The organism is Serratia proteamaculans (assembly GCF_946227095.1).
Lineage (GTDB): Bacteria > Pseudomonadota > Gammaproteobacteria > Enterobacterales > Enterobacteriaceae > Serratia > Serratia proteamaculans_E.
This window is the reverse complement of the sequence record NZ_CAMISV010000009.1, coordinates 1-216,621: the sequence shown is the minus strand read 5'-3', so window position 1 is coordinate 216,621 and position 216,621 is coordinate 1. Positions and strand designations below refer to the sequence as shown.

Here is a 216,621-nt window from a genome sequence, read left to right as displayed (position 1 = left end):
TGTAGTGGTCAAGCAAAACTGGCCACGGCTTTAGAGTTTTTCCAGAACAATCGTTCTGATTCATTCGGCGTCAAACCACCATTATATTGATGAGGTCTGAGCTGGCTGTAATACCCTGTGATGTAATTCGTTATTGCCGTGCTGGCTTCGCTAAAATTCACGTAGCCATTATCCGGCACCCACTCTGTTTTCAGGCTTCTGAAGAACCGTTCCATTGGGCTATTATCCCAGCAATTCCCCCGGCGACTCAGGCTTTGCTTTATCTGATACCGCCACAGTAACTGCCTGAAATTCCTGCTGGTATAGTGGCTGCCTTGATCCGAGTGATACAGTAAATTAGTCGGCTTTCCTCGCGCTTCCCAGGCCATTGACAGCGCTTTAGCTGTCAACGCAGAATCCGGGAAAAATGACATAGCCCAGCCAACTGGTTTACGGGAAAACAGATCAAGCACTACGGCCAAATAAGCCCAGCGTTTACCCGTCCAGATATAAGTCACATCACCGCACCAGACCTGATTAGGCTCAGTTACAGCAAACTGGCGTTCCAGATAATTGGGGATCTCAACGTGTTCCTTAGACGCCTTTTTATATCGATGACCTGGCTGCTGACAGCTGATGAGACGAAGCTCTTTCATCAGTTTTGATGCTCGCCAGCGGCTAAGTTTTACACCTTTGTTCGTGACCATTGCTGCAATATTACGTGCGCCTGCGGAGCCGTTACTTTCGCGATAACTTTCACGAACAAGACTGAGTAATGTCACTCGCGTGGCATCGGGCTTTTTTGGCTGCCGCCAGTATTTATAACTGCTGCGATGAACCCCAAACACGTTGCACATAACGGCAACAGGAAACCGCGCCCTGAGTTTCTCAACTAATGAGAACTGTTCAGGGAGTCTGACATCAAGAGCGCGGTAGCCTTTTTTAATATATCCCTTTCCATTTCAACGCGTTGAAGTCTTTTCTTCAGCTCGCGTATTTCAATCTGCTCCGGTGTCATGGGGGACGCTACGGATGATTTCCCTCCTCGTCCTTCTTTCAACTGCCGAACCCACTTATCCATCGTGGATTTGCCGACATTCATTGCTGTAGCAGCGGCGGCAACGGTGTAATGCTGATCGAGTACAAGCTGGGCAGCTTCGAGGCGAAACTCGGGGCTAAAATTACGTCTGTTACGTCCGGTCATAATGTCACCTTTTTTGACTATGAGGCGATGATATCACCTCTATTCAGGTGGCCAAATTCAGTGTGCCACTACAGTTTCCGGCAGGCTCAGCTCATTGGCGATGGCCTGCATCTCGGCAGTCGACAGTGGCTGTTTCAGCAGGCAGACACCGGCCGGGTTGCCACGAAATCCTTCGCCGGTGAAGGCCGCAATGTGGAAGTAATTTTCTGCCATCCGCAACTCCTTAATGCCAGATGAGTAACACACAGGCCGCGGTGAGCAGCCCCATAGAAACGTTAAAGATGATCCAGGCTTTTTTGCTGCGCAGCAGGCGGCCAATCACCGTGCCAAATCCCAGCCAAATCACGCCGGCAACCATGTTCACCACGAAAATACCCAGCGAGATCGCCAGAATCGAGCTGTTGTATTTATCGCCTGCCAGGCTAAAGCTTGCCACCGCCCCCAGCGCCATCAGCCAGGCCTTGGGGTTAAGGAATTGCAGCAGCCAGCCCTGATACAGCCGTATCGGTTTGGGCGGTGCCACGTCGGTTTCCAGCTTTTCATAGGCGGCGGTGGCCACTTTCCACGCCAGCCACAGCAGGTACAGGCTGCCGAGAATTTTCAGCACCAGATGCAGCGCCGGATAAACCAGAATCAGGCTGCCAACACCGAACGCCACCAGCAGCAAAATGCTTTGCATGCCGAGCATGATGCCCATCATCAGCAGCAGTGAACGCATAAAGCCAAAGTTGGCGCCGGAAGTGGTCAATAACATATTGTTGGGGCCGGGGGTGATCGCGGCAACCCACAGAAAGCCTAACATCGAAAGAAATAAACTCGCTTCCATCAGGCGGGTGCTCCTCACCCAGGGGGATTTTTGCAGTATTATTGTTAACTCAGGGTAGTGAAGCTAACAGCGCACTAATCATCCCACAATAGTTGCCAAAAAGATTTTTACTCAAGCTATGCATGAATCCTTTCGCCCGCTGACCGGGGCCAGTAATCCCCATCTGCAGACACTGCTGCCACGGCTGGTGCGCCGGCGTGTACAGCTGAAACCTCATTGGCAACGGCTGGAGTTGCCCGACGGCGACTTTGTCGATCTCGCCTGGAGCGAAGACCCGACTCAGGCTACCGACAAGCCGCGGGTGGTGCTGTTCCACGGCCTGGAAGGTAACTTCTACAGCCCCTATGCCCATGGCCAGCTCAGCGCCTGGCGCGAAAAAGGCTGGCTCGGGGTGGTGATGCATTTTCGCGGCTGCAGCGGCGTGCCGAACCGTAAGCAACGCATCTATCATTCCGGCGAAACGGAAGACGCGCGCTTCTTCCTGCAATGGCTGCGTATCACCTACGGGGAAGCGCCAACCGCCGCCGTAGGTGTCTCGCTCGGCGGCAACATGCTGGCCTGCTATCTGGCGCAACAGGGCACCGACAGCCTGCTGCAGGCGGCGGTGGTGGTCTCTGCGCCACTGATGCTGGAACCCTGCTCATGGCGGATGGATCAGGGCTTCTCGCGGGTTTATCAGCACTATCTGCTCGGCCAGTTAAAACAAAACGCCACCCGCAAACTGCTGCACTATCCTGACACCCTGCCGCTGAAACTACCGCAGCTCAAGGCGTTGCGGCGGATCCGCGACTTTGACGATGCCATTACCTCACGCATCCACGGTTTCAGCGACGCCACCGATTATTACCGCCGCTGCAGCGCCCTGCCGCTGTTACCATCGATCCAAACGCCGTTGTTGATCATCCATGCCAAGGACGATCCTTTTATGACCGACGAAGTGATCCCCGAGGTCGCCAAGCTGCCGCACAACATTGAGTATCAGCTGACCGAGTTTGGCGGCCACGTCGGCTTTGTCGGCGGCACATTGAAAAAACCCCATATGTGGCTGGAATACCGTATTCCATCCTGGCTTGCCCCTTATCTGGAAACAACCAAGTGATTATCCCCTGGAAAGAACTGGAAGCTGAAACCCTGAACGGCCTGATCGAGTCCTTTGTGCTGCGCGAAGGGACCGACTACGGCGAGCACGAGCGCTCGCTGGAACAGAAGGTAGAAGACGTGCGCCGCCAGTTGAAAAGCGGCGAGGTGCTGCTGGTGTGGTCAGAACTTCATGAGACCATCAACATCATGCCACGAGGACAGTTCCGCGCCGGACAAGAAGAAATTTAGTGCCGTTCGGTTCTATGACTGACGGAAAAAATCAGGTAACAATGAGGGATTGCAAACCAACGCGCGGAATTTTGCCCTTGGCGAAAGGGCGTCAAACACACCAATATAGCCTATAGCTTTCAAGCTGCAGCTAGGCGCCCAACTCGCTCATCCCCGGGCGCTTACTCGAGTAAGTAACCGGGGTGAGCGAGTGCAGGTAACAACGCTGCAGCTTGAAAGATGACGGGTATAATTTTATCTGACGCCTGCGCATTTAACACGGAGTGACCCACCACCATGTCCGCCAAACATCCCGTTATCGCAGTGACCGGCTCCAGCGGCGCCGGCACTACCACCACCAGCGTGGCGTTCCGTAAAATCTTTCAGCAGCTGAACATCCGTGCCGCAGAGCTGGAAGGCGACAGTTTCCACCGCTATACCCGGCCGGAAATGGACGCGGCAATCCGCAAAGCGCGCGATCTCGGCCGTCATATCAGCTATTTCGGCCCTGAGGCCAACGACTTCGGCCTGCTGCAACAAAGCTTTAGTGAGTACGGCACCAACGGCACCGGCCGTTCTCGCAAATATCTGCATACCTACGATGAAGCGGTGCCCTATAACCAGGTCCCCGGCACCTTTACGCCGTGGGAAGCCTTACCGGCACCGACCGACGTGCTGTTCTATGAAGGGTTGCACGGCGGCGTAGTGACCGAACACAACGACGTGGCCAAACATGTCGATTTATTGGTCGGCGTGGTGCCTATCGTTAACCTGGAGTGGATCCAGAAGCTGATCCGCGATACCGGTGAACGCGGCCACTCCCGCGAAGCGGTGATGGACTCGGTGGTCCGTTCGATGGAGGACTACATCAACTACATCACGCCGCAGTTCTCCCGCACCCACATCAACTTCCAACGGGTGCCAACGGTAGATACCTCCAACCCGTTTGCCGCCAAGGCGATCCCCTCGCTGGACGAGAGCTTTGTGGTGATCCACTTCCGCGGTCTGGACCAGATCGACTTCCCTTACTTGCTGGCCATGCTGCAGGGATCTTTTATCTCGCATATCAATACGCTGGTGGTGCCGGGAGGTAAAATGGGGCTGGCGATGGAGCTGATTATGGCGCCGCTGGTGCAGCGACTGCTGGAAGGCAAAAAAATCGAGTAACTTACCGGAGCGCGGCGACAGGCCGCGCCCCTCTATCCGTCAGGACACTGCGCGGATTTCAAAGCTGTGGGTCACGCTGGCCGCCTGACTCAACATCAGCGAGACCGAGCAGTACTTCTCGGCGGAAAGATTCACCGCCCGCTCAACAATCTTGTCACTTAAATCTTTACCGGTGACGATAAAATGCAGGTTGATATGGGTGAACAAGCGTGGCGCTTCTTCACGCCGTTCGGAGGTCAATTTCACCTCGCAGTCGCGCACATCGTTACGTCCTTTTTGCAGGATCGACACCACATCTATCGCGCTGCAGCCTCCCACCGACATCAGCACCATTTCCATCGGGCTCGGGGCTTTATCACCGGCGTTACCGTCCATCAACACCTGATGGCCAGACGCGGATTCACCCAGAAACGTCAGCCCTTCCACCCACTTAACTCTTGCCTGCATACTGGTCACTCCGGTTAATTTCTTAAAATCAGACTACGCTTTCGCATAGAAACTGGCAACGGAACCTGATGCTAATCATGCTGAAGCGAGACAACACAAGACACCCGCCTCACTCTGTGCTACAAACAGAGCCGCAATAAATCTTTCCGGGACACTGATTTCAGGGAAACTCCCAGGGAAAGGCTCCTTTACCGGTATGTTAACAGAATGTAGCTTGCAGCTCTCCCGGCAAGTTAATATGCTAGGGCGACAGCGTATATTTATGACACGCCTCAAAACCTGCTGATAGCCACCATTAAAAAAACGGCGACAGCACGTTTTACAGGGAACTCTGACCCCTGTGACACAAGGCAGCGATAACAACAGAGGATAACAGCGAATGGTTCTCGGCAAACCGCAAACAGACCCTACTCTCGAATGGTTCCTGTCTCATTGCCATATCCACAAATATCCATCCAAAAGTACGCTGATTCACCAAGGTGAAAAGGCCGAAACGCTTTACTACATCGTCAAAGGCTCCGTCGCGGTGCTGATTAAGGATGAAGAAGGTAAAGAGATGATCCTGTCCTACCTTAACCAGGGGGATTTCATCGGCGAGCTTGGATTATTTGAGGAAGGTCAGGAGCGTAGCGCCTGGGTTAGGGCGAAAACCGCCTGTGAAGTGGCTGAAATTTCCTATAAGAAATTCCGCCAGTTGATTCAGGTTAACCCGGACATCCTGATGCGCCTGTCAGCGCAGATGGCAAACCGTCTGCAGATCACCTCTGAGAAAGTGGGTAACCTTGCTTTCCTGGACGTGACGGGCCGCATCGCGCAAACCCTGCTGAACCTGGCGAAACAGCCTGATGCCATGACCCACCCGGATGGTATGCAGATTAAAATTACTCGCCAGGAAATTGGCCAGATCGTCGGTTGTTCACGTGAAACCGTTGGTCGTATTCTGAAAATGCTGGAAGATCAAAACCTGATCTCCGCCCACGGCAAAACTATTGTCGTTTACGGCACGCGTTAATTACTGAAAAAACGGCGCGATAACTCGCGCCGTTTTTTTATGCCCTGAATCATCATGTGGCGCCGACTGATTTACCACCCGGAAGTCAATTACGCACTGCGGCAAACGCTGGTGCTTTGCCTGCCGGTACTGCTTGGCCTGCTGATTGGCCAACTGCAATACGGCCTGTTATTTTCCCTGGTCCCCGCCTGCTGTAACATCGCCGGGCTGGACACACCCCACAAACGCTTCTTCAAACGCCTGATCGTCGGCGGTTCCCTGTTTGCCTTCAGCAGCCTGTTGCTGCAGCAAGCCCTGCTTTGGCAGTTGCCGCTGCCGTTAATGATGCTCGGCCTGGCCCTGTTGCTCGGCGTCAGCGGTGAAATCAGCCCGTTACACGCTCGCCTGCTGCCTGCCGCACTGGTGGCCGCCATCTTCTCTCTCAGCATGGTCGGCAGAGTCCCGCTTTGGCACGCACCGCTGTTATACGTGGTCGGCACGGCCTGGTACGGGCTGTTCACCTGGTTCTGGTTCAAGTTGTGGAAAGAGCAGCCGATGCGCGAGTCACTCAATCAGCTCTATCTGGAGCTGGCAGACTACTTCGAAGCCAAATACTCGCTACTGACCCAGCATACCGATCCGCAAACCGCGCTCCCGCCATTGTTGGTACGCCAGCAAAAGGTGATGGATCTGATCACCCTGCTGTATCAGCAGCTTAATTTTTTGCCGCACGCCGATAACCTTGAGCAAAAACGCCTGCAACGTACCTTTCAGGTCGCGCTGGATTTACAGGAACACATCACCGTCAGCCTGCATCTGCCGGAAGAAGTCCAAAAACTGGTGGAGCAGAGCCAGGCCGAAGCGATTATACGCCGCAACGCGCAGGTGATTGCCGGCCGACTACGCACGGTGGCGCACGATATTCTCTACCATCAGCATTCTCAGCGCTTCAAAATGGACCATGAGCTGGCGGCATTGGAAAAAATCGCAGTGCAGCACCCGGACAACCCGGTTGGCCAGTTCTGCTACTACCACTTCAGCCGCATCGCTCGTCTGCTGCGTACCCAGCACCCGCTCTATCGCCGCGATCTGATGGCCAACCAAAACCGCCTGCCGTTTTGGCCCGCGCTGGTCAGTTATCTGTCGTTCAAGTCCAACGCCCTGCGCAATGCGGCACGGCTGGGCGTCACGCTGGCGGCGGGCAGCAGTCTGGGAATGATTTTCAACCTGCCGAAGCCCTACTGGATCCTGCTGACCATCATGCTGGTGAGCCAGAACGGCTACAACGCCACCCGGGTACGCATCCAGCACCGTGCGCTCGGTACCCTGGCCGGGCTGGTGATCGCCGCCGGTCTGCTGCAATTACAACTGCCTGAAGCCGAGACCCTAAGCGTAATGCTGGTGATCACGCTGCTGGCCTATCTGGTATCGCGTAAAAACTATGGGCTAGCGGTGATTGGCTTTACGGTGACGGCGGTATACACCCTGCAATTGCTGGCGCTAAACGGCACCAATTTCCTGGTACCACGGCTGATCGACACCCTGATTGGCTGCGTGCTGGTATTCGGCAGCACCATCTGGCTGTGGCCACAGTGGCAAAGCGGGCTGCTGCGCAAGAACGCCCATCAGGCGCTGGAGAACGATCAGCAGGCGCTGCGTTTGCTGCTGGAAGAACAGGAACCCGACCCCAGCGCACTGGCCTATGCCCGCATGCAGGTCAATCAGGCGCACAATGCGTTATTCACCTCGCTGAATCAGGCGATGCAGGAGCCGGGGTTTGAATCAAACTATCTGGCGGATATGCGCCTGTGGGTGACGCACAGCCAGTTTATTGTCGAACATCTGAACGCGATGACCATCCTGGCGCGCGAGCACTATATGCTGACGCCAAAACTGGCGGAGGAGTATCTGCAATCTTGTGAGATCGCGCTGCAGAGCTGTCAGCAGCGGCTGGAATACGACGGGCCGAGCAGTGGCAACGGCATTATGCAGCCGCCGGATTTGCACCCGGATATGCCGGTGACCGAAATGGAGCGCCACCTGCGGCGTATTCTGTCGCACCTGAGCGTAATGCATACCATCTCGTCATTGGCCTGGAGCCAACGCCCGCATCATGGTATCTGGCTGAAACGCAAACTGCGCGATCAATAAGAGCGCCCTGTGGCGCCCCGGTTATCGATGCAAAAAATTAAGCGTTAATCACGTCCTGCACCGCCAATTCAAACAGCGCCATACCTTGGTCGATATCCTGGATTTCCACCACCAGCGAAGGCGCAAAGCGGATCACATTTGGCCCGGCGTTAAGGATCATCAGCCCACGTGCAGCAGCCGCCGTCAGGAAATCACGCGCCTTACCGTGGTACGGGGCCGTCAGTTCGGCGCCAATCAACAGGCCCATGCCGCGAATGTCGCTGAAAATGCCGTACTGCTCGCCAATTTTCTTTAACGCCTGCACGTACAGCCCATGACGTAACTCAATACCACTCAGCACTTCCGGCGTATTGATCACGTCCAGTGCCGCCTCCGCCACCGCGCAGGCCAGCGGATTACCGCCATAAGTGGTGCCATGGGTGCCCACCTGCATCGCCGAAGCAATCTCTTCGGTAGTCAGCATGGCGCTAACCGGGAAACCGCCGCCGAGCGCTTTGGCGGTGGTGAGGATGTCCGGCGTCACGCCATAGTGCATGTAGGCGAACAACTTGCCACTGCGCCCCATGCCGCTTTGCACTTCATCGAACACCAGCAGCGCCTGATGCTTGTCGCACAGTTCACGCACGCCCTTGAGGAATTCGGCATTGACCGGGGTAATGCCCCCTTCCCCCTGGATCGGCTCCATCACCACCGCACAGGTATGGTCGTCCATCACCGCCTTCACCGCCGCCAGATCGTTGAACGGCACGTGCACGATGTCGGCCGGCTTGGGCCCAAAACCATCAGAATACTTGGCCTGCCCGCCCACCGAGACGGTGAACAGCGTGCGGCCGTGGAAAGCGTTATAAAAAGCGATGATTTTGGTTTTGTACGGGCTGTGACGGGTAATCGCGTAATGGCGTGCCAGTTTGAAGGCCGCTTCATTGGCTTCCGCACCGGAGTTGGCGAAAAACACCCGGTCGGCAAAGGTGGCGTTGATCAACTTGGTGGCCAGACGCAGCGCCGGTTCGTTGGTGAAAACGTTGCTGGTATGCCACAGGGTTTCGCCCTGCTGTTTCAATGCCTCAACCAGGGCCGGGTGGCAATGCCCCAACGCCGTCACCGCAATGCCGCCAGAGAAATCGATGTACTCTTTCCCCTGCTGGTCCCACACGCGGCTGCCTTTGCCCCTGACCGGGACAAACTGGGCAGGTGCATAAACAGGCAAGATAACCTGATCAAAGGTGCTGCGGTTGACTTCGAGCTTTTCGGTCATTATAGGGTCCACCCTGAATGTGACTCAGTCTTTTTGTTGCGATTGAGTGAAAATATAATCACAAAATATGCATAAAAAACCAATAAAGGGCAAACGCAAATCGTCTTCGCGGTTAAAAAAAACCTAACCAACTAACTTTTAAGGAAATTATCCAACAACTGATGACCCTGCTCACTGAGGATGCTCTCCGGATGGAACTGTACCCCTTCCAGCGCCAGTTGACGGTGGCGAATGCCCATAATCTCATCGTGTACGCCGTCGCGCTCGCTCCAGGCGGTCACTTCAAAACAGTCCGGCAAGGTAGCGGCTTCAAGCACCAGCGAGTGGTAGCGGGTGACGGTCAACGGATTATTCAACCCGTGAAAAACGCCGCTGTCGAGATGGCGGATCGCCGAGGTCTTGCCGTGCATCACCTCACGGGCGCGCACGACGTTGGCGCCAAAGGCCTGTCCCAGTGCCTGATGCCCCAGGCAAACGCCGAGGATCGGCAGCTTGCCGGCAAAATGCCGAATAGCTGCCAGCGAGATACCGGCTTCATTTGGGGTACAGGGGCCCGGAGAGATCACCAGACGCTGCGGTGCCAGCCTTTCGATATCGGCCAGTTGCAATTCGTCGTTACGCTTCACCAGCACTTCGGCGCCTAATTGGCAGAAGTACTGGTAAAGGTTATAGGTAAATGAGTCGTAGTTATCGATCAACAGCAGCATAAGGGTTCCAACGGACAGCATTGTAAGGGGTTCGCCCCGATTGACACCGGCGCATTATACAACGCCCCTACAACACTGCCGCCAGCGATAATTTCAGCTTACTTTTTGCGGCCACCCATAATCGAGCCCAGCACGCCGCGCAGGATCTGGCGGCCAAGGTCACGCGCCATGCTCTTGGCCGCGGTCTGGACGATGCCGTCATGCTTGCCGCCACGTGGGCCGGTAGAACCGAACAGGATATCGTTCAGGCCCCCCATCAAACCACCACCCGCCGGCTGCTGTGCCTGCGGTTGCTGTGCCGGCTGACCCGGTTGCGGCGTGCCGACGGTAGCAAACCCTGCCGACGACAACTTCTCATAAGCGGACTCGCGGTCGACCATATCCTCATAGCGACCATACAGCGGCGATTTATTGATCGCACTGTTCAGCCCTTCCGCCCCCAGCATGCCCATTTTGGATTCCGGTGCGATCACCATCGCTCGCTCCACCACGTTAGGTCGCCCTTTTTCATCCAGGAACGACACCAGCGCCTCACCCACGCCCAGTTCGGTGATCGCCGTTTCGGCGTCGAAGGCCGGGTTGGCACGCATGGTTTGCGCCGCGGCTTTCACCGCTTTCTGATCGCGAGGGGTAAAGGCACGCAACGCATGCTGTACACGGTTACCTAATTGGCCCAGCACGCTGTCCGGGATATCCAGCGGGTTCTGGGTCACAAAATAGATGCCGACGCCTTTGGAGCGGATCAGGCGCACTACCTGCTCGATTTTGGTCAGCAGTGCCGCCGGTGCATCGTTGAACAACAGGTGCGCCTCATCGAAGAAGAACACCAACTTCGGCTGTTCCGGGTCACCCACCTCAGGCAGGTGTTCAAACAGCTCGGCCAGCAGCCACAGCAGGAACACCGAATACAGCTTCGGCTGGTTAATCAGCTTGTCCGCCGCCAGCAGGTTAATAATACCGTGGCCGTTGGCGTCGGTTTTCATCAGGTCATTGATGTCGAGCATCGGCTCGCCGAAGAACTGGTTGGCACCCTGCTCTTCCAGCGTCAGCAGCCCACGCTGGATAGCGCCCACCGAAGCCGAAGAAATATTGCCGTATTGGGTCTGGAACTGCTTGGCGTTGTCGCCCACGTACTGCACCATGGCGCGCAGATCTTTCATATCCAACAGCAGCAGCGCATTATCGTCGGCAATTTTGAACACCAACTGCAGCACGCCGCTTTGTACCTCGTTCAGATCCAGCAAGCGGCCCAGCAGCAGCGGGCCCAGGTCAGACACGGTGGCGCGGATCGGGTGGCCCTTCTCACCGTAGATATCCCACGGAATAAGGGTACAGGCCTGCGGCTGCCAGTCGGTGACGCCAATCGCCGTCAGGCGCGCCTGCAGTTTTTCGGAGGGCACGGCTTCGGCGCCAATCCCCGACAGGTCACCTTTCACGTCGGACAAAAATACCGGAATGCCGATACGCGAGAATTGCTCAGCCATTTTTTGCAGCGTCACGGTTTTACCGGTCCCGGTCGCGCCGGTGATCAGTCCATGGCGGTTGGCCAACGCGGGCAAGATCACCAGATCCTGTTCCGGTTTCCCGTCTTTCATCGCTTTGGCAATAATCCGTGCTTCACTCATTTTCTTTTCCTTGGACGCTGACGTGGCGCGAAAAGCGCCAGTTGATGTCAATAAAGCTATAAGCGTGGCGTAACCCCGTCAAGGACAAACAAAAAGGGCGTCATCAAGACGCCCGCAAAAGCCAATACTTTCAGAATCGCCCTAACCACGCAGCCCCAGCTCTTCTTTTAGCGCTTTCAGGTAACGACGGCTGACCGGCACCGGTTCGCCGACCGGCATGATCATTTCCGCCGCGCCACCGTCATCAAAGCGGATCTCGCGCACCAGCTCCAGGTTAACCAAGTATTGTCGGTGACAACGCACCAGCGGCGTTCGCATTTCCAGCGTACGCAGTGTCAGCTCGGTAAAGCACTCCATGCCGTCATTGCGGACCACGAACACGCCACTCAGCCGTGAACGGATGGCCACCACCTCATCAAAGCGCAGCAAATAGATGCGGCTGTGGCCGGTGCAGGGAATGTATTTCAGGTAGCCGGCGCTTTCGTCCAGCGCGGCGATATTCTGCGGCTCGCGTTGCTGCTGCAGGCGCTGCAGCGTTTTGCTCAGCCGCTTCGGTTCCGCCGGTTTCAGCAAGTAGTCAAACGCATGCTCTTCAAAGGCCTGCACCGCGTATTCATCATAGGCGGTCAGAAACACAATATGCGGCATACGGTTGGGATCGAGCATGCCGACCATCTCCAGCCCGGTGATACGCGGCATCTGGATATCCAAAAACACCACGTCCGGCTGCAAACGATGGATCCCGCTGATGGCCTCTATCGCATTGGCGCATTCGCCGACAATAGAGATGCCTTCTTCAGCCTCCAGTAAATGCCGCAGGTTATCGCGCGCGGAAGGTTCGTCATCGACAATCAGTACGTTTAACATCAGGCAGCCCTCGCCAACGGGACATTGATCGTAATGCGAGTGAATGCTTGCGGCTCGCAGGCCACCTGTACCCCATAGGCGTCGCCGTAACGCACGCGAATACGTTTATCCACCAGATTCATCCCCAGTCCACTGTTGTTCGGCTGCGATTGGAATAATCCGGCATTGTCGGTGACCTGTAGCAACAGACAGCCGCCTTCAAGCCGTGCGCCAATATCAATCCGCCCCACGCCCAGCAACTGCGAAGTGCCATGCTTGATGGCATTCTCAACAATCGGCTGCAGTGAAAATGCCGGCAACCGTACTGCCAACAACTCTTGCGGTAACGCAACGACCACCTCCAGCCGATCGGCAAAACGCGCCAGTTCAATTTGCAGGTAGGCATTCACGTGTTCGAGCTCGTCCGCCAGGCTAACTTCATCGCCGGAACGCTTGAGGTTCTTACGGAAAAAGGTCGAAAGGTTTTGCACTAACTCACAGGCCCGGTCGCCGTCACGTCGGATCACCGCCACCAGCGTATTCAGGGCGTTAAACAGGAAGTGGGGATTGACCTGCGCATGCAGTAATTTGATTTCTGACTGCGCCAGCAGTTGCTTATGGCGCTCATACTGGCCGGCCATAATCTGTGCGGATAACAGGCTGGCGATACCTTCACCCAGCGTACGGTTGATGGTGCTGAACAACCGGCTCTTCGGCTCATACAACTTGATGGTGCCGATCACCCGCTGATTCTCACCGCGCAGCGGGATCACCAGCGTCGAGCCCAGTTTGCAACTGGAGTTAATCGAGCAGCAGTAGGAATGCTCATTGCCGTCAGCGTAAACCACTTCGTTATTGTCGATCGCGCGGTGCGAGTGCTTTGATGAGATCGGCGTGCCCGGCAGGTGGTGGTCGTCACCGATGCCGATAAACGCCAGCAGTTTATCGCGGTCGGTTATGGCTACGGCGCCAATACCCAGTTCCTGATAAATCACTCGCGCCACCTTCATGCTGTTTTCCTGATCAAATCCTTGTCGCAGGATCCCTTCGGTACGTTCGGCAATTTTCAGCGCCTTGGCGGAAAACGCACCGGTGTATTTTTCGAACATCGCTCGCCGATCCAGCAGGATTTGCATGAACATTGCGGCCCCCACCGTATTGGCGATCAACATCGGCAAAGCGATGTGTTCCACCAGCCGCAGCGCCTCGTCGAATGGGCGCGCAATCGCCAGGATAATCACCATTTGCAGCACTTCGGTCACCAGCGCGACCCCGGCAACAAACAACGGATTAAACAGCAAGTCGATACGCCGGTGACGCATGGCAATGCTATGCACCAACCCGCCTACCAGCCCTTCTGCCACGGTTGAAACCGCACAGGCGATATCGGTCATGCCCCCCAGGGTATAACGGTGCAGGCCGCCGGTCAGCCCCACCAACAGCCCCACCGAAGGCCCGCCCAGCAGGCCGCCTAACACCGCACCGATAGCACGGGTGTTAGCAATTGAGCCTTCGACATGCAGACCGAAATAGGTGCCCATGATGCAGAACACCGAGAAAATGACGTAGCACAGCAGCTTGTGCGGTAGACGGATGGTCACCTGCGTCAGCGGAATGAACAGCGGGGTTTTGCTCAGTAAATAAGCAATGACAAGGTAAACGCACATCTGCTGCAACAGCAACAGCACCTGGCTAAATTCGAACATGGCAGCAGCTCATCCCTTAAGAAAACAGATGCAAAACGCCGGGTTTCCGGTCTGATTATAAGCTGGCGATTAAAGCATGTGGCGGGGGAAAAAACAGTGATGCAGGCAAGGCTTCCGGGGAAAGCAACGCAGCCGGCCCACCTGGGGCCGGCGCAAAATCATTATGGCAGCACTTTCGCTGACAGGATGACGATAGGTTTGCTCGGAACATTCTGGTACGGGCCCACGTTGCCGGTCGGCGCCTGGGAGATTTTATCTACCACGTCCATCCCTTTGACCACTTTGCCGAATACCGCGTAACCGAAGTCGCGCTGGCCGTGATCCAGGAAGGCGTTATCCGCCACGTTGAGGAAGAACTGGCTGGTGGCGCTGTCTTTGTCGGCGGTGCGCGCCATCGAAATGGTGCCGCGCAGGTTGCGCAAGCCGTTATCCGCTTCGTTCTTGATCGGCGCCTGAGTGGATTTTTGCTGCATGTCTGCAGTAAAGCCACCGCCCTGAACCATAAAGCCCGGGATCACGCGGTGGAAAACGGTGTTGTTGTAATAGCCGCTGTTCACGTAGTCAACGAAGTTCTTGGTGGAAACCGGAGCCTTCTGACTGTCGAGCGCCAATTCGATATTCCCTGCTGAAGTGGTCAGCATGACATGAGTTTCACCGGCGGCGAGCGCGGCGGGTGCCATTGCTGTCAGGGAACACAGCGCAACGAAGGTCACTAAAGTACGTTTGAACATTAACGGGTCCTTTCTCTGAGAGACAAACAACGGAAAAGCGCCTTGATTCTAAAGAGCTGAACCTGCGAGTGCCAGCCATTTACCTATATTTACGTAATAGTGGGACATATCTCAGTCGGCACCGGATTTTACTGCCAAAAGTATGATCGCCTTAGACCTTTTTGCCAAATGCATCACGCATTTTTTGCCCTTTTTACGCCTTCGTCGCTTTTTGCGACACAACTCCCGGTTTCGTTTCCCATTCCCGTTACTCTAGACAAATGAGAGCGCTCTCATTTGAGCGCAACGACAAAAATAATGAATATCCGCCGGCACTGCTGCCGCGCAATAACAGGAGAAATAATGTGAGTGAATTGATGACTGAAATCAGCGCCGATTTTGAAAGCACCATCATGGAGCTGCTGGTGTTCTCCGGTGGCGCCCGTAGCAGTGCGCTGATGGCGCTGCAGCAAGCACGCGCCGGCGACTTTACCGCTTCAGCCAAGCACATGGCCGAGTCCAAACAGTCGGTAAAAAAGGCCCATCTTATTCAGACCCAACTGATCGGTCTGGACGAAGGCTGCGGCAAACTGACCATCAACCTGATTACCGTTCATGCCCAGGACCATCTGATGAACGCCATGGTGATCCAGGATCTGGCGGATGACATGATTGAGCTTTATCGCCGTCAGGCCCAGTTGGAGGTCCGCGCATGAAATCGTTGAAAATAGCCGTGATTGGCGGCGGCAGCAGCTACACGCCAGAATTGGTCGATGGTTTGATCCAACGTATCGAAGAGCTGCCGGTGACCGAACTGGCGCTGGTGGACGTTGAGCCTGGCCGCGAAAAGGTCGAGATCATCGCCGCACTGACCGAACGCATGCTGGCACGTCACGGGCTGGAGCAGGTGAAGGTCAGCGTGCACTTCGAGTTGGATGAGGCTATCCGCGACGCCAACTTCGTGCTGACTCAGTTCCGCGTTGGCCAGTTGCCGGCGCGCGCCGCCGACGAGCGCCTGGGGCTGAAATACGATTTGATAGGCCAGGAAACTACCGGCGTTGGCGGCTTCGCCAAGGCGCTGCGCACCATTCCGGTGATGCTGGATATTGCACGCAGAGTGGAAAAACTGGCGCCAGACGCCTGGATCATCAACTTCACCAACCCGGCAGGCATCGTCACCGAAGCGGTCTCCCGTTACACCAAAGCAAAAATCATCGGCCTGTGTAACGTGCCGATCAGCATGCATCACATGATCGCCAATATGCTGAAAAGCCCTTACCAGGAGGTGCAACTGCAGTTCGCCGGGCTGAACCACATGGTGTGGGTGCATCAGGTGCTGCAAAACGGCCATGACGTCACCGCCAAGGTGATCGACATGCTGTGTGATGGTGCGGCGCTGACCATGAATAACATCAAGGAAGAACCTTGGCAGCCGGACTTCCTGCGCGCCGTAGGGGCGATCCCTTGCCCCTATCACCGCTATTTCTACCAAACCAAAGAGATGCTGGCCGAGGAAATTGCCGCAGCAGCCGAACGCGGTACCCGCGCCGAGCAGGTAATGAAGGTAGAGAAAGAGCTGTTTGAGCTGTATGCCGATCCGCATCTCGACAGCAAACCGGAACAGTTAAGTTTCCGCGGTGGATCATATTATTCAGAAGTGGCGCTGGAGCTAATCCGTGCGATCCATAATAATCTCGGAACGCAATTAGTCGTCAATACCGCAAACCGTGGCGCTATTCGCGGTTTACCGGACGACGCTGTGATAGAAACCAACTGTATCATCGATGCTCAGGGTGCCCATCCGCTGACCTTCGGCACGCTGCCGGATTCTATGCATGCGCTGACCCAACAGGTAAAAGCTTATGAGCGCCTGACCATCGAAGCCGCGGTGCATGGCGATCGCCGCAGTGGCCTGCTGGCCTTGGTCACCAACCCGCTGGTCGGCAATGCCAATGTGGCACAACCGCTGCTGGATGAAGTGCTGGCGGTGAATGCACCTTACCTGCCTCAGTTCAAATAACCGCCGGGCCAGCCAGGGTTGCTGATACATTGCTATAACTAATGTACAGGGGTCGATATGTCGGCCCCATTTTTATCGTAATCAGGAGTCGGATGATGGTGACACTGGAAGATGTCGCAGCCCTGGCGGGCGTGTCCCGCGCCACCGTGTCACGCGTTGTGAATGGCGATACCAACGTTAAAGGCCAAACCCGCGAGAAGGTCGAAAAAGCCGTGGCCCAGCTGGGTTACACACCCAATCCGGCCGCCCGCGCGTTAGCCTCCAGCCACAGCAATACCCTGGGATTGGTCACCACCTCCTATCGCGGCGGCTTCTTCGGTGCACTGATGGACTTTGTGCAAACCGAAGCCGAATCCCACGGCAAGCAGTTGTTGGTGACTCAGGGGCGCAACAGTTCAGAGAACGAATGGCAGGCGATCCAGCGGTTGTTCAACCTGCGCTGCGACGGGGTGATCCTGCATGTCCGTTGCCTCAGCGATGACCAACTGCGCCAGCTAGCGACGGAGCAACACCGTTTTGTGCTACTCGATCGTCTGGTGCCCGGCCTGGAAGCGCACTGCGTCACCTTCGATCATCCCTACGCCAGTCGCATGGCGACACAACAGTTGATTGATGCCGGCCACCGCCACATTGCCTGCATCAGCGGCCCGCGCGACCGCCCTTCCAGCCATTTGCGACTGCAGGGTTTTGAACAGGCAATGCAGGCGGCGCATATCAAACCGGTGGCCTGCGCCGAAGGGCTCTACGATCTGGAAAGCGGCTATCGCTGCGCCGATCAACTGCTAAAAATGAAAACCACGCCCACGGCTATCTATTGCTGCAACGAAGAGATGGCCATCGGCGCACTGCTGGCGATTAACGAACACCGTCTGCGGGTGCCGCAGGACATATCACTGATTTGTTATGACAGTGGCGAGCGCGCGCCCTTCGTTCGTCCGGCACTGAGCAGCGTACATTTCCCGATTACCGAAATGGCGCAATACGCCGCCCGCTTGTTGATCGACCCAGCCACCCCGCAGGTAAGCTTCGCGCCGATCGTCATCAGCCGCGACTCGATCGCGACGGTGAAAAAATAGATCACAAAATATTTCAAACTCTCTCATTGATTGCATCAAAAAGAAGATCGCCATCACAAAAACTCCCGTTGTCTGTGCTAGGATCCGCTCCCTGGTGGCCTGATCGGGACTTTTTTCTGCTTTTGCCAGGAAAAGCCAGCGGCCTTAATCCAGCGTTATACCCTATGAATTTCAAATTGCAGCTAGGCGCCCAGCTCACTCATCCCCTGGAGCTTACTTAGGTAAGTGAGTGGGGGGAGTTAGTGCAGGTAACAACGCTGCGGTTTGAAAGGCGACGGGAATAATCTTAACAGACATAATCAGGCCTATATAATGAATGACAGCAACCGTCTACGGCTTACCTGGATCAGCTACTTTTCTTATGCGCTGACCGGTGCTTTAGTTATCGTCACAGGGATGGTGATGGGAAACATTGCAGAGTACTTTAATCTGCCGGTTTCCAGCATGAGCAATACTTTTACCTTTCTTAACGCCGGTATTTTGATTTCGATCTTCCTCAATGCCTGGCTGATGGAAATTATCCCGCTGAAACGTCAACTGATGTTTGGCTTTGTGCTAATGCTGCTGGCGGTTGCCGGACTGATGCTGAGCAAAAGCCTGACCATGTTCTCGTTGTGCATGTTTATCCTTGGCGTGGTCAGCGGTATCACCATGTCGATAGGCACCTTCCTGATCACCCATATGTACGCCGGCCGCCAGCGCGGTTCGCGCCTGCTGTTCACTGACTCCTTCTTCAGCATGGCCGGGATGATCTTCCCGATTGTCGCCGCGATGCTGCTGGCACGTCAGATTGGCTGGTACTGGGTGTATGCCTGCATCGGCCTGCTGTACGTAGGTATCTTTGTGCTGACCCTGTTCTCCGAATTCCCGGTGCTGGGCAACAAAGGCGCCGACGCCAGCCAGCCGGTAGTCAAAGAAAAATGGGGTATCGGCGTGCTGTTCCTGTCGATCGCCGCACTGTGCTATATCCTCGGCCAGTTGGGCTTCATTCAGTGGGTGCCGGAATACGCTACCAAGTCGTTCGGGATGGATATCAGCCAGGCTGGTAAGCTGGTGAGTGATTTCTGGACCTCGTACATGATCGGCATGTGGGTATTCAGCTTTATCCTGCGCTTCTTCGATTTGCAGCGCATCGTCACTATTCTGGCCGCTTTGGCGACCGGCGCGATGTACCTGTTTGTCAGCACCGATAATCCGGAACACCTGGGCTACTACATTATGGCTCTGGGCTTCGTTTCCAGCGCGATCTACACCACGCTGATCACTCTGGGTTCGCTGCAGACCAAGGTTTCCTCACCGAAACTGGTTAACTTCATCCTGACCTGCGGCACCATCGGCACCATGCTGACCTTCGTGGTCACCGGCCCGATCGTAGCCAAAGGCGGCGCACACGCGGCGCTGACAACCGCCAACGGCCTGTACCTGGCGGTGTTCGTGATGTGTCTGCTGCTCGGCTTCGTGACCAAGCACCGCAGCCACGGCCACGTGACCAACTGATCTGCCGTCTATATCGTGATATGAAAAGGGCGCCTCGGCGCCCTTTTTTATACTAACAAATACGCTCTTAACGCCGGAAATCCACTTTCTCATCCTGCGCCAGATACAGCGTGGTTTCCGCCGGCTGGGTCTCGGCAATCACCACTCCCTGACGTATCGAGTAACGCACCGGCGTCTGTCGGCGCACCGCATCAAAGCCGCTATCCGCAGGCAATATCACCAGATTGGCACTGTTGCCCGCCGTCAGGCCGTAGTCGGTCAGGTTCAGGGTGCGCGCGCTGTGGCTGGTGATCAGTTTCAACCCGTCATCAATCTGGCCGTATCCCATCAGTTGGCACACATGTAGCCCCATATGCAGTACCTGCAGCATGTTGGCGGTGCCCAGCGGATACCAGGGATCGAACACATCATCGTGACCAAAGCAGACGTTGATTTCCGCCTCCAGCATCTCCTTCACCCGGGTGATGCCGCGCCGTTTCGGGTAACTGTCGAAGCGCCCCTGCAGATGAATATTCACCAGCGGGTTGGCGACAAAGTTGATGCCGGACATTTTCAGCAAGCGGAACAGCCGTGACGTATAAGCGCCATTGTAAGAGTGCATCGCCGTGGTGTGGCTGGCGGTGACTCTGGCCCCCATATCCAGCTTCAGCGCCAGCGCCGCCACGGTTTCGACAAAGCGCGACTGCTCGTCGTCTATTTCATCGCAATGGACATCCACCAGCCGATCGTATTTCTGCGCCAAAGCGAATGCCTTGTGCAGCGACTCCACGCCGTACTCGCGCGTAAACTCAAAGTGCGGAATGGCCCCCACCACGTCGGCCCCAAGTCGCAGCGCTTCTTCCAACAGCGCCTCACCGTTGGGATAGGACATAATGCCTTCCTGCGGAAAAGCGACGATTTGCAACGTGACCCAGGGGGCGACTTCCTGTTTCACCTCCAGCATTGCACGCAGCGCAGTCAGGGTCGGGTCGGAAACGTCAACGTGGGTACGCACGTACTGCACGCCGTTGGCGATTTGCCATTTCAGCGTCTGCCAGGCGCGCTGCTTAACGTCCTCATGGGTCAGCAACGCCTTGCGCTCTGCCCAGCGCTCAATCCCTTCAAACAGGGTACCTGACTGGTTCCAGGCCGGTTGTCCGGCGGTTTGGGTGGTATCCAGATGGATATGCGGCTCAATAAACGCCGGCATCGCCAGCCCGCCCTGCGCATCCAGCACATCGCTGCGCCATTCCTGCCCTTCCGGTTGCGGCACGATATGGGCGATGCGGCCTTGCTCAATGGCCAGTTGCCACAGCCCTTCATGCCCGCTCAGACGCAGGTTATCGATAAACTTCAATGGACTCTTGGCCACCCTTCACCTCTGCTGTTCCAGCCTGTTTTATTCATCATACTGGCAGCGGATCATACTGACAAAGCCGCCAAGGATTTATTCCACCGTCGATTACTCCCGAATGGGTAGAATTCGCATTAACTGGCTCGTTTCAGCTAAAGGTGAATAAAAACCGCAACTTATCAAATAACGATAAAAATCATCTATATACCACATTAGAGGTATATGGAGGGGCGATTGATTTGCATCAATAAATTGCCCACAGGGAGGAATAAGGTAACGCTAGGAAACCAGAATTTTGAGGCAATAATGAGCAGAGTCAAACTTGCTGTCATCGGTAATGGCATGGTCGGCCACCGGTTTATCGAAGATCTGCTGGAAAAAGCAGACAAAGACCAGTTCGACATCACCGTATTTTGCGAAGAACCGCGCATCGCCTACGATCGCGTACACCTTTCTTCTTATTTCTCCCACCACACTGCTGAAGAACTTTCGCTGGTACGCGAAGGCTTTTACGAGAAGCAGGGCGTGAAGGTTTTGGTTGGCGAACGCGCCATCACCATCAACCGCAGTGAGAAAGTCATTCACTCCAATACCGGCCGTACCATCTATTACGACAAACTGATCATGGCCACCGGCTCTTATCCGTGGATCCCACCGATTAAAGGCTCCGAAAGCCAGGACTGTTTCGTCTACCGTACCATTGAAGATCTGAACGCCATCGAAGCCTGCGCACGCCGCAGCAAACGCGGTGCGGTGGTCGGCGGTGGCCTGCTGGGTTTGGAAGCTGCCGGGGCGCTGAAAAGCCTCGGCGTTGAAACTCACGTCATCGAATTCGCGCCGGTACTGATGGCCGAACAGCTCGACCCGATGGGCGGCGATCAACTGCGTCGCAAGATCGAACGCATGGGCGTCAAAGTCCATACCGGTAAAAATACCCAGGAAATCGTCAACGGCGGGGAACAGGCGCGCAAAACCATGCAGTTCGCCGACGGGACCGCGCTGGAAGTGGACTTTATCGTCTTCTCCACCGGCATCCGCGCCCAGGATAAGCTGGCTCACCAGTGCGGTCTGGCCACCGCCCGCCGCGGCGGTATCGTGATTAACGACAGCTGCCAGACCTCCGATCCTGACGTTTATGCCATCGGTGAATGTGCCTCATGGCGTGAACGCACCTTCGGCCTGGTAGCGCCGGGCTATAAAATGGCGCAGGTCACCGCCGATCATCTGCTGGGCCGTGAAAACACCTTCATGGGTGCCGACATGAGCGCCAAGCTGAAATTGCTGGGCGTCGACGTTGGCGGTATCGGTGATGCCCACGGCCGCACCGAAGGCGCACGCAGCTACGTCTATCTGGACGAGAGCAAAGAAGTTTATAAACGCATCGTGGTCAGCGCCGACAACAAAACCCTGTTGGGTGCTGTACTGGTCGGTGACACCAGCGACTACGGCAACCTGCTGCAGCTGGCACTGAACGCCATCGAACTGCCGGAAAACCCGGACGGCCTGATCCTGCCGGCACATGCGGGCAGCAAACCGGCCATCGGCGTCGACTCACTGCCGGAAACCGCGCAAATCTGTTCCTGCTTCGACGTCAGCAAAGGCGACATCATCAAAGCGGTCAGCATGGGTTGTCATACCGTCGCGGCGATCAAGTCAGAAACCAAAGCCGGCACCGGCTGTGGCGGCTGTATCCCGCTGATCACTCAGGTATTGAACGCCGAACTGAGCAAACAGGGTATCGAGGTCAATCACCACCTGTGCGAACACTTCGCTTATTCACGTCAGGAGCTGTACCACCTGATCCGCGTTGAAGGCATCAAATCCTTCGACGAACTGCTGACCAAATACGGCAAGGGCTACGGTTGTGAAGTCTGTAAACCTACCGTCGGTTCACTGTTGGCCTCCTGCTGGAATGAATACATTCTCAAACCGCAGCACACGCCACTGCAGGACACCAACGACAACTTCCTCGGCAATATCCAGAAAGACGGTACCTACTCGGTGATCCCACGCTCCCCTGGCGGCGAAATCACGCCGGAAGGGCTGATGGTAGTCGGCCAAATCGCCAAGGAATACAACCTGTACACCAAGCTGACCGGCTCCCAGCGCATCGGCATGTTCGGCGCGCAGAAAGACGACCTGCCGGCCATCTGGAGCAAGCTGATTGCCGCCGGCTTTGAAACCGGTCACGCCTACGCCAAGGCGCTGCGCATGTCCAAAACCTGCGTCGGCAGCACCTGGTGCCGCTTTGGCGTCGGCGACAGCGTCGGCTTTGGCGTCAAGCTGGAACATCGCTACAAAGGGATCCGCACCCCGCACAAAATGAAGTTTGGCGTTTCCGGCTGCACCCGTGAATGCTCCGAAGCCCAGGGCAAAGACGTCGGCATTATCGCCACCGAAAACGGCTGGAACCTGTACGTGTGCGGTAACGGCGGGATGAAACCACGCCATGCCGACCTGCTGGCAGCGGATCTCGACCGCGAGACGCTGGAGCACTATCTCGATCGCTTTATGATGTTCTATATCCGCACCGCCGATAAGCTGCAGCGTACTTCGGTATGGCTGGAAAGCCTGGAAGGCGGCATCGATTATCTGCGTAAGGTGATCATTGACGACAAACTGGGGATTAACGACCAGTTAGAAGTCGACATTGCCCGCCTGCGCGACGCGGTGGTCTGCGAGTGGAAAGAAACCCTTGAGCACCCTGAGTCCCAGGTGCGTTTCGCCCACTTTATCAACAGCAGCCAGCGCGATCCTAACGTCCAGGTGGTCGCCGAACGCGAACAGCATCGGCCGGCGCGTCCGGATGAACGCATCCCTGTCACCCTGCTGGAAGCTGAGGAGAACAACGTATGAGCCAGTGGACAACCCTTTGCCCCATCACCGATATTCTGCCCGGCACCGGCGTGTGTGCCCTGATCGGCGAGCAACAGGTGGCGATATTCCGCCCTTATGCCGACGAACAGGTGTTTGCCATCAGCAATATTGATCCCTTCGCCCAGGCCAGCGTGTTATCACGCGGCCTGATCGCCGAACATCAGGGTGAACTGTGGGTCGCCAGCCCGCTAAAAAAACAACATTTCCGCCTGCACGACGGCTACTGCCTGGAAGATGACAGCCGTTCCGTCGCGCATTTTACCAGCCGGGTTCTGGACGGCATGGTGCAGGTCGCGGCCTGATATTTTTACTTTAACCTCAGGGGAAGCAGCATGTTCACCGATACCATCAACAAATGTGCCGCCAACGCGGCGCGCATCGTCAGGCTGGCGAAGCACAGCCCGCTGGGCTTTTGGATCAGCTCGGCGATGGCCGGGGCCTACGTCGGCCTCGGCATCATTTTGATCTTCACCCTCGGCAATCTGGTCGATCCGTCCCTTCGTCCGCTGGTCATGGGCGCCACCTTCGGCATCGCGCTGACGTTGGTGATCATTGCCGGTTCGGAGCTGTTCACCGGCCACACCATGTTCCTGACGCTCGGCGTCAAAGCCGGCACCATCACGCAGGGCCAGATGTGGACAGTCTTGCCGCAAACCTGGCTGGGCAACCTGCTGGGCTCGGTGCTGGTCGCACTGATGTACTATTACGGTGGCGGCAGCCTGCTGTCGGTGGACACCAGCCTGGTGCACACCGCGGCGCTGGCAAAAACCACCGCACCGGCAGAGGTGCTGTTCTTCAAGGGTGTACTGTGTAACTGGTTGGTCTGTCTGGCAATTTGGATGGCCATCCGCGTTGAGGGTGCTGCCAAATTCATCGCCATCTGGTGGTGCCTGCTGGCCTTTATCGCGTCCGGCTATGAACACTCGGTCGCCAACATGACGCTGTTCGCCCTGTCCTGGTTCGGTCATCATAGCGAGGCCTATACCCTGAGCGGGATCGGCCATAACCTGCTGTGGGTGACGTTGGGCAATATCCTGTCCGGTGCCGTGCTGATGGGCCTGGGTTATTGGTACGCCACGCCACGCGCCGAACGGCCACAGGCTGAGAAAGCCGCTGCGCGTCAGACTGCATAATATTCAGGGGCGCCTTGCGCCCCACTGCTGATTGCCCCGAGGAGTGCCGATGGATTACCTGCCGATTTTCTGCCAACTGCAACACAAAGCCTGCCTGCTGGTCGGTGGCGGTGAGATTGCCGAGCGCAAAGCTCGCCTGCTGCTGGATGCCGGCGCGATGTTGACCGTCAATGCCTGTGCCTTCAACCCGCAGTTCCACGAGTGGGCGGCTCAGGGCCGGGTCACACTGGCGGAAGGTGAATTCAGTGCAGAGTTACTGGCGGAAAAGTGGCTGGTGATCGCCGCTACCGATCGCCTCGAGGTCAATGCGCTGGTGTATCAGTGCGCCAACCAACAGCGGGTGTTTTGCAACGTGGTCGATGATCCAAAGCGCGCCAGCTTTATCATGCCGTCGATTATCGATCGTTCGCCGATTATGGTCGCGGTGTCCTCCGGAGGGAAAGCCCCGGTGTTGGCACGGCTGCTGCGTGAAAAGCTGGAGGCCGTGCTGCCCCAACATCTTGGCAAGTTGGCACAACTGGGCGGTTCATTGCGTCAGCGGGTGAAAAAACACTTCAGCGATATCGGCTCACGCCGTCGTTTTTGGGAAAAGTTGTTTGCCCATGATCGGCTGGCACAGTCGCTGGCCAATAATGACCAGGTGCTGGCGGAACAGCAGATCGAACAGTTGTTTAGCTACCAACCGCAAGATTGCGGCGAAGTGGTGTTAGTGGGGGCCGGGCCGGGCGATGCCGGTTTGCTGACGCTGAAAGGCCTGCAGCAGATCCAGCAGGCTGACGTGGTGGTTTACGACCGACTGGTATCCGATGAGGTCATGGCGCTGGTACGCCGCGATGCCGAGCGCATTTTCGTCGGCAAACGCGCGGGCCATCACTGCGTACCGCAGGAGGAAATCAATCAAATCCTGTTGCAACAAGCCCAGTTGGGTAAACGCGTGGTACGCCTGAAAGGCGGTGATCCGTTTATCTTCGGCCGCGGTGGTGAAGAACTGGAAACGTTGGCCGCGGCCAATATCCCATTCTCGGTGGTGCCGGGCATTACCGCCGCCTCTGGTTGTTCGGCCTACAGCGGCATTCCCCTCACCCACCGCGACCATGCGCAGAGCGTGCGGCTGGTGACCGGCCATGCCAAGAGTGACGGCGGGCTGGACTGGTCAACGCTGGCAGCAGGGCAACAAACTCTGGTGTTCTACATGGGTCTGACACAGGCGGCAGAGATCCAGCGCCAACTGATCGCGCACGGCATGCCTGCCACAACCCCGGTGGCACTGGTAGAAAACGGCACGTCCTGTCGCCAGCGGGTCATAGAAGGCGAATTAAACCAGTTGGGGGAACTGGCTTTGCAGGCCGCCAGCCCAAGTTTAATTATTGTCGGCAGCGTGGTGAGCCTGCGTAGCAAACTGAACTGGTTCTCCAGCCAGCAACCACCGCAACCGCTGGCCAAAATGGCCTGATTCAGACGTAAAAAAAGCGGCCAATGGCCGCTTTTCTTTTTGCTCAGAGACTTACTGCGGTGAAACAAAGCCCACAGCCTGGTAAACCTTCGCCAGGGTTTCCTGAGCGCGTGCGCGGGCCTTGGCAGCGCCATCACGCATCACTTGCTGCAGCAAGGCCTCGTCATTGCGGAAACGATGATAGCGTTCCTGCAGCTCACTCAGCATGCCGGATACCGCCTCAGCAACGGCACCTTTCAGGTGGCCATACATCTGGCCTTCAAACTCGGCTTCCAGTTGAGCAATGCTCTTGCCGGTCACGCCAGAGAGAATATCCAACAGGTTGGACACCCCCGCCTTGTTCGCCACGTCGTAACGCACCACTGGCGGCTCTTCGGAATCGGTCATCGCACGTTTGATCTTCTTGGCCACCGCTTTCGGATCTTCCAGCAGGCCAATCACGTTATTGCGGTTATCGTCCGACTTGGACATCTTCTTGGTCGGCTCTTGCAGCGACATCACGCGGGCACCGGACTTGGGAATAAACGGCTCGGGCACTTTGAACACGTCACCGTACAGCGCGTTGAAACGCTGACCGATGTCACGGCTCAACTCCAGATGCTGTTTCTGGTCTTCGCCGACCGGCACCTGGTTGGTCTGGTACAGCAAGATATCTGCCGCCATCAACACCGGGTAGCTGAACAGGCCGGCGTTGATGTTTTCCGCGTAACGGGTGGACTTGTCCTTGAACTGGGTCATACGGCTCAGTTCGCCGAAATAGGTGTAGCAGTTCAGCACCCAGCTCAGTTGCGTGTGCTCCGGCACGTGCGACTGCACGAAGATGGTGCTTTTTTGCGCATCGATGCCGCAGGCCAGGTACAGCGCCAGCGTATCCAGCGTGGCTTTGCGCAATTTATCTGCGTCCTGACGTACGGTGATCGCATGCAAGTCAACGATGCAGTAGATGCAGTCGTAATCATCCTGCATTTTCTCCCACTGACGCAGCGCACCCATGTAGTTGCCAATGGTCAGTTCACCGGACGGTTGCGCGCCGCTAAATACGATGGGCTTACTCATGTTTAAATTTCCTGATTCTCTAAAGATGACAGCCCAAGAGCGGGCAACAAGTCGGCAAAGCGCTCCAACACGCGGTCGGGATGGCTCAGGGCAATCGCCTCGCCGTAGTTATAACCGTAGGTCAGCGCGGCGCTTGGGCAACCTGCCCCCTGTGCCGCCTGAATATCATTGCGGGAGTCGCCGACAAACAGCAACTCGTTGGCACGCAGGCCAAGCTTGCCGAGAACCAGATACAGTGGCGCCGGGTGCGGTTTCTTTTCCACCACGTCGTCACCGCCGATAATCAGCGAGAAGTAATCAATAATGCCCAATGCGGCCAGTAACGGTGCCACAAACGGCGTTGGCTTGTTGGTCACCAGGGCCATCGGGTAATTTTGCGCAGCCAGCTGAGTCAGGGTTTCTTTCACCTGTGGAAACAGGCGACTGCCGCTGTCGACGGTTTGCGCATAGAAATGATCGAAGCGCTCGCGAAGCTGTTGGCAATGTTCCGGCGTGGCTTCCACTTCGGCCCAGCGCAGCGCACGCTGCACCAGCACGTCGGCACCATTACCAATCCAGGTGCCCACCCGGGCCTCACCGGCCTGCGGCAGGCCCATTTCTGCCAGCGCCAGATCGATCGCGGCGGCCAGCCCTGGCGCACTGTCGACCAGCGTGCCATCGAGATCAAAGGCCAGAGCGCGGATCGCGCTGAAATCAGCCATGCGTCACCTTCGCCAACTCGCTGCGCATTTCGTCAATCACCCGACGATAATCCGGCTTGCTGAAAATGGCTGAACCGGCGACAAACATGTCTGCACCCGCGGCAGCGATCTCGGCAATATTGTCGACCTTAACGCCACCATCCACTTCCAGACGGATATCACGACCACTTTCGTCGATCAGTTTGCGCACCTGGCGCAGCTTATCCAGAGTGCCGTGGATAAACGACTGGCCGCCAAAGCCGGGGTTAACCGACATCAGCAGGATCACGTCGACTTTATCCATCACGTAATCGAGGTAGCTCAGCGGCGTTGCCGGATTGAACACCAGACCGGCTTTACAGCCGTGCTCTTTAATCAGTTGAATGGTGCGATCGACGTGTTCGGAGGCTTCTGGATGGAAAGAGATGTAACTGGCACCCGCTGCAGCGAAGTCCGGCACAATACGGTCGACTGGTTTCACCATCAGGTGTACGTCAATCGGCGCGGTGATGCCGTAATTACGCAGCGCCTGACAAACCATCGGCCCGATGGTCAGATTAGGAACGTAGTGGTTATCCATTACGTCAAAATGCACTACGTCGCCGCCTGCGGCCAATACGTTGGCAGTGTCTTCACCCAGACGGGCAAAGTCTGCTGACAAAATGGACGGGGCAATCAAAAATTTTTTCATCCGCTATCTCCAAACGTAGGGTTCGAATTGTTATACGCCGGGGCGTAACCCCGGTTTAACGATACAGCGCCAAAAGCTCATTCACTTTGCTGCGACCAAGAATATTACGGCTGATGGTGCGGCGCGCTTTCACCACGTACAGCGACGCGTGCTGGTACCAGTCGCGCGTCAGCTCGGTATCATGGTTGGAAATCAATACCGGCACCTGGCTTTCTACCGAAAGCTGATGCGCCATCAGCGCCAGGCTCTGCTGGTCGGCCATGCTAAAGCTGTTGGTGTGGTAGGCGGTAAAATTCGCCGTCGCCGATAAAGGCGCATACGGTGGATCGCAATACACCACGGTACCGCGCTCGGCTTTTGCCATGGTATCGCGGTAATGCTCACAGACAAAAGTGGCGTTGCGGGATTTTTCTGCGAACCAGTACAGCTCGTCCTCCGGGAAGTACGGTTTCTTGTAACGTCCAAACGGGACGTTGAACTCTCCACGCAGGTTATATCGGCATAGGCCGTTATAACAGTGGCGGTTCAGATAAAGAAACAGCAGCGCGCGACGATAGGCATCGGCACTAGTATTAAACTCTTCGCGCAGCAGGTAAAACTGTTCTGACTTATTGAATTCATCGGTGAAAAGCAGGCGGGCATCACGCACGAAGTCATCCGTACGCAGTTTAACGATGTTATACAGGTTAATAAGATCGCTGTTGATGTCGGCGAGAATATAGGCGTCGTATTCCGTGTTCAGGAAGACTGAACCCGCACCCACGAAGGGCTCGATTAAGCAGTCGCCTGCTGGTAGGTGACGACGGATCTCGTCCACCAGCGGGTATTTTCCACCAGCCCATTTTAAAAAAGCGCGGTTTTTCTTCATGCCGTCAATTAGCTACTTATTATACAATTCAGAGCGGCGGATTGTACTCTGTTTCAGACAGCACATCAGCGCACAAATTTAAGTGATTGATACCCTTCATCCTTCAAGCCGCAACACCCCTGGCCGCGCACAGTTATTCGGCCTGTCCGCAGGCCACTCCAGTCATCGGTCACGGGCGGCTCTGTTCGCCCTGAGTAACAGGGGCGCAGCATGTGCGCCCCTACAATGCCTGAATGCAGCTTGAAATCTATCGGATTACTTTTTCAGATCCTGCTGTACCTGACGTACAGGTCGGACCCATGGTTTTTTCGCCTGAACATCCGCCGGCAGCGTCGCAATTGCGCGCTTGGCTTCTGCTGAGGAAGCATAGTTGCCACTCACCAGCACGTACCAAGGTTTGCCGTCACGTTTAGTCGAATACACCAGATAATGCTGTAATTTCTGCTGCTTGGCGTAGGCGTTCAACGTATCGGAACGCGAGGCGCTGCTCAGTTGCAGAGTGTAATGGCTTGCCGGTGCAGACTGCAGCGAACCGCCGCTGCCGCTAACGGCTTCCGCCTTGGTACTTGCTGCTCCCGCTTTAGCGGAAGAGGCAGGCGCCGGGGTATACACCGTGGTTGGCGTTTTATGCTGTGTGGCCGTGGCCGCCGGCTTGCTGACGGTTTTTGCCGGTGTTTTATGTTGCTGTGGCGCGGTGCCCTGAACCGGACGTACGGCTTCTTTCGCCGCTGCGCCGTTCATCAGGGTAGCCGGTGCCGTTGGCAGCGTTGAAGCTGGACCACTCATGCCCTGCGTTGCCGCATCAACCTGACCCTGCTGCGCCGACAGTGCATCCGACATATTGCCCGGCAGATCGACACGCTGTTGCGCGCCGCCCTGTGCTGGCTGCGGTTGCGCTTCCGTCGGGGTGCTGGAGATCGGTGGAACGCTGACGGTCTGCGGCTGCGAGCTGCTGCTCACGCCGTTATTGTCATTGGCATCCGTGGTTCCGCCCGGAACACCGGTATTACCGGCGGTCAGCGACGAAGAACCGGACAGGTTAATGTCCTTGGCTGCGCCATTCTGCGCGCTGTCCTGTGCTGCTTCATGCTTGGTTGGCGCCTTCAACGCCGAGCCAATGCCGATAATCAGCAGCAACAACACCAAAATACCAATACCAATCATTAAATGCTGACGCGAAACGGCAAAACGCGGTCCCGGAGCCGGTTTACGCGAACGTGCAGGACGACGATCGCTGCTATCAGGTCTGAGATCGTCTTCCGGTTTAAACTCATCCATCTGAAACCCTCCAACTAGAGGCAAAAGCCCACCACGGTAGACCTACCGTGGCACGAGCAGATTAACCCGATGATGGCAAAGCGACGCCAGTCAGGCTTTGCACATTATTAATATAGATGTAAACGGCGGCTAAGCCACTGTTACTTCGTCCGATTTACTTAGGCATTCCGTTCGGGAAGGCAAGCTGCGATCGAAGCAAGCACCATATCGTGCCCCACTCCGCCACGGACCTCCGCCTGGCCAATGGCCGTCGGCAGTACCAGGCGCAATTCACCGGCCAGTACTTTCTTATCGCGCATCATATGCGGCAGATAAGATCCCGGAGCCATTTCCTGCGGGCCACACACCGGTAAACCGGCGCGCAACAACAGTGCTTTAATACGCTCAATATCTTCGCTGGAGAACTGACCGAGACGGTGCGCAGTTTCTGCCGCCATCACCATACCCGCAGCAACGGCTTCACCATGCAACCATACACCATAGCCCATTTCGGCTTCGATCGCATGGCCGTAAGTATGGCCCAGATTCAGCAGCGCACGCAGACCGCTTTCGCGTTCATCAGCAGCAACCACCTCAGCCTTCAGCTCGCAGCAGCGGCGGATACAGTAGGCCAGGGCCTGCATATCCAACGCCATCAAGGCATCGATATTGTTTTCCAGCCAGACGAAGAAATCGCGATCGAGAATAATCCCGTACTTGATCACTTCAGCCAAACCAGAGGAGAGTTCACGCGCAGGCAAGGTTTTCAGGCAATCCAGATCAACCACCACCGAAGCAGGTTGATAGAAAGCGCCGATCATGTTTTTACCGAGCGGATGATTGACGGCGGTTTTACCGCCAACGGAAGAGTCCACCTGCGACAGCAGTGTGGTAGGAACCTGAATAAAGCGGACACCACGCTGATAACAAGCGGCGGCAAAGCCGGTAAGATCGCCTACCACGCCGCCCCCGAGGGCAATCAGCGTGGTATCACGACCGTGCGGCTTTTCCAACAGTGCCGAGAACACCTGCTCAAGCACGGCAAGGGATTTATACTGTTCGCCATCAGGTAAAATCACCTGATCCACCATGACGCCTGCCTGCTCCAGCACCTTCCGGACGTGGTCCAGATAGAGTGGCGCCAGGGTTTGGTTGGTGACCAGCATGACCTGTTCACCCGCCTTCAGCGGCATAAAAGAAGCCGGATCGTTAAACAATCCGGCGGCTATGGTTATCGGGTAGCTGCGCTCCCCAAGCGTTACGGTAATTCTCTCCATGTCGCGCTCAGTTCTCAATGTGGTTTATCCCCGCTACTGCGGGGAACACAATCAGTCTTCCGCATTTGCCGTGGCGAACACGGAAACCGCAATCAGTTACTTTCCAGCATGTTGATAATCTGGTTGGCAACCACTTTGGCGCTTTGATCGTCGGTGCGGATGGTGACATCTGCAATTTCTTCGTATAACGGATTGCGCTCTTTCGCCAGCGCTTCAAGCACTTCACGCGGAGGAGAATCAACCTGCAGCAGCGGACGCTTTTTGTCGCGCTGGGTACGGGCCAATTGCTTCTCGATAGTGGTTTCCAGGTACACCACTACGCCACGCGCCGACAGACGGTTACGCGTTTCACGCGATTTAACCGAACCGCCGCCGGTAGCCAGCACGATGCCTTGCTTTTCCGTCAGTTCATTAATGACTTTTTCTTCACGATCGCGGAAACCTTCTTCACCTTCCACGTCGAATACCCAGCCCACGTCAGCTCCGGTACGTCGCTCAATTTCTTGATCGGAGTCGAAAAACTCCATATTGAGTTGCTGAGCTAACTGACGGCCAATAGTGCTTTTGCCGGCACCCATAGGCCCAACCAGAAAGATATTGCGTTTCTCTGCCATGTTTTTCGGTATTACTAAGACAATTCGTTAATGTTAACCCGCCCCGCCAATCAAATCAGCGGCGGGACCTAAACTGAAACCTCATGAACGATAGTGCGAGATCAGACGGAAAATTATCTCAACACTCTTGGTAGTTTGGCAACCGAATAAATCGCAATCCACGCCGCAGGAGGGAAACCATACGTTTTTAACGGCGTCTTGGCGCTAACAAAAAAACCTCGGTGCTCAATTCGGTAACCCTTGTAAGCTAAATCGGTCGCAGCGTCAAACGCAGATGCCCCGAAGGTGATAAAAAAGTGCATCTGCTCATCAACTTTAGGTGATTTCCCACGAACCGCACTCCCGGTTGCTCAGGCCTTAATCAATGTCGGAGTAATGAATATCACCAGCTCGCGTCGTTTATGCTGTTTGCTGCTCTGTTTGAACAAGGATCCCAGCAACGGCACGTCGCTGATCCCGGGTACCTTGTCTGCGCCCTCGGCGCTATGACGCTGAAATACACCACCTAAAACAACGGTTTCGCCATCTTTGACCGTTACCTGGGTTTTGATCTCCTGCTTATCTATCGCCAAGGTTTCGCCTGCCGCACGGCTGATTGAACGCCCGGGCATGTTCTGGCTGATTTGCAGCGTCAGGGTGATACGGCCATTGGGCAAAACTTTCGGCGTCACCTCCATGCCCAGCACCGCTTCCTTGAATTCCATCGACGTCGCCCCGCTGGAGCCGCTGTTCACCTCATAGGGAATTTCGGTCCCCTGTTTAATGCTGGCGGTTTGCAGGTTCGCGGTCAGCAGGCGCGGACTGGCGATGATTTCCACCCGGTTCTCCTGTTCCAGCGCCATCAGTTCCAGATCCAGTAATCGCCCGCCGATACGCGCCAGGTGAAAACCCGCGCTGACTGCGCTGCGATCCAACGGCAACCCCACATTAAAACCGTCCATCTGCCATGACTTTGCCGGCCGCTCATCCGATGCCAGCCCCCAACGCACACCCAGCTCGCGTAAACTTTCGCTGTTGATGGTGACGATATGCGCCGCCAATTGTACCTGCGCCAACGGCGTGTCCATCTCCGCAATCCGTTGGGTTAATAGCGCCACTACCGGTGCAGTGTCGCGGATCAGAACAGCGTTGGTGCGCTTATCCGCGACCACGCTGCCACGCTCACTCAGTAACAGACTGCCCTGAGCATTGAGATTTTCAGCAATCTCTTGCGCATCGGCATGGCTCAGCGGCAGGGTCACGCTGTGCAGCGGTTGTTTTTGCGCCAACGCCAATTTTTGCCGCTGCTTTTCCTGCTCATTGGGTTCAGGAGAGACCATCATCACATTCCCCTCCAGCGTCATGGACAGCTTCCCCATGCGCAGGATCACCGTCAGCGCCTGGCGCCAGGGCACATTATCCAACCTCAGCGTCAGGTTGCCGCCCACGCCTGCGGCGGTGACCACATTCAGTTGTTGATAATCCGCCAGTGCCTGCAACACCAGGGCAACTGGCGCATCCTGAAACTCCAGCGAAATGGGATCCTGGTCCTGCGCGGCTCCGGCAATAGCGGCCCCCCAGAGCAACACACCCAGCCAACGGCATCCTTTCATTTTTCTTCCTTATGGTTTCCCAGGGTCAATACCACGACATCCTCAGCGACCGGACACGCCGGATCGCCCTGTTTCTCCTTCAGCGTTAATTGCCCCTCCAGGACCTGTTCCACCCGCCAACGGCCCGCTAATAAGGTTTGTTGAGGCTTTAATCGCAGCCACTGTCCGGCGGTGGTGATAACCCAAGCATGGTGTAGCGCCGCCTGCCCGATAGTACCTTTCAATTGCCAGTTCACCGGTGACTCCGCCACGCTCGGGCAGTCAGGCAAGGGTAATGGCTTGAAAGGATCGCGTGGCTGCGGCTGGGCCATCAGCGTCAGAGGCAACCACAGCAACCAGAACCCGTAGCTTTTATTCATTGGGGTTTACCGCCGCGGCCTCTGCCAAAGCTGCCTGGAGCGTGAAATTTGCCATCAGCCCTTCCGCCTGCGCTTCAACGGTCATTTGTTCAATGCGCAAGTTGGCAGGTAGAGTCTCCAACAACGTTAATAAACTGCCGTAATTGAGATGCAGCCGCAGGGTTTGCCGTGGTGAGTTATCCTGCTGCCAGCGTTGCAGCCCGGCATTTGCCTGTTGTAAGGCAACCGCCAGGCCCCCCTCGGCGACAGGCTGGCGTGCAACCTGCTGCAAGTCTTGATTCACCTGCTCCAGCGTCGGCATGCGGGCGAGTTGCTCCCACAACGGGTTCATTTGTTGCGTCAGGTGTTGCTGTTCAGCCTCGGTCTGTGCCAGTTGCTGCCATTTCCCTTGCAACAGTAACAGGCCAAGCAGCAGGATCAGGCCACCCAACACCAGCCACTGGATGGCCAGCAGCTTCCACCCCGGCAGCCCCAACCCCCTTGCCAGCCAAAACGGCAATGGCTTATCCACCCTGCCCCCATTGCGCCACCAACGTAAACGAGAACAGACCATCCTGACGCTGCGCAACTTCTGCCAGTCGGTAGCGCTGTAACAGGGGTAACACCGTCAGCTGTTGCTCCAACTGAAGCACGGCTTCATAGCGCCGGCTAAGGCCCCGTAAGGTGATACTTTGTGCGTGGCTTTCCAGCGCGATCAGCCACAGCGGGTCGGGTAACAGGACGGGGAGTTGTTGTAACAGTTGCAGATAACGTCGGTTATGCTCCCGGTTGTTGTCATGCTGCTGCGCCAGCGCGGTTAAATGCGCCAGACGCGCCATCGCCTGTTGCAGCTGTTGATAACGATCGGTCAGTTTTGTTTGCTGATCGATCAGCGCTAACAGCGCCTCATGCCGCTGTACCTGCTGCTGACTCAGCAAGCCAAAAACGACCATCAGTACCGCCAGCACCAGCACCAGTTGCAATACGAACATACGCAGCCAGAAGGCGCAGCGGCGACGCTGACCTCGTGTGCGCCATGGCAAGAGATTAACCTGATACATCAGCGATCCTCAGCGCGCAGCGCCAGGCCGCCAGCCAAGACAAACGCCGCCGGTAATACGGGTAACGGGGGACGAAGTTGGCTGAAAGCGCTAAAGGGTAACCATGGCAGGCTGCCTGGCGGCGGCGGCTCATCCATCACGCTGCTATAGTAAATCTGGTCTTCATTGAGTGAGGGACAAGCAGCATTCATCGCCGCCAGCGCCTGACTTGCCCCAGCCGCTTCCCTTATCGGTACGATGCCATAGGCAAAAACCGCTCGATGCGGGGCCACCCATAGCCATTCGTCATCGAGGCGATGCAGCAAACCGGCTTCGGCCGACACGCCTGCTGCCTCCGCCATGACGCGCAGTGCACAAGGGGTAATATCAACCACCTGCGGCTGTAAATTGGCCTGGCGCAGGCAGTTTAGCCACTGTTGCAGTTCTTGCTGACGTGCGGCGGTGAGCAGCAGAGTCGCGTGTTCGGGCAGTGGTTGGCGGTAGTCCAGCGCCAATGTTTGGCTATCCAGAGGAAACTGTTTCAGCCCCTGGTTGGTGATGTAGTCGCCGCGTACCGGCTCTTTCAGCCTGGCGTCCGGCAGCGGCATCCGGTGCTGTAAAACCCGCTGCGCAGGCAGAGCAATGCGTAAGGAAATATGTCTTGGTAACTGAACTCGCCATTGCCGTAACGCCTGAATCAGTGCGTCGGTCTGTTCCAGACAGCCCTCACGCAGCACCGGTTGCGGCAGCGTTTGTTGCCACCAGTGACGCAGTTGCCAGCCATTGCGGCGACGCTGTGCTGCCAGGGCACGAACGCAGTGACTTTGTATATCCAGCCCCACCTGCCATGCTTGAGTGAACATATTTCGCCCGACCTCCATATCGTCAGATAACAAAAGAACATATCCATGTTGCAGGCTTGCCTTTATACTACCGCGCGGTTGTTTATAAACTGCCCAAATGACATGAAAATGGGAAATCTCAGGTGAAGTTCGTAAAGTATTTACTAATCCTTGCAGTGTGTTGCATCGTGTTGGGGGCAGCCTCGATCTTTGGCTTGTACAAATATGTCGAGCCACAGCTGCCTGACGTTGCAACGCTGAAAGATGTGCGGCTGCAAATACCGATGCAGGTTTACAGCGCCGATGGCGAGCTGATCGCCCAATACGGTGAGAAACGCCGTATTCCGCTAAAACTGAACCAAATTCCGCCGGTTATGGTGCATGCGTTTATCGCCACCGAAGACAGCCGCTTCTATGAGCATCATGGCGTCGATCCGATCGGTATCTTCCGTGCAGCCTCTATTGCGCTGGTCTCCGGCCATGCGTCACAGGGGGCGAGTACCATTACCCAGCAGTTGGCGAGAAACTTCTTCTTAAGCCCGGAACGCACCCTGATGCGCAAAATCAAGGAAGCCTTCCTGGCAATACGCATCGAACAGATGCTGACCAAAGACGAAATCCTCGAGCTGTATCTGAACAAAATCTATCTGGGGTATCGCGCCTATGGCGTGGGTGCTGCGGCGCAGGTTTACTTCGGTAAAGACGTCAGTCAGCTCAGCTTAAGCGAAATGGCGACCATCGCCGGCTTGCCGAAAGCCCCGTCAACCTTCAACCCGCTCTACTCCCACGATCGCGCCGTCGCTCGCCGCAACGTGGTGCTGTCGCGCATGCTGGATGAGCATTACATCACCCAATCGCAGTACGATCAGGCGCGCAGTGAAGAGCTGGTAGCCAATTACCATGCGCCGGAAATCAGCTTCTCCGCGCCTTATCTCTCTGAGATGGTTCGTCAGGAGATGATCAAGCGTTATGGCGAAAATGCTTATACCGACGGCTACAAGGTCTACACCACCGTCACCAGGAAGTTGCAGTTGGCGGCGCAGGAATCGGTACGTAACAACGTGCTGGCGTATGACATGCGCCACGGCTACCGCGGCCCGTCCAACGTGCTGTGGAAAGTGGGGGAAGCGGCCTGGGACCAAAAGCAGATCGTCGATTCGTTGAAGAACCTGCCTAACTACGGTCCATTGTCGCCGGCGGTGATTATCGCAACCAGCGCCGAAGAGGCCACGGCCATGATGGCAGACGGCAGTCATGTCGCGCTGCCGATGTCCACCATGCGCTGGGCACGGCCTTACCGGTCCGACACGCAGCAGGGCTCAACGCCGAAACGCGTCACCGATGTGGTGCAGGCCGGTCAACAGGTTTGGGTCCGCAAGGTGGGCGAAAACTGGTGGCTGTCACAGGTGCCGGACGTCAACTCGGCCCTGGTTTCGATCAACCCGAATGACGGTGCTGTAAAAGCCCTGGTCGGCGGGTTCGACTTCAACCAGAGCAAGTTCAACCGCGTCACTCAGGCACTGCGTCAGGTCGGTTCCAATATCAAACCCTTCCTGTATACCGCTGCGATGGACAAGGGCCTGACCCTGGCCACCATCCTGAATGACCTGCCGATCACCCGCTGGGATCCAGGTGCCGGCACCGACTGGCGACCGAAGAACTCACCGCCAACCTACGACGGCCCGATTCGCCTGCGTCAGGGGCTGGGACAATCGAAGAACGTGGTGATGGTCCGTGCGATGCGTGCGATGGGCGTCGACTACGCGGCAGAATATCTGCAGCGTTTCGGCTTCCCGGCACAAAACATCGTACACACCGAATCACTGGCTCTGGGTTCGGCGTCATTCACCCCAATGCAGCTGGTACGCGGTTACGCAGTGCTGGCCAACGGCGGTTATCTGGTGGATCCGTACTTCATCACCAAGATTGAAGACGATAACGGCAACACGGTGTTCGAAACCAAGCCGAAGATTGTCTGCAGCAGCTGTAATCTGCCGGTGATTTATGGCGATACCCACCGCTCTGCCGTACTTTCCGAAGACAACATTGAAAATGTCGCGACGTCGCAGGAAGGTAAGAATGGCAACGTGCCAATGCCGCAGCTGGAGCAGGTGACCCCGGCTCAGGTTCAGCAGGATGGCGACCAACAGTATGCGCCACACGTTATCAGCACCCCGCTGGCGTTCCTGATGCACGATGCGCTGAACAGCAACATCTACGGTGAACCGGGCTGGATGGGCACCGCCTGGCGTGCAGGCCGCGATCTGAAACGTCGTGATATCGGCGGCAAAACCGGGACCACCAACAGTTCAAAAGACGCCTGGTTCTCTGGCTATGGCCCGGATACCGTGACGTCGGTATGGATTGGCTTCGATGATCATCGGCGTGACCTTGGCCGTGCAACGGTATCCGGTGCGATCCCGGATCAGGTTTCCGGCGGTGAAGGCGGTGCGAAGAGTGCACAGCCGGCCTGGGATGACTTTATGAAAACGGCCCTGGAAGGCATTCCGGAGCAGAAGGTTACCCCACCACCGGGCATTATCAGCGTCACCATCGACAAGAGCAGCGGTAAGCTTTCCGGCGGTGGCGGCGGTAGTCGTTCCGAGTACTTTATCGAAGGGACTCAGCCGACGGACTACCCATCACGGGATACCGGTACAACGCTGACCGACCCCGGTGGCGAGAGCCACGAATTGTTCTAACAAAAAGGGCCAGAGAGATTCTGGCCCTTTCTTTTTTGAGTCATCAGTGTCTAACGTGAACCGCGCAAAAACGCCTCGGTGAGGAACAATGCGCTAACGTTACGCGCCTCGCGGAAATCAGGCTCTGCCAGTAACGCCATCATGTCGGCTATCGGCCAACGCACCTGCGGCAAGGGTTCCGGCTCATCCCCCTCCAGGCTCTGCGGGTAAAGATCGTGCGCCAGCACGATATTCATTTTGCTGGAAAAGTACGACGGCGCCATTGTCAGCTTGCTAAGAAAATCAAAACGACCGGCACCAAAGCCGACCTCTTCCATCAGCTCACGGTTAGCCGCTTCCAACACGCCCTCACCCGGGTCAATCAACCCTTTGGGGAAGCCAAGCTCATAAGATTCGGTGCCCACGGCATACTCACGGATCAGCAGTAAATCGTCGCCAATCACCGGCACAATCATTACGGCCTCGCGATCTGAGGGCCGCATCCGCTCATACACCCGCCGTACACCGTTACTGAATTCCAGATCGACCGACTCAACGTTAAATAAACGCGAACGCGCGACCGTTTCCACTTTCAGAATTTTAGGTTTTTGCAGGTGTTTATCCATGATTGCCTCAAATGAGTTATCCAGCGGCAGGCCACAGCATCAGGCGTGATGACGCGAATAACCAGAATAATGATTGGCGTGACGCGCAGTCCACATACGTGCAAACGCTGACCAAATCCGATCTTGATCACATTGTGCGTTAATGAGAACCTTTGTCGCAACGAGCACAAGCAGTAATTTACTTTTTTTTAACAAGCGTAGCCAGCACCCGCCGCTTTTCTGTTCTCATCCAGCAAAAAGAACGCATTAAAATAAGATAATGCCGATATCGACAGTGCAACCAGGTTGCTATTATCACGCAGGTAAGACGGGGCAGTAAGACAGATATTTTTTATCAATAAATGAGATCCCGACGGAGAATCTGCTTTCCCGTCACGGTTCAGGGTGTCTCTTGGTGATTGGACTGCGTATAATACTCCACGATTCATCAGGTTGGTGAGGTTCACGGGTACAGGATGGGGATAGCATGAGCACAATAGTGTTGATATTGGCCTTAGTGCTTGCCTGCCTGATTGCCGCCGGCCTGTATCTTTGGTTCAAAGCCCGCAATCAGCCGCTGCTGACGCGTACGCTGCCCTTTATCAAACCCACACATCGTAAGCTGACCGGCGAAGAACGCGCCGCCGTTGAGCACTATCTCGGCCAACAAAACAAGCTGAGCAACAAACTGTTGCCCGGCAGCAGCTCATTACCTTCTGCCAAGCTGGCGCTGACCCCACAAAGCGACAACGTCTACCCGATCACCCACGCGATCACCCGCTACGGGCTGGCCAGCGATGAACCTAATAAATGGCGCTATTACCTGGACGCCGAAGAGGTGCATCTGCCGCCATTCTGGGAGCAGTACATCAGCGCCGATAACCATGTGGAAGTGATTAAAACCCAGACGCTGCCGCTGGTGATCTCACTCAACGGGCATTCGCTGAAAGACCATATTCACGATCGGCCGCTGCCGCCGGTGGTGAAAGCGAGCTCTAGCCAAAACGCCTCTATTCGCAAGGAAGAGAGCGAGCACGTCGAGCTGGTGAACATCCGCAAGGAAACGCCGGAAGAACACGCACTCAATCGTCCGAACGGTATCAAGGAAGCCGCCATCATCTCGGCCGCCCTGCTGCTGCTGTTCTTCAGCCTGATCAGCCCGGTGGTGGTGATCCCCTGGATGATTGTCGTTGCCGTGCTGATGATCGCCTGGGGCTGCTGGAACCTGTTCCGCCGCCCTGCTACACGCGAACTGAAAGAAGTGCACTGCCTGCGGGGCACCCCCAAGCGTTGGGGACTGTTTGGCGAATCCAATCAGGGGCAAATCAGCAACATTTCACTCGGCATCATCGATCTGATTTACCCGCCACACTGGCAGCCTTACGTTACCCAGGATCTGGGTAAAACCACCGACGTGGATATTTACCTTAACCGTCAGGTACTGCGCCAGGGGCGCTACCTTTCGCTGCACGACGAGGTGAAGAACTTCCCGCTGCAGCAATGGGGCCGAAATGCGGTGCTGATGGCCAGTTCGCTTCTGGTACTGCTGCTGTTGCTGACCTATATCCCACTGAGCCTGCCGCTCAAGCTGAGCATGGCCTGGTTGCAGGGTGCACAAAAAATAGAAGTGACCAACGTACAAGCACTGGAAGGCGCAACGCTGCGCATCGGGGACACCCTGAAGGCTCAGGGCACGGGTATGTGCTATGTGCCGCCGTTAACCAGTGGCACACGCTCTTCCAGCTTTATGCCATTCGACTGCTCAGGCATTTACTGGAACAACGCGGCCCCCCTACCGCAGCCGGAATCCGAAGTCATCGACAAGGCCTCTGCCCTGCTGGCGACGGTCAATGCCCAGTTGCACCCTGACGGCACCGAACAAAAGCTCAACCCGCAGTTAGCCAGCGCGATCGAAAAATCCGGCATGATCCTGCTGGATGATTTTTCGGATATTGTGCTGAAAACGCAAGATTTGTGTCAGGCAGACAATGACTGTGTCCGGCTGAAGAACGCACTGGTTAACCTGGGTAACGTCAAAAACTGGGGCACTCTGGTGAAACGCGCCAAATCTGGCTCGCTGCAAGGGGTGAACGTGTTATTGCGCCCGGTAAGTGCCGAATCGCTGGAAAGCCTGACCAAGGTGGCCGCATCCTCGTTCGTCTACAGTGAAACCCGGCAGGCTGCCGCCGCGCTCAACAGCCCACCGCCCGGCGGATTCCTGATCAGCAGCGATGAAGGTAAACAGCTGGTGAATCACCCGCAACCGACGGTGCCGCTAAACGAATACAACGCGCTTGACCAGTGGAATGAGCTGCAACGCCTTGCCGGCATGCTGCTGCATACGCCGTTCGAGGCACAGGGAGTGATCACCAGTATCAGCGTCGATGCCAACGGCACCCGTCATATTTCTCTGCACAGCGAACCGGATATCATCACCCTGTGGCGTTATCTCGGCACCAGCCTGCTGCTGCTGACGGTCGCCGTGGTTTTGGGTTACAACACCTGGCGACTGGTGCAACGTCGTCGCAGCAATCAGCACCGGATCGCCGATATCCAGCGCTACTACGAAAGTTGCTTTAACCCGCAGTTCGCCCCGATGTCATTGCGGCCGATGCCCTGAGTCATTCGCCGGCCTGCGCCCTGTCATCTGCTTATGCTACGCTAACGCTATTATCCTTATCCTGCGGACCGCCGACGGTTCGCCTATGGAGTTTTCATGGTTCCCGAGTTTGACTGGCGTGAAATTGATACCGTGCTGCTGGATATGGACGGTACCCTGCTCGATCTGGAGTTCGACAGCCACTTTTGGCTCAGCCTGGTGCCACAAGCTTTGAGCGAGCAACGTGCTATTCCCTTGATAAAGCGCGTGAAATTATTCACCAGGAATATCTGGCGGTACAGCACACCATGAACTGGTACTGCTTCGATTACTGGAGCGAACGGCTGGATATGGATATTTACCGCATGACCAGCGAAGTAGGCAACCGCGCCCGTCTGCGTGAAGATACCGAGCCGTTTTTACAGGCATTACGTGCGGCGGGCCACCGGACTATTTTGTTGACCAACGCCCATCCACACAGCCTGGCGGTAAAAATTGAGCATACCGGTTTGGATCGGCACCTTGATTTATTACTTTCCACCCACACATTTGGTTATCCGAAAGAAGATCAGCGTTTGTGGCAGGCAGTGCAGCAACATACCGGTTTTGATCCGCAGCGCACGCTGTTTGTCGACGACGGTGAACCTATTCTGGATGCCGCCCGTACCTTCGGTATTCGCTACTGCCTGGGCGTGCAGAACCCGGACTCCAGCATGGCGGAGAAAACCTTCCAGCATTACCCATCGATGCGTGATTACCGCCTGTTGATACCGGCGCTGGCCAGGGGGAATTGATGAAAGGGAAAGGAAAAGCAACGGACGACGAAGCCGTTCGGCTGGACAAGTGGCTTTGGGCGGCACGGTTCTATAAGACCCGAGCACTGGCCCGGGACATGATCGACGGCGGCAAGGTGCATTACAACGGACAGCGCGGCAAGCCGAGCAAGATTGTCGAGCTTAACGCCGAGATCAAACTGCGTCAGGGAAATGAAGAACGCACGGTGATCGTGCTGGCTTTGACCAGCCAACGGCGCGGCGCCGACGAGGCGCAGCAAATGTATCAGGAAACTAAGGCCAGCATCGTCAACCGAGAGAAAGTGGCGCTCGCACGCAAGATGAATGCGCTGACCATGCCGCATCCGGACCGCCGTCCGGACAAGAAAGAGCGGCGCGACCTGATTAAATTTAAATTTGGTGAGCAGGAATAAACCCTCACCGCAATGAGAGAAAACTATGTCTAACCATGACCAATTGCACCGTTACCTGTTTGAAAACTACGCGGTGCGCGGTGAGCTGGTTACCGTCAGCGAAACCTATCAGCAGGTTCTGAACAATCACGACTATCCGGCACCGGTAAAGAAACTGTTGGGTGAACTGCTGGTTGCCACCAGCTTGCTGACCGCAACGTTGAAGTTCGACGGCGACATCACCGTGCAGTTGCAAGGCGACGGTCCGCTGAAGCTGGCGGTGATTAACGGCAACAACCGCCAGGAAATGCGTGGCGTAGCGCGCGTACAGAGCGAAATCGCTGATGACAGCACGCTGCATCAGATGATCGGCAATGGCGTTATGGTGATCACCATCGCCCCATCCGAAGGCGAGCGCTATCAGGGCGTGGTGGCACTGGAGGGCGAGACGCTGGCCGAATGCCTCGAGGCTTACTTCCGCCAGTCCGAGCAGTTGCCAACCCGCCTGTTCATCCGTACCGGTGAGTCTGAAGGCCAACCGGCGGCGGGCGGCATGCTGCTGCAGGTCCTGCCGGCGCAGGACGGTAACGCCGATGATTTCGATCATCTGGTGCAACTGACCAATACGGTGAAAAGCGAAGAGCTGTTCGGCCTGCCGGCCAACGAAGTGCTGTATCGCCTGTACCACCAGGAAGAAGTCACCCTGTATGAACCACAGGACGTGATCTTCCGTTGCACCTGCTCACGCCAGCGTTGCGCTGATGCGCTGATCACCCTGCCGGCGGAAGAAGTGGCTCAAATGCTCGAGCAGGATGGCAATATTGATATGCACTGCGATTACTGCGGCAATCACTATGTGTTTGACGCCGTGGACGTTGCCGCGTTGTACACCGGTAACACCGATGAAAGCGAGCAGTCGCACTAAGTAGTACCCCATAACGGCGGGCGCGCCCTGCGCCTGCCTGTTTACTCCGTTTGCACGTTTGCTTTTTTCCGTGTGCTATCTCTCAGAACGTAACGAAAAACCGACTAAAACGTTAAATATTTGATACCTATCGCGGTTACTCGCTGCTGAATCCCTACAATTGGCGCCAGAAATTCTGTGACCAAGGAGTAGTGACATGCGTGTTAAAGGTATAACCCCTCAGGATCTGGCCGCTTATGGGATTCATAACGTCGGCGAAATCGTTCACAACCCAAGTTATGACTTGCTGTTTAAGGAAGAAACAGACCCATCTCTGGAAGGTTTTGAGCGTGGGGTCGTAACCAAGCTGGGTGCTGTATCCGTCGACACCGGTATTTTTACCGGCCGTTCCCCGAAAGATAAATATATCGTCCGTGACGACATCACCCGCGACACCGTCTGGTGGGCCGATCAGGGTAAAGGCAAAAACGACAACAAACCCCTCAGCCCGGAAATCTGGGCAGACCTGAAACAGCTGGTCACCACGCAACTCTCCGGCAAACGCCTGTTTGTGGTCGATACCTTCTGCGGCGCCAACGCCGACTCCCGCCTGAAAGTCCGCTTTATTACCGAGGTCGCCTGGCAGGCGCACTTTGTTAAAAACATGTTCATTCGTCCGACTGACGAAGAACTGCAGGATTTCGAACCGGACTTCGTCGTCATGAACGGCGCCAAATGCACCAACCCTAACTGGCAGCAACAGGGCCTGAACTCGGAAAACTTTGTCGCTTTCAACCTGACCGAACGCATGCAACTGATTGGCGGCACCTGGTACGGCGGCGAAATGAAAAAGGGTATGTTCTCCATCATGAACTACCTGCTGCCGCTGAAAGGCATCGCCTCAATGCACTGCTCGGCCAACGTGGGCGAGAAAGGCGACGTGGCGGTATTCTTCGGCCTGTCCGGCACCGGCAAAACCACCCTGTCCACCGATCCAAAACGCCAGCTGATTGGCGATGACGAGCACGGTTGGGACGACGACGGCGTGTTTAACTTCGAAGGCGGCTGCTACGCCAAAACCATCAAGCTTTCTGAAGAAGCCGAGCCGGATATCTATCACGCCATCAAACGCGATGCGCTGCTGGAAAACGTCACCGTGCTGGCTGACGGCACGATAGATTTCAACGACGGTTCGAAAACCGAGAACACCCGCGTTTCCTACCCGATCTATCACATCCAGAATATCGTGAAGCCGGTATCCAAAGCGGGTCATGCCACCAAGGTGATCTTCCTGACCGCAGACGCCTTCGGCGTGCTGCCGCCGGTATCTCGCCTGACCGCAAACCAGACCCAGTACCACTTCCTGTCTGGCTTTACCGCCAAACTGGCCGGTACCGAGCGCGGTGTGACCGAGCCAACGCCAACCTTCTCCGCCTGCTTCGGCGCAGCCTTCCTGTCGCTGCACCCAACGCAGTACGCCGAAGTGCTGGTGAAACGCATGCAAGCGGCTGGCGCACAGGCCTATCTGGTGAATACCGGCTGGAACGGCACGGGCAAACGCATCTCCATCAAGGATACCCGCGGTATTATCGACGCGATCCTCAGCGGTGAAATCGATAAGGCGGAAACCATTACTCTGCCGATCTTCGACTTGGCGATGCCAACCTCACTACCAGGCGTTAACCCGGACATTCTGGATCCACGTGCCACTTACGCCAGCCTTGAGCAATGGCAAGAGAAGGCACAGGATCTGGCCGAGCGTTTTGTCACCAACTTTGACAAATACACCGACACCCCGGCAGGTGCCGCACTGGTCAGCGCCGGTCCAAAACTGTAATACCTTCTTTTTACAGCTTCAGCTAAGGCGTGGATCCCACGCCTTTTTTTATTTTTATCGGTTGTTTTTTAATCAGCGCAAAGAGATAATAATGCAGTGCAATCATTGATAGCAAAGGAGGTTTCAATGGCTACCATAACCGTCAGAAATCTGGACGACGAAGTAAAGGAGTTGCTGCGCGTCTCGGCAGCAAAAAACGGCCATTCCATGGAGGAGGAAGCTCGAATGATTTTGAAACAGGCATTAGTGAAAAAACCGCCGCGTTATGGCTTAGGCACTTGGATGCATCAACACTTTGCTGAGTTGGGTGGCGTTGAACTGGAGATCCCGCCGCGTGATAAAACACCGCCGCGGATTGTCACCTTTGACGACGACGATGACCAATTATGATTATTCTCGATACCAATGTGGTTTCAGAAACGTTGCGCCCAAACCCGCACTACAACGTCCTTACATGGCTGAATGAAAAAGACAACGATGAGCTTTATCTGAGTGCGATAGTTCTCGCCGAGTTGTTCAGCGGGGTTGCCTGTATGCCTGATGGGAAACGGCAGCGCGAATTCAAACATAAGCTGGCGGAGGCAGTGCAGATTAGATTTGATGAGCAAACCCTGCCATTTGATACACTCTGCGCGCTGCAATACGCAGAACTTATGGGGAAAAATCAGCGTCAGGGCCGGCTGATGAGCATGGCGGACACCCAAATCGCCGCCACCTGCCTGCATTACGGTGCCACCCTAGCCACGCGTAATACCAAGGACTTTATCCATTGCGGGATTGAATTAATCGACCCCTGGCAAGCCAGCACCGGTCGACGTTTGCATGAAGAAGCGGCAGAATACTACGTCATGAGCAGAAAACCCTGACAGGACAGCGTCACTGTCAGGGATGTCAGGCGTTATCTTTTGCTGTCTGATTCCCATTGGCCGACTCTTTCTTTTCCATCGGTAACGGAATATAAGCCCTGATCAACAACCCGCCGCGTTCGCTGGTGCCAATATCCAAAGCACCGTGATGACCATCGATAATGCGCTGTACAATCGCCAGACCCAGTCCGGTCCCGCTGGTGCTACGCGCACTGTCGCCACGGACGAACGGCTGCAACAGATGCTTTAACTCTTCCGGTTTAATCCCCGGACCGTCGTCTTCTACCTGGAACCAGCCGCGCTGCAGCTCACGTCCGCTGCTGACTTTGATCCAGCCGTTGCCATAACGCGCCGCATTCACCACCATGTTCGCCGCCGCACGCTTAATCGACAGCGGATGCACATTCATCATCAGTTCACCCGGTGCCAAAGCGGTTTCGATAACCCGCTCATAACCACTCTCGGCAGCCACCACTTCACCCAGGATGCTATTCAGATCGCTTAACTCGGTCTGCATCTCCTGGCCGGTGCGCAGATAGTCAATAAACTGCTCAATGATGGCGTTGCACTCTTCAATATCTTTATTGATCGACTCCGCCAGGTAGCCGTCTTCAGCACTCATCATCTCGGTCGCCAGACGGATGCGCGTCAACGGCGTACGCAGATCGTGGCTGACGCCGGCCATCAGCAGCGTGCGGTCGTCCGCCAGTTGCTTAACGCCCGATGCCATCTGATTAAAGGCCCGCGTTACCGAACGCACTTCGGATGCACCATACTCGCGCAGCGGCGGTGGAATAATACCCTTGCCGACCTGCAAAGCAGCATGTTCCAGCTCCACCAGCGGGCGGTTTTGGATACGAATAAACAGCCAGGCACCGCCTATCGCCAGCAACATAATCGCCAGGGTATAGCGGAACAGCGGCGAGAAATCGCCCTGGTGAATTTCAGTCAGCGGGACACGCACCCAAATATCCGGCTGCAGCCAGGTTTTCAGCCACACCACCGGTGAGTTTTTGTTCACTTCTACCCGGACATCGGTGGGCCCACCAAGCTGCTGAGCCATTTGCTGGCTGAGGAATTGATAGTGCTGCGCCCAGCGCAGACCGCTCTCCTCCGCCGCCGAATTGGTGTAGAGAGAAATCCCCAGTTCGCGATAGATTTCACGACGGAACGCCGGTGGCACCTCCAACAAGGTACCATCCTCCAGTTGCAGCTTATCGGTCATCAGCATACGAACTTCGTAGGCCAATACCTTGTTGAACTGCTGCAAACTGGGCAGGATGGCGAAGTTCAGCACCACCAGATAGGTCGTCACCAGGCTGACGAACAGCAAGGTGACGATCAATAGCAGGGTTCGGGCAAACGAGCTACGCGGTGAAAAGCGCAATCGTCTCATGCCTTGCTGCCGTCCGGGACGAAGACGTAGCCAAGACCCCAAACGGTCTGGATATAACGTGGATGCGCAGGATCTTCCTCAACCATACGGCGCAGACGAGAAATCTGCACGTCGATGGAACGTTCCATTGCACTGTATTCACGGCCGCGAGCCAGGTTCATCAGCTTGTCACGCGAAAGCGGTTCACGCGGATGGCTCACCAACGCCTTCAGTACCGCGAACTCACCGCTGGTCAACGGCATAGGCTCGTCTTCGCGGAACATTTCACGGGTACCCAGGTTCAGTTTGAATTTACCAAAGGCAATCACCGCCTCTTCTTGCGAAGGGGCGCCCGGCAGTTCATTGGCCTGGCGGCGCAATACCGCACGGATACGGGCCAGCAGTTCACGCGGGTTGAACGGTTTTGGGATGTAATCATCAGCGCCGATTTCCAGGCCGACGATACGGTCGACTTCTTCACCTTTGGCGGTCACCATGATGATCGGCATAGGGTTGCTTTGGCTGCGTAGACGGCGGCAGATAGAAAGCCCGTCTTCGCCCGGCAACATCAGGTCCAACACCATCAGGTGGAAGGATTCACGTGTCAGCAAGCGATCCATTTGCTCAGCGTTAGCCACGCTGCGAACCTGAAAACCCTGTTCGGTTAAATAACGCTCTAAAAGCGCGCGCAAGCGCATGTCATCATCGACGACCAGAATCTTATGATTCTCTTGCATTGTATTACTCCCAAAGGCTGTATTGCCTGACGTGAATATTGTTAAAAAACCATGCCAATTCGGACAGCGATTATTGGTATATATTCTAGTCTAAATTGTTACAAAGCTTATTCTTTTACCGAGTTATCAATATCTTTCATTCAACAAGCCAATTAATCCTCTCGATATTGCCTCATTTCACCGGAAAAAGTGCCTTCAGCCACTCGGCAAAATAGCGTCACCGTCGTGGACTGCGGGGGCTGCCCCTCTAATTAACGACGTATTTATAACCCGATTTACCCCGACTCCGGCTATCGTTCCGTCAGTCTAAGCCGGGAGTGACAATGCACCTAATGTTCTGCCGCGCATTCATCAGCGGTATTCTCATCATCGCGTTGGAATAACTCGCGTATTTCCCCCCGTAGCCACTGATTGCCGCGATCATGATGAGCGCGTTCATGCCAATACTGCATCACCGGGAAATACGGTATGGGGAAAGGGACCGGGTAAATATTCACCTTACCCGCGGCCTGCAGCAATTGCGCCGCTTGATGTGTCACTGTGGCGAGCAGATCCGTTTGGGCAATAATATGGGTCAGGCTCAGAAAATGGCTGGTCTGCAGTTTGACGTTGCGCGCAATTCCCTGCTCTCTCATCGCCTGCTCGGCAATTTCCTGACTGCGAATGCGCAAACGGGCGGTAACGTGCTCTGCCTGTAAGAACTGCGGCAACGACAACGTTTCGCCAATCTGCGGATGCCCCTGCCGTACCGCACAGCAAAACCCACTGTAGAATAACCGCTGCTGATAAAAAACGGCGCGACGCAGATCGGGAAAATAACCGATAGCCAGATCGACCCGTCCGTTTTCCAGCGCCTCTTCCAATTGCGCCGGTGCCAGCTCATGACTGACCACCGACATCCCGGGAGCTACCTTCGCCAGATGATTAATTAATGGCGGCAGGAAATACTGCTCCCCGATATCCGGCATACAAAGCGTCAGCGTTCTGCGACTGGCCGCCGGATCAAAGCCCGCCGGTTGCAACACATCGTCGCGGATCATCAGCAGCACCCGTTCGACCGACGGCATCAGTTCGCTGGCCCGGTCGGTCGGGCACATCTCATTATTAATCCGCACAAACATCGGGTCGTCAAACAGTTGGCGTAAGCGAGCCAACGCGTGGCTCACCGCCGGCTGGCTAATACCCAACATCTGCCCTGCCAGACCGACGCTACGTTGGCGAAAGATGGCGTCGAATACCACCAACAGATTCAAATCGACGTTCTTCAAATTCATTTTTGTTATTCGGCCAATAAATCACATTCGATTGATTGATTGTAAGCAGCAGATATTCTTTCGGCACATAGAAATTTTCATTTTATTAACAAAAATGCATCACGGGAGAAGTTATGCAGACAGGTGACCAGACCCTCTCAGCCAGGCCCAAGGCACTGCACTGGATCGACGGCCAATGGCAGGACTCGGCCAAACAGGGTATCAGCATCAGCCCGGCGGATGGCGCTGAACTGGGGGAATTTGCCGACGGTGGCGCAGAGGAAGCCGCGATGGCGATAGCCGCCGCCCAACGCGCATTTGTGCCGGCATGGAGCCGTGATCGGCACCTGCGGGCACGCTGCCTGAACCAAATGGCCGATCGGTTTGAACAACACGCGGAAACCCTGGCCCAGATCCTGGCGCAAGACAATGGCAAGCCGCTGAACGAAGCCCGCTTTGAGGTTAAGTTCATTCCCAGCAAACTGCGCTACGCCGCCGCACTGGCCCTGACAACCTATGGGCGCGCCATGGAAATTGAGCCCGGTGCCTTATCCAGGGTGCTGTACGAACCGCTAGGCGTGGTTGGGGTGATCACACCATGGAACTCGCCTGCCATTTTAACTATCCGATCGCTGGCTCCAGCGTTGGCCGCTGGCAACACCGCCGTCATTAAGCTCCCGGCTCAGACCGCACAGGTTAACGCCGCATTCGCCCGCATTCTGGCCGAAGTCGACAGCCTGCCGCAGGGCGTGGTGAACCTGTTTACCGAAAGTGGCAGCGACGGTGCCATGCTGCTGGTCAGCAGTCCGGCGGTACCGGTCATCAGCTTTACCGGCAGCACCCGCACCGGGCGCACCCTGGCGGCCAATGCCATGCAGCGGATCAAACGTATCTCACTGGAGCTGGGCGGGAAAACGCCGCATTTACTGTTCGAAGACGCCGATCTGGACCGTGCCTTGCCAATGATCGTGCGTTCACTCACCACCTTCGGCGGTCAGTTCTGCGTAACCGGCAGCCGTTTACTGGTACAGCGCGCGATCTATCCGCAGGTTCGTGCCCGCATGGCGGCGTTGCTGGAAGCGGTAAAAATCGGGCCGTCGCTGGCACCAGGCGTTGAACTGGGGCCGTTGATTGACCAACAAAGCGTCCAGCGGGTCGATGCCATGGTCACTGCCGCACTGGCCCAGGGTGCCACTGCCGTGGTTCGCGGTGGACCGGTAGTGGATGGCCCCTTAGCCAAAGGCGCGTTCTATCGCCCCACCCTGCTGGAAGTGCCTAACAGCGATATGGACATTGTGCAGCAGGAGGTTTTCGGGCCGGTGCTCACGCTGGAGATGTTTGACGACGAAGCGCAAGCGATCGTCTCCGCCAATCATAGCGACTACGGATTGGCCGCCAGTATTTGGTCAATGGATGCTAACCGACCGCACCGGGTCGCGCGGGAAATTCAGGCCGGCAGCGTGTGGATCAACGACTGGGCGCAAATTCACGATGAGTTCGAAGAGGGGGGATGCAAGCAGAGCGGCCTGGGCCGTTTGAACGGCATCGCCTCACTGGACAGCTTTATCGAATACAAACACGTCTATCAAAATGTGGGGGTCACTGACCCACAAAGGAAGGACTAAATGAGCATCGATATTCAGCAACTGCAAAAAAAGCATCTGTTCCCGTTATGGGAGTCACTGCATGGTCTGGTTCCCGAACAACCAGAACCTCAGGCTACACCTTATCAATGGCATTATGCCGAGGTTAAAGACGCGCTGCTGGATATCGGTTCCAAGATCGACATCGAACGTGCCGAGCGCCGCGTACTGGTGATGGAAAATCCGTCGTTGCCACCAGGCTCATCACGCATCACCGACACGCTGTATGCCGGCATGCAAATGGTACTGCCGGGGGAAATTGCCCCACTGCATCGCCACACACCCACCGCCCTGCGCTTTATTCTGGAAGCCGAGGGCGGCAACACCACGGTAGACGGCGAGCAGACCACGCTGCACCCAGGGGATTTTATCATTACCCCCTCATGGCGTTGGCACCAGCATCAAAATGACACCGATAAACCGATATTCTGGCTCGATGGCCTGGATGCCCCGCTGCTGCACTTTCTCAAGGCCGGGTTTCGACAAGACCGCCTGCCCGCAGGCCAAACGCTGGAACCGCGTCCGGAGGGCGATGCCCTGGCCCGCTACGGTGCTGGCCTGATGCCGCTGGAGTACCGCCCGACGGGACAGAGCCAGCCCTCCCCGATATTTAACTACCCGTATCAACGCACCCGTGAAGCGCTGGAACAACTGCAGCGTCACAGCGAGATCGACCCAGCCAACGCCATCAGTCTGCGTTACATCAACCCGGCCAACGGCGATTGGGCCATTCCTACCCTCGGTACCGTCATCACGCTGCTGCCCCGTGGGTTTACCAGCCTCTACCAGCGCGGTAATGCCAGCCAGGTGCTGGTGGTGATGGAGGGGGAACTGGAAATACGGCTGACGGGGGGGATTCACTTCCGGTTAAAACCGAAAGATATCTTTGCGCTGCCTTCATGGCTCAGCTATCGCCTGTCGGCACCGGACGGCGATACGGTCTGTTTCAGTTTTTCCGATCGCCCGGTGCTGGAAAAACTGGGGATCTGGCGTCATGAGACCCTGCCAGAGGGCTGATCTCACCGGCTTAATCGGTCCATTCAGCGGCCAACACCATCACATTTTTGCTTTCAGAGGGCCTATATCATGAAGATCTGCCGTTTTAACCAGGATCGGATAGGGATCATCCGGCAACAAAGGGTGTACGACATCACGCCAATGTTTCACGCCATCCCTCCCGCCCACTGGCCCGCGCCGCCCGCCGACTGGATGATTAGTCATTTCGCCAGCATTGCCCCGCAGTTGGACGCAAACTGGGAACGGCTGGAGAGTTATTCGCTGGAGCAGGTGAACCTGAACTCGCCGGTGGCCAACCCAGGCAAACTTGTCGCCGCGCCGATCAATTACCGTGATCACATCGCCGAAGCCAATGCCGACCAGGAAATCAACCATGGCAAGGTCTATACCGATATCAGCGAATACGGCCTGTTTCTCAAAGCCAACAGTTCGCTGTGTGGACCAAACGAGATCATCAACTTGCCCATTCCTGATCGACGTACCGATCCAGAGGTCGAACTGGCGGTGATCATTGGCCAACGCGCCCGGAATCTGCCCGTCGAACAGGCCCTGGAGGTGGTGTTCGGCTACGCTATCGGCATAGACATGACCGTACGCGGTTCGGAATTTCCCTCTTTTCGTAAATCGGCCGATGGATTTTCGGTGTTGGGCCCGTGGATTGTCACCCCTGACGAAATCGGCGATCCGAACGCGCTGGATCTCAGTATTCGGGTCAACGGCCAGCTCAGGCAGCACTCCAACACCCGCCACCTGATTTATAACGTACAACGCCTGATCGCCTATGCCTCGGCGATGTTTACCCTGTGGCCGGGGGACGTGATTTATACCGGTACGCCGTCAGGTGTCTCCGCGATACAGGCAGGCGACCGCATCGACGTCAGTATCGAACGCATCGGTGCGATGTCGGTCACGATAGCCGACAGCGCACCCTGACAAGCCCTATTTTCGATGCCTCTGGCCCCGTATCTGTCGTACACTTCGCGCTATAGGTTCCACTATTGCCACGGTAACAGGTTGTATGAGAACACCGCTGATCACCCGTGAAGGGTACGACAAACTGAAACAAGAACTGGATTACCTCTGGCGTGAAGATCGGCCAGAGGTCACCAAAAAAGTGACCTGGGCGGCCAGCCTTGGCGACAGAAGTGAAAATGCCGATTATCAGTACAACAAAAAACGGCTGCGGGAGATCGATCGCCGCGTGCGCTACCTGACCAAATGCCTCGAACAGTTGAAAATCGTCGACCACTCGCCGCAACAAGAAGGCAAAGTGTTCTTCGGTGCCTGGGTAGCGGTGGAAAATGAAGACGGTGAGATTAAACGCTTTCGCATCGTCGGCTATGACGAGATTTTTGGCCGTCGAGACTACATCTCCATCGATTCACCGATGGCCCGCGCCCTGCTGAAAAAAGAAGTGGGTGATGCCGCCACCGTCAACACCCCGGCGGGTGATGCGCTGTGGTATGTGAATGAGATCGAGTACGTAAAATAAGATTTCGGCTTTTTCCTAGCGGGCGTCCGCCGCCGCGGTACAGGCCGCTTTACGTGCCCTGGCTGCCGAGAGGCGGCCCGCTTCACTGGCATTTTCCGCGCGCAATCCGTATAACTGTCCCCCTGTTTACTCACCATTATCAACAGATACCAGACCTATGAATGACCCACTGAGCCGCATTATTGCAACAGAACTGCAGGCCCGGCCGGAGCAAGTTGACTCCGCCATCCGTCTGCTGGATGAAGGTAATACCGTGCCCTTTATTGCACGCTATCGTAAGGAAGTCACCGGGGGTTTGGACGATACCCAACTGCGCCAGCTGGAAACCCGCCTGGGTTATCTGCGTGAACTGGAAGACCGCCGTCAGACCATCCTTAAATCGATCGACGAGCAGGGCAAACTGACCGAACAGCTGGCGGGGGCGATCACCGCCACGCAAAGCAAAACCGAACTCGAAGACCTCTACCTGCCTTACAAACCCAAGCGCCGTACCCGTGGACAGATCGCCATCGAAGCCGGTCTGGAGCCCCTGGCGGACAGCCTGTGGCAGGATCCTCAGCAGCAGCCGGAAACGCTGGCCGAACGCTACGTTGACGCCGACAAAGGCGTAGCGGACGTGAAAGCCGCCCTCGACGGCGCGCGTTACATTCTGATGGAGCGCTTCGCTGAAGACGCCGCGCTGCTGGCCAAGGTTCGTAATTACCTGTGGAAGCACGCGCATCTGGTCTCCAAAGTGGTGGAAGGCAAAGAAGAAGCCGGCGCGAAATTCCGCGACTACTTCGATCACCATGAACCTATTGCCCAGGTGCCTTCACACCGTGCGCTGGCCATGTTCCGTGGCCGCAACGAAGGCGTGCTGCAACTGGCGCTGAACGCCGACCCACAGTTTGAAGAAGCCCCGCGTGAAAGCCAGGCGGAACAGATCATCATCAGCCATCTCGATCTGCGCCTGAATAACGCCCCGGCCGATGCCTGGCGCAAAGCGGTGGTCAACTGGACCTGGCGTATCAAGGTGCTGCTGCATCTGGAAACCGAACTGATGAGTACCGTGCGTGAACGTGCGGAAGACGAAGCAATCAACGTCTTTGCCCGTAACATGCACGATCTGATGATGGCCGCACCGGCCGGTATGCGCGCGACCATGGGGCTGGATCCGGGCTTGCGTACCGGGGTAAAAGTGGCAGTGGTGGATTCCACCGGCAAACTGGTCGCCACCGACACCGTCTATCCGCACACCGGACAGACCGCCAAAGCCTCTGCCATCGTCGCGGCACTGTGTATCAAACATAAAGTGGAACTGGTCGCCATCGGCAACGGGACCGCATCGCGTGAAACCGAGCGTTTTTACCTTGATTTGCAGCAGCAGTTCGGCGAAGTCAAAGCGCAGAAAGTGATCGTCAGCGAAGCCGGTGCCTCGGTGTATTCCGCCTCCGAACTGGCGGCACTGGAGTTCCCTAACCTCGACGTCTCGCTGCGTGGTGCCGTCTCCATCGCCCGCCGCCTGCAAGATCCGCTGGCCGAACTGGTAAAAATCGATCCGAAATCCATTGGCGTCGGTCAGTACCAGCACGATGTCAGCCAAAGCCAACTGGCGAAAAAGCTGGATTCGGTGGTTGAAGACTGCGTGAATGCCGTTGGGGTCGATTTGAACACCGCTTCAGTGCCACTGCTGACCCGCGTGGCCGGCCTGACGCGCATGATGGCGCAGAATATCGTCACCTGGCGTGATGAGAACGGCCGTTTCAGCAACCGTGAACAACTGTTGAAAGTCAGCCGCCTGGGGCCAAAAGCCTTTGAGCAGTGTGCCGGCTTCCTGCGCATCAACCACGGCGAAAACCCGCTGGATGCCTCGACCGTTCACCCGGAAACCTACCCGGTGGTCGAACGCATTCTGGCTGCCACCCACCAGGCCCTGCAGGATCTGATGGGTAACCCGGCCGCGGTACGCAGCCTGAAGGCCAGCGATTTCACCGACGAGAAGTTCGGTATGCCAACGGTGACCGACATCCTGAAGGAGCTGGAGAAACCCGGCCGCGATCCGCGTCCGGAATTCAAAACCGCCACCTTCGCTGAAGGCGTTGAAACCCTCAATGACCTGCAGCCGGGGATGATCCTGGAAGGTTCGGTGACCAACGTCACCAACTTCGGTGCCTTTGTGGATATCGGCGTACATCAGGACGGCCTGGTACATATCTCCTCGCTGGCGGACAAGTTTGTCGAAGATCCACACACCGTGGTGAAAGCCGGCGACGTCGTCAAAGTGAAGGTGATGGAAGTGGACCTTCAGCGCAAACGCATCGCGCTGAGCATGCGTCTGGACGAGCAACCGGGTGAAGGTTCACCGCGCCGTGGCAACAATTCCGCCCCGGCCAAGGATAATGCAAACCGGGCACCGGCCAATAAGGGTAAACCGCGCGGCGGCAACAACAACACCTCGGCAGGTAACAGCGCTATGGGTGATGCGTTGGCAGCGGCATTCGGCAAAAAATCTTAATCAGGCCCTAACCCGGCTAGTAGGATGCAGGGCGGAGTTCACTCCGCCCTTTCCTACCGAAATATCCCCGTGATTTTTGACCCGCCTCAATAAACCTGCATTTTTCTCCAATCTTACCAACGGCCATAATGACCCGATGTTATAGGCCTGAAAATAACGCTACCTAACCATCGATTAACACCGCTATTAACATCATATTCTCATTTCGCCATTTCCCAGCGAAACACAAATAGTTACCGCTCGTATTCAGCCGGCGAGATGTTGCCAGATAAATACCGATATTGGTGCCACCCGATCAAAGCGGCCAAATCTGCCGCTAATTTTTTCAAACTGGAAAAAATCACTACAATCGCGTAACTGATTTAACTCGCCATTCGCATTTGCACCCTGCCAAACCGGGTGATAAAACTAGTCCCGTCAGGCAGTCTCGATGGTTAAATGTGATCGCCACAACTTTTGGTTACCAATACCCCTATTTTTTGTATTGAATACGATAATGATTCTCACTATTATTATTTTGCGTGTTCACTGCATTACCTCATGGATTGAAAACGTCGGCAGCCCGCCATGTTTACCGCGGCGCTTCCTTTGGAACGTTCTTTTATCATCATCGGCCCAATAAGCTGGGCTCAGGGAAGGTTACATGCATCTTCTGCCTAAACGGTCGTATAAGATCGCCGGCTTCGCCAATGAAATCGGCCCAGCCTACCGCCAGAAACTGTTATCACTCGGCATGCTGCCGGGTTCGTCGTTTGAAGTGGTGCGCGTCGCGCCGCTGGGTGATCCCATAGAAATTAAAACCCGCCGCGTCAGCCTGGTGCTGCGCAGGAAAGATCTGGCCCTGATCCTGCTCGACGACCCATCCTGACGCTGAGTCGCCTTGCCTTGGCCACGCGCATCGCCTGGCCCCATTTCCCTTGACTGATATCACGCAAAATTATGAAAAAACTCACTATTGGCTTAATAGGAAATCCTAATTCCGGTAAGACTACGCTGTTTAACCAGCTGACCGGAGCGCGCCAGCGGGTTGGTAACTGGGCGGGCGTAACGGTAGAGCGTAAAGAAGGCCTGTTCACCACGCCGCAATCCCAGGTCAAACTGGTCGATTTACCCGGCACCTACTCCCTGACCACCATCTCGGAGCAAACCTCTCTCGACGAGCAGATCGCCTGCCACTACATTCTGAGCGGCGACGCCGATCTGCTGATCAACGTGGTCGATGCGTCCAACCTGGAACGCAATCTGTACCTGACGCTGCAACTGCTGGAGCTGGGTATTCCCTGCATCGTCGCGCTGAACATGCTGGATATCGCCAGAAGCCAAAAAATTGATATTGATATCGCTGCCCTGTCCGCACGCCTCGGCTGTCCGGTGGTGCCGCTGATCTCCACCAAGGCCGACGGTATTGGCGTACTAAAGCAGATGATCGACAATCATCAGTTCAACGAATTGAAAGCGCTGGTGCTCTACCCACCGGTGCTACTCAAAGAAATGACCACGCTGAGCGACGCCATGCCACAGAGCCTGCCGAGCGAACAGCGTCGCTGGCTGGCACTGCAGATGCTGGAAGGCGATATCTACAGCCATACTTTAGCCGGTCCGGCGGCGGCCCTGCTGCCGGCAGCCAGGGAAGCTCTGCGACAACAGCAGCAGGACGACCCGGCACTGGTGATCGCCGATGCACGCTACCAGTCGATCGCCACCCTGTGTGACGCCGTCAGTAATTCTCAGCAGGCGATGCCAAACCGCCTGACCGAAGCATTGGATAAAGTGATCCTCAATCGCTGGCTGGGGGTGCCAATCTTCCTGCTGGTGATGTATCTGATGTTCCTGCTGGCAATCAACCTCGGCGGTGCACTGCAGCCGATTTTCGATATCGGTTCGGCGGCGATCTTTATCCAGGGCATTCAATGGATTGGCTACACCCTGCATTTCCCTGAATGGCTGACTATTTTCCTGGCGCAGGGGGTCGGTGGCGGTATCAATACCGTGCTGCCGCTGGTGCCGCAAATCGGCATGATGTACCTGTTTCTGTCGTTCCTCGAAGACTCCGGCTACATGGCACGGGCGGCCTTCGTGATGGATCGCCTGATGCAGGCACTCGGGCTGCCCGGTAAATCTTTCGTGCCGCTGATTGTCGGCTTTGGCTGCAACGTGCCCTCCATCATGGGCGCACGCACGCTGGATGCTCAGCGCGAGCGCCTGATTACCATCATGATGGCCCCCTTCATGTCCTGCGGTGCCCGGTTGGCCATCTTCGCCGTCTTTGCCGCTGCCTTCTTCGGTCAGGACGGAGCGGGCGTGGTGTTCTCTTTGTATATGCTCGGCATTGTGGTGGCGATCCTCACCGGACTGGTGCTGAAGTACACCATCATGCGCGGCGAAGCCTCGCCCTTCGTGATGGAGCTGCCGGTCTACCATGTGCCGCACCTGAAAAGTCTGCTGCTGCAAACCTGGCAGCGACTGAAAGGCTTCGTCCTGCGTGCCGGTAAAGTGATCGTGATTGCCAGCATCTTCATTGGCGGCCTGAACAGCTTTTCGTTCAGCGGCAAGCCGGTGGATAACATCAATGATTCCGCACTGGCGTCGGTGTCCAAGGTGCTGACACCGCTGCTGCAGCCTATGGGTGTGCACAATGATAACTGGCAGGCCACCGTCGGTCTGGTGACCGGCGCCATGGCGAAAGAAGTGGTGGTCGGCACGCTGAACACGCTGTACACCGCCGAACATATCAATAACACCGAATTTGATGCCGCCAACTTTAACCTGCTGGACGAACTGGGCGGGGCACTGGCAACCACCTGGCAAGGTCTGAAAGACACCTTTAGCCTGAGCGTGCTGTCCAACCCGATTGAGGCCAGCAAGGGCGACGGGGAAATGGACGTCGGTTCAATGGGTGTGATGAGCAGCAAATTCGGCTCTGGGGTTTCTGCCTACAGCTACCTGATCTTCGTGTTGCTGTACGTCCCCTGCGTCTCGGTCATGGGGGCTATCGCCCGTGAATCCAGCCGTGGCTGGATGACCTTCTCCATTCTCTGGGGGCTGAATGTCGCTTACTCGTTGGCCACGCTGTTTTATCAGGTCGCCACCTTCAGCCAGCATCCGCAGTATAGCCTGACGGCAATCGCCATCGTGGTGCTGTTCAATCTGTTGATCCTGTTCGGCCTGCGTCGGGCGCGCAGCCGGGTAACGGTGCGTCTGGGCAATGCCACGCCGACAACCTGTTGCCAGGGAGCCAAGGGGGACTGTCACTGATGGCCGGCCTGCTGCAGATCCGTGATGCATTGGCGCTGCACGGTAACGTGCAGGCGCTTCAACTCAGCCGTCAGCTGGCGGCCCCACTGCCGTTAGTACAGGCAATGCTGGAGCGTTTAATCGCGATGGGGAAAGTAGAGCGTATCGAGCAGGATAACAGCGCCTGCCTGAGCGGCAGTTGCAAAAGCTGCCCTGAGGGCCAGGGTTGCATTACGGTGGTCTATCGTTTGAAGTCGTAAGGATCGGGGCGCGGCACAGGCGCGCCCCTGTTTAATCAGTCGTTATTTCTTATCTTTATACACGTCAGCAGTAGCGCTGAACTTACCGTGTTCGCGACCGGCGATAATCACGTAATACTGACCGCCTTTTTCATCCGCCTGCTTTGACAGCGCGGCTTTAACATCCATTGGTGCAGTTTCACCAGTAGTATGGATGGTATCAATTTTGGTGTATTTCTCAGGGTTCTTGGCGACGTCTTCTTTGGTCAGTAAAGTTGCTGCCATGGTGCTGAAAGACACTGAACCTACAACTAACGCGGCAATAATCATTTTCAAAGATTTCATTACAATACCTCTCAATGGATAATTTATTTATTATGAAAACTGTCCAGGGTAAATACGTAATAACACCGACTGCCGTGACATCTTCTGACCTCGTTGCTATCCCTGACGAGAGCCGTTTTCCCAGAGACGAAACGCCAAAGTAAAAAAACCGTGAACGGTTTTTTCATTTCCCAGCCAACGCAGCTACCCCCTTAAGTATCGGACAGGTTTATTTTTTATCCACTAAGTTGCTCTTTTTTTAACGCTTTATTGTGCGTTTTAGCGGCGGATCCCACTTTTTGCCACAAAGGTGCAGATAATTTCAGCGAATTCATCAGGCTGGGAAATAAATGGCGCGTGAGCCGCTTTCGCAATGATGATTGACGGCGAGTGTGGCCAACTGACGTCGAGCAATCCGGCGACCTTACGCGGCACTAATCCGTCCAGATAACCGTAAACCCGCAACAGGGGCAGCGGCAGCTGCGCCAACGGCTGACGCAAGTCCGCCGTCCGCAGTATTTCAAGCCCACCGTTCAGGACTTCAACACTCGGCGTCGGCTGGTTAAGCACCACCGATTTCAGCAGACGGGCGTCCTGCCGTGCGCTTTCCGTTCCCAGCGTCTGTAATGCCAGAAAACGCTCTACGGTGCGCTGAAAATCCTGGCTCAACTGATGCTGAAAACCGCTCAGCACTTCCGGACGGATCCCCGGCCAGTCATCCTGCGCCGTAAAGCAGGGCGAAGAGGCCACGGTGATCAGCCCACGTACCCGCTGCGGTTGCATCAGCGCAACCTGACTGGCCACCAGCCCGCCGAGCGACCAACCTAGCCACCAGGCCTGCGCCGGTGCGGCATCCAATACGATTTCCGCCATTTGCTCGAGCGACATCGCAGCAAACCCCTGGCTGCGGCCATAGCCCGGCAGATCGACCAAATGCAGGCGAAAATGCGGCGTCAGTCGCTCAAGCATGCAACTCCACACTTCCGCATTCAGTCCCCAGCCGTGCAGCAGCACAAGATCGCGATCGCCTTCACCTATTGTTTGCCAGTACAACGCTGTCATCCGTTATTGTCCTTTCATTCTCATCCATCAGGGAGGACGGCTATGCTATCAATCCGCAGCCGCTGTTGGCTATGCCGACAGTCATTACATCTTAGCCGTCAGGGTATCTGCAGCTACTGCCTGCGCCAAATGGCCACAAAACCGCTGTGCTGCCCCCGCTGCGGCCTGCCTGCCGGGGATGCTGCATTACCCTGTGGCCGCTGCCTGCAACAGCCGCCCCCCTGGCAGGCGCTGGTGTTTGTCAGCGACTACCAAGCCCCGTTGCGCCAACTGATCAAAAAATTCAAGTTTCAGCACACGCCAGAGTTGGCACCGCTGCTGGCACGGTTAATTTTGCTAAACTGGCAGCGAGCGCACCGAGAGCAATATCTGAACAGACCCGATGTGATTTTAGCAGTACCCTTACAGGCTAAACGTTGCTGGCGTCGCGGCTATAACCAAAGCGATTTGCTAGCGCGGCCGCTGGCGTACTGGCTGGGCTGCGACTACCGCCCAGCCGCCCTGAGCCGGGTGCGAAAAACCGCCCCACAGCAACGGTTGCCGGCCCGTATGCGACGGCGTAATTTACGCGGTGCATTTCGCTGTCATGAACCTTTGGCGGGTCGACACGTCGCCCTGCTGGACGATGTGGTGACGACGGGCAGTACGGTGGCAGAAATTTCCAGGTTGTTGCAGCGGCAGGGAGTCGCATCAATACAGATTTGGTGCGTTTGCCGCACGTTGTAGTGCCAAGGCAATGGGCGTATTATAACCTAGTATAGAAGTCAACTATTTGAACTAACGAGCTAATGCCATGATTCGTATAACAGATACTGCACAGGAACACTTTGCCAAACTGCTGGCAAATCAAGAGGAAGGCACCCAAATCCGCGTATTCGTGATCAACCCGGGTACGCCTACGGCCGAATGCGGTGTCTCTTATTGCCCGCCGGACGCGGTTGAAGCGACAGACACCGAGCTGAAGTTCGAAAAGCTGTCCGCCTATATCGACGAACTGAGCAAACCTTATCTGGACGATGCCGAGATCGACTTCGTCACCGACCAACTGGGCTCGCAGCTGACGCTGAAAGCGCCAAACGCCAAAATGCGTAAAGTGGACGACAACGCACCGCTGATGGAGCGTGTTGAATACGTACTGCAGTCACAGATCAACCCACAGCTGGCAGGCCACGGCGGCCGTGTTACGCTGATGGAAATCACTGATGACAGCCTGGCGATCCTGCAGTTCGGCGGCGGTTGTAACGGGTGTTCAATGGTCGATGTGACCCTGAAGGAAGGCATCGAGAAAGAGCTGCTGCAGAAGTTCCCTGAACTGAAAGGCGTGCGCGATTTGACCGAGCACCAGCGCGGTGAGCACTCCTATTATTAATCCCCTGTTTTAGGGCCAGATGCCCCACAGCGGATAAAAAAAATGCCGGATTCGGTTCGCCCAATCCGGCATTTTTACGTCAATTACCCTACCGAGACCTTGCGTCGCCGCTTGTCCAAATCCTTCAGTAACCGGTTGACCTGCTGATCGGCAAACATCTCCTCCAGCGTGTGGGTCAGTTTACGTCGCCAGTTCGGGTACTGATCGCTGGTGCCGGGAATATTGACCGGATCCGCCATATCCAGCCAATCTTCCGGCTGCAGACCCAGCAACGCGCTGGCGCTGTCGGCGACATAACGCTGTAAGCCCCGATTAAGCAACGGGCTCATATTCAACAACGCCGCCTTTTTTCCTACCTTCTGCGGCACACAACCATAGTGATGCAGCCCGTCCAGCAACCCCTGCTTGGCTCGTTCACGGTCGGCAAACAGCCCTTTCAGGATCTCCGCATCCGGATACAATCCCAGTTGGTTGCCCAACTGCAGGTCACCACTTTGCCAATAGCCGCGCAGCGTCGGCAGATCGTGGGTGGTGATGGTCGCCATGGCCTGCACCGGATAGGCCTGCGGTGCGCGGAAATGGTTCTCCCCATCACGTTCAAAATACAGCACCTTATAGGAGTAGACGCCGCTGTCGCGGAGCTTGCCGACAATCTCGACCGGAACGGTACCGAGGTCTTCGCCAATCACCATACAGCGGTGGCGTTGGCTTTCCAGCGCCAGTACCGCCAGCAGATCGTCCACCGGGTATTTCACATAGGCGCCATGAACCGCGGTTTCACCGTAGGGGATCCACCACAGACGCAGCAACGCCATCACGTGGTCAATACGCAGCGCGCCGCAGCTGGTCATATTGGCGCGCAGCAGATCGATAAACGGCTGGTAGCCCCGTGCCGCCATCACATGGGGGTCCACCGGCGGCAGGCCCCAGTTTTGCCCCAACGGGCCCAGAATATCCGGCGGTGCGCCTACCGAAGCTTTCAGACAATAAAGCTCGCGCTCGCACCAGGTTTCCGAGCCCCCTTCCGCTACGCCGACCGCCAAATCGCGGTACAGGCCGATCGGCATCTGTTGTTGTTGGCTCTGGCGGAAACAATCGGCGAACTGGCTGGCCGCCAACCACTGCAGCCACAGGTAAAACGTCACCTGATCCTGCTGTTGCTGACAAAATTGCTGCACCGCAGCGCTGTCGCCCTGTTGATATTGCTCAGGCCAGGCCGGCCAACCCCACAGGCTGCTGTCTTTGGCAGCCAGATGGGCATGCAGTGCATCAAAAGCAGCCTGCTGATACAAGCTGTCGCCACCGTCGAGAACAAACTGCTCAAATGCCTGACGTTGCGCGTCACTCGCTTTACGTGCCTGGAACAGCGGGAACGCCAGCTTTAGCGCCGCCAGCTTCAGCTGCGTCACCGTGCTGTAATCCACCTGCTCGCTGCTACGCGCCGCGGCCAGCTTCTTTTGCGTGGCCGGTTTCAGCCACCATTGCTGCGCGGCGTCATTGCGCTGGAAATCTTCCACCGCGTTCACATCGATATAAATCACGTTCAGCCAGCGGCGCGATGACGGACTGTACGGGCTGGCGCTTTCCGGATTAGCCGGATACAGCGCGTGGATCGGGTTCAGCCCGACAAAAGCGCCGCCTCGTTCACCGACCTGCTCCACCATCTGGCGCAGATCGCCAAAGTCACCGATGCCCCAGTTACGATCGGAACGCAGGGTGTAAAGCTGGACGCAAGCGCCCCACAGCTTCTTTCCGGTCAGCAAGGCATCCGGTTCATAGCAGCGTTTCGGCGCCACGATCAGCCGACACGGCCACTGCTGCTCGCCCTGCTTCAGCGTCAGTTGGTGATACCCCGGCGGCAACTCGCCTGGCAGGGTAAAGGTTTTACGTGCGCTGGCGCGCCCCTGCTGCTGGCCGCCGTCCTCGCGCTGCAACGTCCACAGATACTCACCGCTACCCGCCAATGGCAACGCCACCGGCGTACCCTGATAGAAGACCTTCACCGCCGGAAGCGGCGTCACTGCCACCTCCTGCGGGGTAGTGCCGCGCCCCATGGCGTCCAGCAATCGGCGTTTGGTGTCCTCAGCGATCGCCTGCTGTTGACCGTGGGCATTAATATAATCGGCAGCGATACCCGCCTGAGCGGCCGCCTGATCGATGACCTTGCGATCCATTCGCTCTCCTTAACGCTTGGCTTGCCAGATACGCTGCTGGTAGTCGCGGATCGAACGATCCGAACTGAACATACCGACACGCGCGGTGTTAAGAATAGTACGACGCGTCCATTCATCACGGTCACGATAGAGTTCGTCTACCTGCTGTTGAGCTTTGCAGTAAGAAGCAAAGTCCGCCAGCACCAGGTAAGGGTCGCCCCCTTCCAGCAGGCTGTGCAGCATCATGTCGAAAGCATGCTTGTCGCCATGGCTGAACGCACCACTTGCCAGCTCGTCCAGGATCGCCTTCAGGTGCTTGTCTTTCTTGCGGTAGCTGAGCGGATCATAGCCTTTCGCCAGCAGCGCCTTTACCTGATCCACGGTATTGCCGAAGATAAAGATATTGTCTTCGCCCACCTGCTCGGCGATCTCCACATTAGCGCCATCCAGGGTGCCGACGGTCAGCGCGCCGTTCAACGCCAGCTTCATGTTGCCGGTGCCGGAAGCCTCTTTGCCTGCGGTCGAGATCTGCTCGGAGATATCCGCCGCCGGGATCATCAGTTCAGCGACGGACACACGGTAGTCAGGAATAAACGCCACTTTCAGTCGATCCTTCACCAGCGGATCGTTGTTGATCTTTTCCGCTGCCTGGTTGATCGCATAAATGATGTTCTTCGCCAGATAGTAGCCCGGTGCCGCTTTAGCGCCGAACAGGAAGACCCGCGGCACGATATCCAGCTGCGGGTTATCGCGCAGTTGGCGATACAGCGACAGAATGTGCAGCAGGTTCAAATGCTGGCGTTTGTATTCGTGCAGGCGTTTGATCTGCACGTCGAAAATCGCGTCCAGGTTCAGCGTCAGCCCCATCACGTCGTGCACGTAGTTGGCTAATATGACTTTGTTATCGCGTTTAATTTGCTGATAACGCTGGCGGAATGCCGCATCATCGGCGTATTTCTCCAGCCCTTTCAGGGCATCGAGATCGTTCGCCCACTCCACCTTCAGCGTTTCATCAATCAGCCCTGACAGCGCCGGGTTGCATTGCTTCAGCCAGCGACGTGGCGTGATGCCGTTGGTGACGTTATGGAATTTGTTTGGCCACAGTTGGTGATATTCCGGGAACAGGTCCTTCACCACCAGATCGGAGTGCAGCTGGGCCACGCCGTTGACCGCAAAGCCGCTGACCACGCACAGATTAGCCATGCGCACCTGTTTGTCATGGTGTACCGCCAGTTTGGCCCATACCGCGTCGTCGCCCGGCCAGTGTTTATCCACCAGCTTTTTGAAGTTGGCGTTGATCTGCTTGATGATGGAGAAATGACGCGGCAGCAGGCTGCGCACCAGTTTCTCATCCCAGCACTCCAGCGCTTCCGGCATCAGGGTATGGTTGGTGTAGGCGAAAGTTTTACTGGTAATCGCCCAGGCGGCATCCCAGTCCAACTGATGTTCATCCAGCAGAATGCGCAGCATTTCCGGAATGGCGATGGTCGGATGGGTGTCGTTCAACTGGATCACTTCGTACTTCGGCAGATCTTCAATCTTGCGCCCTGCCAGATGGTGCTTACGCAGAATATCGGCCACCGAGCAGGCGCACTGGAAGTATTGTTGCATCAGGCGCAGGCGCTTGCCCGCCTGGTGGTTATCATTCGGGTACAGCACCTTGGTCAACTTGGCCGCTTCTACGCCCTGCTTCTCCGCCTGCAGGAATTTTCCGTCGTTGAAATCGCTCAGGTCAAACGGATGCTGGTGGGTCGCCTGCCACAGGCGCAGCGGCTGGGTCACGCCATTACGGAAGCCCAGCACCGGCAAGTCCCAGGCTTCGCCGCGCAGGGTAAACTCAGGACGCCACAGTTCGCGGCCATCGGCCAGTTTTTCCAGTTTCCCACCAATGCCGACATCCACAGACAGCGCCGCATTGTGGCGGAACCACGGGTAGCTCTCGCGCTGCCAGTTATCCGGGGCCTCTTGCTGCTGGCCGCCGCTAAACGACTGACGGAACAGCCCATACTGGTAATTCAGCCCGTAGCCGGTGGCCGGTTGTTCCACCGTCGCCATCGAATCCAGGAAACAGGCCGCCAAACGCCCCAGCCCGCCATTGCCCAACGCCGGATCGGTTTCCTGCTCCAGCAGGTCTGCCAGCTTGATATCCTGTTCCGCCAATGCCTGCTCGACGGTGTCGTACCAGCCCAGGTTAATCAGGTTGTTGGCCGTCAGGCGACCAATCAAAAACTCCATCGAAATGTAGTTCACATGGCGCAGCGGCTTACTGCTTTTACGCGGCGCAGGCTGTGCAGCAAGCTGCTCGGCCAGTGCGCGGCTTACCGCTTCCCACCATTGGTGCTGGGTCATCTGTTGTGCAGAACTGAGGCCAAACTGTTGCCACTGACGGGTCAGTGCCGCCAGAAAAGCATCCTTTTTAAGCGTAGGCTGTGACATAAGGAAAACTCTCTATCCAGTAAGTGGGTCAAATTACCGTTATCGTGCCGGGGCGAAGCAGTGAAGGCATCATCCCGCCTGGGGATTAGCTGGGGAGGAGGATTGGGGCGTAGTTAAAATTGTGATCTCAGGCACTTTTTGACTCCCTTGCATCATGCAAAAAAGCCCACCGACGAAGGCAGCGAGCACTGAGAATACGCTGAAAACTTGTTCAATGACGTTAGCATAGTTATTGCGCCGGCTATAGTGGCGTAGATTGCCAGAAATGCTTTTCTGTATCTGCGTCACCAAACCGTGCCACACCACGGCTATTCCACAAGGAATTGCCTGCAAACGTAAAAAAGTGTGATCAATAGCAATTTAACTCCAAGCCAATGCTGAACCTTGTTGCAATACGTTTAACGTTGTCAGAAGTTAGGAGGGGGATTAATTACGAGCCATAAAATAATTAGCCTCACTCCGATCCCGGCAGGCGTCACGATGAAAAAAACGCCATCGGGCAGGCCTACGGCGGCGGGAACCGCGCTTTTCACTCTGGAATACTATGCTGATCCCATCAAAACTGAGCCGCCCGGTACGGCTGCAAAATACCGTGATCCGCGATCGCCTGTTGGCCAAATTAGCCAGCGCGGCCAACTATCGTCTGACATTGGTCAATTGCCCTGCGGGATACGGAAAAACAACGCTGGTCGCACAGTGGGCGGCCGGTAAATCAGACTTAGGCTGGTACTCGCTGGATGAGAGCGACAACCAGCCCGAGCGTTTCGCCAGCTATTTGATCGCCGCCTTGCAACTCGCCAGCGGCGGTCACTGCGTGAAGAGCGAAGCACTGAGCCAAAAGCATCAGTACGCCAGCCTGTCGGCGCTGTTTGCCCAGTTGTTTATCGAACTGTCTGACTGGCACCAGCCGCTATACCTGGTGATTGATGACTACCACCTGATCACCAATGATGTCATTCACGAAGCCATGCGCTTTTTCCTGCGCCACCAGCCGGAAAACCTGACGCTGATCCTGCTGTCCCGTACCCTGCCCCCGCTGGGCATCGCCAACCTGCGCGTACGCGACCAGTTACTGGAAATGGGCACACAACAACTGGCATTTACCCATCAGGAAGCCAAACAATTCTTCGACTGCCGCCTGGTCGCGCCAATGGAGCAGCAAGACAGCAGCCGCCTGTGCGATGAGGTCGAAGGTTGGGCCACCGCGCTGCAGTTGATCGCCCTGTCTGCCCGGCAGTCTACCTCTTCCGCCCAACAGTCGGCCAAACGCCTGGCCGGGCTGAACGCCAGCCACCTGTCGGATTATCTGGTGGACGAAGTGCTGGATCACGTCGACGCCGAGGCACGCGCCTTCCTGCTGCGCTGCTCGGTATTGCGTTCCATGAACGATGCGCTGATCGTACGCCTGACCGGCGAAGACAACGGCCAGCAACGGCTGGAAGAGCTGGAGCGCCAGGGGTTGTTTATCCATCGCATGGACGACAGCGGTGAGTGGTTCTGCTTCCACCCACTGTTCGCCACTTTCCTGCGTCAACGCTGCCAATGGGAGCTGGCCCTGGAACTGCCCGGCTTGCACCGCGCCGCCGCCGAAGGCTGGCTGGCATTGGGTTACCCGGCAGAGGCCATTCATCACGCACTGGCGGCCAGCGACGTCAGCATGCTGCGCGACATCCTGCTGCAGCACGCCTGGTCACTGTTCCATCACAGCGAATTGGCCCTGCTGGAAGAGTGTCTGAATGCACTCCCCTATGAACGGCTGATTCAAAATCCCAAGCTGGCACTGCTGCAGGCCTGGCTGGCACAGAGTCAACATCGCTACAGCGAAGTGAACACCCTGCTGGAGCGGGCCGAACAGGCGATGCGCGAGCAAAAAATTGAGGTTGACCGCACCTTGCAGGCCGAATTTGACGCCCTGCGCGCCCAGGTGGCGATCAACGCCGGTAAACCGGAAGAAGCCGAGCGTCTGGCCACCGAAGCGCTGAAGTTCCTGCCACTTTCCAGCTATTACAGCCGTATTGTCGCCACTTCGGTGACCGGCGAAGTCCATCACTGCAAGGGCGAACTGGCCCGGGCGCTGCCGATGATGCAGCAAACCGAGCAAATGGCCCGGCGTCATCAGGCATACCACTATGCGCTGTGGGCGCTGTTGCAGCAGAGCGAAATTCTGATTGCACAGGGTTTCCTGCAGGCCGCCTACGAAACTCAGGACAAAGCTTTTGAGTTGGTGCGTGAACAGCACCTGGAACAGTTGCCGATGCATGAGTTCCTGCTGCGCATCCGTTCGCAGATCCTGTGGTCATGGTCGCGGCTGGACGAAGCGGAAGATGCGGCCCGCGAAGGCCTGAAAATCCTGGCCAACTACCAACCTCAGCAGCAGCTGCAATGCATTGCCATGCTGGCAAAATGTTCACTGGCGCGTGGCGATTTGGATAATGCCAACGCGCACATGCAACGTTGCGAAGTGCTGTTGCACGGCACCCAGTACCATCGCGACTGGCTAACCAACGCCGATAAACCGCGGGTGATCCACTGGCAGATGACCGGCGACACCGCGGCGGCGGCCCAATGGTTGCGTCAGACCGAAAAACCCGGCATGGCGGACAACCACTTTATGCAGGGCCAGTGGCGCAACATTGCCCGGGTGCAAATCATGCTGGGCCAGTATGAAGAGGCCGGGGTGGTGTTGGACGAACTCAACGAAAACGCCCGCCGTCTGCGACTGGTCAGCGATCTGAACCGTAACCTGCTGCTCAGCAACCAACTTTACTGGCAGATGGAACGCAAAAGCGACGCACAAAAGGTACTGATGGAGGCGCTGTCACTGGCCAGCCGCACCGGATTTATCAGCCACTTTGTCATTGAAGGCGAAGCGATGGCGCAGCAGTTGCGCCAACTGATCCAGCTCAATACGCTGCCGGAGCTGGAAAACCACCGCGCCCAACGTATTCTGCGCGACATCAATCAACATCATCGGCATAAGTTCGCGCATTTTGACGAGAATTTCGTCGATAAGCTATTAACGCACCCGCAGGTGCCGGAACTGATCCGCACCAGCCCGCTGACGCAGCGCGAATGGCAGGTGCTGGGGCTGATTTACTCCGGTTACAGCAATGACCAGATCGCCGGCGAGCTGGCGGTGGCGGCCACCACCATCAAAACCCACATCCGCAACCTGTACCAAAAGCTGGGCGTCGCCCACCGACAGGAAGCGGTACAGCAAGCTCAGCAGTTGCTGAAGATGATGGGCTACGGCGCTTAAAAGACCACCTCAACAGCGCGTGGAAGGGCTGTTGAGGTAAAAGATGGCCGCAAAGCGGCCATCTGGCTTACTTGCTCTGGTGATAGATTGTTACCGAAATAACGTTGTCGGAGAGATTCCAACTTCCCTTTCCAGTCGACAACATCACACCAGATACAACGAGCACAACACAAAAGTATCGTTTCATTGTGCGGTCCATGCTCAAACCGCTTCACGTCAGCACCACCGGTGATACCACCGTGAAAAGCAAGCACCGAACCGTGCTTGCATTTACGGCTATTGGAATCCTTTCCCCAAAACCGATGCCCACTTGCTTAAGGTGACGGAAAAGCCCACAAATACTATATGCCTTTTATGCTGGCCTGACACTTGACACTGCATGTTAAGCAGAACAAAATATGAACACCGGATCGTGCTTGCACTACATCAGTATCAAACCTGCTGGAATGGCCGCTTACCGGACTAGCACAAAAAAACCGCCATCTCGGCGGTTTTTTTGTTTCTGTCCCTAAGAACATGGCTGTCAGCCCGCAGGATAAGCTTCAAAAATGCAGTTTAAGGTATGAAGCCGATACGCCGCCTAAAAACCATAATATTGCTCTGGTCTTAATTGCCTCGGAGTTGGTTACAATAGCGACATTACTAATTACGAGGCAGTCGGAAGTCATGGAACAGTTTGAAGCGATCAACGTTGAGCAGGCGTACAGCCGTTGGAAAGACGGCAGTGCCGCCCTGGTCGATATCCGCGATCCACAGAGTTTTGAAGCCGGGCATACGCCGGGCGCTTTTCACCTTACCAACGCCAGCCTGCAAACTTTTATGCAGCAGAATGACTTCGAGCGGCCGGTGATGGTGATGTGCTACCACGGCAACAGCAGCCGCAGCGCGGCGCAATACCTGCTGCATCAGGGGTTTGACGCGGTGTACAGCATCGACGGCGGCTTTGAGGCCTGGGCGCGCCAGTATCCGCAGGACGTTGAAACCTCCGTATAATCCTTTTCCGTCCCTGCGACGGGTTCCTTTCTCGCGCCGTTAGTGAGTGTTTTTACTGGTTTTTCGCAGATCCTTTGCCTGCGCTCAGGATTTCGACGGTATAATCGGCCGTCAACGCCGTCGGGTCACCGGCGGCTAAAATCATTCACTTAGACGGAAGAGCAATGGTTAGAGTAATCGCCGTATCCAATCCCCGCCTGGCGCAGGCCTTTGTCGACTACATGACGACACAGGGCATTGAGCTAAAGGTGCACAATACCGGCGAGACGGCGGAAATCTGGCTGGCAGACGACCATCATCTGGAGCAGGTTCAGCACGAGCTGCAGCAGTTCCTGATCGACCCGCTCAACAGTCGCTATCGCGCCGCCAGCTGGCAGGCCGGTAATACCGACGCCGATCTGCACTACCAGGGCTTTTCCTACCTGCAAACCCTGCGCAGCAAAGCCGGGCCGCTGACGCTGGGCGTGATGGTGCTGTGCATTGCGGTCTATATCCTGATGCAGGCGCTGGGCGACGACACGGTGATGTACTGGCTCTCCTGGCCGCAAAACAGCAGCCAATACCTGCAACTGTGGCGCTGGGTCAGCCACGCTTTCCTGCATTTCTCCCTGCTGCATATCACCTTTAACCTGCTGTGGTGGTGGTATCTCGGCGGCCCGCTGGAAAAACGCCTCGGCGCCGGCAAACTGTTCGTGCTGGCGGTGGTCTCGGCCTTCTTCAGCGGCTGGGCGCAGTCACTGTTTAGCGGTGCCCTGTTCGGCGGCCTGTCCGGCGTAGTCTACGCGCTGATGGGTTACTGCTGGCTCAGCGGTGAAAGAGCGCCGGAACGCGGCCTGATGCTACCGCGCGGCCTGATGGTGTTTTCAGTTCTGTGGCTGGTAGCGGGATATTTCGATATTTTAGGAATGTCGATCGCTAACGCGGCACACGTGGCCGGTTTAGTGTTAGGGTTATTGATGGCATTTTGGGACACGCGTCATCGCGCGCACAACGAACAATAACAGCCAGGTACAAGCCAGGCGTTTTAGGGGATTACCGTGAAGCAAACACAGCGTCATGACGCTATTATCGAGCTGGTGCGCCTGCAGGGTTATGTCAGTACGGAAGAACTGGTCGAACATTTTGACGTTAGTCCGCAAACGATTCGCCGTGATTTAAATGACTTGGCCGATCAGAACAAAATCCAACGCCACCATGGTGGCGCAGCCTTGCCTTCCAGTTCGGTCAACGCCGCATACAACGATCGTAAAGTGATGTGGTCGGAACAGAAAGCGCGTATCGCCCAACGTGTCGCCAGCCAGATCCCGGATGGTGCCACGCTGTTTATCGATATCGGTACCACACCGGAAGCCGTCGCCCATGCGCTGATGAACCACAAGAACCTGCGCGTGGTGACCAATAACCTGAACGTCGCCACCCTGCTGACCGCCAAAGAAGACTTTCGTCTGATCCTGGCCGGCGGTGAAGTTCGCACCCGCGACGGCGGTATCATGGGTGAGGCCACGCTGGACTTTATCTCCCAGTTCCGCCTCGATTACGGCATTCTGGGCATCAGCGGCATCGATATGGATGGTTCGCTGCTCGAATTCGACTATCACGAAGTACGCACCAAACGCGCAATTATCGAAAACTCACGCTGTGTGATGCTGGTTACCGACCATTCCAAATTTGGTCGCAACGCGATGGTAAACCTCGGTAATATGAACCTGATCGACTACCTGTTTACCGACCAGCTGCCGCCACCGAGCGTGATGAAAATCATCGAACAGTACGACGTACAACTCGAGCTTTGCTAAGTCTTTCCCACCGCTGTTAAACCCAATGGCGCCGCCCATTGCGCCCTTCATGCCTGCCATTTTATTACGGGGTTCAGCCTGCTGAACCCCGTAATTCCTGACGCCAATATCCCTTCTCTTTGTATAACTACTATCATCAAACTGTTACCTCTATCACGCCTAAATGTTTTTGTTTGGTTAAGTCTTGGCTTGTTTGTTGGTTTTTGATTACAATCATGAGCGAAAACGAACATGAAAGAGCTATTTCGAACATCTGGAGGAAGTTGACGTGGAAACCAAAGACTTGATCGTTATCGGTGGCGGCATCAACGGTGCCGGCATCGCGGCCGATGCTGCCGGGCGCGGGCTGTCCGTTCTGCTACTGGAAGCGCAAGACTTGGCCTGTGCTACGTCTTCCGCCAGTTCCAAACTGATCCACGGTGGCCTGCGCTACCTGGAACACTACGAATTCCGTCTGGTGAGCGAAGCACTGGCCGAACGTGAAGTGCTGCTGAGACTGGCACCACACATTGCCTTCCCTATGCGCTTCCGCCTGCCGCATCAGCCACACCTGCGCCCGGCCTGGATGATCCGTATCGGCCTGTTCCTGTACGATCACCTGGGCAAACGCACCAGCCTGCCAGGCAGCAAGGGCTTGCGCTTTGGACCAGAATCGGTACTGAAGCCTGAGTTAAAGCGCGGTTTCGAATATTCTGACTGCTGGGTCGACGATGCTCGCCTGGTGGTACTGAACGCCCAGGAAGTGGAAAAGCGCGGTGGCGAAGTGCGCACCCGCACCAAAGTGACCCGCGCATGGCGTGAAAACGGCCTGTGGATGGTGGAAGCGGTCGACGTCGACAGCGGCAAAACCTTTACCTGGCGCGCCAAGGGCCTGGTGAACGCTACCGGCCCGTGGGTGAAACACTTCTTCGACGACGGCCTGAAGCTGAAATCCCCTTATGGTATTCGCCTGATCAAGGGCAGCCACATCGTGGTGCCACGTGTACACGATCAGCCGCAGTCCTACATTCTGCAGAACGAAGACCACCGTATCGTCTTCGTGATCCCATGGAATGACGAATTCTCGATCATCGGCACCACCGACGTGGAGTATCACGGCGATCCGAAAGACGTGAAGATCGACGATAACGAAATCAACTACCTGCTGAAAGTGTATAACGATCACTTCAAGAAGCAGCGAGGCCGCGACGATATCGTCTGGACTTACTCTGGTGTCCGTCCGCTGTGCGACGACGAGTCAGACTCACCGCAGGCGGTAACCCGTGACTACACGCTGGACGTGCATGACGAACAGGGCAAAGCGCCGCTGCTGTCGGTGTTCGGCGGCAAGTTGACCACCTACCGCAAGCTGGCTGAGCATGCGATGGAAAAACTGGCGCACTACTACCCTGGCTGCGGCCCGGCGTGGACCAAAAACGGTTCGCTGCCAGGTGGCGATATCGGTGGCGATCGCGACAGCTACGCCGCAAAACTGCGCCGTGAGCACAGCTGGTTGCCGGAATCACTGGCACGTCGCTTTGCACGCACTTACGGCAGCCACAGCGAGCTGATCCTGGCCAATGCCAATAGCCTCAGCGATCTGGGCGAAGATTTCGGTCATGGCCTGCATGAAGCCGAGTTGCGCTACCTGATCGACAAAGAATGGGTGGTGGAACTGGATGACGCAATCTGGCGCCGTACCAAGCTGGGCATGTGGTTGGACGAAGCGCAGCAGGCGCGGGTGAAAACCTGGCTGGCAGAACACGTGAAAGCGAAAACCTTGTCTCTGGCATCGTAATTTGCCAAAGCTGAAAAGGGCCGGATATCCGGCCCTTTTGCATTTACAGCTTGATAGGTTTGATGTGCCAGATTTCGTCCGCATACTCCTGAATGGTACGGTCGGAAGAGAAGTACCCCATATTGGCGATATTCAATATTGCCCGCCGCGTCCAGTCATCCTGATTACGGTACACCTCATCCACCTTGTCCTGCGTATCCACATAGCTGCGGTAATCGGCCAGCAGTTGGTAGTGATCGCCCAGGTTAACCAGTGAATCAAACAGGTTGCTGTAGCGTTTTGGCTCCTCAGGGCTGAAAACCCCGGTGGCGATCTGGGTCAACGCCTGATGCAACTCGGGATCCTGCTCATAGTAAAGATGCGGGTTGTAACCGTTGCGTCGCAGCTCTTCTACCTGCTCGGCGGTATTACCGAAGATAAAGATGTTCTCCTCCCCCACGTGCTCCAGCATCTCGACGTTAGCACCGTCCAGCGTGCCGATGGTCAGCGCACCGTTAAGAGCAAACTTCATGTTACTGGTGCCGGACGCCTCGGTGCCCGCCAGTGAGATCTGCTCGGAGAGATCCGCCGCCGGAATGATCATCTGCGCCAGGCTGACGCCGTAGTTCGGGATAAACACCACTTTCAGTTGCGTATGCACTCGCGGATCGTTGTTGATCACCTTGGCGACATCGTTGATCAAGCGGATGATCTGCTTGGCGGCGTAATAAGCCGAGGCCGCCTTGCCGGCAAAGATCACCACCCTTGGCACCCGCTCGGTTTCCGGATCCTGCAGCAGACGGTTATACAGCGTGATCACGTGCAGTACGTTGAGCAACTGCCGTTTGTACTCGTGGATACGCTTGATTTGTACGTCGAACAGCGCGTCCGGGTTGACCACCACATTCAGCGTTTTGGCGATATAGGTAGCCAGTCGCTCCTTGTTCTGCCGTTTGGCGGCCTGCACCGCCTGCAAGAAGCTCGGGTAATCAACATTGGCCTTGATCTCGCTCAGTTGGCTGAGATCGGTGCGCCAGGTCTGTCCGATGCTGTCATCCAGCACGGCGGAGAGCGGCCGGTTAGCCAGCCCCAGCCAGCGGCGCGGCGTCACCCCGTTGGTTTTATTGCAGAAGCGATCGGGGAAGATATGGGCAAAATCGGCAAACAGCGATTGCACCATCAGCTCGGAATGCAACGCGGAAACGCCATTAACCTTGTGGCTGGCTACCACAGCCAGCCAGGCCATGCGTACCCGGCGGCCATTGGTTTCATCAATGATCGACACTCGCGCCAGCAGGTCGTTATCGCCCGGCGCAACCTCTTGCACATGTTTGAGGAAGTGATCGTTGATCTCGAAAATCAGCTGCAGGTGACGCGGCAGGATCCGGCCGATCATATCCAGCGGCCAGGTTTCCAACGCTTCGCTCATCAACGTGTGGTTGGTGTAGGAGAACACCTGTTCCACCACCGCCCAGGCATCCAGCCAGCTGAATTTATGCTCGTCGATTAAGCGGTGCATCAGCTCCGGGATCGACAGCACCGGGTGGGTGTCATTCAGGTGAATAGCAATCTTGTCCACCAGGTTGTCGAAGGTCTTATGCATCGTCCAGTGGCGGTTGAGGATATCCTGCACCGTGGCCGACACCAGGAAATACTCCTGCCGCAGGCGAAGTTCGCGCCCGGAAGAGGTTGAGTCATCCGGGTACAGCACGCGCGAAACGTTTTCAGAGTGGTTTTTATCCTCAACGGCCGCAAAGTAATCGCCCTGGTTGAATTTACCCAGGTTGATCTCATTACTGGCCTGGGCGCTCCACAACCGCAGCGTGTTGGTGGCGTCGGTATCAAAACCGGGGATCACCTGATCGTAAGCGGTGGCAATGATCTCTTCGGTTTCTACCCAGCGCGCCTTGGCGCCCTCCTGTTGGATCCGTCCGCCAAAACGTACCTTATAACGGGTGTTGTGGCGCGGGAACTCCCACGGGTTGCCGTATTCCAGCCAGTAGTCTGGTGACTCCATCTGCTGACCGTTGACGATATTTTGTTTAAACATGCCGTATTCGTAGCGAATGCCGTAGCCACGTCCCGGCAGCGCCAGCGTCGCCAGCGAATCAAGGAAACAGGCGGCCAGTCGCCCCAGGCCGCCGTTACCCAACCCCGGATCGTTCTCTTCCTCCAGTAGCTCAGCCAGACTCATGCCCATCTCATTCAACGCGTCATCAATATCCTGATAAATGCCCATAGAGAGCAAGGCGTTGGACAGCGTACGGCCGATCAGAAACTCCATCGACAGGTAATACACCTGGCGCACATCCTGTGAAAGTTGTGCACGGTTAGAACGCAGCCAGCGCTCCACCATGCGGTCGCGTACCGCAAACAGCACGGCGTTCAGCCAGTCATGCTCGGTAGCGATAGCCGGGTCCTTGCCGACAATAAACATCAATTTATAGGCGATGGAGTGTTTCAGTGCTTCAACACTGACCGTGGGTGAGGTGTAACTAATCGGTAACGTCATAGCTTTTCGATCCCCTGAAGGGGACGCATATATTCGCCCGGAATATATTCGTCCCACTGAACATGGGCGCAGCATGCTGCGCCCCTACAACCGACCATCGTGGGTGCCGCTGCACATCATGACGCCGATCATAAGCGTTGATAAAGCGACAGATATTCCTGTGCCGCGACCTGCCAGCCAAAATCCACGCTCATGGCGTGGCGCTGGACGTGACGCCAATGCTTAGGTCTGCTCCACAGCACCATGGCACGCCGGATGGCGTTACCCAGTGCAGCGGCGTCACAATCATCAAAAACAAATCCGCTGGCGCTGCCGTCGGCCAGATTCTCCAGCGCGCAGTCCACTACCGTGTCCGCCAACCCACCGGTGCGGCGCACCAGCGGCAGCGTGCCGTATTTCAGGCCATAGAGTTGAGTTAGCCCACAGGGTTCAAAGCGGCTCGGCACCATAATCACATCCGCCCCGCCGATAATGCGGTGCGAGAAGGCCTCGTGGTAACCAATCTGCACGCCAACCTGTTCCGGATAGTCGGCAGCCGCGGCCAGAAACGCCTGCTGCAGCACCGCATCGCCGGCCCCTAACAGCGCCAGTTGGCCGCCCTGCTCCAGCAGCGCCGGCAGTGCTTCCAGCACCAAATCCAGACCTTTCTGGCTGGTCAGACGGCTGACTACCGCAAACACCGGCAGCGACTCATCCACCTTCAACCCCATGGCTTTTTGCAGGTGCAGCTTGTTCTTGGCCTTGCTCTTCAGATCGTCCGCGTCATAACGGGCGGTCAGCCGCGGATCGTGGGACGGATCCCAAATTTTGTCATCCACCCCGTTAAGAATGCCGCTCAACCGCCCCTGTCGCTGGCGTTCCTGCAATAGCCCTTCCATGCCGTAGCCAAACTCCGGTCGGGTGATCTCACGCGCATAGGTCGGGCTGACGGCGGTGATATGGTCGGCGTAGAACAAACCGGCTTTCAGGAATGACATCTGGCCGTAAAACTCCAGGCCATAAATGTTGTAGAACGACGGCGGCAACCACAGTTCCGCTACGTGATGGGGGGAGAACAATCCCTGATAGGCCAGATTATGCACGGTGAAAACTGAACGTGCCGGATGACCATTGGCCGCCAGATAGGCGCAGGCCAGCCCGGCATGCCAGTCATGGGCGTGCACCACCTGCGGTCGCCAGTAGCGATCCAGCCCTTTGGCCAGCTCACAGGCCATCCAGCCCAACAGGGCAAAGCGTCGGTGGTTATCGGAATAGGCATTCATCGATTGGTCGTGGTACGGGCTACCCGGTCGATCGTACAACCAGGGAGCATCAATCAGGTAGATGCCCACACCGTGATAGGTACCGTAGCGCAGACCGACCCGGCCGGCGAACGAATCGATTTCCGCCACCAGCACAGAGTCCGGTATGCCGTTGCGCACGTCAGGAAAAGCGGGCAATAGCACCCGAACATCGCCGCCCTCGGCGATCTGAGCTGCCGGTAATGCGCCAACCACGTCTGCGAGCCCCCCGGTTTTCAGCAAAGGGAACATTTCAGAACATACGTGTAAAACCTGCATTATCACTCCTGAGAATCGGCAAAATAACTCTGGAAAAGCAGGCTTGCCGCTGTTGTTCTTCCCGCGTTGTGCAAGCCATCAGTCAGTCCGTTTATATGGCGGCAGGCTATCGTTCTGCCGGATACCTTAACTCACAACTTTGACAACATTTCGCGCGTGACCAACACAATGCCGCCTTCCGAGCGATAAAAGCGTTTGCTGTCCTCATCGGCGTTTTCGCCAATCACCATGCCCTCGGGGATATGGCAGGCGCGGTCGATGATGCAGCGTCGCAGACGGCAGGAGCGGCCGACGTTAACGTCCGGCAGCAATACAGTAGAGTCGATGGTACAGAACGAGTTCACCCGCACGCGCGGGAACAGCACCGAATGCACCACCACCGAACCGGAGACAATACAGCCGCCGGACACCAGCGAGTTCATGGTCATGCCGTGGCTACCGGAACGGTCCTGAACGAACTTGGCCGGCGGCAGCGGCTCCATATGGGTACGGATCGGCCAGGCGCGGTCATACATATCCAGCTCCGGCGTCACCGATGCCAGATCGAGGTTGGCGCGCCAGTAAGCTTCCAGCGTCCCCACATCGCGCCAATACGGTGGCAACTCGGGGTTGGAGGTCACACAGGACAGCGTAAACGGGTGCGCCCAGGCCGCTTTCTGCGCGGTGATTTTCGGGATCAGATCCTTGCCGAAGTCATGGGTTGAGCCCGGCGTCGACATATCCTCCTCCAGTAGCTGGAACAGGTAGTCGGCGTTAAAGATGTAGATCCCCATGCTGGCCAGCGACATCTCCGGGTTACCCGGCATCGGCGGTGGATTGCTGGGTTTTTCCAGGAACTCGAGGATCAGATCGTTCTCATCCACTTCCATCACGCCGAACTCGCTGGCCTCGTCACGCGGTACCGGCAAGCAGGCAACGGTACACTGCGCGCCTTTCTCCACGTGGTCTATCAGCATGCGCGAGTAATCCATCTTGTAGATATGATCACCCGCCAGGATCACCACGTATTCGGCCTCGTAACGGCGAATGATGTCCAGGTTCTGGTACACCGCATCCGCCGTGCCCTTGTACCAGTGTTCGGTACTGAGGCGTTGCTGGGCCGGCAGCAGATCGACAAATTCGTTCATCTCTTCGTTGAGGAACGACCAGCCGCGCTGAATATGCTGCACCAGCGTATGAGACTGATATTGGGTGATCACACCGATGCGACGGATCCCCGAGTTCAGGCAGTTCGACAGGGCAAAATCAATGATGCGGAATTTTCCGCCAAAGTGGACGGCCGGCTTGGCACGGGTTGAGGTTAAATCTTTCAAACGCGAACCGCGGCCACCGGCCAAAATCAGGGCGACGGACTTAATCGGCAGTTGGCGTGCCAACATCAGGGGGTCTTTATTTTCAAACCTAACCATAGCTGACTCCTTTTATTTTTTCTTTACCAGCACGCAAATCGAGTGCGCAGCCTGGTTCCAGGCGGGTAAGGCCGCCCGCGAATCTTCCTGAGTAAAGGGGGCGACAAGCTGCCAATCGCCGGCGGGCAACGTCATCTCCACCGCCTGCTGCGTGGCGTTCACCACCACCAGCCAGCGTTGCGACAGGAGGATCTGCAATTGCAGTGCACCCTGCTCCCACTGTTGCGCACTGGGGGATTGCCCCTGCGCGTTCAGCCACTGCACGTTACCGTCGCCCTCCAGCCACCAGCGGTCATGCTGCAGGGCGGGAATTTGTTGGCGCAGGTGGATCAGTGCGGCGGTGTAAGCGGTGAGGGAGTCATCTGCCGTGGCCCAGTCGAGCCAGGTGATAGCGTTGTCCTGACAATAGGCATTGTTGTTGCCCTGCTGGCTGTGTCCATGTTCATCGCCGGCCAGCAGCATCGGCGTTCCCTGGGACAGCAATAGCGTGGCAAGCAGTGCCTGCCGGCTGGCCCTACGGCGTTGCACAATAGCGTCGTCGGCAATCGGGCCTTCAACACCGTGGTTGTTGCTAAAGTTTCGGTCGCTGCCGTCACGGTTACCTTCACCGTTCAGTTGGTTGTGTTTACGGTTAAAACTGACCAGATCCTGCAGGGTAAAGCCGTCATGAGCGGTCAGCATGTTGATGCTGGCGTACGGCGCACGCCCGCGTTGGTTGAACAGGTCGCTGGAGGCGGCAAAACGTTGGGCGAACTGGCCCAGTGAGATATCGCCCTGCAGCCAGAAGCGACGCATATCGTCCCGGTAATGGTCGTTCCACTCGGCAAAACGCCCGGGAAACTCCCCCACCTGATAGCCACCGGGGCCAATGTCCCAGGGTTCGGCAATCAGCTTGCAACGTGACAGAAGATCGTCCGCCAGCATCGCCTGGAACAGCGGCGCGTCACGATCGAACGCCGGCGTGCGACCGAGCACGCTGCCCAGATCAAAGCGGAAGCCGTCTACATGACATTCCCCCACCCAGAAACGCAGACAATCCATCACCCAGGCCACGCCCGCCGGCTGATCCAACCGCAACGTGTTGCCGCAGCCGGTATCATTCACGTAGCCACCCTCGGGCGTGAGCCAGTAATAACCCGGGTTATCGATCCCCCGCAGCGATAGCGTCGGCCCATCCATATCCAGTTCGGCGCTGTGGTTGAACACCACGTCAAGGATCACCTCAATCCCGGCCTTATGCAGTGCCTTCACCGCATCGCGGAATTCACGCAACGGCGTCATATCAGTGCGCAGGCTGGAGTAGCGGTTATCCGGCGCATAATGCGCCAGCACGTTATAGCCCCAGTAGTTAATCAACCCCAGGCGCTGCAAGCGTGGCTCGGAGCTGTGTTGCTGCACCGGCAGCAGTTCCAGCGCGGTAATGCCAAGACGTTTAAAGTAGGCGATCATCACCGGATGACCCAGCGCGGCGAAACTGCCACGCAACACCTGCGGGATATCCGGGTGTTGCAGCGTCAGGCCACGCACATGCGCCTCGTAGATCACCGTTTTGCCCCACGGCGTTGCCGGTGGGCAATCATCCTGCCAGTCATAGGCTTCGTCGATCACCACGCACTTGGGCATCAGCTCCGCGCTGTCTTGCGTGTCCGGTTGGTCATAGCCACCATGCAAATAGGGATCATCGGCCACCGGCCCCTCAACCGCACGGGCGGCGGGATCCAACAGCAGCTTATTGGGGTTAAAACGCAGTCCCTGCGCAGGATCAAACGGGCCATGCACCCGGAAACCATAACGCTGGCCCGGTTTACCGCTCGGCAGATAACCGTGCCAAATATCACCGCTGCGCGCCGCCAGCGGCAGGCGCACTTCACGATGCTGTTCGTCAAACAGGCACAGCTCCACCCCGGTAGCATGGGCGGAATACAGGCTAAAGTTGATGCCATTACCGTCATAATGCGCCCCGAGAGGCGCGGCGATACCGGGCGTCAGCTCAGTCATTGCACCTCCCGCAGCAGGTAGATGGTCGCCAGCGGCGGCACGGTGACGCTAATCGAATGCTCGCGGCCGTGGTTGCCTATCTGCTCGGACACCACGCGGCCCTGGTTACCGGTATTGCTGCCGTGATAGTGGTGCGAGTCGGTATTGAGAATTTCCCGGTACTCGCCGGGGCGGGAAATACCGATGCGATAATGGTGGCGCGGCACCGGGGTAAAGTTGCTGACGGCGATCAGCTCATTGCCATGCGCATCGTAGCGGGCAAAGGCAAATACCGAGTTGTCGTGATCGTCCACCACCAGCCACTCAAAACCATCCGGACGGTAGTCACGTTCATACAACGGTGCCTGCTGTTGATAGCAATGGTTAAGATCGCGCACCAGCCGCTGCACGCCGTGGTGCCAGTTATCCAGCCCTTCCAGCAGATGCCAGTCGAGGCTGCTGTCGAAGTTCCATTCGCGCCCCTGGGCAAATTCGCAGCCCATAAACAGCAGCTTCTTACCCGGGTGCGCCCACATAAAGCCGTAGTAGGCGCGCAGGTTGGCGAACTTCTGCCAGGCGTCGCCGGGCATGCGGTCGAGAATCGATTTTTTGCCGTGCACCACTTCGTCATGGGAAATCGGCAGCACGAAGTTCTCGGTGTAGGCGTACAGCATGCCGAAGGTCATCTGATTGTGATGATACTTGCGGTGTACCGGGTCGCATTGCATGTAGTTGAGCGTGTCGTGCATCCAGCCCAGATTCCACTTGTAATGGAACCCCAGGCCATTGGATTCCGGCGGCAACGTCACCCCCGGGTAGTCGGTGGACTCTTCCGCCAGGGTCACCGCACCGGGCCGCTCTTTGCCAACGCTGTGGTTGGTGTAACGCAGGAAGGCAATGGCCTCCAGATTCTCGTTGCCGCCGTAGTAATTCGGTACCCATTCACCGTCGGCACGGCTGTAGTCGCGGTAAATCATCGAGGCCACCGCATCGACACGCAGCGCGTCAATGCCATAGCGCTCCAGCCAGTAAAGGGCGTTGCCCGCCAGATAGTTACGCACCTCATGGCGGCCATAGTTGTAGATCAGGGTATTCCAGTCCTGATGGAAACCTTCGCGCGGGTCGGCGTATTCATACAGCGCAGTGCCGTCGAAATTCGCCAGGCCATAGGCATCGCTGGGGAAATGCCCCGGCACCCAGTCCAGGATCACGTTGATGCCCGCCCGGTGCGCCGCCGCCACAAAATCTTTGAAGTCGGCCGGGGTGCCGAAACGCCGGGTCGGGGCGTACAGCCCTAACGGTTGATAACCCCAGCTACCGTCAAACGGATGCTCGTTAATCGGCAGCAGCTCAATATGGGTGAACCCCATGTCTTTCACGTAGCCAATTAACTGCTCTGCCAGTTCGCCATAGCTGAGCCAGAAATTATCGTCGGTGTGACGTCGCCACGAACCAAGGTGTACTTCGTAAATCGAGATCGGTCGGTCAAAATCATTGGCACGCTGACGTTCCGGGGTGTTTTTCACCACCTCCGGCAGCGGCGTTACCAGCGACGCCGTATCCGGCCGCATTTGCGCCTCAAAGGCGTAAGGATCGGCCTTCAACTGGGTATTGCCGTAACAGTCGATGATTTCGTATTTGTACAACTGCCCGGCTTTCACCCCCGGCAGGAACAGCTCCCAAATGCCGTTTTCACGCCGCAGGCGCATCGGATGGCGGCGGCCGTCCCAAAAGTTGAACTCACCCACTACCGAGACCCGCTGGGCATTCGGTGCCCAGACGGCAAAGCTGACGCCTTCGACGTCATCCAGCGTGGTGAGGTGGGCCCCCAACCGCTCATACGGACGTAAATGGGTGCCTTCGGCCAGCAGCCAACTGTCGATATCCTGCAGCAGAGTGCCGAAACGGTAAGGATCTTCGACGGTCTGCTGACTGTCTTGCCAGCGAACCTCGAATTGATAGCGGAACGGGGTTTTGCGACGCGGTACCGTCGCGCTGAAAAAACCGCGCGGATCATCGCAGTCAAGCTGCACAAGGCGGCGGCCGGTTTGCTGCTCCAGCAACCAGACTTCGCTGGCGTCAGGCAACAGCGCACGCACTTGCAGGCCGTTATCGGCCGCATGCATACCCAGCAGGGAAAAGGGGTCGGCAGAGTTGCCGGAGAAAAGCTGATCAATCACGTCACGATCGGGAAGTACAGGCATAGTCTTCTTCCTAAGATTAAGAGCATGATTTATAAGAGGCCGCGTAGCCCATAGCCTTTCAGGTTGCAGCAAAATTGGCCGCACCTTGAGATCCACAGGACGTAACGCTTAATCCATAGCCGTTTTGGTTATCATGCAATTCATTCGGTATCTAAAGCGTGATTGCGGTCGGTTATTGATCAATTCTCACCTTCCCGGCCCGAATTCCGCTCTTTATGCTTATTTTTAGCGCTGGTGGAAATTTATCCGCCAGCCCTTTAAGCATAGCTAATGTGGGTTAAAACATTGCCGCATTACCAAGGAAAACGCTTCATTAAGAAAACTGCCAGCCTGACAGCGTCTTTGCGCTGCTGCCCGTACGGAGGAGTGCTGATGACTTGTATGCTTTCTCTGGTTGGCAGCCAATTAGTCCATAGCGCGCCGAAACGGAGAAAACGGAAGAAAATAAGGCTTTTGGGGGCTGAAAGAGCTCAGCCCCCGGGAAGTACGGTTCAGGTTTACAGCAGGATGCGCAGCATGCGGCGCAGCGGCTCGGCCGCACCCCACAGCAGCTGGTCACCTACAGTGAACGCAGACAGGTATTCCGGCCCCATATTCAGCTTGCGCAGGCGACCGACCGGCGTATTCAGTGTCCCGGTAACCGCTGCCGGCGTCAGTTCACGCATGGTCAGCTCACGGTCGTTCGGGATCACCCGCACCCAGTCATTGTGGGTCGCCAGCATCTGTTCGATTTCCGGCAGTGGAACGTCTTTTTTCAACTTCAGGGTAAACACCTGGCTATGGCAGCGCAGCGCGCCAACGCGCACGCACAGACCATCGACCGGGATCACCAGGCCGCTGTTGAGAATTTTGTTGGTTTCCGCCTGGCCTTTCCACTCTTCACGGCTCTGGCCGTTATCGAGCTGCTTGTCGATCCACGGGATCAGGCTGCCGGCCAGCGGCACACCAAAGTTATCGGTCGGCAGTTTGCCGCTGCGGGTGGCCGCCGTGACTTTACGTTCGATGTCCAGAATTGCCGAAGCTGGATCCTGCAGCTCTTTCGCCACGTCGGCGTGCAGCATGCCCATTTGGGTCAGCAGTTCACGCATGTGACGTGCGCCACCGCCGGAAGCCGCCTGATAGGTCGCCACGGACGCCCACTCCACCAGATCATTGGCGAACAGGCCGCCCAACGACATCAGCATCAGGCTGACGGTGCAGTTACCGCCGACAAAGGTCTTGATGCCTTTATCCAGGCCTTGCTGGATCAGCGCACGGTTGACCGGATCCAGGATGATAATCGCGTCATCCTGCATACGCAGAGAAGAAGCGGCGTCGATCCAGTACCCTTGCCAGCCGCTTTCACGCAGCTTCGGGTAGATTTCGTTGGTATAATCGCCGCCCTGGCAGGTAATAATAATGTCGAGCGCGCTCAGCGCATCAACATCGTAAGCATCCTGCAGCGTGCCCTGCTGGCCGCCGAAGGTTGGCGCCGCTAAGCCGTGTTGCGAGGTGGAGAAAAAGACCGGGCGAATGGCGTCAAAATCGTGCTCTTCCGTCATGCGTTGCATGAGTACGGAGCCGACCATTCCGCGCCAACCGATGAAACCAACGTTTTTCATAATGACTGTCCTGCCTTGGAGGATGACTGCTATAAGTTGTGTGCACTATCTCCCCACCTTACAAAATGTCGGCGCAGGCGCAAAGTGAATTTATTCGATGGGAGAGCGATTCTCAGCAATCCTTCTTATATACCTGAGAGATGAGCCAACGAGTCGCTTGACTGTAACTTGAAAGCCATAGGGTATAGGTTATTAAACGGTCGGGATGGCCGACGCGTTTTTCAGATTCAGAGGTAATGATGATAGAGATGGTTTCGGTCACGGTATTGCTGTTTTTAATCATGGATCCACTGGGCAATTTACCGATTTTTATGTCGGTACTCAAGCACCTGGAGCCGCGCCGCCGCCGGGTGGTGCTGATCCGCGAACTGCTGATCGCCCTGTTGCTGATGCTGATTTTCTTGTTTGCCGGTGAGAAAATTCTGGCGTTCCTTAACTTGCGCACCGAGACCGTGTCGATTTCCGGTGGGATCATTTTGTTCCTGATCGCCATCAAGATGATTTTCCCTTCGCAGGAAGGTGACAGCAGCGGGCTTTCCGCCGGTGAAGAACCCTTCCTGGTTCCACTGGCCATCCCGTTGGTCGCCGGCCCTTCGATTCTGGCCTCGCTGATGCTGCTTTCGCACCAGTATCCAAACCAGATGTCATCTCTGGTGGTGGCACTGCTGATTGCCTGGGGGATTTCCGCCGCCATTCTGCTGATGTCGAACCTGTTCCTGCGCCTGCTGGGCAGCAAAGGCGTTAGCGCGCTGGAAAGGCTGATGGGACTGATACTGGTGATGCTGTCGACCCAGATGTTCCTGGACGGTGTGCGCGCTTACATGAAGTTGTAGTGAGGCTACTGGCGCCAGTACGGCGCCAAGAAGTCGCGGCAGCCCGGGTTACTGGGCTGCAACGCGCCGAATATAAGCCAGGGTATCGGCCACCACGCCGTCCAGCGGCTGGTCAATCTCGATCGCCTGCACATCCGGCTCCTGCGTACCCGGCTCTTCCAGGGTAGCGAATTGGGAAACCAGCATCTGCGGCTTGAAGAAATGGCCCTTGCGCTGCTTCAGACGCTCTTCAATCACCGCCTTGTCACCTTTCAGATAGATGAAATGCAGATTGCGATTGCCTTCACGCAGACGGTCGCGATAGCTTTTTTTCAACGCCGAACACACCAGCAAAGAAACGTCGTTGGTGCGTTCCATGGCAAAGATGGCGTCATTCAACGCCGCCAGCCACGGAGCACGATCGTTATCGTCCAACGCATGCCCGGCGGCCATTTTATTAATATTGGCACGCGGATGCAGGTAGTCACCGTCCAGCATCGCAGCACTGGCTTCATGAGCCACTGCGCTGGCCACCGCGGACTTACCGCTGCCTGAAACGCCCATCAAAATAAATACGTGGTGCTGTGGATTACTCATATGTCATGCCCTTATGGGATCAGATGACGCTGACAGCGTCATCAAAAGCGCCCCAAACTCAAAATGGTTTCCGGCACCGCCGGGGCACCAGAAACCTACCCGATCAATTTATACCCTATGAATTTCAAGTTGCAGCTAGGCGACCAGCTCGCTCATCCCCAGGCGCTTACTTGAGTAAGTAACTGGGGTGAGCGAGTGCAGGTAACAACGCTGCGGCTTGAAAGGCGACGGGTATATTAGACGACCGTCGCCAGCAATAGACAGCCCACCAAACCACAGACTGAAATGATGGTTTCCAGCACCGACCAGGACTTGATGGTTTCCATGATGCTCAGGTTGAAGTACTCCTTGAACAACCAGAAACCCGGGTCGTTGACGTGAGAGAAAATCACGCTGCCGGAGCCGACCGCAATCACCATCAGTTCCGGGCTGACGCCGGTAGTGGCGATCAGCGGAGCTACGATGCCCCCCGCGGTGATTGCCGCCACGGTAGCCGAGCCCAACGCCAGACGCAGCGCGGCAGCAATTGACCATGCCATCAGAATTGGCGAGACGTTACTGCCTTCCATCAGCGCGGCAATGTATTTCTCTACGCCGCTGTCGACCAGCACCTGCTTGAACGCACCGCCACCGCCGATGATCAACAGCATCATGGCGATAATTTTGATCGAGTCGGTGATGGTCCCCATCACTTCATCCATGGTACGGCCACGGTTCAAACCAAAGGTGAAAATAGCGATCAGCACCGCAATCAGCGTCGCCATCACCGGATCACCGAAGAACTCGGCAAAGCGCAGTACGCTGTGGCCCTTCGGCAGCACCATTTCGGCTACTGCACGCAGCGCCATCAGGATCACCGGTACCAGAGAAGTCGCAACGCTGATACCAAAGCTTGGCATTTCCGCTTCGGTGAAGATTTTTGGGTTATACAGGCCTTCCGGTACCGGCTTGTCGATGCCTTTCAGGAAGCGGGCGTAAACCGGCCCAGCCAGGATCACCGTTGGAATAGCCAACAGCGTGCCGTACAGTAGCGTTTTGCCCATATCGGCATGGAAAATGGTGGCGATCGCCGTTGGGCCAGGGTGCGGCGGCAGGAAACCGTGGGTTACCGACAGCGCAGCCGCCATCGGCACACCGACATACAACAGTGGCACGCGGGCAGAAGCGGCGATACTGAATACCAGCGGCAACAGCAGCACAAAGCCGACTTCATAGAACAGGGCAAAGCCGACGGTAAAACCGGTCAGCACCACTGCCCACTGAATGTGTTTTTTACCGAACTTGTCGATAAGCGTAGTGGCGATGCGCTGGGCACCGCCGCAGTCCGCCAGCAGCTTGCCGAGCATGGCACCGAAGCCCATGATCAGCGCCAGGCTGCCCAGCGTGCCGCCGACGCCGGCCTTGATGGAGCCGATTACTTTATCGACTGGCATCCCCTGGGTGATCCCGACCGCCAGAGCAACCAGAATCAGAGAGATAAAGCCGTTCAACTTAAAGCGAATCATCAGCAGCAGCAGCAGCGCTACGCCGCCTGCAACAATCACTAATGGCATAATTTTTCTCCAACCTTTTTATCGCAGACCTCTTTACGATAGGCCGTAAAGCGCGCGTTTGTTTTATTTTTAGGCTCTTCCCGGTGTTAGAAGACGAGCTGTAGGTGGTGCTGAGGCAGAGGTTCTATCTCTATCAATATCACCGCTCGCTCATTGTTACCGGTATCATGATACCGGTAACAACCCGATCGCCGGAACCGGGTAACGGGCTAAAATTCGCGTTCTGGGATAGAGATCAAACTTATGGGGGTAACAGGCGACAAGCTTACAGAGGGAGATGAAAACGCGCCGAGCGGCGCGGTTCCAGAATTAAAATGACTCAAACCAAGGCTTAAAACCGATCAGATACTGCCACCGGGGATCACGGTGAAACCGACGTCAACCATGCGTGGGCTGACCGTTTCGCCCCGCAGTCGGGCCAGCAGACGTTCGGCGCCGATTTGCCCCATGCGTTCACGCGGCGTCAACACGCTCGCCAGCTTCGGCACCATCACCTGGCCGATATCGTGGCCGTGGAAACCGGCAATTGCCATATCTTTAGGAATCGACAACCCCTGCCGCTGGCACTCGAAGGTCGCCCCGATTGCCAGGTCATCGTTGGTGCAGAAAATACTGTCAATTTGCGGGTAGTCGCGCTGCGCCTGGCGCAGTAACTCCCCCCCGGCGGAATAGGACGACGAACGTGCAGTCATCACGCTGTAGGGCTGCAGGCCAGATTCGCGCATCGCCTGTTCATAGCCCTGCTGTTTGATAATGGTACGTTCATCCTGACGCGCACCGAAATACACCACGTGGCGATGGCCATGCGCGATGATTTGCTGGGTCATCTGGCGCGCTGCCTCAAAGTTATTGAAGCCGACCGCCAGATCGATGCACGGCGAAACGCAGTCCATCAGTTCCACTACAGGGATCCCCGCCACCTCGATCATCTTCATGGTGCGCGCCGTATGGTGGCGTTCAGACAGGATCAGTCCATCAATATTGTAAGACAGCAGCGAGGTCAGCCGCTGTTCTTCACGCTCCGGCAAATAACCGTAGTGCGCCAGCATGGTCTGGTAATTGTGCGCATCGGTGACACTCTCAATGCCGCGCAACACTTCGGCAAACACCTGGTTAGTCAACGACGGCAGCAAGACGCCAATGGCGCGGCTGGTGGAGTTGGAAAGGATATCCGGCGCACGGTTGGGAATGTAGCCCAGCTCATCAAGCGCGACGGCAATTTTTTGCTGCAAGACGGCAGAAACCTGATCGGGATTACGCAGATAACGGCTCACCGTCATCTTGGTCACGCCAACCTTGTCTGCAACATCTTGGAGTACCGGCCGTTTTTTCTTCATTATCAATGAACTGGCTAACCGTGAATGGGCGCTCATTTTAGCAAAAAAAAACCGGGGCCGATATTGTTGGTTATGGGAAGACCAAACGCAAAAAGGGCTCACCACGTGAGCCCTTGATATTTACCGCTTAATCAGACTGGCGGCAGATCGAACAGTAAGACTTCACTGTCTTCATCGGCCTTAATCGACAGTGCAGTTTCATCCCACACCGCGAAAGCATCGCTGGTGCCGGCCTGCTGACCGTTGACCACCACCTTGCCGCGTACCACCTGGATCCAGACGCGACGTCCGGCTTCAATCGGGCACTCCGCCTGTTCGTCTTTGTTTAACGCCCAACGAGACAGCGTCATGTCCTGGAACACCTTCAGCGAACCCTCACGTGCATCCGGTGACAGCACCAGTTGACGGCCCTGTGGCGCATCAAACATGCGTTGCTCATAACGCGGCGCCAGCCCGACCTGATCGGGAATGATCCAAATCTGGTACAGGTGCAACGGACGATCTTTATTGCCGTTGTACTCGGAGTGACGCACCCCGGTGCCAGCACTCATGATCTGGAATTCACCGGCCTGGATCTGCTCTTTATTACCCATGCTGTCCTGATGCTCTACCGTGCCGCTCAGCACGTAGGTCAGGATTTCCATGTCTTTATGCGGATGGGTACCGAACCCCTGCCCTGCATCGATCATGTCTTCGTTGATCACCCGCAGCGCCGAGAAGCCCATAAAATCAGGGTCGTGATAGTTGGCGAATGAGAAGGTGTGCCAGCTATCCAGCCAACCATGATTGGCATGACCACGATCTTCCGCCTTGCGTAAGTAAATCATATTCAACTCTCCTCAATGTTTTTTACAGTCTAGTCCTGACAGCAGAATATGAAAGCGCAAAAAATTCTTCGCTCTGTTCAAAAAATTAGATGGAGTTTTGAAGCGATGGGCAGTGGATTTGTTGAAGACTGGCAGGGGCGGAAAACAGGCAAAAAAAAAGCCAGCACCCGAGCTGGCTAAGTAATACTTGGAAGCAATGTGAGCAATGTCGTGCCTTCGCAGCGAGGGTACCAAAGGTTGATACTCTCCCCGGAACGCATCGCAATAATAATCATTATCATTCGCACCTGTAAAGCGTTTTTTTAACCAATACGTAATAATATTGACTCGACACAATAAACGGATAAATTCAGAGGTTATTCAACCGGTAAGCCAAAGGAGCAGCGCAATGAGCGAAATAGTGGTTCGTCACGTGGAAACGGCAGATGCCCAAGCCCTTCATCAGCTTTACTCTCAGCCGAAGGCTTACCGCGACACACTACAGCTTCCGCTACCGTCAATCGAGTTGTGGCATAAGCGTCTCGCCAACCTCGAACCGGGCAGCCATAACCTGGTGGCCTGTATCGATGGGCAGATCGTCGGCCAGTTGGGCCTGATGCTCAATCAACGCGTGCGCCGTCGTCATGTGGCAACCTTTGGTATTGGCGTCGATGACCACCATCACGGCAAAGGCGTCGGCAGCAGCCTGATGAAGGCGATGATCGAGCTTTGCGACAACTGGGCGGCCATCGAACGCATCGAACTGACGGTGTTTACCGACAATCAGGCCGCCATTGCGCTCTACCGCAAGTTCGGTTTTGAAATCGAAGGTACCAGCCGCGCCTATGCCATACGCGACGGCGAACTGGTCGACTCCCATCACATGGCGCGTTTTCGCAGCGAACAGCAGAAAAACCCCTCATTATGAGTGAAAGCAAAAGTGGAACAGGGGCGGAAGACCGCCCTTTAACCGTCAGCCGCCGCACCTTTGTGCAAACGCTGGCCTGCGTAACGGGTGCTATCGGCATCCTTTCTCCCACCACCTTCCTGGGGGCCGCGATGCCAACTTCTCCTGCTGTACGTACCGGCACCCGTAACCTGATTACCGACGTGCCCGGCCTGCGGGTCGGTGTCGCCCAGGACAGCCGGGTGCGCACCGGCACCACGGTGATCCTGCCGGATCGCCCGGCGATCGCCGCAGTTGACGTGCGCGGCGGCGGCCCGGCAACCCGGGAAACCGACGCGCTGGGGGGAGATAACCTGGTGCAGACCATCGATGCGTTAGTGCTGAGCGGTGGTTCGGTGTATGGCCTGGCCGCAGCCGACGGCGTGGCCGCCTGGCTGGGGCAACAGGGCAAAGGCTATGCGCTGCGCCCGGCTCCGGGCGTACCGGTTTCTCCGATAGTGCCCACCGCCTGCCTGTACGATCTCAGCAACGCGGGCGACAAAGACTGGCAGTTGAACCCACCTTATCGCCAACTGGGGATAGAAGCCGCGAGCAAGGCAGGCCATGATTTCCCACTCGGTACCGTAGGCGCAGGTTATGGCGCCATGACCGGCATGAGCAAGCTGAAAGGCGGACTGGGCTCGGCTTCGATCATAGCGGCTAATGGCGCGACCGTCGGTGCGCTAGTAGCGGTCAACAGCCTGGGTTCGGTGGTGGCTCCCGGCACTCGCGCCTTCTGGGCCACGCCCTATGAAATCAACGGTGAGTTTGGCAACGGCGGTGCCGCGGCGCTGGCACAACTGCACGGACAGGGCGAAGACTGGATGCCTGAAGAACCGACAGGCGGCAGGAAGAACACCACCCTGGCCTGCATCGCCACCGATTTGGCTTTGACCCGGGTAGAACTCAAACGCGTGGCGATTATGGCGCAGGACGGCATGGCGCGCGCCATTCGTCCGCTGCACAGCCCGTTCGACGGTGATGTGGTGTTTGCCCTATCCACCGGCCAGCGTGAAGTCGAAGGCAGCAGAGAACTGGCGGTGCTGCAAATTGGCGCGCTGGCGGCGGACACCCTGACACGAGCGATCGCCCGTGGCGTTTACGCGGCGACCCCGTGGCCCGGCGGGCAGGTCACCACCTGGAAAACCCTCGCCTGACACCTGCCAAGAACAAAAGGGGCGTATGGATGACTCCGCCGCGCCCTTCACTGCCTTCAGCCGGATTAAATGCCGGCGGTCTCTTTGATCTCACTGAGGGTTTATACGGAAATACCAGTCAAAACAAAAGCCTCACACTTTCTAAATTTATATTTTCTATTAAGATTGTGGTTAATTATTTAATTGCAAAAACTATTACAGCAAAGGTGAGGCATAAATAAAAATCACATCTTTATCTGTCAATAAATAAACACATCATGAACGTAATGTTTAAAATTTTCACTTACTTTAAAATACTGGGCAGCCATGGCTATGCAACCGACAAAGCCGCACTGGAAAGCGCATAGCCGCTGGATTCATACCGATAGCAATATTTTACTATATATTTTAAATGAAGCCTAAACAGCATTGACTTGCAGTGAATGAATAAGAACTCCAGTTATTAGTCGCTGTCTTTAGATTGGGAGCAACAACACTACATAAACGGAGTAATTATTCAATGGCAAAACATTTCTGTACTTTACTGTTAGGCGCTGCACTTATTTTATCGGGCTGCGCAGTAAAAAATGACAATACCCGGGTTGGATTTATTGGTTTATCTTATCACTCCAACATAGAGAAACTTCCGGATGGAAACTATACGGCAGCGGTGGAGGCTTCGCCTGGCCGCGGAAGAGTGACTGGCGCAGAGGCTCTGGTCGCAAAGGACGCTACGGATTTTTGTAAGCAGCAGAACAAAGCGATGAAAGAAGTTAAATCAGAAACCGATTCGCATCTTTTGATTAATGGCGTCGCAAAACTCGTTTTCCAATGCGTATAAATTCTAAAGGCGAACGCCACAAGGCCTTCACCCGTGGCGCTTGCGTCACCACCTGGAAAACCCTCGCCTGACCCCCATCAGTAATAAAAAGGGGCGCATTGATTGCTCAAGCGCCCCTCGCAGACCTCTACCGGATTAAATACCGGCGGTCTCTTTGATATAACGGCGTGCCTTCACCGCATACTCAAACGGGTTGGCCAACGCCGGATCCTGCTCAGCCTCCACCACCATCCAGCCTTTGTAACCGCGCTCATCCAGCAGTTTAAATACCGGCAGGAAGTCGATCACCCCGTCCCCTGGCACGGTGAAGGTGCCTTTCTTCACGCCGTCGAGGAAGCTCAGTTTGTTGGCCTTCACTTCTGCTACCACTTCGTCACGCACGTCCTTCAAGTGCACGTGGTTGATGCGCGGCAGGTATTTTTCCAGGATTGCCATCATCGCCTGTTGGCTGCCTTCGGAGTAGTAGGCGTGGCCGGTATCAAACAGCAGGTAGACGTCGTCGTTCACCATGCTCATGTAACGGTCGATCTCGGCGGTAGTCTGGATGCCGGTGCCCATATGGTGGTGCAAGCAGACCTGCATTCCCTTACCCGCGGCAATTTTAGCCAGCTCATTGTAGCCCTCGGCCACCCGCTGCCACTCTTCATCAGTAAAATACGGCTTCTCTTCAAACACCCCTTTGGTGGTGCCCTGAATACTCTTGCTCTGCTCGGAACAGCCAATCACTTTGGCCCCCATCGCATGCAGGAAATTCATATGGTTAATAAATTCATCGATGGTTTTTTCTTTCAGGCCATCGGCGAAGAAGGTGCTGAACCAGGCATTGCAGATCTGAATGCCGCGGATATCCAGCATCGGCTTCAGCACCGCCGGATCGCGCGGGTACTTGCTGCCCACTTCGCTGCCGGTGAACCCGGCCAGCGCCATTTCACTGACGCACTGCTGGAAAGTGTTCTCTTTGCCCAGGTCGGGCATGTCGTCATTGGTCCAGCCAATCGGGGCGATGGCCAGTTTTACGTTGTCTTTATTCATTGTCAGCCTCAATAGTCAGATCGGCCTGGCGGTGATTTTCACCCGCTCAGCCAGGAATTTATTTGCCCAACAGCTCTTTTTCGATCCGCTCGCGGGTCGCTACCGCCTGGGTCTTCATTCTTTCCGGATAACCAAACAGCGAGGTGCAGATAATCGACTCACCGCCGACCTTAAAGCTGCGATTGGCGAACTCCATATCGCGCAGGGTCTGGAACAGGATGTCGAAGTCCACTTCGCCTTCGCCGATGCCCATATGCTGGTGCACGGCAGCGTCGACACCCGGCGGGTTGACGATATAGCGGCAGTGTTTGGTATGGTTCATGGTGTCGGCGATCAACACATGCGAGAGATCGTCACCGGCATATTTCAGCATGCCGGCCACGTCGCCCTGGCCTTTGTCGTAGTAGAAGGTGTGCGGCACGCTGTAGAGGTACTTAACGTGATCGCTGCGCAACGATTTGACGATATCGGCGGTTTCGTTGCTCAGTTCGCAGAAGTCCCAAGGATGAGACTGGATCTCCATGCGGATACCCTCGCGCTCGATAATCGGCAACAGCTCTTCCATGGAGCGATACCACAGCTCTTCACAGATCTCCGGCTCATTGGGGTTACCCGCCAGCTCGGTGTTGATCACCTGCACACCCATTTCCACCGCGATTTCGATCATCCGGCGCCAGTTTTTGACCGCTGCCTGGCGGCGATCTTCTCCCGGGCCGGACCAGCGGTACACCACGATAAATGAGGAAATCTCCACGCCGGTGGCCTTCAGCGCGTTTTTGTATTCCGCCATCACTTCACGCCCGGCTTTCGGGTGCTTGTAGAACGGATTGATCTGCGGATGCGGTGACTGCTCAATATACTGATAGCCCCAGTCCGCCACCTGCTGAACCATTTTGGTGATGCCCAGGTCCCTGATGACATCAACATCAAAAGCGATCTTCATGGTGATACCTCTTTAACGTGAGTACGGCGTTCGGCACACTACTTGTTGTAGAACGCCGGACGCGGCGGCAGGGTCACCGGCACAATCTCACCGCTCAGTTGCGCAGCCACGCAGGCATCGGCAGTCACGGCGGCAGCGTAGCCGTCCCAGGCGGAAGGCCCGGTCAGCGCACCCGCCAGCACGTCATTGATAAAACCTTGCAGCTCAACGTCATAGGCATCGATAAAGCGGTCTTTCCAGTCGGTCAGAATTTCGGTCGAGAGCTTGGCGCCGCTGCGCATCTGCACTGAAGAGGGCTCTGGCAGTTTGGCGATGCCGGTTTCACCCACCACTTCACACTGGATGTCATAGCCGTACTGGCAGTTAACGAAGATTTCGACATCGATGCGCGTGCCCTTGGCGGTTTCGAACAGCACAATCTGCGGATCTTTCAGGTGCGGGAATGCTTTGGGGCTTTTGCGTGGAAACACCACCTGCACCGAAACATAGTCGTCATCCAGCAGCCAGCGCAGCACGTCGATCTCGTGGATCAGGGTGTCAGTGATCGCCATATCTGTGGTGTAAGCTTCGCCAACGGTGGGGTTGCGGTGCGCGCAGTGCAGCATCAACGGCTCGCCGATTTGCCCGCTGGTCAGCACCTGCTTCAGCGCACGATAGCCCTGATCGTAAGGACGCATAAAGCCGACCTGCACCAGCCGTTTGCCGTGTTTGGCTTCGGCTTCAACGATGTTTTTACAGCCCTGTGCAGTGACCGCCAGCGGCTTCTCACAGAATACCGGCTTGCCGGCGGCAATCGCAGCCAACACGAACTCTTCATGGCTCGGGCCCCAGGAGGTGACCAGCACCGCCTGCACGTCCGCTGCCTTGACCAGATCGTGGCCGTTGTCATACACCTTGGCGTCCAGCTTCAGGTCGCTCACTACCTTGGCCGCGTTATCACGGTTGATATCGTTGACCGCCACCACGCGGCTGCCCTGCAACACTTTGCTGCAGCGACGAATGTGATCCCGACCGATTGCGCCGGTGCCAATAACCCCAATGTTCAGTGTCATTTTCGTTATCCTCTTCAAATAGTTGCGGCAGACGCAAGGTCTGGGTAATCAAGCCATGTGTTAATCAGTAGTCGCGAGCCTTATCGATGTTCTCTTGCAGCTTGCGGGCTACGGCGACGATTTTTTCGCTGTCGGCAACCTGGGCACCGCCCACGCGCCACCAGCTGAGATATTTGTGCACCATGGTTTTTGGCAGCACTTTGATGTCCAGCAGGGTAGAAACGCTTTGCAGACGCGCATCGGCCAGCGCCTCGATCAGCTGCTGTTCGGTGGTCACGCTGTAGGTTTTACAGCCGTAAGCCGCCGCCAGCATGGCGAAATTGACCGGTACCAGCTTGCCGTCGAGTTTGCCGCCCTGCGGGTTGCGGAAGCGGAATTCGGTGGTGTAGCTGTCCATGCCATGTTCCATCTGCAGGTTGTTGATGCAGCCGTTGGTCATGTTGTCGAACAGCACCACGTTGATTTTGCAGCCTTCCTGAATCGAGGTGACCAGCTCGGAGTGCAACATCATAAAGGCACCGTCACCAACCATCGCGTACACCTCGCGCTGCGGTTCAGCCAGCTTGACCCCCAGCGCGGCATTAACCTCGTAGCCCATGCAGGAGTAGCCATATTCCACGTGATAACCATGCTCGCCATGGTTCTGCCACACGCGCTGTAAATCCCCCGGCAGGCTACCGGCGGCGGCCACGATCACACTGTCCTGCGGCAGATGCTGGTTCAGCACCCCCAGCACCCGGCTTTGGGTCAGCAGCGAATCGGTCTTTTCGATAAATTCGGCAAACACGCTGTCACGATCGAGATGGTCGTCGATTTCCGGCACAAAGCCTTCGCCGGTGTATTCCACCGCATAAACGCGGGCGGTTTCCTGCTGTTGCGCACGACGTGCCTCGGCAACGGCATCGCCCCAACCGGCGCGGTAATCGGCCTGCGCCAACCGAGCCCCCAGGGCAGACAGTGCCTCGCGGGCATCGGCCAACACCTGCAGGCCGTCGAGCTTGCCGGCGTCAAAGGCGCTGACGTTGACGTTGAGAAAATCGACGTCGGGATTCTGAAACAGCCATTTGGACGAGGTGGTGAAGTCGGTATAACGGGTGCCCACGCCAATCACCAGATCGGCCTGTCGGGCCAGGGTATTGGCGGCCAGACAGCCGGTTTCGCCAATGCCACCCAGGTTAAACGGGTGGCTGGACGGGACCGTGCCCTTGCCGGCCTGGGTCTCCACAAACGGGATCTGGAAGCGTTCGGCGAACTCGCGCAGCGCCTGGCCAGCCTGGGAATATTTCACCCCGCCGCCGCACACCAGCAGCGGTTGACGCTTGGTGGTCAACAGCGCCAGCGCATCGGCCAGCATGCCTTCGGTTGCCGGGCGGCGATCCAGACGGTGCACGCGTTTCTGGAAGAAGTAGTCAGGGTAGTCATAGGCTTCGCCCTGCACGTCCTGCGGTAAACTCAGCGTCACCGCACCGGTTTCTGCCGGATCGGTCAGCACGCGCATCGCGTTGATACAGGCGCTCATCAACTGTTCCGGTCGCACGATGCGATCCCAGTACTTGCTCACTGCACGGAAAGCGTCGTTGGTGCTGATGCTGAGATCGTAAGACTGTTCAATCTGCTGCAACACCGGATCCGGCTGGCGTGAGGCGTAAACATCGCCCGGCAGCAGTAATAAAGGAATACGGTTGGCGGTGGCGGTCGCGGCGGCGGTGATCATATTGGCGGCACCCGGGCCGACGGAAGAGGTGCAGGCGTAGATCTGTTGACGCAGTTTCTGCTTGGCAAAACCGGTCGCGGCGTGGGCCATGCCCTGCTCATTACGCCCCTGATGCACCACCAGCTCACCGCTGTCCTGCTCCAGCGCCTGCCCCAGGCCAAGCACGTTGCCGTGGCCGAAAATAGCAAAGATGCCTTTAACGAATTTGGTTTCCACACCGTCGACCAGCAGATACTGGTTGTCGAGGAACCTGACGAGTGCCTGTGCCATGGTTAACCGGATCTTGCCCATTTGCTCACCCTTTTAGAGTAGTCACGCCCGTTCCGGCACCACCCGCATGCCGAACCTGAGAAGCTGTGTGATATCCGCCGTCTTTCAGCGCGCTGCGCTACTTAAGCCGACAACCTGAAACGTGAAGCGATTATAAACAAATATATTTTTCATAAAATCACATTACAGAAGAAACATTTCACTTTGCGATAAAGATCGCATATTGATGAAAACACCGTTTCATCCATGCCTTTAGAATTCACTGACTTAGCCCCTCCTGCCCCCACCGATGTCCCGCCCCATCCGCAGCCTAACTCGCTGTAACCCTTGATACCGTCGGCCTGTGGCACCCGCTATGCCCTTGCCGTTTGCCGGTGTTTTCCCTTCAGGCAGGGCGCGGTTTTTAGTGCTTTTCGCTGGCGTATTGGCGCGGTTTTAAATGCATCACATTTTTGGGGTGTAAATTTCATTCAATCTTGAAATTGAAATTTTTATTCCTCATACTCCAAAAATGCTTCGTAGTCGGGGTTTGGCTTAATACAGAAGGAAACGGGTATGGCTACACAAGAAAAACAGCTTGATGTCATTTGTCTCGGGCGTATTGCCGTCGATTTCTATGCACAACAGATCGGCGCACGCCTGGAAGATGCCAGCACATTCTCCAAATATCTCGGCGGCTCTTCCGGCAACGTGGCCTACGGCACCGCCATTCAGGGTCTGAAGTCCGGCATGCTGGCCCGCGTCGGCGACGAGCATATGGGCCGTTTCCTGCGCGAAGAACTGCAACGCGTCGGTGCCGACACCCAGAGCCTGATCACCGACCCCCAGCGCCTGACCGGCCTGGTGATCCTCGGCATCAAGGATCAGGAAACCTTCCCGCTGATTTTCTACCGTGAAAACTGCGCCGATATGGCGCTGACGCCGGACGATATCGATGAGTCCTACATTGCCTCTTCGCGCGCACTGGCCATTACCGGCACCCACCTTTCTCACCCGAACACCCGTGCTGCAGTATTGAAAGCGCTGGAATACGCCCGTCGACACGGCCTGCGCACCGCACTGGATATCGACTACCGGCCGGTGCTGTGGGGCCTGACATCGCTGGGTGACGGCGAAACCCGTTTTGTCGAGTCAGAAAAAGTGACCCGCGAACTGCAGGAAGTGCTGCATCACTTTGATTTGATCGTCGGCACCGAAGAAGAGTTTCATATTGCCGGCGGCAGCACCGATACCCTGACCGCATTGAAAAACGTGCGTAAAGCGACCCAGGCTACACTGGTTTGCAAACGCGGTGCACAAGGCTGTTCAGTATTCGAAGGAGAAATCGCCGCCGACTGGCAGCAGGTAAAACTGCATTCCGGCGTGCGGGTTGAAGTGCTGAACGTGCTGGGCGCGGGGGATGCCTTTATGTCCGGCCTGCTGCGCGGTTACCTGAACGATGAAGGTTGGGATCAGGCCTGCCGCTATGCCAATGCCTGCGGAGCCTTGGTGGTTTCGCGCCATGGCTGTGCCCCGGCGATGCCCAGCAAGCAGGAACTGGATGACTATCTGCAACGCGAACAGCAAGTGAAACGCCCGGACCGCGATGAGCGGCTTAACCATCTGCACCGGGTCACCACCCGTAAACAGCAATGGCCGGAACTGTGCGTATTCGCCTTCGATCACCGCAAACAGCTGGCGGACATGGCACGAGAAGCCAACGTCAGCGAAGAACTTATCCCCAAACTGAAAACCCTGCTGCTGACGGCGGCACAACAGGCCGCAGAAGCCGCCGGGCTACAAGGCAACAGCGGCATTCTGGCCGACACCACCTATGGTCAGGCCGCATTGAACGAGATCACCGGCCAAGGCTGGTGGATCGGTCGACCGGTCGAGCTGCCCGGCTCACGGCCGTTGCGGTTGGAGCATGGCAATATCGGTTCGCAACTGATCGACTGGCCGCAGGAACACGTAGTGAAATGTCTGGTGTTTTACCATCCGCATGACGCCGTCGAACTGCGCCGCGAGCAGGATGAACTGATTAGCGACGTGTATCGCGGCTGCTGTAAGTCCGGCCATGAACTGTTGCTGGAGGTGATCCTGCCAGAAAGTAACGCTGACAAGAATGAAAGCTACTACCTGGAGATGCTGCAGCACTTTTATCAGCTGGGCATTAAGCCGGACTGGTGGAAATTGCCGCCGTTGAGCGCCGAGCACTGGCAGCAGGTCGGTGCGTTGATCGACGCTAACGATCCGCACTGCCGCGGGGTATTGATCCTGGGGCTGGATTCGCCGGAAGAAACGCTGAAGGCCGGTTTCGCGGCGGCTGCGGATGCGCGCTGGGTGAAAGGTTTTGCCGTCGGCCGCACCATCTTTGGCCAGCCTTCACGCCGCTGGCTGCAGGGTGAGCTGGATGACGCCGCTTTAATCGAGCAGGTGAAACAAAAATACCTGACGTTGATTGGCTTCTGGCGTCAATACCGCCCGACACCTCACCAGCATTAATTGCCGAACCCTCCCCTTAAACGGATTTTCGCCGCTTTAAGGGGATTTTTTTGCCTGTTTTCTGTGAAGTAACGCATCTTGCAATCGAATAAATCGCTTTTTGGTGAAATGAAATTTCCAATCCATCTGTTAGAATAACCTGTCAATTACTCAGGCGTCAGGCCGATACGCCTTAGCCCACACTGCGAGCCGAATGGATGAACAACCCAACTCAACTTTCGCTGTTACAGGACGAGATCCGTCACCGCTATGAAACGCTGAGTAAGCGTTTGAAACAGGTGGCGCGTTACATTTTGGATAACAGTAACAGCATTGCTTTCGATACCGTCGCCTCCATCGCCGCACAGGCCAGCGTCCCCCCCTCTACCCTGATCCGCTTCGCCAACGCCTTTGGCTTTAGCGGCTTCAACGAAATGAAACAGGTTTTTCGCCAGCACCTGATGGAAGAAACGGTCAACTACACCGAGCGGGCGCGTCTGTTTCGTCAGACCTCGACCGACGGTAACGTGGCACCGGAAAAGCCGGCGGAAATCCTCAACGTTTTCACCATGGTCAACTCCCAGGCGCTGCAACAATTGGCAATGCAAACCAGCTCCGAGCAGTTGGACCGGGCGGTTGAGCTGCTGAATAACGCCGAGAATATCTACGTGATTGGTCTGCGCCGCTCTTTCAGCGTCGCTTCCTACCTCACCTATGCGTTGCGTCATCTGGAGCGCCGGGCGTTCCTGATCGACGGGCTGGGTGGCATGTTTACCGAACAGCTGAGCATGGTGAAACCGAATGATGTGGTGATCGCCATCAGCTATTCGCCGTATGCGCAGGAAGCACTGGAACTGGTTGAATTGGGTGCCAAAAGCGGTGCGCAGCAGATCGCCATTACCGACAGCCAGGTCAGCCCGCTGGCGGCCTTCAGCGACGTGTGTTTTGTGGTGCGTGAAGCGCAGGTAGATGGTTTCCGCTCCCAGGTAGCTTCAATGTGTCTGGCGCAAACCCTGGCGGTATCGCTGGCATTGAATAACGCCAAAGAAGAGTAACGAAGAATTACCCTCTCCCTTGGGAAAGGGCAGGCATAATGGCGTGAAATCCCCTCACCCCGGCCCTCTCCCAAGGGAGAGGGTGACGCTTATCTTAGCAACGTCGTAAATATGCAATTATTTAGCTGCGGGATAGCCGTCGGTATTAATCCAGGCGTGGTCTTTTTCCCAGGTAAACTTCCACAAGCGTACTGGCCCGGCCATCACGTTAAGATAGTAGCTGTCGTAACCGGCCAGCGTCGCCACCGGGTGGTAGCCACGCGGCACCTTGACCACGTCACGGTTATACACCGGCATGCACTCATCCAGTGAGCGATCGTCGGTATACACCCGCTGCATGCAAAAACCCTGTTCCGGCTGGATCCGGTGATAATAAGTCTCTTCCAGATAGGTTTCATCCGGCGAGTCTTCCTGGTCGTGTTTGTGGCTGGGATACGAACTGGTATTCCCCTCATCCGTATACACTTCCACCACCAGCAGGCTGTCGGCCGGTTCACTGTCCGGCAGAATATTATGTACCAGACGCTGGTTTCGCCCTTTGCCACGACGTTCGACGCCCACTTCCGCCGGGGTGATCAAACGCGACGGCAGGTGCCCGTGACCCGGTGCGCTGCAGACCGCTAATTCCAGGGCACTTTCCGCCCGCACTTCAATCTTGTCGTGATGCGGCACATAAACCGCGTAAGGCGGTGTGCGCTCAAACGGGCTCATACGTTTGCCGATGCTCGGGTATTCCGCACGCAGAGTGGCGACGGAGGCAATACCGGCGACCAACACCAGGCATAACTCTTTGTCGCCGCTTTCCAACTGCAGCGACTGACCGGCCTCAAGGTGATAGACATCAAATCCGACAAAGCGCCAGTCGGCATTCTCTGGGGTGACATGCTGGATGCGACCCTGGCCATCCGGCTGCTGACACTTGGCAAGCAATGAAGACATAGTATTCCTCCTGTAACCTGACGATTCGGTAAAACGACAACGGCCGCTACCCCATTGGAATAACGGCCCCTGCTGCCTAAAGGGACTTAACCCAGCGTCGGCATACTGTATTCCGACACCGTCTGCTGCCCGGTTGGCCAGCGAGCGGTGGCGGTTTTCATGCGGGTGTAGAAACGTACACCGTCGGTGCCATGGACGTTCAGCGCACCGAACACCGAGCGCTTCCAGCCGCCGAAGCTGTGGAATGCCATAGGAACCGGCACCGGCACGTTAACCCCCACCATACCGGCCTGCACTTCTTGCACGAACTGGCGTGCGTAGTGGCCATTGCTGGTAAAGATGGCGCTACCGTTGCCAAACTCATGGCTGTTTACCGTATCGATGGCGGTCTGGTAGTCCGGCACGCGGACAATGCCCAACACCGGTCCGAAGATCTCTTCACGATAGATACGCATATTCGGTTTGACGTGGTCAAACAGCGTGCCGCCAACATAGTAACCGTCCGGGTAGCCCGACACCTGATAATTGCGGCCGTCGGCCACCAGCGTGGCGCCTTCTTCCACGCCCAGATCGATATAACCCAAGACTTTCTTCTGGTGCGCCGAGGAAACCAGCGGCCCCATTTCGTTTTCTTCACCGCCCTGCTGAATGCCAGGGCCAACGCGCAATTGGGCGATCAGCGGTTTCAGCCTGGCGATCAGTTTATCCGCCGTGTCGTCACCCACCACCACCGCCACCGGCAGCGCCATACAGCGTTCACCGGCAGAGCCAAAGGCACCTCCCATCAGGGCATTTACCGTCGCGTCCAGATCGGCATCCGGCATGATGATGGCCTGATTTTTCGCCGCGCCGAAGGCCTGTACCCGCTTACCCTGGGCGCTGGCCGTGGTATAGATATGTTCCGCCACGGCGGACGAGCCAACAAAGCTCACCGCCTGAATATGCGGGTCGGTGCACAGCTGCGCGGCATCCTCGTTAGCGCAGTGCACCACGTTGAATACGCCGTCCGGCAAACCGGCTTCTTTAAGTAATTCTGCCATCCGTACCGACGCCGAAGGCACCAATGCCGGTGGCTTCAGCACGAAGGTGTTACCGCAGGCCAGCGCGATAGGGAACATCCACATCGGCACCATCGCCGGGAAGTTGAACGGGGTGATGCCTGCGACCACGCCCAGCGGTTGCATCAGTGAGAAGCTGTCAACGCCGCTGCCGACGTCCGCCGAATACTCGCCCTTGATCAAATGTGGAATGCCGCAGGCAAACTCGACTACTTCAATACCGCGGGTCAGCTCGCCCAGCGCATCGGAGTAAACCTTGCCGTGCTCACTGACGATAAGCTTCGCCAGCTCGTCGCGATGCTGTTCCAGCAGCGCCTTAAAATTGAACATGATGCGCGCCCGGCGCAGCGGTGTAGTACGCGACCAGTCGGCAAAGGCCTGGTGAGCCACATCAATGGCCTGCTTCACCTCGGCGGCGGTGCTCTGCGTGACGCGCCGTTCAACCTGCCCGGTGGCTGGGTTATGCACGTCGACGGTTTGATTGCTGCTGCTCAGGCACACTTGCCCACCAATAAAGTTACCCACGGTTTTCATGTCTCACCCTCTTTTAAGTCCGCTGTCGCCTGACCGCCTGTGCGGTACTGGCGCACAGGGTAGCGTTTTCATCACACCGCTTGCCGGAAACTGCCCACAAGCAGGCTAAATCCTGACCGGATGAAGCAAACTCTATTTCATTGAAAAAAAAGTTTCAAATAAATTATTTTAGAAAATTTGTTTTTAGTGCGGGAGGTCGCAGTTTTGCCACGCCCTTGTGCAAAGCCATTACATACCGGGAAAAACGCCGCTCTGCCACTCATCCGCCGACCGGCGGGAATTAACCCTGACTTTTATACAGAAACAGGTAGCCCACCGGGCACTACGACAAAGCCTGAGGCAAAGGGGTCGCCGGGTAACACGGGTGGACTGTTTGCGGTTTTTTTTGAACTGGATCTAAAAATCAATATTTCATTATTCACTAATTATGAAATAAATGTCCTTGTTTAGCCCAGATTATTTCGAATATCACCGCCTTGATGACAGGCACGGTTCACACCCTTCCGCCTCCCTCTTCCCTACAACCTACTGCGCGGGTGGAAGCCAGGATAAAAATCGGAGCAACACATGTCACATCAGCGTAAGCATAATACCGGGTACATACTGCGAATTTGCGGCATTGCGGCACTCGGCGGCATTCTGTTCGGTTACGATACCGCCGTGATCTCCGGCGCCATCGATGCCCTGAAAACCTATTTTGACCTCAGCCCGGCGGAAACCGGCTGGGCGGTTTCCAACGTGGTGATCGGCTGTGTGGTCGGCGCTTTTGGCGCCGGGCCACTGGCGGCACGTTACGGCCGCAAAAAGGCTCTGATGCTGGCAGCGGTGCTGTTCACCATTTCAGCGGTGGGTGCTGCCCTGGCCGCCACCTTCACCTGGTTTGTGATTTACCGCATTATCGGCGGTCTGGCCGTGGGCATCGCCGCCACCGTCTCACCCATGTACATGTCGGAAGTCTCGCCAAAAGACATGCGCGGTCGAGCGCTCAGCATGCAGCAGTTCGCTATCGTGTTCGGCCAAATCGTGATTTTCTACGTTAACTTCAAAATCGCCAGCATCGCCAGCGAAGCCTGGCTGGTGGAGATGGGTTGGCGCTGGATGATAGGGTCGGAAGTGATCCCCTGCATGCTGTTCCTGATGCTGGTATTTATCATTCCGGAATCACCGCGCTGGAGCGTGATGGTCGGCCGTGACGATCAGGCTTTGGCGATGTTGACCAAAGTCTCCAACGCCGCCCATGCACAAAGCGTGCTGCAGGAAATCAAAGACTCACTGCAGCAGGACCAGCAAAACAGCCGGCAAAAGCTGAATTTCGGCGACGTACGGGTGCGTTTTATTCTGTTTGTCGGCTGCATGATCGCCATGCTGCAACAGGTCACCGGCGTCAACGTGATGATGTACTACGCGCCAATGGTGCTGAAAACCGTCACCGAAAACGCCCAGGAAGCGCTGTTCCAGACCATTTGGATTGGTGTGTTGCAGCTGGTCGGTTCGGTGATTGGCGCCATGCTGATGGATCGCATAGGCCGCATTCCACTGATGCGTTACGGCACCCTGGGTGCCATCGCCGGGTTGCTGATCACCTCTTATGCCCTCTACACCCAGGCCACCGGCTACTTTGCCCTGTTCGGCATGCTGTTCTTTATGGTGTTTTATGCCCTGTCCTGGGGCGTCGGCGCCTGGGTTCTGGTATCAGAAATCTTCCCTAACCGCATGCGTGCACAGGGCATGAGCATCGCCGTCGGCTGCATGTGGCTGGCCAACTTTGTCGTTTCGCAGAGCTTCCCGATGATCAACGACAACCCTTATCTGTTCTCCAGCTTCCACGGTGCCTTCCCAATGTGGGTCTTCGCCGCCTGCTGCCTGTTTAGCTACTGGTTTATCAGCCGCTACATTCCTGAAACCAAAGGCGTCTCGCTGGAAAAAATGGAAGACGTGGTGATGGCCAAACGCTATCGCCAGCCGCAACCCGAAACACAAAGAACGCCGCTGTAAGTCGGCAAAACTCAGGCTTCTCACATTATTCAGGAGTAATGCATCATGACCATTGCGCCAGACCGTTTTTGCATCAACCGCAAGATCGCGCCAAATCTGGATTTGGAGCCGTTTTTCAGCCTGGTGAAAAGATGCGGGCTCAGCAAAGTTGAGCTGCGCAACGACATGCCGAGCGGCAAGGTGACCGATAACCTGAGCAACGAGCAATTAAATGCGTTGGCGGCAAAATACGGTATCGAAATCATCACCATTAACGCCCTCGGCAGGTTTAACCTGCTGGACGATCAGGCCGGGTTGCTGAAGAACGCCGAAGCGCTGTTGTCGCAAGCTCAGGCGATCCATAGCCAGGCATTGGTGCTGTGCCCGCACTGCAGTGCTGACGATCGGCGCAGTGAGGATCAGAAAAAAACCGACACGCTGGCAGCCCTGAAGCTGCTGGCGCCGCTGTTCAAGCAATACGGCGTGCAGGGCTATGTCGAACCGCTGGGGTTCGGCATCAGTTCACTGCGCTCATCCTTGCTGACGCAGTCCCTGATCCGCGATTCAGGCGCGCCGTACAAAATCGTGCTGGATACCTTCCACCATTATTTAAGTGATGTGGCACAGCCTGAGTTTGATGCGCAGATTCAGATCGAGGGTATTGGCCTGGTGCACCTTTCCGGGGTGGAAGATGCACGAGACAAAAGTGCGCTAAGCGACGAAGAACGCATCATGCTGAGTGACCGGGATCGGCTGGAGAGTAAAAAACAGGTGCAGAACCTGGAGCGCCTGGGCTACACCGGCATTTACGCCTTCGAGCCGTTCTCTTCGCAGTTGGATAGTTGGACAGTGGCGGATATCGAACGTGAAATCCGCCAAAGTATCGCTCTGCTGCAAGGGTAATGGCCACAGCGTAGGGGTCGAGCATGCTCGACCTGATTTCACCGGGCGCAGCGTGCAGCGCCCTACCCCTATTTTTATGACGCTATTTCAGCGTGCTCACCACCAGTTGGTGACGGGCGTTGTAGAACTTACGGTAGGCCAGGTAGCAGGCGATAATGGTCGACAGGCTGGCGGTGGAAAGCAGCATAAAAGTCACCATAATCTGGTACTTAATCGCCTTCACCGGATCAATACCGGCGAAGATCAGGCCGGACATCATGCCCGGCAGGCTAACCAGCCCAACGGTTTTGGCCGAATCCACCGTCGGGATCAACGAAGCGCGGATGCTGTCGCGGATCAACGCCGCTGAGGCAAACTTCGGTGATGCCCCCAGGCTGAGCATCTCCTGAATTTTCTGCTGATCGCTTTTAAAACGCTGCCCCAGGTTGTTGTAACACAGCCCGACCGCCACCATCGCGTTGCCGGCCACCATGCCGGAAATCGGGATCACCTGCATCGGGGTAAACTCTATCGAGCCGGTCAGCACCAGCACCACCAGGGTTAAAACCGCGCCGGTGGTGATGGCTATAAACGAAGTCATAAACGCATGATCGATATATTTACTGCGTTTTTGCGCGTTGTAAGCCGCGTTAAAGCAGATAAACAGCACCATCAACACCGTCAGAATGGCGTTGTTCACATCAAAAATATATTTCAGCACGTAGCCGACAATAATCAGCTGCACCACCGCCCGGCAAATACTCCAGATAATGTCTTTTTCCAGCGCCAGCTTTTCTTTATGGCTGATTAAAATGGCGATAATCACCAACACCATCGACAGGGCCAGGGATTCATTGCTGATATTATGCTGGTTCATTGGTTTTCTCCTGTGCCCGGGCACCCTGCGCGCTCAGGGTAATGACATCATCCGCATGCTTGATTTCGTCTTTATCATGCGTGACCCACAACACCGCCACGCCATGCTGCGCCACCAGCTGATGAATAATCTCGTTAACGTTACGTTTGTTATCTTCATCCAACGCGCTGGTGATCTCATCCAATAACAACACCTTGGGCATAAACTGCAGATTGCGGATCAAGGAAATACGCTGCTTCTCCCCGCCCGATAATTCGTTAACGCTTTTTTTCAGCATATTTCCCGGCAACCCGAAACGCACCAGATCGGCCTGCATTTTTTGCTCGTCCGGCTTTTGCTTACGGATCTGGTAAGGCAGCGCAATATTGTCATACACGCTGTCGCCAAACAGCGAGGGCGTTTGAAAACAGTAAGATACCTGTTGGCGATATTCTTCCGGCGCGATATCGGTGATGGCCTTACCGGCAAAGATAATTTTTCCACGGGTCGGATCGATCAGCGAGGAAACGATTTTAAGCAGGGTACTTTTTCCACAGCCGGACGGCCCGGTAATCAGTTTAAATTCCCCTGAATGCAGGCTGAAAGACACTGAATCCAGAATAACCTGCTCACCTATTTGATAATGAATATCATCCAATAAAAGTATTTCTTTGCTTTCCTTCATTTAAGCCCGCATCCCTCATGAAAATATTTGCACTCAGGCCGCCAGTATAGAGCTTAAAAAAATGCGCTGGCAATGGTTGGTCATGCATCGTAACAATGGCGTCGGGCTGAGGAGCATTTCGCTCCACCAGCCCTGTATTGATTCACTGTGAAAGGTAGTCAAAAACACAAAACAGGAAAGGAATTACCGTTTTTTGGGTGATGCACAAATATACCAGCGTAACGAATTATTGATGCTGCGATGGGTACAACTCACTTTCCCCTCTTTTTCCAGTGCCAATAACAACGTCCGCGTGGTGTAAATGTTCTCGCCGCATTTGTCTGCCAACTCCCTGGTTTTAGGCCAGTGTTCTGGTTCCGGTGGATGATGCCCGCCCGCCCCCGCCGCACGTTCCATACACAGTTTTCGTAACACGTTTAGCATATGTGACTTCCTGATTTCATATGTTATCGGCGCCTTGGCCATCGCGTTCTCCTTGAGTTACTTTTGCCTGCTCCTGTCCTGCGGCAGCACGTCGGCCACCCGCAGGGTGTAAATCATGGTGGCTCCCGGTGGAATGGCCGGGGGGCTGTCATCGACATTAGTGCGAATGTCGGCATATCCGGGGCGTTAGACAGCGGCCCGTTAAAATAAGACCCACCGACTCTGGTCGCTTGGTGGATTAATATTCTTAAGCGAGTTAACGCGTTGCTGACAAAACGAGATGCGTTACTCTTCAGCTTTTTCCTTAGGATTATTCTGTGAAACTTTTTTCACAGCTACGTTACCCGTGCTATTTTTCCAACGCAGTTGGACAACAGTAAGCAGATCATTATCAACGCGACCGTAGCGACTGCAGAACGGCGAGTGAATCATTAATTATGGTAATCATTCCGTTTATCATTCTTTAATTATCGCTTAGGCCATTATTATGTTTCGCGGCCCTTTTTTGATCTGCCAGACCACGATTAATCCTAACCAGCCAAATAACAAAAAATCGCAACAACAGGGGATTTTGGTAATAATCACGCCCCATCGGCATTGTTATAATTTTGTTAATTTAAAAAATGAAACCCCCATCGTCATAATGAATAAAGGCCGTATTCCAAGCCAAAAACATCGGCATTCCAACCTTTCAAAACAACGAGTTAACTTTTAACTTATGATTAACAGACAGAATTCATCATCTGCTGTTTGAGAGTGATATTATCAAAACAATATTGTTAATTGTAGTGTGATGGACAACTCTGCCGATCTAATATCTCGCATATTGCTATTTATACAGTCATTTATTCTGCATAATATTTGTATACGATCTATTGATTTTCAATAATATATATTTCTTTTTCCTTTTGGTTTTATATTCTGTATTTGACTTAAATTAATAAAAGGTATTTCCAAGCACACCTATTATTTGCAAGAATAATCCCAGCAAAACGCTATGGCGATTTACCTGTTTTTATTTTACAGATTTTGCCTATACGACTTCTCAAACCTTTCGTTATTTACCCATAAATAACGGGTGGTGGCGTATTGCCCAGAGCAAAAGGATCTGGCTCCAACTACCACGTCGGCGACATGAGGTTGCCGCCGTGGCGGGGGATTTAGATGTGCTGTTCTTTTTATTTAAATACTCTCTACAGGAAATTGAGAAATGAAACTGAATAAATTAATGCTGGCAACCATGATTGCTTTCGCTTCTGCATCTGTTGCTCACGCCGCATCTAACCAGGGCAGCGGTAAAGTTACTTTTACCGGTGAAATTATTGATGCGCCATGCAGCGTAGCACCGGGTTCTGTTGAGCAAACCGTGCCAATGGGTCAAATCAGCAGCCGTCTGTTGGCCAAAGAGGGTAAATCCAGCTCTGAGCCATTCAGCATTGAACTGAAGGATTGTTCTGTATCGACCATGAATAACGTCAAAGTGACCTTCACCGGTACACCGGACTCAGATAACAACAAATTGCTGGCTCTGAGCGGTACCGCCACCGGCGCTGGCATCATGATCTACGACAACCTGCACTCCAAAGACGTTGAACTGGGCACCGCGACCGATGGTCAGGGCCTGACCGAAGGCAATAACTCTCTGAAATTTGCCGCTTACCTGCAAGGTAGCAGCGCTTCTGGCGCAGTGGTTCCAGGCGAGTTCACCAGCGTTGCAAACTTCACTCTGGCTTACCTGTAATCCCTGGCTGGGGATGCCCCTGTGGTATCCCCGCTTTGCCTGCACGGACATTGGGTTACGGGACCAACGGCAACAGGGAGACGCCGGCATGACCAACCAGATTTGGAGTGTATTGCTTCTTGCGCTCAGCGTTTGCAGCACAGAGGCGACGGCAAAAAATCAGGGCCACGGCACACTCAACCTGGGTGGCGAGATCGTCGAAACCCCCTGCGGGATTGCCAGTGAAAGCCTGGATCAAACCGTTGATTTCGGGCTGATATCCATGACCGATGCCGCGTTGGACGGACAGCCGGTTCTGATCGGCAGCCGCCGCAACTTTGAGATCAAACTGGTGAATTGTGAATTGGCCAGCACCGTAAAACCCGATTTTATCTACCGCGCAGCCACCGTCACCTTCGACGGTACGGCTGACAGTCGGGATCCTGCTTTATTGGCCGTTTATGGCGAAGCGCAAGGCGTGGCTATTGAGCTGCTGACCGCCGACGGCATCCCGATACCGCTGGGTAGTACCACGGCGGATTACCAAATTGTCGCCGGCAACAATACGCTGCGCTTTGGCGCTCAGCTACGTATTCATCCTGACAGGGCACGAGCCGGCGGATTCAGCTCACTGGCGAAATTCACCCTGTCTTATCTGTAACGCCTCGTTAGGCGGGTACCGCCATCAGGTACTGAATGACATCACGTATTACGTTTTCAGGTCGTACAGGATGACCTGCTATTGGGCGCGGATTTGCCATGAGTGATTATTCTATGACGTCATTACTGACACGGAAAAAAATACCCCTCACCGTCATTCTATCTTTCCTCTGGGTGCATCCGGCTTTTTCCGCCACGGAATTTAATACCGACGTATTAGATATTGCCGATCGCAGCAAAGTGGATTTATCGCGTTTTTCCGATGCCGATTACGTCATGCCCGGTACCTATTTGCTGGATATCAAGATCAACCAAAAAACCCTGCCGCAGCGCAGCATCCAGTATTATTCGTCACCGGACCAAAACAACCGTTCTCGCGTCTGTCTGCCGCCGGATCTGGTTGAGAAAATGGCGTTGAAAGAAGAAGTCGTCAAAAAAATCACCCTGTGGCACGACAACAGCTGCGCCGATATCAGCGGCATTAAAGGGGCCACGATTTCCGACCGCATCGGCAGCGGCGTGTTGGCGATTACTATCCCGCAGGCCTGGATGAAGTATTCCGATCCGGACTGGACGCCGCCGGAGCAATGGGACGACGGCATTCCCGGCTTGTTGCTGGACTACAGCATCAGCGGCCAGATCGGCAAACAGAGCCACAATAATAACACCGCACAAAACCTCAGCAGCTACGGGACCATGGGCGCTAACCTCAGCGCCTGGCGCCTGCGTGCCGATTATCAGGCCAACTACAACCAGCAGGCCGGTGAGCGTGACAGTAATTTCGACTGGAACCGGATTTACGCCTATCGCGCGCTGCCGATGCAGGCCGCCAAGCTGACCCTCGGCGAAATCTATCTTGACTCGGGGATATTCGACTCCTACCGCTTCACCGGTCTTAACCTGGCCAGTGACGAGCGTATGCTGCCACCAAACCTGCAGGGTTATGCGCCGGAAGTCCGCGGCATCGCCAAAAGCAACGCCAAGATCACCGTGTCGCAAGAAGGCCGTACGCTGTATGAAACCACCGTGCCCGCCGGGCCGTTCGCCATCCAGGATCTCAACAGTTCGGTACGCGGCCGGCTGGATGTGAAGGTGGAAGAACAAGACGGCAGCGTTTCAACCTTCCAGGTAGATACCGCCACCATTCCTTACCTGACTCGCCCTGGCTATGTTCGCTACAACGTCGCCGTAGGTAAGCCCTCGGCTTACGATCACCGTACACAAGGGCCGGTGTTCTCCACCGGCGATTTCTCCTGGGGACTAACCAGTGCCTGGTCACTGTACGGCGGCGCACTGCTCAGCGGCGATTACAACGCCTGGGCGCTCGGCCTGGGCCGCGACCTGAACGTATTGGGTGCCATGTCGGTGGACGTGACGCAATCCATCGCTCGCCTGCCCAACGAGCCCACCGCCAGCGGCCTGTCATTCAAGGTCAACTACGCCAAACGTTTTGATGAGATGAACAGCCAAATCACCTTTGCCGGCTACCGTTTCTCACAGCGCAAGTTCATGAACATGTCGCAGTACCTGCAAGAACGCTACAGCGACTACGACGAACGCTACGACGGCCGCCAGAAAGAGCTGTACACCATCACCGCCAGCAAAACCTTTATGGCAGAAGACAACGCCAAAGCGATCACCGCTTACCTGACTTATTCGCACCAAACCTACTGGGATGCCAGGGCACAGGATCGTTACGGGGTGTCCGCCAGTAAATTATTCAACGTCGGCAATGTCAGCAACATCACCGCATCGCTGTCGGCCTATCGCACCACCTATCACGGCCGTACCGATGACAGCACGATGGTGAATTTCAGCGTACCTATTGGCGATCGTCGGCAACTGGGCTATTCGCTGCAAACCAGCAACAGCGACGTGACACAGACCGCGTCTTATAACGACTACAGCGATCCGAACAACACCTGGCAGCTCAGCGGCGGCTTTAATCAGTCCGGCAAATCACTGACCAGCGGCTATTACAGCCATAACGCCTCGTTCGGCACACTCAATGCCAGTGCTTCTTACCAACAGGACAGCTATTCGTCGATAGGCGGTACCTTCCGCAGCGGCATTACCGCTACCCGACATGGCGTAGCCGCACACCAAAACTCCAGCAACGGCGGCAGCCGGATGATGCTGGATACCGACGGCATCGCCGGGGTACCGATCAATAACGGTCGCGCCTACAGCAACCGCTTCGGCCTGGCAGTGATCTCCGACATCACCAGCTACTACAACACCGACACCCGCATCGACGTCAATACTCTGGCGGACGACGTGGAGGCTACCCGGGCCGTAGTCCAGGGCACGCTGACCGAGGGTGCCATCGGCTACCGTCACTTTGAGGTGGTGAAAGGCAGCAAGCTGCTGGCCACCATCAAACTGGCTGACGGCAGTGAACCGCCGTTTGGTGCCATGGTGCTGAGCGAACGTGGCCGTGAAGTGGCGGTAGTGAACGACGGTGGTTCGGTCTACCTGACCGGCGTGCAGCCGCAAGAGCAGTTGGACGTCGCCTGGGAAGGCCAACGCCAGTGCCGCATTGTCATACCGACTGCCGCCAAGCCGCTGGACCAGCTATTGCTGCCCTGCACCAAACTGTAATCCGTAACACAGAGAATTAATGATGATGAACAACTTCCCGTTAGTAAAAATGGCCGCGCTGGGCCTGGTATTGACCGCTGCAGCCCCTGTTGCCAATGCGGCGATATCGCTGGATCGCACCCGTGCCGTCTACCTCAGCGACGCGAAATCGATCAGTCTGAATATCGTCAACGAAAACAAGGAACTGCCTTTCCTGGCTCAGTCCTGGCTGGAAAACGAGCAGCACCAGAAAATCACCTCGCCGTTGGTGGTGCTGCCGCCATTGCAAAGGGTTGAAGCCAATGAACGCAGCGTGGTGCGCATCACCAAGACGCCAGAGGCCGACCGCTTGCCGCAGGATCGTGAATCGGTGTTCTATTTCAACCTGCGAGAGATCCCGCCAAAAAGCAGCAAAACCAATGTGATGCAGTTGGCGCTGCAAACCCAGATCAAACTGTTTTACCGGCCGAAGGCTATCGTCGCGCCGAAAGGCGAAGTGTGGCAGGAGAAACTGGTGTTCCGCAAAAATGACGGCGGCTTCACCATTGAGAACCCTACGCCGTTTTACATCACCCTGACCGGTATGACCCGCCAGACCGAGAAACAAGGCGGCGGTGCGCTCGGTGAGTTTAAAGCGGTGATGCTGAAACCAAAGTCCAGCGAATCCGTCAAGCTGCGCGACAACGGGCTCAACAGCTTTGTCGTCAGCTATATCAATGACTACGGCGGTCACCCGGAGCTGCGCTTCGTCTGCAATGGCAGCGTCTGTAATGTCGTGCCCGATGCGAAAAAATAAGGAGATAGCACATGGCTGAATTCACCGGCGGCCGTCTGCGGCCACTGTTGCTCGGCGCGTTGCTGCTCACCGGCAGTGCGACGGCGGCAACGCCATTGGGTGTGATCCAAGGCACCACCGGCACCGTCAGTTTTCATGGTGGCCTGCTCAGTTCCCCCTGCAGTCTGACGCCGGACAGCCAGGATCAGGCGATTGATTTGGGTGACGTCAACGCAAGTGATTTCCAAAATGCCGGAGATCAAAGCGCGCCGGTGCGTTTTCGTCTCTCCTTTCGCAACTGCCTGCTGGGAGCCAAAGCATTGGCAGATAACCCGGCAGGCCCCCGCAATGGCGACGCCGAACAGCTTTATTTGAAGGGCGAACAGGCCGTTACTCTGGTGTTTCTCGGTGACAGCGATGTCAATAACCCGGATCTGCTGAAGCTTAACGGCGGTGTGCAGGGCGTCGGCCTGCGGTTGAAGGATCAGCAAGGCCGCGCGCTGTCGCTTAACCAGCAGAGCCGCCCCTACATTCTGCAGCCCGGCAGCAATACGCTGTGGTTCAGCGCTCAAGTCGAGTCCACACAGAAATATCCCCTGGCAAATCAATTCAACGGAGTGGTGCATGTTCAATTGGTCTATTTATAAACGCCTGCTGCTGTTGAGCAGTCTGACGATGCCGTTCAGCGTACAAGCTCTGGAATGTCATCTGGATAGCGCCAATGGCATTACAGAAGAAAGCGAAGATATCGGTCAGTTAAAGATCCCGGCGACCCTGCCGATCGGCGAACGGCTTTGGACTTCGCAGCCGATGAGCCGCAACGTAGTCTGCTGGGGCTACTCCAACGTGCCGCAAGGGGAATGGGTGTATTTCTATCCGAACCCGGATAAAAAACTGTTCGCCCCAGGCATTTCCATGGGCGTCATTTATAACGGCACTGACCTGGGTCTGATCACCACCGCTGCCCAAACAGATATGTTCCGCAAACCCAATCAAAAGGAAATGGGCCACGTCAACTATCAAGTCTATCTGCAAAAAACCGGAGACATCACGCAGGGGGGTTCCAGCCAGATTTCGATCTTTCAACTGGATGGGGTCAAGGGCCTCAATAATAAACCGGGGAAAAACTACCGATTTACTCTGACCGGACTGGACAAGATCCAGGTGATCCAATGTTCCGCATCGGTGGAGCTCACCACACCGGAAGGCGTCAACTTTGGTGATGTCCCGAGCTGGAAACCCAATGCCGGCACGGTAGCAAGTAAAGATTTTACCGTATTGATCCGTAAAAATGGCTGCAGCGACAAATTCTCACTGAACGCTAACTTTATGGTGAAAAGCGGTTCGTTAGTCGATGCCACTGGCCTGGATATGGATAACGGCTCGGCATTGCGCATTTACGACAACACCAACCCCAAGTGGATAAAATACAACCAATTCGACAGTTTTGCCGATATGACTAACCGCGATCAGGTGCAGAAATCTTATACCGCATCGTTGCAGGCAACCGCCGAAGGAAAGGAGGGCGACTTTCAAAAAACCCTTATTTTGTTGATTAACTACATCTAATGGCGGCTGAAATGAAAAAATACGCTGTTATTACCACCTTGTGCAGCATCAGTTATTTATTTTCCTGCACCGCGGCGGCAGAAAATAAAGAAATCGATTTTTTCGGCACCGTGGTAAGCCGCCCCTGCAATATTGAACCGAAATCGGCCGATCAGGTGGTGGAGATGGACACGGTAATCGTCAAAACGCTGTACCGCTACGGCCATAGCAACCCGGTTCCCTTCAGCATCAAGCTGACCGACTGTAAAACGGCAGTGTTCAAATCCGTCAACGTGACCTTCAGCGGTACCGAAGACGGCGAGCTGCCGGGCAAGCTGGCGATTAATAACGGCACCAACGGCGCCGCTATCGCCCTGTTTGACCACCAGGGGGCGGATATTGATTTGAACCAGATCTCCAGCGCGGTGGCATTGCAGGATGGCGACAATATTTTGAATTTCACCGCCTATGTGCAGGGTCATCCCAGCGCGATACAGAATAAAACCATAACCGAAGGCGAATTCAGCTCGGTGGCCAATTTCGTGCTGGCCTACCAATAAGCCTGACGTTTGCAGGAACAAGTGATGATTTCCAAACCCAAAGCGGCCTGGTTATTCGGGCTGGCGGCGTTTTATTGCCTGATCGCCATGCATATTTACTGGCCCAATCGCGGCGGCAGTGGTTTTTATCTGCCATGGAATTTGGTCGGTGGGATTTTTATCGCCCTGGCTATCCTCGGCGCGATGCTGTTCAGCCGACCGCCGTTAGCCGTTTCCGGCTTTTTTAACTGGCTGGCGCTGGGTGGCCTGATTTTATCTTTGCCGCTGCTGTGGGCACAACAGCCCTGGCTGAGTGAAGCCTTGCCGCGCCTGCTGGGTTTGGCATTGGGCATTATGGCCTACTTCGCGTTGCTGCAGATCCCACTCGACCGCTCACGGCGGCGCAGGCTGCTGACATTGCTGCTGGCGGCGACGGTGATCGAAGCCCTGTTCGGCCTGGTGCAATACAGCCTGCTGCAACCGGGCAACTGGATCGGCTACAACAGTCTGAAGAATCGCCCTTACGGCATCTTCCAGCAGTGGAACCTGATGGCCAGCTTTATGGCCACCGGCCTGGCGTTGGCGCTGTATCTGCTGAGCAACCGCCGCCCCTTGTCGCGCAGCCTGCAATGGCTAAGCACCAGCATACTGGTGCTGGCACCGCTGTTGCTGGTGGTGATTGCCTCGCGCGTCGGCCTGCTGGCCGCCCTGCTGCTGTCACCACTGCAACTGTGGATGCTGTTCCGTATTAATCGCCGCCGTGCCGCCGCCGCTTTGTTACTGCTGATTACCGGGGTGGGTGTTGGCCTGCTACTGGTGCTGATCAACGGCGCGACGCGGGCGGTCACCGTGGCAGAGCCGATTTTCTACCGGTTGGCTTACTGGCAAGAAGCGCTGCGCATGATCGCCGAGCGCCCGTGGTTTGGCTGGGGTTACGGTCATTTTCAACACGATTTTCTGCATCATTTCTACACCACCCATAGCAGCGGGATGGAAAGCGTAGCGATCAGCCACCCGCATAACGAAATTTTGCTGTGGGGTATCGAAGGGGGCCTGCTCAGCCTGAGCGGCATCGCTATCGTCTGCTGGGGATTATGGCGTTTGCTGCAGCGCACCCGGGCCCTGCCATTGCGCCCCGCCCCCTGGATAGCGGCGCTGCCAATCCTGCTGCACATGATGGTGGAGTACCCACTTTATCTTTCCGCCGCCCATGCCGTGCTGCTGCTGGTGATCCTGCGTTCAGGCGATGTACGCCGCCGTTTGCGATTACCCCACCGCCCACAGCAAACGCTGCGCCTGCTGACCGGCATCGCCGCTGCACTGATGCTGCCCTATCTGCTTAACGGCCTGCACAGCGCGCTGATCATTACCGCGGTGGAAAAAACCGGCTTGCGGCAATTTGGCCCCATGAGCCGGGTGCTGACGCCGACGCCCTGGCAGGTGCGATATGACTACGATGTCCAGTTACAGCGGCTGCTGCAATATCCGCAAACCCGCGATGCCACCACCCTGTGGAGTTACCGGCAATGGGCAGAAAACGAAATCCTTGTGCGGCCGGACGCCAATATCTATATCAACCTGATAGCCGTCAGTCGCCTACTGCAACAACCCCAGCGGGCCGCCGATCTGCAGCGTCAGGCACATCGACTGTTTCCGCAAGATATGCGCTTTGAGGAGTAATCATGCTTAATATTCGGTTCACCCTGCTGGGCAGCGATAACTTTTATCAATTCGGCTTACGGCTGCTACTGGAAGAGTATCTGCAAGACCTGAACAGCAGCAGCCGTAGATATCCGATCGATCTGCAAAATCTGGAGCCGATCGAAATCGTGTTCCGCACTCTGGAAGATACCTGTGGTTGTGCCCGCTGCTACCAAAGCCCGCACCTGACAATGCGCCACCGGCAAATGACCGTGCTGGTCCTCAATGATCGTGATACCCGATATTCGCACGCCCATCCGGCACTATTCAGCATTAACCTGCGCGATGACTGCGCCATGGTTCGCAACAAGTTGCAGATGGCGCTGGAGCTCTTTTGCCAACAACCCTGGGTGGCTATGCACGCCAGCGGCATCTGGAAATGCCGGCAGTGCCGCATCGCCGCCCTGAGCAGTTGCGAAAAGAAAGTGCTGAAGCTGATGAGCACCGGTATGTCCGCCTGCACCATCGCCGGCATGTTAGACCGCAGCCAGAAGACCATCAGCGCCCATAAGCGCTCGGCGATGCGCAAGCTGAACGTAAACAAAAACACCGAGCTGAACAAAATGCTGTTGAATCAGATGGGGTTGAATTAAAACGACGGCAGGGATCAGGCTGCCGCCAGCTTCTTTTGCAGGAAGATCTCCGCCAGCATGCAGCGTGCGCCACCGCCGCCAAGATCTTCAATAATGTCGATCGGCCCCAGCGCCAGCCGGGCATAACCGCTTATCAGCCCCTGCTGCTGCGGGGTAAAACTGGCCCAGGCGCGGGTCGACATGGCGTAAACCGGGCTGCCGTCTTCGGCGCACAGTTCCAATACGTTGCAGGCGAACGCCTCCATCTGAGCGAAGCTGACGTCAATAAGGGTTTTTCCGCTGCGTTCCAGCGTGGCGATCAGCGCGTTTTTTTGCGCCTCATTACTCAGGCTTTCAAGACAAATAATGGCGAACTGAGCACCGACGCTCATCATCACGTTGGTGTGATAGATCGGTTGATTATTACGATCCACCGCGTCAAACCAGACAATCTTATAGCCGGAGTGACGTTCAAATTCGTGGCCTACCTCCGGCGAACTGCGGGAAGACAGGCAGCAGTAAGCCAGCTTGTGCTGGTGATCCAGGATCAGTGAGCCGGTGCCTTCCAGAAAGCGTCCGACCAGTTCGTGAGCGGAAAGATCGATACGTCGCTCAATCACAAAATCATTGGCGAGCTGCGTGATAATATCCTGGCGGCGTTCCCGTCGTCGGTTGAGCGCTTCCATCGGAAAGGTAAACAGGCTGCCGTCACCCAACAGGGCAATCCAGTTATTGGGAAATAATGCGTCTGGCGTTTCCTGTCCGCTAATCTCATCAATCACCCTGACATCGACACCGGCTTGCTGTAATGCAGCGACGTAGCCGTTAAAGGCAACCAATGCCTCTGCCATGTGATTTTCATTTTTCTGCGTAATCTTCTGGAAAAAATTGCTGAGCAGGGTTTCCTGATTGGCGGCAAAGCCAGACGGCCTGATCATAAAAACGGATTGGGTGGTTTGCATGATATTTCTCACCGGGTTCAGGATTTTCCAAGGGCTGGCACGACACCATTATGGATAATCAACTTGAAGCCAAACAGTGTGAAAAATGACTAAATTGCTCTATATTTTTACTAATCGCCACTCAACTGTGACACTTTGACTCCATGAACGATACCGATCGCCAGATCCTCGCGCTGCTGCGCGAAAACGCTCGAGCCTCCGTCACCGAGATCGCCGGCAAGGTACGAGTCTCACGCGCGACGGTACAAAAAAGAATTGAGGCGCTGGAAGCACAGGGGATCATCACCGGCTACACCATCCGTATCAAACCGGGCGTGGAACATAACCGCATCCGTGCCTGGATGTCTGTGGCGGTAGAAGGCACCAAGGCGCAAAGCGTGTTGCAACAGCTGCGCGGTGAGCCTTCGGTCTTCACCCTGCACACGACCAACGGCAAATGGGACATTCTGGTGGAGATCCGTACCGACAGCTTGGAGAACTTCGATAAAATTTTGGGTCGCATCCGGCGCATCGCCGGTATTTCCAATACCGAGACCAGCATCCTGCTGTCGACGCACAAGGCTTAGCCACTCAGAGGAGGTTTGACTACCCCAAATTTTAAACAGGCGATACCGCAGATAATGAAGACAAAACCCAACAGCTTGAAGGCCGATACCGACTCTTGAAATAACAGATAGCTCAGCGAGACGATCAGCAGGATGCCAATGCCTTCCCAGAGCGCATAAGCAACCCCCAGAGGAATGGTTCTGATTGCTTTGGCAAAGAAAAAATAGGAAATACATATTGCAACGAAGGTAATAAGGTGAAGTTTATCGCACTGGTAAATCTGTGCATACTTAATAAAAATGGTACCCGTCACCTCAAATAAAATAGCCAATAACAGCATAATCCATGGCATTATCCGGCCTGACAACTTAGGCCTAATTCAAGGCGGTGTTAATTTAAGATCGGCTGGACGCGCACGGAACCGCTCCTTGTCCTTTTCACACCAGTCAGGATCAATCAGGCTTAATTTCCCTTCAGTGATCTTTATAATACTTTCACCCGCCACCGCAGTCCCGTAGACAGATGACAATGCATCTGCCATCCCTCTGCCATACTTTTGGATAAAAGCCACCGCCAAACGGGGAGTTTCCGTCCCCTGATTAATATCGCAAATACGCCCCTGAATAAAACGGGTCAGCTCTCTCTCACAAATGACGATCGCTATTGTCATATCTTTCATGATATCAAACCTAAGAAATTAAACGGAAAGGTGTTAGTCGTGGATACGGTGTTGCATCTCCAACTCAAAGATAATCGCTTCTGCCTGACAGGAAAATGTCATGTCGATCCTGGCTATATACTTTTTATTCAATATCTTAATGGTATGAGCCAAATGACAAGGATACTTTTCGGATGCCACATTGTTGGCGCTGATTTCCATATCCTCAAAGTACTCCATGGCCTGTTCATAGCTGTCGAACCGGTTGGTGACAGTCACCGTGCAGTTTTCATTATCCAGCACCGAGCCAATATCGATGGAACATCCTTTGTCACTGCATTTATCCAGCACATCTTTCATTTTATTTCCTCGTCAGCCTGTTGTTTGCATCATGTTAATAATTAACTTTTTTGTTAAAAAAGTGAGGGAGCAAAAGCCGGACATCATCACTCCCCCAAAACCAGAAAATTGGATTCACAAATTGCATACTTTCGCTATCGCTACCTAGGATTAACTGATAACCACCTCCTTTGATTTTACGCTTTACGCTTACTTTGCTTTCGATGATTGATAATAAACATTGTTAACCGTTAAATTCAACGCTCAGGTTAATATAAAAAAGTTGTTATCATGACCGGTTATTCAGGTTTGATTTTAAAGCCTTCTAGGTAGACTCTATTATCAAGAAAGTCATCAAAGAAAAGGAGAGTCGTATGCTTTATAAAAATATACTTGTGGCATTGGATTTAAAAGATAACAACAAGAAACTGCTCGACCGTGCCCTTTCCCTCAGTAACGCTACTCAGGCTAAATTGTACGTGGTGCATGTTGGTGTCGATGTCGGTGAGCTTTATTCCGGCGTGGTGATCAATCACCTGGATAACTTTCAAACCCGGGTGGTTAACGATGACGTTAACCTGTTAAAGCAGTTTTTGAGTGATGGCGGCTATGACACTTCACCGATTGTTGAAGCGCTGGAAGTGGTCGGCGACTTTAATCGGGAGATCGAGAAAATCCTGTTTGAAAAACATATCGAGCTGCTGATCTGCGGACATCGGCATAATTTTCTGAGTCGGCTAATGCCGACATCCAGGCATCTGATTAATCATGCTAAAACCGATGTATTGCTGGTGTCACTGCCTGAAAAAATCGATAGCTGAGCGCCTGCGGTGCACACCAGGCACCGGGAAGATAACCGGGCCACAAAGGTCTCACTCCAGATTGGTGGGGGCAGCATGGTGTGCATGCTGAAGTCTCCGGATAAACCCTCACTTAACCTATCCGGCAACGTGGGCCTGGGTTTTGCCTACGACTACTGCGTATCTACGTCAAAGTGCAGGAACGCCAGTTGAACCACCCTGTCGATCGTATGTTCACTCTGTTGATTGAGGTGCAGATAATGCTGTAAATGCAGTAAATCAGCGATAAACGCGGCAATACCCAGTTCGGCTTCAACGATACCGGCTTGCTGCATAAACGGCAGGAGCTGCTGCGCGGCTTTCGCCGCCCGAATAAGATTGTCATCGCTATTGGCCTGGAACGGTCGCTCAGCAAAGGCGGCAATTAGGGTATTCAACTCAGGAAGCGCAGTTTTCATAATTACGCCCTACGGAGGTTGGCTAATGGGTTAGTTCATACCGCTCAGGAGCGGCATACCGTCATCATTAATTTTTCCTATAATCACTACCTCGCTCCCGATCATATTGATACGATGCATTTTTTTCATATTGCGAGCTGTAGTAATGCGGGCGGTTATGATGGCTCTGCTTGCCAAGGGATATACAACCACTTAATAGAAGTGTCGAAGCAACACAACCTGATACAATCATCTTCTTCATAGTCTTTCCCTAGGTATAAACGATAAAAAACGTTAAAAGTGGTGGCCCTCATTCATGTGAGATCACTGCTGGCCACCGTCTTATCCAAAACCTTACCAACCGATAGATAAACAGCCACTCAGTAAAAATACCGAAACAATACCGCAGCCCAGCAAGACTAACTTTTTCATGGCTTCTCCAATGACATAGGTATGAGTTGACACCAATAAAGAACCGTACAGTTTAGTTTTGCACTATTTTAAGACAGGCGTCAACAAAATATCGTTTCCCACCTGCTTAGCAGATTTATCTTATCGTTCGGAAATACAGCGACTCTGGTCATCAAGCGACCATTGTCGCGCAGTGGCTGCAATCTGAGTCGCCAGGCCGGCTATGATTTGTTGCTGGGCCTGTAGCATGGCGGTGTAGCCTGGCTCTGTGGCCTGGGAAAAACGACTGCTGCACACCAGCCGTTTGCCCTGTGAACTTAGGCTCCACCCCACGTCGAACTCGACTACGCGTCCAGGCCAGGTATCAAATCGCCGTACCTGGAGCTGTATTTTGATCGTCGGGGTTTCCTCCGTTTTGGCTAAACCGGCAACATCCTGCGTGCCGAGGCGTTGCATCAACCCGACAGAAAGTGCCGTCCGAATTTCGTCGCCAAGCGGGCTTAACCAGCGTTCATTATCCAGCACCCTGGCACCGCTATCCCCCTGCCGAACCACCAATTGCGGCACATCAATCTGTGACGGAATGCCGACTGGCAATACCGCAATGAGAAACGGCGCCGGCTGCACCGGTGTTGGCACCTCAGCGATGGGCGCCACCAGCGTATGATAATGCACCGATGGGGAGGAACAGGCGGACAGCGAAACCATCAGCGTTAGAAAACAAAACCGTGACAGTGAGATCATTTTTTCGTACCTGGCTGGGAAGAATAATAGCTGCCTTCGTTGGGCAGAGACGGATCCTCAGAACGACCTTGCAACAGCGACTCAGGGTGACGATCAAGCTGATCAGCCAGGTTACGTACTGCTCGCATCGCACGTAGGGCTTCCTGTAAGGACTGGCTAAATGTCAGTAGCAACGGTGAATCTTCCGCCAACAAATCCTGTGCGGTCTGGGCCGTCTGATTCATCTGCCTGAGCAGCTGGTTCGCCGCAGGTAATGTTTGTCCATTAACCTGTTTGAGGGTTTTATCTACCCCGGCCAGCGTGGCGTTCAAGTTCTGCGCTATCGACTCCAGTGGCATTTTATCAACCTTGTTGACGATGCTGGCGATCTGCTCCTGCAACCGGTCTAACCCCCCGTTGATGGTCGGCAGCATTAGAGGACGAGCGTGAATATCAAATGGCACCTTTGTCGCGTTAGGCATAAAATCCAGCGAAATATAGAGCTGTCCAGTGAGTAGATTACTTGGTGTAGCTTGTGCCCGCAGGCCATGCTCGACCAGATCACGGGTAAACGCCGCCGTTTCTTGCTCCAGTCCCTGAGTTGGCTTCGGCAATTTGCTCAGGACATTACCCAGCCTATTAGGGTAAACCTCGATGCCAACCACGGAAGGAAAGCGGTAGCCTTTTGGGCTGTAATCCAGATCGACCGAGACTACCCGGCCAATTTTAATGCTGGAAAACTCAACCGCCGCCCCCACTTCCAGGCCATGTAATGAACGCTCAAAGCGCAATTTGAACCGGATCGGTGGGCCATCAGGCGCAGCCAGCGCGGACTCCTGATCTTTCGCTAGGGCATATTCGCTCGTCGTACTGACAGAGGGCGTCTCTGCGGTGGTTTCAGGAGTCACAAAGGCGATCCCACCAGCCATGATGGCGGCGACCGTTTGCGTTCTAAGCCGGAAGCCGTTGGCACCGACGGAAAGATCCAGCCCACTGGCATTCCAAAAACGTGAGTTCGACGTCACCAGGTGATCGTAGGGGGCATCAATAAAAATCTGCAGGCTGACGCTCTTACCGTTCTCGTTCAATTGATAAGACGCAACTCGCCCTACTTGCACTCGCCGATAGTAGACCGGTGAACCGATATCCAATGAACCTAAGTCATCGGTCTTCACCACAAAGCGGGAGCCTGGCATATTGTTGATAATCGCCGGTGGGGACTCCAAACCGGCGAAGGTGCTGCCGGCATGAGGTGAACTCCCCTTGTCCACACCGATATAAGCACCTGACAACAGGGTATCGATGCCGGTAACCCCTTCGATACCGACACGCGGGCGTACCACCCAAAAACGGCTGTCGGCTCGGGCCAGGTCTTCGGCACTCTTGTTGAAGCTAACGGTAACTAAAACCTGCGAATCATCGCCATGCAGCCTGATGTCTTTGACAGTACCCACCGTCACGTCTTTATATTTCACCGCCGTTTTACCAGGCTCGAGGCCACTGGCCGTCTGAAAGGTAATAGTGATCTCCGGGCCGGTGGAGAGCCAGGTATGGACCAGCATCGAAACGCCAATCAGCAGTGCAACTGCTGGCACCAGCCAAATCAACGAAAACCGATGACGGCGAGTCATTTCCGGCTCACCGGGGTGTTGATGTATCGGGTTCAATTGTTATCACCTTCCCAGATCAGCCGGGGGTCATAGGCCATGGCAGACAACATGGTCAGGATGACCACCAGGCCAAAAAAAAGAATGCCGCTGCGCGGTTCAACCTCACTCAACGCTTGGAACTGCACCAGAGCAGATACCGCCGCTACCACTACCACGTCCAACATTGACCAATAACCGATCCCTTCAGTCATCCGGTACAACTTTGCCCTTTCGTGCATTGCCCAGGTATTTTGGTGTCGAGAGGCAACCAGCAGCAGGCCAATAGTCAAAAATTTCATACAAGGGATAACCACGCTGGCAGTGAAGATCAGCACGGCAATACCGTATGAACCGCCATGCCAGAAGTCGATCACCCCGGCCATGATGGTGCTTTCACTGCCGTTACCGAACAGGCTGGTGTACATCACCGGCAGCAGGTTAGCCGGGATATAAAGGATGAGAGCGGCAAGCAGCAAAGCCCATGAGCGTGCCAGACTATTGGGCCGCCGGTAATGCAGTCGGGTGTGACAACGCGGGCAACGGGGCAAACTACGGCACACTAATCTGCAAGTCGGGCAACCGACTACATTCATTTGCCGCGCATAGAGTGGCCTATTCATGATCCTCAGCCCCCGCATCAGGTGTTATCGGCATCAGCCGCCACAGAGGTTGAAGATCCTGGCTGCCGATAATGACTATCAGCAACATTAAGACCGCCATAGCCCAGCAACCAGGACCGGGAACCACCTGCAAAAAACCGGATAGTTTGATCGCCGCGACCAGAAAACCCAGCATGCCGACCTCAATCATGCTCCAGGGCCGCAACCATTTCAGCAACCTGATGGCAGTGATAAAACCCGGTGCACAGCGGCCCGTGTGGGCAAATATCATCACCCAACCGAACGCCGTGATTTGCAGAAAAGGGGCCACAATCAATAAAAACACCATGCATGCCGCCAGCGGCAGCATCGTACCGTCATTACCCAATGCGACAGCGGTCTGCCAAATAGTGGCAACATTTTGCACCGCATGGAAACTAACGCTGATCACCGGAAAAACATTAGCCATTACAAAGGTAACGCCGGTAGTCAGTGCCAGCGCCAACATCCGTTCGGTGTTAACCTGCTCAGTTCGGTAAAGAGTGCTGCGGCAACGCGTGCAACGCGCCTCATCCCCCGCCATGAGTGGCCGGTACCGATACAGGCTGTCGCAGTGCTGACATACCACCCAATGAGGTAAAGCTTTCATCATGTTAATGGGAGCAAGACTCCAGATAAGGAGTGAAAGCCGATAACCGACTTTTAACGCCGGTTACCAGCTCTGTTTCTATTATCAGACGCTATCTGGCCGTCTGTTTTCCCCTGGTGGTGGCTGACTTTTTCGCCCCTTATTGCCGTTACTTTATGATTTCCGTCAGCTCTTCAGCACCCTTATCGATCCCTACTTCTGCAGCACTCAAGGATCCGATGCTGGCACCAACATTCATGGCGTTCGGATACTGCTTGGCGACATAGGCATTGAGTAACTGCTGGCTGGAAGCGTCATAAATTTCGACGGCATAATTTACCGATCCGCTGAGCATCCCTTCTTTGCCACGTATGGACTGCACGATGTTGTAAGGCCCACCCGCCAGGTCAAACTTGGTGAAGGTGCCGACAAACGGCGTGGTTGTGTCTGCCCCGGTCAGAGTCAATTTCAGCCGGATGGTGCCGGGGGTCGGTACGCTGACTTCACGAAAGCGTGGACGCAATGCCTCGCTGAACTTGCTGTGCATGTAGTCCGCCAGCGCTTTACGGTCTTCGTCTGAGATATCGCCAAACTGGTTGTCTACCCCCTGATAGACGGTAACTGGCTCAATGATGATGTTGGAGTATTTTTTCCAGTCCACCGGTGTGGAATAACGGTAAGGAATACGGTCAGATTGATCGTCAGTGTTTGGCTTTAATTGAGCTGACGAATCAATACTGGCGTAGCGCGTCGGTGGGGTCCCGGCGCAGCCTACTAACGCTATGGCAAGTGCCAACACTGCCGGGCGAGAAACCTTGAGGTATGAGAACATTTAGGTGATCCTGTAGAAGATAACGCCATCAACATCGGTCAGAACGTGCTGTTTCAGCGGTAACATTCGCCCGCTGTGTACGCCCGAATATGCGACTATTACAGTCTGTACAGCGTTGTAGTTGACGGCTCCAACCGATGGATGTGTACAAATAAGCGCCAAAACAAAACTGTACAGTTGAGTTTTGCATTGATACTCTTCGGTTGTCAAGAAGATGTCTTTCTTGGCGTAATTTCCCGGTTTCTGACAGGAGAGATGATGAAAGTACGGACCAACCAGCGCCGTGATGCCATTGTGGAAGAGGCAGCAGCGCTATTTCAGGAAATGGGTTATGAGCGGGCGTCGATGAACGAACTGGCGAAACGCGTCGGCGGCTCAAAAGCGACGCTTTACGGCTATTTCCCTTCCAAGGAGGAATTGTTTACCGCTGTGGTTCGTCAATATGCCACTCAGCACCTGTCCGAAGCCGCCACTGAGTTGATCAATGACAATCGAGACAAGGAAACGTTGGAGCAAACACTGATACGCTTCGGCGAACAGATGTTGTTGATATTAACCAACGATAACAGCGCGATGGCGGTGTACCGCATGGTCGTTGCCGAGTCTGGACATTCTGACATTGGCACACTGTTTTACGAGGCGGGCCCGCGTGAGAGTGTGGAAAGACTCTCGGTGTTGATGTCTGCGGCGATGGATCGTCAGGAGCTGCGGCTGGCCGATCCATATCTCAAAGCGACACAGTTCCTCTCATTGCTCACTGCAGAGATTGATATGCGGGTGTTCCAGCGCGAATTGCAGCCTGTCGGTCTGTCACGCATCAAGGAAATGGTCAGCAATGCGGTAAGTATGTTTTTAGCCGGTGCAGCATTCAGAAAGAGTGTTTGAACGGCGCAGATTAGTCATCGTTGTGGGCAGGATGATCAACTCCTGCCCGACAAAATCCGGTTTGCCGTAAAATAACATCAGAAAAGATAATATGCATGTAGAAGCCTCCGGATAACCCCCCAAAAATTCAGCTTAGCCTATCCGGCAGTGTGAGCCTGGGTATAATTTAATATTAAAACGAAGCGGTAAGAGGTCGCGGTTATTTAAACTCTTCGCCATTAAACCAAAAATATAGAGCAAACAGACTCATAGCCAGAGTATAAAACCCCAAGAAAGAAAATTAGATAAATAACCATTTATGAAATAACTAGAATTACCGCCAAAGGCTATCCACAGCATCTGGCGGCGCAGATTAAGCACACCAATGGGGACGGTCATCTATACCGAATGGCTTAAATCTGATGAGAATAGAGATATTATCAGTCATCAGCCGGTATATCTGCCCATGCCATACCGTGCAACGCCATTAGTGCATCGACACAAGGCTGATGATCGGCCACCCACTTGCGTGCTGTTTTGTGTTGTTCCCACTTGATGTCCGTCAGGTGTGCCATGTCAAAACGCGGCATATCCTGCTGCTCCAATGGGTAAAGGTGTGGACGCACAATTTCAAACATCGCCTGCCCACAGGCCGCGATCGCCGCGACTATTTCGGCATCTTGCGTCGCGAGTTCCTGTTTGAAGTAAAACCGGAAAGGATGGGCCGACGAAGGCGGTTGGAAATGTGTGGAGTCCAACCCCAGACTACTGAGATAAATATGCGTTAACGAAGGGGCATGCTCGTTGGCACTACGGGGGATCATGATCACCGGGTAGCTTTCCAGCACACCGGTATCAGGTGAGTCTTTTTTAAAGATACATTTGAATAGCGTCTGATCGACCGGGATTTTTGAAGTATCCATACCGTTCTCTAGCCGATCACGATAATACTCCCGCATTTGTGAAGAAAACATCACGCCGTAGCCACTTTTGCCGCTGGGTTGGATATCGACCTTCAGAAAATCATATACCGGTAACGCCTGGTTATCGGTCTCATGCTCCGCACGGCAAAAAACCGACAGATAAGACAGTTGCAATGAGTCTGTCGGCGACGCTGTGGGATAATTGCGCTTGAACAACGCATTTGCGCGGTTCAAGAACCATGTAATGGCCTCGGGGCCGCTGTGTGCCAGATCGTTGATATTGTTATAGCGCAGAAAACCATTCGCATGGTCTTTTAATTCAGCCACTTGAAGATCTGGGGTAATGCATAGCTTCCGGGTAAAGAAAACGCTTTTCATAGTATTTGTCACTCACGAAAACATGATAACAAATTATAGAAAAGGTTTTATTAATCGCTAACAATTAATTAGATGGATCGCTTATTGTTCATTTATGAATAAATCAAATGGCAATTATTAACACAAGTAATAACTCAATCTGTTTTTTATTTAAGAGACTGCAGCAATAAAGCTCCCATTATATAAAGTCACCCTGACAGGAGAGAACAGCCAGCCATGGTATTCCCGCCGGGGTGCTGATCTGGCCATGCCTAATAGGCCATGGCCGCACCGTTTTCAAACAACTGAAAATTTTCGAACTTAAATGACATGGTTACCCGCGGTGATACCGCCGTCAACAAGCAGGGTTTGCCCGGTCACAAACCGGCTACCTTCGCCAGCCAGCATATCGGCCCAGGCGACAATGTCGGATATTTTACCCAGTTTGCGTAATGGGTGCAGGTTCGCCAACGCGCGGAAGGCCTCTTTATCCATCAGTTCATCGTACAGCGGGGTTTCGATCACGCCCGGTGCAATGGTGTTAACCCGGATATTGTCTTTGGCAAACTCGATCGCCAGATGGCGGGTCAGCGTGTGCATGCCCCCTTTGGCCACCTGTGAGGCGGAGCTCGGCGTCGCTTCAAGCGGGTGCTCTACCCACATTGAACCGATATTAATGATAGAACCGCCGCCTTGCTTGATCATGGTAGGGATCACCGCCTGTGACGCAAAGTAAGGTCCTTTTACACCACTGGCGTAATAACGATCCAAATTCTCTTCGGTTTCGTCCAGGAAAGGCTTGGGAACAAAGATACCGGCATTATTGATCAGCACATCTATCGTACCGAATTTTTCCATCGCCACCCGGGCCATATTATCACTGGTGGTTTTCAGACTAATATCTCCGGGCGCCAATGCAATGCGATCTTTATCGGCAGGGTGTTCAGCCAGAAACTTTTCTAGTTTCGACGCGGTCCGACCGTTAATCACAACATTGGCGCCCTTAGCCAGAAAGTGCTCTGCCATCGCTTTCCCCAGTCCTGAGGATGCACCAGTGATCAATACTGTTTTTTTAGCAAACATACTATTTCCTTACTTATCAAATATCATCAGGACTACTCTGCCGGGGATAACAACCTGACCGCTGAAGCAGTAATACTGAAAAATTACAGGCCGCTGACCAACCAGCGGCCCTGATTAACGCTGGGCCTTGCGAGAAGCTCGCAAAGCAGCAGTCTCGGTTACACGCGCTGTGGTGCAACCTGGGGTTGGGCAAAAGGAGGTGACATAGGGTAAGCCGAAGGCTCGCCATGTAAGTGCCGTGACAGCGGTAACCACATCGTCAGGATCGGCGTAGTGCGATCAAACACTTTCTGTACATTAAGCTCTAATGGCAGCAGTGGCTCCGCAGAGGGAAGCAACGCCAGACGATCTATTGAGCGTGTCGCAACGTCACTCGGCTGGTCGCCATCAACCTTGCTGGCAACGCTCAGAATGGCGATTTGTTTCTCATCCGGCTGGTACATTAACCACACCGCCGCCAGCCCCTGCTTTTCGGCCTGCTTGCGTAGGGTCGGCCAGATACGGCTCAGCAGTTGCTCTGGGTTATCGCCATTGAATGTCCAACGCTCGAAGCGGTTCACATGGTGAGTGGTCGCTAATGGGGTGAAATCGTGGGCACCGATCACCTTCCAGATATGGCGGTCTACCGGGCCAAAAATATCGCGGTCCCAGAATTTAACCCCAGGTTCAAACTCCAGTTCTTTACTGGTAAAACGAGCGTAATCGCTAACATTCTCCCAGGTATCAAACAAATATCGGCCGCCATTAATTTGCGCGCCGGTAGCAGCATGGAAGCCCAGTGGCGAGTATTTACGGTTCATGCCAGGACGAATATCCATGCTGCGGCGTTCTATTTCCATTTGATCAACCAGCACCTGATTTGGAATATCGCCAACTAATTCAAAATCGGAAGTCATTGCTGCTTTGGCAAAGATTTCGCCAGTTTCATAACCCAAAATAGTCATCAGTTATCTCCTTGATAATATCCAGTGCTACTTAAGAGAAACCTACTGTACTTCCCCCCTGCGGAATGATAAATAAGGTAAAGAACACAGGGCTTATTACATGGAGTAACAGATTGCAGCGAAAATTTGACGATCTTCAATTGGGCACGCTCGAGCTATTTTGCCTGGTCGCTGAGGTGGGCAGTTTTTCAGCGGCGGCCGTGTCGTCAGGCATCACGCCGGCGGCGGTCAGTCGTTCTATTGCCCGGCTGGAAGATCGCCTGGGTGTCCGGCTGTTTGTCCGTTCCACTCGTCATATTCACCTGACCGATGCAGGCAAAAGCTTTGCAGAGCAATGCCGGGAGGCGATAGCATTAATCGACAATGCAGAGCGGCAGATCCAAGGCCAGCAACTGGAACCCGCTGGGTTACTACGCATCAGTATCCCCACGCCTTACGCTCATTTTCGGCTGTTACCGGTCCTGGCGGCCTTTAGCCAACGCTACCCTAAAATTCAGTTGGCGCTGAACCTTAACAACTACAACGTTGACCTGACGGATGGCGGATACGATCTGGCAATCCGCGGTTATCACCCCGCTGACTCAAACCTGATTGCCCGTAAGCTGGAAGATGCCGAGTTGGTGGTGGTTGCCGCCCCCGGTTATCTGGCGCGGGCCGGTGAACCTAAACAACCGGAAGATCTGGCCCAACATAACTGCATTCAGTTTGAACTGCCCAGCACCGGTAAAAGCGCCCCCTGGACGCTTAAACACAACAACAAATTGATCGATGTCGCCACACGCGGTAACGCGAGCTGTAATGGGGATTTTTTGGGCGGACTGACGCTGGCGAAACATGGTATGGGAGTATTTCAGACATACCGTTTTACCGTAGAAGAGTTGCTGGCGAGCGGCGAACTGGTGGAGATCCTGACGGAATATGGTGGAGCCACGCGGCCCTTTATTATGGTCTACCCGCACCAGCGGCATAAGTCGCTGGCGCTGCGCAGCCTGATGGATTTTTTAGTGGCGACGCTGCAACCGGCTTCAGCCTAGTCAGCCTCCGCCGGTTTGCTTAATGCCCGTCAACAACGGGAGCCGCCTTTATGCTCCATAGCCGGCAAGATAACCTTCGTGCATGGCCGCCAGGCCATTGCGCACCTGCTTAGCATCGCCAATGACCTGGGTTAAAATCCCCGCCTCATGCAGCGGGGCTTCCAGTTTGTTGACCGAACGGGAACCTGCTGCCACCACTACGGTATCAACATCATCCAGCCTGATCTGTTTCCCGTTTTTCTCAATGGCAACATAGTCATCGCCAATACCGACCACTTTTGCCGATTTGATCACATCCATACGGTAATGACGAATAGCTTCTTTGAGGCCAATTTTAGTTTCTCGTTCCAGGCCCGGGAGGATCTCATTGCGCATTTCCACAATGGTAATAGAACTGCCGCAAAAGGCCATGTACTCGGCAGTTTCTACCCCCACAGAGCCACCGCCGATCACCACGACATTCTCACCAAACGGCGCGTCCTGGGTTAATATCTTATTTGCCTGCACAACACTCTGACTCTCAATCCCGCTCACCGGCGGCAAGAAGGGTTGGCTACCGGTAGCAATAATCACCTTATCCGGAGATAACGCCACAATCTCTTCCACCTCAGGGGCTGAATTCAGCTTTATGGTTATATTCAGGCGTTTCATTTCACTGATTTGCCATTTAACCAGCGACACCAATTCGCCTTTAGATAAAGGTAAACTGGCGATTAACCAGGTTCCCCCCAATCGGCCTGATTTCTCATACAGGGTAACGTCGTGCCCTTTTCGCGCGGCCGTAATAGCAGCTTCACAACCGGCAATGCCGCCGCCAATAATCATAACTTTCTTCTTATCGACGGCTTTAGTCAGATCCAGCTGATATTCACGATTGATTTCTGGATTGACCATGCAACGACAGATTTCCCCACGGACATTGTTACCAATGCAGCCCTGATTACAGCCAATGCAGTGACGGATTTCATCCCAGCGCCCTGCCAACACCTTATTGGGCAGGTCGGGATCCGCAAGGGAGGCACGCGCCATGCCGACAAAATCGCTCTTCCCTGACAACAGAGTGGTTTCAGCCAGGTCGGCATCATTAATCCGTCCGGTGGTGATCACCGGAATACTGACTATTTTTTTAATTTCCTCGGCAATATCGACGAAAGGCGCGTTCCCCACCTGGAAAGGTTCAACAATATTGTTTGAGACGGTGACAATGCCCTGAGAGCAATTGATGGCATCAATACCGAGCTCTTCCATCCTTTTGACGATCACCCGGGTTTCTGCGATTGATAGCCCACCGGGGACAAACTCCTTGGTGGATAACCTGACCAATACCGGAAAATCCTCCCCAACCTTAGCTCTGACGTCCTTAACAATCTCTTCCAGAAACCGCATGCGATCTCTCAAACTACCGCCATACTCATCAGTTCGATGATTGGTGTATTTAGACAAAAAGTTTGAAATAAGGAAGCCATGCGCAGCATAAATTTCTACTGCGTCAAAATTGGCCTTTTTAAGGTTCCTGGCCGTATCACCAAATTGAGAAACGATTTTTTTGATTTCCGGGATGGTCATCTCTCTCGGTTTAAACTCACCGTAGACGTCTTTTAGCGCTGAGGAGCTGACGGCATTTTCTCTTGGATGGCCATGATAGATTTCTCTGCCGGCATGGGATATTTGCGCCGCAATCTTTGCACCGGCTTGATGTACACGTCGTGTCAATTCCGTATGGTTTTTTATCAGATCGTCGTTCCAAATCCCCAGTGCCCGGGGGAAATAACCGACGTGTGGCGCGATGGCATAATACTCCGTGATGATCATCGCCCATCCCCCTTGGGCTTTACGCGCTAAATAGGCCATCAGTTGCTCAGTGGCATAACCTTCATCGGTGGCCGTCAGGGTTGAAATAGAGGTTACAATCATCCGGTTTGCTAACCTGAGATTGCCAATCTTGCCAGGTGTAAATAATTTGATAAACATAATATGTCTTCTTAATTTAATTATTCCTGGCACCATTTAACCCTAAATGGTTAGTTTTATTTTTGATTATGCGTGCCTGTTTTCCAATATGTTACTTTTGGTTTGTTTTGTTAACGGTGGGAAGATATGTTGGGGTTTAAAAGAAAATAGCCATGCTATGCTTTATGATTATTGCTATTTATCATGAATATTGCGCGCCATTTAAAACATAACGCGCGAAATGTAATTACGTTAGATTATCAGGCTGATTTTACGGTTATCGCGCCAAACACCATCATCGCGTAAAATCCGTCCCAGTACTCTTCGAAATACGTTATTTTTCCATGATGGACTTCTACAAATGCATGAATATCCTGATGGTAGGGTTTGTTTTCCGGTACGGTAAATGCATCCCCGGTGTATTCGAAAAGAAACTTTTTAGATCCACTCAGTGAGTAACAACCCCAATCACTTAAAGGGTTAATTTTGTAATCACGTAATGCGGACTGCAAGCCCTTGGCATATTTTAAAATCGCTGCCCTACCTTCAACTCTTTTAGGGAACCCGTAGGCTTCACCTGGCGCGTAAGGAAACTCAATAACAGCATCCTCAGCAAACAAGTCGATGATCTTTTCCGGATTATTGACAAAGTTATCCAACATCTTTTTCATCAGTTCAGCGGCATGTTTTAACTCGTTATGGTGCATGATTCGTTTCCTCATTGTTGCGAATTAAGTTCATCTAAATCCTCTCGAGCCAGGGATGTCCCTTCACCGCAAGAAAACTCCGACAAGTACGACCACCTACACAGCAGATAAATTATAGTTTAAAAAAATGCTGTAAATACAGCGCCGATCAAATGTGAAATTACATCATGTAATCTATATAACCCGAGACAGATTACCCCAATAGCAAGAAATTAAAATTAACACTATTCTTATTGCGTAATATCATCTCAGCAGAGACTATTTGTTAATACGGTAAATAAAATAGGCATAATCGCCGCATTAGGCTATTGAATGAGCAGACAATCATAATAAATAGCAGGGTATTTACTTTCATTGATTGAAAAGGCGAAGGATGAAATCTGACGGATTAGTTTATACCGATGAAAAAGAACTAGAGCGTTCTTCACGTTGTTGGGAGTATGGCCGGGTCGATCGCGTGCGGGTCAGCGGTCCCCATGAAGCACGTTTGGTTCGTCCAGCCCATACCTTGATCGTCTATGACGGTTATCACTCGGTCGATGGCAGCACCACCATCAACGGGGACGTCTGGTTCGACCAAAAGCGTACGTCGGCAACACGGGTTATAGGCCAGGTCGCCGATATCATTCCATCAGGGTGCGATTTTGACGCCATGAGCTATGCCGAAGGCACCTTAAGCTACACCGCGATCTCGATTTCGCCACAGCTGATTGAGTTAATGCCTGGTGGAAAAGCAGGCCTGATCATTGAACCTGGGGCCAATCTGCGTAACCCGGTGCTTAAACAGTTATGCCTTGGCCTGCAGCAAAGTGACAGCGAGCTGCACGCCGCGTCGTTGATGATCGCCATGTTGGCTGAAACCGCACGTTACCAGCACGCGACCATTCCTGAACAGCAACACCGTGAAATACTTTCCCGGCCGGTACGCGAGCGTCTGGCCAGTTATATAGAAGATAACCTGGGTGAGAATATTACCTTGCAGGCCCTGGCGAAAATTGCCGACCTGAGCATTTTTCATTTTTCTCGTGCCTTTCGGCAACACTTTGGCCTGCCGCCGTACCAATATGTTTTATCACGACGCCTGGAACGGGCCCGCCAGCAAGTCACCCAAACAACTCTCACCCTGACCGCCATTGCCCTGCAGTGCGGTTTTAGTTCGCCCGGGCAATTCAGTACCCAATTTCGCCGTTACTTTGGCCAGACGCCTTCCGCTATGCGGCTAAATTCAGGGAGATAGTCTCTATTAAGACCCCGGTGAAATATCAGCATAGCGGCAAGAAACCAGCATTGTCACTGTCTTACCGCAAACACCGCATGCCCATCAGTGAGCCGAGCTCTTGCCGGCTTTCTCAATCGCCACCTGCAAAACTTCGGCTCCAGCCATACCTGGAATGACAATCACGTTCTGCATATCAGCTCCCGTGGATGGCATAACCACCAGAGCAGGTGTCCCGGTGAAACCCAGTAGTTGCGCCAGGCCATTTGTCTCTTCCAGCGTCCCCTGCACATCTGCGGCTTTCGTCCAGTCAAACGCAGCGGCTTTCGCAGCCTCACTGATATCGCCCACAGTCAGTTTGCCCTCATTATGTCCGGTGGAAAACAGTGCGTTATGATAGACAAGGTAAGCATCTGCTCCCTTCTGCTGCCAAATCTGCAGACCCACTCTGGCCGCCTGCGAGGAAGCTTCCCAGCGCTGTCCGAATATTGGCCACTCCTTAAACACAAACCGTACATCCGGGTTCGCCTTAATCGCCCTCTCCACCTCAGGGGCCAGACGCGCGCAGTAGATGCACTGATAGTCAAAGAACTCCACAATAGTGACTTTCGCCGTTTTCGAACCGACGGACGGTGACCCACCATCCATCAGCAACGCCGTCTGGTTGTGGATAACAGCGGCTGTCATGTCCTGTACCCTTTTTTCTTGCTGTAAAGCTTGCAGCTTTTGGCTAACTTCAAGCAGAACTTCCGGATGTGCCAACAGGTAGCCTTTTGAGACTTCACCAATGCGGGCCTCCTGCTCGGGGGTAAAAGCTGGTGCAGCCAGCTTTTCTGCGGCCATGCTAATCCCTGACAGGCTCAAGAGTGCTATAAGCGTCATTTTTCCCAAATAATGCATTTCCGTTTATCCATCCAAATATGATTTATTAAAACTATCTGTGCCGTAGGTCTTCCCGCACAACCGTCTGCGATAATTATTCATTATCGGCCCGAAATCCTTTCCCGTATTGTTGAGACTTTAAAACAAGTAATGAAAACAGGCAGGTATATAACCATTCCACAGAACAGCCAGACATTGTCGGTATTCAGCAAAAATGCCGTATGTACGATAAGAACAAAGAATATAACTAAAAGGATGGAATAGTGAATGCGATTATTTTTTCTGGAGTAATACGCATAACGATACAGCATATTTATAAAAACCTTTAGGATTAAAAATTTTTAATATATTTATTCAGTGGTTCTAATTAGAGGGTTTTTCGATGTATTTAAAAATTCCCGATAAAATAGAACAAGCACAATAATAATATTTTTATCGCTAAGTCTGAAAACAAGTGAGCCAAACGTCTCGCGTGTCGATCGCCATTGCCCTGCGGTGCGGTTTTAGTTCACCCGGGCAATGGCATCGTTATTTTGGTCTGGCACTGATTCAGTCTTGGCAGGTAGTCTCACATAACGCCTTACACGAGATTATGGGTACAAGAATGTTACCCCAACTACGGCCGTGACATTTCCTGCAGTTACTTGCCCGGTGCTTCTTGCATACGTCGCAGTTAAACCCAGATCGACTGGAGAAGTGCCAACAGTTCCCAAGGCCACATTATTGTTAGTTGCAATAACACCACCACTATTTGAGAGCTGGACACCAATGCCCTGAGCCGGAGAAGATGCCGAATTAGTAAAAATGGTGGATGCCGAGTCTGTCGTAGGCCCAGTTAAGTAATAGGCAAGCGCCTGATTTTGAGCACAATGCACCGTTAGTGGCACCTGTGCCGTTCCAGGATAATCCGGCAGATTCACCACAACATTACGAGCGGAGACATCACAACCACCGGTCGGTATCACCACATCATTATTGGCATAAACATTCCATACATAATCAGCAGCTTCATTTATTGGACCAAGTGGATTCCTCACCTGGTTACTTTGAATCATATTGAAGGATGCAATTAGAGATCCTGCTTTTATCACAACCCCGCTAGCGCCCCCTAACGGGGTTAGATAAAGTTTTGCTGGCAATGGTACATAGTTACCGGTATTGAGAGCGAAATTATTTGTCGGACCGGTTGTTGGGAATGGGTACGTTGAACCATTATAGTAAATAGTCCCTTGAAAATTTACCAGTGCACCAGCAAAAGCTGAACCCGATGCCAATTTAGCATAATCTACCGTAGCACCAGAATCTTGGTTATAACATTTTATCTGAGAACTCAAATCAACAACCAGGTTCTGGCCAACCCCAATTGTTGGAGTCATATTCACATAAACATTTGCACTCCCCCCCTGCACACCAATAAAATTCCCACCAGCCCAACAGGAAAAATCGTTAGCTCCAGATGAGTAAAAAGCAAACAGCATAGTAACAGTGAAATATTTTAAAAATAGAGATATTAATCTTAACATTAGAATACACCTACGATCATGAATACGTATATGTCACGTTAATCAGAGATTGAATATTCCCTTGGGTAGCATTACCACTGGGTGTAATGGCTCGCACCTGCAACACAAAATTAGCTGCCTGCGATGTATTATCTACCGAAACAGTTTTTGTGCTACCGTTAGGTAAACTTGCCCCGCCATTATCTTCCAGCTGCAGAGCAATATTGCCCGCAGACCCTTGATTGGCGTAATAATTACCCGTCGCGTCCGCCGTCCCGGAAAACGTTGCGGTAACCATTGACGTCCCTACCGGGCAATTAGTGAGGTTTAAGGTAACAGGCAGCCATGCTGAAACGGAGCCCGCCGTCGCCAGGTTTGTTGTATATAAGTTACCGAGATCAACCGTTGCTGTTGGAGTTGACACTGTGCAAGGATGAGCGACAACTCTGCCATTAATCGTGATAGTGACATCCGTTGCATTTGCCTGAAATGCCAATGTTATCAGTAATACTCCAGCAACCAACCCGGCGCCAATGGTGTTCATATCTCATATCTCCGGTTACTGAAATTCCAAGGTGAAATCTGCTGTAGCATTAACGGCCCCAGCGGTCACAGGGGACAACGTCGCCATCAAACGTGCATAAAAATACAATGTGTTAGACTGGTTCCCAGTGAGCGGCGACCAATCCAGTGCGCTTTGCGCCGAGTTTAGATCAATAGCGTTTTTGTTATTGTCCATGATCTGGATCCCTACTCCCGCAGCAGCCCCACCCCCACCATTAATTTTCAGTAATGAGGTATTATTATTATCCGCCGGCCCAGTGAAACCCACTTTAACGCCGGTTGCTGAACTACCGCATTGGTCAAACACAATACTGAACGGTACCAAGGGTGTGACCGCCCCTGGTTGGTAAAGCAGTTTTGACGAGTTACTCATCAAATCCACCGTAAAATTGCTGGAACCGGATGACACAAAACAAGTATTACCATTAACGGTTCCGATAATAGTGATCGCACTGTCTGCTGCCAGCGCAACTCGATGGGTAACAAGTGACAGCAGACACAGGATATATAGATGTTTTCTCATTGATGCTTTCTCCTGGCCCGTATCACCGGCATACTGCCGATACATAACTAAGTGATTGTTGTTGGCTGTTCGACGGTATCTGATAAGTCACACTACACTGATCGGCCACACCATCACCCCACTTGGCTTTCACTTCACCTTTTGGCGGTAATCCCGTCAGATACACCTGCCCACCTTCAGCAACAATACTTGCTGATTTACCGTTATCGAAGGAAACCACGGCCCCGAACGGTAAAGGTTTCCCGTTATGTGTCAGAGTCATTAATACCTTAAGGCCAACGTGCGTCTTAAAGTCCGCAAGTACCACAGCACCATGGGTAGGCACAACACTGACAACCGCATCATCCAGATCAACGTTGTTTGCCAGAGTATTGGTATTCAAGGCAACACGATTTTCACGATAGTCCATGGCAAACGGCAGCACGGCATAACCCCGCCCATCGGTCCGCACTCCGGTCTGATTTTCCACCGACACGTGATCTGCGCCCGGCGCTCTGATAAGTACCGTCGTATCATTCAGCGGTTGGCTCAAGGTGACACCATACTGATGAGCCAGCACTCCACCACTCACTCCGTAATACAGTTGGTCGTAACCATTGCTTTGGCTGTATCCCACGTTGACATTGCCCGAGCCACCCCGATAATTAAGCGCAGCATTCCCTGTCCCACCGGAGGTTCCCATGCCACCGCCGGCATAACCCGTCTGTACGCTGTAACTCAGGTTGTTATCCGCCAACAATGTTCCATATACACCAGCCTGGTTTGTCATACGCCCATTCAAATCATCAGACATGGTGTAATTGACGTTGCCATTTCGGAAAGCAGACTGACTGTCAGAACGCAGCCAATGGCTAAACGGAATACTGATGCTGAAAGCCAGCATATTATCTTGGCCAGGTTGCCAGGCATTTTTCGTCAGGCTATAGCTCAATGTGTAGCTGATATCTTGTACAACACCGCTATACCCGGCCTGAAGCTGTTCATCTACACCATTGGTTCCCCAATAAGACTGCTGGCTGCCTGTCAGATATAACGTCGAGCCACGGCCGATTTGCTGAGTTACTGACATTTGCAGCCGACCACGTTTGTTGTACGCCAGGTTGTAGTAGTCAGTGAATTTTGGCTTAACCTGAATAACGCCATCATCAGTGACAACGCTGTAGCCACTCATCTGGCGCCAGGAGGTGTCAGCCAGAGTAAAATATCCACTGGTTGAGTAACGATACCCCACCAGTTGGAGATTGGTTCCCCAATCATTCAATGACTTGTTATAGAGAAAACGTAAAGACTGCCCCTGATGATCGCTGTCATCAGGCAAGGTGGCCTGGGCTTGAGTGATGTCCATTGACATCGCGCCAAAATTGCCTAAATTTTTCCCCACACCGAGGTTTAAGGCTCGATAATGGTCGGAAAACTGCCCTCCTCCTGATACCGTCCAATCCCCAGGAAGACCCCACTGCAGGGTTCCCTGGCCAAAACTTGGTTCTTCCTTTTGACTGTTGCCACTTCTAAGCTGCCCTGCCGTTGCCGTATATCTTACTTGCCCTTCGCGTAACAGACCGGGCACCGATGAATAAGGCACAGAGAATACCTGAGATGATCCATCAGCTTCCAGAATAGTGACCTGTAGGTCACCACTATTGCCCGCTGCAAAAATATCGTTAATAGTAAAAGGCCCAGGAGGCACCGTGGTTTGGTAAACCTCATACCCATTCTGTTTAATGGAAACCTTAGCCGTACCACGGGCAATGCCATGAATCACCGGCGCAAACCCACGCTGGCTATCTGGCAGCATGCTATCAACCGACGCTATTTGGGCACCGCGGAAATTCGTTCCGTCAAAGATATCCCCTGATGTGAACCCATCCCCCACAGTCAATCTACCGCGTACAGACGCAATGTCCCGTTCCAAATAAGTATTGATGTGCTGCCACTGATTCTGACTTACCGTTGCCCCGCTGCCGCTGCTGTAATTCCATGAACTATTATCTCGCAATCGCCATGCGCCGAAATTTAATCCACTTTGCAGATTAAGGTAGGCATAATTGCTTACGCCCCCGGTATTGGTATGAACATTATTCCCGGAAAGACTGTAGTTAAGCAGCCCCGCTGTAATACCATTTTCCCACTGTTCCGGGGGGATATAACCACGGGCCGAATTACCCATAAAGGCCTGAGGGATGCTAATCGATAGCCGCTGCTGTCCAACATCAAAATGGCTGGAGGCATCTTTAATCAATGAGGTGAAAGGCACACAAGTCTCTGCCGCCAGCACAGCAATCCCTGGGATCCCACGAGTGCTCACCCCCATTGAAGATAATTGATCTCGTGTCAAGCAAGGTACTAATGTCTTATTATCAGCATCAGCCTTAAAAGAAACATCTCGGGTAGTCATAAAACCGTCATTCAAATAAATATCAACACGATAAGTTCCTGGTGGGGCCTCCAACCCTTTTTCAAATCCGGATAAATCAGCAACCTGACTTGGATCATCTGAAAGAAAACGAGGGTTAAAATAGTCATCTGCCTGAGCTGACAGACTACTGCATAGAACCGTTATCACGACAGCTAAAGGCGTCCATGCCGATTTCTTTATGGATACGTTTTTATTGTTATATTTTAAAGTTATTTGACTATCCATACGTTTTTTTAGATATAACATATTCCCCTCGACTCAATAGACGCAGCTCGGCAATCTCGCTTATTTTTAGTGTGTTTTATGAAATGAATGCCGTTTACATAATTTACTGCATTACACCTTTCATCACCGGAGTCAAAGCACCAAAGTCATTGATTGTTCTATAAGTGATGGTCCCTCCAGCATCTGCAGGTAATTTCACACTAGAAGTTCCCATTGGTGGCACCATGGTATTATCCAGGATCCGCGCACCCGCATTCAGCGCGGTTACCGTGACATAGTAGGGGCTAGCATTAGAAATCATCAGCTCATTACTACTACGTTTAAAGCGCAGCTGTTCTGGCGCCTTTTCTGGTGGCATACTCAGCCCAAGTGGGCGGTAAAATAATTTTATTCGGCTGGTAATAGCCAATTGCAAGGTATTTTCTTTTTGCCGTGATTTATCCATGGAAGGAATGGCTTTTACATTCATCCAAAATAAGCTCTCACGATCTTTCGGCAAGCTTTGGTTAGTCGCATCAATAATTCGCAGCGTATTCTCTTTTTTTCCACTCATTAAAAAAAGCGGAGGTGTGATAACAAAGCGGCCATCTTTCTTACCGTCTGAATTTTCTACCCAAGATTGAATAAGATAAGTACCTTTGGCATCATTATTGCTTACGCTCAAAGTTACCTGTTTTTGATTTGAAGGATAAACTACACGTGTAGCTCCCAATCCAACCCCTGCGGTTGCCGTGCCAATACTCCCAGCAACAGCCAAGGTCATCAACGTGACCATCATCTTTCTAAACATCATTATTAAATCCTGGTTATCTTGCAGTGATTCGCTTAATTGCTGGCTTCACGTTTTCCCTATGCCACTTGGGTAGGACCTTACTGATAAGTGAGTGCAAACCATGCCTGGGCATTAGCCAACCCGCCAGTCACGGAATGGCCGACTGCACGATATTTCGCGACAAAATGCAGACTCAATGGCCCATTTTGCAATGGTGTCCAATGCTGCGGAATGGTATTAAGAGGAATAAAGCTTCCGCTCGCGTCAAACAAAGCCACGGCGATACCGCTGGCGATACCGGGTCCTTCACCAATAGAAAGCACATCCGGATTTTTTCCATCAGCCACCCCTTGGAACATGACACCCACATTGCGACTAACATTGGGGCTGCAGTTAACCAAGTGAATATCAAAAGGAACGGGATCAGCCTCATCACCAACCCAATGAAATCGGTTGCTGCTAACTTGTCCCATAATTACTGTAAGGTGTTGATCTGCTAATTCCACGGTACAGGCATCTGCGATTAATTCGCCCTGAAAACGGACTCCCCCGCCGGGAAGCTCAACCTTCCAATGATTTCCTGCGATAGCCATCTGTCCCAGTAGCATTAGCACTATTCCCGGCCCTACTCGCCACATAGTTCCCCCTGCATCCGGCTACGAAAAAACAGGCCATCCTGGCCCGAAAAATCATCCTTGATGATCCATTTATTATTATTGGTATTGAACCTGGAAATTGGCATCGGCATCAGCAGTACCCGCAGTAGCGGTACCTGTAGCGATGTAACGAGCCTGGAATGGAAGAACGTTGGTGCCATCAATCAGAGTGGTAGCAACACTGAAGGATGCGCCGTCCAGCGCCAGTGGGGTGCTGGTAGCATCCAGGATCTGAATACCTACGTTAGTTGCATTGCCGGCAGCTGAACTTTGCAGAGCCAATGCAGTATTGTAAGTGCTGCTAACCGAAGTGCCGGAGAAGGCTACAGCGGCAGAGTTAGCGACGGTGGTATCACAGTCATCCAACTGAATTTTAAAGCCTACTGCTGAACTGGTGGCACCAGCAGTAGCTAAGGTGCTGGATTTAACCTGGCCCAGAGTTACTGTCTGATCAACAGAGCCTGCATCCACCGCACAAGCAGCATTTACAACCTCACCTTTAAAGTGAACTGTGCCACCGTTGACAGTTGTAGTCGCTGCGTGTGCTACACCAGCCAGAGAAACGATTGTCATTACTGCGACGGCCAATGATTTAATTTTCATTTACTTACCCTTGATTGTTAATTGTTGAGTTTGTTAATTGCTATTTGTTGTTTACTTTGTTGTTTACTATCCGACTACGACTACCTGTTATTTAGCTAACTGTTATTAAGCAGCGCTGTTACACCATTCCGTTGTATCGCTTGTTGCTATTAGCGAACTTTCGGAATTTGTGTAGACATACTACTCACCGTCCTTTCCCGCTGCTAGCGATTCCCCCTTACATAAACTCACCATAGAAAATTGCCGTTATTACGTGAGAGGATAAGATCTAATTAATTGATATTTATAACAAAAAAAATCACAATCTGTCACCACGACCAAGCAGTAATGAAATTGAATTTTTACAAATAATTAATCAACGACCGCGGATAAAGAAAAGTCAATCACCAGGAAACCATTCAAAACAGATTATGACCGCAATGCCATGCAGCTCCGGCAAAGAACTGCTGAGTTCTCTTGCTGGATATGAGCGATGACAATTAACCTCTGACACCCGCTCAGAGTTACGCTTGCTTTGGAAAAGCAAACGCCAATGAAAACTCACATTAAGTAACGCGACCAAACTCAGCTAAAAAACTAATGAATGGAGACAGATTAGGGGGCCGGCACTGCGCCGTTCGCAGTTATCTTGCAGGTAGGGTCAATAAAATTTTTCAGAATAAATTCAAAACATAACAAAACCAACAAACTGCAGTACTCTAAATCAGCTTTTCCTGCTATAACTAAATAGGGTCAGGAAACCCAAAAGCAGCACACTTGATATGATAACCCACTGTTTATTAAACATAGGATAGTAGAGCTATACTTAATTTTCGTAAATGCTCTCAAACAATCTCACAATGCATCATTCCTTAAGGTAGCTGCAATGAGCGCAACCCAGTCTAGAATGTACAGTTTGGTTAAAAAATTTGATTTGAATTTATTGATTATTTTTAAAATAGTTTATAAGTATGAAAGCGTTACCAAGGCGGCTAACTTTTTAAACGTGACCCTATCAGCAATAAGTCAGGCGTTGCAGAAATTGAGAGTTTTTTTTAACGACCCTCTATTTATTAGAGAAAATAACAAGCTTAGACCTACCTTACTAGGCGGTGAATTGTACAACGAAATGGAAGTCATGCTTTCACCACTTATGGAATATATCACCAGTGCCTCTATTTCAGAAACCAAGCCTATTTTTATTATTTTTTGCTCTCACTATTACTCCTGGAGTATCTTCCAACAACTTCTAAGTTACATCGATGAAAATAGTAAAAATTATAAAATTAAACATATTAGTCAGTATAATATGATTAGTACCGACAGCGATATATTATCTCAGCAATATGCTGACATCGTCCTGGATATTAATAAAACGAGCAATCCGTCCTATATCAGTGAAGCTGTATTTAACGACCATCTTATTTTCATTTGTAACAAAAACCACCCTCGTGTCAATTGTCCGCTAAACCAAGAAACGCTAGGAAATGAGAAGTACGTATTTATAGAAAACAATTCGCTTGAAGCAAGAAAAATAAAGGGGCACATTGAATTCCATTCTGGTGGATTAACATATGCATTCTCTACCTCATCTTTGATGACTCTTTTCTCAGTGATTGAACACACCCACCTTTTAGCATTGGTTCCCAGTCGAGTTTACGAAAGGTTCAAAAATGCTTATAATATTACAGCCCGCGATTTTGACGGAAATTTTTCTCTGCCAAACATTAGTCTTTATATGACATTTAAAAAAAGCTCATTAAAAAACAAAGCTTTTAAAGAAATAGCCATAATAATTGACAGCTTATTTAAAAATACTGACTGGATATGAGTTATATGATTTCGATCTCCGAGATTCATAATGTAAATTTAAAAAAAACGTAATTCACATCTAAAAATAAATTCCACTATCAGTTATAAATTTTTGACAAATCACCTATTTGGTTTATTTTTTTCAACCCAAGCTTCCTTAATGCATTGACTCTGTGAGAGCTCACTGTTTTTATTGATATATCTAGTTCGATAGAAATTCTATTACTAGACATCCCATTCAATATTAAGTGTAATATCTTTCTCTCTCTCTCAGACAGTGATATCTTTGGAAAACATAGAACATCAACTTCACTAACCATTCCATTCAGCATTATAGCCGATAACCGTTTATTCACTAATTGATAAATTGATGCAGACTGCATTCTTGTGCATCGGTTATTCTCAGTGACCACAAAAACTCTGTTTGTCAGTTGATTTATATTACACACAATGTCTAAAAATAACATGCTTGAATTAACAGATATTAAAACAACTGCATTATGCACATAGTTGAAATTAATTAATTTTGCACTATTTTCATCGTGAATGAAAACACTGTGGCTGCCTTCTAAAATATAATATACGCCCATTGAAAAGTATCTATCATCAGAAATCACAATAACCTTCATAATTACTCCACCTTAAATTATCCGTTACATAGATAGTTAACTCACCTTACAGTATGCATAAGGAACAAATTCCCTTAAGAAAAGGTATGATTTATTGTCAAGCTTTTGGAAACTAACATCTGAAATTGTTAACGACTCCAGATACACTTGCGGAATTATCCCAATCAATAACTGAGTGGGTGTCGTGTCTGTATTTCCTATCGATACATTCGTTGACTTCCAGACCGATATCCCCCCATGAATAGAAGAAGAAAATAAGATGGTTCGATTAATAATGTAATCTGGCGCAGTTTCATTTTTTATGAACCCATTAATATTCACCGTTCCATTATCAGATGAAACATTAAAATTAATAATTCCATAGAAAACGCTGCCTCTATTTTTTATGATAATATTTGATTGGCAACTAAACTGATCTTTGCTCTCCCATAAAACACATATAAAAATGACAGATGTTGCCAATGATAAAATCAACAGCATAATGTATTTATTTATCTTTTTCATGCGCACCCTCATACGCAGGATAATAGTATGAAGTACAACTATTATTAGTGAAGTAATTCATTCGCCTTTTACAAACGATAGCTGACGCGCGCTTTGTATTCTGATATAGAGTAAGGTAAACATAACGGTTACCTCTGCATATTTCTTTTTCTTGCTCAATAAAATTTTTACTTTGAGCGACCGTTGATTCTCCTTCATTTATATATACATGACACTCTGTATCACTTGATGTATATTCGGTATAGTTTGAAAAAAAATTGGTATTCAGATAGTAATATACGGATACAGCCGCAGTCATTACCAACGCTGCCAGTATCAATATAATTACATATATCCTATTATGTCTATCTGTATCTACAAACATCTCTTCAATTAATAGGTTGTTATCATTTTCGTAATCATCAATATATATACTATCAGAATACATACTTAATTTTTTGTTAATGTCACTTTCATGACTGCTTGCTACTTTAGATATGGTTATATCTGTTGCTATAGATAACCCTTTTTTAGGAACAGTAATAATTATCTTTTTATGGTAGTCAATTTGGAAAAAAGCTTTACGCAAGTTTAAAACACATTGGTAGAACGTGTTATAAGAGACAACTTTGTGGTTATCAGGCCAGGCAAATTCTAGAATATCATTCTGACTCACTATGCCATTATAATTATCTAACAATATAGACAGACAACGAGAACACGTTATATATAGTGAGATTTGCTTCTCACTTTCTATATTTATAAGCTTGTTCTCTTTTGGGTTAAAAAATATAACATCATCAATTTTAAATATATAACTGCTGTCGTTAGACATAAAAACCACCTGGAGGTATGATAATCAAATAATATACATCAACGATTACTTACACCGCCTTGACATATGCCTTATTTTTTTTGGCAACTGTCGCTTCTTAACGATTAAGTAGTGCTTATAAAATGAAAAAATGCTCACTAAAATACAAACAAGTAAAATATAAAACATATCCATAATACAATTATCTATTAACTAAAGGTTCGCCGAAATCAAAGGGCTACTCGCAGCCATTACATAATCATTCATACTAAATTGTAAAAATTCGCCTCTTTCTCTCTTATGTTGCTAGAGACATTTAGTATACCTAGGGTGATTTTTTGCTTGCTAACAAAGTTATTAATATTTTCTACATCAGCAACAGCAACAAAATGAGAATGTCATATATTTATGAGCATCCTTATAAATCTAAATAACCTACTGCTTTTGTTAAATTTAAATGACTGGCCAGGCTGTTGGCACTTCCGTACCTTACTTAAATAGTTAACTTTGGTGCTAATCTATTAGAAAATAACAAATTGCCCACTCCCTGAACAACATCATCAAGAATAGTCTCAACATAATCAATTTTTTCAATCTTACTTAATGATATTGAAACGAAAAAAATAACTTATGTAAGCCAGCGTGATGTTCAACCCATTGATTTTAAATCAAATAATTTAACCATAATAATTAGACTAACTTAAAATCTTCGACTAGGGCGTTGGTGTCTAGATATGTGAAAGTTCATGCCAGTCTGCGGTTGTAACATCTTCGTCAGACTACGTTTGATTATCTCGAGCCAATGATACACAGCTGGAAGGTGTACTCATCTATTACAGCCAGTATCCCAGTGACAGTCAGTTATCCGTTAGGATAAAAGCCTTATCAAAACCAAACTTACAACCATAACACCTATAATATTCAGGCAGATAACAAAGGCATTGTTCATCTTCTCACTCATAAGAATGTAATTGATCGGTATAATGAGAATATCCTGTACGCTAAAAAAATTGCGTCTAATTCCCGTCAAAGAGACTAACTTATGAGATAGGCAAAGGGTGAGGGTAAGTGTCTTATGTGTTCTTACTTATGAATACCACTTATGCGAGGGGAAGGGGGCAAAGTAAAAATTCGGCGCTGCTTATCAGCCTGTTAAAACGGTTGGCTACATTTCCGACAGGCAAAATCTATCGCCACAGGCGAGAAACGTTCACCGTGCCCCCGCCAGTGGATAAAACAAATTTGATCAATATTTTAACGCTGCCGATCTATCTTGGTTTCTGAAGAGCCAAAGCCTGTGCACAGGCCCAGGCGGAGCTCCAGGCCCACTGGAAGTTATAGCCCCCCAGCCACCCTGTCACATCCACCACTTCGCCGATAAAATACAGGCCTGGCACCTTGGCGGCCTCCATAGTCTTGGAAGAAAGCTCTTTGGTATCCACACCGCCGAGCGTCACTTCCGCCGTGCGGTAGCCTTCGGTGCCGTTTGGCTGCACACGCCAATTCTGCAAAGTATCTACCAGCGCAGCCTGCTGCGTCGGGTTCAACTGCTTCAGCGTGACTTCCGGTAATTGCCCTAACGTCTGCAGACACTCCACCAGACGCTTCGGCAGGTGCAGCGCCAGGGTATTTTTCAGGCTTTGATTCGGGTGGGCCTGGCGTTGTTCGTTAAGGAAGCCCGCCAGATCAAGCGCAGGAAGTAAGTTAACGCTTACAAACTCACCAGGCTGCCAGTAGCTGGAAAGTTGTAATACCGCCGGGCCAGACAGGCCACGGTGGGTGAAAAGCAGGCTTTCGCGGAAGCTGACGCCGTTTTCGGCGGTGATCACCGCAGGTACAGAGACGCCGGACAGGGTCTGCAGGTGTTCCAGCAGCGGCTTATGCAGCGTGAAAGGCACCAGTGCAGCACGTGTCGGCAGCACTTTCAGGCCGAACTGCTCCGCCAGCTTATAACCGAACGGCGTCGCACCCAGACCCGGCATCGACAAACCACCGCTGGCCACCACAAGTGAGCGAGCACTTACTTTCTCTCCGTTCAGTGTCAGCTCGAAGCCTTCGGCGGTTTTTTCGACAGCCAGCACTTCGCTACGCAGGCGCGTTGTCACCTGACCCAGCTCACACTCTTTGACCAGCAGTTCGACCACCTGCTGCGCCGAGTCGTCGCAGAACAGTTGCCCCAGCGTTTTCTCGTGGTAGGCAATGCCGTGACGGTTGATCAGATCGATAAAATCCCACTGGGTGTAACGCGCCAGTGCCGATTTACAAAAATGCGGGTTATTCGACAGGTAAGCGGCCGGTTCGGTGTACATGTTGGTAAAGTTACAGCGTCCGCCGCCGGACATCAGGATTTTGCGGCCCGGTTTTTTGCCGTTGTCGAGCAGCAGCACCCGGCAACCGAGTTGCCCTGCCTGCGCCGCGCAAAACATGCCCGCTGCGCCCGCACCTATTACCACGACATCAAACTGTTCCACCTGCGCCTCTCTGAATAAAAATCACAATCGCGACAAAAGGCCGCCATATTAAGCCGAATCGCTACCGGTAACCGGCAACTTTACGGCGGCAGATTGTAAAGCCATGGCACCGACAACGCCATAGTAAGAAAATATTACAGTGGGACAGACAGTATAACGCACTGATATTTCATATCTTTGTCATACCATTGCCATCATTTCGTCATATCTAAATCAAAAAAACGTCATATTTTCCTTTTCCCCGGCCCCGGTTGTCACGGATAATGCGCGGCGTTCATGTCCACAAACTGGCGTAACGCTTATGCTGCATTTGTTCGCTGGCCTGGATTTCCATACCGGCCTGATGTTAATTCTCGCATTGTTGTTCGTGTTGTTTTATGAAGCCATTAACGGTTTTCATGATACGGCCAATGCGGTTGCTACAGTAATCTATACCCGTGCCATGCGCTCGCAACTTGCGGTCGTGATGGCTGGTTTGTTCAACTTTCTTGGCGTAATGCTCGGTGGTTTGAGTGTTGCTTACGCCATTGTTCACCTGTTGCCAACAGATCTGTTGTTGAACGTCAGTTCAGCACATGGATTAGCCATGGTATTTTCCATGCTGCTGGCGGCTATCATCTGGAATCTCGGCACCTGGTATTTCGGTCTGCCGGCCTCCAGTTCCCATACGCTGATTGGCGCAATTATTGGTGTGGGTTTAACCAACGCACTGATGACCCACACTTCGGTGGTGGATGCGCTTAACGTCCCGAAAATGATTGGTATTTTCCTGTCATTGCTCATCTCGCCGCTGGTTGGCATGATGGTCGCCGGGTTGATGGTGTTTGCCTTGCGCCGCTATTGGAGTGGCACCAAGAAACGCCAGCGTATGCACATGACGCCTGCTGAACGTGAAAAGGTCGACGGCAAACGCAAGCCGCCGTTCTGGACGCGTATCGCACTGATCCTGTCGGCTATCGGCGTCAGCTTCTCGCACGGCGCCAACGACGGCCAGAAAGGTATCGGCCTGATTATGCTGGTGCTGATCGGCGTTGCGCCGGCCGGCTTCGTGCTTAATATGAATGCTACCGGTTATGACATCACCCGTACGCGTGATGCCGTTACCCATCTGCAGCAATATTACCAGCAGCACAGTGACGCCCTGTCGCACGTGGTGGCTCTGACTCCGTTGGTGCCAAGCCCGGATGAGGACGTCTCGCCGGATAAACCCGTCGAGTTCCATTGTGACAGTGCCCGCGCCATGCCGGCGATTCAGCTTGCCTCAGGTTTGCTGAACAACCTGCAAAGTTACGACCAACTGACGGTAGATCAACGCAGCCACCTGCGTCGCCTGCTGATGTGCGTAACGGACACCGCGGACAAGGTCGCCAAGCTGCCGGAAACCTCTAGCCAGGACCAACGCTTCCTGAAAAACCTGCGTCAGGATCTGCTGCAAACCGTTGAGTATGCACCGATCTGGATTATCGTCGCGGTAGCTCTGGCGTTGTCACTCGGTACCATGGTGGGTTGGCAGCGTGTAGCAACTACCATCGGCGAGAAAATTGGTAAGAAGGGCATGACCTACGCTCAGGGCGTGTCGGCTCAGATGACCGCAGCCTTGTCGATTGGCGTGGCCAGCTATACCGGTATGCCGGTTTCCACCACCCACGTTCTCTCTTCGGCGGTCGCCGGGACGATGATTGTGGACGGCGGCGGCGTGCAGAGTAAAACCGTGAAGAACATCCTGTTGGCCTGGTTATTGACCCTGCCAATCTCGATTCTGCTTTCCGGTTCACTGTACTGGTTGGCGCTTAAAGTGATTTAAGCAGCTCGCTCCATGTGAAAGGCGGCCCTGGTGGCCGCCTTTTCTTTGTCTGTCGTCGGCAAAACCGGCCGGATTTAATACCAAATCATCAACGCCAGCAGGCTGATCACTACCAGTCCACACAGCGCGGAGGTCAGCATAAACTGCCCGCGCACCCGCTCACAGCGGCGAATAAACTCCGGATCGTGATGTTCTGTATAGCGCTGCGAGAAGATATAGCGCACCAGCCGTATCTGTTTACTCGGCTGACCGTGGGCGGTAAAGAAGCCACCGCCGTCGACATACTGATACAGCAGCGGGTCGCAGCCGCGCAAAACCACTAACAGCGCGCGCAGAGAAGAGTAATACCGCACCATGTTTAACACACACACCACACACAGAGCCCAAAACAGCGCGACGGTACTGATCATGATTGCCTCCTCAAGGCGTTGTTATCCACGGCGCTCCGCCGGGTCCAACTGCCCTACCTCTATACCATTACTGCGGGAGCCTACCGCTCCGATCCCCTTGGCACCGCACAGGCCGCGCAAAACCCACCGCCTCTGGAGGTCACCCATCGTTATGCAGATGCACAGCGCGCAGGTTTGGCTCAGAGGAGTAATGATAAGGCCCATATTCATTATTGTAGGTTATTGAAACGCAACTGGCCTGAGCAGTAGTTAAAATTTACCGCAACCCGCCAATTTGTCATCTATCGATTGGTTATAACTGATTCCCGCCCTGCGTGACGGCTGACGGCCTTTTCCCCTGCCCAATGGGCTATTTGGGACTATACTCTGTTTAAGAATGCTTATATTTCAATCGGTCAACTCGCCAATAGCACCACCGGCGATAGGATTTTCTGCCGGGCGGGTGTAAAACTGACGGAGTAGCGATAAAGAGATTTTTTGATGCGGTGCAGTGTGATCGCCCCAACATATCATTATGTTATCTGAATGATAAAATGAAACCTGAAGCGCCAGGCTGGTACGCTGATGCCTGCTAACTTTTAATCGGCATTATATGGAAGGAGTATTCTCATGGCTTACAAACACATTCTGATCGCGGTAGACCTATCCCCGGAAAGCAAAATTCTGGTAGAAAAAGCCGTATCTATGGCGCGTCCGTACAACGCCAAAGTTTCCCTGATCCACGTAGATGTTAACTATTCCGACCTGTATACCGGCCTGATCGACGTTAATCTCGGCGATATGCAAAAACGTATCTCGGAAGAAACGCATCACGCATTGACCGAACTGTCACAAAACGCCGGCTATCCGATTACCGAAACCCTGAGCGGCAGCGGTGATTTGGCGCAGGTGCTGGTCGACGCCATCAAGAAATACGATATGGACCTGGTCCTGTGCGGCCACCACCAGGATTTCTGGAGCAAGCTGATGTCCTCCGCACGCCAGTTGATCAACACCGTACACATCGACATGCTGATCGTGCCGCTGCGCGACGAAGATGAAAAAGCTGAAGATTAAGTAAGCACTCACCAACATTAATCCCCAACGCCCGCTACTGCGGGCGTTTTTCGTTCCGCCGCTGTCATTAATCGCTTGATAATCAACCGCCCTCCAGTGATATAGTCGCTAAAGACACAACATCATTCCCCACGCTTTACCCATACCAATATCTATAAAAATAGTGGGGGAAAATTAATGCGAAAGGAGTTATCCATGGAACATGCCTTATCGGTAGAATCATTCTTGTCCTCGCTACAACAGCATAATCCTCATCAGCCAGAATTTTTACAGGCAGTCAGAGAAGTCTTCACCTCGCTGTGGCCGTTTATCGAGCGTAATCCGCGTTATCGTGAATATGCCCTGCTGGAGCGCTTGGTTGAGCCGGAACGCACCATTCAGTTCCGCGTCAGTTGGGTGGACGATCGCGGTCAGGTACAGGTTAACCGCGCCTGGCGCGTGCAGTTCAACTCCGCCATTGGGCCCTATAAAGGCGGCATGCGTTTTCACCCGTCGGTCAATTTATCGATCCTGAAATTCCTCGGTTTTGAACAGACCTTCAAAAATGCGCTGACCACATTGCCAATGGGCGGCGGTAAAGGCGGTTCTGACTTTGATCCGAAAGGCAAAAGCCAGGCGGAGATCATGCGTTTCTGCCAGTCGCTGATGACCGAATTGTATCGCCATCTGGGGCCAGACACCGACGTGCCCGCCGGGGATATCGGCGTCGGCGGTCGTGAAGTCGGCTTTATGAGCGGCATGATGAAGAAACTGTCCAACAACACCGCCTGCGTGTTTACCGGCAAGGGGTTGTCATTCGGTGGCAGTTTGATCCGCCCGGAAGCCACCGGCTATGGCCTGGTGTACTTTACCGACGCCATGCTGCAGCGTCACGGATTAGGCTTTGAAGGTATGCGGGTGGCGGTATCCGGGTCAGGCAATGTGGCGCAGTACACCATTGAGAAGGCGCTGGAGCTGGATGCGCGCGTCATCACCGTGTCTGACTCCGGCGGCACCCTGGTCGACGAAGCCGGTTTCACCACCGAGAAACTGGCCCATTTGGTGGAGATCAAGAATCAGCGCTATGGCCGGGTGGAAGATTACGCCCGCGAGCGCGGCCTGACCTATCTGGCCGGTCAGCAGCCCTGGAGCATCCCGGTGGATATCGCCCTGCCGTGCGCCACCCAAAACGAGCTGGATCTGGAAGCTGCCCAGATGCTGATCCGCAATGGGGTAAAAGCCGTGGCCGAGGGCGCCAATATGCCGACCACCATTCAGGCGACAGATGCATTCCTGGACGCCGGCGTGTTGTTTGCTCCGGGCAAAGCCGCCAACGCCGGTGGGGTCGCAACCTCTGGCCTGGAGATGGCGCAGAATGCCGCGCGCATCGGGTGGCGAGCGGAGAAAGTGGATGTACGTTTACAACATATCATGGCGGATATTCATCACGCCTGCGTGGAATACGGCGGTGAGGGCAAGCAAACTCACTACGTACACGGCGCCAATATCGCTGGATTCGTCAAGGTTGCTGACGCCATGCTGGCACAGGGCGTGTTGTAATCACCTCATAAGGTGATCTTGTTCACACATCGATTAAATGCTGCAATGCCGGCGCTCAGGCCGGCATTTTTACCGCCAAAAAACCGCACTCCCTCACCCAACTTGTTTCTCATATGTAAATTAATATGATTTTAATTGTTAATTAAGTGATGATTTTCAGTGGTAAAATTACCACCATCAAATTATTAAACATTTAATTAACATTAAAGATGCCATAATTTAACCTCAACGTGCACAGCTCACAGTTTGCAACTTCAGGTTACGCCCCCTCTTCCTTTCCTTTGTAATCTGCTCAGGTGGAAAAACAACCACCCCTACAGATAAAAAAGGTACAGCGAATGAAATTTAACCTCGCATTATTAAATGCATGTGTGGTTTCTGCGTGCATGTTATCAACAACACCTGCCTTAGCTGCTGAAAAGTACGAGATCGCCGTGGTTGCCAAAGTGACCGGCATTCCCTGGTTCAACCGTATGGAAGTCGGCGTCAACGAAGCGGCGAAAAAGCTCGACGTTAATGCCTACCAGACCGGGCCTTCTACCCCAGACCCGGCAGCACAGGTCAAAGTGATTGAAGACCTGATCGCCAAGAACGTTAACGCCATCATCGTGGTGCCTAACGACGCCAAGGTACTGGAACCGGTGCTGAAGAAGGCCCGCGAGAAAGGCATCGTGGTACTGACCCATGAATCCCCGGACCAGCAGATTGGCCAGTGGGACATTGAAACCATCGACAGCGAGAAATATGCGCAGGCCAACGTCGATGAACTGGCAAAAGACATGGGCGGCAAAGGTGGCTATGCCATTTACGTCGGCTCGCTGACCGTACCGTTGCACAACGCCTGGGCGGATTCCGCCATCAAGTACCAGAAAGCCAAATACCCGGACATGTTCGAAGTCACTTCGCGCCTGCCGGTGGCGGAAAGTATCGATAAATCCTACGCCACCACGCTGGATTTGATGAAAACCTACCCGCAGATGAAAGGTATTATCGGTTTCGGCTCCCTCGGCCCGATCGGTGCCGGTCAGGCGGTCGCCAAGAAACGCGCCAAGGACAAGATTGCCGTGGTGGGTATCGCCATGCCGGCGCAGGCCGCACCTTACCTGATGCGCGGCGACATCAAGAAAGCGCTGCTGTGGGATCCGAAAGATGCCGGTTACGCGCTGGTGACCGTCGCCGACCAACTGTTGCAGGGCAAGGAAGTGACCAAAGACTTGTCGATCGAAGGTTTGGGTAAAGCCGACGTCGATATGGATAAGAAAGTGATTCGGTTTAATAAAATTCTTGAAGTTACCAAAGATAATGCCAAATCACTGGGCTTCTAATTTTACCCGTCGCCTTTCAAGCTGCAGCGTTGTTACCTGCACTCACTCACCCCAGTTACTTACTAAAGTAAGCGCCTGGGGATGAGTGAGCTAGGCGCCTAGCTGCAGCTTGAAATTCATAGGGTAGGACTGATTTCGCCACACCGGGAAAATCATTAAATAACGTCGGCGCGCAGCCTACCGCGCCCGACGATAATAAAAACCTGCACAGGTTAACGCTATGACCACATCCACCGCATTTATCACCCTGGAGAATATCAGTAAACAATTTCCAGGCGTGCTGGCACTGGACCAGATCAACCTGACTCTGAATATTGGCGAAGTGCACTGCCTGGCCGGACAAAATGGCTGTGGCAAAAGCACCATAATTAAAATAATTTCCGGCGTTTACCAGCCGGAAAAAGGCGCCAATATTTCACTGGAAGGCAAACTGTTTCATTCCCTGACGCCGCAGCTATCCGGCTATTACGGCATTCAGGTGATTTATCAGGATCTGTCGTTATTCCCCAATCTGACGGTGGCGGAAAATATCGCCATTCACCGCTACCTGCCCGGCGGCCATTTCTGGGTGCGCAAACGGGTAATGCGTCAGACGGCACTGGACGCCATGGCGCGCGTCGGCGTGCATATCGACCCCGACAAGAAAGTCGAAAAGCTGTCGATTGCCGATCGCCAACTGGTGGCGATTTGCCGCGCCATTGCCGCCGAAGCGCGGCTGGTGATCATGGATGAACCTACCGCCTCGCTGACACGTCAGGAGGTCAACGGCCTGCTGCGGGTGGTCAACGAACTGAAAGCGGCGGGCATCTGCGTGGTGTTTGTCAGCCACCGGCTGGACGAAGTGATGGAAGTCGCCGACCGCATCAGCGTGATGCGCGACGGCAAGCTGGTCGGCACCTACCCGGCAAGTGAACTGGACAGTCATGAACTGGCGTTCCTGATGACGGGCCAACGCTTTCACTATAGCCAGTTACCCCCACGGGCAGAAACCGACGGTGCACCGCGACTCGAAGTGCGCAATCTCAGCCGACGAGGCAAATATCAGGACATCAATCTTTCCCTGCACGGCGGCGAGATCGTTTCGATCGTCGGGTTGCTTGGCGCAGGCCGTACCGAGCTGTGCCTCAGCCTGTTCGGCATGACCCGGCCAGACAGCGGTGAGATCAGGATCGACGGCCAGCCGGTGCGGCTGCACAACAACCGCGAAGCGGTGCGCCAGGGCATCGGCTATGTGTCGGAGGATCGTCTGACGCAGGGATTGATCATGGAGCAGTCGATCTACGACAACACCATCGTCACGGTGTTTGATCAACTGCATACCCCGCTCGGGCTGCTGGATCATGCCAAAGCCGCCGGGTTGGTTAACCGGTTGATCCGCGATCTGAACATCAAGGTGTCTGACAGCGCGCTGCCGGTCAAAACCCTGTCCGGCGGCAACGCCCAGCGTATCGCCATCGCCAAATGGGTAGCGACGCAGCCGAAGATCCTGATCCTCGACTCGCCGACCGTTGGAGTAGATATCGCCAACAAAGAGGGGATCTACCAGATCGCCAAAGATCTGGCGGCACTCGGCATGGCGGTGTTGATGATCTGCGACGAGATCCCGGAAGCCTATTACAACAGCCATCGGGTGATGGTGATGCGCAAAGGCGAGTTGATCGCCGAGTTTTCGCCGCACCACAGTACCGAACAACAGATCGCCGAGGTGGTGAATGGATAAGTCATTACTGGCCCGCCTGGCCGGGCGGCACGAGTTTTACCTTGGCCTGCTGGTGTTGCTGCTGGCCATCGGCCTGAGCGTCAGCACCAGCGAGTTTCTGACGCTGGGCAACCTGACCGATGTGGCCACCAGCTACGCCATTCTCGGCATTCTCGCCTGCGGCCTGTTCGTGGTGCTGATTGCCGGTGGCATCGATATTTCGTTCCCGGCGATCACCGCTATCGCCCAGTACGTGATGGCCAGTTGGGTGATCCAGCACGGCGGCGGTTTTCCGTTGGCGTTCGTTCTGGCAATGGGCGTCGGCCTGCTGCTCGGGTTGGTGAACGGTTTTCTGGTCTACTGGCTGAAGGTGCCGGCGATCATCATCACCATCGCCACGCTGAACCTGTTCTACGGCCTGCTGGTGTATGCCACCAACGGCACCTGGCTGTACGGGTTCCCCGACTGGTTTATGGACGGCATCAGTTGGTTCTCATTCCAGGGCACTGATGGCTATGACTACGGCCTGACGCTGCCGCTGCTGTGCCTGCTGGCAGTGATTATCGTCACCGGCGTGCTGATGAACTTCACGCGTCTCGGCCGCCAGATTTTTGCCATGGGCGGTAACCGTGATGCGGCGTCGCGCCTGGGGCTGAACCTGCTGCGGCTGCACTTCTACGTTTACGGTTACATGGGCATTCTGGCTGGCATTGCCGCAGTAGTGCAGGCGCAGATCACTCAGTCGGTGGCCCCCAATTCGCTGCTCGGCTTCGAACTGACGGTACTGGCGGCGGTGGTACTGGGCGGCACCAGCATGAGCGGCGGCCGCGGCTCGCTGACCGGTACGCTGCTGGGTGTGGTGCTGCTGGCCTTCCTGCAGAACGGTCTGACGCTGCTTAGCGTATCGGCCTATTGGCACCAGGTGTTCAGCGGCGCGATCATTTTGATCAGCATCAGCAGCACCGCCTGGAATGAAAAACGCAAGTTGGCCAAGGAGCTATGACATGATCCCATTAACCCGTCTGATCCCAAATGATCGGATCATCCGCCTGCAAAGTGCGATCATTATTATCGTGGCGCTGCTGTTTGCCGGGCTGCTTGGATCGCGTTTCTTCAGCCTCGGTAATTTCCAGTCGATCGCCTCGCAATTGCCGATCCTCGGCATGTTGGCGCTGGGCATGGGCATTACCATGCTGACCGGCGGTATCAATCTGTCAATTATCGCCGGGGCCAACGCCTGTTCACTGGTGATGGCGGCCGTTATTGTCAGCCACCCGGATCAACCGCTGTTTCTGGTGCTGGCGCTGCTGGCCGGGTTACTGGTCGCCGTCGCCATTGGCGCGCTTAACGGCGTGCTGGTCGCCTGGGTCGGTGTTTCGCCGATCCTTGCCACGCTCGGCACCATGACGCTGATCACCGGCCTGAACATTCTGCTGTCCAACGGTGCGGTGATCTCCGGTTTCCCGGCGGCCATTCAGTATCTCGGCAACGGCAGCCTGCTCGGCATTCCGGTGGCGCTGCTGCTGTTCCTGCTGGTTTCGGTGGGCCTGTGGCTGCTGCTGGAACACACCACGCTGGGGCGCAGCCTGTATCTGGTCGGCTCCAACGAGCAGGCCACCCGTTTCAGCGGGGTGAATACCGCCCGGGTGCAAATCGCGGTGTATATCCTGTCGGCCCTGCTCGGCTGGGGTGCGGCACTGCTGATGATGGCCAAATTCAACTCGGCCAAGGCTGGCTACGGCGAATCCTATCTGCTGGTGACCATTCTGGCCTCGGTGCTAGGGGGGATTAACCCGGATGGCGGGTTTGGCCGGGTGCTCGGGCTGGTGCTGGCGCTGATTGTGCTGCAAATGCTGGAGAGCGGCCTCAACCTGCTGGGCGTCAGCAGCTATCTGACCATGGCCCTGTGGGGTGCGGTGCTGATCTTGTTTATCGCATTACAGAATCGAAAAGCCTGACTGGAGAAAAATAATGGCGAGCTATTTTATTGGCGTAGATGTAGGCACCGGGAGTGCGCGCGCAGGGGTATTCGATCTCAACGGCCACATGGTTGGACAGGCCAGCCGAACCATCGATCTGTACCGCCCGAAGGCCGACTTTGTTGAACAGTCCTCGGACAATATCTGGCAGGCGGTGTGCAACGCAGTACGTGATGCGGTCAATCAGGCCGACATCAATCCGATTCAGGTCAAAGGGCTGGGCTTTGACGCCACCTGCTCCCTGGTGGTGCTGGACAAAGAGGGTAAGCCGTTGACCGTCAGCCCGTCCGGCCGTACCGAGCAGAACATTATCGTGTGGATGGATCACCGGGCGATCACCCAGGCCGAGCGCATTAATGCCACCAAACACCGGGTACTGGATTTCGTCGGCGGCATCATCTCGCCGGAGATGCAGACCCCCAAAATGCTGTGGCTGAAGCAGCATATGCCGACCACCTGGGCCAACGCCGGGTATCTGTTTGACCTGCCGGACTTTCTGACCTGGCGTGCCACTCAGGACGCCACCCGCTCGCTGTGCTCGACGGTGTGCAAATGGACTTATCTCGGCCATGAACAGCGCTGGGACAAGAGCTATTTCAAACAGATTGGGCTGGAAGAGGTGCTGGAACACGATGCCGCCAAGATCGGCAGCGACGTCAAAATGATGGGTGAACCGCTCGGGCACGGCCTCACCCAGCGCGCCGCCAGTGAGATGGGGCTGATTGCCGGTACCGCGGTCAGCGTGTCGATCATTGATGCCCACGCCGGTACCCTCGGTACGCTGGGTGCCACCGGAGTTTCCGGTGAAGTGGCGGACTTTAATCGTCGCGTCGCGCTGATCGGCGGCACCTCCACCGGTCATATGGCGATGTCGCGTACCGCACACTTTATCCCCGGCGTGTGGGGGCCGTATTACTCGGCCATTCTGCCGGAATACTGGCTGAACGAAGGCGGCCAGTCCGCCACCGGCGCGCTGATTGACCACATGATCCAATCGCATCCTTGTTATCAGGAGTTGCTGGCGCAGGCAAAAACACAGGGCCTGACCATCTATGAAGTGCTGAACGCCCTGCTGCGCCGTATGGCGGGCGAGCCAGAGGACATCGCCTACCTGACCAAAGATATTCATATGCTGCCGTATTTCCACGGCAACCGCTCGCCGCGCGCCAATCCGACGCTGACCGGTACCCTGACCGGGCTGAAGCTGTCACGCACCCCGGAAGACATGGCGCTGCACTATCTGGCGACCATCCAGGCCATCGCGCTCGGCACCCGCCATATTATCGAAACCATGAACCAAAGCGGTTACAGCATCGATACCATCATGGCCAGCGGCGGCGGCACCAAGAACCCGATTTTCGTGCAGGAACATGCCAACGCCACCGGCTGTGCCATGCTGCTGCCGGAAGAGAGCGAGGCAATGCTGTTGGGCGGTGCGATGATGGGCACCGTGGCGGCCGGAGTGTTCGACAGCCTGCCGGAAGCGATGAGCGCCATGAGCCGCATCGGCAAAACCGTGACGCCACAGACCAACAAGATCAAGCGCTATTACGATCGTAAATACCGCGTGTTCCATGAGCTGTATAACGACCACATGAAATACCGCCAGCTTATGCAGGAGGAAGCCTGATGCAGCAGGAATGGCAGCGAGCTACACAAGCCTGGGCGGTCTACAGCCGGGAGCTGGCCCAGTTGGGTCAACGCATTGACGCGCAGACCTGGCAACGGCTGCTGACCCAGTTGGCGGAGTGTCGGGGCAAGATTGTGGTCACCGGCGTCGGTACCTCCGGCATCGCAGCTCGCAAGATTGCCCATATGCTGGCCTGCGTGGAGCGGCCGGCCATCTACCTGAACGCCACCGATGCGGCGCACGGCGATCTGGGCTTTCTGCGCGGTGACGACCTGATGATTCTGATTTCGCGCGGCGGTAATTCCGACGAATTGACCCGGCTGCTGCCGACGCTGCAGGCCAAGGGCGTACCCTTGATTGGCGTGACGGAAAATCCGGATTCGGCGATCGCCCAGGCGGCGACGTTGGTGATCCGCACCGGAGTAGAAAATGAGATAGATCCACTGAATATGCTGGCAACCACTTCTATCGTGCTGGTATTGGCGATTTTCGACGCGGCCTGTGCCTGTTTGATGGAACGCAGTGGCTACAACAAAGAAACGCTGCTGGCGGTACACCCGGGCGGGGATGTCGGCAAGCGTTTACTGCAGGGGCATTAAGGTAACAGGGCTCAGCATGCTGAGCCCCTACACACATGCCGAGCCCGTATTCATTCTCAGGCTTTGTTAATCGCCTCGATAATCACTAACTGGTCACTCAAACGCTTTTTCGCCACCGGATCACTGGCGGCAGTTAACTGCGCCTGCAGCGCAGCCTGTTGCTGTTGACGTGCCTGTGGCTCGCTGAGCAGCAACCCTTTCACGTTGAATGACGCCACGTTGCCGTAACGCCCATCCTCACTGGTAGGTACGCTGATTTTGCCGTCGTTCAGCAGTTTTTCGACGATCTTGCGCTCGCGGTCATAACCTTCCAGCCCGACCAACTGCCAGCGCTGTACCGCCTGTCCCTGATACTGGCCTTTCTTCACTTCGGTCAGATAACGAATGGTCAGATTACGGATGGTGCCCGCCTCTTCGCCGTATTCCACCTTGCTGTCAGACAGCACCGGGAACTGCATGCCTTCCAGCGCGCCGCCTTTTTGCGTCAGGTGCCCCATGCGGTAACTGTTCATCCCCAGACGGATTGGCGTGCTGTCCGTCACCGGCGTGCTGTCGGCCATCCGCAGGTCACGAATGCGCTGCCCGGCCGGCTGGCGCAGGTCAATTTTGTAGGTCACGCCATCGAAGAAATCATTGGTCGAGTATTTTGATGCGCGGCGCTGCGGGTTGAAACTGTAGGTCACGTCGCCGTCATGCAGCTGATTGAAGTAACCCGCCGACCATTCCATGTACTTCTTTAACTCTTTGCCGCTGAGCTGATAAACGGTGATCTCGCCACCGGCATATTGGTAGTTGAAGGCAATGTCTTTGGCGGTGATAGTGCCGACGTTCAGTTTCGGCCGGTCGTTATCAATCTGCAGCGCGATGACCTGCGCCTTTGGTGCATAGTAATGCCCGGCCTCCTGATACAGCTTGCTGATGCCGGTATCCTGCACGTGCACCTGCGGAATGCCTTTCACTGCATCCGCCGGCACCAGATCCTGGCCGCTGAGCTGGGCAATCGGCCGATTGGCGTTGGCCCGCAAAATCTTGTGGTACGGCTGATAAATCTCTTCCAGCTTTTTATCAGACGTGATGCCTTTGATCGGGTAGGTATAGCTGTCTTTGTTGATCAGCACGTACTTGCCGTTGTGCTGCTCAAACTGCAAATCGATGCGTGACAGCGCGCGGCCATATTTGTCCGGTTCGGTGACGATCACCCCATTAATCACTTCTTTATCGACTTTTACATGCATATGCCCGGCGACGATCGCCGCCAATTCCGGGTTAGCCCGGGCAATATCACCCACACCGGTGCCCGGCCGCTGGTTCTCGTTGTCGATCCCCATGTGTGCCACCAGCACGATAGCGTCCACTTTCCCCTGGATCTGCTGAATTACCTGCTTCACCGCCTGAACCGGATCGGTAAAGTTCAGTCCTTTCACCCGGTCGGTGCCTTTGGCGAATTCGGCGGTCATTGGCGTATCCATGCCGATAATGCCGATTTTTACCCCCTGGCGTTCGATGATTTTATACGCCGGCAGGTAGGGCTTGCCGCTGTCCCACAAAATATTACCGGCCAGTGCCGTGCCCTTGAACTGGTTCAGTGAAGTGGAAAGCGGTTTGAGGCCGAAGTCGAATTCGTGATTGCCCATCACCCAGACATCATAGTCCAGCGCGTTAAAACCGAGGATCATCGGGCTGGTTTTGTCGTTCTTAAAGGTCTCGACAAAGTTGCCCTGAATGGTGTCACCGGCATCCACCAGGATCACGTTCGGCTGTTGAGCGCGCACCTGATGCACCTGGGTGGCAATTTGGCTCAGGCTGCCGGCCAGATTTGCAGTATCGGTGGAGTAATCCCAGGGCACAAAAGTGCCGTGCAGATCAGAGGTGCCAAGAATGGTGATATTAACAGGTTCAGAGGCCATCGCAGAGGTACCCAGGCAAAGCAAAACGGCAAGGAGTGTCTTCTTCATTATCATCTAATTATAGGAGTGGAAATGAACAGGAATCATGCGATCTGGAACACAAGCTTGCCAGTATCTTTGTAAGGTAAAAAATAAAATTGGGAGGTAGATCAATGAATGCCTCCCTATTTAGCCATCTATACCCTAAATAATTGGCGTTGTATCAAGGCGGCAAGTTTGTAAATCCCCAGGAGCTTACTCAAGTAAGTGACTGGGGTGCGCAAATGCAGCCAACACAGATACAGCGTCAAGTATGACGGGGATAGGGCATATATATATCGAAACGGTGACTCTTGGTCGTCGACGCCGCATGCGCCTGTACGTTAGCCAACGGCGGGGCGTAATCCGGGCGTTTCACCACCACGCGCTTGGTCGCCAGGCGGCGGGCCGGTTCCAACAGGCCATCGGCGTCATCGTCGCTGCCCACCAGCGACTGGAACACCCGCATCTCTTTCTTTACCAGCGCACTTTTCTGCTTATGCGGATACATGGGATCGAGATACACCACCTCCGGCCGTGGATCAATATCACCCAACGCCGTCAGGCTGGAGGCATGCAACAGCGTCATACGCTCCCGCAGCCACGGGCCGATCTCCGCATCCTGATAGCCACGCTGCAGGCCGTCATCCAGCAATGCCGCCACCACCGGATTACGCTCCAGCATCCGCACCCGACAGCCCAGAGACGCCAGTACAAAGGCATCACGCCCCAGACCGGCCGTGGCGTCCACCACATCAGGCCGATAACTGCCCTTGATGCCGACCGCCTTCGCCACCGCTTCACCGCGCCCGCCGCCAAATTTGCGCCGATGGGCCATAGTGCCGGAGACGAAATCGACGTAGATCGCCCCGAGTTTGGGTTCGTCACGCTTGCGCAGCTCCAGCCTTTCGGGCGTCAACACCAGCGCCATCAGCGCGTCGTCGTCCGAAATTAACTGCCAGCGTTCCGCCAGAATAGACAAGGCGCCGGGATCGGCGCCTTCTTCACACAATAAACACACGCTCACCGGTGGGGTTATCCTTTAATACCGTAATGGCGCAGCATAGCATCCAGCTGCGGCTCACGGCCACGGAAGCGTTTGAACAGTTCCATCGGTTCTTCCGAACCACCGCGCGACAGAATGTTGTCGAGGAAGGATTTACCGGTTTCGGCGTTGAAAATACCCTCTTCCTCAAAGCGCGAATAAGCATCGGCCGACAGCACTTCAGCCCACAGATAGCTGTAATAACCTGCCGCGTAGCCCCCGGCAAAGATATGGCTGAAAGCATGCGGGAAACGACCCCAACTTGGTGAAGGCACGACCGCCACCATTTTTTTCACTTCCGCCAGCGTTGGCAGGATCTGCGCACCTTTTTCCGGGCTGTATTCGGCATGCATACGGAAGTCGAACAGGCCGAATTCCAGCTGACGCAGAATGAATAACGCCGCCTGGTAGTTTTTGGCTGCCAGTAACTTGTCGAGCATCTCTTTCGGCAGCGGTTCGCCGCTCTGATAATGACCGGAGATAAACGCCAGCGCTTCAGGCTCCCAGCACCAGTTTTCCATAAACTGGCTCGGCAGCTCGACCGCATCCCATGGCACACCGCTGATGCCGGAGACACCGGCGGTATCGATCTGGGTCAGCATATGGTGCAGGCCGTGGCCGAATTCGTGGAACAGCGTGGTCACTTCGTTATGGGTGAACAGCGCGGGCTTGTCGCCCAACGGACGGTTGAAGTTACAGGTCAGGTAGGCGACCGGTTTTTGCAGTTCGCCGTTGGCCTTGCGCAGACTGCCGACACAATCGTCCATCCACGCCCCGCCGCGCTTGTTTTCACGCGCATACAGGTCGAGGTAGAAGCTGCCGCGCAGTTCACCACTGGCGTCGAACAGGTCAAAGAAGCGCACCTCAGGATGCCAGGTATCCACATCCTTGCGCTCTTTGGCGGTGATGCCGTAAATGCGTTTGACCACTTCGAACAGCCCTTCCACCACGCGCTGCTCCGGGAAGTACGGACGCAGTTGCTCGTCGCTGATCGAGAACAAATGCTGTTTTTGTTTTTCGCCGTAGTAGGTGATGTCCCAGGCTTCCAGTTCATCCACGCCGTAATGCTGTTTAGCAAAGGCGCGCAGCTGTGCCAGCTCCTGCTCGGCCTGCGGACGGGCACGCTTGGCCAGATCGCTGAGGAAACCGAGCACCTGCTCCGGGTTTTCCGCCATTTTGGTCGCCAGCGATTTGTCGGCGTAGCTGTCAAAGCCCAACAGTTGGGCCAGTTCATGGCGCAGTGCCAGCGTTTCCGCCATCACTTCGCTGTTGTCCCACTTGCCGGCATTCGGCCCCTGATCGGAGGCTCGGGTAGCAAAGGCACGATACATCTCTTCACGCAGTGCGCGGTTGTCGCCGTAGGTCAGTACCGGCAGATAGCTTGGCATATCCAGCGTCAGCAACCAGCCGTCCTGCTCTTTGGCCTGCGCCATTGCCTGGGCCTGAGCCAGCGCGCTTTCCGGCAGGCCGCTCAGCTCGGCTTCACTGGTGATCAGCTTGCTCCAGCCCATGGTGGCGTCGAGCACGTTGTTGCTGTACGTAGAACCCAGCTCGGACAGGCGCGCGACGATCTCGCCGTAGCGACGCTGTTTTTCCGGCGACAGGCCGATGCCTGACAGCTCAAAATCACGCAGCGCATTCTCTACCGACTTGCGCTGTGGCGCGGTAAGCTTATCGAACGCCGCGCCTTCTTTCAGGCTGCGGTACGCCTGATATAACCCTTCGTGTTGCCCTACCCAGGTGCCGTACTCGGACAGCAACGGCAGCGCCTGCTCATAGGCAGCACGCAGTTCCGGGCTGTTTTTCACCGAGTTCAAATGCCCTACCGGCGACCAGATGCGCGACAGGCGATCGTCAGACTCCGCCAGCGGCTGACACAGGTTATCCCAGGTGAATGGCCCCGGTTGCGCGACAACGCGCTCTACCGCAGCGCGGCAATCGGCCAAGGCGGATTGCACCGCAGGCACGATATCTTCTGGGCGAATGGCGGAAAACGGCGGCAGGGAAAACGGGGTCAGCAACGGATTTGTCATAGGGCAGTCCTGATTAGCGTTGGGGCCCGCCGCAGCGGGCAGGCCTTAAAATGCGTATGAATATCTAACATGGAGCCAAGCAGCAGGAAAATCAATGGCCGATCGTTGATAGATAGTGCCTTAGGCCGCGCTCCGGCGGATCTGTGCCGCCAACTCAGCCAGATGATCATCATCGGCACGCGCGGCATCATGAGAAGACAGGTAACCTTCGTAGCGTGTGAAAAACTTCGTCGATTTCGATTCAATCGGCTGCCACTGCTCCAGCGCCGCAGTACCGTGCATCGGGATCAGTTTGGCATGCAGGTGATCGACGCCAAAACCCTCGAACACCATGCCGCAGCGGCCCACGTCGTCAAACGCCCGGTCAAGCAACTGTGCCACCCGCTTGGTCGCCAGCATCAGCGCACTCAGCACGTCGTCCGCAACGGCGAATGCGTAACTGGGATGGTGCACCTTGGGGATCACCACGCTGAACCCTTCGGTATTCGGATAGATGGACAGGAACGCCATGTGGCCGTCGTCCTCCCAAATTTTGTGGCACGGCACCCGGCCCGCCACCATTTCACAAAATACACAGCTCATCACGCCTCCTGAGTCCAGCGACGAGCCCCCGGCCCGCCGCAAAAAGCCTTTCAGCAACATAGCGGATATTTTGCCATTTGACTGCTAGCGCAATGCATTCCCTGCCCAAATAGCGGGACGTCGTTGCTGCCAGGGTGCAGCCCGCTCCAGTTGACCCGCCAGTTGCAATAGCAGATCTTCACGGCCAAAACCGGCAACAAATTGCATGCCTATCGGCAGGTTATGCTGCGGATCCTGCGCCAACGGCACCGACATCGCCGGCACACCCGCCACGTTAAATACCGGCGTAAACGGCGAGTGATCAAATAAATGCGCCGTCCATTCCAGGCCGCTCATGTCCGCTGTCCCTGTGCCATAACGGCCGATGCGCCAGGGTAAATCGGGCAGCGTCGGGGTCAGCAACAGGTCGTACTGCTGAAAATAGGCAGCCACCGCGCGGGTCACCCGATTACGCACATCAAGGGCCGCGACCATATCCACCGCCCTGGCAGCCAGCCCGTAGCGGTAACAGGCCAGCGTTTCCGGCTCCAGCGTTTCGGTTGAGATCGGCCGCCCGGTCGCCTGGCTCAGGCCGTCCACCCAACCGACCAGGTTGGCACACCAGATTTGCGCATTGGCGAACACCAGTTCCTGCCAACTGATGCCGATCGCCATGTCAGCTTCACTAACCTGATGGCCCAACTCACTCAGCAGCACGGCAGTATCGGCCGTGGCCTGGGCGATTTGTGGATCGGTTTTCCCGCCGTTCCACGCCTGAGTCATCATGCCAATGCGCAATCGACCCGGTTCTGACGTAACCTGTGACAGCCAGGTCTGTGCCGGAGATGCTGTGTAATAGGGTTCGCCGGGATGTGGGTGCTGCAGGGCATCCAGCAAGGCCGCGCTGTCGCGCACCGAACGGCTAAGCCCCAGTTGCACGCCAAAGCCGTTGAACACTTCATCCATCGCCGGTCCATGTGATACTCGCCCGCGCGTCGGTTTGAGGCCGAACAGTCCATTCGACGAAGCGGGCACGCGGATCGATCCGGCGGCGTCAGTGGCATGAGCAATTGGCACGATCCCGGCAGCCACCGCTGCACCGGCACCGCCGCTGGATCCCCCGGCGCTAAAATCCGGATTCCAGGGGTTACGCGTTGCGCCGTAAAGCACCGCTTCGGTGGTGGTGCTGAAGGCCATCTCCGGCGTGGTGGTGCGGCCGAAGGTGACCAGCCCGGCGCGACGAATATTGCTCATCAGATGGCTGTCTGCCGCCGCGATGTTGCCCTGCGCCAGCCGGCTGCCCAGTTCCTGACGCTTACCGGCCATGCTGATGGCGATATCCTTGATCAGGAAAGGCACGCCAGACAGTGGGCCTTCACCCTCCGGCTGCGGCTGCGGCTGCGTCCAATGTTCCACCACCGCATTAATCGCCGGGTTCACCGCCTCAACCGCGGCCTGCGCCGTCTGTTGCAGCTCCTGTGCACTGACTTCGCCGCCCTGCACCAGTTCGACCAGCCCCAACGCATCGTAGCTAACGTACTCGCTCAGTTTCATTATCTCGTCCTTATCCGTTGCAGTTTCGTCGGCTTTTCCGACGTCCGTTCCACGGTAGGAGGATTGGAGCTATAGTTGAAATTGATAGATTTAATACGAGGAATAGTTATCAACAATTTAAAGCGGGTCGATCTCAATTTGCTGGTCACGCTGGAAGCGCTGCTCAGCGAACGTAACGTCACACGGGCGGCGACACGTCTTAACCTGAGCCAACCCTCGGTCAGTATTCAGCTCGCCAAACTGCGTGAGATTTACCACGATCCCCTGCTGCTGCCAGGCCCACGCGGCATGTTGCCCACGGCGCGCGCACTCGGCCTGCTGACGCCACTGCGCCAGACGCTGGCCGATCTTGGCCGTTTGGTGGCGCCGGAACACCCCTTTGAGCCGCTGCAGGCCGAAATGACCTGGCAGTTGGCCGCCGCCGACGCGGCTGAATATGCCATTCTGCTGCCGATGCTGCCCAAACTGCGGCTGGCAGCGCCCAAATCCCGTCTGGCGATCCGCGAAGCATCGCCCAAAACCATGAGTCGTGATTTGGCCGACGGCGTGATCGATCTGGGTTTTCTGGCCCGTGAAGAAGCGCCTGCCGGGCTACGTCACCGCCAGTTGTTTCACGAGAATTACCTGCTGGTGGGCCGCCGTGACCACCCGTTATTGCAGACACCGCCTTCACTGGAGCAGTTCTGCCAGCTGGAATTTGTGATGGTTTCGCAGGACGGTGGCGGTTTTCGTACCCTGACCGACACGCTGCTGGAGGCACAGGGGTTGGCTCGGCGGGTAGTGATGTCGCTGCCGCACTTCCTGTTCATTCCCACGCTGCTGGAAAAATCCGATATGGTGGCCATGCTGCCTTCACGCATGCTGGGTGAACTGCTGGGCAGCCTGCGCACCTGCCCGGTGCCGCTGGCACTGCCAGGCTATGACATGGTGATGGTATGGCATGAACGTTCACACCTCGATCCGGCCCATAGCTGGTTGCGCGAACAGGTGGTTGCTGCGCTAGAGCAACCTGCCGCGTAACTAGAGGACCTCAACCAGGTCAAACTCTTCAAATACCAGCCACATTTGCGGCGAAAAGGTACCTTCGCGAGTAAAAAATGCCTGATGTTCCTCGCGCCAGAAGGCCAGGCTCTTATCCCCCTCGCCTTCCAGCGCGGCCATCTCCGCGGTGACGTCACAGTAACGAACCAGCTTCAGTGACAGCGTTCTGATAACGCAGGCGGGTTCACCCCGGCCATTAAGGATCACGTTATAATCCCCAACCATCGGGGACTTTTCTTGCTGATAGACGACATAGGAACCACAGGTTGCGGTTTTGTCGCCGTCGAGCACCCGTTGCAACAGCTCATCCGCCAGCGCCGGGCTGTCGCCAAATTGCCAGCGCGACGCGCCGGGATAGTTAGCCAGAATAGCCGACTCGGTCATTGTCCTGCTCCTTGATAGAGGGTCTGTGGTAACGCATTCCGGTTTTTCCCGCCCAGACAGTTTATACTGTGCAGAATATAAGCCTTTATTCTGTTCAGCACGCTCCGTCGGGAGCACAAGGAATTACCACAAGCCATGTTAAGTTACCGCCACAGTTTCCACGCCGGCAACCACGCCGACGTGCTCAAGCACACCGTTCAAAGCCTGATCATTGAATCGCTGAAAGAAAAAGACAAGCCGTTCCTGTACCTGGATACCCACTCCGGCGCAGGGCGCTATCAGCTGAGCGGTGAACACGCCGAACGCACTGGGGAATACCTGGAAGGCATAGGCCTGCTGTGGCAACGTGACGACCTGCCGGAAGAGCTGGCGGCCTACATGAGCGTAGTGCACAACTTTAACCGCGGCGAAAGACTGCGTTACTACCCTGGCTCGCCGCTGATTGCCCGCCAACTGCTGCGTCCGCAGGATAAAATTCACCTGACCGAGCTGCACCCGAGCGACTTCCCGTTGCTGCGCAATGAGTTCCAGAAGGACGAGCGCGCCAAGGTGCAGCGCGCCGATGGCTACCAGCAGTTGAAATCCCAATTGCCGCCGCTGTCACGCCGCGGGCTGATCCTGATGGATCCGCCGTACGAAATGAAAACCGATTACCAGGGCGTGGTCAAAGGCCTGCAGGAAGGCTACAAGCGCTTTGCTACCGGCACTTACGCGCTGTGGTATCCCGTGTGGTGATGCGCCAGCAGATCAAACGCATGCTGAAAGAGCTGGAAGCTACCGGTATCCGCAATATTCTGCAGATCGAACTGGCGGTCAGACCCGACAGCGACCAGCGTGGCATGACGGCCTCCGGCATGATCGTGATTAACCCGCCGTGGAAGCTGGAACAGCAGATGAAAAACGTGCTGCCGTGGCTGCACAAAATCCTGGTGCCGTCGGGCAATGGTCACCAGTTGGTGAACTGGGTAGTGCCGGAATAAGCTTCCGGGGCGCGGCCCGCCGCGCCTTTACCCCACCTATCACAGCCATCGACGCAATCTTTGCGACAAACCTGCATCAGGCGTTAAACTCTTACGCTCTTCGATTCACACAATTCATGGAAATCCCAGATGACCAAACATTACGATTATCTAGCAATTGGCGGCGGCAGCGGCGGCATCGCATCGATCAACCGGGCAGCCATGTACGGCCAGAAATGCGCACTGATTGAAGCCAAGGAACTGGGCGGCACCTGCGTCAACGTGGGTTGTGTACCGAAAAAAGTTATGTGGCACGCGGCGCAAATCGCCGAGGCTATTCACCTGTACGGCCCGGATTACGGTTTCGATACCACCGTCAATGCGTTTGACTGGAAAAAGCTGGTGGCTAACCGCACCGCCTATATCGACCGCATCCATAATTCCTACGACAACGTGCTGGGCAAAAACAAAGTCGACGTGATCAAAGGCTTCGCGCGCTTTATCGACGCCCATACGGTGGAAGTGAACGGTGAGAAAATCACTGCCGACCATATTCTGATCGCCACCGGCGGACGCCCAAGCCACCCGGACATTCCGGGTGCAGAATACGGCATCGATTCCGACGGCTTCTTCGATCTGGATGCGATGCCTAAACGCGTTGCCATCGTGGGTGCGGGCTATATCGCGGTAGAAATCGCCGGTGTGCTGAACGCGCTGGGTGCCGAAACGCACCTGTTCGTACGTAAGCACGCGCCGCTGCGCAGCTTCGATCCGATGATTGTCGAGACCCTGGTGGAAGTGATGAACACCGAAGGGCCAAGCCTGCACACCGAATCGGTGCCGAAGGCCATCGTCAAGAACGCCGACGGCAGCCTGACGCTGCAGTTGGAAAACGGCAAGGAATTCATCGTCGACAGCCTGGTGTGGGCGATTGGTCGCGAACCGGCGACCGATAACCTGAATCTGGCCGTGACCGGGGTGAAAACCAACGAAAATGGCTACATCGACGTCGATAAATACCAGAACACCAACGTAGCAGGCATTTACGCGGTGGGTGATAACACCGGTGCCGTTGAACTGACCCCGGTTGCCGTGGCCGCCGGTCGCCGCCTGTCCGAGCGTCTGTTCAACAACAAGCCGGAAGAGCACCTGGATTACAGCAACATCGCTACCGTGGTGTTCAGCCATCCGCCAATCGGCACTATCGGTCTGACCGAGCCGGAAGCCATCGAGAAATTCGGTGCGGACAGTGTGAAAGTGTATAAATCTTCATTTACCGCCATGTACAGCGCCGTGACGCAGCACCGTCAGCCGTGCCGCATGAAACTGGTGTGTGTAGGTAAAGAAGAGAAGATTGTTGGCCTGCACGGTATCGGCTTCGGCATGGACGAGATCCTGCAGGGCTTCGCCGTGGCGATTAAAATGGGCGCCACCAAGAAAGACTTCGACAACACCGTGGCGATCCACCCGACCGCTGCAGAAGAATTTGTCACCATGCGCTAAGCGCTAAAATCAGCACGAACCAAGGTCAGGGCTTTACCCTGGCCTTTTCTTTTCGTGCTCTTTACCATTCCCTTCAACACAAACTTTCATTTTCTGCCATTATTTTGCCTGATCAATGAGCGGAGCTCATGCAAGCATCCGCGACTCTGGAGAACACCGATGCTGTTCAAGCTATTTAAAAACATCACGTTGGCTTTTTTTGCGTTGATAGTCGTCCAATCCAGTGCGCTGAGTTTTACTCTGGAAGTCTCGGGCAACATCAAAAACACCACCGACCCGGTAAAGAAAAGCTATCTGTTTACCGATAAACAACTGTTGGCGATGCCGGTGCAGAGCATCACCACCTCGACCTCCTGGACACCGCAAAGAAAGTTCGAAGGGATTGCTGTGGCGGACATTTTGGCGCGTGTGGGGGCCAAAGGCAGCACGCTGACGTTTTATGCGCTGAACGATTATTACATCGACGTGCCGCTGTCCGACGTCGAAAAGTACAATATGATTTTGGCTTACAAGATGGACGGCGAAATGCTGAAGATCAGAAACTTCGGACCGCTGTTTTTGGTTTATCCCAGGGATGCCGCAGGGCCTGAGTTGAACTCCCCGCTCTACAACTCACGCTTTATCTGGCAAGTGGACAGGATTGTGATCAAATGAAGCTCACAGGGTTTAAAAACAGCAGCAGGCTGGCGATCCCGGCGATTTTTGCCGCCTTGTTTCTGGTAGCCTCGACGGTGACGCTGTATTACTACAGCGCGACCCTGTCAAAGAAAGGGTTGTATGCTATTGCCGGCACTCAGGAAAATTACTCCTGGTCGATCGCCAAATTCTCCATCAAGCTGGCCGAGTTTGATACGCTGGTCGAACGGCTGAAAAATTCGCCGCAGGTGGATGCCGAGGATTTGCGGCTTAAATTTGAAATCCTTTATTCCCGTTTTTACGTGCTGGAGACGGTGTCCGAATCCACCCAACCACTGTACGCCGAACCGGGTTACCCCGAGGTGGTCGCACAGATGCGGGCGAAAATGGATCAGATTGATACTCTGCTGAACAGCCCAAAGATTGATTTCTCGTTGATTTCGCAGGCCATGCGGCAGATCAAGCCTTACGCGATTGAGATGGCCAACCTGACCGACCACGCCGAAGTGAAGCAGCGCACCGCCGCCTACGAAGACTATATCGAAAAACGTCACATCATTTTTTATGGTCTGGTGATCGTGATGTTCTCGGTGATCGCCTTGATTGCCATCACTCTGATTGTGCTACGTCAGCAGCGCCTGACCATCCGCCAACAGGCCAAGGCGATTGAGGCGGAGAAAGCCACCCGTACCAAAAATGCCTTTCTGGGGGCCATCGGTCACGAATTACGCACCTCGCTGCAGAGCATTATGTCCGCCATTGATGTGCTGGTGAATACCAAGGTGTCGACGGAGCATGCCGATACCTTCCAACGGCTGGAAATCGCCGCCCAGCAAATTGAAAGCCAGATGAAGGACCTGACCGATTACGCCCATCTGGACAGTGGGATGATGGAACTGCGCATTGCCTCGTTCGACGTCCAACGGTTAGTCGAGGAAACAGCGAACGAAATCAATATGCTGCGCCAGAAAGATCAGGTGACGCTGCTGTGTGAGGTGGAGTGCGGTCATCTGCAAATACATTCTGACCCGCTGCGCATCAGGCAGATTATCGTCAACCTGCTGACCAACGCGTTCAAGTACACCGAAAGCGGCACCATCACGCTGTACAGCAGCCTGCGGCGCCAGCCGACCGGCAATTCGTTGATTATTGAGGTTACCGATACCGGCATCGGTATCGAAAAAGAGATGCTTGACCAGATATTCAGGCCTTTCACCCAGTTGGACCAATCCCATACCCGGCAGTATGGCGGCGTCGGTATGGGGCTGGCGATTGTGCATGGGCTGGTCACGCTGCTCGACGGCAACATTACCGTCTACAGCGATATCAAAAAAGGCAGTACCTTTATCATCAGTATTCCGGTCGAGGTCAGCGACGATCAACCACTGGACGAAATACCGCACCACCACCAGGGTCTGCTGCGCAAACAACAGCATGTTTTGGTGGTTGATGACAACAAATCGGTGAGTGACGCTTTCGCTGCGCTGCTGGACAAGCTCGGCTATCAATATGAACTGTGCAACTCGCCGGAACGGGCGCTGCAGAAGCTGCTCAGGCGCCCTTACGACGCATTGCTGCTGGACTTGCAAATGCCTGGCATTGATGGTGCCGCGCTGGCGAAACAACTGCGTAGCCAACGGGGCCCCAATCGCCAAATCCCGATTATCGGCATCAGCGCTTATAGCCCGGAACAGCTGGCTGCCGAGCAGCGGGCGCTGTTCGACAACTATTTAATGAAGCCGGTGCGGTTGGACGCGTTGTCATCGGCACTGGCCTCACTGCTGATCGCTAAAGGTTAAAACACCGCAGCAGCGCGGCTTCGATCACATGGAGCCGCACTGGCTTTTCATAAGGACCCAGCACGTCATAATCACGCATCGCCCTGGCGATTTCAGACTCACGCTGATCGGTGCCCAGTTGGCCGGTCAGCACCAGGACTGGCGCATCCGGGTTGTCTGAAGCGCGGATGGTTTCAATGCATTGGTCTGCCGTTTCCTGGCCGATCAGCCAGTCGACCACATATCCGTCGAACAGGCTCTGCTGCAACGCCAGGCAAAAACTGCTGACGTCATAAAACGCCACCGCATGGAAACCCCGCCCGTTCAGGTATTTTGTCAGTTCATCGGCCGCCTGATGTGAATCATCAAGGACCGCAATGCTCAAACGCTCGTCTTCGACGGCGGCTGGGCGAACCTCGATCAGTTCCACGCTGTAACGCTGGCCCTGCGGCGCATCATCCGCACGATAAAGACACCATTGTCCTGCCTGCTGCAGCGCGACATATTCCGACGTCCGTCCGCCAACCAGCTCATGGCCGATATAGCCGACACAGGCTAACTCCGCCCCACCCACGTAAAAGATGGCATCTCGTGCAATAGTTTGCGCAGAGATGTCATTTTCAGTACCGAGATCCACAATCGCTGACGGCGTCTCCCCTAATGCCGCCGCGACGTTGTTAATCTGCTCCAGAGTCTAGGGACTTTGCCCCTTCAGCTTACGGTGTGCATGCGAAAAACTCAGATCCAGGATACGGCTGAGCTCTTTAGCATGCTGACGCTTGCCAATACCGTAATGTACAAACAGTTCCCTGACCCGGTTTGCAATCGACTGTGAATCGAATTTCTGGTGATTGTTATCCATTTTTTCCTTCGATTTTTTTTGCTGTTTTTTCAGTCGTTTTCATACTTGCCGTGCAAAAAAGCGATCCAAAACTGGTATATTATACAATGTACAATTTAAACATTGCTTGACATACCACATTATATAGTCAAACATGGTATCAGAAGAGACACACAGCAACACCACAATAAAAATATAACAATAGTAAGAACGCATCACCAATAATCACAATGACACCAGGGAAAGCTCGTTTCGATTACGGCGCAGAGAGAATGTATGCAACAGACCCTCGCCGTAAATGGGCCGTAAGCGCTAAACTGTTTTACCGCGTTTTGAACCGGGATCCGCAAGGGTCCCGGTTTTTTTATTGTCATTTTAACGCAAAACTGCGCGATGCATCATACGTGCTCCCTGCGTCATCCCCCCGTTAAAATGCAAAAAAATAGGGCCAGCAAGCTGGCCCCAGGATTCCTGGTAACAGGATTAAGGTTCGTTGGATCAGAATTTCCAGGTGAAGCCGGCGTTGACGCTGTTGTCCTGGTAGTTTTGCGACAGCAGGCCGCCGTAGCCCAGCGACAGCGTGGCGTTCTTGTTCACCGCCACCTCTGCACTGGCCTTCAGCACCGCACCGTCACGCGAGGCCGACACGCTGTTCACTACAAACGGCGAGTTGCCGCCGTTGAAGCGCAACCCGGTACCGCGATCCAAATCGCCGTACTGATGCTGCCAGCCCAGCTCGCTGCGCAGCGCCACCGAGGTGGTTTTACTCGCCTGCCACTGGGTATCAGCACGCAGCCCCAGCGTCGACACCGTGGCGTCGGTGTGCTGTTTGTCGCCGTGCAGCGCCGCTGCCCCGCCGTCTTCCGAGATACCGTTGTTCTGGAAGTTGATGTACGCCAGGTTGGCGAACGGCTCCAGATTGACCCAGTCAGCCTTCACGCTGTAACCCGCTTCGGCGAACACCTGCTCGGTGCGTGCGCTGTACTTCGCGGTTTCACGATCTGACTGCATGCCGTAATTGACCGAACGCGAGGTATCGAAACGGTGCCAGGTGTAGCCACCGCCGGCACGCAGCGCCAGTTCACCGAACTGTTTGCCGCCGTACACCGCCAGGTGATAGTTGTCGCTGTCGGCATTCGAGCCGTAGCCGCCGTCCAGAGAGGTCCGGGTGTAACTGGTCGCCACACCCAGGCGCCAGTCATCCGCCAATGCCGAGTCCAGCCCCACCAGCACGCCATAGGTCGAGGCCTGATAGCCCGTCGCATTGGCATCGCCCGACGCGTGGTCCCAGGCACCCAGCAACTGCGCCCAGGCACCGCCGTCATCGTCAACCTTGATGTCCGGCGAAGTCGCCAGCCCTTCCGCCTGCCGCAGACGGCCGTTCAGCGCATCACGCAGGTAACGGCTGTCGTTGACCTGTGCCGAAGCGATATCCGCGTGGATCTGCCCGGACAGCTGACGGAACGCCTGACGGGCTTCCCCTGTAGATCCCGCATTGAGGATGCTCTCGTACACCGGATTGCCCGCTGCCAATGCATCTGCCGCCGCCGCGACCGCACGCTCGTTCTGGGTTGCTGCCACGCTGGCGAAACTGGTGGCGTTACGACCGACGTTCAGCGTGACCTGATTCGGCTGGTAAGTCACCCCGGTGCCGAGGAACAGGTAATTCGGTGCTACCGAATCAAACTGCCCGCTAACGCCCTGCTGGGCGGTCAGGATGTTGTACTGCTGGCCGAGCAGGCTGCGAACTTCGCTTTGCGACAGCAGATTAGTGCTGTTCTCCAGCGAGACCGTCACTTCGCCCCCGCCGATCGTCGCCGATCCATTGCTTTGGATCCGATCGCTCTGGCCGTTGGGGGCCACTTCCACCGCGTAACGGGAACCCGGTTCGAAGCTGAGGTTACCAGTGACATTCAGCGTGCCGATGGAGTTCCCCGGCGCCACGGTACCGCCGCTGCGGGCGGTCAGTGAACCCACCGTCCCGGAGCCACCCAGCACGCCGGCGTTTTGCACCGTGACGTCCGAAGTGACCGAGCCATTCACCGCCAACAAGCCGGTGTTCACCCAGGTCGGGCCGGTGTAGGTATTGTTGCCGGTCAGCACCAACGCACCCTGGCCTTCCTTGGTCAGGCCACCATGGCCGTAGATGTCATTGGAATAGACCTCCACCGAACAGTGGTAGTCATCACAAGTGCGGGCCTGCAGCGTGCCTTGATCGATTGCCGCCCCGAAGCCAGGAATATTGGCGACAAACTGTGACGAGCCATAAGCCACGCCCGTCGGATCCGGAATGCGGAACGCTTCAGGGATGTCTTCGACGGTATAGAACATGCCCGGACCGTTAATCGCCTTGCCCAGGTTGATCATCCCCCAGCCGTACAGCGCATCGATACCCGGAGCGCCCATATCAGTAGCGGTGGTCTTCAACACGTCGGCAATTTGCGCCGACGTCATGTACGGAAAGCGTTGCAGCAACACGGCGACCGCGCCGGTCACGTGCGGCGTCGCCATTGAGGTACCATTTTTATTGCCGTAGTCCGAGACCAGTTGATTCGGGTCTGAACCGTTGGCCACGGTGCTGTAGATTTTACTGCCCGGCGAAGAGACACAGAAACTGGCGGTATAACCACAGCGTGAAGAGAAGCTGCTGATGGTATAAGGCACACTGTTGGTAGAAGTGGCATCCTGCGCAACGCTGGCAACCGACAACCAGTTAGGCGCAATATCCGGGACAAAATAGGCCAATCCACTGATCACGTCCGGTTGGTTGTAGTTACCGTCGTTACCGGCAGCGAACAGCACCAGAATGTTTTTACGCGCCGCATCGATCGCGCCCTGATAACCCGCGCCCGCCAGGCTACCCAGCAGCGGTTTCACCTGATCAAACTGTTCCTGTGCGTCTTTCAGCTCGAAATGCAGTGCATCTGGTTTTTTGCCATTATCCGACAGGAAATCGGGAATACTGACGCCCCAACTGTTATTGATGACCCGCACGCCGTTGTTGATCATCGCCTGCCAACCCGCGTTGGTCACGCTGCCGTCCAGCCCGAGGAACTCGCCATACGCCGGGCCGTCGTTGTCGTTATCAACGCTGATGATTTGTGAGTCAAAAGCCACACCATGCATGCCGGTGCCGTCACGATTGGCCCCGCTGATGCCAGCCACGTGTACGCCGTGGTTACTTAACGTCGCACCGTTATAGAAATGGAAAGTACCGTCGAAGTAAAAACGATCGCCGGCCTTAATCCCCTCTCGATGCGGATCGGTATAGGCACGGTTGCCCTGGGTTACCACATTCACCAGTTTGCCGTCACCGGCAAATTCAGGGTGCTTGTTCACCGGGGTATCGAAGATGCCCACCTTTTGCCCTTTACCGGTATAACCCGCGGCATAGGCCTCATCGGCGTGAATAGCCCCCAACCCCCAGTTGGCATTGAATTCATTACTGCGCCAGCTTGACGGATCGCCTGACTTGCCAGCTTCCGTATAAGGCGCGGCCTGTACGCCACCTGCCGCCAACAACGCGCACAGCAAGGCGTTCAATTTCCATGTCGGCGCCAATGCCGGTTTGTTCTTTCCTGTCGCTTGCTTCATTCCCTTATCCTTTTTGTTTTAGTCAAACCGCCCCCCGAAGAGGCGGCTTGTCCCTCAGTTTTTTAAGATCAGAAATTCCAGGTGAAACCGGCGTTGACGCTGTTGTCCTGGTAGTTTTGCGACAGCAGGCCGCCGTAGCCCAGTGACAGCGTGGCATTCTTGTTCACCGCCACCTCTGCACTGGCTTTCAGCACTGCACCGTCACGCGAGGCCGACACGCTGTTCACCACGAACGGCGAGTTGCCGCCGTTGAAGCGCAGCCCGGTACCGCGATCCAAATCGCCGTACTGATGCTGCCAGCCCAGTTCGCTGCGCAGCGCCACCGAGGTGGTTTTATTCGCCTGCCACTGGGTATCAGCACGCAGCCCCAGCGTCGATACCGTGGCGTCGGTGTGCTGTTTGTCGCCGTGCAGCGCCGCTGCCCCGCCGTCTTCCGAGATACCGTTGTTCTGGAAGTTGATGTACGCCAGGTTGGCGAACGGCTCCAGATTGACCCAATCGGCCTTCACGCTGTAACCCGCCTCGGCGAACACCTGCTCGGTGCGCGCGCTGTACTTCGCAGTTTCACGATCTGACTGCATACCGTAATTGACCGAGCGCGAGGTATCGAAACGGTGCCAGGTGTAACCACCGCCGGCACGCAGCGCCAGTTCACCGAACTGTTTGCCGCCGTACACCGCCAGGTGGTAGTTGTCGCTGTCGGCATTCGAGCCGTAGCCGCCGTCCAGCGAAGTTCGGGTGTAACCGGTCGCCACGCCCAGGCGCCAGTCATCCGCCAATGCCGAGTCCAGCCCCACCAGCACGCCATAGGTCGAGGCCTGATAGCCCGTCGCATTGGCATCGCCCGACGCATGGTCCCAGGCACCCAGCAACTGCGCCCAGGCACCGCCGTCGTCGTCAGCCTTGATGTCCGGCGAGGTCGCCAGCCCTTCCGCCTGCCGCAGACGGCCGTTCAGTGCATCACGCAGGTAACGGCTGTCGTTGACCTGTGCCGAGGCGATATCCGCGTGGATCTGCCCGGACAGTTGACGGAACGCCTGACGGGCTTCCCCTGTAGATCCCGCATAGAGGATGCTCTCGTACACCGGATTGCCCGCCGCCAATGCATCTGCCGCTGCCGCCACCGCACGCTCATTCTGGGTTGCTGCCACGCTGGTGAAGCTGGTGGCGTTACGACCGACGTTCAGCGTGACCTGATTGGGCTGGTAAGTTAGCCCGGCATCCAGGAAGGGAGAGAAGGTTGAAGTGGAAGCAAACTGCCCGCTGATGCCCTGTTGGGCAGTCAGAATGTTGTACTGGCGGCCGAGCAAGCTGCTCACGCTACCTTGCGACAACAAGTTAGCGTTTTGTTCCTGCAGTACCGTCACCTCACCCCCGCCGATCGTCGCCGATCCGTTGCTTTGGATCCGATCGCTCTGGCCGTTGGGGGCCACTTCCACCGCGTAACGGGAACCCGGTTCGAAGCTGAGGTTACCAGTGACATTCAGCGTGCCGATGGAGTTCCCCGGCGCCACGGTACCGCCGCTGCGGGCAGTCAGTGCACCCACCGTCCCAGAGCCACCCAGCACACCGGCGTTTTGCACCGTCACGTCCGAAGTGACCGAGCCGTTGATCGCCAGCAGGCCCTGATTGATCAGCGTCGGCCCCGCGTAGCTGTTATTGCCGGTCAGCACCAATGTGCCGATGCCCTGCTTGGTCAGGCCACCGTGACCGGAAATGTTGTTGCTCCAGACATCCAACCCGCAATGCGTATCGTCACATACGCGTTCGGTCGGTTTGCCCTTGTCCAGCACCGCGCCGACGCCCGGCAAATTCACCACAAACTGTTCCGGGCCGTAGGCACCGCTAACGCGGAACTCCTCAGGAATATCCTGTTCGGTAACAAACATGCCCGGGCCATGGATTGCTTTGCCCAGATCGATCATCCCCCAGCCATACAGCGCATCGATACCCGGAGCGCCCATATCAACGGTGGTGGTTTTCAGCACCGAAGCAACCTGTGCGCCGGTCATGTACGGGAAGCGCTCCATCAGCACCGCAATGCTGCCGGCCACGTGCGGTGCCGCCATTGAAGTCCCGCTGTACTTGGCGTAACCGGTGGTCAGGTTATCTACGCTGTTGCCTTCGATGATCGAGCTGTACACCTTGGTCCCCGGTGCGGCAACGCAGAAGCTGGCGGTATAACCGCAGCGGGAGGAGAAGGTACTGATGCTGTAATCGCCGGTGTTTTTCGGATCCTGCAGGCTGGCGACCGACAGCCAGTTGGGGGCGATTTCCGGCACGAAATAGGCCAGGCCGGCCATGGCGTCCGGGTTATTCAGGTTGTAATCGTTACCGGCGGCAAAAATGGTAACGATGCCGCTACGGGCCGCATCGATCGCGCCCTGATAAGCGCCACCGGCTTTGGTGCCCAGGATCAGTTTGATTTGATCGAACTGCTTTTGCGCATCGGCGAGCGTGAAGTGAGGATAAGCAGGATCCTTGCCGCCCTGATCGAACTTCTCGGTGATGCCGATGCCCCAACTGTTATTGATAATGCGCGCGCCACTGGCGATCAACGCATCCCAGCCAGCCTGGTACACCGCGCCATCATTACCGAGAATGATGCCGTCTTCCGGGCCCGGATCGCCGTTTTCCGCGCTGATGATTTGTGCGTTGAACGCCACACCGTGCATCTCGCCGCCATCGCGGTTGCCGGCAGCGATGCCGCCCACATGGGTACCGTGTGAACCCAGCGTGCCGTCGGAGTCCACGCTCGGCGTGCCGTCATAGCGGAATACGTCGCCTTTTTTCACCGGAATATAGGGATCGGTGTATTCACGGATGCCGGTAGTCACCAGATTGATGACCTTGTTCTGGCTGGCAAACTCCGGGTGTTTGGCATACACCGGCTGATCGAAAATGCCGAGTTTTACGCCTTTCCCGCTATAACCGGCGGCGTAGGCCTGATCGGCGTGGATCGCCCCCAGACCCCATTCGGCGTTAAATTCATTACTGCGCCAACTTGAAGGATCACCCGGCTTACCGCTCTCTACATAAGGTGCAGCCTGCGCTCCACCGATCGCCGCCAGGCAAAAAAGCACAGCACTCCACTGTGCGCGATTAACACCAATTTCAGGCCAGCCGAAGGCCGCCTGAACAGGCTTGACTCCTTTACGTCTATTTTCCATCCCAGATACCGTCCATTGTTGTTTGCAAATGTCTTATTGATTTTTTTGTGTAACAGTTTCGTAACACCAAATAAATAAAGCACAACAATCTCAAGCGCGCCTAATGGGTCAAGGCGCTGGATGGTCTAAACGGGAGTCTGAGGATCGAGTAAAAAGGGGGAAAGACATAAGGATCGTCGATGGCTTTAAGCCAGCGAGAAGCGTGAATTTATCGTGCTGAAGATAAAAGATAATCCAATGATAAATATGGACAATAGAAACAAAAAAGGCCGCAGGGGTATCTCCCCTGCGACCTATTGAAAAATGCTTAAGACGCTCTTTTTATCAATTTTAATTATAACTATTACCAATACTCACTCAGTGAAATGTGCTGGTTTTCGCCGAGAAGGGCAGTAAAAATTGGACTATCATGCTAGCGGTTTTCTGCTGTTCATCGCATCTTCCTCGGCCTGACGAATAATGGCTTTCGCCATCCACTGCGTCACATCCTGAATACCACCGAGATCCAGACCCCAAATATCTTTCAGGACCAGGAAAACTTCCGAACCATAGATCAGCGAAAAAGAATGAATCACCCGCTGTAACGCCTCGGGCGGCAGTTTATCCTGCAACGGTTCTACTGCCAGGTTCAGCAGGCGTTTGCGGTTGCCGCGGACGAATTTTTCCCCCGGCGTCGCTTGCGCCCACTGTTGCAATGAAAGCTGTAATGCGGCACGTAAAGCACCTTCATGTTGCTCCATCTGCGGGTAGGCGAAGGCCAACAATTGTTGAATGCGTTTCAACGCATCATGATCCTCTGGTTGCCATTCCAGGATCGGCCCCAGACTTTCAGCCACTACCGCGGCAATCAATTCACTTTGGGTGGGGAAATAACGGTAAGCCGTAGCCCGTGACACCTGCGCATAAGCAGCCAGCTCAGTGATCGACGGAAAGCCCCCTTCGTCATACAACGCCATGGCACTGGTCAACAGTAAATGATGAGTTCTGGCCCGGGCAGAGGTCAGCAATTTTTCCTGTTTCATGGGAAAGGCAGTTATTAGCACGGCAACCTCATACTTCATCGCATCTCCCGCTCTCGGGGCAGCATACGATAATCATCAAACCGACCGCATCCCGCTTTGTCGGCAGCATTAAAACGCTCAAAAATGAGACAGGCATCTCATTTAACTGAACTGGGCTTGCATAAATGATACGACCGTCTCATTATGTAGATATATTAATCATTTTAACTTAAACGACCGACACCAGGGTCCCACATAATTATCTAAAGCTATAATTTAAAATATAAAATTAGAAATTCGGCAGGAAAGAGCCATGTTTAATACTTCAAATTTTGTCTATATTGCTACCACAGCAGATACCAAAGGACAAGAGTTGGAGTATGTCCGCCAGACTATCGCCAACCTCGGTTTACCCACTATTACCGTCGATCTCTCGACCAGCAACCTGCCGGCGAACCCGGCAGCCGATATCTGCGCTGCGGAGGTTGCCAGCTATCATCCCGAAGGGGCCAAGGCCGTATTCTGTCCCAACCGCAGCCAAGCCATTACCGCCATGGCACTCGCCTTCGAACGTTTTCTCCTGACGCGCCACGATATCGCGGCCCTGCTTGGTTTGGGCGGCTCTGGCGGCACAGCCATTATCACTCCGGCGATGCAAAAATTACCCATCGGCCTGCCTAAATTGATGGTTTCAAGCATGGCAGCAGGCGACGTCTCGGCATATGTCGGCAACAGCGATATCGCCATGCTGTATTCCGTTACGGATATAGCTGGCTTGAATCGTATATCGCGCCGTGTCCTGAGCAATGCAGCATGTCAAATTGCTGGAGCGGTACGTTTCGCCACCACTCATGACATCGAGGAAAAGCTGGCTGTCGGTCTGACGATGTTTGGCGTCACAACGCCTTGCATAAAAATGGTTGTTTCCGCACTCGAACCTCAATGGGACTGCTTGGTATTCCACGCCACCGGCAGTGGCGGCAGAGCGTTGGAGAAACTGATCGATAGCCGGTTGCTGAGCGCAGCGCTGGATCTGACCACAACCGAAGTGGCCGACTATCTGTTCGGAGGGGTTCTTCCCTGCAATGAGGATCGCTTTAGTGCCATCGCCCGCACCCGCATCCCCTGCATACTATCTTGTGGTGCATTGGATATGATTAATTTTGGCCCTCCAGAAACGGTACCGGCGCGTTATGCCGCACGCCTGATCCACCAACATAATCCTCAGGTTACTTTGGTTCGCACTACACCACAGGAGAATGCCATTATCGGGCGCTGGATAGGGGAAAAAATGAATGCTTGCAGCGGTGAGGTACGATTTGTGATCCCGGGAGGGGGGGTATCCGCACTGGATGCTCCGGGACAGCCTTTTTGGGATCCACAGGCATTGGCCGCTTTTATACAGGCGTTAGAAAGTACGCTTCGGCCAACTAACAAACGACGGCTGATAAAAACGGCTTATCATATTAACGATCCACGTTTTGCACATATTGTTACCGAACAGTTTCAACATATTGCCAACCCTCGCCTCTCATCGACGTGACTCGTTTTTGGTCAGAAAAAGCAAAAGGGCCAGAGATTAATCTGGCCCTTTTTATTTACCACATGAAATTATTACTGTGCAGTCGTCATTTTCGACTTCATGTTTTTCATGTGTTCCATCATTTTCTGCTCGCGTTTCTGATAATTCTCATTGTATTGTTTTTTCTGCTCAGGGGTCAGCAGGTTATACATTTTATTTTCAGCTTTGGCGCGCTCCAGCATATGCTCGGACTGCGCTTTGCTAATGGCGTCAATTTGGGTTTTCGCTTTGGCTTCATCGAAACTGTCGGAAGCCACCATGCTATGCAGCGCCTGGCGTTCATCTTTGGTCCCTTCGCCGCGCTTCTGGTGCGATTCTTTCATGATATCGCGCATTTGCTGGCGCTGCTGCTCGGTCAGGTTAAGGCCGGCAAACGGGCCGCCTTTACCTTCACCCTTGTGGTGCATCATTTTCATGTTCATCGGTGTGGCATCTGTGGTGGTGGCCGTGGCCGGTGCCGCCGTAGTATCTGCAGCGAAAGCCATAGAAGCAGAACCCAGAGCCAGAGTAGAAGCGATAAATAAAGCAGTCAGTTTACGCATAATCATTTCCTTAAAATTATTCTTCATCAGGAGCGCTGTACGTGAACAGGCTCATCTTTCGTCGGAGATAATAATAGGCCGATAAATATATAGTAATGCGATGCTGTGTAAATTTATTAAAGCCCGAAACACTTTTATTCATCAATAATGAATGAATTATGAAGATGATGTGTATTAACTGGAAATTTTGGTTTCCCATCACATAAAACCCACCACAACATGGCGTTTACTTCTATAGGATTATTCCTGCCGCCGGTCCACTTTATTATAATGTAGACCTCTGTGCTACAACCGCCCTGCAACAAGATTATAGCAGTACCGATGCGCGGAGATTGTACGAATCTCTCGAAACCTCAGGTTCTCACATACACTCTAAAGCAAGGGGGCAATCTGACGATTACAGGGCAAAACTAATTATTGCTTATATAATAGTTTCATCCCCCACCGGTGAAAAACGTGTTATATGATGGAGATACGTGCACTACGGCCACTCCCGGGCCAAAAACCTGCGGCTGCGCTCCTTGCACAGACCTGGCTGTCGTGCCCTTTTGAGGAATCATCATGTTCGCAGACCAAGGCCCTATGCTTCTTAACGCCCACTTTGGCACCAACAGCCCTTATTGGCGGTTGACGTTTGACAGCAATGCCCTGGCGTTGTCGGCAGTTAAAGGCAAAACCCATATGGCCGTGGCGCTCAGCGCCATGCAGGCAGCAAAAATCCGTCGCCTGAGTGGCATTACCGCCAGCCTTGATATCACCATCACGATCAGCGGCGAGCCAATACACCTGCATTTGGTCGGCCGCAGAATCAACAACCTGGAGTGGGCGGGCACCGCTTCCGCCTTCAGCGATACCCAATCGGTCGCCCGTGATTTGGTGCACGGCCTTTCTTTTGCCGAACAGGTAGTGTCAGAAGCCAACTCCGTGATTGTGATTGTTGACCAGCATGGCCGCATTCAGCGCTTCAACCGTCTGAGTGAAGAGTACACCGGCCTACCCGAACATGATGTGATTGGTAAAAACGTCTTTCAGCTGTTTATGAGCCCGGAGGAAGCTTCGGCATCGCGGCGCAACATCGCCGGCTTTTTCCGTAATGGGTCGTCCTATGAGGTGGAACGTTGGATCAAAACGGTGAAAGGCGAGCGGCTGTTTTTGTTCCGCAACAAGTTCGTCCACAGCGGCAGCGGTAAAAATGAAGTCTTTCTGATTTGCTCCGGCACCGATATCACCGAAGAGCGTCGCGCCCAGGAACGTCTGCGGGTGCTGGCCAATACCGACCTCATTACCGGTCTGCCCAACCGCAACGCCATTCAGGACAAAATCACCCAGTCGATCGCCGCTCGCGATGGCAGCAACGTTGGACTGGTGTATCTCGATCTCGACAACTTTAAAAAGGTTAACGACGCTTACGGCCATATGTTCGGCGATCGTTTACTGGTGGAGGTGTCACTGGCGGTGCTCGGCTGTCTGACTGAGGGCCAAACCCTGGCCCGGCTGGGGGGCGATGAATTTCTGGTACTGGCCCAGCAGGCCGACCGTGAGATGCTGCAACGCCTGGCCCAACGTATTATCGACCGGCTGAAAACGCCGTTCCGCATAGGGCTAATCGAGGTTTATACCGGCTGCTCTATTGGCATTGCACTGTGTCCTGAACATGGCAACGATCTCGACAGCTTGATCCGCAGCGCCGATACCGCCATGTACGTCGCCAAAGAGCATGGCAAACGGACCTATACCGTGTTCTCGCCGGAAATGAACAAACGCGTCGCGGAATATATGTGGCTGGATACCAACCTGCGCAAGGGGTTGGAGCAAAACCAGCTGGTAGTGTATTACCAACCAAAAATCGAGACGATCAGCGGCAAAGTATGCAGTGTGGAAGCGCTGGTACGCTGGGATTCACCCGAACGCGGCCTGATCCCACCGCTGCAGTTTATCTCTTACGCCGAAGAGTCTGGCCTGATCGGCCCGCTCGGCCGCTGGGTGCTGCAAACCGCCGCCAAACAGGCCGCTCACTGGCAACGGCAAGGGCTGCAACTGCGGGTTGCGGTCAATCTTTCCGCCCGCCAGTTGGTTGATGACTCTATCGTTGAAGATTTGGCGCAGGTGTTGCTGCAAAATCAGCTGGCCCCCTGCCTGCTGGACTTCGAACTCACGGAAAGCAGCCTGATTGAGGATGAGAAACGCGCACGCGAAGTGATCGCCCGGCTACGTGAGCTGGGCGCACAGGTTCATCTTGATGATTTTGGCACCGGCTACTCTTCGCTGGCGCAACTGGCGCGTATTCCGCTGGATGCCATTAAACTGGATAAAAGCTTTGTGCGAGGCGTGAATGATAATCCGGTTTCACAGTCGCTGGTGCGCGCCATAGTGGCAGCGGCCGAAGCGCTTAAATTCCGGGTGATCGCCGAAGGCGTGGAGACCGAAAGCGAGAACCGATTCCTGGATGAAATCGGCGTGGATGAAAAACAGGGGTTCCTGTTTGCGCGGCCAATGCTCCCGGAACAGCTGGAACATTGGCTGCAGTCTTATCGCCCGCCATCTTCCTCAGCGTGAGGCGGGCAGGGTAACGTTAGCCAGCACGACGCAGGTTCAGCGTGTGGCGATCCTGCAGCATCACCAGGCGTTCAATATAGGCGCGATCCTTCTCCTCGATGGTGAAGGCCGAATGCACCCAGTCTTCGGTAATGTCCATCAGTTCCGAACGCGTTAACTGCAACACCCGCTGGCGGGCACGCAGCATGGCACGCATGCCGTTCAGTTTGGGCCGGATGGTATCGATGAAGGTACGGGTAGCCACATAAGCATCGCCGGGCTGGAATAACTGATCGACCAGGCCACGGCTTTCAAACCATTCCGCCGTGTGCGACTCACCGCCCCAAATCAGCTCTTCCGCCAGGCGCATGTTTCCCTTACGCGCCACCAGCGAATAGCCGCCCATGCCGGGGAACAGATTGAAGGCGATTTCCGGGAACCCCATACGCGCATTGTTCTGCGCCAGAACGAAATGGTGCGCCAGCGCCGCCTCAAAACCCCCGCCCAGCGCGCTGCCTTCCACCATCGCGATGCTGACCGCGCCGGTATCAAACCCGCGTGCCGCCGCATGCACGCAATCAATGCAGGCGCGTGCGTAAGCCATCATCGCCTCACGCTTGCGGTTTTTAATCGCCTCGGCGAAGAACTGCAGATCGCCGCCCACGTTGAACATATTTGGCACCAGCGAGCCGGTAACCCAGAAATCAAACTGCAATGATGACTCTTTGGCCGCCTGCGCCAGCGTCATGATGTCTTCAATTAACGCCTGATTGAAGCAAGGACGCGGTTCGGCGCGCAGCAGCATCCACATGATGTGCCGCTCTTCTTCATAGTAGGCGGAGATTTGTGTCAAATTGCCCGCTTCGGTAAACGGACGACAGGTGGGGTGATTAAGTAATTTCATATGACCTTCCATTTTATCCAGTGATAACAGGTGAAACCGTTCCAGCCCCTACGGCTGCAGTGATGCTGCCGCAGGTAAACCGCAGCGCCACATCATGAGTAAACGCTTTCTTAGTGATGAAACAGATAAAAATTGGAGGCCGATGAACGAAAAAAACCGTGCTGGCACGCGACTGATATAAGAATTTTACCTATCGGCGGGGAGTAACATTTCACCCGGGGAACGAACGCGCTAAGCTCACAAATTAGCCTGTTGCCCAACCCGGCGGCCAAATCAACGCGCCTTTTGGCTATAATCAAGGCTGAGAGAGCCTATTTATCGTTAAGGAAATCGTGACGTAATGCCTACAGGATCAGATAAAGACCCCCGCCAGCCCAACAGTGAAGCGCCGCAAAAGCCGCTGATCGCCATCAAAACCGGCCACCAGAATATTGACCGGCGCATCTCCGGTTTTTCACGCCTGGTTGAACGTATCAAGGCCTGGCCAAGCATCGCTCACCTGCTGCGCGCCACCGAGCGCTTTAACGATCGTCTGGGTAGCCAATTCGGCGCTGCCATCACCTATTTCTCGTTTCTTTCGCTGATCCCGATCCTGATGGTGTCGTTTGCCGCGGTCGGCTTTGTGCTGGCATCCAATCCTGACCTGCTGACCGGGATAATTAATAAAATTGTCGGCAGCATCAGTGACCCTACGCTGGCCAGCACGCTGAAAAACACCGTCAATACCGCCATTCAGCAACGTACTACCGTGGGGCTGACCGGCCTGGCGCTGGCGTTGTATTCGGGGATCAGTTGGATGGGTAACCTGCGCGAGGCGATCCGCGCGCAATCGCGGGACGTCTGGGAACGTAATCCGCAGGACCAGGAAAAAATCTATTTCAAATACACCCGCGACTTTGTCTCGCTAAGTGGCCTGGTGGTGGCGCTGATTATCACCCTGACGCTAACCTCTATCGCCGGTTCGGCACAGTCGGCGATTGTCCGGGCGCTGGGTCTGGAAGGCATCGAGTGGCTGCGGCCGGCGATGACGCTGATTGCGCTGTCGATCTCCATCTTCGCCAACTACCTGCTGTTCCTGTGGATCTTCTGGATGCTGCCGCGACATAAGCCGAAGAAAAAGGCGCTGCTGCGCGGCACGTTACTTGCCGCCATTGGTTTCGAAGTGATTAAGTTTGTGATGACCATGACGCTGCCACAGGTGGCAAAATCCCCTTCCGGTGCCGCCTTTGGTTCGGTGATTGGGCTGATGGCATTTTTCTATTTCTTTGCCCGCCTGACGCTATTCTGCGCCGCCTGGATCGCCACTGCGCAGTATAAAGAAGATAAAACCCTGCCAACGTCCGAACAATCCGCACCCTGAAGCAATGCAATCATACCGGCCACTCTCTGGTGGCTGGTTTTTTATTCCAACATTTAGCCGATAACCCAGTATATAAAACCAAAAAACCACCATCACACCTGCCAAACCCAGCATAACAAACTACAGGCTAACTTTTCTTTCCGGCTTTTACAGATGTTCAGTCTGCAAATCATTCATTTGGCAACGTTAAAAACCATGCTTAAACACGCCAATGAAACATTAAGCTTTTTAACCGGTTAATTACGGCATTGTACAAAGTTTCATCATTGAAAAGGCATTTTGCTATGACTAAGATGGATTTTTACAAATTCAAAATATAAGAAAAATTATGCAAGCCTCCATCGCACCAACTCTGGACGCCGACGACGCGTCAACACCGGTTAACTCACGCGGAAAAGTGATTGTCGCCTCGCTGGTCGGGACCGCCATCGAATTTTTCGATTTCTATATTTACGCCACCGCGGCGGTGATCGTATTCCCGCATATCTTCTTCCCCCAGGGCGATCCCACCACCGCAACGCTACAATCGCTGGCCACCTTTGCCGTCGCCTTTATCGCACGTCCGATTGGCTCGGCGCTGTTCGGTCACTTTGGCGATCGCGTCGGTCGCAAGGTGACGCTGGTCGCCTCGCTGCTCACCATGGGGATTTCCACCGTGCTGATCGGCCTGCTGCCAAGCTACGAAACCATTGGCATCTTCGCCCCAATCCTGTTGGCGCTGGCGCGTTTCGGTCAGGGCCTGGGTCTGGGAGGGGAATGGGGCGGCGCCGCCTTGCTGGCCACCGAGAACGCCCCACCCAAGAAGCGGGCGCTGTACGGCTCGTTTCCGCAGTTGGGCGCACCTATCGGCTTCTTTTTCGCTAACGGTACCTTCCTGCTGCTCTCCTGGCTGCTGACGGACCAACAGTTTATGGAATGGGGCTGGCGCGTGCCGTTTATCCTGTCCGCCGCGCTGGTGCTGATCGGCCTGTATGTGCGGGTATCGCTGCATGAAACGCCGGTGTTCGCCAAGGTGGCCAAGGCCGGCAAGCAGGTGAAAATTCCGCTCGGCACCCTGCTGAGCAAACACCTGAAGGCAACGATTCTCGGCACCTTTATCATGCTGGCGACCTATACCCTGTTCTATCTGATGACGGTTTACTCGATGACCTACGGCACCACGGCGGCACCGCTGGGGCTGGGGTACTCACGCAACAGCTTCCTGTGGATGCTGATGGTGGCGGTGATTGGCTTTGGCGTAATGGTGCCGATTGCCGGCCTGCTGGCGGATGCTTTTGGTCGCCGCAAGACCATGATCGTCATCACCCTGCTGATGATCGCCTTCGCCTTCCTGTTCCCAAGCATGCTGGGCTCCGGTAACCAGGCGCTGGTGATGGGCTTCCTGCTGTGTGGCCTGAGCATCATGGGCCTGACCTTTGGCCCAATGGGCGCACTGCTGCCGGAGTTGTTCCCGACCGAAGTCCGTTATACCGGGGCGTCGTTCTCGTACAACGTGGCGTCGATCCTCGGGGCGGCAGTCGCGCCTTATATCGCCACCTGGCTGGCAACCCACTACGGTCTGTTCTACGTCGGGTTGTATCTGGCCTCCATGGCCTGCCTCACGCTGATCGCCCTGTTGCTGATGAAAGAAACCCGAGACCAGTCACTGTAACCCTTCTAAGGCGGTCCCTCCTGTGGGGCCGCACTTCCCGCGTTGTCTCCTGTCATAAAATCAGACTATGCTGAACGCTTCTCTTTTCACGGAAACGGAAATCAATCATGTCTCTGCGCCGCAGACTATTTTTGTACGTTGCGCCGTTGGTAATGTTCGCCATCGCGATTGCTGGGGCACTTTGGATATGGGTGAAACCACCCCAATCGAGCGCGCTGTGGCGCATCGTCAGCCAACAGTGTCTGCCCAATCAGCAGGCGCATAATAATCCGGCACCCTGTGCGCAGGTTGACCCACAGGCCGGCTTTGTGGTGTTTAAAGACCACAATGGACCGCTGCAGTATCTGCTGATGCCGAGCGCCAGAATCACCGGCATTGAAAGCCCCACCGTGCTGGCTGCCACTACTCCAAACTTCTTTGAGCAAGCCTGGCAGGCACGGCACTTTATGGCCGATAAGTACGGCAAGGCGATCGACGACGCCAATATTTCGCTGGCGATTAATTCAGCCTATGGCCGGACCCAGAACCAGTTGCACATTCATATCTCCTGCCTGCTGCCGTCGGTAAAAACGCAGTTGGCGCAGTATGCGGCGGATTACAGCGAGCAGTGGGAACCGATGCCTGGCGGCCTGCTGGGCCATGATTATCTGGTGCGCCGGGTAACGCCCGAAGAGTTACAAAAACAGGGGGCTTTCCGCCTGCTGGCGGAGGGCGTGGCACGCGCAAACAGCCGCATGGGGAGCTTTGGGTTAGCGATGACGGCATTGCCGGGCGGCGATTTTCTGTTGCTGGCCACCGAGCGTAGCCTGCTGCCGTTTACCCTGGCCTCAGCGGAAGAGATCCAGGATCATGATTGCCAGGTACTGAATTAAAAAGCCCGCGGGTTATCAGCGGGCTTTCGTGATCATTTCTTTTGCTTCATCTGCTGCAGAATTTTCCCGCACTGGTTTTCCTCACCGCCTTCGCTTGGGGAAACCAGTGCCAGCAGGGCCGCTGCCGGCGTCAGCACCACGCCCAGTGCCACCGCCGCCGCACCACGTGCAATCAGCGGGCCGGCCTTCACACCGGCATCCGGGTGCGCGAAGGTGCCTTTCACGTACAGTGGCGAACGCAGCGTCAGCACCCGCATGCCCTTGCTTTCCGGATCGATGGACAGGTCCAGCCGTTCCGTGGCGAAGTTGGTATTGCCGCTGATATTGATAATCGCGTTCTCGGTGTCGAACACAAACAGCCGCGGTGCCGCCACGCCGTCACGGATACCGACATCCGCCGCCGCGCAGTTTATCCCCACGACGTCGTCACCAAATAGCTGCGCCACCAGATAGTTGCCGACGTTCAACCCGAGGATTTCCATCAGGCTGCGGCTGATCACCCCGTTATTAATCACCATGCGCAGATCGCCGCTGCTGGTTGCCAGCAGATCGGCCACCGAATTACCGCTGCCGGTCAGTTTGGCATCGCCGTTCAGTTGCCCCAGGCTGCGTTTCATCGATCCCACATCCGGCAGCAACTGCTTGAGCTGGAATTTACGCGCATGCATATCTGCCCGACCCTGCATCGGGTTTTTACTGCCGTCGAGACGGACGGTTGAATTGAGGTTACCGCCCGCCACGCCGAAGCGCAGCGGATCCATCAGGATGACGCCGTTATCCAATTGCAGATGGGTATAGAGATCGCTCAGCGGCAGTGAGCTGCCGCGTTCAATGCGTTTGGCGGTGAATTTGACGTCGGCATCCATCACCTGCCAGCTTTGGGTATCAAATTTCTCTACCGGCAGCACTTTTCCGGCCGGCTGACGGCTCTTCTCACCGCGACCGGCTTTTTCCGTATTGGAATCGGCGCCAATCAGCGGGGCCAGATCGGCAAAACGCAGCTGTTTTGACAGCACTTCGCCACTCAATTTGGGCCGTGGTTTACTGGCGACATATTTCAAATCACCGTGGATATCGCTGTCGCCAATTTTGCCGTCGAATTGCTGGTACTGGAACACCGCGCCGCCTTTCTCGTGCAGCCGGGCAGTCAGGTGACCATCGGTGGAATATGGCGGGGTATTCGGCAATAGCACGCCGGTGAGAGCATACAGGTTGCCCAGACTGTCGCCGGAGAATTTAAGCCGCAGGTCCAACCCACCGAGGTTCATCGGATCGGACAGCGTACCCGCCACCACCACCCGGGTGGAACCGGATCGCACATCGGCCTGCAGCGGGAACGGCACCTCGGCATTTTGCAATGACAGCATGCCGCCTATCTTGCCGCTGCCCGACAACGGCTCGCCGTTGTATTTACCTTTCACCTTCCAGCCAAAGATATAGTCGGCAGGGATCAGAGTACCGGCACTCTTTTTACCGGTTACCTCACTGAACGGCAAAGGCTTGCCGAGCGGATCAATCTCCGCGCGAAAATCGGCCTTCAGCGTGGCGTCTTTGAAAGCAATGTGACCACGGTCGAAGACAATATCATGAATGTTTACCGACCAGGCGGACGGGGGCTGGTCAGGATCACCGGCCAGGTTAAAGGTCCAGTTATTCTCGCCGTTGGCCAGCCGCTGCAAGCTGGCGTTCGGCTGTTTGAGCCAAATGCGCGGGATCAACACTTCTTTACCCAACAGCGCCAGCGGCGAGATGCGGGCTTCGACGCGTTGCAACTGCACCATGCTGTCGCCCGGAATATTTTTCGGGTTGCCCAGCACGACATCTTCGGCATGAATACGCGGCCACGGCACCCAGGAACGCCAGCCACTTTCATCTTTATCGCGCGACCAGTCCACACCCAAATCACCACCAATGGCGAATGGACGGTGTAACTCGGCCGACACCTTGTCATTGATGGTCGGTTTGAGACGGTTCCAGTCGAAGGTCAGCACAAAGACCACCAACGCGGCGATGACCAGCAGCACAATGCCGCCAACCCAAGTGAACGCTTTTCCTGTTCTTGTCATAACGGCTCCCTGAACGCGATAACTTACCCATAAATTGATAAGTGGCTTTACCAAGCCTAGCCGAGGATAGGCAAGAGTTCACGCTTTAGCGGGAGAGCGGTATCAGGCGGCAGGCATGGAAAATTGTGTAGGCAAGGTTTGCAGAGTATCGAAATGGGCCGGGCGAGACAGATAGTAACCCTGAGCAGCCAGTGCGCCGGAGCGCTGCACCAGCAACCACTCCTGCTCAGTCTCCACCCCTTCGACGATCACCCCTTCGCTGTGTTGATTCATCATTTTGACCAGGGTGGAAAGCAACTGGACGCCGTCTTCTGTCTGTTTGAGCAAGGTGAATAGCTCACGCGCCACCTTGATGTATTGATAACGCCAGGTGCTGACCGCAGAGAAGTTCGCCAGGCCACTGCCGAAATCATCCAGCCACAGCCGCTCTGCACCGGCAATCTGCTGCAGCGGCCCGTTTAACGCCATCCCGGCGTGCTCCACCAGCTCAAAGCGCAGATAGGGCATGCTGGCAATCTGCCGTTGCAACACAGCGTGCTGCTGCAACGCCTGCAGTGCAATACCGTCGATATTGACCGAGACCATCAGCCCATGGCGACTCAGCAGCGGCTGCCAATGCTGGAGCAGAACCAGCTGCTCCTGAATGATCTGCAGACGTTTACGGACGTCGAGGGCGGCAAAATAATGCTCCGGGGACAGTGGCTTATCCGGCGCGGACGGGTGATACACCGCAGTTAGCAGCTCCAGCGCCAGCAAAGCGCCACAGGTGCGGTAGATCGGCTGGAAGGTGTACTGCCGTCGGCATTGCCGCCAATAATGCTGCGCCTTGATATGCGAGCATACGGCGAGGAGTGGCGCCAGCAGACCCGAAGTCATCTTGGTTGTCATTGGTACTATCGCCATCGAAGGGAAATGAAAATGCTCAGGCTGCAGGATCGCCCCCCAGATTTATCGGCAGCGGGCAATAAAACTTTAAGCAGCGGTGAAAGCCTTCTACATTGAATAGCGTATGCACATCCAAGGAGAAAACCATGCCCTACGTAAATATCAAAATTACCCGCGAAGGCGCGACGCCGGAGCAAAAGAAACAGCTGATCGCCGGCGTCACCCAACTGCTGGTAGATACCCTGGGGAAAAACCCGGCCACCACCGTGGTGGTGATTGATGAGGTAGAAACCGACAACTGGGGCATCGGTGGCCACAGTGTCACCGACCTGCGCGCCGCCGCTAAATAGCAGGCGGAGATGGGGTCCGTATCGGGAAACTTTTTAGTTTCCCGATCGCGATCATAAATAAATTAAAACGTTGTTTTATTTTCATTGACTCTCCCTGCCCCTTGCATTGAGACTGGCTGCATTTCGTCCCTATCCATCTTCTTCTTTCAGCCAGGGCTTGTTGACTATGACCCCCCAAAACCTTGCCGTGATCGGCGAATGCATGATTGAACTGTCGCAGAAAGGCGCGGATCTGAGCCGCGGCTTTGGCGGCGATACCTTAAACACTGCCGTCTATATCGCCCGCCAGGTGGCAGAAAGCGCGCTGCAGGTACATTACGTGACTGCACTCGGCACCGACAGTTTCAGCCAGGAAATGCTGCAGTCCTGGCAGCAGGAAAAGGTTCACACCCAGCTAATCCAGCGGCTGGAAAACAAGCTGCCAGGACTGTACGTGATTGAAACCGATGAAACCGGCGAACGCACCTTCTATTACTGGCGCAATGATGCCGCCGCTCGCTACTGGCTGGCAGGCCCGCAAGCGGAGAGCCTGTGCGAGCAACTGGCCCAATTCGATTATCTGTACCTGAGCGGCATCAGTCTGGCGATCCTCGACGCCGCCAGCCGCAGCAAATTGCTGGCATTGCTAACACAGTGTCGCGCTAACGGCGGCAAGGTGATTTTCGATAACAACTATCGACCCCGCCTGTGGCAAACCTGGGAAGAAACACAGCAGGCGTACCGCGAGGTGCTGGCCTGTACCGACATTGCCTTCCTGACGCTGGATGACGAGGACTTGCTGTGGGGTAAACTCCCGCTGGAACAGGTGGTACAGCGCACCCAACAGCTGGGCGTGACGGAAATAGTGATTAAACGCGGCGCAGATTCCTGCCTGGTATTTAGCGCCGAAGGCAGTGAATTTGAGATCCCGGCGGTGCGTTTGCCGAAAGAAAAAGTGGTGGATACCACCGCGGCGGGCGATTCCTTCAGTGCCGGTTATCTGGCGATACGCTTAACCGGCGGTGATGCCGTGCAGGCGGCGCAGCGCGGTCATCTGACCGCCAGCACGGTGATCCAGTACCCCGGGGCCATTATTCCACTGGCCGCGATGCCGCAATAAAATGCGAAAGGCCAGCAACGATGCTGGCCTTTTTAATTGATCCGATAAATCGAACCGATCTGAACGGGCGCAGCATGCAGCGCCCCTACAGTTTCATCCCCTGACATGGTAGGGGTCGAACATGTTCGACCCGATTTGCACGGGTTTTAGCCTGCCACCGCGATACGTTTCATATCGGTCATATACCCGCGCAGTTTGCGGCCAACGGATTCGATTGGGTGATTGCGCACCGCTTCGTTCACGTCACGCAGTTGCGCGTTGTCTACTGAAGTACCGGCAACGGATTTACCCAAATCGCCCGCCTGCAGCGTCGTCATAAACTCTTTCAGCAACGGCACAGCCGCGTTGGCGAACAGGTAGTTACCGTATTCTGCAGTATCGGAGATAACCACGTTCATTTCGTACAGACGCTTACGCGCAATGGTGTTGGCGATCAGCGGCAGTTCGTGCAGTGATTCGTAGTAAGCAGATTCTTCGATGATGCCCGCGTCAACCATGGTTTCAAACGCCAGCTCAACACCGGCTTTCACCATAGCAACCATCAGTACGCCATGGTCAAAGTATTCCTGCTCGCTGATTTTACCTTCGAACTGTGGCGCATTCTCGAACGCCGATTTGCCGGTCTCTTCACGCCAGTTCAGCAGTTTCACGTCGTCTTCTGCCCAGTCAGCCATCATGCCACCGGAGAAAGCGCCGGAGATGATGTCGTCCATGTGTTTCTGGAACAGAGGCGCCATGATCTCTTTCAACTGCTCAGACAGCGCATAGGCACGCAGTTTGGCCGGGTTGGACAGGCGATCCATCATCAGGGTGATGCCGCCCTGCTTCAGCGCTTCGGTGATGGTTTCCCAACCGAACTGAATCAGTTTTTCTGCATAAGCCGGCTCGGTGCCTTCAGCAACCAGTTTGTCGAAGCACAGCAGTGAACCCGCCTGCAGCATGCCACACAAGATGGTTTGCTCACCCATCAGGTCAGATTTCACTTCGGCAACGAAGGAAGATTCCAATACGCCCGCACGGTGGCCGCCGGTCGCTGCTGCCCAGGCCTTGGCAATCGCCATGCCTTCGCCTTTAGGATCGTTTTCCGGGTGAACCGCAATCAGGGTCGGCACGCCGAAACCACGTTTGTATTCTTCACGCACTTCGGTACCCGGACATTTTGGCGCTACCATCACCACGGTGATGTCTTTACGCACCTGCTCGCCCACTTCAACAATGTTGAAGCCGTGAGAGTAGCCCAGCGCCGCGCCGTCTTTCATCAGCGGCTGTACGGCACGAACTACCGAGGTGTGCTGCTTGTCCGGCGTCAGGTTAACCACCAGGTCTGCCTGTGGGATCAAATCTTCGTAGGTCCCGACTTTGAAGCCGTTTTCGGTCGCTTTACGCCATGAAGGACGTTTTTCATCGATGGCTTCTTTACGCAGGGCATAAGCCACATCCAGGCCAGAGTCACGCATGTTCAGGCCCTGGTTCAGACCCTGGGCGCCACAGCCGACAATCACCACTTTTTTGCCTTTCAGGTAGCCGGCTTCATCAGCGAATTCGTCACGTGCCATAAAGCGGCATTTACCCAATTGCGCCAACTGCTGACGCAGGTTCAATGTGTTGAAATAGTTAGCCATGGTGGTACTCCGTTAGATGTTGTGTCTTACATGTTATTTTCATTCCCCGCCCTGTCTGTGCGGAGATTCGTTAAACTCAATGTATAACAGGAAACGCGTTGCTTAAATTGATATATTACGAATGTGACATTGCAATTTATGCAACACTCTTGCTGCGAGCGTACTGATATGGATTTGCGTGATTTAAAGCTGTTCCTCCATCTGGCTGAAAGCCATCACTTTGGCCGCACCGCCAAGGCGATGCACGTCAGTCCTTCGACGCTGTCCCGCCAAATCCAACGACTGGAAGAAATCCTCGGGCAACCGCTGTTTTTGCGCGATAACCGCACCGTGCAACTCACCGACGCCGGTGAACAGCTAAAAGACTTTGCCCAGCAGACGCTGCTGCAATACCAGCAACTGAAACATTCGCTGGGCCAACACGGCCCTTCGCTAAGCGGCGAATTGCGGCTGTTTTGCTCGGTCACTGCCGCCTACAGCCACCTGCCGCCGATCCTCGATCGCTTCCGCGCGCAGCATCCACTGGTCGAAATCAAGCTGACCACCGGTGACGCTGCCGATGCGGTCGACAAGGTGCAGTCCAACGAGGCTGATCTCGGCATTGCCGGCCGGCCCGAAACCCTGCCCACCAGCGTGGCATTCACCAAAATAGGTGAGATCCCGCTGGTGCTGATTGCTCCGGCGTTGCCCTGCGCAGTACGCAGTCAGGCGTTTGTCGAGCAGCCCGACTGGGCCAATATTCCGTTTATTTTGCCGGAGCACGGCCCGTCGCGAAAACGCATCGAACTGTGGTTCCGTCGCCAGCGCATCACCAACCCACTGATTTACGCCACCGTTGGCGGCCATGAGGCCATCGTTTCGATGGTGGCGCTGGGCTGCGGCATCGCGCTGATCCCCGGCGTAGTGGTAGAAAATAGCCCGGAACCGGTGCGTAACCGCATCTCGCAGCTGGAAAATATTTCCATGGTCGAGCCGTTCGAACTGGGGGTCTGCGTGCAGAAAAAACGCCTCAGCGATCCGCTGATCGACGCTTTCTGGCGCTTACTTTAAACGACCGTTGATTCGCTATCATTTGATAAATAAAGATAAAAACACCCTATGGATTTCAAGTTACAGCTAGGCGCCAAGCTCGTTCATCCCCAGGAGCTTACTTAAGTGAGCGAGTGCAGGTAACAACGCTGTGGCTTGAAAGACGACGGGTTATTCATAGATCCGAGGGATCGACCTGCTTCATCGCCTCTACCTGCATCAACCAGTGGTAGAGCGGCTCCAACTGCAGGAAACCCTGCGCCAGGGTCTGTACCAAACCGGCGTTGAACAGCTTTTCCACCTGACTGTCGGTCGCCATCACCGCAAAGGATTTGCGGTTGTACCAGGTAGCAATTTCTGCCGCCTGCTCTTTCACCAACGGTCGCTTGTAGCTTTCGCCCACCAGCTCGAACGGTGGCTGACAGCAGGCCGCGACCTCTAAAAAGGGCTGCGGTCGGCGTTGCAGCGTATGGCGAAACAGATCCATGGTCGGTTTGTTGGCGCTGTAATAACCCAGCCCGTAACGCAACATGTCCGGCCCCAGTTCGAAGAAATACACCGGCGCGTCCTTCCAGTCTTTGCTTGGCCGTTTGAACGTCAGCCACATGCGGCTGCGGTAACGCGATTTATCGTGGGAAAAACGCGTGTCGCGGTGAATGCGCGACAGCGTTTTGCCGATCGCCGGACGGATTTCGAACAGGGGATCGATCGCCAACATGGCCGGGCTCAACTCCGCCACCAGCGAACGGAACGGCGTCAGCAGTTCGCTATCGTAAACGCCGCGGTTGGCCTCAAACCACTCCTTGTCATTCTCGATGCGTACCTGCTGGAGAAAATTCAGGCCCTGCTGGCTAAAGCCGTTAAATTTATCTGTCATGCGCCGTCCTTGTCGGTTTTCTTAGCCCTGTAAAAAGAAGCGGAACGCCGGGTTGTCGGTTTCATCGTGGCAGTCGTAGCCCAGCGCCTGCAGGTGCTGCTCAAACTCGGGTTCGGTCTGCGACAGCTCAAAGCCTGCCAGCACGCGGCCAAAATCGGTGCCATGGCTGCGGTAGTGGAACAGTGAAATATTCCAGTGGGTACCCAAGGTCTGCAGAAACTTCAACAGCGCGCCCGGTGACTCCGGGAACTCAAAGCTGTACAGGCGCTCGCGCAACGGCTTCGAAGGCCGCCCACCGACCATGTAGCGCACATGCAGCTTGGCCATTTCATCGTCGGACAAGTCCACCACCTGATAACCATCGGCATGCAACTCATCGATGATTTCCAGTCGTTCGGCATGGCCGCGCGTCAGACGCACACCGACGAAAATACAGGCGTTATCTGCATCGGCGTAGCGGTAGTTGAACTCGGTGACCGAGCGCCCACCCAGCAGTTGGCAAAACTTCAGGAAGCTGCCCTTCTGTTCTGGAATGGTCACGGCCAACAGGGCTTCGCGTTGTTCGCCCAACTCGCAGCGTTCCGACACATAGCGCAAACCGTGGAAGTTCAGGTTGGCACCGGACAGCACGTGCGCCAGGCGCTCCCCCTGGATGTTGTGCTGCTGTACGTACTTTTTCAGCCCGGCCAGTGCCAGCGCACCGGAGGGTTCGGCAATGGCACGTACGTCTTCAAACAGATCTTTGACCGCTGCGCAGATGGCATCGCTGTCGACGGTGATCACATCGTCCAGGTATTCCCGGCACAGGCGGAAAGTTTCATCACCGATGCGCTTTACCGCCACGCCTTCGGCAAACAGCCCAACGCGGGCCAGATCCACCGGATGCCCGGCATCCAGCGCCGCACGCAGACAGGCGGAGTCTTCCGCCTCCACGCCGATCACTTTGATTTGCGGCATCAGCTGCTTGATCAATACCGCTACGCCCGCCGCCAGACCGCCACCGCCCACCGGCACAAACACCCGATCGAGATGCGCGTCTTGTTGCAGCAGCTCCATCGCCAGCGTGCCCTGCCCGGCGATCACCGTTGGGTGATCGAACGGCGGCACAAAGGTCATGCCCTGCTTGAGCGAAAGCTCAATCGCTCTGGCCTTGGCTTCATCAAAATTGGCACCGTGCAACAGCACTTCGCCGCCGAAGCCACGCACCGCATCCACTTTGATGTCCGCGGTGGTTACCGGCATCACGATCAGCGTTTTGATCCCTAAGCGTTTACCGGAGTAGGCCACGCCCTGCGCATGGTTACCGGCCGAGGCCGTCACCACGCCGCGCGCCTTTTGCTCTTCGTTCAGGCTGGCGATCATCGCGTAAGCCCCGCGCAGCTTGAAGCTGTGCACCGGCTGACGATCTTCGCGCTTCACCAAAATGGTATTGCCGAGGCGCGAAGAGATTTTGCTCATGGCCTGCAACGGGGTGACCTGAGCCACCTCGTAAACCGGCGAGCGGAGCACCGCTCGCAAATACTCCGCGCCACAGGGGGCGTCGGGTAGGGGTTGCGATTCCGCCATGGTGCTTAGCCTCCCAGCTTGCTCTTGTCGCGCACGGCACCTTTGTCGGCGCTGGTCGCCAGTGTGGCGTAGGCACGCAGAGCGAAGGAAACCTGACGCTCACGATTTTTCGGTGTCCAGGCCTGATCGCCACGCGCCAGTTCAACTTCACGGCGTGCCGCCAGTTCGCTGTCCGTCACGTCCAGCACCATGCTGCGTTTTGGAATATCGATGTCGATCATGTCACCATCTTCAATCAGCGCAATCAGGCCACCGCTGCCCGCTTCCGGAGAAACGTGGCCGATAGACAGGCCCGAGGTACCGCCGGAGAAACGACCGTCAGTGATCAGCGCACAGGCTTTACCCAGCCCCATGGATTTCAGGTAAGTGGTCGGATAGAGCATTTCCTGCATGCCCGGCCCGCCCTTCGGCCCTTCGTAGCGGATCACCACTACATCACCGGCAACCACTTTGCCGCCGAGGATCGCTTCTACCGCGGTGTCCTGGCTTTCGTACACTTTTGCCGGACCGCGGAAGGTCAGGTTGTCTTTATCGACACCGGCGGTTTTTACAATGCTGCCGTCCAATGCCATGTTGCCGTACAGTACGGCCAGACCACCTTCCAGGCTGAAGGCATTTTCCAGCGAGCGGATACAGCCTTCTGCGCGATCATCGTCCAGCGTGTCCCAACGGCAATCCTGCGAGAACGCCTGAGTCGTGCGGATACCTGCCGGGCCGGCGCGGAACATTTTCTTCACCGCTTCGTCCTGAGTCAGCATGATGTCGTACTGATTCAGCGTTTCCGTCAGCTTCAGGCCCAGGATGTTGTCGACGTCGCGGTTCAACAGACCCGCACGATCCAACTCGCCCAGGATGGCCAATACGCCACCGGCACGGTGTACGTCTTCCATATGGTATTTCTGGGTGCTTGGCGCCACTTTGCACAGGTGCGGTACCTTGCGTGACAGACGATCAATATCTTCCATGGTGAAATCAATCTCGCCTTCCTGAGCCGCCGCCAGCAGGTGCAACACGGTGTTGGTCGAGCCGCCCATGGCGATGTCCAGCGTCATGGCGTTTTCGAACGCGGCCTTGTTGGCGATGCTGCGTGGCAGTGCGCTTTCGTCATCCTGCTCGTAGTAGCGCTTGGTCAGCGCAACGATGCGTTTACCGGCGTTGAGGAACAGATCCTTACGGTCAGCGTGGGTCGCCAACAGCGAGCCATTACCCGGCTGGGACAGGCCCAGCGCTTCGGTCAAACAGTTCATCGAGTTGGCGGTGAACATACCGGAACAGGAGCCGCAGGTCGGACAGGCGGAACGTTCGATCTGCGCACTGTCGGCATCGCTGACGTTCGGGTTGGCACCCTGGATCATGGCATCGATCAAATCCAGCTTGATTATCTTGTCGGACAGCTTGGTCTTGCCGGCTTCCATCGGGCCGCCGGAAACGAAAATCACCGGAATGTTCAGGCGCAGTGACGCCATCAGCATCCCCGGGGTGATTTTGTCGCAGTTGGAGATACACACCATCGCATCCGCGCAGTGGGCATTCACCATGTATTCAACCGAGTCGGCGATCAATTCGCGCGACGGCAGGGAATAGAGCATGCCGCCGTGGCCCATAGCGATACCGTCATCCACCGCAATGGTGTTGAACTCTTTGGCGACGCCGCCTGAGGCTTCGATCTGTTCGGCAACCAGCTTGCCCAAATCACGCAGATGCACATGGCCCGGAACGAACTGGGTAAATGAGTTGACCACCGCAATAATGGGTTTACCAAAATCGTCGTCGGTCATTCCGGTCGCGCGCCATAATGCGCGGGCACCTGCCATGTTGCGGCCGTGGGTGGTGGTGGCGGAACGGTACTTAGGCATGCTCTTCACTCCAAATGTATTCTGTATTGGGCGGCGAACGAACCGCCCATTTATGCGTGTCTGTCGTTAATTTTTATGGATTTACCGGATCCAGCCAACCGTACTTGTCTTCGGTCTTGCCGGTGAACAGGCCAAAGAACGCCTGTTGGATCTGTTTGGTTACCGGGCCGCATTTACCAATACCGACCTGGATGCCATCAACGCTGCGAACCGGGGTAATTTCTGCGGCGGTCCCGGACATGAACACTTCGTCGGCCAGGTACAGCGACTCGCGTGACAACACTTGCTCACGCACTTCAAAGCCCATGTCTTTCGCCAGCTTGATAATGGCGTCACGGGTGATACCCGGCAGCGCGGAAGAAGTAAACGGCGGGGTGAACAATACGCCATCTTTCACTTCAAACAGGTTCTCACCTGCGCCTTCGGAAATATAGCCGTGCACATCCAGTGCAATCCCTTCCTGATAACCGTGGCGGCGCGCTTCACTGCCCACCAGCAGAGAGGAAAGATAGTTACCGCCGGCCTTGGCCGCCGTTGGGATAGTATTTGGTGCCACGCGGTGCCAGGACGAAACCATCGCATCGATGCCTTGTTCCAGCGCCTCTTCACCCAGGTATGCGCCCCAAGGAAACGCCGCGATAATCACGTCGGTTTTGTAACCGTCCGGTGGGTTAACCCCCATGCCGACATCACCAACAAACACCAACGGACGAATATAAGCACTGACCAGATTGTTTTTACGCAGCGTGGCGCGACAGGCTTCCATCAGCTCATCAACGCTTTGCGATACCGGCATGCGGTAGATTTTTGCCGAGTCATGCAGGCGCTGCATATGCTCACGGTGACGGAATACCACCGGACCTTTATGGGAGTCGTAGCAACGGACCCCTTCAAACACCGAAGTGCCGTAGTGCAAGGCATGCGACATCACGTGCACTTTGGCGTCAGCCCAGGGAACCATCTCACCATTGAACCAAATGTAATCGGCTTTCTTCGTCATTATTCTTATCCTTCTCGCGCATCAGGCGCGTATTTGTTGTGATGTTTGTTGCTGGATCTCAACGCAGGAGACATCCATCAGTTTGCTCAACTGAGATGACAGTAGATCCACCGGGCGCTGGCTGGCAACGGTCAATTCAATATTAATCTTGTCGGTGTTTGCAGCCGTTGCCATATTCATAGCACAAACCTGAAAGCCACGATGACGCACGACGCGCAATACGCGTTCTAACATTTCAGGGCGAAAACGGGCCTGGATCGAGAGTTGATGCTGCATCATGATATTTTCTCCAACATGGTTTCGTTACCGGCACCCGGTGGCACCAGCGGCCAGACGTTTTCAAGCTCATCGATCGACACATGCAGCATGTAAGGCCCTTCGCTGTTGAATAAGGCATCGAGCGCGTCTGCAACCTGGTCTTTACGGGTGATACGCTGGCCCGGGATACCGAAGGCATTGGCCAACATCAGGAAATCGGGGTTATCGGAAAGGTTGGTTTCACTGTAGCGCCCGTCAAAAAACAGTTGCTGCCACTGGCGAACCATCCCCAAGCGCTGGTTATCCAGCAGAACGATTTTCAGCGGTAACTGTTTGCGTTTGATGGTGCCCAATTCCTGCACGTTCATCATGAACGAACCGTCGCCCGATACGCAGATCACCGTATCCTCCGGGCGGGCCATCTGGGCGCCAACCGCGGCCGGGACGCCAAAGCCCATGGTGCCCAAACCGCTGGAGGTGATGAAATTCTCCGGACGTTCAAAGGTCATGTGCTGTGCAGTCCACATCTGGTGCTGGCCCACATCGGTGGTGATCACGCTGTTAGCGGGCTTGCGCTCGGACAGCTGCTTCAACAGCAGCGGCGCGTAGATCGGCTGGCCTGGGTGATCGTAGCGCCAGGTATGGGTTTCTTTCAGTTCAACCACTCGCTGCTGCCAGGCGGTGATATTCAGCGGCTGCTGCAACGCCGGTAACAAGGCTTTCAAATCCCCCTGCAGCGCCACGTGTGCCTGACGCAATTTGCTCATTTCCGCCGGGTCGATATCCATGTGGATCACCTTGGCGTGCGGGGCAAAAGCATTCAGTTTGCCGGTCACGCGATCGTCAAAACGCGCGCCAACGGCAATCAGCAAATCGCATTCCTGTACCGCCAGATTGGCGGCTTTGGTGCCGTGCATCCCCAACATACCAAGATAATACGGCTGCTCCGCGTCCGGTGCGCCCAGCCCTTTCAGCGTGGCAACGTTGGGCATTTGGGTCACCGCGATAAACTCACGCAGCGCCGGTACCGCCTGCGCCATGCCAACACCGCCACCGACGTACAACATCGGCTTGTGCGCCTGAGCCAGCAATTCGGCGGCCTGCGCCAACTCCGCTGCCGGGTAATGCAGTTCTTCCACTACCGGCATCAGGTGCGGATGTAATTCACCCTGAGCCAGTTGAATGTCTTTCGGGATATCGATCAGCACTGGGCCAGGGCGGCCGCTGCTGGCGATGGCAAAGGCTTCCGCCATGATACCCGGCAGCGCGTCCAGTGATTCCACCAGGAAGCTGTGTTTGGTACAGGCCAGAGACAGGCCGAGGACATCGATCTCCTGAAAGGCATCGGTACCAATCAGTGCAGAACCCACCTGGCCGGTAATCGCCACCACCGGAACAGAATCCAGCAGCGCATCGGCCAGGCCGGTGATCAGGTTGGTGGCGCCAGGGCCGGAAGTGGCGATACAAACGCCGACCTTGCCGGTTGAGCGGGCATAACCAATGGCGGCCATCGCGGCGCCTTGCTCGTGGCGGCACAGCAGGTGTTCCACCCCGCCGTCATACAATGCATCGTAGACCGGCATGATTGCGCCACCCGGGTAGCCGAATACCGTATCAACTCCCTGTGCACGCAATGCTTGTACTACCCACTGAGCCCCATTCATAGTTATTTCCCCGCCTTACTTCGACAAATGCAGGATTTTGTTCTGTTATTCATTGTCTTATCCTCGCTTCACTTTTCTCTTGCCAATAAAAAACCCCCGGACCTTTCGGTGCGGGGGTTCTCTTGCGATTCCGGCTTGTTTTCTAAGCCATTCTTCGTCCAAGTGCAGCCCCGCACGGTGGGATAATAATCACCACCACGCTAATCACGACTAGGCTAATCACTTGGGCAAAGGCTTTCATAATAAGTTTGTTCACTGTGCTCGTTTCGAACTAATACCTACAGAGGTACCATAGTCCCGCGCGGCATGACAACACTTTTTTTGCGTTATTATCCGGCGCAATCTGGTCATACCTCGTGCAAAATGCCCGAATTTCAAACGTTAGCCTGCACACCCGAAGATTTCGCTTCACCCGAGATCGCCTTGCCGCCCGTGTCCTTACCCAAGAACACCAATAGCGCAATAACGAGGGCCACCGTGCCGGCAATGATCGCCATCGCCAGCCCGTAATTATGGCCATGGTGCTCGGCAATCGTCGCCTGCAGCGTGGCGTTGACCGAAGCAATCAGGTTACCCAGTTGGTAAACAAACCCCGGCAGCACTGCACGGGTATTGGCTGGCACCAGTTCGGTGAGATAAGTCGGTATCACGCCCCAGGCTCCCTGCACCATGAACTGCATCAGGAAAGCGCCAATCCCCAGCATCAGCGAGCCGCTGGAAAATGCCCACAGCGGGATCACCGGCAATGCCAGTAGCGCGGCAATGATAATCGCCTTCCGGCGGCCAATTTTCTCCGATAGCGCACCAAAGAAAACACCGCCGATAATTGACGCGATATTGTAGCTAATGGCGATGATACTGACGGTTTTAGGGTCGAAACCGTGCTGAACTTTCAAAAACACCGGGTACATATCCTGGGTGCCGTGCGAGAAGAAATTGAATGCCGCCATCAGCAACACCAGGTAGCCGCACAGCTTCCAGTGGCTCTTCAGCACCGGCAGCAGTGCACTGCTTTCCTTACGTTCACGCGCCGCCAGCCACACCGGCGATTCCTGCACGCAGTAGTAGATAAACGGCAACAGTAAAATCGGTGCTGCGCCGATCACGAACATCCCACGCCAGCCAATCACCTCAAACAGCAGGCCATACACCACCGCCGCCAACAGATACCCAAAGGGGTAACCGGCCTGGAAAATACCCGACATCAGGCCACGCGAGCGGTCCGGAATGGTTTCCAGCGCCAGCGACGATGCTACGCCCCAGATCCCCCCCATCGCCACGCCGTACAACACCCGCAGTATCAGGAATACCGTCAACGACGGTGCCGCAGCGGACAACAGTTCAAAGATCGAGAAGAAGACAATATTCAGCATCAAAATCGGTTTGCGGCCATATTTTTCCGCCGCCCGGCCGAAGATCAGTGCGCCAATCGGGCGTACTGCCAACGTCAGCAGGATCGCCAACGTCACCTCTTCCATGCCGACATGGAAAGATTGCGCGATATCGCTGAGCAGAAAGACCAGCACGAAAAAATCGAAAGCATCAAGCGTCCAGCTTGAAAAGCTGGCGATGGCTGCATTGCGTTGCAGCGGGGTCCAACCAAACATAGTGTTATCCCTACTCTGGAATACGAGGTCATGAGGTTTAGTGGCTGCCGTGTCGGAAGGCGACGGCGGTCGGAGTTTGTTAACGAAGTGATTTTTATTTTAATCAATTGTTAAATACACCCATTTCCCCTCTCACTGCAACTTGGTTAGCCTGCTACTTTGTTGCAGCATTCACGCAATTGTTAGGGGGTATTGCCACCCTTTGCGCAGCTCTGCACAAAAATTCGTTATCTTTATGAAATTGATGATTTTAATTACGACTCGCTACGCAAATACCCCAAGCTTGCCGCACCCCACTGGCCCATCTCCCGCATCATGTTGCCTTCAGCAAGGAGAGCAACATGGCACTGGCGGTTATCTATACCCGAGCCACACTGGGCGTTCAGGCCCCTTCGGTTACGGTGGAAGTGCATATCAGCAACGGGCTACCCGGCCTGACCATGGTCGGCCTGCCGGAAACCACGGTGAAAGAAGCCCGCGATCGGGTGCGCAGCGCTTTGATCAATAACGGCTTCACCTTTCCTGCCCGGCGCATCACCGTCAATCTGGCCCCCGCCGATCTGCCCAAGGAAGGCGGCCGCTACGACCTGCCAATAGCTCTGGCGATCCTCGCGGCCTCAGAACAGTTGCCGGCCGATAAGCTGGCTCGTTATGAGTTCCTGGGAGAGTTGGCGTTATCCGGTGCACTACGGGGAGTCAGTGGCGCGATACCCGCCGCGTTAGCGGCGCTGGATGCGGGCAGGCAATTGATTTTGGCCGCGGCCAATGGCCGGGAGGTGGGGTTGATTACCCAGAGCGAAACCCTTGTGGCAGAACACCTGCTGGAGGTGTGTGCCTTTCTGTTGGGCAAGGGTGACTTGGCGGCAGCCAGCGCACCGCCGGCAACGGAGACGACGCAGGAGCCTGCCGATCTGCAAGATATTCTGGGCCAGGAACAGGCGAAGCGGGCGCTGGAGATCGCCGCCGCCGGGGGCCACAACCTGCTGCTGGTCGGCCCACCGGGGACCGGGAAGACCATGCTGGCCAGCCGGTTGAATGGCCTGCTGCCCCCGCTGACCGACCGGGAGGCGCTGGAGAGCATCGCCGTCGCCAGCCTGCTGCACCATCCCGCGCAAGCGCTGCCGTGGCGACAGCGGCCGTTTCGTGCACCGCATCACAGTGCTTCGATGGCAGCGCTGGTTGGCGGCGGCTGTCATTTATAGAAATAAAAGATATTTTATAGGAATTAATGCGACTCTGCCGGGAATTAAAAAACGTCATCGCCAAGAATGCTGAGGTTCCAAAGGTATCTATTTGAAGAAATTAGGTTGAGGAATATACTGAAGGTCAGATATTCAAACCATGTCATCAGGAGAATCAAAATGACTACCCGCTCAGCGCGAAACAATACTTCTGGCAACGTCATCGTGTACATTCGCGGCCCGAATGGCGGTCCTCGAACGGTAAGCCGCCGTTCAATCGCAGAATCAGCCATGAACAATGCGAAGACCTCCCTTGAGATTGAAGGACATCGTTACAGTGATTCCGATTGGTCAAAAATCATGAAAATCGCTGATCAGCTTGAAAATGTCATCTAAAAGCGGATTTACCCCTTAGTTCACTGAAGAACCAGAAACACTACATTGAATACAACGACTTACTAGCCCATAAGTTACGTCTTACAGATTGCCGACTTTGCAAATACATCATCATCTCGGCACGCATTCTTTATTGCATTAATTTCATTACCATGATCAAGTGGAGTCCAATAATTTTCAACAACCAGATATTTTTTCCTTTTCTTAGCATCTCTGAGATTAAAAACCGTCAGAATAGATTCTATCTTTGCCATATATTTATTTTCTGCTTTCGTACTGTAATCTGCAAATACAACTATAGACTCAGGAACCATATAATCTCTTGCGACAAGAGGAGGGACACGGAAACTCACTTCGGATTTCGCATGTAATACATAACCATCCATTTCTTTGTATTCAAAAGCTGGCATATAAGTAGAGTTACCACCAGGCAATGAAACTCCATTTTCAGTAAACTCACCATATACTGACTTATTAATTTTAAATAGCAACTTCTGACTAAAATCGGGAGATATCCTAAACCTTTCTACAACTTGAGCAGTCGAACTATCGTTAACAAGTTTGAATTCATAGCCTCTTCCCGAAGACTTAACATACTCAACTTGTACATCTCCCGTAAAAAAATCGAAGATGAAACCACCTATTACTGTAAGAATGCCGGTTGCTGCTAACCATAGAATGATTCCATTCACTCTCTTACGCAGTGGCTTATGTACAACTTCCATTGTTTTTTTACTTCTTCTCTGTACACGCCCCTGACCTTTTCGGCCTGTTTTTTTTACCTTTCCCATGACCTGCCCCCAGTATTAAACACAATAGTCAGTTAGTAATGTCGGTTTGTTTACCTTCAATTTTTCCATTTCGCCAGCCCGCTGCAAATTCCGCTCGCGTCTGATAATTCAGTGAGGAATGAGGTCTACACTCGTTATAGTCCTGCCGCCAGTCGTTAATGATTTTTCTGGCGTGCACGATATCGCTGAACCAGTGCTCATTCAAACACTCATCCCGAAATCGGCCATTAAAGCTTTCGATAAACCCATTCTGTGTCGGCTTACCCGGCTGAATTAGCCGAAGCTCAACGCCATGCTCAAAGGCCCACTGGTCCAGTGCCCGACAGGTAAACTCTGGTCCCTGATTGATCTGTTCTGATCGTTGCCGGATAGCCACGAAACAGCGCGATGCTGTCCAGAATACGTGTGACCTGAATGCCCGATATACCGAACGCAGCAGTGACTGTCAGGCGAAATCATCGATGCAGGTCAGGCACTTGATCCTGCGTCCGGTGGCCAGTGCGTCCATGACGAAATCCATCGACCACGTCAGGTTAGGAGCAGCCGGACGGAACAGTGGCAGACGTTCTGTTGCCAGTCCTTTACGACGTCTTCTGCGCTTAACACTCAGGCCACTGAGGTGATAAAGGCGGTACACACGCTTATGATTAACATGCAGACCTTCCCGACGCAGTAGTTGCCATATACGGCGGTAACCGAAACGCCTACGCTCAAGCGCCAGCGCAGTGATGCGCCCGGATAAATGCACATCAGCCGCCGGACGCTGCGCCTCATAGCGACAAGTCGACAGGGACAAACCAGCCAGCCTGCAGGCTCGACGTTGCGACAGACCCGTCGCATCACACATCAACACCACAGCTTCCCGCTTCTGGTCTGTCGTCAGTACTTTCGCCCAAGAGCCACCTGAAGCGCCTCCTTATCCAGCATGGCTTCGGCAAGTAGCTTCTTGAGTCGGGCATTCTCCTCTTCAAGCGACTTAAGCCGCTTAACTTCAGGGACTTCCATGCCGCCAAACTTCTTACGCTAGGTGTAAAATGTGGCATCGGAAATGGCGTGCTTGCGGCAAAGTTCACTGGCGGATACCCCGGCTTCAGCCTCGCGGAGAATACTGATGATCTGTTCGTCGGAAAAACGCTTCTTCATGGAGATGCCCTCACGTTGCTGATGAAGACATTACTAACATCACGGTGTATTAATCAACGGGGAGCAGGTCACAGGACCTCAGTTTTTTCAGTATTGGATCCGTTTGGCACAATGGTGTCTGTGTCCAGCAAAGCCATTTGCAGGAAAAACCATTCGAACTTAATTTTGACAGTGGCTGGCGATTTCAAAATGCCCAAGATGCTTCAGTTTTTCCAACGGAACTCTACAAACCCGATAGCCTACATCTTCCTGAAAGCTGGGTCATTGAATTTGACCTAACCAACGGAGCTAAACTCCTTGTTCCGTGTATTGAGTTTTTCAGCAGGTGTTACGGATTTTCAGGTGAAGTAAAACGTATTCTGACCACCTATTCATGGGAAGAGTGCCTGAACCGACTGTATGCCCCAACCGGGATACCTGAAGAGCCAGGTGCATGGCAAATCTGTCTGCCTCCTCTTATCCCAGAGATTGATGCTGTCATGCTCGCCACTGAATAGACCCGGGTTTCGTAGACACTTTTTTGCCTCATAATGGAGGCCTAATGAAGGAGTGTTTATGTCAGTCAAAACGTTCACTGAAGAATTC

181 protein-coding genes and 7 pseudogenes are annotated in these 216,621 nt (G+C 54.7%); 85 read left to right on the top strand and 103 right to left on the bottom strand.

Translation table 11 applies throughout. The annotated features are described in order from the left end of the window. Nucleotides 1–8 precede the first annotated feature (8 nt). The 3 genes and pseudogenes from OC597_RS18715 to OC597_RS18705 all read right to left on the bottom strand — a co-directional run bounded on the left by OC597_RS18715 (nt 9) and on the right by OC597_RS18705 (nt 2,009). A protein-coding gene (locus OC597_RS18715; RefSeq protein ID WP_262209966.1) for an IS3 family transposase occupies nt 9–1,183 on the bottom strand; the annotation gives its coding sequence in 2 pieces (ribosomal slippage) (nt 9–916 and nt 916–1,183; 1,176 coding nt in all). Nucleotides 1,184–1,255: 72 nt separating this feature from the next. Then, nucleotides 1,256–1,396: pseudogene (locus OC597_RS18710) on the bottom strand (PhzF family phenazine biosynthesis protein); the annotation flags it as partial. A gap of 10 nt (nt 1,397–1,406) precedes the next feature. Next, the gene (locus OC597_RS18705) at nt 1,407–2,009 is read right to left on the bottom strand and encodes a LysE family translocator (protein WP_261285790.1); all 603 of its coding nucleotides are present in this window, start codon (nt 2,007–2,009) and stop codon (nt 1,407–1,409) included. Nucleotides 2,010–2,127: 118 nt separating this feature from the next. Between OC597_RS18705 and OC597_RS18700 the strand changes: the two genes are divergently transcribed. The 3 genes from OC597_RS18700 to OC597_RS18690 all read left to right on the top strand — a co-directional run bounded on the left by OC597_RS18700 (nt 2,128) and on the right by OC597_RS18690 (nt 4,484). Continuing rightward, nucleotides 2,128–3,108: a hydrolase gene (locus tag OC597_RS18700; protein ID WP_262209965.1), complete on the top strand. Its 981-nt coding sequence runs from the start codon at nt 2,128–2,130 to the stop codon at nt 3,106–3,108. Then, nucleotides 3,105–3,338 carry a YheU family protein gene (locus OC597_RS18695; protein ID WP_085119788.1) on the top strand — a complete coding sequence of 78 codons (234 nt, stop codon included), beginning with the start codon at nt 3,105–3,107 and terminating at the stop codon, nt 3,336–3,338. The genes OC597_RS18700 and OC597_RS18695 overlap by 4 nt, the downstream gene beginning before the upstream one ends. A gap of 276 nt (nt 3,339–3,614) precedes the next feature. Then, nucleotides 3,615–4,484 carry a phosphoribulokinase gene (locus OC597_RS18690; RefSeq protein WP_261260136.1) on the top strand — a complete coding sequence of 290 codons (870 nt, stop codon included), beginning with the start codon at nt 3,615–3,617 and terminating at the stop codon, nt 4,482–4,484. A gap of 39 nt (nt 4,485–4,523) precedes the next feature. On the opposite strand, the gene OC597_RS18685 is transcribed toward OC597_RS18690, so the two are convergent. Next, nucleotides 4,524–4,931, bottom strand: coding sequence for an OsmC family protein (locus tag OC597_RS18685; protein ID WP_085119790.1), 408 nt, complete (start codon nt 4,929–4,931; stop codon nt 4,524–4,526). A 379-nt stretch (nt 4,932–5,310) separates the two neighbouring features. On the opposite strand from OC597_RS18685, the gene crp reads away from it, so the two are divergent. Both crp and OC597_RS18675 read left to right on the top strand, forming a co-directional pair. Beyond that, nucleotides 5,311–5,943: a cAMP-activated global transcriptional regulator CRP gene (gene crp, locus OC597_RS18680; protein ID WP_004718520.1), complete on the top strand. Its 633-nt coding sequence runs from the start codon at nt 5,311–5,313 to the stop codon at nt 5,941–5,943. 54 nt (nt 5,944–5,997) lie between these two features. Further along, entirely contained in the window at nt 5,998–8,073 is a 2,076-nt protein-coding gene (locus OC597_RS18675; RefSeq protein ID WP_262209962.1) for a YccS/YhfK family putative transporter, read from the top strand. A gap of 37 nt (nt 8,074–8,110) precedes the next feature. Here the strand turns inward: OC597_RS18675 and argD are convergent, their stop codons facing one another. The 6 genes from argD to ppiA all read right to left on the bottom strand — a co-directional run bounded on the left by argD (nt 8,111) and on the right by ppiA (nt 14,943). Beyond that, nucleotides 8,111–9,328: a bifunctional acetylornithine/succinyldiaminopimelate transaminase gene (argD, locus tag OC597_RS18670; RefSeq protein WP_261260139.1), complete on the bottom strand. Its 1,218-nt coding sequence runs from the start codon at nt 9,326–9,328 to the stop codon at nt 8,111–8,113. Nucleotides 9,329–9,459: 131 nt separating this feature from the next. Further along, nucleotides 9,460–10,035 carry an aminodeoxychorismate synthase component II gene (locus tag OC597_RS18665; RefSeq protein ID WP_261260140.1) on the bottom strand — a complete coding sequence of 192 codons (576 nt, stop codon included), beginning with the start codon at nt 10,033–10,035 and terminating at the stop codon, nt 9,460–9,462. 98 nt (nt 10,036–10,133) lie between these two features. Then, nucleotides 10,134–11,660, bottom strand: coding sequence for a helicase HerA-like domain-containing protein (locus OC597_RS18660; protein ID WP_261285794.1), 1,527 nt, complete (start codon nt 11,658–11,660; stop codon nt 10,134–10,136). A 141-nt stretch (nt 11,661–11,801) separates the two neighbouring features. Further along, complete coding sequence (btsR, locus tag OC597_RS18655) at nt 11,802–12,527, bottom strand: two-component system response regulator BtsR (protein ID WP_099063529.1); 726 nt, start codon at nt 12,525–12,527, stop codon at nt 11,802–11,804. Then, nucleotides 12,527–14,212, bottom strand: a complete 1,686-nt coding sequence (locus OC597_RS18650; RefSeq protein WP_261260143.1) for a sensor histidine kinase — start codon at nt 14,210–14,212, stop codon at nt 12,527–12,529. The genes btsR and OC597_RS18650 overlap by 1 nt, the downstream gene beginning before the upstream one ends. Nucleotides 14,213–14,373: 161 nt before the next feature. Next, a complete protein-coding gene (gene ppiA, locus OC597_RS18645; RefSeq protein ID WP_129936949.1) occupies nt 14,374–14,943 on the bottom strand; it encodes a peptidylprolyl isomerase A in 570 nt (189 codons plus the stop codon). A gap of 356 nt (nt 14,944–15,299) precedes the next feature. Between ppiA and OC597_RS18640 the strand changes: the two genes are divergently transcribed. The 4 genes from OC597_RS18640 (at nt 15,300) to tsgA (ending at nt 19,515) form a co-directional block, all read left to right on the top strand. After that, nucleotides 15,300–15,638, top strand: a complete 339-nt coding sequence (locus OC597_RS18640; RefSeq protein WP_085119980.1) for a PTS lactose/cellobiose transporter subunit IIA — start codon at nt 15,300–15,302, stop codon at nt 15,636–15,638. Then, on the top strand, nt 15,635–16,942 hold the full coding sequence (locus OC597_RS18635) for a 6-phospho-beta-glucosidase (protein WP_261285796.1): 1,308 nt from the start codon (nt 15,635–15,637) through the stop codon (nt 16,940–16,942). The genes OC597_RS18640 and OC597_RS18635 overlap by 4 nt, the downstream gene beginning before the upstream one ends. Before the next feature lie 95 nt (nt 16,943–17,037). Further along, nucleotides 17,038–18,018, top strand: a complete 981-nt coding sequence (locus OC597_RS18630) for a LacI family DNA-binding transcriptional regulator (protein ID WP_262209973.1) — start codon at nt 17,038–17,040, stop codon at nt 18,016–18,018. Nucleotides 18,019–18,330: 312 nt separating this feature from the next. Further along, nucleotides 18,331–19,515 (top strand): MFS transporter TsgA, encoded by a 1,185-nt coding sequence (gene tsgA, locus OC597_RS18625; protein ID WP_099063525.1) that lies wholly within the window; start codon nt 18,331–18,333, stop codon nt 19,513–19,515. 67 nt (nt 19,516–19,582) lie between these two features. Here the strand turns inward: tsgA and OC597_RS18620 are convergent, their stop codons facing one another. Then, nucleotides 19,583–20,851 carry a cytosine deaminase gene (locus OC597_RS18620; protein WP_315292825.1) on the bottom strand — a complete coding sequence of 423 codons (1,269 nt, stop codon included), beginning with the start codon at nt 20,849–20,851 and terminating at the stop codon, nt 19,583–19,585. A gap of 303 nt (nt 20,852–21,154) precedes the next feature. Between OC597_RS18620 and nirB the strand changes: the two genes are divergently transcribed. The 4 genes from nirB to cysG are packed head-to-tail and all read left to right on the top strand — an operon-like array spanning nt 21,155 to nt 26,311. Further along, nucleotides 21,155–23,704 (top strand): nitrite reductase large subunit NirB, encoded by a 2,550-nt coding sequence (nirB, locus tag OC597_RS18615; protein WP_261285798.1) that lies wholly within the window; start codon nt 21,155–21,157, stop codon nt 23,702–23,704. Then, the gene (gene nirD, locus OC597_RS18610; protein WP_085119802.1) at nt 23,701–24,027 is read left to right on the top strand and encodes a nitrite reductase small subunit NirD; all 327 of its coding nucleotides are present in this window, start codon (nt 23,701–23,703) and stop codon (nt 24,025–24,027) included. Before nirB ends, nirD begins: the two co-directional genes overlap by 4 nt. 30 nt (nt 24,028–24,057) lie before the next feature. Further along, complete coding sequence (nirC, locus tag OC597_RS18605) at nt 24,058–24,858, top strand: nitrite transporter NirC (protein WP_099063521.1); 801 nt, start codon at nt 24,058–24,060, stop codon at nt 24,856–24,858. 49 nt (nt 24,859–24,907) lie between these two features. Further along, nucleotides 24,908–26,311, top strand: coding sequence for a siroheme synthase CysG (gene cysG / locus OC597_RS18600; protein ID WP_262209959.1), 1,404 nt, complete (start codon nt 24,908–24,910; stop codon nt 26,309–26,311). A 51-nt stretch (nt 26,312–26,362) separates the two neighbouring features. Here cysG and trpS read toward each other — a convergent pair whose 3' ends face one another. The 12 genes from trpS to pilM form a co-directional block, all read right to left on the bottom strand. Then, the gene (gene trpS / locus OC597_RS18595; RefSeq protein ID WP_262209958.1) at nt 26,363–27,367 is read right to left on the bottom strand and encodes a tryptophan--tRNA ligase; all 1,005 of its coding nucleotides are present in this window, start codon (nt 27,365–27,367) and stop codon (nt 26,363–26,365) included. A 2-nt stretch (nt 27,368–27,369) separates the two neighbouring features. After that, nucleotides 27,370–28,068: a phosphoglycolate phosphatase gene (locus OC597_RS18590; RefSeq protein ID WP_261285802.1), complete on the bottom strand. Its 699-nt coding sequence runs from the start codon at nt 28,066–28,068 to the stop codon at nt 27,370–27,372. Next, a complete protein-coding gene (gene rpe, locus OC597_RS18585) occupies nt 28,061–28,738 on the bottom strand; it encodes a ribulose-phosphate 3-epimerase (RefSeq protein ID WP_085119807.1) in 678 nt (225 codons plus the stop codon). Before rpe ends, OC597_RS18590 begins: the two co-directional genes overlap by 8 nt. A gap of 55 nt (nt 28,739–28,793) precedes the next feature. Further along, the gene (gene dam / locus OC597_RS18580; protein ID WP_099063516.1) at nt 28,794–29,606 is read right to left on the bottom strand and encodes an adenine-specific DNA-methyltransferase; all 813 of its coding nucleotides are present in this window, start codon (nt 29,604–29,606) and stop codon (nt 28,794–28,796) included. A 255-nt stretch (nt 29,607–29,861) separates the two neighbouring features. Then, nucleotides 29,862–30,884, bottom strand: coding sequence for an SPOR domain-containing protein (locus OC597_RS18575; protein ID WP_261463694.1), 1,023 nt, complete (start codon nt 30,882–30,884; stop codon nt 29,862–29,864). A 158-nt stretch (nt 30,885–31,042) separates the two neighbouring features. Then, the gene (gene aroB, locus OC597_RS18570) at nt 31,043–32,140 is read right to left on the bottom strand and encodes a 3-dehydroquinate synthase (RefSeq protein WP_261260151.1); all 1,098 of its coding nucleotides are present in this window, start codon (nt 32,138–32,140) and stop codon (nt 31,043–31,045) included. A gap of 92 nt (nt 32,141–32,232) precedes the next feature. Continuing rightward, the gene (gene aroK / locus OC597_RS18565) at nt 32,233–32,754 is read right to left on the bottom strand and encodes a shikimate kinase AroK (protein WP_004391482.1); all 522 of its coding nucleotides are present in this window, start codon (nt 32,752–32,754) and stop codon (nt 32,233–32,235) included. A gap of 350 nt (nt 32,755–33,104) precedes the next feature. Beyond that, complete coding sequence (gene hofQ / locus OC597_RS18560; RefSeq protein ID WP_261260152.1) at nt 33,105–34,346, bottom strand: DNA uptake porin HofQ; 1,242 nt, start codon at nt 34,344–34,346, stop codon at nt 33,105–33,107. Beyond that, nucleotides 34,343–34,705, bottom strand: a complete 363-nt coding sequence (locus OC597_RS18555) for a hypothetical protein (RefSeq protein WP_262209953.1) — start codon at nt 34,703–34,705, stop codon at nt 34,343–34,345. The genes hofQ and OC597_RS18555 overlap by 4 nt, the downstream gene beginning before the upstream one ends. After that, nucleotides 34,698–35,216 carry a hypothetical protein gene (locus tag OC597_RS18550; RefSeq protein WP_262209951.1) on the bottom strand — a complete coding sequence of 173 codons (519 nt, stop codon included), beginning with the start codon at nt 35,214–35,216 and terminating at the stop codon, nt 34,698–34,700. Before OC597_RS18550 ends, OC597_RS18555 begins: the two co-directional genes overlap by 8 nt. After that, the gene (locus OC597_RS18545) at nt 35,209–35,745 is read right to left on the bottom strand and encodes a PilN domain-containing protein (RefSeq protein WP_261285806.1); all 537 of its coding nucleotides are present in this window, start codon (nt 35,743–35,745) and stop codon (nt 35,209–35,211) included. The genes OC597_RS18550 and OC597_RS18545 overlap by 8 nt, the downstream gene beginning before the upstream one ends. Further along, nucleotides 35,745–36,587 (bottom strand): type IV pilus biogenesis protein PilM, encoded by an 843-nt coding sequence (gene pilM / locus OC597_RS18540; protein WP_261260156.1) that lies wholly within the window; start codon nt 36,585–36,587, stop codon nt 35,745–35,747. The genes OC597_RS18545 and pilM overlap by 1 nt, the downstream gene beginning before the upstream one ends. A 122-nt stretch (nt 36,588–36,709) precedes the next feature. Between pilM and mrcA the strand changes: the two genes are divergently transcribed. Further along, nucleotides 36,710–39,268 carry a peptidoglycan glycosyltransferase/peptidoglycan DD-transpeptidase MrcA gene (gene mrcA, locus OC597_RS18535; protein WP_261425864.1) on the top strand — a complete coding sequence of 853 codons (2,559 nt, stop codon included), beginning with the start codon at nt 36,710–36,712 and terminating at the stop codon, nt 39,266–39,268. 50 nt (nt 39,269–39,318) lie between these two features. Here the strand turns inward: mrcA and nudE are convergent, their stop codons facing one another. Beyond that, nucleotides 39,319–39,873 carry an ADP compounds hydrolase NudE gene (gene nudE / locus OC597_RS18530; RefSeq protein ID WP_085119817.1) on the bottom strand — a complete coding sequence of 185 codons (555 nt, stop codon included), beginning with the start codon at nt 39,871–39,873 and terminating at the stop codon, nt 39,319–39,321. 466 nt (nt 39,874–40,339) lie between these two features. Between nudE and OC597_RS18525 the strand changes: the two genes are divergently transcribed. The 7 genes and pseudogenes from OC597_RS18525 (at nt 40,340) to OC597_RS18495 (ending at nt 47,244) form a co-directional block, all read left to right on the top strand. Then, nucleotides 40,340–42,472: an intracellular growth attenuator family protein gene (locus OC597_RS18525; protein ID WP_262209950.1), complete on the top strand. Its 2,133-nt coding sequence runs from the start codon at nt 40,340–40,342 to the stop codon at nt 42,470–42,472. A gap of 96 nt (nt 42,473–42,568) precedes the next feature. Beyond that, nucleotides 42,569–43,245, top strand: a pseudogene (yrfG, locus tag OC597_RS18520) (GMP/IMP nucleotidase). Continuing rightward, the gene (gene hslR / locus OC597_RS18515; protein WP_262209949.1) at nt 43,245–43,658 is read left to right on the top strand and encodes a ribosome-associated heat shock protein Hsp15; all 414 of its coding nucleotides are present in this window, start codon (nt 43,245–43,247) and stop codon (nt 43,656–43,658) included. Before yrfG ends, hslR begins: the two are co-directional and overlap by 1 nt. Nucleotides 43,659–43,683: 25 nt before the next feature. Then, on the top strand, nt 43,684–44,562 hold the full coding sequence (gene hslO / locus OC597_RS18510) for an Hsp33 family molecular chaperone HslO (RefSeq protein WP_262209947.1): 879 nt from the start codon (nt 43,684–43,686) through the stop codon (nt 44,560–44,562). A gap of 196 nt (nt 44,563–44,758) precedes the next feature. Next, nucleotides 44,759–46,378 (top strand): phosphoenolpyruvate carboxykinase (ATP), encoded by a 1,620-nt coding sequence (gene pckA / locus OC597_RS18505; protein WP_099063503.1) that lies wholly within the window; start codon nt 44,759–44,761, stop codon nt 46,376–46,378. Nucleotides 46,379–46,504: 126 nt separating this feature from the next. Continuing rightward, nucleotides 46,505–46,768 carry a FitA-like ribbon-helix-helix domain-containing protein gene (locus tag OC597_RS18500; RefSeq protein WP_261260163.1) on the top strand — a complete coding sequence of 88 codons (264 nt, stop codon included), beginning with the start codon at nt 46,505–46,507 and terminating at the stop codon, nt 46,766–46,768. Next, complete coding sequence (locus tag OC597_RS18495; RefSeq protein WP_085119824.1) at nt 46,765–47,244, top strand: type II toxin-antitoxin system VapC family toxin; 480 nt, start codon at nt 46,765–46,767, stop codon at nt 47,242–47,244. The genes OC597_RS18500 and OC597_RS18495 overlap by 4 nt, the downstream gene beginning before the upstream one ends. A 25-nt stretch (nt 47,245–47,269) precedes the next feature. Here the strand turns inward: OC597_RS18495 and envZ are convergent, their stop codons facing one another. From envZ to OC597_RS18480, 3 genes are all read right to left on the bottom strand, one after another. Next, a complete protein-coding gene (envZ, locus tag OC597_RS18490) occupies nt 47,270–48,640 on the bottom strand; it encodes a two-component system sensor histidine kinase EnvZ (protein WP_261260164.1) in 1,371 nt (456 codons plus the stop codon). Next, entirely contained in the window at nt 48,637–49,356 is a 720-nt protein-coding gene (ompR, locus tag OC597_RS18485; protein ID WP_004709363.1) for an osmolarity response regulator transcription factor OmpR, read from the bottom strand. Before ompR ends, envZ begins: the two co-directional genes overlap by 4 nt. Before the next feature lie 329 nt (nt 49,357–49,685). After that, entirely contained in the window at nt 49,686–50,630 is a 945-nt protein-coding gene (locus OC597_RS18480) for a LysR family transcriptional regulator (RefSeq protein WP_262209943.1), read from the bottom strand. A 113-nt stretch (nt 50,631–50,743) separates the two neighbouring features. Between OC597_RS18480 and OC597_RS18475 the strand changes: the two genes are divergently transcribed. From OC597_RS18475 to OC597_RS18440, 8 genes are all read left to right on the top strand, one after another. Beyond that, a complete protein-coding gene (locus OC597_RS18475; RefSeq protein ID WP_262209941.1) occupies nt 50,744–52,234 on the top strand; it encodes an aldehyde dehydrogenase family protein in 1,491 nt (496 codons plus the stop codon). Beyond that, nucleotides 52,235–53,269 carry a cupin domain-containing protein gene (locus tag OC597_RS18470; protein WP_261425868.1) on the top strand — a complete coding sequence of 345 codons (1,035 nt, stop codon included), beginning with the start codon at nt 52,235–52,237 and terminating at the stop codon, nt 53,267–53,269. It abuts the gene before it with no gap. Nucleotides 53,270–53,338: 69 nt separating this feature from the next. Beyond that, on the top strand, nt 53,339–54,202 hold the full coding sequence (locus tag OC597_RS18465) for a fumarylacetoacetate hydrolase family protein (RefSeq protein WP_261425869.1): 864 nt from the start codon (nt 53,339–53,341) through the stop codon (nt 54,200–54,202). An 85-nt stretch (nt 54,203–54,287) separates the two neighbouring features. After that, a complete protein-coding gene (gene greB / locus OC597_RS18460; RefSeq protein ID WP_262209939.1) occupies nt 54,288–54,761 on the top strand; it encodes a transcription elongation factor GreB in 474 nt (157 codons plus the stop codon). A gap of 157 nt (nt 54,762–54,918) precedes the next feature. After that, nucleotides 54,919–57,255, top strand: a complete 2,337-nt coding sequence (locus OC597_RS18455) for a Tex family protein (protein ID WP_261425870.1) — start codon at nt 54,919–54,921, stop codon at nt 57,253–57,255. A gap of 643 nt (nt 57,256–57,898) precedes the next feature. Continuing rightward, nucleotides 57,899–58,123 (top strand): ferrous iron transporter A, encoded by a 225-nt coding sequence (gene feoA, locus OC597_RS18450; RefSeq protein ID WP_085119832.1) that lies wholly within the window; start codon nt 57,899–57,901, stop codon nt 58,121–58,123. Between the two features lie 71 nt (nt 58,124–58,194). Next, a complete protein-coding gene (feoB, locus tag OC597_RS18445) occupies nt 58,195–60,510 on the top strand; it encodes a Fe(2+) transporter permease subunit FeoB (RefSeq protein WP_261260170.1) in 2,316 nt (771 codons plus the stop codon). Then, on the top strand, nt 60,510–60,749 hold the full coding sequence (locus OC597_RS18440; protein WP_085119834.1) for a FeoC-like transcriptional regulator: 240 nt from the start codon (nt 60,510–60,512) through the stop codon (nt 60,747–60,749). Before feoB ends, OC597_RS18440 begins: the two co-directional genes overlap by 1 nt. 42 nt (nt 60,750–60,791) lie before the next feature. On the opposite strand, the gene OC597_RS18435 is transcribed toward OC597_RS18440, so the two are convergent. After that, nucleotides 60,792–61,073 (bottom strand): YdgH/BhsA/McbA-like domain containing protein, encoded by a 282-nt coding sequence (locus OC597_RS18435; RefSeq protein WP_085119835.1) that lies wholly within the window; start codon nt 61,071–61,073, stop codon nt 60,792–60,794. A 258-nt stretch (nt 61,074–61,331) separates the two neighbouring features. Beyond that, nucleotides 61,332–62,114, bottom strand: a complete 783-nt coding sequence (gene bioH, locus OC597_RS18430) for a pimeloyl-ACP methyl ester esterase BioH (protein ID WP_262209936.1) — start codon at nt 62,112–62,114, stop codon at nt 61,332–61,334. A 42-nt stretch (nt 62,115–62,156) separates the two neighbouring features. Here bioH and gntX point away from each other — a divergent pair, with 42 nt between their 5' ends. Continuing rightward, entirely contained in the window at nt 62,157–62,840 is a 684-nt protein-coding gene (gene gntX, locus OC597_RS18425; protein WP_262209935.1) for a DNA utilization protein GntX, read from the top strand. A 67-nt stretch (nt 62,841–62,907) separates the two neighbouring features. Next, entirely contained in the window at nt 62,908–63,483 is a 576-nt protein-coding gene (gene nfuA, locus OC597_RS18420) for a Fe-S biogenesis protein NfuA (protein WP_012147309.1), read from the top strand. An 83-nt stretch (nt 63,484–63,566) separates the two neighbouring features. Here the strand turns inward: nfuA and malQ are convergent, their stop codons facing one another. After that, nucleotides 63,567–65,657 carry a 4-alpha-glucanotransferase gene (malQ, locus tag OC597_RS18415; protein ID WP_262209933.1) on the bottom strand — a complete coding sequence of 697 codons (2,091 nt, stop codon included), beginning with the start codon at nt 65,655–65,657 and terminating at the stop codon, nt 63,567–63,569. Nucleotides 65,658–65,666: 9 nt separating this feature from the next. Then, entirely contained in the window at nt 65,667–68,072 is a 2,406-nt protein-coding gene (malP, locus tag OC597_RS18410; protein WP_262209931.1) for a maltodextrin phosphorylase, read from the bottom strand. Nucleotides 68,073–68,616: 544 nt separating this feature from the next. Here malP and malT point away from each other — a divergent pair. From malT to glpD, 5 genes are all read left to right on the top strand, one after another. Continuing rightward, nucleotides 68,617–71,331: an HTH-type transcriptional regulator MalT gene (gene malT / locus OC597_RS18405; protein WP_099063489.1), complete on the top strand. Its 2,715-nt coding sequence runs from the start codon at nt 68,617–68,619 to the stop codon at nt 71,329–71,331. Between the two features lie 666 nt (nt 71,332–71,997). Beyond that, nucleotides 71,998–72,324, top strand: coding sequence for a thiosulfate sulfurtransferase GlpE (gene glpE / locus OC597_RS18400; RefSeq protein WP_112349138.1), 327 nt, complete (start codon nt 71,998–72,000; stop codon nt 72,322–72,324). A gap of 164 nt (nt 72,325–72,488) precedes the next feature. Next, entirely contained in the window at nt 72,489–73,325 is an 837-nt protein-coding gene (gene glpG / locus OC597_RS18395; RefSeq protein ID WP_261260176.1) for a rhomboid family intramembrane serine protease GlpG, read from the top strand. 36 nt (nt 73,326–73,361) lie between these two features. Further along, on the top strand, nt 73,362–74,120 hold the full coding sequence (locus OC597_RS18390) for a DeoR/GlpR family transcriptional regulator (RefSeq protein WP_020837378.1): 759 nt from the start codon (nt 73,362–73,364) through the stop codon (nt 74,118–74,120). 268 nt (nt 74,121–74,388) lie between these two features. After that, nucleotides 74,389–75,897, top strand: coding sequence for a glycerol-3-phosphate dehydrogenase (glpD, locus tag OC597_RS18385; RefSeq protein ID WP_262209928.1), 1,509 nt, complete (start codon nt 74,389–74,391; stop codon nt 75,895–75,897). A 43-nt stretch (nt 75,898–75,940) separates the two neighbouring features. Here the strand turns inward: glpD and glgP are convergent, their stop codons facing one another. The 6 genes from glgP to asd form a co-directional block, all read right to left on the bottom strand. Continuing rightward, nucleotides 75,941–78,388, bottom strand: coding sequence for a glycogen phosphorylase (gene glgP / locus OC597_RS18380; RefSeq protein ID WP_261260179.1), 2,448 nt, complete (start codon nt 78,386–78,388; stop codon nt 75,941–75,943). A 128-nt stretch (nt 78,389–78,516) separates the two neighbouring features. Next, nucleotides 78,517–79,947: a glycogen synthase GlgA gene (glgA, locus tag OC597_RS18375; protein WP_262209926.1), complete on the bottom strand. Its 1,431-nt coding sequence runs from the start codon at nt 79,945–79,947 to the stop codon at nt 78,517–78,519. 131 nt (nt 79,948–80,078) lie between these two features. Continuing rightward, the gene (gene glgC / locus OC597_RS18370; RefSeq protein WP_085119859.1) at nt 80,079–81,356 is read right to left on the bottom strand and encodes a glucose-1-phosphate adenylyltransferase; all 1,278 of its coding nucleotides are present in this window, start codon (nt 81,354–81,356) and stop codon (nt 80,079–80,081) included. Nucleotides 81,357–81,368: 12 nt separating this feature from the next. Further along, nucleotides 81,369–83,354 carry a glycogen debranching protein GlgX gene (gene glgX / locus OC597_RS18365; RefSeq protein WP_262209924.1) on the bottom strand — a complete coding sequence of 662 codons (1,986 nt, stop codon included), beginning with the start codon at nt 83,352–83,354 and terminating at the stop codon, nt 81,369–81,371. Beyond that, nucleotides 83,351–85,537 (bottom strand): 1,4-alpha-glucan branching protein GlgB, encoded by a 2,187-nt coding sequence (gene glgB, locus OC597_RS18360; RefSeq protein ID WP_261260182.1) that lies wholly within the window; start codon nt 85,535–85,537, stop codon nt 83,351–83,353. The genes glgX and glgB overlap by 4 nt, the downstream gene beginning before the upstream one ends. Before the next feature lie 497 nt (nt 85,538–86,034). Further along, nucleotides 86,035–87,138, bottom strand: a complete 1,104-nt coding sequence (gene asd, locus OC597_RS18355) for an aspartate-semialdehyde dehydrogenase (protein ID WP_262209921.1) — start codon at nt 87,136–87,138, stop codon at nt 86,035–86,037. Nucleotides 87,139–87,377: 239 nt separating this feature from the next. On the opposite strand from asd, the gene OC597_RS18350 reads away from it, so the two are divergent. Continuing rightward, on the top strand, nt 87,378–87,971 hold the full coding sequence (locus OC597_RS18350; RefSeq protein ID WP_085119866.1) for a YhgN family NAAT transporter: 594 nt from the start codon (nt 87,378–87,380) through the stop codon (nt 87,969–87,971). 48 nt (nt 87,972–88,019) lie between these two features. Here the strand turns inward: OC597_RS18350 and gntK are convergent, their stop codons facing one another. The 4 genes from gntK to OC597_RS18330 form a co-directional block, all read right to left on the bottom strand. After that, the gene (gntK, locus tag OC597_RS18345; RefSeq protein ID WP_262209919.1) at nt 88,020–88,547 is read right to left on the bottom strand and encodes a gluconokinase; all 528 of its coding nucleotides are present in this window, start codon (nt 88,545–88,547) and stop codon (nt 88,020–88,022) included. Between the two features lie 236 nt (nt 88,548–88,783). Continuing rightward, nucleotides 88,784–90,100, bottom strand: coding sequence for a gluconate transporter (gene gntT, locus OC597_RS18340; protein ID WP_085119868.1), 1,317 nt, complete (start codon nt 90,098–90,100; stop codon nt 88,784–88,786). Between the two features lie 341 nt (nt 90,101–90,441). Then, nucleotides 90,442–91,437, bottom strand: a complete 996-nt coding sequence (gntR, locus tag OC597_RS18335; protein WP_099063478.1) for a gluconate operon transcriptional repressor GntR — start codon at nt 91,435–91,437, stop codon at nt 90,442–90,444. Between the two features lie 131 nt (nt 91,438–91,568). Then, nucleotides 91,569–92,264, bottom strand: a complete 696-nt coding sequence (locus OC597_RS18330) for a pirin family protein (protein WP_262209916.1) — start codon at nt 92,262–92,264, stop codon at nt 91,569–91,571. Between the two features lie 48 nt (nt 92,265–92,312). On the opposite strand from OC597_RS18330, the gene OC597_RS18325 reads away from it, so the two are divergent. The 4 genes from OC597_RS18325 to yegR all read left to right on the top strand — a co-directional run bounded on the left by OC597_RS18325 (nt 92,313) and on the right by yegR (nt 95,166). Continuing rightward, a complete protein-coding gene (locus OC597_RS18325; RefSeq protein ID WP_262209914.1) occupies nt 92,313–92,444 on the top strand; it encodes a hypothetical protein in 132 nt (43 codons plus the stop codon). A gap of 208 nt (nt 92,445–92,652) precedes the next feature. After that, the gene (locus OC597_RS18320; RefSeq protein WP_262209912.1) at nt 92,653–93,171 is read left to right on the top strand and encodes a GNAT family N-acetyltransferase; all 519 of its coding nucleotides are present in this window, start codon (nt 92,653–92,655) and stop codon (nt 93,169–93,171) included. Next, complete coding sequence (locus OC597_RS18315; protein ID WP_262209910.1) at nt 93,168–94,346, top strand: P1 family peptidase; 1,179 nt, start codon at nt 93,168–93,170, stop codon at nt 94,344–94,346. Before OC597_RS18320 ends, OC597_RS18315 begins: the two co-directional genes overlap by 4 nt. Nucleotides 94,347–94,845: 499 nt before the next feature. After that, nucleotides 94,846–95,166 carry a lipoprotein YegR gene (yegR, locus tag OC597_RS18310; protein WP_261425879.1) on the top strand — a complete coding sequence of 107 codons (321 nt, stop codon included), beginning with the start codon at nt 94,846–94,848 and terminating at the stop codon, nt 95,164–95,166. A 135-nt stretch (nt 95,167–95,301) separates the two neighbouring features. Here yegR and iolE read toward each other — a convergent pair whose 3' ends face one another. From iolE to iolD, 4 genes are all read right to left on the bottom strand, one after another. Next, nucleotides 95,302–96,198, bottom strand: coding sequence for a myo-inosose-2 dehydratase (iolE, locus tag OC597_RS18305; protein WP_207979740.1), 897 nt, complete (start codon nt 96,196–96,198; stop codon nt 95,302–95,304). Nucleotides 96,199–96,256: 58 nt separating this feature from the next. Further along, nucleotides 96,257–97,141, bottom strand: a complete 885-nt coding sequence (locus tag OC597_RS18300) for a sugar phosphate isomerase/epimerase family protein (RefSeq protein ID WP_099063473.1) — start codon at nt 97,139–97,141, stop codon at nt 96,257–96,259. Nucleotides 97,142–97,179: 38 nt separating this feature from the next. Then, nucleotides 97,180–98,193 carry a bifunctional inositol 2-dehydrogenase/D-chiro-inositol 1-dehydrogenase gene (gene iolG, locus OC597_RS18295; protein WP_262209907.1) on the bottom strand — a complete coding sequence of 338 codons (1,014 nt, stop codon included), beginning with the start codon at nt 98,191–98,193 and terminating at the stop codon, nt 97,180–97,182. Nucleotides 98,194–98,257: 64 nt separating this feature from the next. Continuing rightward, entirely contained in the window at nt 98,258–100,198 is a 1,941-nt protein-coding gene (gene iolD / locus OC597_RS18290; RefSeq protein ID WP_262209905.1) for a 3D-(3,5/4)-trihydroxycyclohexane-1,2-dione acylhydrolase (decyclizing), read from the bottom strand. A gap of 534 nt (nt 100,199–100,732) precedes the next feature. Here iolD and OC597_RS18285 point away from each other — a divergent pair. Both OC597_RS18285 and OC597_RS18280 read left to right on the top strand, forming a co-directional pair. Beyond that, on the top strand, nt 100,733–102,661 hold the full coding sequence (locus OC597_RS18285; protein WP_262209903.1) for a bifunctional 5-dehydro-2-deoxygluconokinase/5-dehydro-2-deoxyphosphogluconate aldolase: 1,929 nt from the start codon (nt 100,733–100,735) through the stop codon (nt 102,659–102,661). 197 nt (nt 102,662–102,858) lie between these two features. Further along, the gene (locus tag OC597_RS18280; RefSeq protein WP_099063469.1) at nt 102,859–103,695 is read left to right on the top strand and encodes a MurR/RpiR family transcriptional regulator; all 837 of its coding nucleotides are present in this window, start codon (nt 102,859–102,861) and stop codon (nt 103,693–103,695) included. Between the two features lie 117 nt (nt 103,696–103,812). On the opposite strand, the gene iolB is transcribed toward OC597_RS18280, so the two are convergent. Both iolB and OC597_RS18270 read right to left on the bottom strand, forming a co-directional pair. Next, nucleotides 103,813–104,634 (bottom strand): 5-deoxy-glucuronate isomerase, encoded by an 822-nt coding sequence (iolB, locus tag OC597_RS18275; protein WP_262209902.1) that lies wholly within the window; start codon nt 104,632–104,634, stop codon nt 103,813–103,815. 86 nt (nt 104,635–104,720) lie between these two features. Beyond that, nucleotides 104,721–106,226 (bottom strand): CoA-acylating methylmalonate-semialdehyde dehydrogenase, encoded by a 1,506-nt coding sequence (locus tag OC597_RS18270; protein ID WP_099063467.1) that lies wholly within the window; start codon nt 106,224–106,226, stop codon nt 104,721–104,723. Between the two features lie 567 nt (nt 106,227–106,793). Between OC597_RS18270 and OC597_RS18265 the strand changes: the two genes are divergently transcribed. Together OC597_RS18265 and OC597_RS18260 are read left to right on the top strand one after the other, a co-directional pair. Then, nucleotides 106,794–108,221, top strand: a complete 1,428-nt coding sequence (locus tag OC597_RS18265; RefSeq protein WP_261260192.1) for a sugar porter family MFS transporter — start codon at nt 106,794–106,796, stop codon at nt 108,219–108,221. A gap of 45 nt (nt 108,222–108,266) precedes the next feature. After that, entirely contained in the window at nt 108,267–109,103 is an 837-nt protein-coding gene (locus OC597_RS18260; protein WP_262209900.1) for a TIM barrel protein, read from the top strand. A gap of 82 nt (nt 109,104–109,185) precedes the next feature. Here OC597_RS18260 and fetB read toward each other — a convergent pair whose 3' ends face one another. The 3 genes from fetB to OC597_RS18245 form a co-directional block, all read right to left on the bottom strand. Then, entirely contained in the window at nt 109,186–109,959 is a 774-nt protein-coding gene (gene fetB / locus OC597_RS18255) for an iron efflux ABC transporter permease subunit FetB (protein WP_207979750.1), read from the bottom strand. Beyond that, on the bottom strand, nt 109,946–110,623 hold the full coding sequence (fetA, locus tag OC597_RS18250; protein WP_261260194.1) for an iron efflux ABC transporter ATP-binding subunit FetA: 678 nt from the start codon (nt 110,621–110,623) through the stop codon (nt 109,946–109,948). Before fetA ends, fetB begins: the two co-directional genes overlap by 14 nt. Before the next feature lie 183 nt (nt 110,624–110,806). Further along, nucleotides 110,807–111,088, bottom strand: coding sequence for a FaeA/PapI family transcriptional regulator (locus OC597_RS18245; protein ID WP_261260195.1), 282 nt, complete (start codon nt 111,086–111,088; stop codon nt 110,807–110,809). Between the two features lie 1,168 nt (nt 111,089–112,256). Between OC597_RS18245 and OC597_RS18240 the strand changes: the two genes are divergently transcribed. From OC597_RS18240 to OC597_RS18200, 9 genes are all read left to right on the top strand, one after another. Continuing rightward, the gene (locus OC597_RS18240; RefSeq protein WP_099063462.1) at nt 112,257–112,787 is read left to right on the top strand and encodes a fimbrial protein; all 531 of its coding nucleotides are present in this window, start codon (nt 112,257–112,259) and stop codon (nt 112,785–112,787) included. An 88-nt stretch (nt 112,788–112,875) separates the two neighbouring features. Beyond that, on the top strand, nt 112,876–113,427 hold the full coding sequence (locus OC597_RS18235) for a fimbrial protein (protein ID WP_261285829.1): 552 nt from the start codon (nt 112,876–112,878) through the stop codon (nt 113,425–113,427). A gap of 98 nt (nt 113,428–113,525) precedes the next feature. After that, nucleotides 113,526–116,027 carry a fimbria/pilus outer membrane usher protein gene (locus OC597_RS18230; protein WP_262209897.1) on the top strand — a complete coding sequence of 834 codons (2,502 nt, stop codon included), beginning with the start codon at nt 113,526–113,528 and terminating at the stop codon, nt 116,025–116,027. A 19-nt stretch (nt 116,028–116,046) separates the two neighbouring features. Next, nucleotides 116,047–116,802, top strand: coding sequence for a fimbrial biogenesis chaperone (locus tag OC597_RS18225; protein ID WP_410001346.1), 756 nt, complete (start codon nt 116,047–116,049; stop codon nt 116,800–116,802). Between the two features lie 11 nt (nt 116,803–116,813). Next, nucleotides 116,814–117,428 carry a fimbrial protein gene (locus tag OC597_RS18220; RefSeq protein WP_261285831.1) on the top strand — a complete coding sequence of 205 codons (615 nt, stop codon included), beginning with the start codon at nt 116,814–116,816 and terminating at the stop codon, nt 117,426–117,428. After that, a complete protein-coding gene (locus OC597_RS18215) occupies nt 117,406–118,350 on the top strand; it encodes a fimbrial protein (protein WP_261285832.1) in 945 nt (314 codons plus the stop codon). The genes OC597_RS18220 and OC597_RS18215 overlap by 23 nt, the downstream gene beginning before the upstream one ends. An 11-nt stretch (nt 118,351–118,361) precedes the next feature. Further along, nucleotides 118,362–118,889, top strand: a complete 528-nt coding sequence (locus OC597_RS18210) for a fimbrial protein (RefSeq protein ID WP_262209896.1) — start codon at nt 118,362–118,364, stop codon at nt 118,887–118,889. Nucleotides 118,890–118,913: 24 nt separating this feature from the next. Further along, entirely contained in the window at nt 118,914–120,548 is a 1,635-nt protein-coding gene (locus tag OC597_RS18205) for a PglL family O-oligosaccharyltransferase (RefSeq protein WP_262209895.1), read from the top strand. A gap of 2 nt (nt 120,549–120,550) precedes the next feature. After that, complete coding sequence (locus tag OC597_RS18200) at nt 120,551–121,162, top strand: helix-turn-helix transcriptional regulator (protein WP_261463666.1); 612 nt, start codon at nt 120,551–120,553, stop codon at nt 121,160–121,162. A gap of 14 nt (nt 121,163–121,176) precedes the next feature. Here the strand turns inward: OC597_RS18200 and ctlX are convergent, their stop codons facing one another. Next, entirely contained in the window at nt 121,177–122,103 is a 927-nt protein-coding gene (ctlX, locus tag OC597_RS18195; RefSeq protein WP_262209893.1) for a citrulline utilization hydrolase CtlX, read from the bottom strand. A gap of 143 nt (nt 122,104–122,246) precedes the next feature. Between ctlX and OC597_RS18190 the strand changes: the two genes are divergently transcribed. After that, complete coding sequence (locus OC597_RS18190) at nt 122,247–122,669, top strand: Lrp/AsnC family transcriptional regulator (RefSeq protein WP_085119906.1); 423 nt, start codon at nt 122,247–122,249, stop codon at nt 122,667–122,669. On the opposite strand, the gene OC597_RS18185 is transcribed toward OC597_RS18190, so the two are convergent. The 3 genes from OC597_RS18185 to OC597_RS18175 are packed head-to-tail and all read right to left on the bottom strand — an operon-like array spanning nt 122,666 to nt 123,667. Next, the gene (locus OC597_RS18185) at nt 122,666–123,001 is read right to left on the bottom strand and encodes a DMT family transporter (RefSeq protein ID WP_261285838.1); all 336 of its coding nucleotides are present in this window, start codon (nt 122,999–123,001) and stop codon (nt 122,666–122,668) included. The genes OC597_RS18190 and OC597_RS18185 overlap by 4 nt on opposite strands. A gap of 27 nt (nt 123,002–123,028) precedes the next feature. Further along, nucleotides 123,029–123,328, bottom strand: coding sequence for a hypothetical protein (locus OC597_RS18180; RefSeq protein WP_261260208.1), 300 nt, complete (start codon nt 123,326–123,328; stop codon nt 123,029–123,031). A 33-nt stretch (nt 123,329–123,361) separates the two neighbouring features. Next, nucleotides 123,362–123,667, bottom strand: a complete 306-nt coding sequence (locus tag OC597_RS18175) for a DUF406 family protein (protein ID WP_261260209.1) — start codon at nt 123,665–123,667, stop codon at nt 123,362–123,364. A 353-nt stretch (nt 123,668–124,020) separates the two neighbouring features. On the opposite strand from OC597_RS18175, the gene OC597_RS18170 reads away from it, so the two are divergent. Continuing rightward, complete coding sequence (locus tag OC597_RS18170; protein ID WP_261260210.1) at nt 124,021–124,467, top strand: universal stress protein; 447 nt, start codon at nt 124,021–124,023, stop codon at nt 124,465–124,467. A 152-nt stretch (nt 124,468–124,619) separates the two neighbouring features. Here OC597_RS18170 and OC597_RS18165 read toward each other — a convergent pair whose 3' ends face one another. The 6 genes from OC597_RS18165 to OC597_RS18140 all read right to left on the bottom strand — a co-directional run bounded on the left by OC597_RS18165 (nt 124,620) and on the right by OC597_RS18140 (nt 129,725). Next, entirely contained in the window at nt 124,620–124,904 is a 285-nt protein-coding gene (locus tag OC597_RS18165; RefSeq protein ID WP_261260212.1) for a hypothetical protein, read from the bottom strand. Nucleotides 124,905–125,435: 531 nt separating this feature from the next. After that, nucleotides 125,436–126,038, bottom strand: coding sequence for a PqiC family protein (locus OC597_RS18160; protein ID WP_262209889.1), 603 nt, complete (start codon nt 126,036–126,038; stop codon nt 125,436–125,438). Beyond that, nucleotides 126,035–127,684, bottom strand: coding sequence for a PqiB family protein (locus tag OC597_RS18155; RefSeq protein ID WP_262209888.1), 1,650 nt, complete (start codon nt 127,682–127,684; stop codon nt 126,035–126,037). The genes OC597_RS18160 and OC597_RS18155 overlap by 4 nt, the downstream gene beginning before the upstream one ends. Then, nucleotides 127,681–128,286 (bottom strand): paraquat-inducible protein A, encoded by a 606-nt coding sequence (locus tag OC597_RS18150; RefSeq protein WP_261260215.1) that lies wholly within the window; start codon nt 128,284–128,286, stop codon nt 127,681–127,683. The genes OC597_RS18155 and OC597_RS18150 overlap by 4 nt, the downstream gene beginning before the upstream one ends. Continuing rightward, nucleotides 128,279–128,914, bottom strand: a complete 636-nt coding sequence (locus tag OC597_RS18145) for a paraquat-inducible protein A (protein WP_261260232.1) — start codon at nt 128,912–128,914, stop codon at nt 128,279–128,281. The genes OC597_RS18150 and OC597_RS18145 overlap by 8 nt, the downstream gene beginning before the upstream one ends. A gap of 148 nt (nt 128,915–129,062) precedes the next feature. Further along, a complete protein-coding gene (locus OC597_RS18140; RefSeq protein ID WP_262209886.1) occupies nt 129,063–129,725 on the bottom strand; it encodes a DUF3313 domain-containing protein in 663 nt (220 codons plus the stop codon). Between the two features lie 258 nt (nt 129,726–129,983). Between OC597_RS18140 and OC597_RS18135 the strand changes: the two genes are divergently transcribed. Beyond that, entirely contained in the window at nt 129,984–130,610 is a 627-nt protein-coding gene (locus OC597_RS18135; protein WP_261260217.1) for a TetR/AcrR family transcriptional regulator, read from the top strand. A 419-nt stretch (nt 130,611–131,029) separates the two neighbouring features. Here the strand turns inward: OC597_RS18135 and OC597_RS18130 are convergent, their stop codons facing one another. The 3 genes from OC597_RS18130 to OC597_RS18120 all read right to left on the bottom strand — a co-directional run bounded on the left by OC597_RS18130 (nt 131,030) and on the right by OC597_RS18120 (nt 133,896). Next, nucleotides 131,030–131,890, bottom strand: a complete 861-nt coding sequence (locus tag OC597_RS18130) for a hypothetical protein (RefSeq protein ID WP_262209884.1) — start codon at nt 131,888–131,890, stop codon at nt 131,030–131,032. Nucleotides 131,891–132,190: 300 nt separating this feature from the next. Then, the gene (locus OC597_RS18125) at nt 132,191–132,952 is read right to left on the bottom strand and encodes an SDR family NAD(P)-dependent oxidoreductase (RefSeq protein WP_099063450.1); all 762 of its coding nucleotides are present in this window, start codon (nt 132,950–132,952) and stop codon (nt 132,191–132,193) included. Between the two features lie 158 nt (nt 132,953–133,110). Continuing rightward, a complete protein-coding gene (locus tag OC597_RS18120) occupies nt 133,111–133,896 on the bottom strand; it encodes a hypothetical protein (RefSeq protein ID WP_261463662.1) in 786 nt (261 codons plus the stop codon). A 113-nt stretch (nt 133,897–134,009) separates the two neighbouring features. Here OC597_RS18120 and OC597_RS18115 point away from each other — a divergent pair, with 113 nt between their 5' ends. After that, nucleotides 134,010–134,930, top strand: coding sequence for a LysR family transcriptional regulator (locus tag OC597_RS18115; RefSeq protein ID WP_262209882.1), 921 nt, complete (start codon nt 134,010–134,012; stop codon nt 134,928–134,930). Nucleotides 134,931–134,978: 48 nt separating this feature from the next. Here the strand turns inward: OC597_RS18115 and OC597_RS18110 are convergent, their stop codons facing one another. Further along, complete coding sequence (locus OC597_RS18110; RefSeq protein ID WP_262209881.1) at nt 134,979–136,901, bottom strand: FAD-dependent oxidoreductase; 1,923 nt, start codon at nt 136,899–136,901, stop codon at nt 134,979–134,981. A gap of 239 nt (nt 136,902–137,140) precedes the next feature. Beyond that, a complete protein-coding gene (locus OC597_RS18105; RefSeq protein WP_261285848.1) occupies nt 137,141–137,587 on the bottom strand; it encodes a nuclear transport factor 2 family protein in 447 nt (148 codons plus the stop codon). Between the two features lie 373 nt (nt 137,588–137,960). Between OC597_RS18105 and OC597_RS18100 the strand changes: the two genes are divergently transcribed. Continuing rightward, nucleotides 137,961–138,824, top strand: coding sequence for a helix-turn-helix domain-containing protein (locus OC597_RS18100; protein ID WP_262209879.1), 864 nt, complete (start codon nt 137,961–137,963; stop codon nt 138,822–138,824). Nucleotides 138,825–138,908: 84 nt separating this feature from the next. Here OC597_RS18100 and OC597_RS18095 read toward each other — a convergent pair whose 3' ends face one another. The 8 genes from OC597_RS18095 to fimA all read right to left on the bottom strand — a co-directional run bounded on the left by OC597_RS18095 (nt 138,909) and on the right by fimA (nt 146,946). After that, nucleotides 138,909–139,703 carry a DsbA family protein gene (locus OC597_RS18095; protein ID WP_410071724.1) on the bottom strand — a complete coding sequence of 265 codons (795 nt, stop codon included), beginning with the start codon at nt 139,701–139,703 and terminating at the stop codon, nt 138,909–138,911. 572 nt (nt 139,704–140,275) lie between these two features. Further along, complete coding sequence (locus OC597_RS18090) at nt 140,276–141,208, bottom strand: fimbrial protein (RefSeq protein WP_262209875.1); 933 nt, start codon at nt 141,206–141,208, stop codon at nt 140,276–140,278. 16 nt (nt 141,209–141,224) lie between these two features. Beyond that, a complete protein-coding gene (gene fimG / locus OC597_RS18085) occupies nt 141,225–141,731 on the bottom strand; it encodes a type 1 fimbrial minor subunit FimG (protein WP_262209874.1) in 507 nt (168 codons plus the stop codon). 15 nt (nt 141,732–141,746) lie between these two features. After that, the gene (fimF, locus tag OC597_RS18080) at nt 141,747–142,274 is read right to left on the bottom strand and encodes a type 1 fimbrial adaptor subunit FimF (protein ID WP_262209872.1); all 528 of its coding nucleotides are present in this window, start codon (nt 142,272–142,274) and stop codon (nt 141,747–141,749) included. A 22-nt stretch (nt 142,275–142,296) separates the two neighbouring features. After that, nucleotides 142,297–144,936 carry a fimbrial biogenesis usher protein gene (locus OC597_RS18075; protein ID WP_316044869.1) on the bottom strand — a complete coding sequence of 880 codons (2,640 nt, stop codon included), beginning with the start codon at nt 144,934–144,936 and terminating at the stop codon, nt 142,297–142,299. A gap of 82 nt (nt 144,937–145,018) precedes the next feature. Continuing rightward, the gene (locus OC597_RS18070) at nt 145,019–145,705 is read right to left on the bottom strand and encodes a fimbria/pilus periplasmic chaperone (RefSeq protein WP_262209969.1); all 687 of its coding nucleotides are present in this window, start codon (nt 145,703–145,705) and stop codon (nt 145,019–145,021) included. A gap of 80 nt (nt 145,706–145,785) precedes the next feature. Beyond that, nucleotides 145,786–146,325: a fimbrial protein gene (locus tag OC597_RS18065; protein WP_262209870.1), complete on the bottom strand. Its 540-nt coding sequence runs from the start codon at nt 146,323–146,325 to the stop codon at nt 145,786–145,788. 75 nt (nt 146,326–146,400) lie between these two features. Further along, nucleotides 146,401–146,946, bottom strand: coding sequence for a type 1 fimbrial major subunit FimA (fimA, locus tag OC597_RS18060; RefSeq protein ID WP_262209868.1), 546 nt, complete (start codon nt 146,944–146,946; stop codon nt 146,401–146,403). 865 nt (nt 146,947–147,811) lie between these two features. On the opposite strand from fimA, the gene OC597_RS18055 reads away from it, so the two are divergent. Continuing rightward, entirely contained in the window at nt 147,812–148,756 is a 945-nt protein-coding gene (locus tag OC597_RS18055) for a LysR family transcriptional regulator (protein ID WP_262209867.1), read from the top strand. Nucleotides 148,757–148,835: 79 nt separating this feature from the next. On the opposite strand, the gene OC597_RS18050 is transcribed toward OC597_RS18055, so the two are convergent. The 4 genes from OC597_RS18050 to OC597_RS18035 form a co-directional block, all read right to left on the bottom strand. Beyond that, the gene (locus OC597_RS18050) at nt 148,836–149,366 is read right to left on the bottom strand and encodes a helix-turn-helix domain-containing protein (protein WP_262209865.1); all 531 of its coding nucleotides are present in this window, start codon (nt 149,364–149,366) and stop codon (nt 148,836–148,838) included. A gap of 36 nt (nt 149,367–149,402) precedes the next feature. Beyond that, nucleotides 149,403–149,870, bottom strand: a complete 468-nt coding sequence (locus tag OC597_RS18045; RefSeq protein WP_262209863.1) for a hypothetical protein — start codon at nt 149,868–149,870, stop codon at nt 149,403–149,405. Continuing rightward, entirely contained in the window at nt 149,854–150,684 is an 831-nt protein-coding gene (locus OC597_RS18040) for a winged helix-turn-helix domain-containing protein (protein ID WP_262209861.1), read from the bottom strand. Before OC597_RS18040 ends, OC597_RS18045 begins: the two co-directional genes overlap by 17 nt. 1,247 nt (nt 150,685–151,931) lie before the next feature. Then, a complete protein-coding gene (locus OC597_RS18035; protein WP_262209859.1) occupies nt 151,932–153,134 on the bottom strand; it encodes a BaiN/RdsA family NAD(P)/FAD-dependent oxidoreductase in 1,203 nt (400 codons plus the stop codon). A gap of 301 nt (nt 153,135–153,435) precedes the next feature. On the opposite strand from OC597_RS18035, the gene pitA reads away from it, so the two are divergent. After that, on the top strand, nt 153,436–154,938 hold the full coding sequence (pitA, locus tag OC597_RS18030) for an inorganic phosphate transporter PitA (protein ID WP_261260311.1): 1,503 nt from the start codon (nt 153,436–153,438) through the stop codon (nt 154,936–154,938). A gap of 74 nt (nt 154,939–155,012) precedes the next feature. Here pitA and uspB read toward each other — a convergent pair whose 3' ends face one another. Then, on the bottom strand, nt 155,013–155,348 hold the full coding sequence (gene uspB / locus OC597_RS18025) for a universal stress protein UspB (protein WP_085119915.1): 336 nt from the start codon (nt 155,346–155,348) through the stop codon (nt 155,013–155,015). A 609-nt stretch (nt 155,349–155,957) separates the two neighbouring features. Between uspB and uspA the strand changes: the two genes are divergently transcribed. From uspA to OC597_RS17985, 8 genes are all read left to right on the top strand, one after another. Continuing rightward, nucleotides 155,958–156,404, top strand: a complete 447-nt coding sequence (gene uspA, locus OC597_RS18020) for a universal stress protein UspA (RefSeq protein WP_012147365.1) — start codon at nt 155,958–155,960, stop codon at nt 156,402–156,404. Between the two features lie 195 nt (nt 156,405–156,599). Then, nucleotides 156,600–157,943: an NADP-specific glutamate dehydrogenase gene (gene gdhA / locus OC597_RS18015; RefSeq protein ID WP_099063442.1), complete on the top strand. Its 1,344-nt coding sequence runs from the start codon at nt 156,600–156,602 to the stop codon at nt 157,941–157,943. 338 nt (nt 157,944–158,281) lie between these two features. After that, nucleotides 158,282–159,268, top strand: a complete 987-nt coding sequence (locus OC597_RS18010) for an autoinducer 2 ABC transporter substrate-binding protein (protein WP_085119918.1) — start codon at nt 158,282–158,284, stop codon at nt 159,266–159,268. A 220-nt stretch (nt 159,269–159,488) separates the two neighbouring features. Further along, entirely contained in the window at nt 159,489–160,988 is a 1,500-nt protein-coding gene (locus OC597_RS18005; RefSeq protein ID WP_262209855.1) for a sugar ABC transporter ATP-binding protein, read from the top strand. Then, nucleotides 160,981–161,970, top strand: coding sequence for an ABC transporter permease (locus OC597_RS18000; RefSeq protein WP_262209854.1), 990 nt, complete (start codon nt 160,981–160,983; stop codon nt 161,968–161,970). The genes OC597_RS18005 and OC597_RS18000 overlap by 8 nt, the downstream gene beginning before the upstream one ends. A 1-nt stretch (nt 161,971) precedes the next feature. Continuing rightward, nucleotides 161,972–162,925: an ABC transporter permease gene (locus OC597_RS17995; protein ID WP_099063439.1), complete on the top strand. Its 954-nt coding sequence runs from the start codon at nt 161,972–161,974 to the stop codon at nt 162,923–162,925. A gap of 13 nt (nt 162,926–162,938) precedes the next feature. Continuing rightward, nucleotides 162,939–164,576, top strand: a complete 1,638-nt coding sequence (locus tag OC597_RS17990) for an FGGY-family carbohydrate kinase (protein WP_261260314.1) — start codon at nt 162,939–162,941, stop codon at nt 164,574–164,576. Continuing rightward, nucleotides 164,576–165,175: a KpsF/GutQ family sugar-phosphate isomerase gene (locus OC597_RS17985; protein ID WP_261260315.1), complete on the top strand. Its 600-nt coding sequence runs from the start codon at nt 164,576–164,578 to the stop codon at nt 165,173–165,175. The genes OC597_RS17990 and OC597_RS17985 overlap by 1 nt, the downstream gene beginning before the upstream one ends. Before the next feature lie 56 nt (nt 165,176–165,231). Here OC597_RS17985 and OC597_RS17980 read toward each other — a convergent pair whose 3' ends face one another. The 5 genes from OC597_RS17980 to OC597_RS17960 all read right to left on the bottom strand — a co-directional run bounded on the left by OC597_RS17980 (nt 165,232) and on the right by OC597_RS17960 (nt 172,293). Beyond that, nucleotides 165,232–167,130 carry a bifunctional metallophosphatase/5'-nucleotidase gene (locus OC597_RS17980; protein ID WP_262209852.1) on the bottom strand — a complete coding sequence of 633 codons (1,899 nt, stop codon included), beginning with the start codon at nt 167,128–167,130 and terminating at the stop codon, nt 165,232–165,234. Nucleotides 167,131–167,368: 238 nt separating this feature from the next. Continuing rightward, complete coding sequence (rsmJ, locus tag OC597_RS17975) at nt 167,369–168,127, bottom strand: 16S rRNA (guanine(1516)-N(2))-methyltransferase RsmJ (RefSeq protein WP_262209851.1); 759 nt, start codon at nt 168,125–168,127, stop codon at nt 167,369–167,371. 8 nt (nt 168,128–168,135) lie between these two features. Further along, nucleotides 168,136–170,178 carry an oligopeptidase A gene (gene prlC, locus OC597_RS17970; protein WP_261285856.1) on the bottom strand — a complete coding sequence of 681 codons (2,043 nt, stop codon included), beginning with the start codon at nt 170,176–170,178 and terminating at the stop codon, nt 168,136–168,138. Nucleotides 170,179–170,298: 120 nt separating this feature from the next. Next, nucleotides 170,299–170,760: an HIT family protein gene (locus tag OC597_RS17965; protein ID WP_261463655.1), complete on the bottom strand. Its 462-nt coding sequence runs from the start codon at nt 170,758–170,760 to the stop codon at nt 170,299–170,301. Nucleotides 170,761–170,844: 84 nt separating this feature from the next. Beyond that, nucleotides 170,845–172,293 carry an amidase gene (locus OC597_RS17960; RefSeq protein WP_262209848.1) on the bottom strand — a complete coding sequence of 483 codons (1,449 nt, stop codon included), beginning with the start codon at nt 172,291–172,293 and terminating at the stop codon, nt 170,845–170,847. Nucleotides 172,294–172,401: 108 nt separating this feature from the next. On the opposite strand from OC597_RS17960, the gene OC597_RS17955 reads away from it, so the two are divergent. Next, nucleotides 172,402–173,313, top strand: a complete 912-nt coding sequence (locus OC597_RS17955; protein WP_262209967.1) for a LysR family transcriptional regulator — start codon at nt 172,402–172,404, stop codon at nt 173,311–173,313. Here OC597_RS17955 and OC597_RS17950 read toward each other — a convergent pair whose 3' ends face one another. Next, nucleotides 173,314–173,718, bottom strand: coding sequence for an ASCH domain-containing protein (locus tag OC597_RS17950; RefSeq protein ID WP_262209847.1), 405 nt, complete (start codon nt 173,716–173,718; stop codon nt 173,314–173,316). Between the two features lie 135 nt (nt 173,719–173,853). Between OC597_RS17950 and OC597_RS17945 the strand changes: the two are divergent. The 4 genes and pseudogenes from OC597_RS17945 to OC597_RS17930 all read left to right on the top strand — a co-directional run bounded on the left by OC597_RS17945 (nt 173,854) and on the right by OC597_RS17930 (nt 178,615). Continuing rightward, nucleotides 173,854–174,698: pseudogene (locus tag OC597_RS17945) on the top strand (23S rRNA (adenine(2030)-N(6))-methyltransferase RlmJ). Nucleotides 174,699–174,827: 129 nt separating this feature from the next. Next, nucleotides 174,828–176,180 (top strand): glutathione-disulfide reductase, encoded by a 1,353-nt coding sequence (gene gorA, locus OC597_RS17940; RefSeq protein ID WP_112349182.1) that lies wholly within the window; start codon nt 174,828–174,830, stop codon nt 176,178–176,180. Nucleotides 176,181–176,339: 159 nt separating this feature from the next. After that, complete coding sequence (locus OC597_RS17935; RefSeq protein ID WP_262209846.1) at nt 176,340–176,834, top strand: putative pterin-binding protein; 495 nt, start codon at nt 176,340–176,342, stop codon at nt 176,832–176,834. Beyond that, nucleotides 176,831–178,615, top strand: a complete 1,785-nt coding sequence (locus OC597_RS17930) for a hybrid sensor histidine kinase/response regulator (protein WP_262209845.1) — start codon at nt 176,831–176,833, stop codon at nt 178,613–178,615. Before OC597_RS17935 ends, OC597_RS17930 begins: the two co-directional genes overlap by 4 nt. Here OC597_RS17930 and OC597_RS17925 read toward each other — a convergent pair. From OC597_RS17925 to OC597_RS17910, 4 genes and pseudogenes are all read right to left on the bottom strand, one after another. Beyond that, nucleotides 178,605–179,456, bottom strand: a pseudogene (locus tag OC597_RS17925) (helix-turn-helix domain-containing protein). The gene OC597_RS17930 and the pseudogene OC597_RS17925 sit on opposite strands and share 11 nt — an antisense overlap. A 477-nt stretch (nt 179,457–179,933) precedes the next feature. Next, nucleotides 179,934–183,029 (bottom strand): autotransporter outer membrane beta-barrel domain-containing protein, encoded by a 3,096-nt coding sequence (locus OC597_RS17920; protein WP_262209843.1) that lies wholly within the window; start codon nt 183,027–183,029, stop codon nt 179,934–179,936. 68 nt (nt 183,030–183,097) lie between these two features. Then, complete coding sequence (locus OC597_RS17915; protein WP_262209841.1) at nt 183,098–186,199, bottom strand: autotransporter outer membrane beta-barrel domain-containing protein; 3,102 nt, start codon at nt 186,197–186,199, stop codon at nt 183,098–183,100. A gap of 407 nt (nt 186,200–186,606) precedes the next feature. Beyond that, a complete protein-coding gene (locus OC597_RS17910) occupies nt 186,607–187,260 on the bottom strand; it encodes a TetR/AcrR family transcriptional regulator (RefSeq protein ID WP_261260325.1) in 654 nt (217 codons plus the stop codon). Nucleotides 187,261–187,513: 253 nt separating this feature from the next. Between OC597_RS17910 and OC597_RS17905 the strand changes: the two genes are divergently transcribed. After that, a complete protein-coding gene (locus tag OC597_RS17905; RefSeq protein ID WP_262209840.1) occupies nt 187,514–188,743 on the top strand; it encodes a Tm-1-like ATP-binding domain-containing protein in 1,230 nt (409 codons plus the stop codon). Nucleotides 188,744–188,814: 71 nt separating this feature from the next. Here the strand turns inward: OC597_RS17905 and spy are convergent, their stop codons facing one another. Beyond that, a complete protein-coding gene (gene spy, locus OC597_RS17900; RefSeq protein ID WP_261260327.1) occupies nt 188,815–189,324 on the bottom strand; it encodes an ATP-independent periplasmic protein-refolding chaperone Spy in 510 nt (169 codons plus the stop codon). A gap of 561 nt (nt 189,325–189,885) precedes the next feature. Between spy and pdeR the strand changes: the two genes are divergently transcribed. Then, nucleotides 189,886–191,880, top strand: a complete 1,995-nt coding sequence (gene pdeR, locus OC597_RS17895; RefSeq protein WP_262209839.1) for a cyclic di-GMP phosphodiesterase — start codon at nt 189,886–189,888, stop codon at nt 191,878–191,880. Nucleotides 191,881–191,896: 16 nt separating this feature from the next. Here pdeR and OC597_RS17890 read toward each other — a convergent pair whose 3' ends face one another. Next, on the bottom strand, nt 191,897–192,763 hold the full coding sequence (locus tag OC597_RS17890) for a crotonase/enoyl-CoA hydratase family protein (protein ID WP_085119944.1): 867 nt from the start codon (nt 192,761–192,763) through the stop codon (nt 191,897–191,899). A gap of 340 nt (nt 192,764–193,103) precedes the next feature. Between OC597_RS17890 and yhjD the strand changes: the two genes are divergently transcribed. The 3 genes and pseudogenes from yhjD to OC597_RS17875 form a co-directional block, all read left to right on the top strand. After that, nucleotides 193,104–194,123 (top strand): inner membrane protein YhjD, encoded by a 1,020-nt coding sequence (gene yhjD / locus OC597_RS17885; protein WP_085119945.1) that lies wholly within the window; start codon nt 193,104–193,106, stop codon nt 194,121–194,123. A 328-nt stretch (nt 194,124–194,451) separates the two neighbouring features. Continuing rightward, nucleotides 194,452–195,774: an MFS transporter gene (locus tag OC597_RS17880; protein ID WP_099065457.1), complete on the top strand. Its 1,323-nt coding sequence runs from the start codon at nt 194,452–194,454 to the stop codon at nt 195,772–195,774. A gap of 98 nt (nt 195,775–195,872) precedes the next feature. Then, nucleotides 195,873–196,646: pseudogene (locus OC597_RS17875) on the top strand (CDP-diacylglycerol diphosphatase); the annotation flags it as partial. Between the two features lie 32 nt (nt 196,647–196,678). Here OC597_RS17875 and OC597_RS17870 read toward each other — a convergent pair. Then, nucleotides 196,679–198,712 carry an AsmA family protein gene (locus tag OC597_RS17870; protein WP_262209834.1) on the bottom strand — a complete coding sequence of 678 codons (2,034 nt, stop codon included), beginning with the start codon at nt 198,710–198,712 and terminating at the stop codon, nt 196,679–196,681. Between the two features lie 102 nt (nt 198,713–198,814). Further along, complete coding sequence (gene pdeH / locus OC597_RS17865) at nt 198,815–199,600, bottom strand: cyclic-guanylate-specific phosphodiesterase (RefSeq protein ID WP_261260339.1); 786 nt, start codon at nt 199,598–199,600, stop codon at nt 198,815–198,817. A gap of 143 nt (nt 199,601–199,743) precedes the next feature. On the opposite strand from pdeH, the gene OC597_RS17860 reads away from it, so the two are divergent. Beyond that, the gene (locus tag OC597_RS17860) at nt 199,744–199,947 is read left to right on the top strand and encodes a 2-hydroxymuconate tautomerase family protein (protein ID WP_004951695.1); all 204 of its coding nucleotides are present in this window, start codon (nt 199,744–199,746) and stop codon (nt 199,945–199,947) included. 166 nt (nt 199,948–200,113) lie between these two features. Further along, a complete protein-coding gene (gene kdgK, locus OC597_RS17855; protein WP_262209831.1) occupies nt 200,114–201,046 on the top strand; it encodes a 2-dehydro-3-deoxygluconokinase in 933 nt (310 codons plus the stop codon). A 146-nt stretch (nt 201,047–201,192) separates the two neighbouring features. Here kdgK and ilvC read toward each other — a convergent pair whose 3' ends face one another. Beyond that, complete coding sequence (ilvC, locus tag OC597_RS17850) at nt 201,193–202,668, bottom strand: ketol-acid reductoisomerase (protein WP_099065452.1); 1,476 nt, start codon at nt 202,666–202,668, stop codon at nt 201,193–201,195. 168 nt (nt 202,669–202,836) lie between these two features. Between ilvC and ilvY the strand changes: the two genes are divergently transcribed. Continuing rightward, the gene (gene ilvY, locus OC597_RS17845) at nt 202,837–203,718 is read left to right on the top strand and encodes an HTH-type transcriptional activator IlvY (protein WP_261285870.1); all 882 of its coding nucleotides are present in this window, start codon (nt 202,837–202,839) and stop codon (nt 203,716–203,718) included. A gap of 154 nt (nt 203,719–203,872) precedes the next feature. Here ilvY and OC597_RS17840 read toward each other — a convergent pair whose 3' ends face one another. From OC597_RS17840 to OC597_RS17805, 8 genes are all read right to left on the bottom strand, one after another. Beyond that, nucleotides 203,873–204,574 (bottom strand): DUF2461 domain-containing protein, encoded by a 702-nt coding sequence (locus OC597_RS17840; protein ID WP_262209829.1) that lies wholly within the window; start codon nt 204,572–204,574, stop codon nt 203,873–203,875. A 21-nt stretch (nt 204,575–204,595) separates the two neighbouring features. Then, nucleotides 204,596–206,140: a threonine ammonia-lyase, biosynthetic gene (gene ilvA / locus OC597_RS17835; protein ID WP_261260345.1), complete on the bottom strand. Its 1,545-nt coding sequence runs from the start codon at nt 206,138–206,140 to the stop codon at nt 204,596–204,598. Nucleotides 206,141–206,145: 5 nt separating this feature from the next. Further along, nucleotides 206,146–207,996 (bottom strand): dihydroxy-acid dehydratase, encoded by a 1,851-nt coding sequence (gene ilvD / locus OC597_RS17830; RefSeq protein WP_085119955.1) that lies wholly within the window; start codon nt 207,994–207,996, stop codon nt 206,146–206,148. Between the two features lie 73 nt (nt 207,997–208,069). Beyond that, the gene (locus OC597_RS17825) at nt 208,070–208,996 is read right to left on the bottom strand and encodes a branched-chain amino acid transaminase (protein ID WP_099065445.1); all 927 of its coding nucleotides are present in this window, start codon (nt 208,994–208,996) and stop codon (nt 208,070–208,072) included. A 21-nt stretch (nt 208,997–209,017) separates the two neighbouring features. After that, nucleotides 209,018–209,275 carry an acetolactate synthase 2 small subunit gene (gene ilvM / locus OC597_RS17820; protein WP_012147433.1) on the bottom strand — a complete coding sequence of 86 codons (258 nt, stop codon included), beginning with the start codon at nt 209,273–209,275 and terminating at the stop codon, nt 209,018–209,020. Next, entirely contained in the window at nt 209,272–210,918 is a 1,647-nt protein-coding gene (gene ilvG / locus OC597_RS17815) for an acetolactate synthase 2 catalytic subunit (protein ID WP_085119957.1), read from the bottom strand. The genes ilvM and ilvG overlap by 4 nt, the downstream gene beginning before the upstream one ends. A gap of 142 nt (nt 210,919–211,060) precedes the next feature. Further along, nucleotides 211,061–211,159 (bottom strand): ilv operon leader peptide, encoded by a 99-nt coding sequence (ilvL, locus tag OC597_RS17810; protein ID WP_015962288.1) that lies wholly within the window; start codon nt 211,157–211,159, stop codon nt 211,061–211,063. A 133-nt stretch (nt 211,160–211,292) separates the two neighbouring features. After that, nucleotides 211,293–212,525, bottom strand: coding sequence for an MFS transporter (locus tag OC597_RS17805; protein WP_262209827.1), 1,233 nt, complete (start codon nt 212,523–212,525; stop codon nt 211,293–211,295). Nucleotides 212,526–212,866: 341 nt separating this feature from the next. On the opposite strand from OC597_RS17805, the pseudogene OC597_RS17800 reads away from it, so the two are divergent. After that, nucleotides 212,867–213,715 (top strand): annotated as a pseudogene (locus tag OC597_RS17800) (YifB family Mg chelatase-like AAA ATPase); the annotation flags it as partial. A gap of 171 nt (nt 213,716–213,886) precedes the next feature. Continuing rightward, nucleotides 213,887–214,102, top strand: a complete 216-nt coding sequence (locus OC597_RS17795; RefSeq protein WP_262209825.1) for a hypothetical protein — start codon at nt 213,887–213,889, stop codon at nt 214,100–214,102. Between the two features lie 74 nt (nt 214,103–214,176). Here the strand turns inward: OC597_RS17795 and OC597_RS17790 are convergent, their stop codons facing one another. Together OC597_RS17790 and OC597_RS17785 are read right to left on the bottom strand one after the other, a co-directional pair. Further along, nucleotides 214,177–214,893, bottom strand: a complete 717-nt coding sequence (locus OC597_RS17790; protein WP_262209824.1) for a hypothetical protein — start codon at nt 214,891–214,893, stop codon at nt 214,177–214,179. A gap of 28 nt (nt 214,894–214,921) precedes the next feature. Beyond that, a pseudogene (locus OC597_RS17785) lies at nt 214,922–216,036 on the bottom strand (IS3 family transposase). A gap of 137 nt (nt 216,037–216,173) precedes the next feature. Here OC597_RS17785 and OC597_RS17780 point away from each other — a divergent pair. Beyond that, on the top strand, nt 216,174–216,533 hold the full coding sequence (locus OC597_RS17780; protein ID WP_262209822.1) for a hypothetical protein: 360 nt from the start codon (nt 216,174–216,176) through the stop codon (nt 216,531–216,533). Nucleotides 216,534–216,621 lie beyond the last annotated feature (88 nt).

Bases quoted from the DNA above. Each gene is read 5' to 3' on its own strand.
- OC597_RS18705 (WP_261285790.1), bottom strand. From the start codon at position 2,009: ATGGAAGCGAGTTTATTTCTTTCGATGTTAGGCTTTCTGTGGGTTGCC.
- OC597_RS18700 (WP_262209965.1), top strand. From the start codon at position 2,128: ATGCATGAATCCTTTCGCCCGCTGACCGGGGCCAGTAATCCCCATCTG.
- OC597_RS18690 (WP_261260136.1), top strand. From the start codon at position 3,615: ATGTCCGCCAAACATCCCGTTATCGCAGTGACCGGCTCCAGCGGCGCC.
- OC597_RS18685 (WP_085119790.1), bottom strand. From the start codon at position 4,931: ATGCAGGCAAGAGTTAAGTGGGTGGAAGGGCTGACGTTTCTGGGTGAA.
- crp (WP_004718520.1), top strand. From the start codon at position 5,311: ATGGTTCTCGGCAAACCGCAAACAGACCCTACTCTCGAATGGTTCCTG.
- OC597_RS18675 (WP_262209962.1), top strand. From the start codon at position 5,998: ATGTGGCGCCGACTGATTTACCACCCGGAAGTCAATTACGCACTGCGG.
- argD (WP_261260139.1), bottom strand. From the start codon at position 9,328: ATGACCGAAAAGCTCGAAGTCAACCGCAGCACCTTTGATCAGGTTATC.
- OC597_RS18665 (WP_261260140.1), bottom strand. From the start codon at position 10,035: ATGCTGCTGTTGATCGATAACTACGACTCATTTACCTATAACCTTTAC.
- OC597_RS18660 (WP_261285794.1), bottom strand. From the start codon at position 11,660: ATGAGTGAAGCACGGATTATTGCCAAAGCGATGAAAGACGGGAAACCG.
- btsR (WP_099063529.1), bottom strand. From the start codon at position 12,527: ATGTTAAACGTACTGATTGTCGATGACGAACCTTCCGCGCGCGATAAC.
- OC597_RS18650 (WP_261260143.1), bottom strand. From the start codon at position 14,212: ATGTTCGAATTTAGCCAGGTGCTGTTGCTGTTGCAGCAGATGTGCGTT.
- ppiA (WP_129936949.1), bottom strand. From the start codon at position 14,943: ATGTTCAAACGTACTTTAGTGACCTTCGTTGCGCTGTGTTCCCTGACA.
- OC597_RS18640 (WP_085119980.1), top strand. From the start codon at position 15,300: ATGACTGAAATCAGCGCCGATTTTGAAAGCACCATCATGGAGCTGCTG.
- OC597_RS18635 (WP_261285796.1), top strand. From the start codon at position 15,635: ATGAAATCGTTGAAAATAGCCGTGATTGGCGGCGGCAGCAGCTACACG.
- OC597_RS18630 (WP_262209973.1), top strand. From the start codon at position 17,038: ATGGTGACACTGGAAGATGTCGCAGCCCTGGCGGGCGTGTCCCGCGCC.
- tsgA (WP_099063525.1), top strand. From the start codon at position 18,331: ATGAATGACAGCAACCGTCTACGGCTTACCTGGATCAGCTACTTTTCT.
- nirB (WP_261285798.1), top strand. From the start codon at position 21,155: ATGAGCAGAGTCAAACTTGCTGTCATCGGTAATGGCATGGTCGGCCAC.
- nirD (WP_085119802.1), top strand. From the start codon at position 23,701: ATGAGCCAGTGGACAACCCTTTGCCCCATCACCGATATTCTGCCCGGC.
- nirC (WP_099063521.1), top strand. From the start codon at position 24,058: ATGTTCACCGATACCATCAACAAATGTGCCGCCAACGCGGCGCGCATC.
- cysG (WP_262209959.1), top strand. From the start codon at position 24,908: ATGGATTACCTGCCGATTTTCTGCCAACTGCAACACAAAGCCTGCCTG.
- trpS (WP_262209958.1), bottom strand. From the start codon at position 27,367: ATGAGTAAGCCCATCGTATTTAGCGGCGCGCAACCGTCCGGTGAACTG.
- OC597_RS18590 (WP_261285802.1), bottom strand. From the start codon at position 28,068: ATGGCTGATTTCAGCGCGATCCGCGCTCTGGCCTTTGATCTCGATGGC.
- rpe (WP_085119807.1), bottom strand. From the start codon at position 28,738: ATGAAAAAATTTTTGATTGCCCCGTCCATTTTGTCAGCAGACTTTGCC.
- dam (WP_099063516.1), bottom strand. From the start codon at position 29,606: ATGAAGAAAAACCGCGCTTTTTTAAAATGGGCTGGTGGAAAATACCCG.
- OC597_RS18575 (WP_261463694.1), bottom strand. From the start codon at position 30,884: ATGGATGAGTTTAAACCGGAAGACGATCTCAGACCTGATAGCAGCGAT.
- aroB (WP_261260151.1), bottom strand. From the start codon at position 32,140: ATGGAGAGAATTACCGTAACGCTTGGGGAGCGCAGCTACCCGATAACC.
- aroK (WP_004391482.1), bottom strand. From the start codon at position 32,754: ATGGCAGAGAAACGCAATATCTTTCTGGTTGGGCCTATGGGTGCCGGC.
- hofQ (WP_261260152.1), bottom strand. From the start codon at position 34,346: ATGAAAGGATGCCGTTGGCTGGGTGTGTTGCTCTGGGGGGCCGCTATT.
- OC597_RS18555 (WP_262209953.1), bottom strand. From the start codon at position 34,705: ATGAATAAAAGCTACGGGTTCTGGTTGCTGTGGTTGCCTCTGACGCTG.
- OC597_RS18545 (WP_261285806.1), bottom strand. From the start codon at position 35,745: ATGTATCAGGTTAATCTCTTGCCATGGCGCACACGAGGTCAGCGTCGC.
- pilM (WP_261260156.1), bottom strand. From the start codon at position 36,587: ATGTTCACTCAAGCATGGCAGGTGGGGCTGGATATACAAAGTCACTGC.
- nudE (WP_085119817.1), bottom strand. From the start codon at position 39,873: ATGGATAAACACCTGCAAAAACCTAAAATTCTGAAAGTGGAAACGGTC.
- OC597_RS18525 (WP_262209950.1), top strand. From the start codon at position 40,340: ATGAGCACAATAGTGTTGATATTGGCCTTAGTGCTTGCCTGCCTGATT.
- hslR (WP_262209949.1), top strand. From the start codon at position 43,245: ATGAAAGGGAAAGGAAAAGCAACGGACGACGAAGCCGTTCGGCTGGAC.
- hslO (WP_262209947.1), top strand. From the start codon at position 43,684: ATGTCTAACCATGACCAATTGCACCGTTACCTGTTTGAAAACTACGCG.
- pckA (WP_099063503.1), top strand. From the start codon at position 44,759: ATGCGTGTTAAAGGTATAACCCCTCAGGATCTGGCCGCTTATGGGATT.
- OC597_RS18500 (WP_261260163.1), top strand. From the start codon at position 46,505: ATGGCTACCATAACCGTCAGAAATCTGGACGACGAAGTAAAGGAGTTG.
- OC597_RS18495 (WP_085119824.1), top strand. From the start codon at position 46,765: ATGATTATTCTCGATACCAATGTGGTTTCAGAAACGTTGCGCCCAAAC.
- envZ (WP_261260164.1), bottom strand. From the start codon at position 48,640: ATGAGACGATTGCGCTTTTCACCGCGTAGCTCGTTTGCCCGAACCCTG.
- ompR (WP_004709363.1), bottom strand. From the start codon at position 49,356: ATGCAAGAGAATCATAAGATTCTGGTCGTCGATGATGACATGCGCTTG.
- OC597_RS18480 (WP_262209943.1), bottom strand. From the start codon at position 50,630: ATGAATTTGAAGAACGTCGATTTGAATCTGTTGGTGGTATTCGACGCC.
- OC597_RS18475 (WP_262209941.1), top strand. From the start codon at position 50,744: ATGCAGACAGGTGACCAGACCCTCTCAGCCAGGCCCAAGGCACTGCAC.
- OC597_RS18470 (WP_261425868.1), top strand. From the start codon at position 52,235: ATGAGCATCGATATTCAGCAACTGCAAAAAAAGCATCTGTTCCCGTTA.
- OC597_RS18465 (WP_261425869.1), top strand. From the start codon at position 53,339: ATGAAGATCTGCCGTTTTAACCAGGATCGGATAGGGATCATCCGGCAA.
- greB (WP_262209939.1), top strand. From the start codon at position 54,288: ATGAGAACACCGCTGATCACCCGTGAAGGGTACGACAAACTGAAACAA.
- OC597_RS18455 (WP_261425870.1), top strand. From the start codon at position 54,919: ATGAATGACCCACTGAGCCGCATTATTGCAACAGAACTGCAGGCCCGG.
- feoA (WP_085119832.1), top strand. From the start codon at position 57,899: ATGCATCTTCTGCCTAAACGGTCGTATAAGATCGCCGGCTTCGCCAAT.
- feoB (WP_261260170.1), top strand. From the start codon at position 58,195: ATGAAAAAACTCACTATTGGCTTAATAGGAAATCCTAATTCCGGTAAG.
- OC597_RS18440 (WP_085119834.1), top strand. From the start codon at position 60,510: ATGGCCGGCCTGCTGCAGATCCGTGATGCATTGGCGCTGCACGGTAAC.
- OC597_RS18435 (WP_085119835.1), bottom strand. From the start codon at position 61,073: ATGAAATCTTTGAAAATGATTATTGCCGCGTTAGTTGTAGGTTCAGTG.
- bioH (WP_262209936.1), bottom strand. From the start codon at position 62,114: ATGACAGCGTTGTACTGGCAAACAATAGGTGAAGGCGATCGCGATCTT.
- gntX (WP_262209935.1), top strand. From the start codon at position 62,157: ATGCTATCAATCCGCAGCCGCTGTTGGCTATGCCGACAGTCATTACAT.
- nfuA (WP_012147309.1), top strand. From the start codon at position 62,908: ATGATTCGTATAACAGATACTGCACAGGAACACTTTGCCAAACTGCTG.
- malQ (WP_262209933.1), bottom strand. From the start codon at position 65,657: ATGGATCGCAAGGTCATCGATCAGGCGGCCGCTCAGGCGGGTATCGCT.
- malP (WP_262209931.1), bottom strand. From the start codon at position 68,072: ATGTCACAGCCTACGCTTAAAAAGGATGCTTTTCTGGCGGCACTGACC.
- malT (WP_099063489.1), top strand. From the start codon at position 68,617: ATGCTGATCCCATCAAAACTGAGCCGCCCGGTACGGCTGCAAAATACC.
- glpE (WP_112349138.1), top strand. From the start codon at position 71,998: ATGGAACAGTTTGAAGCGATCAACGTTGAGCAGGCGTACAGCCGTTGG.
- glpG (WP_261260176.1), top strand. From the start codon at position 72,489: ATGGTTAGAGTAATCGCCGTATCCAATCCCCGCCTGGCGCAGGCCTTT.
- glgP (WP_261260179.1), bottom strand. From the start codon at position 78,388: ATGACGTTACCGATTAGTTACACCTCACCCACGGTCAGTGTTGAAGCA.
- glgA (WP_262209926.1), bottom strand. From the start codon at position 79,947: ATGCAGGTTTTACACGTATGTTCTGAAATGTTCCCTTTGCTGAAAACC.
- glgC (WP_085119859.1), bottom strand. From the start codon at position 81,356: ATGGTTAGGTTTGAAAATAAAGACCCCCTGATGTTGGCACGCCAACTG.
- glgX (WP_262209924.1), bottom strand. From the start codon at position 83,354: ATGACTGAGCTGACGCCCGGTATCGCCGCGCCTCTCGGGGCGCATTAT.
- glgB (WP_261260182.1), bottom strand. From the start codon at position 85,537: ATGCCTGTACTTCCCGATCGTGACGTGATTGATCAGCTTTTCTCCGGC.
- asd (WP_262209921.1), bottom strand. From the start codon at position 87,138: ATGAAAAACGTTGGTTTCATCGGTTGGCGCGGAATGGTCGGCTCCGTA.
- OC597_RS18350 (WP_085119866.1), top strand. From the start codon at position 87,378: ATGATAGAGATGGTTTCGGTCACGGTATTGCTGTTTTTAATCATGGAT.
- gntK (WP_262209919.1), bottom strand. From the start codon at position 88,547: ATGAGTAATCCACAGCACCACGTATTTATTTTGATGGGCGTTTCAGGC.
- gntT (WP_085119868.1), bottom strand. From the start codon at position 90,100: ATGCCATTAGTGATTGTTGCAGGCGGCGTAGCGCTGCTGCTGCTGCTG.
- gntR (WP_099063478.1), bottom strand. From the start codon at position 91,437: ATGAAGAAAAAACGGCCGGTACTCCAAGATGTTGCAGACAAGGTTGGC.
- OC597_RS18330 (WP_262209916.1), bottom strand. From the start codon at position 92,264: ATGATTTACTTACGCAAGGCGGAAGATCGTGGTCATGCCAATCATGGT.
- OC597_RS18325 (WP_262209914.1), top strand. From the start codon at position 92,313: ATGAAAGCGCAAAAAATTCTTCGCTCTGTTCAAAAAATTAGATGGAGT.
- OC597_RS18320 (WP_262209912.1), top strand. From the start codon at position 92,653: ATGAGCGAAATAGTGGTTCGTCACGTGGAAACGGCAGATGCCCAAGCC.
- OC597_RS18315 (WP_262209910.1), top strand. From the start codon at position 93,168: ATGAGTGAAAGCAAAAGTGGAACAGGGGCGGAAGACCGCCCTTTAACC.
- yegR (WP_261425879.1), top strand. From the start codon at position 94,846: ATGGCAAAACATTTCTGTACTTTACTGTTAGGCGCTGCACTTATTTTA.
- iolE (WP_207979740.1), bottom strand. From the start codon at position 96,198: ATGAATAAAGACAACGTAAAACTGGCCATCGCCCCGATTGGCTGGACC.
- OC597_RS18300 (WP_099063473.1), bottom strand. From the start codon at position 97,141: ATGAAGATCGCTTTTGATGTTGATGTCATCAGGGACCTGGGCATCACC.
- iolG (WP_262209907.1), bottom strand. From the start codon at position 98,193: ATGACACTGAACATTGGGGTTATTGGCACCGGCGCAATCGGTCGGGAT.
- iolD (WP_262209905.1), bottom strand. From the start codon at position 100,198: ATGGGCAAGATCCGGTTAACCATGGCACAGGCACTCGTCAGGTTCCTC.
- OC597_RS18285 (WP_262209903.1), top strand. From the start codon at position 100,733: ATGGCTACACAAGAAAAACAGCTTGATGTCATTTGTCTCGGGCGTATT.
- OC597_RS18280 (WP_099063469.1), top strand. From the start codon at position 102,859: ATGAACAACCCAACTCAACTTTCGCTGTTACAGGACGAGATCCGTCAC.
- iolB (WP_262209902.1), bottom strand. From the start codon at position 104,634: ATGTCTTCATTGCTTGCCAAGTGTCAGCAGCCGGATGGCCAGGGTCGC.
- OC597_RS18270 (WP_099063467.1), bottom strand. From the start codon at position 106,226: ATGAAAACCGTGGGTAACTTTATTGGTGGGCAAGTGTGCCTGAGCAGC.
- OC597_RS18265 (WP_261260192.1), top strand. From the start codon at position 106,794: ATGTCACATCAGCGTAAGCATAATACCGGGTACATACTGCGAATTTGC.
- OC597_RS18260 (WP_262209900.1), top strand. From the start codon at position 108,267: ATGACCATTGCGCCAGACCGTTTTTGCATCAACCGCAAGATCGCGCCA.
- fetB (WP_207979750.1), bottom strand. From the start codon at position 109,959: ATGAACCAGCATAATATCAGCAATGAATCCCTGGCCCTGTCGATGGTG.
- fetA (WP_261260194.1), bottom strand. From the start codon at position 110,623: ATGAAGGAAAGCAAAGAAATACTTTTATTGGATGATATTCATTATCAA.
- OC597_RS18245 (WP_261260195.1), bottom strand. From the start codon at position 111,088: ATGGCCAAGGCGCCGATAACATATGAAATCAGGAAGTCACATATGCTA.
- OC597_RS18240 (WP_099063462.1), top strand. From the start codon at position 112,257: ATGAAACTGAATAAATTAATGCTGGCAACCATGATTGCTTTCGCTTCT.
- OC597_RS18235 (WP_261285829.1), top strand. From the start codon at position 112,876: ATGACCAACCAGATTTGGAGTGTATTGCTTCTTGCGCTCAGCGTTTGC.
- OC597_RS18230 (WP_262209897.1), top strand. From the start codon at position 113,526: ATGAGTGATTATTCTATGACGTCATTACTGACACGGAAAAAAATACCC.
- OC597_RS18225 (WP_410001346.1), top strand. From the start codon at position 116,047: ATGATGATGAACAACTTCCCGTTAGTAAAAATGGCCGCGCTGGGCCTG.
- OC597_RS18220 (WP_261285831.1), top strand. From the start codon at position 116,814: ATGGCTGAATTCACCGGCGGCCGTCTGCGGCCACTGTTGCTCGGCGCG.
- OC597_RS18215 (WP_261285832.1), top strand. From the start codon at position 117,406: ATGTTCAATTGGTCTATTTATAAACGCCTGCTGCTGTTGAGCAGTCTG.
- OC597_RS18210 (WP_262209896.1), top strand. From the start codon at position 118,362: ATGAAAAAATACGCTGTTATTACCACCTTGTGCAGCATCAGTTATTTA.
- OC597_RS18205 (WP_262209895.1), top strand. From the start codon at position 118,914: ATGATTTCCAAACCCAAAGCGGCCTGGTTATTCGGGCTGGCGGCGTTT.
- OC597_RS18200 (WP_261463666.1), top strand. From the start codon at position 120,551: ATGCTTAATATTCGGTTCACCCTGCTGGGCAGCGATAACTTTTATCAA.
- ctlX (WP_262209893.1), bottom strand. From the start codon at position 122,103: ATGCAAACCACCCAATCCGTTTTTATGATCAGGCCGTCTGGCTTTGCC.
- OC597_RS18190 (WP_085119906.1), top strand. From the start codon at position 122,247: ATGAACGATACCGATCGCCAGATCCTCGCGCTGCTGCGCGAAAACGCT.
- OC597_RS18185 (WP_261285838.1), bottom strand. From the start codon at position 123,001: ATGCCATGGATTATGCTGTTATTGGCTATTTTATTTGAGGTGACGGGT.
- OC597_RS18180 (WP_261260208.1), bottom strand. From the start codon at position 123,328: ATGAAAGATATGACAATAGCGATCGTCATTTGTGAGAGAGAGCTGACC.
- OC597_RS18175 (WP_261260209.1), bottom strand. From the start codon at position 123,667: ATGAAAGATGTGCTGGATAAATGCAGTGACAAAGGATGTTCCATCGAT.
- OC597_RS18170 (WP_261260210.1), top strand. From the start codon at position 124,021: ATGCTTTATAAAAATATACTTGTGGCATTGGATTTAAAAGATAACAAC.
- OC597_RS18165 (WP_261260212.1), bottom strand. From the start codon at position 124,904: ATGAAAACTGCGCTTCCTGAGTTGAATACCCTAATTGCCGCCTTTGCT.
- OC597_RS18160 (WP_262209889.1), bottom strand. From the start codon at position 126,038: ATGATCTCACTGTCACGGTTTTGTTTTCTAACGCTGATGGTTTCGCTG.
- OC597_RS18150 (WP_261260215.1), bottom strand. From the start codon at position 128,286: ATGAATAGGCCACTCTATGCGCGGCAAATGAATGTAGTCGGTTGCCCG.
- OC597_RS18145 (WP_261260232.1), bottom strand. From the start codon at position 128,914: ATGAAAGCTTTACCTCATTGGGTGGTATGTCAGCACTGCGACAGCCTG.
- OC597_RS18140 (WP_262209886.1), bottom strand. From the start codon at position 129,725: ATGTTCTCATACCTCAAGGTTTCTCGCCCGGCAGTGTTGGCACTTGCC.
- OC597_RS18135 (WP_261260217.1), top strand. From the start codon at position 129,984: ATGAAAGTACGGACCAACCAGCGCCGTGATGCCATTGTGGAAGAGGCA.
- OC597_RS18130 (WP_262209884.1), bottom strand. From the start codon at position 131,890: ATGAAAAGCGTTTTCTTTACCCGGAAGCTATGCATTACCCCAGATCTT.
- OC597_RS18125 (WP_099063450.1), bottom strand. From the start codon at position 132,952: ATGTTTGCTAAAAAAACAGTATTGATCACTGGTGCATCCTCAGGACTG.
- OC597_RS18120 (WP_261463662.1), bottom strand. From the start codon at position 133,896: ATGACTATTTTGGGTTATGAAACTGGCGAAATCTTTGCCAAAGCAGCA.
- OC597_RS18110 (WP_262209881.1), bottom strand. From the start codon at position 136,901: ATGTTTATCAAATTATTTACACCTGGCAAGATTGGCAATCTCAGGTTA.
- OC597_RS18105 (WP_261285848.1), bottom strand. From the start codon at position 137,587: ATGCACCATAACGAGTTAAAACATGCCGCTGAACTGATGAAAAAGATG.
- OC597_RS18100 (WP_262209879.1), top strand. From the start codon at position 137,961: ATGAAATCTGACGGATTAGTTTATACCGATGAAAAAGAACTAGAGCGT.
- OC597_RS18095 (WP_410071724.1), bottom strand. From the start codon at position 139,703: ATGCATTATTTGGGAAAAATGACGCTTATAGCACTCTTGAGCCTGTCA.
- OC597_RS18090 (WP_262209875.1), bottom strand. From the start codon at position 141,208: ATGTTAAGATTAATATCTCTATTTTTAAAATATTTCACTGTTACTATG.
- fimG (WP_262209874.1), bottom strand. From the start codon at position 141,731: ATGAACACCATTGGCGCCGGGTTGGTTGCTGGAGTATTACTGATAACA.
- fimF (WP_262209872.1), bottom strand. From the start codon at position 142,274: ATGAGAAAACATCTATATATCCTGTGTCTGCTGTCACTTGTTACCCAT.
- OC597_RS18075 (WP_316044869.1), bottom strand. From the start codon at position 144,936: ATGTTATATCTAAAAAAACGTATGGATAGTCAAATAACTTTAAAATAT.
- OC597_RS18070 (WP_262209969.1), bottom strand. From the start codon at position 145,705: ATGTTTAGAAAGATGATGGTCACGTTGATGACCTTGGCTGTTGCTGGG.
- OC597_RS18065 (WP_262209870.1), bottom strand. From the start codon at position 146,325: ATGTGGCGAGTAGGGCCGGGAATAGTGCTAATGCTACTGGGACAGATG.
- fimA (WP_262209868.1), bottom strand. From the start codon at position 146,946: ATGAAAATTAAATCATTGGCCGTCGCAGTAATGACAATCGTTTCTCTG.
- OC597_RS18055 (WP_262209867.1), top strand. From the start codon at position 147,812: ATGAGCGCAACCCAGTCTAGAATGTACAGTTTGGTTAAAAAATTTGAT.
- OC597_RS18050 (WP_262209865.1), bottom strand. From the start codon at position 149,366: ATGAAGGTTATTGTGATTTCTGATGATAGATACTTTTCAATGGGCGTA.
- OC597_RS18045 (WP_262209863.1), bottom strand. From the start codon at position 149,870: ATGAAAAAGATAAATAAATACATTATGCTGTTGATTTTATCATTGGCA.
- OC597_RS18040 (WP_262209861.1), bottom strand. From the start codon at position 150,684: ATGTCTAACGACAGCAGTTATATATTTAAAATTGATGATGTTATATTT.
- pitA (WP_261260311.1), top strand. From the start codon at position 153,436: ATGCTGCATTTGTTCGCTGGCCTGGATTTCCATACCGGCCTGATGTTA.
- uspB (WP_085119915.1), bottom strand. From the start codon at position 155,348: ATGATCAGTACCGTCGCGCTGTTTTGGGCTCTGTGTGTGGTGTGTGTG.
- uspA (WP_012147365.1), top strand. From the start codon at position 155,958: ATGGCTTACAAACACATTCTGATCGCGGTAGACCTATCCCCGGAAAGC.
- gdhA (WP_099063442.1), top strand. From the start codon at position 156,600: ATGGAACATGCCTTATCGGTAGAATCATTCTTGTCCTCGCTACAACAG.
- OC597_RS18010 (WP_085119918.1), top strand. From the start codon at position 158,282: ATGAAATTTAACCTCGCATTATTAAATGCATGTGTGGTTTCTGCGTGC.
- OC597_RS18005 (WP_262209855.1), top strand. From the start codon at position 159,489: ATGACCACATCCACCGCATTTATCACCCTGGAGAATATCAGTAAACAA.
- OC597_RS18000 (WP_262209854.1), top strand. From the start codon at position 160,981: ATGGATAAGTCATTACTGGCCCGCCTGGCCGGGCGGCACGAGTTTTAC.
- OC597_RS17995 (WP_099063439.1), top strand. From the start codon at position 161,972: ATGATCCCATTAACCCGTCTGATCCCAAATGATCGGATCATCCGCCTG.
- OC597_RS17990 (WP_261260314.1), top strand. From the start codon at position 162,939: ATGGCGAGCTATTTTATTGGCGTAGATGTAGGCACCGGGAGTGCGCGC.
- OC597_RS17985 (WP_261260315.1), top strand. From the start codon at position 164,576: ATGCAGCAGGAATGGCAGCGAGCTACACAAGCCTGGGCGGTCTACAGC.
- OC597_RS17980 (WP_262209852.1), bottom strand. From the start codon at position 167,130: ATGAAGAAGACACTCCTTGCCGTTTTGCTTTGCCTGGGTACCTCTGCG.
- prlC (WP_261285856.1), bottom strand. From the start codon at position 170,178: ATGACAAATCCGTTGCTGACCCCGTTTTCCCTGCCGCCGTTTTCCGCC.
- OC597_RS17965 (WP_261463655.1), bottom strand. From the start codon at position 170,760: ATGAGCTGTGTATTTTGTGAAATGGTGGCGGGCCGGGTGCCGTGCCAC.
- OC597_RS17960 (WP_262209848.1), bottom strand. From the start codon at position 172,293: ATGAAACTGAGCGAGTACGTTAGCTACGATGCGTTGGGGCTGGTCGAA.
- OC597_RS17950 (WP_262209847.1), bottom strand. From the start codon at position 173,718: ATGACCGAGTCGGCTATTCTGGCTAACTATCCCGGCGCGTCGCGCTGG.
- gorA (WP_112349182.1), top strand. From the start codon at position 174,828: ATGACCAAACATTACGATTATCTAGCAATTGGCGGCGGCAGCGGCGGC.
- OC597_RS17935 (WP_262209846.1), top strand. From the start codon at position 176,340: ATGCTGTTCAAGCTATTTAAAAACATCACGTTGGCTTTTTTTGCGTTG.
- OC597_RS17930 (WP_262209845.1), top strand. From the start codon at position 176,831: ATGAAGCTCACAGGGTTTAAAAACAGCAGCAGGCTGGCGATCCCGGCG.
- OC597_RS17920 (WP_262209843.1), bottom strand. From the start codon at position 183,029: ATGAAGCAAGCGACAGGAAAGAACAAACCGGCATTGGCGCCGACATGG.
- OC597_RS17915 (WP_262209841.1), bottom strand. From the start codon at position 186,199: ATGGAAAATAGACGTAAAGGAGTCAAGCCTGTTCAGGCGGCCTTCGGC.
- OC597_RS17910 (WP_261260325.1), bottom strand. From the start codon at position 187,260: ATGAAGTATGAGGTTGCCGTGCTAATAACTGCCTTTCCCATGAAACAG.
- OC597_RS17905 (WP_262209840.1), top strand. From the start codon at position 187,514: ATGTTTAATACTTCAAATTTTGTCTATATTGCTACCACAGCAGATACC.
- spy (WP_261260327.1), bottom strand. From the start codon at position 189,324: ATGCGTAAACTGACTGCTTTATTTATCGCTTCTACTCTGGCTCTGGGT.
- pdeR (WP_262209839.1), top strand. From the start codon at position 189,886: ATGTTCGCAGACCAAGGCCCTATGCTTCTTAACGCCCACTTTGGCACC.
- OC597_RS17890 (WP_085119944.1), bottom strand. From the start codon at position 192,763: ATGAAATTACTTAATCACCCCACCTGTCGTCCGTTTACCGAAGCGGGC.
- yhjD (WP_085119945.1), top strand. From the start codon at position 193,104: ATGCCTACAGGATCAGATAAAGACCCCCGCCAGCCCAACAGTGAAGCG.
- OC597_RS17880 (WP_099065457.1), top strand. From the start codon at position 194,452: ATGCAAGCCTCCATCGCACCAACTCTGGACGCCGACGACGCGTCAACA.
- OC597_RS17870 (WP_262209834.1), bottom strand. From the start codon at position 198,712: ATGACAAGAACAGGAAAAGCGTTCACTTGGGTTGGCGGCATTGTGCTG.
- pdeH (WP_261260339.1), bottom strand. From the start codon at position 199,600: ATGACAACCAAGATGACTTCGGGTCTGCTGGCGCCACTCCTCGCCGTA.
- OC597_RS17860 (WP_004951695.1), top strand. From the start codon at position 199,744: ATGCCCTACGTAAATATCAAAATTACCCGCGAAGGCGCGACGCCGGAG.
- kdgK (WP_262209831.1), top strand. From the start codon at position 200,114: ATGACCCCCCAAAACCTTGCCGTGATCGGCGAATGCATGATTGAACTG.
- ilvC (WP_099065452.1), bottom strand. From the start codon at position 202,668: ATGGCTAACTATTTCAACACATTGAACCTGCGTCAGCAGTTGGCGCAA.
- ilvY (WP_261285870.1), top strand. From the start codon at position 202,837: ATGGATTTGCGTGATTTAAAGCTGTTCCTCCATCTGGCTGAAAGCCAT.
- OC597_RS17840 (WP_262209829.1), bottom strand. From the start codon at position 204,574: ATGACAGATAAATTTAACGGCTTTAGCCAGCAGGGCCTGAATTTTCTC.
- ilvA (WP_261260345.1), bottom strand. From the start codon at position 206,140: ATGGCGGAATCGCAACCCCTACCCGACGCCCCCTGTGGCGCGGAGTAT.
- ilvD (WP_085119955.1), bottom strand. From the start codon at position 207,996: ATGCCTAAGTACCGTTCCGCCACCACCACCCACGGCCGCAACATGGCA.
- OC597_RS17825 (WP_099065445.1), bottom strand. From the start codon at position 208,996: ATGACGAAGAAAGCCGATTACATTTGGTTCAATGGTGAGATGGTTCCC.
- ilvM (WP_012147433.1), bottom strand. From the start codon at position 209,275: ATGATGCAGCATCAACTCTCGATCCAGGCCCGTTTTCGCCCTGAAATG.
- ilvG (WP_085119957.1), bottom strand. From the start codon at position 210,918: ATGAATGGGGCTCAGTGGGTAGTACAAGCATTGCGTGCACAGGGAGTT.
- ilvL (WP_015962288.1), bottom strand. From the start codon at position 211,159: ATGAAAGCCTTTGCCCAAGTGATTAGCCTAGTCGTGATTAGCGTGGTG.
- OC597_RS17805 (WP_262209827.1), bottom strand. From the start codon at position 212,525: ATGTTTGGTTGGACCCCGCTGCAACGCAATGCAGCCATCGCCAGCTTT.
- OC597_RS17795 (WP_262209825.1), top strand. From the start codon at position 213,887: ATGACTACCCGCTCAGCGCGAAACAATACTTCTGGCAACGTCATCGTG.
- OC597_RS17790 (WP_262209824.1), bottom strand. From the start codon at position 214,893: ATGGGAAAGGTAAAAAAAACAGGCCGAAAAGGTCAGGGGCGTGTACAG.